The sequence below is a fragment of the Bradyrhizobium sp. 172 genome, from assembly GCF_023101065.1.
Lineage (GTDB): Bacteria > Pseudomonadota > Alphaproteobacteria > Rhizobiales > Xanthobacteraceae > Bradyrhizobium > Bradyrhizobium canariense_D.
In genome coordinates, this window is the sequence record NZ_CP064701.1 from 7,537,818 (window position 1) to 7,762,988 (window position 225,171).

Genomic DNA, 225,171 nt, shown 5'->3' on the forward strand with positions numbered 1-225,171 from the left:
TGATGCACGCGTGAGCGCGTGACGACTGTCATGGATGAGGCCCGCTTCCTCGCGCTGGCGCTAAAGAACCCGATTAACGTCGCGATTCTCGATGAGCTCCACCAGCTCGCGCTGCCCGATGCGTGGCTGGTCTCGGGATGTCTCGTGCAATCGGTTTGGAACGTGCTCACCGGCCGTGCGATCGATTACGGCATTGCCGATTACGACGTCTTCTACTTCGACCCTGACACCTCCTGGGACGCGGAGGACGTCGTGATCCGCAAGCTGCAAGCGCGCCTCGATCATCTCGGCGTCAAGATCGAGACCCGCAACCAGGCACGCGTGCATCTGTGGTACCCGGCCAAGCACGGCCTGCCCTATCCGCCGCTGTCGTGCTCGACTGACGGTATCGACCGTTTCCTCACACAGAACACGCAAGTGGGCGTGCGGCGCTCGGACGACGGTTTCCACGTTTATGCGCCGCACGGCTTCGATGACGTGGCGGGCTTGATTGCACGCCCCAATCCAAGCCCGAATTTCTCCGCAGCGAATTACGCGGTAAAGGCCGCGAGATGGAGGGCGTTGTGGCCCGAGCTTACGGTGATTGCGCCGGAATGATCCGAGCTATCTCACCACGCCCGACGTGAATCCCGCCTTCCGCCGCGGCGGCTTGATCTCCTTTTTCAGGAAACAGCGCGCTTCGCGTCCCGTGTAGCCCGGGCGGGCATAGGTGAAGGCGCGGCATTTGTTGTCGGCGGTGCAGACGGCCTTGCAGGCTTCTTCGCCTTCGCCGTCCTTCATCTCGAAATTGCGCAAATCGCCGCCGGGGCGGTCGATGGAGGTCTCCACGCCTTCGACACGCGGCTCGATCACACCGGCGCCGCGCACGCCGGAGATGCAGCAGCTTCCCGGCACGCGCGCAGGCACCGTGTTCTTCAGCCAGCACACCGCCGAGCCGCCTTCGATGTCAGGATAGTTGAAGCTCCACGAGCGGCAACGGCGGTCGCGCTCGCACAGCAGCGCGCAATCCTCGGGATCGCCCGACGTGACCGGAGAGCTGAAATAATCTCCGCCTGGCCGGTCGAACGCCGTCTGGGCGCGCGCAGGCCAGCTCGCAAACACGAGCGAAAGCAACGCGGCGCAGGCTACGACGCCTGCCAGGACGCTTGCCATGACGGCCAGGCGGCCCTTCCCCATCGGAACAGCTTTCGAGTTATTGACGACGCTCGGGTTTTTCAGCTGGCCATTTGATCGCCGCAAACCTGTACGGGCGATGAACGGCCCGAGTCCGATCGTTTTGCCTTGGGTCTAGAACGCGTATTCCGCGTAGGCCGGTTCCACCGAGCGGTTCCAGGGACCGTTGAACTTGTCGAGCATCTCCTCAGCCGGCGTGCGGCCGGAATCGATAATGCGATCGAGCGGCTCCAGATGCCTGGTCTCGTCGCGGCCAAGCTGGTCGATCCGGCCGCGCCGGCGCAAGCCGGCATGCGCCAGAACGAGGCACTCCTTGGCGATCTCGAACAGATAGCGGTCCTTGATTCGCGACTTGAACCCGAAGCGTGGCACGTCGTCGCGCAGCGCCTGACGCTCATGCGCGGTCCAGTGCTTCACGAGGTCCCAGGCGGCATCCAGCGACACATCGTCGTAGAGCAACCCGGCCCAGAACGCCGATAGCGCCGGCAGACGGCCCCACGGGCCACCGTCGGAGCCGCGCATCTCGAGATAGCGCTTGAGCCGCACCTCCGGGAAAATCGTCGAAAGATGGTTGGCCCAGTCCGACAGCGTCGGGCGTTCCCCGGGCAAATTGTTGTTGCGGCCATCGAAGAAGGCGCGGAACGAGGAGCCCGAGACGTCGATGTAGTCCTCGTCGCGCTTGACGAAATACATGGGCACGTCGAGCGCGTAGTCGACATAGCGCTCGAAGCCCATGCCGTCCTCGAATGCCCACGGCATCATGCCGGCGCGCGCGTTGTCGGTGTCGCGCCAGATCTCGGACCGGAAGGAGAGAAAGCCGTTTGGCTTGCCCTCGGTAAACGGCGAATTGGCGAACAAGGCGGTTGCGGCCGGCTGGAGCGCGAGCGAGACACGCAGCTTCTTGACCATGTCCGCTTCGGAGGAGAAGTCGAGATTGGTCTGTACCGTGCAGGTCCGGTACATCATGTCGAGGCCGTACTGGCCGACCTTCGGCATGTAATTGGTCATGATCTTGTAGCGGCCCTTGGGCATCACCGGGATGTCGGCGCGCGACCAGGACGGCGTCATGCCGAGGCCGAGGAAGCCGATGCCGAGCGGCGTTGCGATCTCGCGCACCTGCGCCAGATGCGCCATCAGCTCACTCTGGGTCTGGTGCACGTTCTCGACGGGGGCACCCGAGAGTTCGAACTGCCCGCCAGGCTCGAGCGAGATCGCGCCGCCGCCAGTGACGTCGTAGAGGCCGATGATGTTGCCCTTCTCCATGATCGGCTCCCAGCCGAGCAGGAGTTTCATGCCTTCGAGCAGCGCGCCGATACCGCGCGCGCCCTCGTAGGGCACCGGACGGTGGCCTTCGAGCGTGAACGGCGTCTTCTCGTGCTCGGTGCCCATGCGGAATTCGGACGGGTCCTTGCAACCAGCCTCGAACCACGCGACGAGTTCGTCGCGCGATTGCAGCGGCGTCATATCGATCTGGTCTCGCGCCATATCAGACTCTAATCAAAAGCGCTTCGATCGAACGCGCGTGGGTGACAGGGATGGTCCGCGCAGCCACCGGCTGCACGGACGAGCTGGTTTGCCGCGCGATCATCGCAACGGCGTGGTTTCGTTGACGTGGGCAGGCGGCAGTTTCATCTCGCCGCACGAGCAGCCCAGACGGTCGAGCAGACCGCTGAGCTTCACGGCATCCGCATCGGACAGCTTCGAACCGACATATTTCTCGATCGCGGCCGAATAGGCGCCCCACATCCGCTTCTGCAATTCGCGGCCGGCTTCCGTGATCTCCACGAACTGGCCGCGCTTGTCGATCTTGCATTCACGCCGCGAGGCGAGGCCTTCGTCGACCAGGCGGTCGATCAGCCGCGATGTCGAATATTGCGGGATCAGCATCTGCCGTTCGAGTTCGACCGGCCGGAGCTCGCCCGAGGGCGCCCGTGACAGTTCGAGCAGCGCGTCATACCATGCGAGCGGCGGGAAGCCGGCCTTCTTCAGGTCCTGCTCGACGCAATTGAGCACACGGCTCTGCACCCGCATCAAGCGGATCCAGGCGGAAGTCGCCTCGGTCGATGGTTTGCGTTTCATGGTCCCGCTCAAGCTCGTCGCCCGTCTCTTACCCTATTCGATGCACCTGCATCAATCTTGACTATTTCAAGCAGATGCATGTAGTCGTTCTTTCGCCTGAACCAAGCAACAAGAGGAGGAAATTCCATGAAATTGTACTATTCGCCCGGTGCGTGCTCGCTGTCCCCCCATATCGCGCTCCTGGAAGCCGGCCTGCCCTATGAACTGGTCAAGGTCGATATTCGGGCCAAGAAGCTCGAAAACGGTGAGGATTATCTGAAGCTGAACCCCAAGGGCCAGGTCCCTGCGCTGGGCCTCGATAGCGGAGAGATCGTGACCGAAGGCCCGGTGATTGTCCAGATGATCGCCGATCAGGCCTCAGCCAAGGCGCTGGCGCCGGCCCACGGCAGCGCCGAGCGTTACAAGCTGCTCGAATGGCTGAACTTCCTCACCTCGGAGGTCCACAAGAGCTTCGGCCCGATGTTCGCGCCGACGCTGAACGACGAGGCCAAGGCCTTCTTCAAGGACCGCGTCATGGGCAAGCTGAAATACATCGACAGCCAGCTCGCCGGCCGCGACTACCTCATGGGCAAGCAGTTCACGGTGGCCGACGGTTATCTCTTCACGATGCTGACCTGGGGCGACCGGATGAAGTTCGACCTCTCGGCGATGCCGAACCTTGCCGCGTACAAGACCCGCGTCGCGGCGCGGCCGCAGGTGCAGGAAGCGATGAAGAAGGAAGGGCTGATCCAGGCTGCCTGAGGCACACATGCGAAAGGCCGGATCGAGAATCCGGCCTTTCGTATTTTTCATCCCGGCTACGGTTCAGAGAATCACGCCGCCGCCTTCTTTGGCGCGAAGCGGCCGTAGAAGGTCTCGCCCTTCGCCGCCATCTCTTCGAGCAATTTCGGCGGGGTGAAGCGCGATCCGTATTTCGCCTCCAGCTTGTGGCAGAGTTCGACGAACTTCTTGGGACCCATGAAGTCGATGTAGGACAGCGTGCCACCGGTGAACGGCGCAAAGCCGAAGCCGAGGATCGAGCCGACATCCGCTTCGCGCGGATCGGTGATGACGTGGTCCTCAACGGTGCGCGCGGCCTCCACCGCCTGCACTACCAGGAAGCGCTGCTTCAACTCCTCGACGTCGAGGGTATCTGGGTCGAGCTGCTTGGGCTGCAGCGCGGACAAGCCGGGCCACAGGCTCTTCTGTCCCTTGCCCTTCTCGGGGTAGTCGTAGAAGCCCTTGCTGTTCTTGCGGCCCAGACGGCCCTGCTTCTCGACCATTTCCACCATCAGCTTCTTCTGATCGGGATTGATGGCGTTGGGGCCGAGATCGGCTTCCGTCGCCTTCATGATCTTGAGCCCGAGGTCGAGCGCGACCTCGTCCGACAGCGAGAGCGGGCCGACCGGCATGCCGGCCATCTTGGCGCAGTTCTCGATCATCGCCGGCGGCACGCCCTCGAGGAACATCTCGTTGCCCTCGGCGACGTAGCGGCCGACGCAGCGATTGGCGAAGAAGCCTCTGGAGTCGTTGACGACGATCGGCGTCTTGCCGATCTGCCGGACGTAGTCGAGCGCGGTCGCGATCGCGAGATCGCCGGTGTTCTTGCCCTGGATGATCTCGACCAGCATCATCTTCTCGACCGGCGAGAAGAAGTGGATGCCGACGAACCTGCCTTGGTCCTTGAAGGATTCCGCCAGCGAGGTGATCGGAAGCGTCGAGGTGTTGGACGCGAAGATCACGTCCGGCTTCATGTGCTCCTGCGCCTTGGCAAAGGTATCAGCCTTGACCTTGCGGTCCTCGAACACGGCCTCGATGACGAGATCGACGTCCTTGAGCGCGGAATAGTCCGCGGTCGCCGTGATGCGCGCGAGCAGCGCTTCTGCGTCGCCGGGCTTGGCGCGGCCCTTCTTGATCTGCTCCTCGATCACCTTTTGCGCATGCGCCTTGCCCTTGTCGGCGCTCTCCTGGTCGCGATCGATCAGGACGACGTCGAGACCGGCACGGGCTGAGACATAGCCGACGCTCGCGCCCATGAAGCCGGCGCCGATCACGGCGATCTTCTTCACCTTGGTCGGCGGCACATCCTTCGGACGGCGCGCGCCCTTGTTGAGCTCCTGCATCGACAGGAACAGGCTGCGGATCATCGCAGCCGCTTCCTTCGAGCGCAGCACCGAGGTGAAGTAGCGCGACTCGACACGGAGCGCGGCGTCGATCGGCAGCTGCAGGCCCTCGTAGACGCAGCTCATGATCGCGCGTGCGGCCGGATAATTGTCGTAGGTCTCGCGGCGATAGATCGCGTTGCCGGCCGGGAACATCATCATGCCGGCCTTGGAGAACACCGGACCGCCCGGCAGCTTGAAGCCCTTCTCGTCCCAGGGCGCAACAGCCTTGCCGCCGCCCTTGATCCAGTCCTTTGCCGCCTTGACGAGGTCGGCGGCGGGAACGATGGCGTGGATCAGATTCAGCGCCTTGGCTTTCTCGATCGTGACCGGATCGCCCTTGAGCAGGATCGTCATCGCGTCCTGCGGCGGCACCAGGCGCGGCACGCGCTGCGTGCCGCCGGCGCCCGGGAACAGGCCGACCTTGACCTCGGGCAGACCGAGGCGGGTCTTGGGATTCTCCGCCGCCACGCGATAGTGGCAGCACAGCGTAATCTCGAAACCGCCGCCGAGCGCGAGGCCGTTGATCGCCGCCGCCCACGGCTTGCCGGAGGTTTCGATCGAGCGCAGCACCTGCGAGAAGCGCCGGCTCTGCTCGAACAGCATCTGGTTCGCGGCCGTCTCGCCCTGCTCCCCAAACACTTTTGCGTAGGCCTGATTCATGCCCTCGAGCATGGAAAGATCGGCACCCGCGCAGAACGCCTCCTTGGCGGAGGTGATGACGACCCCCTTCACCACGGCGTCGGCCGTGGTCGCCTTGACGATCGCGTCGAGCTCGCTGGTCGATGTCTCGTCGAGCACGTTCATCGAACGGCCCGGGATGTCCCAGGTCACGAGCGCGATGCCGTCGGAATCGGTCTCAACCTTGAAGTTCTTGTAAGCCATGCTGGTTGCTCCCTGCCCTTAGACGCGTTCGATGATGGTCGCGGTGCCCATGCCGCCGCCGATGCACAGCGTCACCAGTGCGGTCGCCTTGTTGGTGCGCTCGAGCTCGTCGAGCACCGTCCCGAGGATCATGGCACCGGTCGCGCCGAGCGGATGGCCGAGCGCGATCGCACCGCCATTGACGTTGATCTTGGCGTTGTCGATGTCGAAGGCCTGGATGTAGCGCAGCACAACCGAGGCGAAGGCCTCGTTGAGCTCGAACAGGTCGATGTCCGACTTCTTCATGCCCGAGCGCGCGAACAGCTTTTCGGTGACATCAACCGGACCGGTCAGCATCATCGCGGGCTCCGAGCCGATATTGGCGAATGCGCGGATCCTTGCACGCGGCTTCAGTCCGTACTTGCCGCCGGCTTCCTTGCTGCCGAGCAAAACGGCGCCGGCACCATCGACAATGCCCGACGAATTGCCGGCGTGGTGCACGTAATTGACGCGTTCGATTTCCGGATGCGACTGCACCGCGACGCCATCGAAGCCGCCCATCTGCGCCATCATCGTGAACGCCGGCTGCAGCTGCGCCAGCGACTGCATCGTCGTCGAAGGACGCATATGCTCGTCCTTGGCGAGGATGGTGAGGCCGTTGATGTCCTTCACCGGGACGACCGACTTGTCAAAGCGGCCTTCTTCCCAGGACTTCGCCGCACGCTGCTGGCTCTGCACCGCATAGGCGTCGACGTCGTCACGCGAGAAGCCGTATTTGGTCGCGATCAGATCGGCCGAGACACCCTGCGGCATGAAATAGGCCGGCACTGCCATCGAGGGGTCCATCGGCCAGGCGCCGCCGGAAGCGCCGATGCCGACGCGGCTCATCGATTCGGCGCCGCCGCCGATCACGAGCTCGTGCTGGCCGCTCATCACCTGGGCTGCGGCAAAATTCACGGCATCGAGGCCGGAGGCGCAGAAGCGGCTGATCTGGACGCCCGGCACCGCTTCGCCGAGGCCCGCCTTCAGCGCGGCAAAGCGCGCGATGTCGGAGCCGGCTTCGCCGACCGGATCGACCACGCCGAGAATGACGTCATCGACGGAATCTTCGGGGAGGTTGTTGCGGTCCTTCAGCGCCTTGAGCGGCACGGTCGCGAGCGCGAGCGCGGTGACTTCGTGCAGCGCGCCGTCCGCCTTGCCGCGGCCGCGCGGGGTGCGGACGTGGTCGTAGATGAATGCCTCAGGCATGACGCCCTCCTGATGTGATGATCTTGTGGTCGTGATCCGGTCGCAGCGAAAGCGGCTTCAGAACGCTTCCGCCGGCAGTTCCATGATGGTGGCGCAGCCGGCCTGGATGCGCGCGAGATTGGCGGCGGTCTCCGGCAGCATCCGCTCCATGAAAAAACGGCCGGTGACGAGCTTGGTCGAGAGATAGGGCGTCGCACCGCTCTCGGCAATCTTGGCTTGCGTCACCTTCGCCATCTTCGCCCACATATAGCCGAGCGCGACGAAGCCGAAGAGATTGAGGTAATCGGTTGCGGCGGCACCGGCATTGTCGGGCTTGGCCATCGCGTTCTGCATCAGCCAGGTGGTGGCCTGCTGGAGATGGCCGAGCGAGGCCGAGAGCGGAGTGATGTAGGGCTTCATCGCCTCGTCGCCGCCGTTCTCCTTGGCGAAGGCCATGACCTCGCCGAAGAACGCCATGATGGCGCGGCCGCCGTCGCGCGGCAGCTTGCGGCCGACGAGGTCGAGCGCCTGGATGCCGTTGGCGCCTTCGTAGATCATGGCGATGCGGGCATCGCGCACGAACTGCTCCATGCCCTGCTCGGCGATATAGCCGTGGCCGCCATACATCTGCTGCGCCTGCACCGCGTTGGCGAAGCCGTAATCGGTGAGAAAGCCCTTCAGCACCGGCGTCATCAGGCCCATGTGATCATCGGCGGCCTGGCGGTCCTTGGGATCCTCGGAGCGATGGGCGACGTCGCTCTTCAGCGCGGTCCACATCACGAAGGCGCGCGCGGCCTCGTTGAAGGCGCGGATCGACAGCAGCGTGCGGCGCACGTCGGGATGGACGATGATCGGATCGGCCGGCTTGTCCGGCGCCTTGGCACCGGTGAGCGAACGGCCCTGGATGCGATCCCGCGCATAGGCGACCGCGTTCTGATAGGCCACTTCCGACTGCGCGAGACCCTGCACGGCGACGCCGAGGCGGGCCTCGTTCATCATCACGAACATGCCCTGCATGCCCTTGTTCTCTTCGCCGATCAGCCAGCCGGTGGCGTTGTCGTAGTTCATCACGCAGGTGGAATTGCCGTGAATGCCCATCTTGTGCTCGATCGAGCCGCAGACCACGCCGTTGCGTGCGCCGACCGAACCATCGGCATTGACCAGGAATTTCGGCACCACGAACAGCGACACGCCCTTGATGCCGGCGGGCGCGCCCTCAATGCGGGCAAGCACGAGGTGGATGATGTTGGGCGCGAGGTCATGCTCGCCGGCCGAGATGAAGATCTTGGTGCCCGTGATCTTGAAGCTGCCGTCGGCCTGCCGCACCGCCTTGGTGCGGAGCATGCCGAGATCGGTGCCGCAATGCGGCTCGGTCAGGTTCATGGTGCCGGTCCACTCGCCCGCCACCATCTTCGGCACGTAGGTCTGCTTCTGCTCCGGCGTGCCGTGGACGATCAGCGCCGCGGTCGCGCCCATGGTGAGGCCGCCATACATCGAGAACGCCATGTTGGCGGAGATCTGGAATTCGTTGACCGCCTGGCTCAGCGTCACCGGCAGACCCTGGCCGCCGAACTCGGTTGGTGCCGACAGGCCGAGCCAGCCGCCCTCGGCGACCTGCTTGAACGCCTCCTTGAATCCCGTCGGCGTGGTGACGCTACCGTCATCGGCGCGCTTGCAGCCTTCGAGATCGCCCACGCGATTGAGCGGCTGCAGCACTTCTTCGGCGAGCTTGGCAGCTTCGCCGAGAATGGCTTCGCGCACGTCGCTCGACGCGTCGGAGAAGCCGGCCAGATTGTCGTAGCGGTCGATCTGGAAGACGTCGTTGAGCAGGAAGTTCACGTCTTCGACGGGGGCTTTGTAGATCGGCATGGTGGTCTCCCGGCAGGCCTTGAAGTGACGGTATTGGCTTAGGATTGAGTGGCGGCAAGCTGTTCCGCCATCAGGCGATGCAGCATGTTGATCGCCTTCAGCGGCCGCACCATCACCTTGAAATGCGTGATGCGCCCCTCGCCGTCGAAGCTGATGATGTCGACGCCGTTGATCTCGATGCCGTCGATCATGGTCTTGAATTCGAGCACGGTGCCGCTCTCACTCTTCCATTCACCGACATAGCTGAAGCCGGGACCGCCAAGCACCTTCTCAGCGCTGGCCAGATATTTGAAGGTGATGTCGCGGCCGCGCTGCGGCGCGTGCACGACAGGGCTTTCGAAGACGGCGTCGGGATGGAGCAGGTCCCAGAGCGCTGCCCGGTCATGCGACTTCATGTAGCCGTACCAGGACTCGAGGCCGGTCATTCAGGTGCCTCCCTAAAAGGCTCGGGCAAAAAACGCGAAAACAACCCCATGCACAGTAGCGCGAAGGTTGACTCCATTGGGGTTTTCGGGGCGGTTTTTGCCCTCGTTATCGGGTCGCCTCATATGCACATTGACGCATATGCGCCGATGCGCATAAAGTCAAGCCAATTGGTTAAGATCGACAACAGGAGGACCGGGTCATGGCTTTGGGCGACGCAATCCTCGCTTGCCTGACGGAACGTCCGATGACGGGCTACGAGCTCGCCAAGACATTCGATTCCTCGATCGGCTTCTTCTGGAAGGCCGACCACCAGCAGATCTACCGCGAGCTCTCCAAGCTGCGCGACCGCGGCTACATCCAGGGCCGCGAGGTCGTGCAAACCGGCAAACCCAATAAACTGATCTATACGCTGACTCCGGAGGGCCGAACAGCGCTGCGGCACTGGGCCGCGCGGCCAAGCACGCCCCCTTCCATCAAGGACGATCTCCTGGTGCGGTTGCATGCGCTCGACAGCATCGGCCTCGAGCCCATGCGCACCGACCTGATGGCCCGGCTCGAGCACCACCGCGATCGCCACGAGAACTACGAGCGCATCCTGAAGAAGCGCTTCCCGGAAGGGGCGGCGTCCGGCGTGCTCGACCTCGGTAACCTGCTGCTGCTTCAGCTCGGCGCCCGGCACGAGCAGATGGTGGCCGATTTCTGCGAAGAGGCGCTCGAGGCCCTGTCGGCGATGAGCGCAAGCGGCACCGTGGTGCCGCTGGAGGATGGCAAGCGCGAGGGCAAGGGCTGAGGGGCTGGCCAGACGCCATGACGTGCCGTTGCGTATTATTCCGCTGTCATCGCCCGCCTTGTGCGCAATTGCGCACGGGGGCGGGCGATCCAGTATTCCAGAGGCTGCGCGGCTGGAATCGAGAGGCTGCGGGTACTGGATGCCCCGCTTTCGCGGGGCATGACAGCGGTGGGTGTCGCACCCCGCCGCCCAACTTTAAGACACCGTCAACGGGTTCCTTAACCCGTTATTTACCGTAACAGACAAAAGTCGGTTTTCGAGGCAGACGACCCGCGCCAAATCCGATTGTCTTTGCAACCGGCACGCGAGGGAAGACTGGAGGCGCCGGATGGGGCGCCGGAGTCGGAACCGGACAGAGTCATGAATTCGCGCGTATCGTGGAGTGTTGACGGCATCGATCCATCCGTCCGGGAGCGGGCCGAAGCTGCTGCGCGTCGCGCCGGCATGTCACTCAACGATTGGCTGAACTCCACGCTCGGCGAGACCGCCCCGCCAAACTTTCGCGGACTTTACGACCAGCGTCCGCAAGCCCAGAACGTCCCGAGCCAGGTACCGACTCAAGTACCGAGCCAGGAAAGCCGCGAAGTTGCCGACATCCACCAGCGGCTCGACGCCATCACCCAGCAGATCGAGCGGATTTCAAAGCCCGCGCCGCGGCAAGATTCTTCGCGACAAGATACTCCGCGACAAGACGTTTCGCGCGAGCAGGGCGTTGCGCGCCAGCTCAACGACGCGATCTCGCGGCTCGATGCAAGGCTGTCGCAAATCTCAAAGCCGCAGCAGGCTCCGGCACCACGACAGGCCCCCGTTGAAACGCGCCAGCGCCAGGCCGATGCGGTCGAGCGCGCGGCAGCACAGGTCTATCGCAACTCACCGCCCCTGAGCCCCGCTTCGTTCGACGTCGCGGTGGCCGAGATCACCGCACGGCAGAGCGAGCTCGACGGCTTTACGCCCAGGCAGATGCCGCCGCGCGCCGCGCCGCCGATCGCGCCCGCGGCAGCTCCTTACGCGCCCCCGATGGCGCCGCCCGCGCCTGCCTATGCTCCGCCGCCACCCCAGCCGGGGCCGGATTTCTCTGCGCTTGAGCGCCATCTGCTCAAGATCACGAGCCAGATCGAATCGCTGCAGCGCCCTGACAATACCGAGCAGGCGATCAACACGTTCCGCAGCGAGCTTGCGGAGATCCGCAACGCCATCACCGAGGCGATGCCGCGCCGCGCGATCGAATCGATCGAGAACGAGATCCGCTCGCTGCATCGGCGCATCGACGAGACCCGCTCCAACGGCACCGACGGTCAGGTCCTGTCCGGCATCGAGCACGCGCTGTCCGAGATCAAGCAGGTGCTCCGCACGCTGACGCCGGCCGAGCAGCTCACCGGCTATGACGAGGCGATCCGCAATCTCGGCGCCAAGCTCGATCTGATCCTGCGCGCCAATGACGATCCGTCGACGGTCCGCCAGCTCGAAGGCGCGATCTCGGCGCTGCGTGGCATCGTCTCCAACGTTGCCTCCAACGAAGCGCTGGCACGGCTCTCGGACGACGTGCAGCTGCTGTCGTCCAAGGTCGACCAGGTCACCCGTGCGTCCGGCCAAGGCGACAGTTTTGCGGTGCTGGAACAGCGCATCGCGGCGCTCACCGCCGCTCTGGAAACGCGCGAGCGCCCTCAACCATCCGAGAGCAGCGAGCAGCTCGAAAGCGCGATCCGCGCCCTGTCTGACCGTTTCGATCGCATGCAGGTCGGCAACGACTCGGCTTCGACCTTCGCTCATCTTGAACAGCGGGTCTCGTATCTGCTGGAGCGGCTCGAGGCCGCCTCCGATCCGCGCAACGGCAATTTCAGCCGCGTCGAGGACGGGCTGCACGACATCCTGCGCCACCTGGAGCGGCAGCAGGCGACCTATTCCGCGCTGGCCGAGAGCCGCAACTCCGCGCCGCCCGCCGATTCCGGCATGGTCGATCTCGTCAAGCGCGAGCTCTCCGACATCCGCTTCAGCCAGGCCGAGACCAACCGGACCACCCAGGATTCGCTGGAGGCCGTCCACAACGCCCTTGGCCACGTCGTCGATCGTCTCTCGATGATCGAGGGCGATCTTCGCAATGTGCGCACCGCGCCGCCCGCCCCTGCGGCGCAGCCGATGCCGATGCCGATGGCCGCTCCCATGGCGCCCGCGCCGATGGCGCACGAGCCGCGGCCGCAGCAACAGCAGCACCCGAAATACGATCCGAAGCCCGAGCTGCCCAATCCAGCCGCCGCGCAGGCGGCGCACGCCGCCTTCGCCGCCGCGCCGCGCGAATTCCAAGCCGCCGCGCCGGCGGCGCCGCCGCCGATGCCGATGGCACCGCCGGTTCCGCCACGCGCGATCAGCGAAATCCTGGAGCCGCATACCGCGCCCACGCGCGCCGCGCTTGCGCCCGAACTGCCGCCGGATCATCCGCTCGAGCCGGGCACAAGGCCGGGTGCACGCATCGCCACGCCGTCCGAGCGCATCGCTGCGTCCGAAAGCGCAATCAGCGAAATCCCGGCCGCGCCCAAGGAGCCGGTGTCGTCGTCGAGCTTCATCGCTGCCGCGCGCCGCGCAGCGCAAGCCGCCGCCGCGCAGCCACCCGAGAAAACCGGCCGGGCCGCCAAGGCGTCTGCCGGTCGCGCCAAGGACAAGGGCCAGGAAGGCGGGTCGACCATCACCTCGAAGATCCGCTCGCTGCTGGTCGGCGCGAGCGTGGTCGTGATCGTGCTCGGCACCTTCAAGATGGCGATGAACCTGCTCGATGGCAGCAGCTCGTCGCCAGCGCCGCAGGCGATGGAGAATACGTCGAGCGAGCCCGCGCCGCGAGCCCTGCCGTCCATTGAGAACAAGCCCGCCGCGCCAGAGCAGGTCACGCCCTCGATGACCTCGCCGACGCCGATCGGAAAGCAGTCGCAGAACAATGCCGCGCCGGGGTCCGTGACGAGCCCGAGCGGCACCGCTTCGGTCGAAATCCCGCAAACCGCGGCGCCAACCCCGCCTGCGGCGTCGAGCGACGTCACCGGCGCGCTGTCGGGCACGAGCCGCGCGAAACTCGCGATGATCCAGGTGCCGCCGACCGAAAAGCTGCCTGACGGCATCGGTGGCCCCGGCTTGCGCACCGCCGCGATGAAGGGCGATGCGACCGCGGCCTACGAGATCGGCGTGCGCTTTGCCGAGGGCAAGGGCGTGGCCGCGAATTACGACGAAGCCGCCAAATGGTACGACCGTGCGGCGCAGGCCGGCGTCGTGCCCGCAACCTTCCGCCTCGGGACACTCTACGAAAAGGGTCTTGGCGTGAAGAAGGACGCCGACATCGCCCGCCGCTACTACACGCAGGCGGCCGAGCGCGGCAACGCCAAGGCGATGCACAATCTCGCGGTGCTCGACGCCGATGGCGGCGGACGCGGAGCCAATTACAAGAGCGCGGCACTGTGGTTCCGGAAGGCCGCCGACCGCGGCGTCGCCGACAGCCAGTTCAACCTCGGCATCCTCTATGCCCGCGGCATCGGGGTCGAGCAGAACCTCGCCGAGTCCTATAAATGGTTCACGCTCGCCGCCGCCCAGGGCGATGCGGACGCGGCCGGCAAGCGCGACGACGTCGCCAAGCGGCTCGACCCGCAATCGCTCGCCGCCGCCAAGCTCGCGATCCAGACCTTCAGCGCCGAACCGCAGCCCGACGACGCCGTCAATGTTGCGGCCCCGAACGGCGGCTGGGACAGCGCCCCGCAGGCCAACGCGAAGCCTGCGCCGAAGCCGGTTGCCGCCAAGCGCGCGGCCTCGGCTGTGCATTAATCGGTTTAGTACGCTTTCTCCTCTTGTCGTCGCCCGGCTTGACCGGGCGACCCAGTATTCCAGAGGCGTCGGTTGGATACGGAGAAGCTGCGCCATAGTGGATGCCCCGGTCAAGCCGGGGCATGACGGCGGAGAAGGTGGCGGAATGCTCGGTTCGCTGCGAGCCGTGATCTGATCTCTCTTAGCCCATTCACCACGCCTGAAATTCCTGGTCCCGCCGGCCACCGAATTCCGCTATTGAAGGGCGCGGCAATCGTTCTGCCCTCCTGCGAGCATTCCGCGCAATCGATCCGTCTCGCGGGAAGCGTGGTCTCTCGATGCAGCTCTATCTCCCGATCGCCGATCTTCCGGTCAATGTCTTCCTCGTGCTAGCGATGGGCGCGGCGGTCGGCTTCGTCTCCGGCATGTTCGGGATCGGCGGCGGCTTCCTGATGACGCCGCTTCTGATCTTCATCGGCATCACGCCGGCGGTCGCGGTCGCCTCCGTCGCGAGCCACATCGCCGCCTCGTCCTTTTCCGGCGCGCTCGCCTATTGGCGGCGACGCGCGATCGACCCGGCGCTGGCAAGCGTGCTGTTATGCGGCGGCGTGACCGGGACGGCGCTGGGCGTGTGGACCTTCACGCAGCTGCGTGCGCTCGGCCAGCTCGATCTGATGATCGCACTGTCCTACGTCGTGCTGCTCACCACCGTCGGCAGCCTGATGTTCTCCGAAGGCCTGCGCGCCCTAATGCGGACCCGGCGCGGCGCGGTGCCGCCACGACGCACCCACAACTGGATCCATGGCCTGCCGCTGAAGATGCGGTTCAAGCGTTCCAAGATATACCTCTCGGTCATTCCGGTCGTGATCATCGGCGTCCTGATCGGCTTCATCGGCGCCATCATGGGCATCGGCGGCGGCTTCATCCTGGTGCCGATCATGATCTATCTGCTGCGGGTGCCGACCTCGACGGTGATCGGCACCTCGATGGTCCTGACGCTGGTCACGATGCTGTTTGCGACCCTGCTGCATGCGGTGACCAATCACCTCGTCGACGCGGTGCTGGCGCTGATCCTGATGGTCGGCGGTGTCACCGGCGCGCAGTTCGGCGCACGCGCCGGTCAGAAGATCCGCGGCGAGCAGCTGCGGCTGCTGCTCGGCCTCTTGATCCTCTCGGTCGGCGTTCGCTTCGCCATCGAGCTGGTGATCCGGCCCGAAGACCTCTTCACCATCCGCGAGCTGGGGGTGAACGGATGATGCGCACAGCTCTCGCGGTCCTGCTCGTTCTGCTGCTCGGCTCCGTCGCACGCGCCGAGCGGCTGATCGTGTCGGTCTCCAACCATCGCGTCACGGTGACGCCGAATTATTCCGGCGAGGAGCTGGTGCTGTTCGGCTCGGTCGAGAAGGACGCCTCCACGCCCGCCGATCGCAAGAGCTACGATCTCGTCGTCACCGTGATGGGCCCGCGCGCCGAGATGGTGACGCGGCGCAAGGAGCGCACCTTCGGGATCTGGATCAACACCGACTACCGCCAGTTCCTGGAGGTGCCGAGCTATCTCGCGCTATTTGCCAACCGCTCCTTCGATGTCATCACCTCGCCCGAGATCGCGCGGCGTCAGCAGATCGGGCTTAACAACGTGCTGCTGACCCAGCGTGTCAGCGGCGACTATGCCGATGTGGTGCCTAACGACGTGTTCCGCTCCGCCTTCATCCGCCTGCGCACCCAGCGCGGTCTCTACCGCGAGGATCCGAGCGCGGTGACATTCCTGACGCCGACGCTGTTCCGCACCGGCATTCCGCTGCCGGCGGAGGTGCCGATCGGCACTTACGAGGTGGAGATCAAGCTGTTTGCCGACGGCGCGTTCATCGGCAAGACCGAGACCGCGTTCGAGATCGTCAAGGTCGGCTTCGAGCAGTTCGTCGCCACCACCGCGCGGCAGAACGGCCTGATCTACGGCCTCGTCACCGCCGCGATGGCGCTGATGACGGGATGGATGGCTTCGATCGTGTTTCGCAAGGATTGAGGAGACTACGCTCTCTCCTCTCGTCGTCGCCCGGCTCGACCGGGCGACCCAGTATTCCAGAGGCCTGCGTTAGGCGACTCGCTCTCACAATTACCGCCGCGGCGTACTGGATGCCCCGGTCAAGCCGGGGCATGACAGTCGGGGCTACGGCGCCTGCACCACCGTCGGCACGCCGGGCTCGAGCAATCGCAGCCGCGTCCCGAAGCCGAGCACGTCGAAGGTCTTGCGTAGATCCTCGCTGTTCTGGCGGAAATGCGCCCAACCCTCCGTATGAACCGGCACGATCATCGCATCGGGGAAGGCGCGCGCGGTCTCGATGGTGTCGTTGGTGTCCATGGTCAGATGGAACGGCCCGCGCGTTTGCGCGGCGCCGGCGAAAGGCATCACCACGCCGCATTTGAAACGGCGCGCGACCTCGGCGACGCCGTCGAACCAGGTGGTGTCGCCGCTGATGTAGACCGATGTGGTGTCGGTCCGGCTCGACGACACCACGAAGCCGATGACGTCGCCTGACAGCGGCTCGATGCCGGCCGGCCCGTGACGCGCCGGGGTCGCAGTAATCGTCAGCGAGTTGCCGTCACGATCTTTCAGATGCGCCGTGCCCCACGGCGCCAAACCTTCGACATGCCCGCCGAGGCGCTGCGCGCCGGCCTCGGTGGTCAGCACGCGCTTCACATGTTTGAGAAAGTCGCGGCCGGAATTGTGGAGATTGTCCGAATGCTGGTCGTGGCTGAGCAGCACGGCATCGATCGGGCCGATCGCATCGGCCTTGAGCGCAGGGCCGATCGTCTTCTCCAGCTTCACATGCGGCAGCTGATAGGCGGTGTGCGCGTCATCGAAGGTCGGATCGGTGAGCAAACGGAAGCCATCGATCTCGATCAGCGCAGTGGGACCGCCGATCAGGGTGATGGAAATGGGCATGATGGACGCCTCTTACGAGACGGATTTGGCGGGCCGCGTCACCAGGTAGATGCCGAGTGCGACCGGGATGATTCCGAGCAGATCGCGCGCCTCGACATGTTCGCCGAGCACGAGATACGCAAACAGCATGCCGAGCGGCGGCATCAGGAAATGATAGGCACTGGCAGCCGTCGCGCCACACACTTTCAAGAAATGAAACCAGAGCCAGTACGCCAGGATCGAGCCGCCGAGCACGAGGAAGGCGAAGGCGCCGATCAGGCCCGGCGTGAAGTCGATGGCATGAACGTCGGCGAAGGTGAGCGCCACCGGCGTCAGCACGATGCCGGCGGCAAGATTCTGCACGCCATTGCCGACCCACAGCGAGCCCTTCGGCGCGAGCAGCTTGAACAAAATGGTGCCGGCAACGAGAGAGGCGAGCGAGGCCAGCGTGAACACGATGCCGTGCAGCGAGTCGGTGCCGACCGCCAGGCGGTGCCAGACGATCAAGGTCACGCCGATGATTCCGAGCAGGAGGCCGCTCGCCTTGCGCCAGGTCATGCCTTCGCCGAGCAGAAGCGCGGCGAGGCCCGCCGTGAACACCGGATTGGCCGACACGATCAGGCCGCCGAGGCCGGCGGAGACCGATTGCAGTCCGGTGTAGCCGAGGCCGAGATAGAGCGCGTTGTTGGCGACGCCGAGCACGGCGAAGATCGCGGCATCGCGCCAGGACAGCGACCAGTCGTCGCCGCGGACCAGCGTGGCACCGAGGATCAAGATGCCGGCGAGCGAGAAGCGCGCGGCGAGCAGGATCAGCGGCGGGCAATGGGTCACGCCGATCTTGCCGGCGACGAAGGCGTAGCTCCAGAGCAGGCAGAACAGGCCGATGGCCAGCGGCAGCGTGTTGAAGCGGCTGCGCGGAACGGCAAGCGAAGGGGCGAGCGACATGAGGGGCATTCTCCTGAGCCCTCGATCTAGGGAGCCGGCTTGTCATTTGGAAATTAAATGATTAACTTCCAGCCAGTGGATTTTCGAATGGAGGCAGCCATGCTCGATCTGGAGCTCCTGCGCAGCTTCGTGTCGGTGGTCGATGCCGGCGGCTTCACCCGCGCCGGCGAGCGCGTCCATCGCACCCAATCGACCGTCAGCCAGCAGATCAAGCGGCTGGAGGAGGATGTCGGCCAGGTCCTGCTGCATCGCGACGGCAAGGACGTGCGCCCCACCGAAGCCGGCGAGCGGCTGCTGTCCTATGCGCGGCGGTTGTTGTCGCTTGCGGAAGAGGCGCGCGACGTGCTGCGCCAGCCCGACGGCGAAGGCGCAATCCGGCTCGGCATCCCCGAGGACTTTGCGGCGTATCGGCTGGCGAAACTGCTCGGCGCGTTCTCGCGCTCGCATCCGGGCCTGCGGCTCGATGTGCGCGCCGACCAGAGCAAGAATCTCGCCCGCGACCTCGATCGCGGCGAGCTCGATCTGGCGCTGTTCAAGCGCGCGGCCGGTGAGAAAGGCGCGATTGCGGTGTGGCCGGAGCAGGTGCACTGGGTGACCAGCAAGAGCCATCCGATCCACGCCGATGTCGCCTCCGTGCCGCTGATCGGCTTTCCGCTCGGCTGCCTCTACCGCGCCGGCGCCATCCATGCGCTGGAAAGCGCGGGCCGCATTTGGCACATGTCCTATACGTCATCGAGCCTGGCCGGCATCCAGGCCGCGGTCGCGGCCGGCATGGGCTTGAGCATCCTGTCGGAGATGGCGATCCAGTCCGACCACCGCGTGCTGAGCGCGAAGGACGGCTTTGCGCCGATCAACCGGACCGAAGTGGCGCTGATGGCCGCGCCGGGCGCAAGTCCCGCGACGTTGCGGCTGGCAGATCGGCTGGCGGAGTTCTGCGACGACGTGCAGGCGAAAGCGGCTTAGCTGCACCGTGACGCGGCGATCGCGTGGACGCGGCGGTCGCCGAGCAGGTGCGCGACAAAACCGTTCATTGGAAAGATCTTTGCAAACGCCACATCGCGGATGCTGAGGCCGCCGGCGTAGGCGCCGAAGGCGGGCATCACGGCACGCTCGCCGTCACAGGCGAAACAGCGGCGCTCCATCGAGCGGCCGCGCGCGGAGACACGCGCCTTGGGATGAAGATGGCCGGCGATCTCGCCGCTCGCGCCCGTCGGCTCGTGGCGGAAGGTGATCGGACCGATCGCAACTTCGTCGGCGACGGTGCCGCCGAGATCACGCGGCAGCGCCGGATCGTGATTGCCTGAGATCCAGATCCAGTCGCGGCCAGCCTGCAAGGCGGCGACCGCGTCGCGATCCTCCGCCGACAGCCGTCCATGCGCCGTGCGATCGTGAAAACTGTCGCCGAGCGCGATGACGATTCGGGGATCATGGCGGGAGATGACAGCAGCGAGACGACTGAGCGTCGCGATGGTGTCGTAAGGCGGCAGCAGCACGCCGCGCATGGCGAAGCTGGAACCTTTTTCCAGATGCAGGTCGGAGACGACGAGCAGGCGCTGCTCTTCCCAGAATAGCGCGCCGGAGAGATCGGCCGCGAAGGTCACGCTGCTGATGCTGACATTCGAAACGCGCATGTCCTCGATATCCCCTGAAACCAGCGCGCCTGCCCCCACGTCAAAACCTGCTGTTATCCCATCGCCTCTTTGACGAGCTCGTCGGCGGCCTCCGCCAGGAGCTCGTCTCCAGCTTCGCCATAGACTGACTCGCGGCCGATTTCCAGCATCACGGGGACGGCGAGCGGGGAGACGTGGTCGAGTTCCCGATGCGTGATGCGGCCCCGGATGCGGGTGAGCATGTCGCTGAGGCGTCGCAGATCGAGCAGGCCAGTGGCGGCATCGGCACGGGCGGCGCGCAACAGCACGTGATCGGCCTGGTGCTTGCGCAGGACGTCGTAAACGAGATCGGTCGAGAACAGCACCTGACGGCGGCTCTTCTCCTCACCGGTGTGCCGCCGCGCAATCAGGCCGGAGATGATCGCGCAATTGCGGAACGTGCGCTTCATCAGCGCGGATTCGGCAAGCCACGCTTCGAGGTCGTCGCCGAGCATGTCGGGATCGAACAGCGCGTCGAGGTCGATCCTGCCGTCCCGGATCATGGAGGACATGTCGCCGAGCGCCCAGACCGCGATCGCATATTCATTGGCGACGAAACCGAGCGGCCGGGCGCGGGCGCGCTCCAGCCGGCGCGTCAAGAGCATGCCGAGCGTCTGATGCGCGAGACGGCCTTCGAAGGGATAGCAGACGACGTAATGCTTGTTGGCGCGGGGAAAACTCTCGACCAGCAGCTCGCGCACCGCCGGCACGCGCGAGACGTCCTTTTGCAGCGACAGCCAGTCGCGCACCTGCTCCGGCAAGGCGCCCCACGCGCGCCCGTCATCGAGCAGGCGGCGAACCCGTTCGGCAAGATAGGTCGAGAGCGGAAACTTGCCGCCCATATAGGACGGCACCTTCGGGTCCTTGTCGTTGGCGCGCGAGACATAGACCTGGTCTTCGACCAGGGTTTCGTAGCGCACCACCTCTCCTGAGAACACGAAGGTGTCGCCCGGGCTGAGACCCTCGATGAAGGCTTCCTCGATCTCGCCGAGCAGCCTGCCGCCGCGCGCGATCACGCCGGTCGACCCGCCTGCTTTTCCTTGACCTCCGCCGCGCGAGCGCACCAGCCGCACCTTGAGCATGTCGTCCTCGACGATGGTGCCGACATTCATCCGGTAGCTCTGCCGCACCCTGGGATTGGCGACGCGCCAGCGTCCCTCCTTGTCCTGCTTGATCCGCGCGAAACGCTCATAGGTCTTCAGCGCGTAGCCGCCGGAGGCGACGAAATCGACCACGTCGTCGAAGTCCTGCCGCGTGAGATCGGCGTAGGGCGCGGCGGTGCGGACCTCACCGTAAAGCTCGTCGGAGAAAAACGGCTCGCCGCAGGCGCAGCCGAGCACGTGCTGGGCCAGCACATCGAGCGCACCCAGGCGCAGCGGCGGCGTGTCCTGCGCATTCTCCGCGATGGCGTCGATCGCGACGCGGCACTCCAGCACCTCGAATCGGTTCGCGGGCACCAGCACCGCGCGCGAGGCTTCGTCGAGCCGGTGGTTGGCGCGGCCGATGCGCTGCATCAGGCGCGAGGAGCCCTTGGGCGCGCCGATATTGACGACGAGATCGACGTCGCCCCAGTCGACGCCGAGATCGAGCGAGGAGGTACAGACCACGCCGCGCAGTTTGCCCGCCGACATCGCGTCTTCGACCTTGCGGCGCTGGGCGACGTCGAGCGAGCCGTGATGCAGCGCGATGGCAAGATTGTCGTCGTTCATGCTCCAGAGATTCTGGAACAGCATCTCGGCCTGGCTGCGGGTGTTGACGAAAACCAGCGTGGTCTTGTTCGCCTTGATCAGCTCGTAGATCTCGGGAAGTGCGTGGCGCGCACTGTGGCCGGCCCAGGGCAGGCGTTCGCGCGTGTCCATCATCTCGACCAGCGGCGGTGCGGCGCCGCCGGCAAGGACGATGTCGGCCGCCGCTTCCTTGCCGCCGGGCTGCGGCACCAGGAAGCGCGCCAGCGATTCAGGCTCGGCCACGGTCGCCGACAGGCCAATCGCCCGCATCTGCGGCGCCAACCGCCACAGCCGCGCGAGTCCAAGCGACAGCAGATCGCCGCGCTTGGACGTCACCAGCGCGTGCAGCTCGTCGAGCACGATGCGCTTCAAGGAGGAAAACAGGAACGGCGCGTCGTCGGAGGACAGCAGCAGCGCAAGCTGCTCCGGCGTCGTCAGCAAAATGTCCGGCGGATAGCGCCGTTGCCGCTGCCGCCGCGACGTCGGCGTGTCGCCGGTACGGGTCTCGATCTTGATCGGCAGCGCCATCTCGGCGACGGGGCGCTCGAGGTTGCGCGCGATATCGACCGCGAGCGCCTTGAGCGGCGAGATGTAGAGCGTGTGCAGGCCGCCGGTGCGTTGCAGACTGCGGCCGGTGGAGATCACCGATTTCGCCGAAGCTTTGGGCGCGGAGCTCAGCTCGACCAGCGTCGGCAAGAATCCCGCCAGCGTCTTGCCGGCGCCGGTGGGCGCGATCAGCAATGCGGATCGGTCCTCGCGCGCCTTCTCCAGCAGCGCCAATTGATGCGCGCGCGGCGACCAGCCGCGGGCCGCGAACCACGCCTTGAAGCGGTCGGGCAGCAGCGCGGCAGGTTCGACCGGGATTTTGCGGATGCGGGGCGGCACGGCATCACAGGTAAGCCGTGGGGACGGGTTCGTCGAGGGGGTGAACGACGAGGGCGATACTGCCGTTCCCTCTCCCCTTGTGGGAGAGGGTGGATCGCCGCGAAGCGGCGAGACGCGTGAGGGGTATCTCTCCGCGAAAGAGCATCGTTCGAGTACGCGGAGAAAGCCCCCTCATCCGGCGCTTCGCGCCATCTTCTCCCACAAGGGGAGAAGAAAGCGCCCCTACTCCGACATCGGCTTGTCGGAGATGTCCCAGTCCTTGCCGGTGAAGGTGGAGATGAAGAGCGTCTTCATCGGCGTGTAATCGTCAGGCGTGTAGTCGTAAGTGACGCCGTCGAGGAAATAAGGCGAGTGGAAGCCTTTGAGGTTGGAAGCCTGCTTCAGCACGTTGGCGCGGGTGAGCTCGTCGCCGCAGCGGCGCAGGATCTCGCCCATGGTGACGGCCTGGCCGTAGCCGGCGAAGGCGATGGTGTTGTCTTGATCGATCGCCGGCGTGTACTTCTTGCGCAGCTCCTCGAACGCCATGACGTCGGGGTCCTTCTCCCATTTGGGCAGGCCGACTTCCTTGTTGTAGCGGATGGCGACGATGCCGGCGGCGTTCTCGAGGCCCGCGGCATTGAGGATGGAGCGGCCGGTCGAGCCGGCCGACAGCAGCTGCAGCGGCTTCCAGCCGAGCTCGGCTACTTTCCGGATCGACTGCGACGAGGCCTTGCCGGTGGAGATGTTGTAGAAGACGTCCGCACCCGACTTCGAGAGGTTGATGAGCTGGGAATCGACCGTCGGATCGGTCAGATCGTAGGTCTGCTCCATGATCACCTTGGCGGTGCCGCCGGCGTCTTCCAGAACCTTCTTGAAGGGGCCGAGGAAGTCGCGGCCGAAATCGTCGTTCTGGTACAGGATGCCGACCTTCGCGTTCGGCTTCACGCTGACGACGTGCCGCGCCAGGATCCGCGCCTCGGTCGGATAGAGCGGCAAGCCAGCCATCGTCCATTTGAACTCTTTCGGGTTATTCCACTTCGACGCGCCGGTGTTGAGCAGCAACTGCGGCACGCCCTTCGAGTTGAGGTATTTGTGCACGGCGGTCTGCGGCGCGGTGCCGAGCGAGCCGTAGAGCGCGAGCACCTCCTCCTGCTCGACCAGGCGCCGCGTCGCCTCGACGCATTTCGGCGCGCTGTAGGCATCATCCATGGTGAGGAATTTGACCTTGCGTCCGTTGATGCCGCCCTTTTCGTTCAGCATCTGGAAATAGGCCTCGCCGACGCGCCCGAGCACGCCGTAGAGCGAGCCGGGGCCGGAATGCGGCACGGTCTGCCCGATCTTGATCTCGGTGTCGCTGGCGCCGGAATCGTATTTCTTCTCCGCGGCCCAGACATAGGGCGCGGGCAAGGTGGAGGCCGCGATGGTCGCGAGCGCGGCGGCGCTGAAATCGCGCCGCGATGGATTCCTGGTCATTGTTTGTTTCTCCCTGGTGCGCGCATTGTGCTGGCATCGCCGCACGGCTCGCAAGTGGGAAGTCGCGGCTTTGCGACGCAATGACGCTTAAAGCGCCGCTTATAGCGCCTAAACTCAAGTTTTCTCGGCGACCACGACGAGGCCGCCCACCGGTTCGTTGTTCTCGGTGCGTGGCGAGGCCTGCTCCAATGTGAGGAGCTTGAGGCCGGCCTTCGCCATCGCATCGCGCACATATTCCGCCGAATGGGCATAGCGCAGGCCTTCGCCGAGAACGATGCCGCTGCCGTCATGGGTCTCCAGCGTGAACGCAAGCACGCCGCCGGGCGCGAGCACGCGCCTGGCTTCGCCGAGCACCGGTGCGAGATCGGGGAGATAGACGAACGCATCGGCAGCGACGACGAGGTTTGCGCTCGCCTCGCTCCTGCTGCGCAGGCCTTCGATCATGTCGGCGACTTCGAGCTCGGCATAGAGGCCGGTGGCTCGCGCCTCCTTGACCATGCCGGGCGACAGATCGATGCCGATGAACTGGTCGACCTGTTTGGCGAAGGCGGCGGCCGCGAGCCCCGTACCGCAGCCGAGATCGATGGCGCGCTTGAACAGGGCGGGCTTCTTCGCGGCGACGCGGGCAGCCACCACCGCCTTGAAGATCAGCGACGGCGCGCGATAGCCGAGATCGTTGATCAGCACGTGCTCGAAGCGCGGGGCGTATTGATCGAACAAGGCCTGCACATAGGCCTTGGGCATCTCGGACAATTGCGCATCGCCGAGGCGTATCAGATGCAGATGAGCGCCATGCTGATCGCTCGGGTCGGACTCGCGCGATTTGCGAAAGGCCGCAATGGCCTTGTCGCGCTCGCCGAGTTGCGCGCGGATTTCGCCGAGCGTGAACCAGGCCGAGGTGAAATTCGGCGCAATCTCGATGGTCTGCTCCAGCAGGTCGGCGGCGGCCGCCAGATCGCCCTTGAGCTGGAGGTCGCGCGCGAACTCGAAGCGGCGGTCGGCCATGAGATCGCCGGAGGTCAGGAACAAGCGCAGGGGCATTGTGGGAACCAGGGAACGAAGCGGTGATGACTCGAAGATGCGGGGTCGCGACCTATATAACAGGCATGCGTCCGCAAGACATCCTGCTGCCAGTTGCCGCCGGCCTATGCTGTAAGCCGGGCGGCTTCCATATCGACCCCGTCCGGCCGGTCGAGCGGGCCGTGATCACCCACGGCCATTCCGACCATGCCCGCGCCGGCCACGGCGCGGTGCTGGCGACGCAGGAAACGCTGGACATGATGCGGCTGCGCTATGGCGAGAATTTTGCCGGCTCCACCCAAGCAATCCACTATGGCGAGGAGATCCGGCTCGGCGACGTCAGCGCGAAGTTTCACCCGGCCGGCCATGTGCTCGGTTCGGCGCAGGTCGCGGTCACCTGCAAGGACACCTGCATCGTCGCCTCCGGCGACTACAAGGATGCGCCCGACCCGACCTGCACGCCGTTCGAGCTCGTACGCTGCGACGTCTTCATCACCGAGGCAACGTTCGGCCTGCCGGTGTTTCGCCATGGCGATGCGGCCGACGAGGTCAAGAAGCTGCTGGCGTCGGTGGCGCTATTTCCGGAGCGCGCGCATCTCGTCGGCGCCTATTCGCTTGGCAAGGCGCAGCGCGTGATCGCTCTGCTGCGCCAAGCGGGTTACGACGCGCCGATCTATCTGCATGGCGCGATGGAGAAGATCACGCATTACTATCAGAGCCGCGGAATCGAGCTCGGCGAGTTGCGGCCGGCGAAGGGCGTCAAGAAGGCGGCGCTCGCCGGCACCATCACGCTGGCGCCGCCCTCTGCAACATCCGATCTCTGGACCCGCCGGTTTCCCGATCCCGTCACGGCATTCGCCTCTGGCTGGATGCGGGTGCGCGCCCGCGCGCGGCAACGCGGCATCGAGCTGCCGCTGGTGATCTCGGATCACGCCGATTGGGACGGCCTCACCGCCACGATCGCCGCGACCGGTGCCGGCGAGATCTGGGTTACCCATGGCCAGGAAGACGCGCTGGTGCATTGGTGCCAAAGCAAGGGTTTGCGGTCGCGGCCGCTCGATCTCGTCGGCTATGGCGACGAGGAGGAGACCGAGACGCCGCTCGCTGACGAGGCCGAAGCATGAACCGCTTCGCCGAACTTCTCGACCGCCTCGCCTACGAACCCGGCCGCAACAACAAGCTGCGGCTGATCACGAGTTATTTTCGCGAGGTCGCCGATCCCGATCGCGGCTACGCGCTGGCCGCGCTGACCGGTGCGCTGAGTTTCAAGCACGCAAAACCTTCTCTGCTGCGCGATCTTATCGCCCAGCGAACTGACCCGGTCTTGTTCGGCCTATCCTGGGACTATGTAGGCGATCTCTCCGAGACAATCGCGCTGATGTGGCCGAAGGCCGTGGGTGTCCACAACAACCCACCTCCCCCAACCCTCACCGAGGTGGTCACCACCCTGCGCACCCTCGGCAAGACCGAGCTGCCGAAGCAGCTCGAGCGCTGGCTCGACGAATTGGATGAGACCGGCCGCTGGGCGCTGTTGAAGCTCGTCACCGGCGCGTTGCGCATCGGCATCTCCGCGCGCCTGGCAAAGACCGCGGCCGCCGCGCTCGGCGACAAGGACCCGCATGAGGTCGAGCTGATCTGGCCCGGTCTCGCGCCGCCTTATCTCGACCTGTTCGCCTGGCTGGAAGGCCGCGGCGACAAGCCAGTCAATCGCGATCCCGCGCCGTTCCGTCCTGTCATGCTGGCGCATGCGATCGAGGACACCGATTTCGCTGCACTCGATCCCGCCGACTACATCGCCGAATGGAAATGGGACGGCATCCGCGTGCAGGCGGTGGCCGGCCGCGACGAGCACGGCCACATCACCGCTCGGCTCTATTCGCGCACCGGCGAGGACATCACCGGGAGCTTTCCGGACCTCGTGCCGTCGCTGCGGCTGCCCGGCGCCATCGACGGCGAGCTTCTGATCCTGCGCGAAGGGCGCGTGCAAAGTTTCAATTTTCTGCAGCAGCGGCTCAACCGCAAGGTCGTGTCTCCGAAGCTGATCAAGGAATTTCCGATTCATCTGCGCGCCTACGATCTGCTCGGCGACGACGAGAACGATTTGCGCGAGCTGCCTTTCGCGGAGCGGCGCGAACGGCTGGAGACCTTCATCGGTAAGCTCGACGATCCCCGCATCGATCTGTCGCCCACCGTCGCCTTCGCAAGCTGGGAGGCGCTGACCGCAGCACGCGCCGATCCCGCCAGCGCTGGTGCGGGCGAGGACGCGGACGCCGTCGAAGGCGTGATGCTGAAGCGGCGCGACGCACCCTATCTGCCGGGGCGGCCGAAGGGACAATGGTGGAAATGGAAGCGCGATCCGCACATCATCGACGCCGTGCTGATGTATGCGCAGCGCGGCCACGGCAAGCGCTCGTCCTACTATTCCGACTACACCTTCGGCGTTTGGACCGCAGGGCCGGGCAGTGACGAACTGGTGCCGGTCGGAAAAGCCTATTTCGGCTTCACGGACGAGGAGCTGCTCCAGATCGACCGCTTCGTGCGTCGCAATACCACCGAAAAATTCGGCCCCGTCCGCCACGTCGTGCACGAGCCAGACAAGGGGCTGGTGCTGGAGGTCGCCTTCGAGGGGCTGCAGCGCTCACCACGGCACAAATCCGGCGTCGCGATGCGCTTTCCCCGCATCAGCCGGCTGCGCTGGGACAAGCCGCCGCGGGAGGCCGACCGGCTGGAAACGCTGGAAAAGATGCTGAAAGCGGAGGCGGCCGAGGTTGAGGCTTAAGAAGCCCCGGGCGTGTGCTTGCCCGAATTAAAATCCCGTAAGCCGATTGACGCCCCCTCACAGGTTCCCCATGTCCCCGCCTTGCCCTATGATAGGTCGAATCCCCTGAGGAGTTTGAGATGGCCCACGACGTCAGAGATTTGCCGGCCGGCCGCAGTGACGGCCTGCACCGCTTTCTCGGCGGCTCGCCGCTGGCGGTCGCGTTTCGCCTGGTGCTGCTCTCGATCCTCGTCGGCGTCGTGCTGGCGGCGATCGGCTTCGACCCCTGGAATATCATCTTAAGCATTCGTCTTCTGTTCCAGCGTTTGTGGGATCTCGGCTTCGATACCGTGAACTGGCTGTGGCGCTACTTCCTGCTCGGCGCTGTCATCGTGATTCCGATCTGGCTGCTGATGCGCGTTTTCGGCGCGCCACGCAGGTAAAGGATTTGGAGCTGGCGGCCGATGCAATTGCGCTTTGTCGGCTGCGGCGACGCCTTCGGATCCGGCGGCAGGCTCAATACCTGCTTCCACGTCTCGGGGCGCGAAGCCAACTTCCTGATCGATTGCGGCGCGTCGGCTTTGCCGGCACTGAAGCGGCTGGAGATCGACCGCAATGAGATCGATCTCATCCTGATCACGCATTTCCACGGCGACCATTTTGCCGGGCTGCCGTTTGTCCTGCTCGACGCACAATTCTCGCGGCGGACGCGGCCGCTCACGATCGCCGGCCCCAAAGGCATCGAGACGCGGCTGCGTGAGGTGATGGAGGCTCTGTTCGAGCACTCCTCGAAGACGAAACAGCGCTTCGAGCTGTCCGTCGTCGAGCTCGCGCCCGAGCAGAGCCAAAGCTTCGGCGCGGTGACGGTGACGCCCTATCCCGTCGTGCACGGCGAATCCGGTGGACCGTTCCTCGCTTATCGCGTCGAAGCCGAGGGTCGCACGCTGGCCTACAGCGCCGATACCGAATGGACGGAGACGCTCATTCCGCTGGCGCATGGCGCCGACCTTTTCATCGCCGAAGCCTATATGTACGAGAAGGTGGTCAAGAATCACCTCAGCCTGACGACCTTGGAACAGCACCTTCCCGAAATCGGCGCAAAACGCCTCGTGCTCACCCATATGAGCGAAGACGTGCTGTCGCGCCTCGACGACATCGCCCATCTCGCCGCCGAAGACGGCATGGTGCTCGTGTTCTGACATGCACGCACCCGTTCACTTGAAGATCGGTTCCCGTCAGGTCTTCGCCATCGCAGGCCCGGCGATGGTCGCCAACCTCACCACGCCACTGATCGGCGTGGTCTCGACCACCGCGATCGGACGGCTGGACGACGCCGCGCTGCTCGGCGGCGTCGCCATCGCGTCCGTCATCTTCGATTGCCTGTTCTGGCTGTTCGGTTTCCTGCGCATGAGCACGCTCGCCTTCACGGCGCAGGCGCTCGGCGCCGGCGAGACGCGCGAGCTGACCGCGATCCTGGTGCGCGGCTTCATCGTCGCCGGCTTGATCGGCGTAGCACTGATCGCGCTGCAACTGCCGCTGGCCACCGTGCTGTTCGACCTGATGGGCGGCAGCGAAGGCGTCACGCGCGCGGCGAAAACCTACTTCGTGATCCGGATCTGGTCGGCGCCGCTGGCGCTCGTCAATTATGTTATCCTGGGCTGGCTGGTCGGCCAGGCTCGCGCCAACCCGGCGCTCGCGCTCCAAATCGTCATCAATCTCGTCAACGCGGCGGCGACGATCCTGCTGGTGCTGGTCTACGACACCGGGATCGCAGGTGCTGCGATCGCAGCGCTGCTGTCTGAAGCGGCCGGATTCGGCCTCGGCATGATCGTCTGCCGCCGCTATGCGGACGGTGGGTTCGCGGTGCCGTACGCAGAGCTGTTCGACCGGGCCAAGCTGATGCGGCTGCTGGCCGTGAATTCCGACATCCTGATCCGTACCGCGGCGCTGATCGCCGTGTTCTTGTTCTTCACCGCCAAGGGCGCGCGGGCCGGCGACGTCACGCTGGCCGCGAATTCCGTGCTCAACAATTTTCTGCTGGTCAGCGCCTTCTTTCTCGATGGTCTAGCGAACGCAGCCCAGCAGCTTTGCGGCCGTACGCTCGGCGCACGCGACGCCAGGGGATTTGCTGATTCGACCCGGCTGGTGCTGCTATGGGGGCTCGGCTTCGCGCTGGTCGTGTCCGCGCTATTCGCGGTATTCGGGCCGAACTTAATCGATTTCATGACGGCGAGCGAAAGCGTCCGTCGCGGCGCGCGGGAATTCCTGCCGTTCGTCGTGCTCGCGCCGATTCCCGGCGTGTTCGCCTTCGGCTTCGACGGCATCTATATCGGCGCGACCTGGGCGCGTGAGATGCGCAATCTGATGCTGGCCTCGCTCGCGATCTTCCTCGCCACATGTTGGGCGCTGCAATCGTTCGGCAATGCCGGGCTGTGGAGCGCGCTGATCGCCTCCTACGTCTCGCGCGGCGGCTTGCAGGCCGCGCGCTATCCGGCGCTGTACAGGAAGACGTTTTCGAGGTCGTAGCTCTCGTGTCCCGGACACGCTGCAGGGTGAAACGCTGCTGCGCGGAGCCGGGACCCAGAATGCCGCGAGCGTGGGCCCCGGTTCAGCAGTGCATCACTAACGTGCTGCGCTGCGCTCGGGGCACGAGACCGCCTACATCCCCGGCCAGTCTTCCGCCGTCAGCGTGGCGGCGTCGGAGCCGACGATCTCGGAGAGAGAATCCCGCCCCGTCCGCAATAGGGTCGAGGCGAGGTCACGCTTGATCTCGTCGACGATGCCGAGGCCCTTGTAGACCAGCGACGAATAGAGCTGGATCAGGCTCGCGCCGGCGCGGATCTTCGTCAGCGCGGCGCCGCCCGAGTCCACCCCCCCGACACCGATCAGGGGGAATGCGCCCTCGACGCGCACATAGGTCTCCGCGACCATCCGCGTCGACAGCCGGAACAGCGGCCGGCCGGACAGGCCGCCCTGCTCCTTGGCGCGCATCTCCTCGCGCAGCGTACTCGGCCGCGCGATCGTGGTGTTCGATACGATCATGCCATCGACCCGGCGCGAGCGCGCGACCTGCACGACGTCGTCGAGCTGGGCGAGGCTCAAATCCGGCGCGATCTTGAGCAGCACCGGCGTGTCGCCGGCGCTCTCGCGCACCCGCTGGCGCGCGTCGATCACCCTGGCGAGGAGATCGTCGAGCAGCGCGCCTTCCTGCAGATTGCGCAGGCCCGGCGTGTTCGGCGAGGAGACGTTGACGGTGAAATAGCTCGCGACCGGCGCAAAGGTCTCGATCAGCTTGACGTAATCATTGACCCGATCGGGCGAATCCTTGTTGGCGCCGACATTGACGCCGACGATGCCGCCGTGCTGCGCGCGCGCCGCAAGCCGGCGCAGGGCTGTCTCCGCACCGTCATTGTTGAAGCCCATGCGGTTGATCACGGCCTCGTCGCGCTCCAGACGAAACAGCCGCGGTCGCGGATTGCCGCTTTGCGGCTTCGGCGTCACCGAGCCGATCTCGACGAAGCCGAAGCCGAGCCGCAGCAGCGCATCCGGCACTTCGGCGCTCTTGTCGAAGCCCGCGGCCATGCCGATCGGATTGGGGAAGTTGAGCCCGAACGCACGCACCGCAAGCTTGGGATCGTCAGCGTGCGGCTTGCCCGGCGGCAGGAAGCGCAGGCCCTGGATCGCGAGGCGATGCGCATCCTCCGGATCGAGCCAACGCAGCACCGGCAGCGAGAGAGCGTCGAAAGCGCGGATCACGGGGCAAGCTCCGGAACATCGTGGCCGCCGTCGGAGCGCGTGTTGAGGTTCATCACAGCCATCACCGCGCCGAGATCGAGCTCGCCATAGAGATGCGGAAACAGCTCCTCATTGCGCGAGCGCTCCCAGCGCAACGCGCTGCCGAGCGCATCGCCGTCGACCTCGACCAGGAACAGCGCGCGCTGCCCGACATAATGCTTCTGCAGGGTCTCGGGAACCTGGGCGGCGGTCGAGAAATGGATGAATCCGTCGCGCGAATCGTCCGCGCTGCCGCGATAAACGCCCTGCCGTTCCGCCTCGCGCCAGGCCGAGGCCGGACAGATTTTGTAGATCTTGACCACCGCTTACGCAGCCCTGTTTGCCCGGGGAGACAGCTCTTTGAGTCTCCTGGGGATTTTCGTCTCTCGTGGGTCGTTAAATCCCGGGCGGGACCGTAAAGGCCACCCCTGCCGAACTCAAGACTTAGACGCCGCCTCTTGCACCGAAAACGGAAAACCGATTGATTTGAGGATAGTTTTCCTGAGTTGCGACGGGCTGGACCTTCCATGGTCAGGCAGGCCAAAGCGCAGAGGATGCTCACCCACGACCAGATCTGGGGCGCGCTGGATCGGCTGGCGGCGCGTGCCGGCCTGTCGCCGTCCGGCCTCGCCAAGCGCGCCGGGCTCGATCCCACCACCTTCAACAAGTCCAAGCGCGTTACCTCCGACGGCCGCGAGCGCTGGCCCTCGACCGAATCGATCGCGAAAGCGCTGGCGGCGGCAGATTCGTCGATCGACATTTTTGCCAGGCTGGTCGGCGACGAGGCAGGCGGCGGCCGTTCGGTGCCGCTGCTCGGCTTCGCACTGGCGGGCGCGAGCGGCGCCTTCGACGAGTCCGGCTTTCCCGTCGGCAAGGGCTGGACCGAATTTGCCCTTCCCGCCTTCGAGGGCAACCATAGCTTCGCGCTGCAGATGTCCGGCGAAGCGCTTGCGCCCGCCTATCGCGACGGCGACATCATCCTGGTCGCGCCCGGCGCGCCGATCCACAAAGGCGATCGCGTGGTGGTGAAGACCAACGCGGGCGAGCTGACGGTGGCGACGCTGAAGCGCCGCACCGCAAAGGCTCTGGATTTGCAGCCGCTCGATGCGACGCAGGCCGAACGCAGGATGGCGGCGAGCGAGGTGGTGTGGATCGCGCGGATCGTGTGGGCAAGCCAGTGAGGCCTCGGTGTCGTCCTGGCGAAAGCCAGGACCCATTACCTCGGGAGAAGTTGTGGCACCAATTGGCCACTCCGAGTCTCCGTAACCACATCCGGCGGTGGCTATGGGTCCTGGCTTTCGCCAGGACGAATCGGGGAGATAGGTCGCGCCTACAACTCAGTTCCGTAGCCCTCACGCACTCCGCGCCAGCGCGCCGTCGATCATGTTGACCGCGTTCTGCACGCCATACACCGCGACAAAGGAGCCGAAGCGCGGGCCCTTTTCCTGGCCGAGCAGCACCTGGTAGAGCATGTTGAACCAGTCGAGCGTCACGCCCGGACGGCCGTCCTTGCCCTTCTTGACCTGGTCGAGGAACGGCTCGCGGCGGCCGATCTCGTAGACGACGTTCTGGATGTCCTCGGCCGAGGCGTCCTGCGGAAGCTGCGATAATGCATCCCGCAAATCCTGCAGCGCCGCGCGCTCGGTCTCGGTCGGTTCGCGGAACGTCTTCGTCGGCGCGACGAAGTCGCGATAATAGTTGATGGCATAGCCGACCATCGCGTCGAGCTTGGGATGCGTCTGCGGGCTCACACCGGGTCGGTAGCGACCAATGAAACCCCACAGTGTCTCGGCATTCTCCGCATTCGACGACGACACCAGCGTCAGCAGGAGCTGGAACGTGACGGGCATGTCGAACTTCGGCGGATGGCCATTGTGGACATGCCAGACCGGATTGCCGAGCTGCTGCCTGGCGTCCTGCTTCGCAAAGCCGTCGATGAACTGCTGGTAGTCGTCGACATTGCGCGGGATGACGTCGAAATACAGCCGCTTGGCCGCCTTCGGCTCGCGATACATGAACAGCGACAGCGATTCCGGCGAGGCGTAGCGCAGCCATTCGTCGATGGTCAGCCCATTGCCCTTCGACTTCGAGATCTTCTGGCCCTTGTCATCGAGGAAGAGCTCGTAGTTGAAGCCCTCCGGCGGCGTGGCGCCGAGCGCCCTGGCGATCGCGCCGGAGAGTTTGACCGAGTCGATCAGGTCCTTGCCGGCCATCTCGTAATCGACGCCGAGCGCGACCCAGCGCATCGCCCAATCGGCCTTCCATTGGCACTTGACGTTGCCGCCGGTGACCGGCGTCTCGACTTCCTGGTTGGTATCGGGATCGAGGTAGGTCACCGTGCCGGCCGCAACGTCGCGGCGGATCATCGGCACCTGCAGCACGACACCCGTGGTCTTGCTGATGGGGAGGAACGGCGAATAGGTCGCGCGGCGGTCGGGACCGAGCGTCGGCAGGATGATCGCCATCACCTTGTCGTAGGCCGCGAGCATTTTGAGCAGCGTCGCGTCGAAACGGCCGGACGTGTAATAGTCGGTCGAGCTCGCGAATTCGTAGTCGAAGCCGAAATGATCGAGGAAGGCGCGCAGCCGCGCATTGTTGTGGTGCCCGAACGACGGGTATTCGTTGGAGAACGGATCCGGCACCCGCGTCAGCGGCTTGCCGAGATGCGCGGCCAGCATCTCCTTGTTGGGGACGTTGTCGGGCACTTTCCGAAACCCGTCCATGTCGTCGGAGAACGCGAGCAGGCGGGTCTTGATCTTGTTCTCGGTCAGCACATGAAAAGCGTGCCGCACCATCGAGGTGCGCGCGACCTCGCCGAAGGTGCCGATATGCGGCAGGCCTGATGGCCCGTAGCCGGTCTCGAACAGCACCTCGTCCTTCGGGCTTTTCTTCAGCCGCGCGACAATGGCCTTCGCCTGCTCGAACGGCCAGGCGTTGGACTGTTCGGCGAGCGCACGCAGATCGCTCGGATTCGCGGCAAGATCGATAACAGACATCTAAGGGGCCTCCGGGCCGCGGAAAATAGCGATTTCCGGGCAGAATGCAATTTTGTGAGACCCTCATCCTGAGAGCTTGTGACGCTTTTGCTCGTTCGGAGCGCCTCCGCAGCGCATAAATGATAACTCATTGACGAACTCAGAGCCGCCATTTACCGCGATAAACAGCCCCACTCCGGCGGCAGCTAGAGGTCGGTGCCGTGCTTGGATTAACGAGCGCTCCATAGGAGCGGGTCTCGAAGGATGCCCGTGAAGGGCGGGCCGCGCTCCCCACCATGAGGGTCTTCTTGCGCCTCACGTCCCGCGCGGCTTGACCCGCCGGGTCGGCAGCGCATTCGCCGGATCTTCCGGCCAGGGATGGCGCGGGTAGCGGCCGCGCAAATCGGACCGCACGGCACTGTAGCTGCCGCGCCAGAAACCGGGGAGATCGCGCGTCACCTGCACCGGGCGCTGCGCCGGCGACAGCAGTTCCAGCACCAGCGGCACCTTGCCGGCGGCGATCGAGGGATGGGTGTTGAGGCCGAACAATTCCTGCAGCCGCACCGCGATGGTCGGCCCCTGCTCGGCTTCATAGTCGATCGCGAGCACGCTGCCGGTCGGGGCCTCGAAATGCGTCGGCGCCTCGCGGTCGAGCCGCGCGCGCATCTCCCACGGCAACAAAGCCATCAACGCGTCGGAGAGATCGCCGGCGGAAATATCCTTCAGCGCGATCATGTCGTAGAGCGCCGGCACCAGCCAATCGTCGCGCCGCGCGATCAATCCGTCGTCCGAGAGATCGGGCCAGCTGTCGCCTTCGGCCCTGCGCAAAAACATCACGCGATCGCGCCATTGTTTGGCTACCTTCGACCAGGGCAGCCGGTCGAGTCCGGCGGCGATCAACCCGTCGGCGAAGATGCGCGCAGTGTCCCCCGAGGGCGACACGGCGAGCGTCGCCTCGGAGAGCGTGATCGCGTGCAGCGCGCGCTTGCGCCGCGCCCGCAGCGCCATCGCGCCGCGATCGAACGAGATCTCCTCGACGGATTCGATATGCTCGGCGAAATGCCGCTCGATCTCGTCCTGCGAGATTTGCGCCGCGAGCAGAATGCGCCCGCTCGCCGCCGTGCCGGTCATCTCGCCGACCGCGATATAAGGCGTGCGCGCGAGCGACGAGGTCTGATCCACCGCAGCACCCCGGCCGTTGGCGAGCACGAAGCTGCCATTGCCGCGGTTGCGCGCGACGCGATCCGGGAAGGCGTAGGCGAGCATCAGGCCGGTCGAGAGGTCACCTTCTGCGGTCGCCGCCTTCTCTGACGCCGCCACCTGCGAAGCCCAGCGCCGGGCGAGGTCGCGCGCGCTTGCGGCACGCGGGGAACGGTCGCGGCGGAACTGATCGCGCCGGTGCTCGAGATCGACGCTGTCGCCGCCGAGCCCGCGCTCGGTGATGATGGCCGCGATCTCGGCGGCGGCCTCGCCTTCGCCGGCACGGTGCGAATCCACGATCATGCGCGCGAGCCGCGGCGGCAGCGCCAGCGCGCGCAGGCTCTTGCCCTCCGCGGTGATGCGGCCATCGCCATCGAGCGCGTTGAGCTCGGAGAGCAGGCTTTTTGCTTCCTTCCAGGCCGGCTGCGGCGGCGGGTCGAGAAACGACAGCGCGGCAGGATCGGCGACGCCCCATTGCGCGAGATCGAGCACCAGCGAGGACAGATCGGCGCTGAGGATCTCGGGCTGGGTGTAGGGCGCTAGCGAGGCTGTCTGAGGTTCGTCCCAGAGCCGGTAGCAGACACCGGGCTCGGTGCGGCCGGCGCGGCCGCGGCGCTGGTCCGCCGCCGCGCGGGAGACGCGCACGGTCTCGAGCCGGGTCAAGCCGATGTCGGGCTCGTAGCGCGGCACGCGGGCGAGACCGGAATCGACCACGATGCGCACGCCCTCGATGGTGAGCGAGGTCTCCGCGATCGAGGTCGCCAGCACCACCTTGCGCGTGCCCTTGGGCGCCGGCGAGATGGCACGATCCTGCACGGCGGCGTCGAGCGCGCCAAACAGCGGCACGATTTCAATGCTGGAATCGTGTATGCGTTCGGCGAGGAAATTCTGGGTGCGGCGGATTTCGGCGGCGCCCGGCAGGAACGCCAGCACCGAGCCGGCATCGGCCCGCAGCGCCGAGGCGATCGCATCCGCCATCTGCCGCTCGATCGGCGCGTCAGCCTTGCGGCCGAGATAGCGCGTCTCGACCGGAAAGGCGCGGCCCTCGCTTTCGACGACGGGCGCTTCGCCCAGCAATTTTGCCACGCGGGCGCCATCGAGCGTTGCCGACATCACGAGGATGCGCAAATCCTCGCGCAAGCCCAGCTGCGCGTCGCGCGCCAGCGCCAGGCCCATGTCGGCATCGAGCGAGCGCTCGTGGAATTCGTCGAACAGCACGGCGGCGATGCCCGACAGTTCGGGATCGTCGAGAATCTGGCGGGTGAAGATGCCCTCCGTCACCACCTCGATGCGGGTCGCGCGCGAGATCTTCGAGCCGAAGCGGACGCGATAGCCGACAGTCTCGCCGGCGCGTTCGCCGAGTGATTTGGCCATGCGGTCGGCGCTGGCGCGCGCCGCGATGCGCCGCGGCTCCAGCACGATGATCTTCTTGCCTTTGGCCCAGGGGGCATCGAGCAGCGCCAGTGGCACGCGCGTGGTCTTGCCGGCGCCAGGAGGGGCCACCAGCACGGCGGCATGATGCGCCTCCAGCGTGCGCGAGAGGTCGTCGAGCACGGCATCGATCGGGAGGGGCGTGTCGAAACTGAGGGGCAAGGCCTGTCCATTCGTCACGCCCGAGCAAAAAGCGCGAAGCGCGTCTTCGCACGGAAGTCGCCGGGCATCCACGTCGTCACACTAGAAAACAGACGTGGATGGCCGGGACAAGCCCGGCCATGACGGAATCGTTGCGAGGTCGGATCGCTAGCCCTGCACCGGCGGCCGTCCAACACTCTCATAGACGAAGCCGGCCGCAGCCATCTCCTCGGGGCGGTAGATGTTGCGCAAGTCGACAATGACGGGCTGTGCCATGGTTGCCTTCAGCCGGTCGAGGTCGAGCGCACGGAACTGCACCCATTCGGTGACGATCACGATCGCATCGGCGCCTTCCGCGCAGGAATAGGCGTCTTCGCAATAAGTGATGCTGGGCAGCTCAGTCTTCGCCTGCTCCATGCCGACGGGATCGAAGGCCTTCACCTTCGCGCCCATGTCGATCAGGCCGGTCACCAGCGGGATCGACGGCGCGTCGCGCATGTCGTCGGTGTCGGGCTTGAAGGTGAGCCCGAGCACGGCGATGGTCTTGCCGCGCAGCGAACCGCCGAGCGCCTGGCTCACTTTTCGCGCCATCGCCCGCTTGCGGTTCTCGTTGACCGCGAGCACGGATTCGACGATGCGCAAGCTCACGTCGTAGTCCTGCGCGATCTTGATCAGCGCCTTGGTGTCCTTTGGGAAGCAGGAGCCGCCGAAGCCCGGACCGGCGTGCAGGAACTTGGTGCCGATGCGGTTGTCCAGGCCAATGCCGCGCGCGACCTCCTGCACGTTGGCGCCGACCTTTTCGGAGAGGTCCGCGATCTCGTTGATGAAGGTGATCTTGGTCGCGAGGAAGGCGTTGGCGGCGTATTTGATCATCTCGGCGGTGCGGCGTTCCGTGAACATCAGCGGCGCCTGGTTCAGCGACAGCGGACGATAGATATCGCTCATCACCTTGCGGCCGCGCTCGTCGGAGGTGCCGACGACGATGCGGTCGGGGAATTTGAAGTCGCGGATCGCCGCGCCCTCGCGCAGGAATTCGGGATTCGAGGCGACGACGACGTCGGCTTTGGGATTGGTCTCGCCGATGATGCGCTCGACCTCGTCGCCGGTGCCGACCGGAACGGTCGACTTGGTCACGACGACGGTGAAGCCGGACAGCGACTGCGCGATCTCTTTCGCAGCGGCATAGACGTAGGACAGATCAGCATGGCCGTCGCCGCGGCGCGACGGCGTGCCGACCGCGATGAAGACAGCATCGGCATCCGCAACCGGCTTGGACAAATCGGTGGTGAACTCCAGCCGCTTGGCCTTGACGTTGGTCGCCACCAGCTCGTCGAGCCCAGGCTCGTAGATCGGGATCTCGCCGCGATGAAGGGCCGCGATCTTCTTCTCGTCCTTGTCGACGCAGATGACGTCGTGGCCGAAATCCGCAAAGCAGGCTCCGGACACCAGTCCCACATAGCCCGTGCCGATCATAGCAATGCGCATGAAAAACCCTGTTTGGCTTGGTTAACAAAACCCCAATTCCACGGCGGTTTAGCATTTTCCCGGGGTGAGGGAACAGCCCGCGTGCAAAAAACGGCACAGCAATTGTACCAGTAAAGAAATCGTAAGCCGCAAGGCGGCAAACTGCTCCGCGTTCACACAGATGCTGGCGGAACACGCCTCGAAAAGAGACACCATGGCACCATCAGGCACAATCGCCGCGAGCGGGGGACTCAAGGCCCCGGCTGCTGCGCGCGTCGATTGGGTCGATTACGCCAAGGGCATCTGCATCGTCATGGTCGTGATGATGCATTCGGTGCTGGGGGTCGAGCTTGCCGCCGGCGAGACCGGTTTCATGCATGTTTTGGTGGCCTTCGCGAAGCCATTCCGGATGCCGGATTTCTTCCTGATTTCGGGTCTGTTCCTGTCACTGGTGATCGACCGGGACTGGCGAACCTATCTCGACCGCAAGATGGTGCATTTCGCCTATTTCTATGTCGTCTGGGTGACAATCCAGTTCGGCTTCAAGGCCCCCGCATTCGCAGCGGAAACGAGCTGGCGCGACGCCGGATTGCTATATCTGGAATCCTTCGTCGAGCCGTTCGGCACGCTATGGTTCATCTACCTCCTGCCGATCTTCTTCGTCGTCACAAAACTGACACGGCGCATGCCGCAGCCCGCGATATGGCTCGTCGCGGCCGCGCTGGAGACGGCGCGCATTTCGACCGGCTGGACCGCGATCGACGAGTTCTGCGCGCGCTTCATCTATTTCTATTCGGGCTATCTGTTCGCGCCCTACGTGTTCGCGCTGTCGGACCGCGCGCGCAATCATCCCGCATGGGCGCTGACAGCGCTCGCGACATGGGTGCTGGTCAATGCCGGGCTCGTTGCGCTCGGCGCCAGCGAATGGAAAATCGTATCGCTCGTGCTCGGCTTCGCCGGCGCCTGCGCCATCATCACGATGGGCACGCTGCTCGCGCGCGTGCAATGGCTGAATGTCTTCCGCTTCTGCGGCGAGCATTCGATCGTGATCTATCTCGCCTTCTTCCTGCCGATGGCGGCGACACGGACGCTGCTCTTGCGCACGGGCATCATTCCCGACATCGGTGCGGTGTCGCTGATCGTGACCATCGCCGGCGTGATCGGCTCGCTCGCAATCTGGCAGATCGCACTGCGCCTTGGCGGCAACTTCCTGTTCGAGCGGCCCGATGCGTTCTGGATCGCGCCGAAGAAGACAAGCGCGGTGTTGCAGGCGGCGGAGTGATACTCTGCTGTCATCCCCGCGAAGGCGGGGATCCAGTATTCCAGAGGGCAGCAGTCGTATACGGAGAAGCCGCAGCGTACTGGATTCCCCGCCGTCGCGGGGAATGACAGCGGGGGATGCGGGAAATGACAGTGGGGATAGCGGCATCCGCAAGCCAAAAATCCACCTCCCAAGGCTGTCAAATCCCGCAAAAATTCATACATTGCGGCCATGCCCAAGAGCTCCCCAAAGACCACCGCCCAAGCTGACACCAAGGCTGCCGCGCCCAAGGCCGCCGAAACCAAGCCCGCTGCTGCGACAGCTGCTGCCAAGCCCGTTGCCGCGAAGGCGGCCGGCAAGGGCGATCATGTCTTCCTGGTCGACGGTTCCGGCTACATCTTCCGCGCCTACCATGCGCTGCCGCCGATGAACCGCAAGTCCGACGGCTTGCAGGTCAATGCCGTGCTCGGCTTCTGCAACATGCTGTGGAAGCTGTTGCGCGAGATGCCCGAGGACAACCGGCCGACCCATCTGGCGATCATTTTCGACAAGTCGGAAATCACCTTCCGCAACAAGATCTATCCTGAGTACAAGGCACACCGGCAGCCGGCCCCGGACGATCTGATCCCGCAATTTTCGCTGATCCGCGAGGCGGTGCGCGCCTTCGACCTGCCTTGCCTGGAACAGGTGGGCTTCGAGGCCGACGATTTGATTGCGACCTATGTACGGCAAGCCTGCGAGCGCGGCGCAAGCGCGACAATCGTGTCCTCCGACAAGGACCTGATGCAGCTCGTCACCGACTGCGTCACCATGTACGACACCATGAAGGACCGCCGCATTGGCATCCCCGAGGTGATCGAGAAGTTTGGCGTGCCGCCGGAGAAGGTGGTGGAAGTGCAGGCGCTGGCCGGCGATTCCACCGACAACGTTCCTGGCGTGCCCGGCATCGGCATCAAGACCGCGGCGCAGCTGATCGTCGAATATGGCGATCTCGAGCAATTGCTGTTCCGCGCCACCGAAATCAAGCAGCCGAAGCGGCGCGAGGCGCTGATCGAGAACGCCGAGAAGGCGCGCATCTCGCGGCAGCTCGTATTGCTCGACGACAAGGTCGACCTCGACGTCCCGTTGGACGATCTCGCCGTCCACGAGCCCGATGCGCGCAAGCTGATCGCGTTCCTGAAGGCGATGGAGTTTTCCACGCTGACGCGCCGCGTCGCCGAATTCTCGCAGATTGACCCGGCCAACGTCGATGCAGATCCCGGCTATTCCAGCGGCGCCAGCGTCTTCTCGCCGCTGCCGCCTTCGGACGTCGTGCCGGCCCCGGGACCCGGCGCGCCGGCGCAAGTTCCGGTGGGCCAGCGCAACCCTTCGGCGAGCAAGGAGGACAAGGCCGCGAGTCCGAAGGGCGCGCCGATTTCGCTCGCCGCCGCGCGGGAAGAGGCTTTGCGCAAGCTTCCGGTCGACCGCAGCAAGTACCAGGCCATCAAGACGCTCGCGGAATTGAACGCGTTCATCGCGCGCATTCACGATGCCGGCCATGTCGCGGTCGAGATCCGGGGAAACTCGATCGATCCGATGCAGGCCGACCTCTGCGGTATCGCGCTGGCGCTGGCGCCGAACGAGGCCTGCTACGTGCCGCTGGCGCACAAGCAGTCCGGCGGCGGCGCCGGCCTGTTCGACGCGGGCCTCGCGCCCGACCAGGTCAAGCACACTGATGCGATCGAAGCGTTGCGGCCGGTGCTGGAATCACCAGGCATTCTCAAGATCGGCTTCGAAGTCAAATTCACCGCGGTGATGCTGGCGCAGCACGGCATCACACTGCGCAACACCGATGATGCGCAGCTGATCTCCTACGTGCTCGATGCCGGCCGCGGCTCGCACGCGCTGGAGCAACTGTCCGAGCGCTGGTTCGGTCACGCGATGCTCAAAGACAACGAGCTGCTCGGCAGCGGCAAGGGCAAGATCACGTTCGACCAGGTGCCGATCGACAAGGCCGCGTCGCTGTCGGCGGAAGGCGCCGACGTGACCTTGCGCGTCTGGCGCGTGCTGAAGCCGCGCCTCATCGCCGAGCACATGACCACGGTCTACGAGACGCTGGAACGCCCGCTGGTCGCGGTGCTCGCACGCATGGAGCGGCGCGGCATCTCGATCGATCGTCAGGTGCTGTCGCGTCTCTCCGGCGACTTCGCCCAGACTGCGGCCCGTGTCGAAGCCGAGATCCAGCAGATCGCGGGCGAGCCGGTCAATGTCGGCAGCCCGAAGCAGATCGGCGACATCCTGTTCGGCAAGATGGGACTGTCGGGCGGCACCAAGACCAAGACCGGCGCGTGGTCGACCACCGCTCAGGTGCTCGACGAACTCGCCGAGCAGGGCCACGAGCTCCCGCGGAAGATCCTGGAGTGGCGCCAGGTCTCTAAGCTGAAATCGACCTACACCGACGCGCTGCCGACCTACGTCAATCCCCAGACCCACCGCGTCCACACGACCTACGCGCTGGCCGCGACCACGACGGGCCGACTGTCGTCGAACGAGCCGAATTTGCAGAACATTCCGGTGCGCACTGAGGACGGGCGCAAGATCCGGCGCGCCTTCATCGCAACGCCAGGGCACAAGCTGGTCTCCGCCGACTATTCACAGATCGAGCTGCGGCTGCTCGCCGAGATCGCCGACATTCCCGTGCTGCAGCAGGCGTTTCGCGACGGTCTGGACATTCACGCCATGACGGCATCGGAAATGTTCGGCGTGCCGATCAAGGGCATGCCGAGCGAAATCCGGCGCCGGGCCAAGGCGATCAATTTCGGCATCATCTACGGCATTTCGGCATTCGGCCTTGCCAACCAGCTCGGCATCGCGCGCGAAGAGGCCTCCGCCTACATCAAGAAATACTTCGAACGCTTCCCCGGCATCCGCGCCTACATGGACGAGACGCGCGACTTCTGCCGGAACCACGGCTACGTCACCACGCTGTTCGGACGGAAGATGTACTATCCCGACATCAAGGCTTCGAACGCCTCGGTGCGCGCCTTCAACGAGCGCGCCGCGATCAACGCCCGGCTCCAGGGCACCGCCGCCGACATCATCCGCCGCGCCATGACGCGGATGGAGGATGCCCTGGTCCTGAAGAAACTGTCTGCGCAGATGCTGCTGCAGGTGCATGACGAATTGATCTTCGAGGTACCGGACGCGGAGGTCGAGGCGACGCTCCCCGTCGTGCAGCACGTGATGCAGGACGCGCCGTTCCCGGCCGTGCTGCTCTCGGTGCCGCTGCATGTCGATGCACGCGCAGCGAACAATTGGGACGAGGCGCATTGATCGGACGGTACCGCCCCGGCGAAGGCACACGCACAAGCTGAATTGTCCTCCGAGCAATTGCGCGATGGCCCCACTGCGCCACGCATATTAGAACCGTGCCGTCTCCCGCACCGGTTCAGCCATGCCCCACGCCTCCGCCCTGCTCGGCTTCGCTCTCGTCTGCCTCGGCCTCGTGCTCACGCCCGGGCCGAACATGATCTACCTGATCTCGCGTTCGATCACGCAAGGGCCTGCGGCGGGCATCGTCTCGCCCGGCGGCGTGGCGCTCGGCTTCTTGTTCTACATGCTGTGCGCGGCATTCGGCATCACGGCGCTGCTGCTCGCCGTTCCCTTCGCCTATGACGCGCTGCGCTTTGCCGGCGCGGGTTATCTGTTGTGGCTGGCCTGGCAGGCAGTGAAGCCGGGCGGGCGCTCGCCGTTCCAGGTGAAGCAGCTTGCGATCGACAGCCCGCGCAAATTGTTCGCGATGGGGTTCGTCACCAATCTGCTCAACCCGAAGATCGCGATGCTTTACCTCGCGCTGCTGCCGCAGTTCATCGATCCCACCGCCGGCAGCGTGCTGGCGCAGTCAGTGGTGCTCGGCGCGATCCAGATCGCGATCAGTGTCAGCGTGAATGCGATGATCGCGCTCGCGGCCGGGTCGATCGCGCTGTTTCTCGCAAGCCGGCCAAGCTGGATGCTGGTCCAGCGTTGGCTGATGGGCACGGTGCTGGCCGGGCTTGCGGTGCGGATGGCGGTGGAAGCGCGGAAGGTGTGATTTTCCCCTCTCCCCGCTTGCGGGGAGAGGGAGAGAAAGATCAATCTAGCTTCGCCTCCATGCCCCGCTTCACCGCCGGGCGGGCCATCAGGGCCTCGTACCAGCGCTTGACGTTGGGAAAGTCGGCCAGGTCAACCTTGTGGCGAGGGTGACGCCAGGCCCAGCCCAGGATGGCAAAATCGGCGATCGAGAGCTCGCCGGCGACGAAATCGCTGGACTCCAGCCGGCGGTCGAGGACGCCGTAGAGCCGTCGCGTCTCGGCCATGTAGCGCTTGAGGCCGTAGGCGCGGTCCTGCTCGTTCTCGAGCGCGATGAAATGGTGCACCTGGCCCGGCATCGGCCCGAAACCGCCCATCTGCCACATCAACCATTCATAAACGGGAATGCGGCCCGAAAGCGATTTCGGCAGAAATTTGCCGGTCTTTTCGCCGAGATACAGCAGGATCGCACCCGACTCGAAGATGCTGACGGGCTTGCCGTCCGGGCCATCAGGATCGACGATCGCGGGGATCTTGTTGTTGGGTGAGAGCTTCAGGAACTCCGGCGCCATCTGTTCGCCCTTGCTGATATTCACCGGGATCCCCTTGTAGGGCAGCCCCATCTCCTCCAGCGCGACCGAGATCTTGCGGCCGTTCGGCGTGTTCCAGGTGTGCAGCTCGATGGTCATTTGTCGCGTGTCCTTGCCCAGCCTTCTTGCAGGTTTTCTTGCCCGAGATATCCGGCATCCACCTACCCCAGAACGTTGCACCCCCACAACCGGCCGCCCGGGATGGCCGATCCCTGTTGACGGGGGAAGCCCCCTCTGGAATGTCGAGGCCGTCGCGGATAAATTCCGCCACCTCCAAAAATGCTCCCGAGGGCCCGCCGTGTCTAAATCAGCCTCCCGCGCCCGCCTGTTCGAGATCATCCGCCGGCGCTCCTTCGGCCGCGGCGAGGTGACGCTCGCGTCGGGCCGCAAGAGCGACTTCTACTTCAACCTCAAGCCGACCATGCTCGACCCGGAGGGTGCGACCCTGCTCGCCGAGTTGACCTATGAGGCGCTGAAGGATGACCAGCTCGATTTCATCGGCGGGCTTGAGATGGGCGCGGTGCCGCTGGCCGGCGCGCTGGCGCAGATCTCCTGGATCAAGGGCCATCCCATCGCGGCCTTCTTCGTGCGCAAGAAGCCGAAGGAGCATGGCGCGAAGCTTGCGATCGAGGGGCTGCCCAGGGGCGAGACGCTGGAGGGCAAGCGCGTCGTGATCGTCGAGGATGTCACCACCACCGGCGGCTCGGCGATGAAGGCCGTGGAAGCGGTGCGCGAGACCGGCGCGGAAGTGGTGCTGGTGCTGACCATGGTCGACCGCGAGGAAGGCGCCGACGACACCTTTGGCGCGGCCGGGCTGCCGTTCCGCTCGCTGTACAAGGCGTCGGAGTTCTTGAAGGCTTGAGCGGCTAGACTTTTTCCGCCGTCGTGCCCGGGCTTGACCGGGCATCCACGTCTTTGCCGCACCAGAGATCCTGGATGGCCGGGACAAGCCCGGCCATGGACGAGGTCCACCCGTCCGGCGACACCGCTCCTCCCCCCTCAACCGCTCATTTACCATCCCGCCTTATGGTGAATCATGTGCTGAGACCTGATGGTCCCGGCCGGTTGGGTAGCGCCGGGTGGAGTAAGCGTTTGCGTACAGTCATGTCCCATGCGCGCCGGTGGCGTCGCGCGATGCTCGTAGCCGCCACATTGGCAGCACCGCTGGTTGCGGCTCCGGCCCCGGTTTCGGCCGAAGGCCTGTTCGACTTCTTCTTCGGCGGAATGCAGCAGCAGCAGCGGCCGCAGCGTGAGGTGCCGCAGCAGCCGAGCTCCTACGCCGATCCATTCACCGGCCAGCAGAACGGCGCAAGTCCGCCATACGTGCCGCCGACACGTTCGGCTGCGGCCGGCGGCTCGGGACCGGCGTTCTGCGTGCGCAGCTGCGACGGCAAATATTTTCCGCTGATGCGCGGTCTCACCTCGCCCGCGCAGATGTGTCAGGCGTTCTGTCCTGCAAGCGCCACCAAGATCTATTTCGGCTCCTCGATCGACGGCGCGGCGTCGCAGACCGGCGAGCGCTATGCCGATAGCGAGAACGCGTTCGCCTATCGCAAGGCGCTGCGCGCCGACTGCACCTGCAACGGCCGCGAGCCGGTCGGCCTTGCTCCGGTCGATCTGGCGCTGGACTCGTCGCTAAAGCCCGGCGACGTGATCGCCACCAGCGACGGTCTCGTCGCCTATACCGGCATCCGCGTCGGCAACGACCAGGCCGCGGACTTCACCCCGGTCGCCTCCTATCCCGGTCTCACCGCGCAGGTCCGCGCACGGCTCGGCGAGATGAAGGTGGCGCCGGTGCGCGCCGACACGGTGGCGGCGGATGCCCCTGCCGCGGAGATCGTGCGCGAGACGCTCCCCGACGTGACGGTGCCGAAAACGCAAAAGCCGGCGAAGCGGGCTGGGCTGGACTAGCTCAGGCTCGTCTGTAGCCAAGCCGTCATTGCGAGCGACTTGTCCGCCGAAGCTCGAAGAGCGAAGGCGGAAGCGAAGCAATCCAGTCTGGCTCCGTGGAGGCACTCTGGATTGCTTCGTCGCAAGAGGCTCCTCGCAATGACGGAGGATGGTGGGTCACCGTCCGATGATCACGCCGATCACGTTCGGCGCCGCCAGATATTTCTCCTCGATCGCCGCGCGCGCGGCGGCGCGGTTGTCTGCCGTGAGCAGGCCGCGCTTCTCGGCTAAAATCATCCAGCAAAAACCCCACCAGTCGGTGAGCATGCCTTGGTCGTCGACGAGATCATAACCCTGCTCGGCGGCGAAGATGCGCGCATGCGCTTCGTCAAGCGTGTCGAGGAACAGATGGTCCTGCGCCGAAAACAGATCGTCGCTGACGTCGTCGATGGTGTAGCCCCAGATCGACTGGCACACCGCGTTGAACTCGCGGTCGAACTGGTCGTCGTCGACCGCGTGGCGCCGCGCCGCCTGATGCAGCCGCGACAGCGAGCGCGCGAAATCGGCGATCCTGGTGAGGGCAAATTGATCGAAGGCAATGGTGGACATGTAGTCCTCGCGAAGTCTGGCAGACGCTAGATATGGTGTCGGCAACACGCCGAATCACAATGATATATCAAAGACTTGCTAAAGCGTTCTTAATTTGTTCTGATGTTAGGCGCGATTGTTGGAGAGCGTCGTCCTGGCGAAAGCCAGGACCCATTACCCCGGTCAGTGTTGCTTTTGCGGGTTGGGCCATGAGCACGAGCAGCTACTTCGTCTACATTCTCGCAAGCCGCCATCACGACACGATCTATATCGGAATCACCAACGACGTCCGCGCGCGGCTTGAGCTACATCGTTCGGGTCGCGGCTCGAAGTTCGTGCACAAGTATAAAATCTTCCGCCTCGTTCATGTCGAAGCCTACGCAACACTGCAGGAGGCGATCGCGCGCGAGAAGCAGCTCAAGTTCTGGAAGCGGGACTGGAAGATCAAGCTGATCGAGGAAGAAATCCCGATTGGAATGATCGGTCAGGCCTCATCTGACAGGCGGGTAATGGGTCCTGGCTTCCGCCAGGACGACACCTTCTTCGTTGCACCAGCCCCTGCTCAATTCGCCGCTGACATCAACTTATCCCCGCACGCGCTTGCGTAAAATTTGCCGCCGCATTGGCGCTTGATGGCGGCGCAGCGGGCGGCGGAGGATGCGTTTTGCGGAAGCGTGACGGCGCAGCTCAGGCCGTCGGCGCTGCGGCCGATCTTGCCGGCGGCGAAGGCGGCGCTGGACGCGGTGATGCAGACGACGAGGAAGGTGGCGGCGGCGATTTCGATCAGCCGTCGCGTCACAGGTCTCATCAGAGAGTTCATCGGGCGCCTCCTCCACACTGATGGCTGAATTGGCCGCCATTCTAGCACCAAATCCACGTTTCCCCGTATGCGTCCGGGTTCCCAAATCGGCCCGTTCCTTGCATAATTTTACGCCAAACGCAGTGCACGGTCGCACCAGCAATGGTTCCGTACAGAGGCAAGATGCGTAGGGTCAGTAGTGTTCTCGCGACCAGGAAGTGACGACTTTGCAAGATTCATCGTTCCAGCCCAATTTCTCCGCCCCCAACCAGCCCATCGACGAACTCGCTCTGGCTGAGATCAAGGGCGCGATCCTGGCGAAGCTGCGCCTTGCCATCGGCAAGGATGCGGGCATGGCCACCAAGCACGACTGGTACCAGGCCGCGGCGCTGGCGCTGCGCGATCGCATCGTGCATCGCTGGCTCACGGCCGAGAAGCACAGCTACGATGCGGGGCGCAAGCGGGTCTATTATCTCTCGCTCGAATTCCTGATCGGCCGCCTCTTCAGCGACGCGCTGAACAATATGGGGCTATTGAAGATCTTCGAGGTCGCGCTCGGCGATCTCGGCGTTTCCTTGCCTGAGCTGCGCAAATGCGAGCCGGACGCGGCGCTCGGCAATGGCGGCCTGGGCCGTCTCGCCGCCTGCTTCATGGAAAGCATGGCGACGCTGTCGATCCCTGCGATCGGCTACGGCATCCGTTATGATTACGGCCTGTTCCGTCAGATCATCAATCAGGGCTGGCAGCAGGAATATCCGGACGAATGGCTCGGCTTCGGCAACCCTTGGGAATTGCAGCGGCCCGAAGTGATCTATGACATTCGCTTCGGCGGCGGTGTCGAGCATGTCGAAGACAAGGGCCGCGATCGCGCGATCTGGCATCCGTCCGAGACCGTGCAGGCGATGGCCTATGACACGCCGATCGTCGGCTGGCGCGGCCAGCACGTCAACGCGCTGCGGCTGTGGTCGGCACGCTCGCCCGATCCGTTGAAGCTCGATGCCTTCAACACCGGCGACTATGTCAGCGCCAGCGCCGAGCAGTCGCGCGCGGAAGCGATCTGTAAATTCCTCTACCCGAACGACGAGAGCCCGGCGGGCCGCGAGCTGCGCCTGCGCCAGGAATATTTCTTCGTCTCGGCTTCGCTGCAGGACCTGATCAAGCGGCACCTTGCGTCGGACGGCCAGCTTCGCAGCCTGTCGAGCAAGGTCGCGGTGCAGCTCAACGACACCCATCCGAGCCTGGCCGTCACCGAGCTGATGCGGATCCTGATCGACGACCACAATTTCCGCTGGGACGAGGCCTGGAAGATCACGGTCGCCACGCTGTCCTACACCAACCACACGCTGCTGCCTGAGGCGCTGGAGACCTGGCCGGTCGAGCTGTTCGAACGGCTGTTGCCGCGGCATCTCGAGATCATCTACCGCATCAACGTGCAGCATCTCGCGCTCGCAGAGGCGCGCGCCCCCGGCGACATCGACTTCCGCGCCTCGGTGTCGCTGATCGACGAGCGGAGCGGCCGGCGCGTGCGCATGGGCCAGCTCGCCTTCGTCGGCTCCCACCGCATCAACGGCGTCTCGGCGATGCATTCGGACCTGATGCGGGAGACCGTGTTCCACGACCTCAACCATCTCTACCCCGGCCGCATCACCAACAAGACCAACGGCATCACCTTCCGCCGCTGGCTGATGCTGGCGAACCCGAAACTGACCGATCTGTTGCGCGAGACCTGTGGCGACGCCGTGCTCGATGATCCGACGCAGCTCAGCCTGATCGAGGCCCGCGCCAGCGACGTCGAATTCCAGAAGAGGTTCCGCGCAGTCAAGCTTCACAACAAGACGGCGCTGGCGCGCCTGATCGGCGAGCGCCTCGGCATCAAGGTCGACCCGAACGCGCTGTTCGACGTGCAGATCAAGCGCATCCACGAATACAAGCGCCAGCTTCTCAATGTCATCGAGACGGTCGCGCTGTACCAGGCGATCAAGGACGACCCCAACGGCAACTGGGTGCCGCGGGTGAAGATCTTTGCGGGCAAGGCGGCGGCGAGCTACCGCTACGCCAAGCTGATCATCAAGCTGATCAACGACGTTGCGGAAGTCGTCAACAACGACCCCGCGATCGGCGGCAAGCTCAAGGTCGTCTTCCTGCCCGACTACAATGTCAGCCTCGCCGAGGTGATCATTCCCGCGGCCGACCTCTCCGAGCAGATCTCGACGGCCGGCATGGAAGCCTCCGGCACCGGCAACATGAAGCTGTCGCTCAATGGCGCCCTCACGATCGGCACGCTCGACGGCGCCAACATCGAGATCCGCGACCATGTCGGCGCGGAGAACATCGCGATCTTCGGCATGGAAGCCGGCGATGTCATGATCCGGCGCAAGCAGGGGCTGGACGCCTCCGACGTGATCCGCAATTCGCCGAAGCTCCAGCGCGCCATCAATGCGATCGGCGCCGGCGAATTCTCGCCCGGCGATCCCGGCCGCTTCGAATCGATCGCGCATGCGCTGCGCTATCTCGACCATTACATGGTCAGCGCCGACTTCGATTCTTATTACGAGGCGCAGCGCAGCGTCGATGCGCGCTGGCAGGTGGCGCCGGCCTGGACCCGCGCCTCGATCCTCAACGTCGCGCGCATGGCGTGGTTCTCCTCCGACCGCACCATTCGCGAATACGCCGAGGAGATCTGGAACGTGCCGGTCAACCCCACCACGCCGCTGCTGCCGACCTTGCGCGACGTCGCGGGCTGAATTTCCGCGACGTGAAATCGGTTACTCACGAGGTAATTGCACAAGCCGGCGGCGGACGTGATATGACGTCCGTCATTGAACGCCGGATCGAATAATGCACGCCAAGCTCCCGCACCCTTTCGACGACGCCACCCGCGTCACCGCCGGTGACTCCAGCTGGCAGGGACACACCAGCGACGATTACTGGGCCTTTGTCGGCCCGTTCGGCGGCGCCACCGCCGCGACTATCCTGCGTGCGCTGATCGAGCATCCGGAACGTGCCGGCGACCCGCTGGCGCTCACCGTGAATTACTGCGCGCCGATCGCGAAGGGGCCGTTCGATCTGGACGTGCGGCTGGTGAAGGCTAATCGCTCCAGCCAGCACTGGAGCGTCGAACTGTCGCAAGGCGGCGGCGAGGTCGCAACGCTCGCCACCGCCGTGTTCGCCGAACGCCGGCCGTCCTGGGAGCACAGGGTGGCGCAATATCCCGATGCAAAGCCGTTCGAAGAGACGATGCCGTTCCCGAAGATCGCGGCGTCCTGGGCCAACCAGTACGAATTCCGCTTCGTCGAGGGCGAGATGCGGATCGGCCCGCTCAAGCCCGAGCTCGCCAGCACTTACTCAAAGCTCTGGATCAGTGATCGCGAACCGCGCAAGCTCGACATGCCGTCGCTGATGTCGATGTCGGACGCCTTCTTCGGCCGCATCTTCCACGCGCGACGCGAGCTGGTTCCGTTCGGCACGGTGTCGCTGACGACGTATTTCCACACTGACAGCGAAGAGCTCGCCGCCGAGGACATCACGCGCGTGCTGGCGACGGCCGATTCAAAGATCATGCACAAGAGCTACGCCGACCAGAACGCCGAGCTGTGGTCGCCGAACGGAAGACTGCTCGCGACCACGACGCAGATCGCCTATTTCAAGGCGTAGCTGCTTCCGCGAGTTCGCCATCAATCCAGACTGTTTCCGCGGAGGGATTCTGGATTGCTTCGCTGCGCTCGCAATGACGGTGGAGAGACATCTTGAAAAGCAAAAGGGCGGCCTCGCGGCCGCCCTTTCGAATTTCAAACGACGCAAGCTTACTCCGCCGCGAGCTTCACGTCCGGTGCAGCGGCGCGGACCTCGGCGTCGACCTGGGCTTCGAACTTGGCAAAGTTCTTCTGGAACATGCCGACCAGCGCGCGGGCGGTCTTGTCGAACTCGTCCTTGTCCTTCCAGGTGTTGACCGGGTTGAGGATCTCGCTCGGCACGCCCGGCAGCGCGGTCGGGACCGCGAAGCCGAAATATTTATCGGTGCGGAATTCGACGTTGCGAAGCGAGCCGTCGAGGGCCGCGGTCAGCAGCGCGCGCGTCACCTTGATCGGCATGCGCGAGCCGGTACCGTACTTGCCGCCGGTCCATCCCGTGTTGACCAGCCAGCAGTCGACATTGTGCTGGGCGATCAGGTCGCGCAGCATGTTGCCGTAGACGGAGGGGTCGAGCGGCAGGAAGGGCGAGCCGAAGCAGGTCGAGAATTCCGGCTGCGGCTCATTGCCGAGACCGCGCTCGGTGCCAGCGACCTTGGCGGTGTAGCCCGACAGGAAGTGATACATCGCCTGCGCCGGCGAGAGCTTGGCGATCGGCGGCAGCACGCCGAAGGCGTCGGCGGCGAGCATCACCACGTTCTTCGGCTGCGGTGCGCGGCCGGTGCGCGAGGCGTTCGGGATGAACTCGAGCGGATAGGCCGAGCGCGTATTCTCGGTCTTGGAGCCGTCGTCGAAATCGACCACGCGGGTGTCTTCGTCCAACACGCAGTTCTCGAGCACCGCGCCGAAGCGGGTCGAGGCGGCATAGATCTCGGGCTCGGCTTCCTGCGACAGCTTGATGCACTTGGCGTAGCAGCCGCCTTCGAAGTTGAAGACGCCGTTCGGGCCCCAGCCGTGCTCGTCATCGCCGATCAGCGTGCGGTTCGGATCGGCTGACAGCGTGGTCTTGCCGGTGCCGGACAGGCCGAAGAAGATCGCCGCATCGCCCTTGGCGCCGACATTGGCCGAGCAATGCATCGGCATCACGCCGCGCTCGGGCAGATAGTAGTTCAGCGTGGTGAAGACCGACTTCTTCATCTCGCCGGCATAGTAAGACCCGCCGATCAGCACGATCTTGCGGGCGAAATCGATCGCGACGACATTCTCCGACTTGCAGCCATGGCGCTTCGGATCGGCGCGGAAGCTCGGCATGTCGATGATGGTGAGCTCGGGCACGAACGCCGAGAGCTCGATCGCCTCGGGACGGATCAGCAGCGTGCGGATGAACAGCGAGTGCCAGGCGAGCTCGGTGAAGACGCGGGTCTTGATGCGATAAGCCGGATCGGCGCCGCCATAGAGGTCCTGTGCGAACAGCGACTTGCCTTCGGCGTGCTTGAGGAAGTCCTGGTAGAGCGTCTCGAACTGCTCTGCGGTGATCGACTGGTTGCCGGCCCACCACATCTTCTTGTCGGTGGTGGCGTCACGCACCGTGAATTTGTCCTTGGGGCTGCGGCCGGTGAACTCGCCGGTGTCGGCGCAGAGCGCGCCATCGGCCGACAGCACCGCCTCGCCCGCGGAGAGCGCGTATTGATAGAGTTGCGGCGCACCGAGGTTCCAGTGAACCTGCTTGAGATTCTTTAAGCCGAATTTGTCGGCGCCGAAGGCACCGTTGCGCACGCCCGTCTCTTGCACGAAAAATCCTCCTAGAACCCACTCAGCGCGATCATGCTTGGCGCCGCCGCGGTCACCGTGATTACAGGCCGTTCGGCCTCGGTTGGAACGACCTAATACTGATGAACGCTGGCGTTGCCAAGCTGATCCCTTAGGATTTGGTTTATTCAAGGACCGCGCCAAACGTCGCGCATGTCAGCTCTGAGCAGGCGCATCAAAAAATCGACAATGATCGCGCAACCAAATGTGCGTTTCGGCGTTTCCTGAGGTTATTGCAACGCACAATGTCCAAGACAGCTGAAGGACAATCGCAGCCCGCCCTATCGTACCGCGCCTTCGCCGATGAGCGCGAAGGGCCCCCACATCGCTGGATAGGCGTTGCGCGGAGACGAGGTGTCGTCAACGTAGGTTAACATCGCGCGGCGCAAGGCTTCGGCACGCCCGATTTGTGGTTCGTCTTTGAGCAGCTCGAAAGTCATCGTGGTCAGGCGGGTGGCAGCTTCCGAATCCACGGCCCAATGCGACCGCGCCAGTCCCGACAGGGCCTCGGCGCCGGGCTTGTCGCCCGCGATGGTGTTGCAGGCCGACAGTACAACCCAATCCGCATTGAGCTTGAGCTGAGCGACTTCACTCGCGGTGAGTAGACCGTCGTCGAGTTCAGTGGGCTGATCGGGAATGGAGAGCGCGAGCGAGGGCTCACCCAGTCCCTTGATGTCGCCGGCAACGAGGCCGTGGGTGGCAAAGTAGATGATGCCGTATTGAGCAAGCGCTGCACGCTTGAGCGTCGTCTCGCTGGCGTCGCGGCCGAGATGAATGTCGGCCTCGGAAGCCCCGACATCCCTGGCCACCGCGTTCAACTCATCGGCGGTGTCGGGCAGTTGCGGCAGCGCCTGCGCAAGCCGCGCGCGATCGACGCCGGCACCGCGCCAGAAATCACTATAGGCGATGGTCGCGATGCTGCGCGCGGCGACCTTGCCGTTCGCGGCGCGCCGCTCGGCGGGCCCTTCCAGTGCAGGATTGAACACGGGATCGCCGAAGCCGGTCATCGGCTTCACGCTTTGATCCCGACGCGCGAAGGCCCGCAGCGATTTCAGACTGCCCACCGACGGCAGCACCGAGACGGCCTGGCGCCGCAGCAGCCAGGCGGCGCCGCGATAGCCTTCGAGCGTGTCCGGGATCGCAGCCTGCGGCTTCTCCGTGACGAGCAGATGAAACGGCAATGCGGTCAGCGCAGCCGACGGCACCACCAGCAGGCTGTGCTTGTGCTTTGTCAACGCCTCGACCGGACCGAGCAGCGCGACATGGAGCTCGTTGGCGAGCGCCAGATCGAACAATCCGGATTTGCCGGAGGCGTCGCGCGCTTTGCCGACGTCGAGTCCCTTGCGGAATGCCGTCACCTTCTGCGTCAGCGCATCCGCGCCGAGTGGGATGGCCTTCCAGTCGACGCCCTCGCGCGTGATCGCGATGACACAGCTCTGCTTGTCGACGACGGAATAGAGCACCATCGCCTCGTCGGCCGACAGCAGCAGCCGGATGTCCTTTGCCGTCAACGGCAGCGGATTGGAGAGTGACGCGTAGTCGGGAAACTCGACCGCGAGCGTCTTCTGCAAGCCCGCACGCTCGTTGGCAATCATTGCAATCCGCGCGCGGCTGCGCTGTTCGGTTGCGAGATCGCGCTGCGCGGATTGCTTCGACACTGCGGCAACGATCGCCTTGTCGAGTGCCTCTGACTCAGCCGCGAGATCCTGATCCCGGCGCACCAGCTCGGCGAGCCGGTCGCTGCCGGCGGCAAGCCGAACCGCGAGCTTGTTCACGGCGGATGCGGCGGAGGATTGCGTGCCGCGCTGGATCGCGGCGAGGGCCTCGTCGAGCGCCTTGTCGCCGGACAGCAGATCTTGTTGGCGCGCGGCGAACAGGACCGGCAAGACGATGCGCAACTGGGCGCGATCGCCCCGAAGAGTCCTTTCCGCGAACGGCAATGCGTCCGCGGCGCGCCCGGCCACGTAGAGGAAATAAGCCAGATTGCCGGTCGAGGTCATGACCTCGGGATGATCGGGCCCGAGTGCATTTTCGCGGATGACCAGCGCGCGACGATAGAGCGGCTCGGCGTCACCGTAGCGCTGCTGGTGCTCGTAGAGGCCGGCGAGATTGTTCAGCGAGCGGGCGACGTCGGGATGATCCGGTCCCAGCACCTTATCCCGGATCGCGAGCGAGCGCTTGATCGGCGCTTCCGCGTCCGCATCGCGATTGAGATCGCGATAGACCTGGCCGAGATTGTTCAGGACGGTGGCCACCGCCGGATGCTCGGAGCCGCCAGCCTTCTGGTAGATCGCGAGCGCCCGCTGAAACAGCGGCTCGGCTTCGGCATAGTGCTGCTGCTTCACATAGAGCGTGGCGAGATTATTGAGTGACTGGCCGACATCGGGATGCTCGCGCGACAATCCCTTCTCGCGAACGGCGAGCGCGCGCTTGAACAGCGGCTCAGCCTCGGCGTAGCGGCTCTGCCGCTGGTAGAGCGCGGCGAGGTTGCTCAGTTCGGCTCCGATCAACGGGGTTTCGAGACCGAGCGACTTTTCCATCAGCATGATGGCGCGCTTGTAGAGCGGCTCCGCCAGATCGTCGTGGCCCTGACCGGCATGAACCTGGCCGAGGTTGTTCAGCGCGGCGGCGAGTTCGCGACCTGTGTCGCTCTTCTCCAGGTTCGCGACCATACCTTGCGCCAAAGGCAGTGCTTCCGAATATCTGCCGGCGCTCATGAGGGTGTTGATCCGCGCGCTCTCCGCGGCGAGACCTTTCTGGGCGACGCTAGGCGTGACAAGCGATGCGGTGATCGCGAGCGTCAAACCCGCAACCAGCGTCCGTCTATTCCATTCTGTCATGACGCTCTCGCCGCCGCCTTCTGACCGGTAACGAACTTGGGTCGCGGCGATGGGCAGCAGCGTTCAATGTGTTGCGCTCTGGTTCATCCTGGTGCGCGCTTCGCCGGCGAGGCGAACCAGCATCTTGCGCAGCGCCGTGCCATCAGCCACCCGCTCCGGAAAATCCAGCCGCAAGACGGTCTGGCCGTCCTGCATGTCGAGGCCCTCCGGGTCGCAGCCGGTGCAGCGCCAGTCGCCCGCGGCAGCACCGAGCAGTTTTGTTGCATAGAGGCCCATGGCCTCGCGGTGGTCGGCATTCATGTGCTCCACCGCGCCCTCCTCCGCCGTCAGCAAGTCCTCGGCCCCCGTGAGGTCGGTCAGGAATTGCTCCGGCTTGAGGTCGACGATCCGGCCGAAGCCGGCGACCAGATGGGTTCCCGTAGGCCGGATCCGAAAGAAAGAGAAATCTTTAAAGGAAACAAAGGCTCCCGCTGAGGGATGAGCATTGAGATACCGTCGCCGGAGCAGATCCTTGTCGGCATCGGCCGGCTCGGCATGGCCGGACAGCATGATCCGGGCACCTTCCAGCGGATCGCCCGCCGCCCGCTCGTCCAGCATCAAGGACACCCGGCTGTCGGCCAGGATGTTCCTGGTGTGCACGGCCAATCCTGAGATCAGCAGGATCGGAGAGCCATCCGGATGGCTCGCCAGATTGACCAGGGAACAATAAGGATCGCCGCTGCCGGCCATCAATGTCGCCAAGGCCCCCTGCCGTGACCGCCGCAGCAGCGATTTGGCGAGCTTTCCGGGGTCGAAGTCGGGGGTCGGTTGCATCGGCTTTCTCGGGTCAGGTGGTTGCATGGAGGGCCTTTTTTCGGGTAAACCGGGGCCCGGTTATGGGTCGAGATGCGGCGAATCTGCCGTGTTTCGTGGAACTTGGTCACACTTCAGCCTAGCTTGCATTGCTCGGTGACAAGGTTCGAATGCCAACATCGGCACCCATGTATGCGGCGCATCAGTGGATTGCTCGCCGTTTTCAAGCCACGACCCAAACGGAAAGCAGAAAGCAGAGGCTCATGCCCACAATCGCTTTGGTCGACGACGACCGCAACATTCTCACATCCGTCTCGATCGCGCTGGAGGCCGAAGGCTATCGCATCATGACCTATACCGACGGCGCCTCAGCGCTCGACGGTTTCCGCACCACCCAGCCCGATCTTGCCATCCTCGACATCAAGATGCCGCGCATGGACGGCATGGAGACGTTGCGCCGGCTGCGGCAGAAATCCGACCTGCCGGTGATCTTCCTGACCTCGAAGGACGAAGAGATCGACGAGCTGTTCGGCCTCAAGATGGGCGCCGACGACTTCATCCGCAAACCGTTCTCGCAGCGCCTGCTGGTCGAGCGCGTCAAGGCGGTGCTGCGCCGTTCGGCGCCGAAGGACCCGACCGTCACGCCGAAGGAGAACGACGCCAAGGCGCTCGACCGCGGCCTGCTGCGCATGGATCCTGAACGGCACACCTGCACCTGGAAAAACGAGCCGGTGACGCTGACCGTCACCGAATTCCTGATCCTGCAGGCGCTCGCGACCCGGCCCGGCGTGGTGAAGAGCCGCAACGCGCTGATGGACGCCGCCTATGACGACCAGGTCTATGTCGACGACCGCACCATCGACAGCCACATCAAGCGGCTGCGCAAGAAGTTCAAGGTGGTCGACAACGAGTTCGAGATGATCGAGACGCTCTACGGCGTCGGCTACCGCTTCAAGGAAGCCTGAGGCGCACGCGCCTCCACGAAAGACCGAGAGCATCGCCGGTTCTGATTCCATCGGGACCGGGATGGCTCTAGGATGCGGGGACCTTCGCACGAGCTGTCCTAACGCGGGCGTGAGCATTGCTTGACCGAACGCAGCCTGACGAGAACCAGAACGCCGAGGACGTCACCGCCCACGGCGCTCCGGATCAATTGGCTGAGGACAAGCTGGCCGTGCGGGGCTGGCGTCCACTGAACTGGTTGAAGCGCGCCGGGCAGTTCTTCTTCGCGCTGTCCTTCTCGAGCCTGACCCGCCGCATCGTCTCGCTCAACCTCGCCGGCCTGGTCGCGCTGGTGGCGAGCATCCTCTATCTGTCGCAATTCCGCGCCGGCCTGATCGACGCGCGCGCGCAGAGCCTGCTGGTGCAGGCGGAGATCATCGCCGGCGCGATCGCGGCGTCCGCGACGGTGCAGACCAACGCCATCACCATCGACCCCGACCGGTTGCTCGACCTCAAGCCGGGCGAGACCTATGGCGGCTCGGACGAGTATTCCCCGCTGGATTTTCCGATCAATCCGGAGCGCGTGGCACCGGTGCTGCGCACGCTGATCTCGCCGACCAAGACGCGCGCCCGCATCTACGACCCGAACGGCAGCCTGCTGGTCGATAGCCGCAGCCTCGATACCGTGGTGCGCTTCCCCCTGCCGTCAGTGTCCGCCGAGAAGCCTGGCATGGTCGAACGCGGCATGGTCGCGGTCCGTACTTGGCTCAATCGCGGCGACCTGCCGCTCTATCGCGAGCTCGGCCCCGAGAACGGCAATGGCTATGCGGAGGTCGGCGACGCGCTCCAGGGCCAGAAGCGCTCGATGGTGCGGGTCAATGCGCGCGGCGAGGTGATCGTCTCTGTCGCGGTCCCCGTGCTGCGCTCGCGCGCCATCCATGGCGCGCTGATGCTGTCGACGCAGGGCGACGACATCGACCAGATGGTCACCGCCGAGCGCCTCGCCATCCTCAAAGTGGGCGGCGTCGCCGCCGCGGTCATGATCATGCTGTCGCTGCTGCTCGCCAGCACGATCGCAGGTCCGGTCCGCCGGCTCGCCGATAGCGCCGAGCTGATCCGCCGCCGGATCAGGACCCGCGTCGAAATTCCCGACTTCACCCGTCGTCGCGACGAGATCGGCCATCTCTCCGGTGCGCTGCGCGACATGACCAGTGCACTCTACAGCCGCATCGAAGCGATCGAGATGTTCGCCGCCGACGTCGCGCACGAATTGAAGAACCCGTTGACCTCGTTGCGCTCCGCGGTCGAGACGTTGCCGCTGGCGCGCAACGAGAACAGCCGCGCGCGCCTGCTCGAGGTGATCGAGCATGACGTCAAGCGGCTCGACCGGCTGATCTCGGACATCTCCGACGCCAGCCGTCTCGATGCAGAACTGCAGCGCCAGGATGCGATTCCGGTCGACCTGCGCCGCCTGCTGACGACGCTCGTCTCCGTCGCCAATGAAACCAAGCTCGGCCATGACGTCGCGGTCGAAATGCGTTTCGAGGGCCGCAGCCCGACCGACAATTTCGCCGTGACCGGCCACGATTCGCGACTCGGACAAGTGGTCTCCAACCTGCTCTCGAACGCACAGTCCTTCTCCGAGCCCGGCAACAAGGTGCGCCTCACCTGCCGCCGCGTACGCGGAGAGATCGAGATCGTGGTCGACGACGACGGCCCCGGAATCCGCGACGACGCGCTGGAGCGCATCTTCGAGCGCTTCTACACCGACCGCCCTCATCAGGGCTTTGGCCAGAACTCCGGCCTTGGCCTGTCGATCTCCAAGCAGATCGTCGACGCACATGGCGGACGCATCTGGGCGGAGAACCGCCTCGGCCCGGCGGACGAGGACGGCGCGCCCAGTGTTGTCGGCGCGCGTTTCGTGGTGAGGCTGCCGGCGCTATGAGCGACGGTGGCCCCAGCGTTCACGCCTCGGCGGTCAAGGTTGGAGATCTGGCGGTGCTGATCCGCGGGCCCTCGGGCTCCGGCAAGTCGCGCCTTGCCTTCGATTTGATCATGGCAGGACGCAGCGGCGTGCTCGAAACGGCCGTTCTGGTCGGTGATGACCGTGTCCATCTGGCGACAGTCGGCCGCGAAATTGAGGTCCGCCCCGCCCCGGTTCTGGCCGGCCTGATCGAGATCCGGGGGCTGGGAATCCGCCGCTGCGACTTTGTGGAGCATGCGACCGTCGGCCTCGTGGTCGATCTGGACGCCGCGGATGCGGAGCGGCTGCCGCCGGCCCAATCCCTGAAAACAGCCATTTTAGGTGTCGAAATACCACGAATCCCAGTCGGCCGCGACTATTTGCCCCTTCCTCTGGTTGTCGCGGCCTTGACCACTACCAAGAGTTCATCTCCCGTTAACCCTTCAGGCGATTGTTTGAAGGGAAATGGTAACCATATGAACCCCACACTCGCGACCGAATAGACCGGCGCAGCTCCCCTTATCCATCCGTCTAGATTCAGGGAGATACGCAACATCCCCTCTTGCGCGGGGGCTCTGGATGGTCAAAGTGGCGCGTTCGTGCGGTGCACCAAAAGCGCCCGCGAGGAGTTTTCCGATGATTGGTCTAGTACTTGTGACCCACGGGCGCCTTGCCGACGAATTCAAGGCAGCGCTTGAACATGTCATGGGCCCACAAAAGCAAATCGAAGCGATCACGATCGGCGCCGAAGATGATTCCGATCTCTGTCGAAGCGACATTATCGAGGCGGTTAACCGCGTCGATTCCGGCGACGGCGTCGCGATCCTCACCGACATGTTCGGCGGCACGCCGTCCAATTTGGCAATATCCTGCATGAGCCGGCCGAAGGTCGAAGTGCTCGCGGGCATCAACCTTCCCATGCTGGTGAAGCTCGCCAAGGTGCGCGAGGAGCGTCCGCTCCCCGACGCGATCGCGATGGCCCAGGAAGCCGGCCGCAAATACGTCACCATCGCCAGCCGCGTCCTCGCCGGCAAATGAGCGACGAGGCGCCGCAAGCCGGGACGGGCGTGCCCGCGGGCGCGATCTCCAAGGACCTCCTGATCATCAACAAGCGCGGCCTGCACGCGCGGGCCTCCGCCAAGTTCGTTCAGGCCGTCGAGCGTTTCAGCGCGCAGGTCTGGGTGACGCGCGGCGGCGAAACCGTCGGCGGCACCTCGATCATGGGCCTGATGATGCTCGCCGCCGGTCCCGGCACCACCATCACGGTCGCCGCGTCCGGCGATGATGCCGAGGCCGCGCTCGCGGCGATCACCGAACTCGTTGAAAGCAAATTCAACGAGGAAGGGATTTAGGCGGATTCGCTTCGATCAATTCCCCGGCGGCGCGATGTAGATGTTCCAGCTCATCGACGGACCGGCTTTGCCGTGAGTGAAACGGCGCGTCGTCATTACGATGCGCTCGGCCTTCGGCGCAACTTCGGACACCCATTTTTCGAACGCCGGCAGGCGACCATCGGCCGGGTCGAACACGCCGATGAAGCCGTATCGCTTGACGTCATCGGGCGAAATCAATCCGGACCCCCAGGCCTCGAGCGGCGTGAACGCGGCCGGATGATCCGGGCTGTAGAACACCATCGGCTGGATCGATTCCATGGTGCCGGCGACGACCGCCCAGTGCGAGGCGAAGCGCGCGTGCCAGGCCTGCGTCAGCTCGCGCGCGAGATCCGAGCGCGCGCCGTAAGTCGCCGTATTGCCGGCATTGGCCGCCATCTCGCGGGCGGCGATCCAGGGCGAGGCAATGAGCGTGGCAACGCTGAGCACGAGCCAGATCGCGACAATGTTGAACAGCGCAGCGCTCTGCACCCGCAACGCCGGGATCGCGACCAGCGCCAAGGGCACCAGGAAGAACAGCGAGATGCCCCAATCGGTCTTCATGTAGATGCTGAAGGCCAGCGCGCCGAGCGCGGGGCCGACCGCGACGATGATCTGGATGAGCCAGACGTTGCGCGCCTGCGAAAGGTTCACGCTGGAATTCGCGCCGCGCGCCCAGTCCCGCGTGACGATGCGCAAGGGCGCACGCAGGAGCAGCCTGAACCAAGGTGGCACCAGCGCCATCGCCAGCGCGGCCAGCGCCACCGGCAATGCCAGCAGCGCGACATTATGCAGGGCATAGCCGGTCACGAGCTGATGCACCTGGCCGCTGTCCTCGAGGCTGTAGGTATCGCCGGCATAGGTCAGCGGCACGAAATGCGCGTCCGCCAGCCACACGATGTGCGGGATCATCGCCACCACCATCGTCGCGATCGCAACCCACGGTGCCGGCGACGACAGGAATCTCATTCGCTCCGGATGGATCAGCGCGGCAAGCCCGATGGCGCCGATCATGGTCAGCACCCAGTATTTGGTCATCAGCGCCAGCGCGCCGGCAAGGCCGAGCAACACTCCGGACTGCCAGCTCCGCTTCTCGAACGCATTGAGATAAGCGAGCACGAGGAGCGGCAAGGTGACGAGCTGGAGCAGGTCGGGATTGTACTTGAAACCCTTGAAATTGAAGATCGGGTAGAGCGCGACCATCACCACGACCAGGAACGCGCGCCGCGCATCCACGACGCGCAGCGCGATGAGCCAGCAGATCACCATACCGGTGCCGACGGTCGCCATCGCCAGCGCATAGGTCGCCCAGTCCGTCGGCGGGAACACTGTGAACCAGAGGCCGGCGACCCAGCCCGACAGCGGCGGGTGCTTGCCATAGCCCCAGAGGAATTTCTGCCCCCAGCCCCAGGCTTCCGCGACGTCCATGTGAACGTCCTGCGCTGCCTTGAGATTGATCAGGATGAAGGTCCAGAGCACCGCATGCAGGATGGCGAGCTGGATCACCAGCCAGAGGCGCGCCTCGGGGCGGGTCGCGCTGGCAACCAGCCAGGCGCGAAAGCGGGCATAGCTCACCCGGGTCTTCGCGCGCGCTCGGGCAGACGGGATCGAGGTCGTCGTCATGGGCCTGGACATCAGGCGTTGCGTAGCGCGTTTCGGGCCTTCGTGGAATCAGCTTGGCGTGAACAAAGGCCCTGAAATTACAGCAATATGGTTGCCGCACGGGGGTGTGAGTGGTATCCCGCGCCCATGACGACCGTCCCCATTTCCAACATCCGCAATTTCTCCATCGTCGCCCATATCGACCATGGCAAATCGACGCTGGCCGACCGCCTGATCCAGATGACCGGCGGCCTCACCGACCGGGAAATGGCGGGCAAGGAGCAGGTGCTCGATTCCATGGATATCGAGCGCGAGCGCGGCATCACCATCAAGGCGCAGACAGTGCGCCTCGCCTACCGCGCCAAGGACGGCAAGGATTACATCTTCAACCTGATGGACACGCCCGGCCATGTCGACTTCGCCTACGAAGTGTCGCGGTCGCTGGCGGCCTGCGAGGGTTCCCTGCTGGTGGTCGACGCCAGCCAGGGCGTGGAGGCACAGACGCTCGCCAACGTCTACCACGCGCTCGATGCGGGGCATGAGATCGTTCCGGTCCTGAACAAGGTCGACCTTCCCGCCGCAGAGCCGGAGAAGGTCAAGCAGCAGATCGAGGACGTCATCGGCATCGACGCCTCCGAGTCCGTGATGATCTCGGCCAAGACCGGCCTCGGCGTGCCCGATGTGCTGGAAGCGATCGTCACCCGCCTGCCGCCGCCGAAGGGTGATCGCGAAGCGACGCTGAAGGCGTTGCTCGTCGACAGCTGGTACGACGTCTATCTCGGCGTGGTGGTGCTGATCCGCGTCGTCGACGGCGTCATGAAGAAGGGCAGCCGGGTCCGTATGATGGGCACGGGCGCGGCCTATGACATCGAGCGCGTCGGCTTCTTTACCCCGAAGATGACGCAGGTCGACGAGCTCGGCCCCGGCGAGATCGGCTTCATCACCGCCGCGATCAAGGAAGTGGCCGACACCCGTGTCGGCGATACCATCACCGACGACAAGAAGCCGGTCACCGAGATGCTGGCGGGCTTCAAGCCGGCCATTCCCGTGGTGTTCTGCGGCCTGTTCCCCGCCGACGCCGACGACTTCGAGACCTTGCGCGCGGCGATGGGCAAGCTGCGCCTCAACGATGCCAGCTTCTCCTACGAGATGGAGACCTCGGCCGCACTCGGCTTCGGCTTCCGCTGCGGCTTCCTCGGGCTGTTGCACCTGGAGATCATCCAGGAGCGTCTGTCGCGCGAATTCGATCTCAACCTGATCGCGACCGCGCCGAGCGTGATCTACAAGATGAGCCTGACCGACGGACAGGAAATCTCGATTCACAATCCCGTCGACATGCCTGATGTGGTCAAGATCGCGGAGATCCAGGAGCCCTGGATCGAGGCCACGATCCTCACCCCCGACGAATATCTCGGCAGCGTGCTGAAGCTGTGCCAGGACCGCCGCGGCTCGCAGAAGGAGCTGACCTATGTCGGCTCCCGCGCCATGGTGAAATACGATCTGCCGCTCAACGAGGTCGTGTTCGACTTCTACGACCGCCTGAAGTCGGTCTCCAAGGGCTACGCCTCGTTCGACTATCATCTCACCGACTACAAGCCGGCCGATCTGGTCAAGATGCAGATCCTGGTCAACAACGAGCCGGTCGACGCACTCTCGATGCTGGTGCATCGCACCCGCGCCGAGGGGCGCGGCCGCGCCATGGTTGAGAAGATGAAGGATTTGATCCCGCCGCACATGTTCCAGATCCCGATCCAGGCGGCGATCGGCGGCAAGGTGATCGCGCGAGAGACGGTGCGCGCGCTGCGCAAGGACGTCACCGCAAAGTGCTACGGCGGCGACATCACGCGTAAGCGCAAACTTCTGGAGAAGCAGAAGGAAGGCAAGAAGAAGATGCGGCAGTTCGGCAAGGTCGACATCCCGCAGGAAGCCTTCATCGCCGCGTTGAAGGTGGACAGCTGAGGCGACGGCTTTAGGCCGCCGCGAGCGCGGCGAGACAGGTCCGGTCCGCGCTTTTCGGGACCGAAAACAAAAAAACGCGAAAACAACCCCATGCACAGTAGCGACGGGCTTGTTCGGATTGAACTTTTGATTTTCAGAATTTCGTTTGACTCGTCGGGCAAAACAGGGGCATGATGGCATCATGCAGCACGTGGCAATGCCGTGCGCATGAGAGGCAGCATCGGCCTCCCGACGCTTTGGGAAGATGTGGGCTTCAGGCGAATTGCTTCTACGCCGGTGGAAGCATCACTCCCGTCAACTCGCCCAGCCTGTCCAGAAGCCGCTCCTGAAAATCGGGATCAACTGCTTCGTGCGCCGGCTCTTGTTGCCGGAGGTCATGCCAGTAACGACCGCTGACCAGGGCGGCGGGATCATCGCTCACAGCGAGCCAGGTCTGCGTCCGTTGTCCGGTGGCCACGCCGACCGGCGCTCCGGCACCGCCCATTTTGGTGCGCGCCCAGCCGGGATCGACGGCGTTGCTCAGCACCTGCGGCCAACGCCGCGCCAAGGCAAAGGCCAGTGCGACCATGTGCAGTTTGCTCTCCGCGTACGCCTTGGCCGGATCCCAGGTTCGCCTCGTCCAGTCGAGATCGCTCAACGATCCCTCTCCGCCGCGATGTAGTCCGCTGCTGAGATACACCAGCCGATCGGGGCGCTTCATCAGGGCGGTGAGCAAATAGGGCGCGAGCGTGTTGATTGCCAGGGTGGTGGCGTGGCCTTCGGGCGTCGGGCCGCGGCTGCGCTCGGTATAGACCCCGGCGTTGTGGATGACCGCGTCCATTCGTCCGATTGCGTTGACCTGATCTGCCACGTGTCTCGTCTGGGCGGCGCTCTTGAGATCGCCGATCACGACCCGTGCGGAATGCGATTCAAGCTCGGAGATTGCGGTCGCACGTTCCGCTGATCGTGCGTGCAGGACGACCTGGTGGCCCTGTTCGAGCAGAGACTGGGCAGCTGCGCGGCCCAGACCGTCCGTGCTGCCGGTGATGAAGACGATTGCCATTGCCGCTCCTGTTCGACCCCCGCTTCGGCGCCTGCGTCGAAACCTCAAGGAGAATGCAACATGTTCGACTGATCATGCCGTGGCGCAAGGAGCGCCGAACGAAGACATCACAACCGAACAATCTTCCGGGATGCGCATTAACATCCGATAAGTTGGGAATGACCGCATGTCGAATTTCGTCATGCTGCTGGTCGAGGACGACTCACTCCAGCGCGAAGTTCTGTCCGACCTTCTCAAGGACGAAGGGTTCGAAGTCGTCGAGTGCGCCACTGCGGAAGCCGCGGAGCTTATCGTGGCCTCGACGGGCACGGAGCTGCGGGCGCTCATCACCGATCACAACCTCGCAGGGAGAATGACCGGGCTTGAGCTCGCAGAATACGCTCGCAGTGCTCATCCGGGGCTCAACATCGTGCTGATGTCCGGGACGGTGATGGCGCCGCTGCCGCCCAACACGACCTTTTTGCGCAAGCCGTTTGCGCCCGCCCATTTGCTGGCGGCCGTGTAGAACCAGGATGCTCTCGAAGGTCATCCGCCCGAATTTTCTGCGCCGACGGTGTTCTCGCTCTCCGGCACCGTTAGCCGGACGGAATGACCCTGCCGCATGGCGAGCGATGCCGCGGCCACAGCCGCCTCGAAAGCGGCTTCCTTGGTCTGGTAAGTGTTCCGGATTTCGCCATCGTGGTCGACGTGCCAGGCACCGTCCCTGCCAACAATATCATAGGCTGCGAGGCCCATAGTCTATCCCTCCTTCATGCGTCCGGTGTTGCCTTGGACGCCTGGGTGCTGCTCACCGGGTCCGACGCCGGGAAACTGTCCTTCAAGCCCTTGTCCAGCTCGTCGTCCCTGGCCTTGTCGCGTCGGATGCCACGCTTGAGATCTTCCGCGTTCTTGTCCGGCGGTGCCGGATCGAATTTCTCGGTCATGCAAGTGTCCTTTCGCTACCTCAAACGCCTTGAGCTCCTGACCGTTCCTTCAGAGGAACCAACGCTGTCCGGTTTGGTGTTGAATGGAAAACCAGAGGGCGGCCGCAGCGCGGGTCTCTTTCATTCAGGTTGCGCCTCCAGCTATAATGCATCCTGAGATAGTATACGCATCGTTCCATCAGGAGAATGCAATGAAAGCGTCGGTTCTTGCGTTAGGGGGCTTGCTGATTTTGTCGATCACATCAGCGAACGCAGCACCCAAAGCCACTGTCGCCCCGACCACGGCGGCCAGTTCGGTCGCATGTTCCACCTCGGGTGGCGGCTTTGGGAGCTATCCGTCAGGCTGCCGAAACGGAGCTAACTTCAAGACCTACAATGAATGCAAGGAATCAGGCGTCAAGTGCGGCTGGAGACACGAAGACATGGCGTGGTACTGCAGCGGTCTGGGACTGCAATAGCGAGCGGTCTTTGTGCTTTTCACGCCGCGAACTGGAGTGGCCCATGGAATGCACAATCCGTCCTGCACTTGAAGATGACGCCGCTCATATCAGCGCGGTCATCGTGCGTGCACTGCGGGAAACCAACGCGAAGGATTATCCGAACGAGGTCATCGAAAGGATCGTGCGCGGCTTCAGTCCGGACGCTGTGCGGCAGCTCATTGGGCAACGCACCGTTTTTGTCGCTACCATCCGCAGCCGCATCGTCGGGACCGCGAGCCTCGACGGGTCCGTCGTCCGCACTGTCTTCGTCGCTCCACACGTTCAGGCCCGCGGCATCGGCAAGCTGCTGATGGCCGAGATCGAGCGTACCGCACGCGAGCGCAACATCCCTTCGCTGACCCTTTCTTCCTCAATCACCGCTGAAACCTTCTACGCCGGCCTTGGATTCAGGGCGGCGCGCGACAGCTATCATGGTGACGAACGCACGATCGTCATGGAGCGATTGCTCGATGGCAGTTCGTAAGATGGGCTTGGCGCTTGCGAAACCCATCGCCCCTCATTGATCCTCCCCGCCAAATCCGCCACGATAGTGCCTCTCGCACTCGCGATGGAATGGAGCAAGGAAAGGCAAATGTCCGAGCTTCCTAGAGCTGGCCTGACTGAGCCGCCGGCGTCGACCATGCAGATGCTCGCGCACGCGCCCATGAGCGACGTCATCGATGCCTTGGCCGGCAGACGGATCACCGCGAGAGCGCTGGCGGAATTCTATCTCGCGCGCATCGCGGCCTATGACCGCGACGGGCCTAAGCTCAACTCGGTCCGTGCACTCAATCCCGATGCGCTCGCCGGCACGAGGCCGTCGGCCCAGCGGCCGCTGGCGGGCGTCCCTATCCTACTCAAGGACAATATCGCGACCGGAGACGAACAGCCGACCACGGCGGGCTCGCTGGCGCTGGAGGGCGCGCGCGCCAGGGATGATGCCACCATCGTCAAGCTGCTGCGGAGCGCCGGCGCGGTGATCCTGGGCAAGGCGAACCTGACGGAGTTCGCCAACATGCTCGCGATCGACATGCCCTCGGGCTATTCATCGCTGGGCGGGCAGGTAAGAACCCCTACGCACCAGGGCTGATGGACGAGCACGGCATCCCGGTTCTGACCCCAGGGGGCTCAAGCTCGGGTTCGGCGGTCGCGGTGGCGGCCGGACTGTGCGCGGCCTCGATCGGTACCGAAACCTCGGGCTCGCTGCTGCACCCCGCCAGCCTGAACGGCCTCGTCACCGTGAAAGCGAGCGTCGGGCTGATCAGCCGCGCCGGCATCCTGCCGCTTGCGCACAGCCAGGACACCGCCGGTCCGATGACGCGCACGGTGCGCGATGCCGCGATGTTGCTGAATGTGCTGGCTGCCAAGGACCCGCTCGACCCAGCGACGCAAGAGCAGCGGCGGCCGGCCGACTACACCGCCGGCCTCGTCGCCGACGCGATGAAGGGCGCGCGCATCGGCGTGCCGAGCGACCCCGCTGACCCGCTGAACGATTGCTATTACGGCAAGCTGCCGGCGAAGTCGGCCAAGCTGATGGCTGAGGTGATCAAGGTGCTGGAGGATCTCGGCGCCGTCATCGTGCGCGCCAGCATGCCCACACTTGGCTGGATCGGTGGGCCGGGCACGACCATGGCTGTGCTCAACCGCAATCCGCTCAGCGCCCACAAAGGCACGGTCGCAAGGCCGCCGGTCGTCTTTCTGTACGAGCTGAAGCACGATCTCAATCTCTACCTGAGGGATTGGGCGACCAACACTGACATCAAGACCATGGCCGACATCGTGGCCTTCAACGCAGCAAACGCCGACAATGCGCTGCGTTTCGGACAGGACCACTTCCTCGCCGCTGACTTGACCAGGGGCGATCTGAGCGAGCCCGAGTACAAGTCCGCACGTGCCATGGACCTGCTCTCCGCCAGGACGCGCGGCATGGACGCCTATATGAACCAGCACGAGCTCGACGCGGTGCTATTCCCCGGCGCCTATGGCGCCGCAATCGCCGCCAAGGCAGGTTATCCCAGCGTCATGGTGCCCGGCGGATTCGTCTCGGGGACAGACGACGGCAAAGACACGCCCGACTATCCGCTCGGCGTCACTTTCGCAGGGCGCGCCTGGAGCGAGCACAAGCTGCTGCGTCTGGCGTATGCCTTCGAGCAAGCAGCCAACGCACGCAGGCCGCCGTCGGGTCTGCCCGAGCTGTGATGTCGCCCGTGTCAGCGCGAGCTGGCGAGACCGACGCTAGGACCAGCTTGATCCTCCCCGCCGGATAGACCACGATTGCCTCCTTACCGCTCACACCAAGAATGGGCGAGGAAACGCGCATGAACGCAACTTCCGGATACCAAAGCCGGTATCGCTACCGCCGCGCGGCGAGCACGTTCGAAGGAGGGGTTTGCAACGCTGCGCGCCTCTCGCTGAGCGCATGATCGAACAGTTCGAGCACCAGGCCGAAGGCTGCCAGCTCCTCTTCCTCGATGGCGCCGTCATCGTAGCAGCCAAGTGTTTCGACGATGATGGCGTCGACCTCCTGCTGCATGGCCAATAGCTCGTGGTCGAATTCCGCGGTGCGCACCTTGGAAACCAGCGCCAGAATTCTGTTGCGATGGCCAGTGTTCTCGTCGCGTTCATCCCGATTCAGATATTGACGCAGCCAGGCGCCGGCCGAGCCAATGCCGGAGAGAAGCAGGAGCGCAAACCAGAAGTAGTCGCCATATCTGTCGAGGAAGGTGCGCTCGGTCCCGTCGATCACGGCCGCCGCTCCCCGATGAACCGGCAGCTCGGCTTCCTTCTCGGTGTCCGGCTTGGTGATTTGCGCAGCGCCAGGCACCTGCCTGGCAATCGCCTGCCGGAGGGCAAATTGCTGGCGGTAAAACGCTGACACTGTCGTTTCGGACAAGGCTTTCCGGGCGACGATCAAATGGCTGACACTGACGGTCTCCACCTTGTCATCGGGCCAGGCTGGATTCGCATTGAAAATGCTTGGCGGAATTTCCTCCGATTCATAACGCGGATGCTTCAGGGCGATGGCTTCCGATGCGTCGATCGCGAGAAATTTCGGCTCGCCACGCGCCCGGGCGGTCGCGGCGACGGCGTCGGCAGTTATCTTGCTGTCGAGCGGACCGACAGCCATGAAGGCGTCGAGGCTCGGGTCACGCGCCAGCTCCTCGAGCTGGCCAGTGCCGAATTGAGTGACCGTGACCTTGTCCGGCTCCACACCGGCGGCGCTCAGGATGACTCTCAGCAACGCGGCGTTCGCCGGGGTCGCGCCGATCACCCCCACCCTGCGCCCTGCGAGATCGGCGACCTCCTTGATTTTGGGCGCCGGCTTTCGCTTGGAGCCCTTGCCCGCCGGTCCCGAAGAAGACCACAGCACGACGAAGTTCTTGCGCAAGATGACGACTGTTTGCGCGTCGGCCGGCATTTCCAGATCGCCGCGACCGACCGCAAGGTCGGCCTTGCCGGCACCGAGCAGAGCGAGAGCTTCGGCCGCTCCGGCGGTCGCGATCGGAGACAACCTCACCGTCCTGCTTTCGTTGGCAAAGGCCTCGGTCATCGCCTCGATCACCTTGTGATCGTTGCTTCCCGGCGGTCCGACGGCAATCCGAAGCGTTATCGGCCGCAGCGCGTAATACAACGTGCCCGCAGCGGCACCGAAAACGAGAAATCCGATGGCTAAAATCAGCAATAGGGTCTTCGTCTGTCTCCGCCCTCTGCGGGCTGCGTCACTGCGTTTCATCGGAGCATCAGACGAGGACATTTGCCGCTGCCGGTTGGAGGCCAAAATCGCTGCCTGTTTCGGAACAGTATCATGCTCTTCTGGAAAACGATAATGTCGGAGCAGCCCCAATAGTTTCTTGGCCCGGCGTGAGCCTTTCGAGCTTGCGCGATCATCTCTGATTCCGCACTTCACGTGGCGATGGCCGGATTGACGCCACACCAACTTGATCCCCCTCGCCAAATAGATCACCATCGTGCGATTGACCGCTCACGGTAGAATGGGCGAGGAAACGCGCATGAACGCAACTTCCGGATTTGGCCTCGTCGAGCGGGCACGGGCTATTGCGCCGCTGATCGCGCGCGAAGCCGACGAGATCGAGCGGACGCGGCGACTGACCGATCCCGTCGTCGGCGCGCTGATCGAGAACGGGCTCTATCGCGCGCTGCTGCCGCAGAACCTTGGTGGCGCCGAAGCGCCGCCGGAAGCCTTCATGCAGATGCTGGAGGAGATCGCGAAAGCGGATGCCTCCACCGCCTGGTGCCTCGGCCAATGCACGGTCTGCGCCATGATCGCGGCCTCGCTCGACCACGACACCGCGCAGGAGATCTTCAACACGGCGCCGGGCATCCTCGCCTGGGGCGCGATCGCGCATGAGGCGCGGGCGGTCGAAGGCGGCTATCGCGTCACGGCGCGCTGGGATTTTGCCTCCGGCTCGCGGCAGGCGAGCTGGCTCGGCGCGCATGTCCGCATCGTCGGAGCCGACGGCGCGCCGCGGAAAAATGCCGACGGCTCGGCGGAGGTGCGCACCATCCTGTTTCCGGTCGCGAGCGGCGTGCTGCACGACGTCTGGCAGGCGATCGGGCTCGCCGGCACCGGCACCGATTCCTACGAGGTCGCCGACCTGTTCATCCCCGAGCGCTTCACCGCGTTTCGTGACGTGCCGTCCGCGCTACGCGAGCAGGGTCCTCTTTACAGGATCGGCACCGGCTCGACGTTCAGCCTCGGCTTTGCCGCGGTGTCGCTCGGCGTGGCGCGCGCCACGCTGGATGCCGCGATCGCGCTGGCGCGCGGCAAGCATCAGTCGCTGGCGGCAAGCGCCATGCGCGACAACCAGGCGGTCCAGGGCCTGATCGGCCGCACCGAGGGCGACCTGCGGGCCGCGCGCGCCTATCTCTATGCGACGGCAAGTGCGATGTGGCGCGATCTCTGTACGACCGGCGAATTCAGCGCGGCACATCGGGGCTCGGTTCGCCTCGCCGCGACCTGGACCATCCACCAATCGGCCAAAGTGGTCGACACCGCCTATCACATGGCCGGCGCGACCGCCGTATTCCGCAGCAATCCGTTCGAGCGCCGCTTTCGCGACATGCACGCCATCGCTCAGCAGATCCAGGCGCGCGACACGCATTACGAGGATGTCGGTAAGATGATCCTTTCAGGGGACCGCTGACGTCGAGCAGTTACGAAAGTGCACGCACGCTGACCTATATTGAGTTGCCCTCCGGCGTCTTCGTCGCTGAACCTTCGTGAATTTTCTCCGACTAATTTCCATAGCTATAGGAACGACAGCTTTTCCGCTGTAACCGCGCCGACCACATGGAAGTGATGATTCCGAATTCTTCTTAGCGCGCTGGATTTGCGCAAGAGACGTCCGTTATGGGCCGAACAGCTGGCAGGAAAGTCAGTTGCCATGCCATTCAGGGGCGTTCGCCGGGATGGCACCATGGTGGCATTCTCATTATCGCCATCCTCTGCATCGCATGCACTTTCCTGTTTGCGAGCGAGGCCGTGGCTCAATGCTCGGCGCGAGACGTCCTGCGGAATCACCTGAAGCTCAAGCAAGCGCCGTCTGGGCCGCAAATCCCAATCAAATCCGCCGTCGATGTCCCTGCGTGGAAGACGATCAGGATCGGGACGTTTGCAAACTTCTTCGCCCTCAGTAACGCTTTGGATGCGGCAGGTTGTGGCATCGGAAACTCGGCCGGCGAAATTCTCGCGCGGCCGACGTTTACCGTGAGCGCCACGACAACGAGCGTAGAGCTTTTCACGGTGTCGGCAGCCGAACTGGGCTTTCGGACCGACACTGCGTTGCTGGCAGACATCTACGCGCGCGCCAAACAATTGGGTTTCGGCCTGGCGGCTGCAGAAGTCGGACCACAACTGAGGCTTCAATATTTCGACCAGCCGATCGGTGAGTTTCTCATCATCGGAATGGAGCCAATCAGGACCTGGCAGGGCGCCCCCGTCATCTTGAATGTAGCCAATGGCGGCGCGGGACTTATCCTCATCGGCCAGGATGGCAGCGCCGACGCACAGATCCCCGCGGCATCCCGTTTTGTATTCGTGCGGTCCCATGAAACCGCTCCTGCCGAGGCCGTAACACTTGTCGGCCACTGAATTTCCGGGTTTGTGCATCTCGAGACGCAAGACAACAGGTCAGCACCTTAACCCTAGGCCACCAGCGCGGCGTCCTCGCCTACGCCGTCGATGCCGCGCTGCGCGGCGAGCAGGCTGATGATCTGCGCATTCGGCCGGGCCTTGCTGAACAGAAAGCCCTGGCCTTCGTCGCAGCCCTCAGTGCGGAGGCAGCTCAGCTCGGCTTCGGTCTCGACGCCTTCGGCGGTGATGGTGACGCCGAGGCCTTTGCCGAGGCTGACGATCGAGCGAATGATCGCCTGTGCCTCGCGATTGGCGCCGAGATCGCGCACGAAGGACTGGTCGATCTTGATCTTGTCGAACGGGAAGCTGCGCAGATAGCTCAGGCTGGAATAGCCGGTGCCGAAATCGTCCATTGAGATGCGCACGCCGAGCGCGCGCAGCGCGTGCAGCGTCGCCAGCACCTGGGCGCTTTTCTCCAGCAGCAGCGTCTCCGTGATCTCGAGTTCGAGCCGCCGCGGCGGCAGGCCGGAATGCTTCAGCGCATCCGTCACCACCGAAAGCAGATTGCCGCTGCGGAACTGGAGCGGCGACAGGTTGACGGCGACGCGGACGTCGTCCGGCCAGGTCGCGGCATCGTGACAGGCCCGGCGCAGCATCAGGCCGCCGAGCGGATTGATCAGCCCGGTTTCTTCCGCGACCGGAATGAACTCGGCCGGCGAGACCATGCCGCGCTCGGCATGCGGCCAGCGCACCAGCGCCTCGAAGCCGGTGATGCGGCCGCTCTGGAGGTCGATCAGCGGCTGATAGTACGGCCGCAGCACGTCGTTCTGAATGGCGTCGCGCAGCTCGACCTCGATCTTGCGGCGGGTCTGCGCTTTCGCATCGAGCGCCGCCTCGAAGAACGCGAACGATCCGCGCGCATCCAGCTTGGCGCGCGACAGCGCCATGTCGGCGCTCTTGAGCAGCTTTTCGGAATCGTCGCCGTCGCCCGGCGCCATCGCGATGCCGATGGAGGCACCGACCACCACGGAATGGCCGTCGAGCAGATAGGGATCGGCGATGGCTTCGAGCAGGCGCTTGGCCAGCAGCACCGCATCCTCGGGACGCGTCAGGCCGCTCTGCACGATGGCGAACTCGTCCGAGTTCAGCCGCGCCAGCGCGTCGTTCTCGCGCAAGGTCGAACGCAGCCGCTTGGCGACGCCACGCAGCAGCTTGTCGCCGACCGCGTGTCCCAGCGTGTCGTTGACCGCCTTGAAATTGTCGAGCCCCAGCATCAGCAGGGCGACCTTGTCGGTGCTGCGCCTCGTATGCAGCAGCATCTCGTCGACCTGCTGGCGCAGCAGATTGCGGTTTGGCAGACCGGTCAGCCCGTCATGCTGGGCCATGAAGGCGAGCCGCGCCTCGGCGCGCTTGCGCTCGGTGATGTCCATCAGCGCGAGCAGCACCGCGGGCCGCTCGGCATAGATCAGTTCGCGCGAATAGATCGCAAGGTCGATCAGGGCGCCGTCGGCCCTGACGTGCTTCCAGGTGCGTCCGGCCTGCTCCTCGCCGGCCGCATCGGCGGTCCAGGGCGGCTCACTGTCGAAAGCCTGAAGGGAACGGATCGTCAGCCGCTCGAACTCGGCGCGGCTGTAACCGTAATGGGCGACCGCGGCATCGTTGACGCCGAGGATGCGCTCATCGTCCAGCGCGCAGACGATCATTGGGACGGGATTGCCGTCGAACAGCAGGCGAAACGAGGCCTCGCGCTGCTTCAGCTCGGTGATGTCGACGCGCAGGCCGACGACGCCGCCGTCGTCGGTCAGCCGCTCGTCGATCAGGATGACGCGGCCGTCCGCCAGCTTCTGTTCGTGGCGCGCGCCGGGCTGATAGAGCCTTTGCAGCCGCTCGGCGATCCATTCTTCCTCATGGCCGGCAGCCTCGGGATAGTCGCCGCGGGCGACGCCGATGCGCAGCGTGTCCTCGAGGCGCGCGCCTTCCTCGAACAGATCGGCGGTCTTGCTGTAGATCTCCGCGTATTGCTTGTTCCAGAGGACGTAGCGGCCCTCGGCGTCGAGAAACACGATGCCTTGCGGCAGGATCTCGATGGCCTGGCGCAGGCGCTCATGGGATTTGCGCGCTTCCGCGATCGCGGCCTCAGCCTCGGCACGGCTGCGCAGAACTTCGTCGCGTTCGGACGGAAGATGAGGGGGGCGCGCAAAGCGCGGCTTGCGCGGGTGCAGGCCGCCGAGCACGCTGCCCATTCGCTTTTTCGGCTTTCGAAACCCCAAACTCAACTTCACTCGTCCCAGTCGCACCCAGCCCCGCAACTCTTGGGGCAAGTGTCTGAAAAAAAGGTAATCCTGGGTGGCATGGCGATGGGACGCACGGTCTGGCAGTCTCGACAAAACAGCCCTCATTGCCCGTTTGCAAGGCGCGGCCGTGCCGATGGGCGCTCCAAGCGCATCGCATTGTCGTCATCGGAGAACGAGATGGCGCAAAATTGCGCGCTGCCTTGAATCATTTCCGGGATCCCGCGCGCTTGCATGCAGAAGGGGGTGAGTACGCGTCCCACGCACGAATTTTGGTCAATGCATGAGAGGGTTATCGCATTGTTAAAAACCGGCCGGCCGACGCACCGGGAACTACGACTTCGAGACGATATTTCAGCGGAAGGACTGTTCCTTAACCCTGACGCTGTGTTGGGTTATAAGAATGTCAACATGAGTCCCCGCCGCCTCGCCCCTCTCCTGCTCGTCATGACGCTCCTGGCCGCCGGCGACGCGCTGGCCCAGGACAAGGGCAGCGTCAACCCAAAGCCGCTGCCGCCGCTCGCCAATCCAAACGATCCCACTATCGGCGCCAAGGAGCTGTTCGCGCGAAAGCTGCTGCCGTCGAAGGGACCGGCGCACGTCATCGGCTCCTATGTGAAGGGCTGCATCGGCGGCGCCGAGCAGATGCCGCTCAACGGCGACAATTGGCAGGTGATGCGGCTGTCGCGCAACCGCAGCTATGGTCACCCCGCGATGATCGCGCTGATCAAGCGGCTTGCGGCAAGAGCGCACAAGGACGCGGGATGGCCGGGCATCCTGGTCGGCGACATCGCCCAGCCGCGCGGCGGGCCGGCGCTGTCCGGCCATGCCAGCCACCAGATCGGCCTCGATGCCGACATCTGGCTGACGCCGATGCCTGACCATCGCTTATCGCGCGAGGAGCGCGAGGACATGTCGGCGGTGATGATGGTGCGCCCGGACCGGCTCGACATCGATCCGAAGGTGTTCACGCCGGGCCATGTGCTGGTGCTGCGCGACGCGGCGCAGGAGCCGGCGGTGCAGCGCATCTTCGTCAATGCCGCGATCAAGAAGGCGCTGTGCCGCGAGGCCAAGGGCGACCGTTCCTGGCTGTCGAAGATCCGGCCGTGGTGGGGCCACGACTATCACTTCCACATCCGCATGCACTGCCCGGCGGGCGCGAGCGACTGCGAGGGCCAGCCGTCGCAATCCGAGGACGAAGGCTGCAAGCCCTCCGATCTCGCCTATTGGTTCAGCGACGGCGTGCTGCACCCCAAACCCCCGCCGGAGCCCCCGAAGCCGAAACCGCCGATGACGCTGGCGCAGATGCCGGCGGCGTGCAAGGCCGTGCTGCACGCGGGCAATGCGAAGCCGTAAAACTCTCCGCCAGGATGACGAATTCCTGGTTGGCGCTATGCGAACCGTCGCCTTTGACCTGTTCCGCCACCCTGTTATGATGACCCAGCGATCGCTTGCCGGACCGTAAGTCCGTCGGGCCTGCCGGAACAGCGCTTCCGCCGGTCGCAAGCCTCATTCAACCCACGCCGTCTTGCGCGCGCCGCCTTGCGTGCCCTGAGCGCGCGCATGGAGCGCTGCCGATGTCCCGCCTTTCCGTGCTTTTTTCAGCTTTATTCCTTCTGGCCGCGGGCCTTTCGCCTGCTGGAGCCGAGGACAAGACCATCACCGTGTTCGCGGCCGCCTCGATGAAGAACGCGCTCGACGAGGTCGACGCCGCCTACACCGCCAGGACCGGCGTCAAATTCATCGTCAGCTATGCCGCAAGCTCCGTGCTCGCCAGGCAGATCGAGCAGGGCGCGCCGGCCGATGTATTCGTCTCCGCCGACACCGACTGGATGGATTACGCGATCTCCAAGAAGACTATCAACGAGCCGACCCGGGTCAATCTGCTCGGCAACAGCATCGTGCTGATTGCGCCGAAGGATTCCAGGCTCGACAACGTCCCCATCGGGCAGGGGTTCGACCTCGCAAAACTCGCCGGCGACGGCAGGATCGCGACCGGCGACGTCAAGTCCGTACCAGTCGGGAAATATGCCAAGGCGGCGCTGACGAGCCTGGGCGCCTGGCAGGCGGCGGAGCCGAAATTCGCGATGGCCGAGAGCGTGCGTGCCGCGCTGACGCTGGTCGCGCGTGGCGAGGCCAACCTCGGCATCGTCTATTCCACCGATGCCAAGGTCGAGCCCGGCGTGAAGATCGTCGGCACCTTCCCGGCGGATTCGCATCCGCCGATCATCTATCCCGTCGCTGCGACCGCGACGGCAAAGGGCGACACAAGCGACTATCTCGCCTTCCTGCGCTCGACCGCCGCCAAGACCATTCTCGAAAAATACGGTTTCAAGTTCCTGATCAGCCCCTCTACTTAATTTGCGATTTGATGCTCGACATCTCTCCCGCCGAATGGACCGCGATCCTGCTCTCGCTCAGGGTTGCCGTGATCGCGACGCTGGTGGCAACGCCGTTCGGCATTGCGCTGGCATGGCTGCTCGCGCGGCGTGATTTCTGGGGCAAGTCGGTGCTCGATGCGCTGGTGCATCTCCCGCTGGTGCTGCCGCCGGTCGTCACGGGTTATCTGCTGCTGCTCACTTTCGGCCGCCGCGGACTCGTCGGCGCTTTCCTGGCGGACCATCTCGGCATCGTATTCGCCTTCCGCTGGACCGGTGCCGCGCTTGCCTGCGGCCTGATGGCGTTTCCGCTGCTGGTGCGCCCGATGCGGTTGTCGATCGAGGCGATCGACCGCCGGCTCGAGCAGGCCTCCGAGACCCTCGGCGCCACTCCTTTCAAAGTGTTCTTCACGGTGACGCTGCCCTTGGCGCTGCCCGGCGTGCTCGCCGGCATGGTGCTTGGCTTTGCCAAGGCGATCGGCGAGTTCGGCGCGACCATCACCTTCGTCTCCAACATTCCCGGAGAGACCCAGACGATTTCGTCCGCGATCTATTCGCTGATCCAGACCCCGGACGGCGACGCCGCCGCGGGACGGCTCGTGATCGTCTCGATCGTGCTGGCGCTCGGCGCGCTGATCGCGGCCGAATGGTTCGCCCGCCGCGCCACCGCGCGCCTGCACGGGAATTGACCATGCTGCGCGTCGACATCGAAAAGCAGCTCGGCGAGTTCTCGCTGTCCGCGTCCTTCGCGAGCGAAGGCCGCGTCATCGGACTGTTCGGAGCGTCGGGCGCCGGCAAGACCTCGCTGGTCAACATGATCGCGGGGCTGCTGCGGCCCGACCGCGGCACCATCGTGATCGACGGCGAGACGGTCGACGACAGCGCGGCCGGCATTCATGTGCCGACCTGGCGCCGCCGCATCGGCTATGTGTTCCAGGATGCGCGGCTGTTTCCGCATCTCAACGTCGCGCAAAATCTCGACTATGGCAGGCGGATGAACCACCTCGCGCCCGATCCGGCGCAGCACAAGCGCGTCATCGAGCTGCTCGACATCGGCGCGCTGCAGGGTCGCCGCCCCGGAAAGCTCTCCGGCGGCGAGCGCCAGCGCGTCGCGCTCGGTCGCGCGCTGCTGTCGCGGCCGCGCCTGCTGCTGCTCGACGAGCCGCTCGGCGCGCTCGACGAGGGCCGCAAGCTGGAGATCCTGCCCTATCTGGTGCGGCTGCGCGATGAGGCCAACGTCCCCATGGTCTATGTCAGCCACGACGTCGCCGAGCTGCGCCAGCTCGCGACGCAGATCGTGATGCTGAAGCAGGGCCGCGTGACGTCGTTCGGCGGGGTGAAGGTGCTGACGTGAGGGGTCCGTTGAGCAGGCAACGGATGAGGCAAGCCGCCGGCCCACCCTCCGCCGTCGTCCTGGCGAAAGCCAGGACCCATACCGCGTGATCTATCAGCGGCAGGTGGTGTGCGTACCAGCGAAGAAAACGTAACTGCCGGTGTTCGCAAAACTACTCCCCGGGGTAATGGATCGTACCGCGAGCGGCGATCGCGCTGCATTGGATGGTGGCGGTGCCGGCCGAGTGATCCTCGCCGACACCGCTACCGAGACCCGCCACTACCAGCCGCGATCGACGTTGCGCACCTCACCCGTTCGCGCGTCCACATCGACCTCCATCCAGCGGCCGGCGCGATCACGGCCTTCGATCTGCCATTCGTCGCCGAGGAACTCGGTGTGCGAGACGGTCATGACGCCGATGTCGGTGGCGACGTCGAGCGCGACCTGCATCGAGATCTGATCGCCGGTGTCATAGGCCATCGCGGGCGCGGCCGATCCGAGCCCGATCGCGACGATGGCCGGCAAGATGAGCTTTCGCATGGATTACTCCTGTCGGATGCGTTTACGCCGCTAAGAACGAGCGGCATCGCGGAGCGTTCCGGGAGCAGCGGTCACGAAGACGCGCAAATCTTCGGCGGTTGCGGCGATTTGGGGGCGGTTCCAGCGTTGTCGCCATCGCTCTCCGCCGTCGTCCGGCGAAAGCCAGGACCCATTACCCCAGAGAGGAGAGTGGGTGGGCCAGATCGTCACCACCAGCCTTCGCAAAACAGCTGACGGTGGGTATGGGTCCTGGCGCCTGTGCGCAATTGCGCACTAGGCCAGGACGACGAAGAAGCAGACGTGCGCTTCATCAATGACCGCCAACGCGGATGTGGCGTTAAACCCCAGCCACCGAGCTCCACAGATCCGCCAGCTTGCGCCGCAGGACCTGCCTGCGCGTCAGCGGCGCGGGCGTTTCCTCGTCTTCCGGCAGGCGCAGGCCGACGACGTTGACTCGGCCACCGGAGATGGAGCGCGCCACGAGCACGATCGGATCCAGCACGAGCTCCGCGCCCTCTTTCGGCGCGCGGTCGAGATGGACGTCGAAATAATCAGCGAGCGTGTGCCCGCGCTCGTCCTCGCCGACCTCCACGCCGTAGATCTCCGCGAGCTCGGCGAGCGTGTGCTCGCCGGAGACCATGAAGTCGCCCAGCAGATGCGGGTCCGGCGCTGAGCTCGGCTGCATGTCGACGAAGAAGCGGTCAAGCGATTCGGCCTTTTCCGGCGGCGCCAGCAGATAGATGTAATCGCCGGGCGCGATCGGCTCGGCTTCCGCCGGCGTCAAAATGTTCTCCTTGCGGATCACCAGCGTCGGCTTCGACCAGGACGGGATCAGGCCGCGGCGAAAATACAGGCTCTTGGACCGCACCGGATAGCCGACGAGCTGCTGCTCGAGCTGGCCGGGCAAGTCCAATTCGACACGGCGCGGGCCGCGTTCGGCGCGCGGCAGCGCCACGTGCAGCTTGCGCGCGGCCGGCCCCAGGGTCCAGCCTTGCAGGAGGAGCGAGATGATGACGACGACGAAGGCGACGTCGAAATAGAGATAGGCCTTCGACAGCCCGACCAGCATCGGGATCGAGGCCAGGAAGATCGCGACCGCGCCGCGCAGGCCGGTCCAGGCGATGAAGATCTTTTCGCGCCAGTTGAAGCGGAACGGCGCCAGGCAGACGAACACGGCGATCGGCCGCGCCAGCAGCATCAGGACGAATGCGATCCCGACCGCCGGCAGCACGCTGCCGCCGAGCCGGCTCGGCGAGACCAGCAGGCCGAGCAGGACGAACATCACGATCTGCGCCAGCCAGGTCGCGGCGTCCAGGAAGGCCACCACCGAATTATGCGCGCGGGTCGGGCGGTTGCCGATGATGATCCCGGCGAGATAGACCGCGAGGAAGCCTGAGGCATGCATGATCTGCGAGCCGCCGAAGATGACGAGCGCGGCGGTGGTGACAAACGGCGCATGGAGGCCCTGCGGCAGCGCGACCTTATTGAGCGCGATGACGACCAGACGCCCGCCGATCACCCCGACGACGGCGCCCAGCACGGCCTCCTGGGCGAACTCCATCAGCACATGCGCGGCCGTGCCTGTTCCCAGCGAGATGTACTCGACCAGCATCAGGGTCAGGAAGATCGCGAAGGGATCGTTGGTGCCGGATTCCACCTCCAGCGTCGCGCCGACGCGCGGGCGCAGGCGCAGGCCCTGGGTATGCACCAGCAGGAACACTGCGGCCGCGTCAGTCGAGGCCACCACGGCGCCGACCAGCAGCGACTCCGTCCAGTTGAGGTCGAGCGCATATTTCGCGAACGGCGCCGTGATCAGCGAGGTCAGCAGCACGCCGACGGTCGCGAGCACCATGGAAGGCGCGAGCACGGTGCGGATGCTGGCAAAGCGGGTCCGCAAGCCGCCGTCGAACAGAATCAGGGCGAGCGCGACCGAGCCGACCAGATAGGTGGTTCGGACGTCGTCGAACTGCAGCTGTCCGGGACCGGAATCGCCCGCGAGCATGCCGATCGCGAGGAAGACGAGCAGAAGGGGCGCGCCGAAGCGCAGCGCAAGCAGGCTTGACAGGATCCCGGCCAACACCAGGACGGCACCGAGCAATATGGCGAGGCTGACACTGTCGAGGGAAGCCATCCACCTTCCGGGTACGAAATCGCTGGAATTGCATCCTTATCGTCGGCGGACTCCCACGCCAACCCATTTTCTCCCGCTCGCGGCAATCTGCCCGCATTTTGCGGCCTTAACGCACTTCACTTGGCGGTGTATCGGTGGTCCGGCCGCGCCCTTTGTGGGATTCTCCGGCGCGCTCGAATCAACGCCTCCCGCCCGCTCCCCGACGAGACCGATAGACATGGACCTCAAAGACTTCATGGAGTTCGTGCAGACCACCGCGCGCAGCGTCGGGGCGGAAATCTCCTCGCCCTGGTTCTACCTGCAATTCGGGCTCATTCTGGCCGCGGCCGGCATCGCCTATGCCGCGGAAGCCGCCGTTCGCAGCCGCGTCGACATGACCTCGCTGGCGATGCGCTGGCCGCTGCCGCTCCGGCACTTCGTCCGGGTGATGGTCTCCAGCGCCTCGACGGCGGTTTTCACCCTGCTCGTGATCGTCTCCCGCGTGGTCATGTACCACGCGACCTGGCCGAGCCGCAGCTATCTCCTGATGGTCGCCGCCAAGCTGGGGCTGGCCTGGCTCGCGATCCGGCTCTTGACCTCGGTGCTGCGCAACGCCTTCATCGTCAAGCTGGTGTCGATCACGGCCTGGTTCGTCGCGGCGCTCTCGATCCTCGGCCAGCTCGATGCGACGGTCGACCTGCTCGACTCTTTCGCCATCGTGCTCGGCGGCCTGCGGCTGACGCCGTTGCTCGTGATCAAGGCGGGTGCGCTGCTGCTCATCGCGCTCTGGCTCACCAACATCGCCAGCAATTTCGCCGAGAGCCGGATCAACTCGACCACAGATCTGACGCCATCGGTGCAGGTGCTGCTGGTCAAGATCATCCGCATCGGCCTGCTTGCGGTCGCGATCGTGATCGCGCTCGGCACGGTCGGCATCGATCTCTCGGCGCTCGCGGTGTTCTCCGGCGCGGTCGGCGTTGGCATCGGTATCGGCCTGCAGAAGATCGTCGCCAATTTCATCTCGGGGATCATCCTGCTCGCCGACAAATCGGTGAAGCCCGGTGATCTCGTCACCATCGGCGACAACACCGGGCGGATCAGCGCGATGAAGACGCGCTATATTTCCGTCGCCGCCGGCGATGGCCGCGAATTCCTGGTGCCGAACGAGGATCTGGTGACGCAGAAGGTCGTCAACTGGACCTACACCGACAAGAACACGCTGGTGAAGATCGCCTTCGGCACCAATTACGACGCCGACCCGCGGCTGGTCTGCAAGCTCGCCGCCGAGACCGCGGCCGCTCACCCGCGCGCGCAGAAGGGCAAGCCGCCGAATTCCATCCTGACCGAGTTCGCCGAAGCCGGGATGAAGTTCTCGCTCACCTTCTGGATTGCCGACCCCGACGGCATGGACAACGTCAAGAGCGACGTGATGCTGGCGCTGTGGGACGCCTTCAAGCGCGAAGGCATCCGGGTTCCCTACCCGGTTCGCGAAATCCGCGTCCGCGGCGGCGCCCTGCCGGTGGAAACCATCATGGAAGTCCCGAATTAGGCCCGCTTTCAGGCGCAAGGCAGGGCAGGCCTGACTTGCATGAAGGCGCGCAATCATTAAATTGGGCGCGAAATCAAGCCTTTCCGCCGATATCGAGCCCACCCCAGAAGATTGCGCCCGCATGAGCTACGTCGAAGCTACCGATACCTCGCTCCGCAAGACCGGGCAGATCAAGCTGCATGGACCAAGCGCCTTTGCCGGCATGCGCAAGGCGGGAGCGCTGGTGGCGAAGTGCCTCGACGAGCTCACCGACATCGTCGGGCCCGGCGTTCCGACCGACCGCATCGACCAGTTCGTCCGCGACTTCGCGTTCAGCAACAATGCCTATCCGGCGACGCTGATGTATCGCGGCTACCGCTATTCAACCTGCACCTCGCTCAACCACGTGGTCTGCCACGGCATGCCCGGCGACCGTCCGCTGAAAGAGGGCGACATCGTCAACATCGACGTCACCTTCATCGTCGACGGCTGGTACGGTGATTCCAGCCGGATGTATGCAGTCGGCCCGATCGCACGCAAGGCGGAGCGGCTGATCGAGGTGACCTATGAGGCCATGATGCGCGGCATCGCCGCGGTGAAGCCCGGCGCCACCACCGGCGACATCGGCCACGCCATCCAGAGTTTCGTCGAGCCGCAAGCCATGAGCGTGGTGCGCGATTTCTGCGGCCATGGCCTCGGGCGCATGTTCCACGACGAGCCGAACATCATCCATATCGGCCGGCCCGGCGAGGGCGTGCAGCTCAAGCCCGGCATGTTCTTCACAATCGAGCCGATGATCAATCTCGGCAAGCCGCATGTGAAGATCCTCTCCGACGGCTGGACCGCCGTGACTCGCGACCGCTCGCTATCGGCGCAGTTCGAGCATTCGGTAGGCGTCACCGCCACCGGCGTCGAGATTTTCACGCTGTCGGAGCGGCACGGCGAGAAGCAGATCGGGTGATCCCGGCGGCTGACGTTCGCATTCGCCGGCTGGCGTGAAACGGATTTGCCGCCGCAATTGACGGTTGCAAAAACGGTTATCCGCGGCAATGCTGGCGGCCGATGCCCGCCAAGACCGACCACGACAAGAGCAAGCCCGAAGAAGCGCCGCACTATCTCGGCCATCGCGAACGGCTGCGCGAGCGCTTCTACAGCGCGGGTGCGGACGCGCTCAGCGACTACGAGCTGCTGGAGATGGCACTGTTTTCGGCGCTGCCGCGGCGTGACACCAAGCCGCTGGCGAAGTCGCTGATCAAAATTTTTGGCTCGTTCGCCGAGGTCGTGCACGCGCCGGTGGCGCGCCTGCGCGAGGTAGACGGTGTCGGCGAGTCCGCGATCCACCAGCTCAAGCTGCTCGCGGCGGCGGCGCATCGCGTCGCCAAGGGCGGGGTCAACAGCCGCAACGCGCTGTCGTCCTGGAACGAAGTGATCGACTATTGCCGCACCAGCATGGCGTTCGCCGACAAAGAGCAGTTTCGCCTGCTGTTCCTCGACAAGCGCAACCAGCTCATCGCCGACGAGGTGCAGCAGACCGGCACCGTCGATCACACCCCGGTCTATCCGCGAGAGGTGATCAAGCGCGCGCTGGAATTGTCCGCGACCGCGCTGATCCTGGTGCACAACCACCCCTCAGGCGATCCCTCGCCCTCGCAGGCCGACATCCAGATGACCAAGGCGATCATCGACATCGCAAAACCGCTCGGCATCGCCGTGCACGACCACATCATCGTCGGCAAGAGCGGGCATGCGAGTTTGCGCGGGATGCGGCTGATCTAGTAGCAATATCGCGGATCGACCGGGACATAGGAGCCGTCCCGGCGCTGCGCGTAGCAGCCGCGCTGATAGGCGTAATAGCCGGAGCGGCGGCGTTCGCCCTCGGAGGCGATCGCAGCGCCCGTGCCGGCACCGACGACGGCGCCGATGGCGGCGCCGCGGCCTCCGCCGATGGCGCCACCCACGATCGCTCCACCGACGCCACCGAGGATGGCACCGCCAATGGCGTCCTGCGCCGCCGCCTCATGAGCCGGCATCGCGATCACGACCGCCAGACATGCCGCGATAGCGAAACTTCCAATGCGAAGACCTCGAAGCATGCTCGCCCTCCCCTGTGGTCAGACGAGTCATAGCGCCGCAGCCGGATTCGGACCAGAAAAATCACCATTTCGGGACCCGGCGCGTCACGCTATGGCGTCGGAGGCTCGGATCGAAGGCGGCTCAGACCATGGCGCATGCGCAGCACGGGCCGGCCGCTTCATCTCATGCATCGACCCAGCGCTGCACGGCCTCGGCGGTGTCGGCTGGCGTGGTGTTGAAGCAGATCGCGGCGTCGGGCGCCAGGCGGTGGACGAGGTTGAGCACCTTCTCGAACAGCAGCAGACGCTCCCGAGGCTCGCGCAGCCCCGCGCCGATCACGATGCAGTCGAAATTCTCCTCGCGCAACGCTACCGTGACGGCGGCTTCCGCCGCGGCATCGAGATCGATCAGGCAACTCGTGACCTCGTAACCGAGATCGCGCAGGCGCAGCAGCTGCGCATCGATATAGTTGCGCACGAGCTCCGGCGTGAGCTGCGGGAATGCGCTGTAGTCCGCGTTGCCGGGTTCGATGCCGATCGCGAGGACGCGCGTGGTCATGTTGGACTCCCTGGCCAGACTGCCTCGCGTCGCTAACGGGGCAGCGGCCCTGCCGGTTCCGTCGCGGACCGCCGCCCTGATCCCGGTCCTGCCGCTCATTTTCCCGGCGAGGTTGTAACCCACTTCACACGCGGCGCCCCGGCGGCCTGCCAGACTTGCAGGAGATCACGCTGGCCTCACGCCCTGATCACGGCACCTGGTTCATTTCGACTGACGCGCAGTTGCGAAAACTCATTCATTGCGGGAGCGGAAAATGATTTCATTCGAGAGTCTGAAAAGCGAATACGAGCGTAATTGGGCCAATCTCGAGATCCGGCCTTCGCGCCTCTCCGACGCGAACGCGATCGCGCGCAAAGCCATCAACGGCAAGGCGACCTATCAGCAGATCGAGCGGTTGACCGGCGTGCCCTGGTATTTCGCTGCCCTCTGCCACTACCGCGAATCCAATTTCGATTTCGACACCTATCTCGGCAACGGGGAAACGCTCCATCGCGCGACGACGCTCGTTCCGAAAGGACGCGGTCCGTTTGCCACGTTCGTGGACGGCGCCGTGGACGCCTTCAGAATCGAGAATTTTGTCGGCGCTCACGACTGGGGGATCGCGCGGATTCTGTTCCGGCTCGAAGCGTTCAACGGCTTCGGCTATCACGCCAAGGGCTGCAACTCGCCCTATCTCTATGGCGGTTCGACGCTGTATGGCCCGCCCGAGGCAAGGGCCGGAAAATTCGTCCGCGATCATGTGTTCGATTCGAACCACGTCGATTCCCAGCTCGGCACCGCGGTGATCCTGCATGCGATGATGTCGCTGGATTCCTCGATCACCCTCGACGGCAGCCCGCAATTCGCAAGCCGCGCCGAGCCGGAGGACGACGCGGCGTCGACGATCGTCCTCATGCAGCAGGCGCTCAACAAGCTCGGCGCCAATCCGCCGCTCGCGGAGGACGGCATCAGCGGGCCGAAGACCAGGGCCGCGGTCTCGCAGTTTCAGCAGCAGAACGGCCTGAGAGATACCGGACTTCTCGACGGCGCCACCGTCGGCGCCCTCACGCGCGCGGCGCAGTCGGGCCCCACCGGACCGACCGGCGATGTCTCCCGGATCATGAAGCGGCTGGAGGACCTCGCGCAATTGCTGCGGCCGCCGGTCGGCGGTGTGACGCCGGCAACGACGACATCGGGCAATACGCTGCCCGCCACCAATGATCCGATCAGCCTGTTCGAACGGCTCTTTTCCCTCGTCAACAAGTCAGCCCCCATGCCAGGACCAGTCACCCTCACCCCAACCAGCCCCGCTCCCGTCGACCAGTTGAAGCAGGTCGTCGACCTGCTCGGCACCTTGCTCAACCGGGACGGCAAGCCCGTCCTCGGCCAGGTCAATGGCGCGCTCGGCGAGACCATCGGCAAGATGCTCGACGGCAAGAAGACTGCGCTCGGCATCGGCGGCTCGCTGATCACGGCGCTGCTGTCGTCGGTGACGGCGAGCCCCAATGCGGGAGGCCTTGCCGGGTTGCTCGGGACGCTCGTGTCGGCGGTGCCGGGCCTCGGCCAGTTCGCGATGCCGATCTCGCTGGCGCTCACAGCCTGGGGCGTGCTCGGCAAGATGGAGAAGTGGGCCCAAGGCACAGCGCCGCCGCCCAAGCCGACGACGTAGCCTGCCACCATCCTTCGAGACGCCCGCCTATGGCGGGGCCCTCAGGACGAGATTGCGTTTCGCGGCGCTACTGCCGCAGCATGATCAGGGGATCGGCGGTATCGGGGACGCGCCGCCATTGCGCGTTGTCGTCGGCCTCGAACTGCCAGGCCTCGCCGGCCTTCGACAGCAGGATGATCTGGCCGCGGTCTAGCCGCCATTGCGTCGGGTTGAACTGCGCGATGGCCGCATCGCATTTCGGCTTGAGGAAGACCTGGAAATTGTCCGGCCCGGCTTCCGTGTTGGTCAGCGTTAGCCCGCAGACAGGCTGGCCGTTGCCGCGCACGATCGACCAGTCGCCGATCATCTGGTCCATCGACTTCGCCATCGAGCGGGCGGCGGCGAGGTCTTGCAGGATGTAGACGCCCTCGCCCTGCCGCAGGCCCTCGAAGATGCCGGCCTCGACCTCGGTGAAGTCGATCACGGCCTCACCGCTCGCATCCTGCAAGCGGACGATGTCGAGACCCCTGACGCTCCAGGCGACGATGTCCTTGGTGAAAGGCAGCGCGGCCTTGCAGGCCGGCTCCAGCTCGAGCTTGAAGCCCTGCGCCGCGGCGTCGGCCTTGAGCGTGACGACGCAGGTCTTGCTGCGCTCGGTGGTCGAGAGCTCCCACTGCCCGGGCATCTCCTTCTTCAGGGTCGTCGTATCCTGCGCCTGCGCGATGCCGATCGCGGCCAAGCAGGCCACGACGGCGAATGTAACGACGCGAAGAACTCCCATCAGCGTCCCTTGAACGGCGTTTCGGCAACCGGCGTCAACGGCGCCTTGCCTGAGAACCAGGACTTGAGATTGTCGACCACGAGCTGATCCATCGCGTTGCGCGTCACCACCGAGGCCGAGCCGATATGCGGCAGCAGCACCACATTCTGCATGGCCTTGAGCTCGTCCGGCACGTTCGGTTCGGCCGCGAACACGTCGAGGCCGGCCGCGAGGATGGTGCCGGACTTGAGCGCCTGGACCAGCGCCGGTTCGTCGATCACCGAGCCGCGCGCAACGTTGACCAGCACCCCGCGCGGGCCGAGCGCCTTCAGCACCTCGGCGTTGATCATCTTGTTGGTCGAGGCGCCACCGGGCACGATCACCATCAGCGTGTCCACCGCCTTCGCCATCTCGATCAGGTCGGGGTAGTGCTTGTAGGAGACGTCCTTGGACGGGTTGCGGGTGTGATAGACCACCGGCACCAGCGAGGCATCGAGCCGGCGCGCGATCGCCTGTCCGATCCGGCCCATGCCGACGATGCCGACCTTGCGGTCGCGCAGCGAGCCGACGCTGAGCGGATAGTTCTGGGTCTGCCAGAGACCGGAGCGCACATAACGGTCGGCCTTGATGAACTCGCGCACCGTGGAGATCAGAAGCCCCATCGCGACGTCGGCGACCTCCTCGGTCAGCACGTCGGGCGTATTGGTGACGATGATGTTATGCTCGGCGGCGTATTTGGCATCGACGTGGTCGTAGCCGACGCCGAAGCTCGCCACCATCTCGATCTTGGGCAATTGCGACAGCGAATCCCGGTCGGCGCGCACGGTGTGATAGGTCACCGCCACGCCGCGGATCTTTTCGCGGATCGCCGGCGTCAGCCGCTCGAGATCGCCCCGCGTCTCCGCCTTGTGCACGACGAAATGATCGGAAAACCCGTTCTCGAGGATCGGCCGGACCGGCCCATAAATCAGAAGGTCGATCTTTTCGGACGAAATCGAACCGGTGGTCATCAGTTGTCCTTTCCAAGCGCGCTCTCGTGCCAGCGCCGTAAGACGAGGTGGGAAACTAGCGCCAGCACCCCATAGATGACAATCCCGGCCAGCGACAACAGCAGCAGCGCTGCGAACATGCGGGGTATGTTCAAGCGGTAGCCGGATTCTGCGATCCTGTAGGCGAGCCCGGAGCCGGCGCCGGCCGTTCCCGCCGCGATCTCGGCCACGACCGCGCCGATCAGCGACAGGCCGCCGGCAATGCGCAGGCCGCCGAGAATATAAGGCAGCGCCGCCGGCAGCTTGAGATAGCGCAGGGTCTGCTGTGGCGAGGCGCCATAGAGCTGGAACAGGCCCGCGAGGTTGCGATCGACCGAATTGAGCCCGAGCGTGGTATTGGACAGCACCGGGAAGAAGGCGACGATGAAGGCGCAGACCACGACCGCGGTCTGCTGCTCCAGATAGATCAGCAGCAGCGGCGCGATCGCGATGACCGGCGTGACCTGAAGCACCACGGCATAGGGGAATAGCGATGCTTCCACCCATTTGGACTGGTTGAACAGCAGCGCCAGCGCGATGCCGCCGACGCTGGCCGCGACAAAACCTTCAAGCGTGGTCAGCAGCGTCGCGGCAAGCGATTGCGACAGCACCGCCCAATCCTTGATCAGTGTCGCGAATATGACCGAGGGCGCCGGCAGCACGTAAGGCGGGATGTCCTTGATCCGGACCACGAGCTCCCAGGCGAGCAGTCCCGCCGCGAACACGATGACCGGTAGCGCGAAGCGCACCGCGCGTTGCGCGCCGGACGGCTTCGCAGTGACGGAAGCTTGCGCGTTCATAGCGTCGACTGCCCTGCATAGGACGGCGCCAGCGCCGCCGACACTTTCCGGCAATAATCGGAATAGGCGACTGAAGTGCGAAACTCCTCGCCACGCGGCTCGACCGTCTCGACGCGGAAGTCGGCCTGGATGCGGCCCGGCCGCGCGGTCATGACCACCACGCGCTGCGACAGATAGACGGATTCGAACACCGAATGCGTGACGAAGATGACGGTCTTGCCGAGCCTGCGCCACAGCGCGAGCAAATCGTCGTTGAGGCGGAAGCGCGTGATTTCGTCGAGCGCCGCGAACGGCTCATCCATCAGGAGGATATCAGGGTCTGTGACGAGCGCGCGCGCCAGCGACACCCGCATCTTCATGCCGCCGGAGAGCTCGCGCGGAAAGGCGTCGGCAAAATCGGCAAGCCCGACGCTTGCGAGCGCCTCATCGGCGCGCGCGCGCGATTCCGCCTTCGGAACGCCTGAGAGCTTCAGCGGCAACCGCACATTCTCGCGCACGCTGGTCCAGGGCATCAGGGTCGGTTCCTGAAACACGAAGCCGATGCCATGACCTGGGTGAACATGACCTGGCTGCGGTGTGCCCTCACGACGCGCCAGCCGGACGATTCCTGACGACGGCGCGCTGAGTTCGGCGATCAGCCGCAGCGCCGTCGACTTGCCGCAACCTGACGGCCCCAGCAGCGAGATGAACTCGCCCTTGCGCACCGCAAGATCGAGCGGGCCGAGCGCCATCAGGCCGTTGTCATAGGCCTTCGTCACGCCGCGCAGGCTGACAGCCAGAGCCGTCAGGCCGGTCTCGACCCCCGCCGACGTTTGGACTGATGACATCGGCCCTGCGCTACGGCTTGCTCGGGCGCAGCTCGGCGCCGACGCCCTTGTTGACGAAGCGCAGCGTATAGGATTTGCGGAAATCGAGGTCCGCCTTCACCACGCCCGCCTTCACCATCTTGTTGAAGAAGGAGGTGTAGCGCTCGTCGCTCATCGCGCCGATGCCGTTCTTCAGCGAATCGCCGGAATCGACGATGCCGTATTCCTTCATCTTGGCGACGGAATAGGCGAGCAGCTCGTCCGTCATCTCCGGATTGAGCTTCTTGATCATGGCGTTGCCCGCTGAATTGTCGCGGTAGATGTAATTGTACCAGCCGACCATGGAGGCATCGACGAAGCGCTGCACCAGGTCGGGCTTCTTCTCGACGACGTCGCGGCGGCTCTCGATCAGGGTCGAATAGGTGTTGAAGCCGTAATCGGCGAGCAGCAACACGTTGGGCTTGAAGCCCGCGGCCTTCTCGACCGCGAAGGGCTCCGAGGTGACGTAACCCTGCATCGCGCTCTTGGGATTGGCGATGAAGGGCTGCGGATTGAAATTGTAGGGGCGAACGTTCTTCTCGCTGAAGCCGTATTCGGACTTCAGCCACTGGAAATAGCTGGTCATGCCCTCCTTGGAGACGAACAGCGTCAGCGGCTTGAGGTCCTCGATCTTGGCGACCTTGGCATCGGGCTGCGTCAGCATCACCTGCGGATCCTTCTGGAACACCGCGGCGATGGTGACGACCGGGACGTTGTTGGCGACTGCGTCGAACGACATCAGCGTGTTCGCGGCCATGAAGAAATCGATCTTGCCGGCGATCAGCAGCATCCGGTTGTTCTCGTTGGGCCCGCCGGGCACGATGGTGACGTCCAGCCCGTATTTCTTGTAAGTGCCATCGGCGACGGCCTGGAAAAAGCCGCCATGCTCGGCCTCGGCGACCCAATTGGTGCCGAACATGACCTTGTCCAGGGTTTCGGCGCGGGCCGGGACGACCGAGACGAAAGCGGCCATCAGGCCCGCCGTTAAGGCTCGCCGCAGATGAGAGGGGCTCATGATGGGACTCCGTCGATCGCTTCTAGCCGATGTCCAAGCAACGCGATAAAACCGCAAGACATTCGGGGACGCGAGCCGGCCTGGCCCGCGTCCCCTGATACCCTAAATTACGCGACAAATTCGGGCAAAGAAACCTTGATGACGCCTTCCCGCGATTGGACCGAGATTCGCTGGGCCGATGCCAGCCTCGCGGAGGTTTCGCGCTGGATCGCGGTGCTGCCGCTGGCCGCGACCGAGCAGCACGGCCCGCATCTGCCGCTCGAGACCGACGTGCTGATCGCGGACGCCTATCTCGCGCGCGTGCGCGAGCTCCTGCCCGAGCGCGCTCCGGCCACTTTCCTGCCCGTTGAACCGATCGGGATTTCCACCGAGCATATCGACTATCCGGGCACGCAGACGCTGCCGACTGACATCGCGTTGAAAAAATGGACCGCGATTGGCGAGGACGTCGCGCGCCGCGGAGTGAAGAAGCTCGTCATCGTCACCAGCCATGGCGGCAACAGCGCGGCCATGATGCTGGTCGCGCAGGATCTTCGCGCGCATCGGAAACTGTTCGTGGTGACGACGTCGTGGTCGCGGCTGTCGGGCGCGGACAAGCTGTTCCCGGCCGACGAAGTGCGCCACGGCATCCACGGCGGCGCCATTGAAACCTCGATCATGCTGGCGCGCTATCCCGATCGGGTGCGCATGGATGCGATCGCGAATTTTCCCGCGAGCAGCATCGCGATGGAGCAGCAATATCGCTGGCTGTCGACGCAGCGACCCGCGCCGTTCGCCTGGCAGGCGCAGGATCTCCACGCGAGCGGCGCCGCCGGCAACGCGACGCTAGCCGTGGCCGCGAAGGGCGAGCAGCTGATCGACCAGGGCGCCCGCGCTTTTTGCGAGCTGCTTGCCGAGGTTGATAACTTCGACGTGAACAGGCTCGCAAAAGGCCCGCTCGGCTAGCGCTCATCCTTCTGGAATCATTCAGGAAAGAGCCAGACTCGAGCTCCGCCTTTGCCGAGTTCGAACCGGACGCGCGGAGCCTCCGTCCAACTCGGTACGCGGGCCACAAGGGACCGCCTCAACCCGGATGGAGTTTCACATGTCGATTAAGACCAAGATTTTCGCAGTTGCCCTCACCGCGCTCACCCTGACCGGCAGCGTCGTGGCCACCACCTCGCAGGCGCAAGCCAAGCCGCTCGGCTGGGGCGTCGGTGTCGGCCTGGGCATCGCCACCGCCGCCGTCGTCGGCTCCGCGATCGCCGCCAGCAACGATCCCTATTACAACGGCTATCACCGCTGCGGCTGGGCCGCCCAGTACAACGCCTTTGGCCAGTACGTCGGCCGCGTGCGTACCTGCTTCTGATTTGAGTCCCTGAGGCCGATCTCACGTGGATCCCGCGTCCGACACGGGCGCCTCATCCACCCGTGTCGTGCCCCGACCCCGCCGGATGTCCCCCCGGGCGGGGTCAACCGTTTTGGACCTTGGAATTTGTTGCAGTCCCGTCACATCGCGGTGCGAACCATCTCCTGCGACAATCCGCACTAGTTGCTACTGCGAATTAATCGCAATAAGGTTTCCAGAGACTCAGGGGCTTGGGAAGAAATCGCGCCGGATCGAGATCATCTCGACCGATCGCGGAGCACCTAATCCTGATGACAGGGTCGCCGCGAATCGGCAGGGATAGTGCGGCGAGTGGACACACTCGCTTTGGGGGCGTGCGTTTTGACGTTGAGGGGTCACCGTTACAGGTATTTGCGAACGGCCGCGGCGATTGCCACGGGCGTCTTGACTTTGCCCGCCAGCAGCCGCGCGGCTGATCTGCCGCTGAAGGCACCGGCGCTGAAGGCCGTCTATGACTGGACCGGCCTCTACATCGGTGCGCATGCCGGCTACAGCCTCGGCTCGTCGCGCTTCGCGCTGAACGACGGCACAGGCATTAGCGACAGCGGCGTCTTCAGCGGCATGATCGGCGGCGTGCAGGCCGGCTACAATTACCGGCTCAATTCCGGCTGGCTCCTCGGCGTCGAAGGCGATTTTTCGTTTCCGAACTACATCACTTCCAACTCGATCGTGTCCTTCCTGGCGACACCCGCCAACACCGTCACGCAGCAATGGGACTACACTGCGAGCCTGCGCGGCCGCGTCGGCTACACCAGCGGTCCCTGGCTGGTCTACGCCACCGGCGGCTTTGCATGGATGGGCGAGCGCTATTTCGACACGCCGGCCGCAGGCGAAGCAGTCCCGAAAATCCTGAACACGCGGCCCGGCTGGATCGCGGGTGCCGGCATCGAATACGGCTTTGCGCCGCATTGGAGCGCACGGCTCGAATATCTCTATAGCCGCTTCGACGGCGCCAATGTCGCCTTCTCCACAGGTGCCCAATACAATTCGTCGTCGCTCGACTTCCAAACGATCCGGCTCGGCCTCAACCGCAAGGTCGATTGGCCGGGCATGCCGGGCTACAATCCCAAGAGCTTGGGGATCGGCTCGCTAATCGACACCGAATCGGATCGCTGGGAGATCCACGGCCAGAGCACTTATCTGCCGCAAGGCTACCCGTCGTTCCCCGCCCTCTACACCGGGCCGAATTCGCTCTCGCCATCAAGGCAGGCCAAGGCGACCTGGAGCAACAGCCTGTTCCTGAACGCAAAGCTGTGGGACGGCGGCGAGGTCTACTACAATCCCGAACTGCTGCAGGGATTTGGATTGAACGACACGGTCGGCGCGGCCGGTTTCCCCAACGGCGAGGCGCAGAAGTCGAACTTCCCCTATCCGCACTACAACACATCGCGCCTGTTCGTGCGCCAGACATTCGGCTTTGGCGGCGAGCAGGAAGAGCTCGCGAGCGGCCAGTTGCAGCTCGGACAGAAGGTCGACGTATCCAGGCTCACGGTGCAGGCCGGCAAATTCCCCGTGATCGACGTGTTCGACGGCAACGCCTACGCCAAGGACACCCGCAAGGACTTCATGAACTGGTCGCTGTGGGCGCCAGGCGCCTTCGACTATTCAGCCGACAAGGTCGGCCTCACCTACGGCGTCACCGCCGAGCTGAACCAGAAGCAGTGGGCGCTGCGCGGCGGCTACTTCCTGATGGTCGCCGAGTCCAATTCGAATCATTTCGACACCAGGGTCGGCGAGCGCGGCCAGTACGTGCTCGAGCTCGAAACGCGCTTCTCGCTCCTTGGCCAACCCGGCAAGCTCAGGACCATCGGCTGGCTCGACAGCGCCAATATGGGCAGCTTCCGCGAGACGCTGGACAATCCCGCGCTCAACCTTGACATCGCGCAGACCCGACGCGGCCGTCTGAAGTATGGCTACGTGCTCAACCTCGAGCAGGCGATCACCGACGATGTCGGTCTGTTCAGCCGCTGGAGCTGGAACGACGGCAAGACCGAGACGCTGGCCTTCACCGACATTCACCGCAGCCTGTCGGCGGGATTGTCGATCAAGGGCACGAAATGGGGCCGGCCGGATGACGTGATCGGCGTCGGCGGCGCCATCAATGCCATCTCGCAGGATTATCGCGACTTCCTGGCCGCCGGCGGCCTCGGTGTTCTCATCGGCGACGGCGCGCTCAACTACCGCCGCGAGCGCATCCTCGAAACCTATTACGCCTACGCGCTGAACAAGAGTCTCACCCTCACCGCCGACTACCAGCTGATCGTCAACCCCGCCTACAACGCCGATCGCGGCCCGGTGTCGGTATTTTCCGGGCGGCTACACGGCGAGTTCTGAGCGCTTCCGGCTACGTGACTTACGCAGCCCGGATCGCGTCCAGGAACTTCCCGACCTCGACCTTGAGGCGGCCGCTCTCGCCGGACAGCGACTTCGCTGACGCGAGCACGGTGGAGGAGGCCGATCCGGTCTGGCTCGCGCCGCGCTGCACGTCGACGATGCTGGCGGAGACCTGTTGGGTGCCGCATGCCGCCTGCTGCACGTTGCGGGAAATCTCCCGCGTCGCCGCGCCTTGCTGCTCGACCGCGGAGGCGATCGCCGATGCGATCTCGGACATGCGGGTGATGGTGTCGCCGATCGACTTGATGGCGCCGACGGAATCCTGCGTCGCGCTCTGGATTCCCGTGATCTGCTGGCTGATCTCGCCGGTGGCCTTGGCGGTCTGCTCGGCGAGCGCCTTGACCTCGGAGGCGACCACGGCGAAGCCGCGCCCGGCCTCGCCGGCGCGCGCCGCCTCGATCGTTGCATTGAGCGCCAGAAGATTGGTCTGGCCCGCGATCTGGCTGATGAGCTCGACCACGTCGCCGATCCGGCCGGCCGCCTTGGCGAGTTCGCCGACATAGTCGTTGGTACGCGCAGCCTGCTGCACCGCTTCGCCGGCCACCCGCGCGGAGTCCTGGACCTGCCGGCTGATCTCGTCGACCGAGGACGCCATTTCCTCCGCGGCCGCGGCGACGGTCTGCACGTTGCTGGAGGCCTGCTCGGAGGCGGCCGCAACGGTCGCGGTGACCTTTTCCGATTGATCGGCGGTGCTCGTCAGCGTTCCCGCCGACACTTCCAGCTCCGACGATGCCGACGACACGGTGTTGATGACGTCGCCGATCAACGCTTCGAAATCGCGTGCGATCTGGTCCATGCGCTGGCTGCGCCGGAGCTTCGCCTCGGCTTCCACCGCGGCGGCCTCATCGGCGGCCTTCTTGGCGGAGAGCGAATCTTTGAAGTGCTGGAGCGAGCCCGCCACCTGGCTGATCTCGTCATTGCGGCCGGTCACGGGAATCTCGACCTCGTGCTGCCCGGCGGCAAGAGTTGCGATCACGTCCGCGAGCCGGCTGAGCGGCGTCACCACGCGCCTGCGCAACATCATCGTCACGCCACCGAGTGTCCCCAGCAGCGCCAGCACCGCCACGCCCGCGAGCGCGAGCATCGCCAGCGCGCCGTCGCGCGCGGCCGAGGCGCGCTCGGCAGCTTCCGCCAGCGCGGCATCGCGGACGCCGTAGAACATCTGGATGGCGGGGACGATGATGTTGGCCAGCTCTTCGGCATTGATGCCGTACTTGCCGTCGCCACGCGCCGCGAGCATCTCCTTGTCCACGGCAGCGGCTGCTTTCCCGAAATAGGAATCCGTCGCCGCCTTCAGCGCGGTGGCGATCCGGGGCGGGCTTCCGAGCTGGTCGATGCCGGCCTCGATGCGCTCGCGGTCGGCCTCGACACGTCCCTGCATCCGATCCATCAGCGACAATTCGGCCGCCGTGAGCGGTCGGCGAGCGCTCAGCGCCGGCGACAGCGTGGCGGCGCGGCTGCCGGCCGAGACGCGCAGATCCTGCGCCGTTCGCGCCAGGCTCAACAGCGCCGCAAGCGAGGAATCGGCATTGATGACCTTGGCTTCAAGCCGGTTCATGATCGGCTCGATATTGCCGATGACCTCGGCAACGCCTGGAAGGAAGCCCTTGATTACAGCGCCGTCGCGCGTCGCCAGGGGCACGCTCATCGCGCGATCTGCCGCCGTGATGATATCCTTGAGCCGCCGCGCAGTACGGTCCAGGTTTTCGATCATCGCTCCGGAATCATCCAGCACCATGATGGCGCGCCTTGCCCCCTCGAACGCGCCATCGACCGCTTTCGCCGCCTTTGCGGCGGCTTCGATCTGGACCTGCGTCGCAGAATTCTCCTGGAAGATCGGGGAAATGTAGGGAGCACGAAGGCCGGCAACGTGCTGACTGACCATCAGGGTCGCACCGAAGGCCTCGACCGTCTTGATCGCATCGGAGCGGTTCGTGAAGATGCGCGCCTGGGGTATCAGCACCTCGGCGCCAAGGATGACTGCAAACACCGTCACCGTCAGCATCGACAGCGCAAAGAGCTTCCCGATCCGCATTCTGATCCCCGAATACATTCCTGCAAATGCCGAGAACCTAGCTGGTGGCCGCTAAGAGCCCGTTAAGCAACGGCATGCCCGTAGTTCCGCGGGGTATTGGGGAGTGCCTTCGGGGACGGGGTCGCCGAAGTTCCTTCGCGATGCCCGATGGGACAGAATCATCGGCATTTCTTCCTCGAATACCTATATCAAGACCTGTGCGGCCATCCGCGCCACACTCCCTTACCTCGGAACATCAATGCTCTCCGCCGAACTCGCCATCGTCGTCGTCCTGATCGTCATCAACGGCTTGCTGTCCATGTCCGAGTTGGCCGTGGTCTCGTCGCGCCCGGCCCGGCTGTCGATGCTCGCCGCCAAGGGCGTCCGCGGCGCCGAGCGGGCGCTGACGCTCGCGGCCGATCCCGGCAAATTCCTCTCGACGGTGCAGATCGGGATCACGCTGGTCGGCGTGCTCTCCGGCGCGTTCTCGGGCGCGACGCTCGGACAGCGGCTGACGCAATGGCTGCTCGAGCTCGGCCTGTCCGCAGGAATTGCCGACATCGTCGGAGTGGGGCTGGTCGTCACGCTCATCACCTACGCCACCCTGATCGTCGGCGAGCTGGTGCCGAAGCAGGTGGCGCTGCGCGACCCCGAGAGCATCGCGGTCAGGGTTGCACCCGCGATGCACGTGCTTGCGAAGGTCTCGCTGCCGCTGGTCTTCCTGCTCGATCTCTCCGGCAAGCTGATCCTCACGCTGCTCGGCCATGGCGGCAAGTCTGAAGAAAAAGTGTCAGAAGATGAGATCCATCATCTCGTCAGCGAAGCCGAAAACGCAGGCGTGCTCGAGTCAGGTGAAAAGGAGATGATCGCGGGCGTGATGCGGCTCGGCGACCGGCCGGTCGGCGCGATTATGACGCCGCGCACGGAGGTCAACGAGATCGACCTGAACGATACGCCGGAAAGCATTCAAGCGACCATCGCCAAGAGTCCGCATTCGCGCTTTCCGGTGTCCGACGGCGACCGCGACAAGCCGATTGGCGTGCTTCAAGCCAAGGACCTGCTGGTGGCCTTCATGAACGAGCGCACGCCGGATTTGCGCGTGCTGGTCCGCGAGGCGCCCGGCATTCCCGCCTCGGCCGATGCCCGCGACGTGCTGGCGATCCTGAAGGCTGCACCGGTGCATGTCGGCCTCGTCTACGACGAATACGGCGCCTTCGAAGGCATCGTGACGACGGCTGACATTCTGGAATCCATTGTCGGTGCCTTCCATTCCGAGGAAGGCCCGCCGGAACCGGCCTACGTCAAGCGCGCGGACGATTCGCTGCTGGTCTCAGGCTGGATGCCGGTCGACGAATTCGGCGAGCTGCTCGGCATCGAACTGCCGCCGCACCGCTACAACACCGTCGCCGGCCTCGTGCTGCAACAGTTCAACGTGCTGCCTGATGTCGGCGACGCCTTCGACTTTGGCGATTGGCACATCGAGGTGGTCGATCTCGACGGGCGGAGGATCGACAAGATTCTGGCGAGCCGGCGGAGCGAAGTAGAGACGGGGTGAGCCACTCTCGTCGTCCCGGAAGCGCAGCGAAGCGGAGCGCAGATCCGGGACCCATAGCCACAGGATTGAGCTTGGCGAAGACTGGTAGTTGCGCGGTGCTGCTGTCTGCGCATGATCGACAGATCACGCGGTATGGGTCCCGGATCTGCGCTGGCGCTTGTCCGGGACGACGGCGGAGTTTGTGGTTAGAGCTTGCGCCAAACTCTAGACCCTCACCCGAACCTCACCCCGATCCGCTTTTCCTTGCGCCAGATCACGGTGCAGGCGAGATGTTTTCCGTCGGCCCGCACAAGCAGGCTGAAATGGTCGGGGATGCCGACGGGACTGCTGACGTCGAGCGCGGCGCCGGTATCTGACAGGTTGCGGATAGTGCAGTCGATCGCGCCGCCGCCGCCGAACTCGATCGTTCCAGCCTTCAGCACGCGATGCCTTGCCTTGTCGCGCCGCTCGTCCATGGGAACAATCTACACCCAAAGTTGAATCAAACGTTAAACGCACCCCCTCGCGATGCTTTTGCGCGCGCGGCCGCGGCCCTGCAAGTGGACCGGCGTCCTACAGCGCCGGCTGGAACGTCTCCGTCCGTGCCATCCGCCAGGCGTCCCGGAAGCGTGGGTCTTCGGTGCCTTCGAGCAGTTCGCCCGGACGCAGCGACGGATAAAGCTGCGCGAAGGATTTCACGTCCGTCGTCGAGGTGCGCTGGGAGAAGTGGATCGGGCGCAGCTGCTGCGGATGTTCGAGACCGGCCGCGGCGATCAGCTCGGTCAGCGAGTGCAGCGTCGCCAGGTGATAATTGTGCACGCGGTCGATCTTGAGCGGCACATAGAGTGCGCGCGCCCGCGTCGGGTCCTGCGTCGCGACGCCGGTCGGGCAGCGGTCGGTGTGGCAGCTCAGCGACTGGATGCAGCCGAGCGAGAACATGAAGCCGCGCGCCGAATTGCAGTAGTCCGCGCCGATCGCCATGGCGCGCGCCATGTCGAACGCGGTGGCTATCTTGCCGGAGGCGCCGATCTTGATGCGGTCGCGCGCGTTGATGCCGATCAGCGCGTTGTGGACGAAACTGACGCCCTCGCGCATCGGCATGCCCAGATGGTCCATGAACTCCAGCGGCGCGGCGCCGGTGCCACCCTCGTTGCCGTCGACAACGATGAAGTCGGGATAGATGCCGGTCTCGATCATCGCCTTGCAGATCGCCAGGAATTCCCACGGATGACCGATGCACAGCTTGAAGCCCGTCGGCTTGCCGCCGGAGAGCTTTCGCATCTCGCCGATGAACTTCATCATGCCGACAGGCGTCGAGAAGGCGCGATGCGAGGCCGGCGAGATGCAATCCTCGCCCATGGCGACCCCGCGGATCTTGGAAATCTCCTCCGAGACTTTCGCCGCCGGCAGCACGCCGCCATGACCGGGCTTGGCGCCCTGGCTGATCTTGAGCTCGACCATCTTGATCTGGTCCTGGGTCGCGACGCGCGCGAAGGCTTCGGGATCGAAGGCGCCGTCGAGATGACGACAGCCGAAATAGCCCGAACCGATCTCCCAGATGATGTCGCCGCCCATCTCCGCGTGATAGGGGCTGAAGCCGCCCTCGCCGGTGTCGTGCGCGAAGCCGCCCTTCTTGGCGCCGGCATTCAGCGCGCGCACGGCGTTCGGGCTGAGCGCGCCAAAACTCATGGCGGAAATGTTGAATACCGAAGCCGAATACGGCTTGGCGCAATCCGGGCCGCCGATAGTGACGCGGAATTTCTCCTCGGCATGCGTCTTCGGCGAGACCGAGTGATGCATCCACTCATAACCCTGGCGGTAGACGTCCTCCTGGGTACCGAACGGACGCTTGTCGAGCTGCATCTTGGCGCGCTGATAGACCACCGCACGGATGTCGCGCGAGAACGGCATGCCGTCCTTCTCGCTCTCGAAGAAATACTGCCGCATCTCCGGGCGTATCTCTTCGAGCAAAAAACGGATATGGGCCGAGATCGGGTAGTTGCGCAGAACGGCGTGGCCCTTCTGCATGAGGTCGCGGACGCCAAGCGCCGTCAGCGCGCCGAAGATCAGGATCGGGATCAGCAGAATGTCGAAGATCTTGCCATCGGCAAATCCGATGCCGGTCAGCAGCGCAGTGACCACCGCGCAGATCGTCAGGACGATGAAGCGCGGAGAGAATGGCAGCAGCAGGGTTTCCATGATCCCCTCTTCCGCCAGCGGCAGCCGTTTGACCGACGGGTTGGGCGATTCCTGCGTTTTGTTCTCGTCGGCCACGATTCCCATCCTCTCGCCAGCATGAGGCGGTACGATACGCCCGCGCCTGTCATACGGATATGACGCGGCGGTTGTTTCACGCTAGCGAATTCGGCGGGGACAAATCAATCAGCCCGATGGGCGGGCTGCTGCGGTGCAGCAGGGCTCGGGAGGGACGGGCATTAACCGGTCAAGGCGCTTTACTCAGGCAAGCGTCCTGGCTTTTGCCAGGACGAGACCGAGAGGGCCTACCGCTCGACGAACGCCTTTTCGATCACGAAATGGCCGGGCTTGTTGCCCGAGCCCTCGACGAAGTCGCGGCCTTCGAACATCAGTTTCAGCTCTTCGAGCATCGCCGGGCTGCCGCACATCATGATGCGGTCGGTCGCGATGTCGAGCGGACCCTGGCCGATGTCGTTGAAGATCTGCTCGGAGCTGATGAGGTCGGTGATGCGGCCGCGATTCTTGAACGGCTCGCGGGTCACGGTCGGGTAGTAGATGAGCTTGTCCGCGAGCAACTCCCCGAACAGTTCGTCCTCGCGAAGACCGGCGACGAGCTTCTCGCCATAGGCGAGCTCGGAGACCTGGCGGCAGCCGTGCACCAGCACGATGCTGTCGAACTGGTCGTAAACCTCGGGATCCTTGATCAGGCTGGCGAAGGGCGCGAGGCCGGTGCCGGTCGAGAGCAGCAGCAGCCGCTTGCCGGGAATGAGATTGTCCGTGATCAGCGTGCCGGTCGCCTTGCGGCCGACCAGGATGGTGTCGCCTTCCTTGATCTTCTGGAGACGCGACGTCAGCGGGCCGTCCTGAACCTTGATCGAGAAGAACTCGAGCTCTTCCTCGTGATTAGCGCTCGCCATGCTGTAGGCGCGGAGCAGCGGGCGGCCCTCAACCTCGAGGCCGATCATCGCGAACTGGCCGTTCTGGAAGCGGAAGCCGGAATCGCGGGTTGCGCGAAAGCTGAACAGGGTGTCGGTCCAATGCTGGACGGAAAGAACCTTCTCTCGGTAAAACGCGCTCATGATTTTCGATATTCCGAATAATTGCGGTTTTAGGGCAAAAGCGTTGCCCGGCCCCTGAAAGCGGAGCGGACACCATTGCCATGGCGGAGGATTTCGCGAGTGTGATCTACGCCATTGAGACCAATAATCAACCTCGTTCCGGATGCAATTGATGCCGGTCAAACCGGCATTTGCGGCGGAAATGGTCACATCATTAATGGATCTGCTGTCCGGCGCATTCGGAAGGCAATTTCTTTTCCCTCCCAGGCTCGAATACAGCACTTAATTTCCGTAGCGCTCGCGAGAATTTCATTAAGAATAGCTCTGATTTCACCCCCGTTTAGCGTCGTTTCCCCGATTTTTGCGGCTTTTGGCGCCAAGATCGACCGGAACTGGCGACTAGGACCGGCGACAGAGACAGATGGCGAGCGGCGAGCGGATCTTCGTGCAGGCGATCAAGCGCTATTGCGTAACCCATGGCATCGCGCTCGATGTCCGCGCCGATGGCTGGCTGCTCGCGATGCGCCGGGGCGAGCAGCGCCACTTCGCGTTCGGCTACGACATCGGCCTCAACAGCGCCATCGCGCACCGCCTGGCCAATGACAAATCGGCCACCGCCGAGGTGCTGGCGCTCGAGGGCGTGCCCTGCATTCCCCATCGCCTGTTCCTCAATCCGAAGTTGGGCGAGAAGGTTGTCGGCGTTGGCTGGCGAGAGGCAATGCTGGCGCTGCTTGGCGACAATCCGCAAGGCGTGGTGGTGAAGCCGAACGAGGGGACGTCGGGACGATCCGTCTTCAGGGTCACGACGGAAACAGAGCTCGATCATGCGGTTGGCGAAGCCTTTTCGATGAGCGCCGGACTCGTGATCTCACCCTATGCCGTGATCGAGGACGAAGTACGCGTGGTCCTGCTCGATGATGTGCCACTCGTCGTCTACAGCAAGCAGCGTGGCTCGGGTTGGCGGCACAATCTCGATGCGGGCGCGAAGCCCGTGCTGATGCAGGACGGCGATCTTCGCACAGCCTGCGCAAAGCTCGCCATCAACGCCGCCAAGGCCATCGGCATCACCTTCGCCTCGATCGACCTCGTGCACGTCGACGGCGTCTGGCGCGTGCTCGAGATCAATTCCGGCGTGATGATGGAGGCGCTGGCGAAGCTGCATCCGGAGCTGGTGCAGACGACGTACGATGCGGCGCTGGATCGGGTGTTTGGGGACAAACACTGAGCGACACGCGCGCTGGCGGCTTCAACCAATCGCCAACCGATACGCAGCCTTCGCATTCACGCCGAACGCCTTCTCCCGCACCTGCGGCCCGAGCTTCATCAGGCAGGCCCCCAGCGCGCCCGTGATCTCACCATAGCTCCCCGCGAGCAAACATACCGGCCAGTCCGAGCCGAACATCAGGCGATCCTCGCCGAAGCATGTCGCGGCGTGCGCGACGAACGGAAACAGCCGTTCCGCATTCCAGTCGCTCCACACCGCTTCCGTCGCCAGCCCCGAGACCTTGCACCAGACATTGCCGCAGGCCGCGAGTGCCGCGATGCCGTTGGACCATCCAGTGCTTCCGCCATCGGCGATCGGCGGCTTGGCTGCGTGGTCGAGCACGAAGCGCGCCTGCGGGAACGCTTGCGCGGTTGCGATCGCGGCCGGCAGCTCGCGGGTGCGGACCAGGAAATCGTAGGCGAGATCGTGCGCGAACACGGCCGTGAGGCCGCGCTGAACGTCCTCGCGCAACAACCAATCCGAGTCGGCCTCGTCATGGACCTGGTGGCGGATGCCGACCAGCTTGTCGCCGCCGGGCGAAGCACGCAACTGCTCCAGCGTATCGCCAAGTGCAGCGTCGGTCAGATCGGCCCAGCCGACGACGCCGATCACCGAGGGCGTCGCATGCGCGATCCGCAGGAATTCCTCGGTCTCAGCCAGCGCGGAGCGGCACTGCACCAGGATGCTCGCGTCGATGCCGTTCGCGCTCAAAAGCGGCGCGAGATCGGCCGGACCGAAGGCACGCCGGATCGGCGTGAGCTCGGGCGCGTCCATCCAGGGATAGTCGGCGCGCGCCGGATCCCAGAAATGCTGGTGAGCGTCGACGATCATGCCTTACGCTCCGGCCGGCAATGGCGCGCGGGCGTCGACGAGTTTTCGCCCACGCAGCTCCTGCCAGAACGCCGCCGGCACCGCCATCTCCGACATCGCGATGTTGTCGGCAATTTCCGCGGCGTTGCGCGCGCCCGTCACGGCGACCGTGACTGCCGGATGGGCCATGCAGAACTGCAGCGCGGCGGCTTTCAGCTCGGTGCCGTGCTTGCGGCAGAGCTCGTCGAGCGTGAGCGCGCGGGCGACGAGTGCCGCATCGGCATCCTGATAATTGAACTTCGCGCCCGTGTGCGGATTGGCCAGGATGCCGCTGTTGTAGATGCCGCCGAGCAGGATGCCGATATTCTTCGCCGCGCAGACCGGGAACAGCGCATCCAGCGCGCCCTGGTCGAGCAGCGTGTAGCGGCCGGCGAGCAGGAAGCAGTCGACCGGAACGGCCTCTGCAAACCGGACCAGCATGTCCGACTGGTTCATGCCGGCACCGATCGCCTTGACGGTACCGTCCCCGCGCAGGCGCTGGAGCGCGCGGAAGGCGCCGGCGACGGCGTCGTCATAGTGATCGTCGGGATCATGCACGAGCAGGACATCGACGCGGTCGAGCCCAAGCCGCGCCAGGCTTTCCTCCACCGACCGCATCACGCCGTCATAACTGAAATCGAACACCGGCCGCTCGCGCGACGTGCCCTTGTAATGCTCGTCCTCGGCGGCAGCGCCATCGGGCGCACGCAGTAGACGGCCGACCTTGGTCGAGATCGCGTAGGAGTCACGGGGTTGTTGCCGCAGGAATGCGCCAAGGCGTCGCTCCGCGAGGCCAAAGCCGTAGAGCGGCGCGGTGTCGAAGAAGCGGATTCCGAGCGACCAGGCGCTTGCGATGGTCGCTTCCGCATCGGCATCGCTGACGGGGGTGAACAATCCGCCGAGCGGGGCAGAACCGAGGCCGAATGAGGTGACATCGAGCGAGCCGAGCCGCGACCTTTTCATTCCCATTGCCTCAACAGTCCTCCCCAACAGCCAAAATCATCTCTCCCGCTTGCGAAAATCGCAAGCGGGAGAGGCACGCAGGAGCGTGGGGCTGGCGACGCTCCTACTTCAACATCTGCGCAACGTTGTCCTTGGTCACGAGATCGAGGCCGGTATAAACGATCTCCGGCACCTTCTCGCCCCTCTTGATGGCGAGCAGCGTGTCCATCGCCTTCTCGCCCATCTCGAACGGACGCTGGCCGACCAGCGCATTGGCGTAGCCATCGCGCAACAGCTCGAGCTGCATCTTCAGCGTATCGGCCACGACAAGCGTGAACTTGCCGGAATCGATATCCTTCTTGTACCTGGACGCGAAGGCCTTGAAGCCTTCGGGGGCGAACATCGGCCAGCCGCCGATGGGAACGATTGCGGCGAGGTCGGGCGTCGCGGTACGCATGTCAGTCATCTGCTGAACCGCCAGCGCGGGATCGTCGTTGCAGAACGTTGGAGAGCCCGCGACCTCGGTCCATTTCGAGCCCTTCAGCGCCTCGCGCACGCCGTCAACGCGTTCGGCGAGGTTCTTGGCGCCGGGACCACCCGAAACCATGGCGTATTTGCCGCCGTCGGGCCGCAGCTTCAGGAGCTCCTTGCCGAGGGCGACGCCGAACTCCTTGTTGTTGGTGCCGATATAGGCGATGCGCTTGGCGCGGGGCGCATCGGCGTCGAAGGTGATGACAGGGATGCCGGCCGCGGTCGCCGCGTCGATCGACTTGGTCATCGCCGCGACGTCGGCAACCGAGATGGCGAGGCCGTCGACCTTCTGGGTGACGAAGTCCTGGATGATCTGGGCCTGCGTCGCCGGCTCGTGCTCGACCGGCCCCTTGTAGATGCACTCGATATTGCCGAGCTCCTTGGCACGCTTCAGGCAGCCGTCGCGCGCGAAGTCGAAGAACGGATTGTTCATCGCCTTGGGCACGATCACGAACCGGTAGTTTGCGGCAAACGCCGGCGTAGCCATCATCGCCACCGCGATGCCGGCAAGTAGAAATTTCCTCATCGTCTCCTCCACCCTTCTTTGGCGCCTGTCCTCTCAAGATCGTCCGGGAAGTGGACAGGCGGCATTTTCGTTGCCGTCCCGGAACGACGTCGTTTCAGATCATCCGCGAGCGGATGCGGTCGACCAATACGGCCAGGATGATGATCACGCCCACCAGCGTCTGCTGCCAGTAGGAGCTGACCTGGGCGAGCACGAGGCCGTTGCGGATCACCTCGAGCAGCACGCAGCCGACGATGGCGCCGAGTGGACCACCGATGCCGCCGGCGAGATTGGCACCGCCGATGACGGCCGCAGCGATCACGTTGAGCTCGTAGGACGTCGCCATGTTGGCCGGCGCCGATCCGAGCCAGCCCGAGATGATGATGCCCTGGAGGCCTGCGGCGAGCGCGCAGATCACATAAACCTCGATCTTCACCCGCACGACCGGGATGCCGGTGAGTTCGGCCGCCTTCTCGTTACCGCCGAGCGCGAACACGTGACGGCCGAACGAGCTGTGGTGCAGCACCACGGCCATCGCCAGCGCGAGGACGATCAGATAAATGAATGGCACGGGCACGCCGAGCACGTCGCCGGAGGTGAGCGCGTAGAAATAACCGGCATCCGGCCCACCGGGAAAGCTGCCCCGTCCGTTGGAGACGACATAGCCGAGCCCGCGCACGATCGAGAGCATGCCGAGGGTGGTGACGAACGGCGACAGGCCGAGCACCGCGATACAGAAGCCGTTGACGAGGCCGGCGAGCAGCGCGACGCCGAGGCCGGCGAGGAGCGAGACCACCAGGATCAGGCCAGGGACATTGGCGAGCACGGTCTTGCCGTCGGCCGCCATGTGCACGAACAGGGATCCCGCCGGCGAGCCGGGCGCCGACAGCTCGGTCATCACCATCGAGGTGATCATGGCGGAGAAGCACATCATCGAGCCGACCGACAGATCGATGCCGCCGGTGATGATCACGAAGGTGACGCCGAGGGTAGCGATAGCGATGAAGGAGAAATTCTTCGCCACGTTCTGCATGTTGCCCTCGGTGAAGAAGTACGGGCTGGCGAAATGCATGACCACCAGCAGCACCGCCAGCGCGAGCAGGACATAGCCGGTCTGGGACGCGAAAATGCCGCGCTGCCACCATCTAATCTTGCCGATGTTCGAGAAGGTGATCGGAGATTCCATGGGCATGGCCATCACGCCGCCTCCTTCGCGCCGGTGATCAGGGCGGTGACTTCCTCGGGGGAGGTCTGGTGGATGGGCTTGTCGGCCCGCTTTTCGCCGCGGCGCATGACGATGACGCGATCGCACACCGCGAACACGTCGGGCATGCGGTGCGAGATCAGCATCACGGCAACGCCCTGCTCCTTCAGCCGGTGAATCAGGCCGAGCACCTGCTCGACCTGGCGGACCGAGATCGCGGCCGTCGGCTCGTCCATCATCACCAGCTTCGCGTTGGAGAGCCGCGTCCGCGCGATCGCAACCGCCTGGCGCTGGCCGCCCGACATCTGCTTGACGAGATCGTCGGGGCGCGTCTCCGAGCGCAGCTCGCCGAACAGCTCCAGCGCACGCGCCGCCATTGCCTTGTGGTCGAGCAACGCGAACGGCCCGATCCTGCGCTTCAGCTCGCGCCCGAGAAACACGTTGGCCGCTGCGGTGAGATTGTCGGCGAGCGCAAGGTCCTGATAGACCACCTCGATGCCGACGCCGCGGGCATCGACGGGCCGGTTGAAATGGACGGCGCTGCCGGCGAAGCGGATTTCGCCGTGGCTGGGGCGGAAATTGCCGGCGATGATCTTGACCAGCGTCGACTTGCCCGCGCCGTTGTCGCCCATCAGGCCGACGACTTCGCCGGGGAGGACCTGCATGTCGACATCATGCAGCGCGCGGATCGCGCCGAACTCCTTGCCGATGCCGGTCAGCTCGAGGACCGGTGTCGCTTGTGCATTTGTCATCAGCGGCCTTCCTCAGACGTAGCGGTTGACGAGGGATTCCAGATATTCCTGCCGGCCCGAGCGCGGCTGCGGGTCAAAGCCCGGGCCGTGCGCGCGGTCGGCAAGTTCGGCAAGCGAGCGCTGGCCGCCGAGAATGGCGCGGCCTTCAGGCCCGGCCCATCCCTCGTAGCGTTTCGCGAGCGGCCCAGTGAGCACGCCGGCGTCGAGCATGTCCGCAGCGGCGAGCAACGCCCGCGCGCAGGCATCCATCGAGCCGACATGGGCATGGATCAGATCGTCGGGATCGATCGACTGGCGGCGGATCTTGGCGTCGAAATTGAGCCCGCCGGAGCTGAAGCCACCGCGGCTCAGGAGCTCGTGGAACACCAGGGCAAGCTCGGGCACGTTCATCGCGAACTGGTCAGTGTCCCAGCCGAGCAGATCGTCGCCGCGGTTGATGTCGAGCGAGCCGAACACACCCAGCGCCTCCGCCAGCGCGACCTCGTGATGGAAGGAGTGGCCGGCGAGGATGGCGTGGTTCTGCTCGATGTTGAGCTTGACGTCCTTCAGCAGGTCGTAACGCGCGAGGAAGCCGTAGCAGGTGGCGACGTCGAAATCATATTGGTGCTTGGTCGGCTCCTTCGGCTTCGGCTCGATCAGGATCGGTCCCTTGAAGCCGATCTTGTGCTTGTGCTCGACCACCAGCGAGACGAAGCGGCCGAGCTGGTCGAGCTCGCGCTTGAGATCGGTGTTGAGCAGCGTCTCGTAGCCCTCGCGCCCGCCCCACAGCACGTAGTTCTGGCCGCCGAGCCTGTGCGTCACCTCCAGCGCGGCGCGGACCTGGCCGGCGGCATAGGTGAATATCTCCGGGTCTGGATTGGTGGCCGCGCCCGCCATGTAGCGGCGATGCGTGAACAAATTGGCGGTGCCCCAGAGCAGGCGCACCTTGCTTGCGGCCATCTTCGCTTCGAACAGATCGGCGATGGCATTGAGGTTGGCAACAGATTCGCCAAGCGAGTTGCCTTCCGGCGCCGCATCGACGTCGTGGAAGGTGAAGAAGGGCACGTCGAGCAGGCGAAACAGCTCGAAGGCGACGTCGGCCTTCGCGCGCGCCTGCGCCATCGCATCGGCGCCGTGATGCCAGGGCCGCAGGAACGTCTCGCCGCCAAAGGGATCGCCGCCGGGCCAGCACAACGAGTGCCAATAGCAGACCGCAAAGCGCAGATGGTCTTCCATCCTGCGGCCATGGACGAGGCGGTCCTTGTCGTACCAGCGGAAGGCAGGCGTGTTGCCGGCATCTCCGCCGGCGAAGGCGACAGGTACGCTTGTATCGAAGAATTTCACTGACGCAGTCACTCAGGCACACTCCTTCAACGCGGGATAAAGTTCGCGCCAGCGGCGATAGGCCTCGTCATAGGCCGCGCTGACCGATGCGCGAGGCGTAAAGCTCGCGAGCCGCCGCGGACGGGTGCAAACCGCAGCCGCGTCTTCGCCGGTGGCGGCGAGCCGTCCGAGCCTGGCGGCGCCGAGCGCCGCTCCGACCTCGCCCTCCTCGACGCGGTGGACGGGGATGCCGAGCACATCGGCGCAGATCTGCGCCCACAGCGGCGAGCGCGAGCCGCCGCCGACGAGATCAACCTCGGGAAGCGGCCCGCCCGCCGCGCTCAGTGCCGCCAGATTGTCGCGCGCAGCGAAGGCGACGCCTTCGAGGACGGCCTGAACGATCTGGGAGCGCCCGGTCGCACCGCGCAGGCCGACGAAGGCACCGCTGGCGGCGGCATCGTTGTGCGGCGTGCGCTCGCCGTCGAGATAAGGCAGGAATTTGACCGGACTCGGTCCATCGACGCGCTCGCCGAGCGGCGCCAGCAGCGCTGGCGCCGGCGTCTCCATCACGCCCGCGAGCCAGGCCAGCGAAGCCGCCGCCGACAGCATCACGCCCATCTGATGCCAGCGGCCGGGCAGCGCGTGACAGAACGCATGGACCGCCGCGGCCGGCGCCGGTGCAAACCGATCGGTGACGCGGAACACCACGCCGGATGTGCCAAGCGACAGAAACGCATCGCCCGGCGCGATGGCGCCGAGCCCGATCGCGCTCGCGGCATTATCGCCGGCGCCGCCGGCGACCACGACATCCCTAGTCATGCCCCAGCGTTGAGCGTAGTCCGGCGCGAGCGTCGCGCTGACGTCGCTGCCCTCGACCAGGCGTGGCATGTGATGGAGATCGAGCCCGGTGGCATGCAGCAGCAGGGGCGACCAGCGGCGCAGACCGACGTCGAGCCATAGCGTGCCGGCCGCGTCCGACATGTCCTCGACCATCTCGCCGGTCAGGCGATAGCGGACATAGGCCTTCGGCAGCAGCACCTTTGCGACGCGCGCGAAGATTTTCGGCTCGTGCCTGGCGACCCAGAGCAGCTTCGGCGCGGTGAAGCCGGGCATGGCCAGATTGCCGGCGATCGTATGCAACGACGGGCAGCGCCGCTCCAGCGCGACGCATTCGGCATGCGAGCGACCGTCGTTCCAGAGGATCGCGGGACGCAGCGGCGCTCCGTCCTCGTCCAGCAGCGTCGCGCCATGCATCTGGCCGGATAGTCCGATGCCGCGCACCCGCGCGACCTCGCGGGGATGGCGGGCGGCAAGATCGTCGACCGCGCCGACCGCCGCATCGACCCAGGCATCGGGATCCTGCTCGGACCACAGCAGCGCCGGATGCGACAGCGCAAGCTCGCGCGCCGCCGTCGCGACAACAGCGCCGGCTTCGCTGACGAGCACCGCTTTCACACCCGATGTGCCGATGTCGATTCCGAGATACACGCCGTCCTCCCTTTCGCCTGTTGCGGTGCGCGAACTCAAAGTCGCCTTACCCGCAACGGGTCGTTTTGAATTCCACCTGCCGCTAAGGCAGATTGTCCCGCATCACGATGTCGATCCTGATCTTCTCCTGTTCGCGCAAGATCGGCTCGCCACGGGCGAGCGCGAGCAGCACACGTACGGCGGCGCGCGCTTCATGTCCGGGGTTCTGCGAAATCGCGGCATGCATCACGCCCTGCAGCAGCAGCCGACGCGTCAACGCGGTGAGGTCGTGTCCGACGAACACCGCCTGCTTGTCGCGACTGGCATCGCTCAACGCCTTTTCATTCAACGCGTTGGCGACGCCTTGCGTACCGGCGCCGACATTATAAAGACCCACGATGTCGGCATGCCGGCTCAACAGCCGCGTCAACACCTGCTCCGAACGCGCGTCCTCGTCGCGCCCTTCGAGCACCGGCAGCACGGTGAGGCCGGGGAATTCCGACGCCATCACCTGGTTGAAGCCAAAAATGCGCTCGGCATGATCGCGCAGGCCCTGCGAGCCCGCGACGATCGCGACCTTGCCGGACTTTTGTCCGACCAGCCGCCCGACCAGCGCGCCGGCAGTCCGCCCCGCAGCAATGTTGTCGATGCCGACATAATGGTGCCGGCGCGACGACGGCACGTCCGAGACCAGCGTCACGACCTTGGCGCCGGCATCGACGAGATCGTCGATCGCGGCGCGGACCCTGGGATGATCCAGCGCCACCACAGCGACACCGTCGTAATCATCCGAGAGCCCTTCCAGGGATGCCGCGAGCATGGACGGATCGAACACGTCGGTCGCGACGGTCTCGACGCCAAGGCGGCGGGACGACAACCAGCCCGACATCTCGCCGAGATAATCCTGGATCTGCTGCATGAACGGGTTCGGCCCCGACGGCATCACGAAGGCGAAACGGCGGGCGCGGCCGCGGGCGAGCTCGGCGGCGGCCACGTGCGGCTGGAACGAATTGCGCTCGATCGCCTCCTTGACGCGCCGGACCGTATCCGGCCGCACGCCCGGCCGATTGTGCAGGACGCGGTCCACCGTCGCGAGGCTGACGCCGGCCTGGCGGGCGATGTCCTTCAGCGTCAGCGCGGTCGTGGTGAGCGTCTCGGCCATGGCTGAAGGCTAGCAGAGGTGTTTTGAGGTACGCAACTCATTTTGAGAGGCGGCAGCATTTTCCCGCAGCTCAGCCCAGGAACAGCCTTTCCCGTCCGCCGTTGCCGCCCTGTGCATAACGATATCACCCATGATCCGGGCGAGGGATTGAGCCCGACGCTCGAGCGCAACATCCAGGCTCTGGTCGAGCGCCGCCGCCGGGAGCAGCGCGCTGCCAAGGGTCAGGAAAAGCTTGCCGATGCGATCACGGCGTTCACCGGCAGCATGGCGTTCGTCTATCTCCATGTCGCTGTGTTCGGCTTCTGGATCATCGCCAATCTGCATTGGCTGCCGGGAATCCCGGCCTGGGACGAGAGCTTCGTCGTGCTGGCGATGATTGCTTCGGTCGAGGCGATCTTCCTGTCGACATTCGTGCTGATCTCGCAGAACCGCATGAGTGCAGCAGCGGACAAGCGCGCCGATCTCGATCTCCAGATCAGCCTTCTCGCCGAGCACGAATTGACCAAGGTTGCCCGCCTCCTTACGCAGATCGCCGAGCGGCTCGATGTCCAGCCCGACTCGAAACGGGATCTGGAGGAGGCAAGCCGCGACATCGCTCCCGAGCGCGTGCTCGACAGGATCGAGGAGACGCGCTCCTGAGCTATCGGCTGGCCGACAGGTCGAGGGTCAGGAACAGGCTGTTGGGATCCTCGACATAGCCCTCGAACGGGCCGCAGAGGACAAAGCCATGCGCCCGGTAGAGCGCGAGCGCCGGCTTGAAATAGTCCCACGAGCCGGTCTCGAGGCTGAGCCGCGCCATGCCGCGCGCGCGGGCTTCTGTGACGATGTGGCGGAGCATCTCACCGCCAAAGCCGCGCCGCCGCGTGGTCTGGAGCGTGTGCATCGACTTCACCTCGCCGTGCTCGGCTGACAGCGTCTTCAGCGCACCGACGGCGACCAGCGTCTCGCCGTCCCAGCCGGTCCAGAACGCGATGTCGGGCGCGCGCAGTCCGGAGAGATCGAGCGCATGGGCGCTGCCCGGCGCGGTCTGCGCCCGCGCCGCCGTGACGTGATGATCGAGCAGCGCGATGACGCGCGGATCAAAGGTGTCGCCGGTGCGGATCTGCATCGTCACGGTCTCACATCTTGCCGTAGGACGCGCCGCGGCGCGTGATGATGACGTAGCGCGCGTCCTGTCTGGTCTCGTTCTCGAAGATCACCGCGCGCATCACATCGAAGTCGAGACAGTCGCCTTCGCGCAGGCGAACCGCCTTGGCGTCGATGTGCACGGCGATCGCGCCCTCCAGCATCAGGAGCTGCTGGGTGAAGGCATTGCGGCCCCAAGGGCTGTATGGCACCCGCGCACCGGCCGGCAAATCGACGACGATGATCTCGATGCCGCTCGCCGCGTCCGTGGGCGACGCGTGACGGCGGCGATAGCCGCTGTCGGGATCGCGCCAGTGCGGCTGGTCGGCGAGCCGCACCAGCCGCTCCGGCGGCTTTTCGGCCAGCGCGACGACGTCGCTGAGCGACACGTCGAGCGCGGCGCAGAGTTTTCCCAGCAGCGCAGCCGTCGCGCTGCTCTGCGCCCGCTCCACCCGCCCGATCATCGCCCGGCTGACGCCGGAGCGGCCTGCGAGCTCATTCAGCGTCATGCCGGCCTGCGTCCGCAGCGTCTTCAAGCGACGACCGATCGCGCGATCGAGTTTCTGCTGGTCCATTTTCTTTACAGGTCCTGGTCTCTGATCCGAACATTGCCGACACGAGGACCGCACCCATCAGGGCCGCGAGAAGCTTAAGCTGGGCGATGCGTGCGTGCCGGAAGCGAGGGGCCAATATATTAGAAACTTTGCGGAGCCTATAGGGCCGACTAGGATAGACCCAACGACGATGACCGGGAGGCGGCGACATGGGCGAACCGACGCAGCGGACGATCAAGGCCAACGGCATCAGCCTCAACGTCGCCGAGCAGGGCAAGGGGCCGATGGTGCTGCTCTGCCACGGCTTTCCGGAAGGTTGGTACTCCTGGCGTCACCAACTCGAGGCGCTGGGGGCAGCCGGTTTCCACGCGGTCGCCCCTGACATGCGCGGCTACGGCAAGAGCGACCGGCCCGAAGCGATCGACCAGTACACGATCCTCCACATGGTCGGCGACCTCGTCGGCGTGCTCGACGCTTTCGAGGCGAAGGACGCCGTCATCGTCGGGCACGACTGGGGCGCGACGATCGCCTGGCACACGGCGCGCCTGCGGCCCGACCGCTTCCGCGCCGCCGCCATTCTTAGCGTGCCCTATCGACCACGCAGTCCGGTGCGGCCGACGAGCGTAATGCCACAGACGGCGGATGCGCAGTTCTATCAACTGTATTTCCAGGAGCCGGGTGTCGCCGAAGCAGAATTCGAAAGGGATACGCGCGCAACGCTCGGCGCGATGCTCTATGGCGGTTCCGGCGAAGGCGCGGCGGTGATCCGCGCCAATGCCGAGCGTCAAGGGCGGACCGCCGGTGTCGGCATGGTCTCTCGCAAGGACGGCATGCTGCCGAAGGTGCAGGTGCCGCTGCCGTCGTGGCTGAGCAGCGCGGACCTCGACTATTACGGCGCCGAATTTGCCCATAGTGGGTTTCGCGGACCGCTCAACTACTATCGCAACATCGATCGCAACTGGGAGCTGATGGGCGCCTTCGAGGGCGTCAAGGTGGTCGTGCCCTCGCTCTTCATCGCCGGCGACTACGACATGGTCATGGCCTTCCCTGGCGCCGCCGAGCACGTTGCCAACATGAAGCAATGGGTGCCGCAATTACGCGAGATCAAGATGCTACCGGGGTGCGGACACTGGACGCAGCAGGAACGGCCGGCGGAGGTGAACGCGGCGATCGTGGAATTTCTGCGGAGCCTGCCGAACTAAAGGATGGAGCGGGCGAAGGGAATCGAACCCTCGTATGCAGCTTGGGAAGCTGCCGTTCTACCATTGAACTACGCCCGCGGATGCGCAGCTTGCGCCCGCTCTGATTAGCCGAGACGGCGCATCTCGCCAAGCGCTTTGGCGCAGCCCGCCCGCCCCTTCTTAAGTTTCCGGTACGATTTTGGGTGCGGCGGATTGTGGCGGTGTTATGGTCGCGGTCTGGGGAGAGCGTACGTTGCGTGGGGGCGTGTGTATGGTGGGGCATGGCTACGCGATATTCGACACGACCATAGGGCGCTGCGGCATCATCTGGAGCAGCACCGGGGTCGTCGCCGTGCAGTTGCCGGAGGCGCGGGAGATCGACACCCGCCGCCGGATTTTCCAGATCCATCCCGAGGCACGCGAGCAGCGGCCTTCCGCGAACGCCGAGTTCGCGATCGAGGGCATCGTGAGCTTGCTGCAGGGCAGCGATGCTGATTTTTCCGAGGTCAGCCTGGACGCGAGCGGGGTGCCCGGCTTCAACCGGCGGGTCTACGAGGCGGCCTGCGCCATCCCGCGCGGGGAGACGCGCACCTATCACGAGATCGCCAAGGCGCTGGGCGCCTCCGGCGCCGCGCATTCGGTGGCACAGGCGATCGCGAAAAATCCCTACATGCTGATCGTGCCCTGCCACCGGGTGCTGGAGGCCGGCAATTACACCGACCGGCTCTCGCCCTATGGCGGCGTAATCTCCAAGCGGCGGCTGCTGTCGCTGGAGGGCACCCATCCGATCGCCAGCAAGACGCTGTTCGACGTCCTGCTGCCCGTTGCCCCACCGAGACCCTCCACCTAGATAGGGAGGATGGATGCAACAACGCTGCTGACCACCCCCTCGATGACCGTCTCCGAGTTTCGCTGCGACGCGGGACCGGACGACAGCCCGTTTGCGGAGTGCCGCACCGGCCATTCCATCGCCTATGTCCGCGCCGGCAGCTTTGGCTGTCATTGCCGCGCCGGCTTCTTCGAGCTGGTGGCGGGCTCGATGCTGGTCGGCGCGCCAGGCGAGGAATACACCTGCACACATGAGCACGTCGCCGGCGACGTCTGCCTGTCCTTTTTCCTCAGCGAGGATCTGGTCGACGCGCTCGGCGGCCGGAGCGACGTCTGGCAGGTCGGCGCGACGCCACCGTTGCCCGAGCTGATGGTGCTGGGCGAGCTCGCCCAGACGGCGGCAGATGGCAACAGCGACCTCGGTCTCGACGAGGTCGGGCAGATCCTCACCGGTCGTTTCGTCGATGTCGTGTCGGGCAAGGCGCGCAAGCCGACGACACCGACGGCGCGTGATCGCCGCCGCGCCGTGGAAGCCGCGCTCTGGATCGACGCCAACTCGCATGCCGAGGTCGACCTCGAACAGGCGGCACGGCAGGCAGGCCTCAGCCCCTTCCACTTCCTGCGGCTGTTCTCCGCCGTGCTCGGCGTCACTCCGCATCAATATCTGGTGCGCTCGCGGCTGCGGCATGCGGCGCGGCTGCTGACTGACGACGACATCGCAGTCACCGACATCGCCTACGACGTCGGCTTCGGCGATCTCTCCAACTTCGTCCGCACCTTCCACCGCGCCGCTGGTGTATCGCCGACCAAGTTCCGCCAGGCTTCGAAGGGAGAGCGCAAGATTCTCCAAGAGCAGCTTGCCCTCAACTGACTAGGTTCGTCTCCGGCGCGCGCCGATTGTGGCGCGCTTTGGCAATGGAGACGACCATGTACGACCATATCGGATTGCGCGTTGCCGACCTCGACGCCGCCACGCGCTTCTACACCGCGGTGCTGGCGCCGCTCGGTTATGTCGTGTGCTCGAGTGGCGATGGTTATGCCGGCTTCGGGCCGAAGGGCGAGCCGGCGCTGTGGCTGCACCTGAACAAGGGGCGCAAAGCCGATGGCGTGCACATCGCGTTTCGCGCGGGGGATCATGACGCGGTCAAGGCATTCCACAGCGAGGGCTTGAAGAGCGGTGGCCGCGACAATGGCGGCGCCGGCCCGCGCAAGGATTACAGCCCGACTTACTACGCGTCGTTTTTGATCGATCCCGATGGCAACAATGTTGAGGCGGTCTGTGTGTGAACGCGGCAGCCCTCACCACACACACACGCTGTCATCCCCCGGCTTGACCGGGGTATCCAGTACGCCGCAGCTCCTCGATTCAATCACAGCGGCCTCTGGAATACTGGATCGCCCGATGGAGTCGGGCGATGACAGCTGGGATGACGGCGCTATCGCTCGCTTCTCTACATCAAGGAACTCAACCAGGATTGCATCATGGCCTCCATCCACAACGACATTCCCCTCAACGCCCCAGCGCGCGACGTCTGGGATGCCGTGCGCGATTTCGGCGCGCTGCATCGGCGGTTGGCGCCGGGCTTCGTCACGGCCTGCACGCTCGACGGCGACACGCGCATCGTCACCTTCGCCAACGGATCGGTGGCGCGCGAGGTGCTGGTCGATTGCGACGATGCGCGGCAGCGGCTGGTCTACGCGATCAACAACGAGCGGCTGAAGCATTACAGCGCCTCGGTGCAGGTGATCGCCGAGGGCGAGGCGAGATGCCGCCTGGTCTGGATCATCGACATGCTGCCGAACGAGCTCGCGCCCTATGTGCAGGGACAGACCAAGGACGCCGTCGCCGCCATACACCGCGCGTTTCCGGCCGCAGCTGCGTGATCTTTCTCACAGAGCCCAGCCCTCGTCCGCAATAACGATGGCGCCGTGCGTCCGGTTGGCTCCGCTCTCCCGGCGGCGCCACGCACGCGAGGAGCAGGCCATGAGAGGTGCGGACAAGGTGATCTGCCAGGCGGCCGCCGTGCTGCTGATGTTTTCGATTTCGAGCGCGCCGGCAAAGGCGCAGTTCTTCGGCGGCGGCGGTGCCGGCGGCGAGGACATAATGACCCAGATGGCGCCGATGCTCGAGATGATGAAGGCCAAGATGGGCAAGCGCCGCTTCGGCATGATGATGCAGACCATGGGCCCGATGATGAGCCGCATGATGGAGAATGGCGGTGGTGGTCTTGGCATGATGGGCGGCGGTGGCATTGGCGGCCTCGGCGCCGGCAACCTCGGCGGCGGTTTCGGCGCGCCCAATTACGGCGGCTACGCGCCGATGGGTGGAGGCGGCACCATGCCGGCCGGAATGGGCGGCATCGGCGGCGGCGATATCATGGGCATGCTCGGCGGCGCCGGTGGCGGCGACATGATGGCGATGATTCAGAACTGATGCGGCTCGCCAATGTCGGCGGTGGTGGCGGCCATCGCCGCCACAGGCACCGCTAGTCCGCGGCGGCCGACAGAGCCGGCCTGATCGCAGGTTTGGTTTGGCGCGGTCCCCAGCGTGTCAGCACCACGCTGGAGCACGAGAGCAGGCCGAGCACGACCATCGAGCTCGCCGCCAGCCAGAAGAAGCTTTGCGCGGTGGCATCATGCGTCGACAGCCACCAGCCGACAGCCGAGATGTAGATCAGCCGCGCGGTCTGCGCCAGCACCGGGCCGATCACCTTCGCAGCGCCCTGCGACGAGAAATACATCGTCGAGGCGAGGCCGATGAAGGCGTAGAACGGCGCCACTGTCGACAAATATTGGTGGCTGGTGGCGCGCACGGTCGCGCTGTCCGTGAAGATGTTCACCCAGAGATCGGGGAAGGCCGCGACCAGGCACGCCGGTGCACCGACGGCGACGAAGGCGCTCGCCGCTGCGATCCAGGCGATGCGCCGGGCGCGGGCGATGCGGCCGGCGCCGACCGCCATGCCGATCATCGGCACCGAGGCGATGCCGAACGAGAACGCGATCGAGGTCAGCAGGAATTCCAGCCGCGCACCGATGCCGTAGCCGGCCAGGATCGCGGTGCCGAATTTCGCAAGCATGTGAGTGAAGATCGAGATCGTCAGCACCGATTGCAGCGGCGAGAAGCAGGCGATGGTGCCCACTTTGAGGATGTCGAAAAACATCGCCCATTGGATGCGAAGTCCGCGCAGCTTCGGCGTCACGCGGGCGCGGCCGGAGAACAGGTACCAGCCCATCACGCCGATATTCATGCAATAGGCAATCAGCGCGCCGGCGGCGACCCCGCGCATGCCGAATTGCGGCACCGGACCGAGGCCGAGGCCAAGCGTGCCACCGAGCACGATCTGCCAGGCCGCGGAATTGAGGATCAACAGCGACGGCAGCTTCATGTTGCCGGTGCCGCGCAGGACGCCGGCCATGGTGTTGAGCAGCCAGGGCAGCACGGCGCCGCCGAAAAACACCTGGGTGTAGGCGATCGCATGCGTCAGCACGTCGCCGCGGCCGCCGAGCATCTCAAGCACCTTGGGCCCGAAGATCAGCATGCCCAGCATGAAGACGAGGCCGAAGCTGATGCCGATCAGCAGCGCGTGCGCGGCGAGCGTCCCGGCACGCTCGCGATCGCCCGCGCCGAGCGCGCGCGCGATGGCGGAGGCCACCGCGCCGCCCATCGCACCGCCTGACATGGTCATGGTCAGGATCACTGTCGGAAACACCAGCGCCATCGCAGCCAGCGCTTCCACGCCGAGCCGTCCGATATAGGAGGTCTCCGCAATCACGGTGCAGGTGCCGGCTGAGAGCGCGACCACGTTGGGCCAGGCCAGCCCGAGCAGCGTGCGCAGGATCGGCCCGTCCATCAGCGCGCTCCTCACGGGGCGCGGAGGCGGCGGCAGCGGACGCTCTTGTTCATCGACCGGGATTTCGGCGATGTCTGACATGTCCTCTCCGGGCAAAGCGCCATTTCCGGCGCAGCAATGCTTGGGTGTGCCAATGAATTGGTTCGCGCAGGGCGCAACAAGAGGCTTGTTAGCACGACGCGCAGCGATTCCTCCTGCGCTAGGTGCAGGCGTGCCCTGCGGCAGCGCGGTGACGCCGTCGTCTACCCAATCGTCCAGAGCAATGGCGGACGACCGCTCGGTGTCGGGGACAGGTGCACGCCGATGTGCCGGCCGCACCCGGCCGCAAGCCCCTCGAACAACCCCGCCAGCACCTTGGCGCAAGCGGAGTGGTTATCGGCGCCGTCTTCCATCAACCTCCAGCTCTGCTGACGGATTTCGAACGTGCCCTCGGATTGCGTCGTCTCAGCCGCATCGTCCTGCGCGACAAACAGCGCGTTGAGGAACGTCGCGAATTCGCTCGCACCGCCGCGGCCCATCGACAGCGCCGCAGCGACCTCATCGAAATATTGCATCCCGATCAGCTTGCCCGTGAGGTGCAGGAGATAGCCCGCATCCTCCGGACCGAACAGCTGCACCATCACGGGCGCGGCGGTGCGCACATATTCCATCGCATAGTTGCGATAGGCTTTTTCCAGTCTCGGCCTTGGCCAGCTTGCGACCGGCAACGCCGGAGCCGCGGCTGCATCGAACAGCGGGGCTTCGAGGTGCCGCGCGAACACGAGGCGCTGGTCGAGCTCGAGGGGCTGGTCATATTGATAATAGTAGCCTTCGAGCCCGTCCTGGCCGTCGACGCTCTGCTTGGTGCAGACGAACCCCAATCTGGTATCGCCGAGCGCCACGCCGTTGTTGGCGTGCCAGCCGCGCAGCATCGCGCGCGAGACTTCGCCCGGCACGCCGCAGATGGCAGTGCCTTTCCAGATCCAGCGCGGCGGCGGATAGCGGATCCAGGCTTTGCGGTCGCTCTCATACATGTATTCGACGTGCACGCCGCCGATCCAGTTCGAGAGATAGTGATATTGCGCGGCTGCCACGGCGGGCGGCAGATGGCTCAGCCCGAGCTTCTCCAGCCCCGGCAGGAAGCGCTCCTGCTGCTGGCGGCGGAACACGCGAAAGACGAACTCCGCAGCATCTGCCGTGCCGCGACGCGTGACCACGGTGAGGATCAGACCGGTGAAGTAGGCGTGATAGAGATCGGCAACCGCGCGCCAGCGTTTCCATTGAGCTTCCTGCGCGGGGTCTGGTGCGGTCATGTTCGCTCCCGATCGTTGTTCTGATCGAGTGTGTCACTGCATCCGGTGACGGACAAGCTGAGCCGCACGCAGGGAGCCCTGCACGCCGGCGCGCCAATTCCGCATCACGAATTTTGCGCAGGCTTAGTTTGCGAGGCTTTGGCGGCACGCTCGCGCTCGACGCGCTCGGTGACGTCGCGTGCCATCGCCACCGATCCCTGCACCACTCCAGCGGCGTCCCGCACCAGCGCAAAGGTCATCTCGATGTAGAGCTTGCGTCCGTCCTTGTGCAGCGCGCGGGTCAGTGTCGGCTTGCCCGCAAGCTTCATCGCGCCGCTGGCAAGCGCGGCCTCAAAACCTTTCCAGTGCGCGGCGCGCAGATGTTCGGGAATGATCAGGTCGAGATTCTGGCCCAGCGCTTCGTCCGCCGAGAAGCCGAACAGTGCGGACGATGCGCGGTTCCAGCGCATGATCGTGCCGGAGCGATCCGAATAGATCAGCGCGTCGGCGACGTCGTCGAGGATTCTTGCGTCGAGTTCGGATTGATCTGTCATTTCGCCACCTCGGACGTAGCCCGGATTCACTTCCCATCTTGACACAGATTCGGTGTCATCGCCCGACTTGATCGGGCGATCCAGTATTCCAGAGGCGGATGTGATCGAACCAATAGGCTACGGCGTACTGGATGCCCCGGTCAAGCCGAGGCATGACAGCGGAAGGTGAGGCTATCCCTACACCCGGAAATGCTTGCTCAGCTTCAGGCCCTGCGCCTGGTAGTTCGAGCCGATGCGCTGGCCGTACATCGCGTCGGGGCGGGCCAGCATCTTCTCGTAGACGAGGCGGCCGACGATCTGGCCGTGCTCGAGGATGAACGGCACCTCGCGCGAGCGCACTTCGAGCACGGCGCGCGAGCCTAGCCCGCCGGCGCCGGCATAGCCGAAGCCGGGATCGAAGAATCCGGCATAATGCACGCGGAACTCGCCGACCAGCGGATCGAACGGCACCATCTCCGCGGCGTAATCGGGCGGCACCTGCACCGCCTCTTTCGACGCGAGGATATAGAACTCGCCGGGATCGAGGATCAGGCTGCCGTCGGGACGGGCCGAGATCGGCTCCCAGAAGTCCTCGACGGAATAGCCGGCGCGGCGATCGACGTCGATGACGCCGGTGTGGCGCTTGGCGCGGTAGCCGACGAAGCCGCCGCTCTTCTCGCCGGAGAGATCAACAGAGACGGCGACGCCGCCGGTGAGGTCGGCATCGTCGATATCGACGAGACGCTCGGTCGCGTGCAGCGCCTCGAGGTCGTCGATGTTGAGGATGGCATCGCCGGTGCGGAAGCGCACCTGGCTCAGGCGCGAGCCCTCGCTGACCAGCACCGGAAACGTCTTCGGGCTGATCTCGGCATAGAGCGGGCCGTGATAGCCGGCACCGATCATGTCGAAGCGGCGGGTGCCGTCGGCGATCACGCGGGTGAAGACGTCGAGCCGGCCGGTCGAGCTCTTCGGGTTGGCGGCCGCGACGATTTCCGGCGGCAGCGCGAGGCTTTCAAGCAGCGGCACGATGTAGACGCAGTTGGTCTCCAGCACCGCGCCGTCGGCGAGGCTGAACTCGTGCAGCTTCAACTCGTCGATGCGCTCGGCGACCGTGGCGCCGGGACCGGGCAGGAAGCTGGCGCGAACGCGATAGGCGATATCGCCAAGACGCAAATCGAGGCTCGCCGGCTGGATCTGGCTTTCGACGAAGTCGTAAGCGGGCAGGATGAGACCGCCCTCCGCCATCGCCGCGATCATGCGGTCGGGCAGGATACCATTGGCGTCGGCGGCGACCGTGAACGTCAACCCGGGGTCCTCATCAGGGATCAAACACATCCCGACATGCGGGAAATATGAGCGTTTTACGGCTATCCGATGGACGTCTTGACGGAAAGGGCATTGCGGAATATGAGCATGACTTATCCCGTGGTGATTTGAGCCGGCCGGCTTGCAGCCACGTTAAATAAGTCGCTAAACAGGCCGGGGACCTCTGTGATCCCGGCCCGTGGAGATATTCCAGGCCGGTTTTTTTGTGACCATTCTCGATGGTCACTTCAGGAGGTCCTATGTCGAAGTCCCCGGCGCCAACCGCCCACTACCGTCCCGAAACTCGCCTGGTTCATTCCGGCACCTTACGCTCGCAATATGGCGAGACGTCGGAGTCGCTGTTCCTGACCCAGGGCTACGTCTACAACAGCGCTGAGGAGTGCGAGGCGCGGTTCAAGGGCGAGGACCCCGGCTTCATCTATTCACGCTACTCCAATCCGACCATCTCGATGTTCGAGCGCCGCATGATCGAGCTCGAAGGCGCCGAAGCGGCACGTTCGGCCGCGACCGGCATGGCCGCGGTGACGACCGCGATCCTGGCGCCGCTCAAGGCCGGCGATCACGTCGTGGCCTCGCGCGCGCTGTTCGGCTCGTGTCTCTACGTCGTGCAGGATTTACTGCCGCGCTACGGCATCGAGACCACGCTGGTCGACGGCCTCGATCTCGACCAGTGGCAGCGCGCCATGAAGCCGAACACCAAGACGTTCTTCCTGGAGAGCCCGACCAATCCGACGCTCGACGTGCTCGACATTCCCGGCATTGCCGAGATCGCGCATAGTGGCGGCGCGCGGCTCGTCGTCGACAACGTGTTCGCCACCCCGATCTGGCAGAGCCCGCTCGCGCTCGGCGCCGACGTCGTGGTCTATTCCGCGACCAAGCACATCGACGGCCAGGGCCGCTGTCTCGGCGGCATCATCCTGTCCTCGGAAGCGTTCATCGCCGAGCACATCCACAATTTCATGCGCCAGACCGGCCCGTCGATCTCGCCGTTCAACGCCTGGGTCCTGCTCAAGGGGCTGGAGACGCTCGCCGTGCGCGTGCGCGCGCAGACCGAGACGGCGGCGCGCATCGCGGACGTGCTGGCGAGCCATCCGAAGATTTCGCGGCTGGTGTTTCCCGGCCGCGCCGATCATCCGCAGGCTGCATTGGTGAAGAAGCAGATGCGCGGCGGCTCGACGCTGGTCGGCCTCGAGGTCAAGGGCGGCAAGCAGGCGGCGTTCCGCGTGCTCAACGAGCTCAAGCTCGCCAAGATCTCGAACAATCTCGGCGACGCCAAGAGCCTCGTCACCCATCCCGCGACCACGACGCATCAGCGTTTGAAGCCGGAGGACCGCGCCGCGCTCGGCATCAGCGAAGGATTCATCCGCTTCTCGGCAGGCCTCGAGCACGCGGACGATCTGATCGAGGATCTGACCGCGGCGCTGGAGAAGGCGTGAGTTATTGTCGTCCCGGCCTAGTGCGCAATTGCGCATGGGGGCCGGGACGACAAGTCACATTGGCCGGTACGTCCGCACGTCCGCGGGCACGTTCACGCCGAGCTTGATCTGGCCGACGGAGCGAATGATGTCGTCGCCGAGGAGCTGGGCGAAGCAGGCATAGCCCCAATCGTTCATGTGCAGTCCGTCGGCGATCACGAAACTCTCGACCGGAAGCGATTGCTTCTCGTGCCAGTCGCGCATCACCTCGAAGCGCGGGAAGATGCCGACGTGACGGAGCTCGGCGACCTTGCCGAGCAGCTTCACCATCTTGCCGGCGCTCTCGGCGCGCTGGTTGACGGCGGGCGAATATTGCGGATCGACCAGCACGATGTCGGTGCCGCCGGTGGCCTGGATGCGAGCGATGCCGTCCTCGACCAGTTTGGCGGTCTCGCCAGGATCGAGATTGCGCAGCACGGCATTGGTGCCGACCTGCCAGATCACCAGATCCGGATGCACGTCGATCACCTCTTTCTGGAGACGCTTCATCATCTCGGGCGCATCCTCGCCGCCGACGCCGGCATTGACGACGGTGATGTCGGCGGTCGGATAGTGCCGGTGCAGCTGCGCGGCAAGGCGATTGGGATAGTTGAACTCCGGCGAGCTCGCGCCGAATCCCGCGGTCGACGACGAGCCGAACGCGACGATGACGACGGGCTGGCCGGCGACGAGCTTGCCCGCGACATGCGGCAGCGAGCCCATCGCCTTCGAGCCGCCCTTCGGCGACAGGCAGGGCACGCGGCTAAAGATGTCGCCGGCGGATTTCGCGACCTGCTTCACCTTGTCGATGGCGCGCGCCGTGATGCCGCGCTGGTCGGGGGACGTCGCTGCGACGGTGGTCTGGGACGGTGAAGCGGGAGCCGGATCAGCCGACTGCTGCGGGGCCGGTGTTGCCTGCGCGGCCTGCGTCTGCGCGTGGGACTGCGAGGCCGGACTCAGCAACAGCAGCACCGCTGCTGCGGGCACAGCCAGCCATGCCGTCAGGCAAAAAGGGCGGAGAGAACTCATTAACGCTAGACCTCAATTTTGCTGCTGGGCCGGCTCCAGATGGGCAGCGTCGATCAGGAACTGTGCCAACGCCCGGCCAAGGCAATCATGGACCTGCTTCGCCAACTCGGGCCCGCGCGACGGGCTGAATAGGTCGAACTGGCCCTGATCATTCCACTGCCGCATGATCGCGAACCGATCGAACAGCGGAATATCGTGCTCCTGCGCCACCACCCGCATATTGTCGAGGTATGGCGGCACCGAGATCATGGTTTCGGTACGCGGACTGTACTGCAAATTCATCAAGACGACGTCAGCCCCTGCCTTTTGCAACGCAACAACCCCTTCGGTCACCGCGCCACGAAAATCATCGGGATCGATGGCTCGGATAGCATCGACAGTCCCGGTCTGCCAGATGACCAAAGTAGGCGTTCTTGCTTCCATCAGCTTAACGAAGCTGGCAGCCGCCTCCTCGGCCGTTTTCTTGCTCTGTATTTCTACGGAGACGTGCACAGTCTCGGACGGCGGCAGCTTGTCCTTCAGGATGGCCTGCATCCGCGCCGGATAAGAGGCGTCCTCGGAAGCCGGAATCGTGGTCGAGCGACTGCCGATGACCAGGATTTCGAGCGGCTTGCCGGCCTTCACGGCATCGGCGACCTTGGGAAGCTGGCTTTCGCTGGTGAGCAGATAGGACGGCACTTCACAGGCTGCGGGCGCGGCTGAAGCAGCCGGCGCAGCATCGTCCGCGCGCGCCGGAGGCGCGGCGAGACCACCGCACAGCAGGATCAGGCTCAGGAAAACCTTCGCCTTCATCAGCCCCCTCCCGCCATATCGGCGCTGCCGACGGCGCTTTTGGTTTTCGAACCGCTCTTGTCAGCCACCCGCTTGTACCACGAAATCAGCCAGGCCATGGCCCACATGATCAGGATTCCGGAGAGACTTATTAGCGCATGCATGACCGGGCCGCCCGAGACTTCGGCCAGGATGAAATGGCCGGCAAAGGCGAGGAAGACGCCGAGACAGAATATCTCCAGGGAATGCGAGCCGCACAGGATCAGCGGCCGCAGCCAGGGCGATTTCAGGCCCGGCCAGTCCCGGGGCAGGACGCGCACGGTGAGCGCGGCCAGCGCCAGGAAATGCGTGAAGCGCAGCACGTCAAGGTCGGCCTTGTCGATCGGATACATCCACTGCTCGAGCCGCTTCGGCATGAAGTGGGAGAGCTGCGGCACATACCAGGTCAGCGTCACGTAGAATGCCGCAACCAGATAGGCGATCGCGATCCACATCGTCACCCGCGAAGCCAGAATGTGCGACATGCGTCGCGCACCCCCGAGCGCGCACCATGCCCCGAACACGAACAGCAATTGCCAGGCGAAGGGATTGAAGGCCCAGAAGCCGTTCGGATAGGCCGACAGATAGAGGTCGTATTCCCAGGTCACCGCGTAGAGCGCGACCGAGAGGCCGAGCGTCACGTCGGGGCGCCACTTCATCAGCCACAGGATCAAGGGCAGCGCCAGCATCAGCACGATGTAGAGCGGCAGCACGTCCATGTTGACCGGACGGAAGCGCAGCAGCAGCGCCTGCACGATCGTGACGTCGGGCTGCTTGAGGAAATCCATGATGCCCATCTCTTCGGTGTAGAGCGGGTTCTCGAACCTGGTCGCGACGTAGGAGATTTCGGCAAGGAAGATCGTGAACAGGAAGACGTGGGCGACATAGATCTGCCAGACGCGCCGCAGGATGCGCGCGGTGGCGACGACGATGCCGGACTCCAGCATCGCCCGACCGTAGACGAAGGCGGCGGTATAGCCGGAGATGAAGATGAAGATCTCGGTGGCGTCGCTGAAGCCGTAATTGCGGATCGTGAACCAGGTCAGAAGGCTCGGCGGCAAATGGTCGATGAAGATCAGCCACAGCGCAAGGCCGCGGAATAGGTCCAGCCGGAGCTCGCGCTCGCCGATGGCTGGCAGCGAAATGGCCGGCGCGGCCGCGCGCCGCTTCGCTCCCGCGGACTTGACCTCCACAGGTTTAGCGGTTCCCGCGATCGTCGATCCCGTCACTTGGTCGGCAATGGTCATCGGGGGCCTAAAAACCCTTCCGCAAATCGCGACGTGGCAAGGAGTGTACCGGTCCGGCCGTCATCTCGCAAAGCGACCGGATCACAAGCAAGTACATTTGCAAGCCCATTTGGACGTGTACTTCCCTGCGAATTCTGGCGGGACGATGTCGCCAAGGCGTCTCCGGCGTTTGGTTCCCGGGCGGTTTTCGGTATGATGGCAATCATGTACCGCGCCGTGACCCGCCAGATCGAAGTGACCGTCGAGCCGAACTTTGTTCCGGAGCAGTCGTCGGCTGACCGCTCCCGTTATTTCTGGGCCTATACCGTCGTCATCACCAATTCCGGCGACGAGACCGTGCAGCTCAAGACGCGGCACTGGATCATCACCGACGCCACGGGCCGGCAGCAGGAGGTGAAGGGCGAGGGCGTCGTCGGCGAGCAGCCGACGCTCGCGCCCGGCGAACGCTTCGAATACACCTCCGGCGTCCCGCTCACGACCGCCTCGGGCTTCATGACCGGCCGCTACCAGATGGTCAGCGCGACTGGCGAGCGCTTCGAAATTGACGTGCCGACGTTCTCGCTGGACAGCCCGGACAACAAGCGGGTGTTGAACTAGGGCAGGAGATGGTGGGCGCGCTCCGCTTTGGCCGACCCTATCGCACCTGCAGGCTAACGCCTTACGCGTCTTCCACGCCTGCTTCATCCGGCGTGAACTCGTACACCGAGCTGCAGAACTCGCAGGTCACGACGACCTTGTCGTCCTTGACCATCGCGGCACGGTCGTCAGACGAAAAGCTCTTTAGCATCGATGCCACCGCATCGCGCGAGCAGGAGCATTGCGCCTTCAAGGGCAGCGGATTGAACACGCGCACGCCGCGCTCGTGGAACAGGCGGTAGAGCAGCCGCTCCCCGGACAGCTCCGGATCGATCAGCTCAACGTCTTCGACGGTCTCGATCAGCGAGCGTGCCTCGACCCAGGCATCGTCTTCAGCGACGGCGTGCACTTCGACGCCTTCGGGCGCATCGCCGGGATGCAGATCGGCCTGCCGCGCACGCTCGGGCGCCTTCGGCAGGAACTGCATCAGCATGCCGCCAGCACGCCAGCGATGCTTGCCGCCGTCGTTCGAACGCCATTCCTCGCCGACAGCGAGACGCACGCGTGTCGGGATCTGCTCGGAGCGCAGGAAATATTCGTGAGCGGCGTCTTCGAGGCTGCCGCCGTCGAGCGCGACCAGGCCCTGGTAGCGGCTCATGTCGGGGCCTTGGTCGATGGTCATGGCGAGATGGCCGTGGCCCAGCAGCGCGCCGGAATGCGTGCCAGTATCTTTGGCCTCGCCGAGTCGCGCGGCGTCGTAGCGCGCATAGGCGCGCAGGCGATCCGGCGCCTGATAGTCCACGACCAGGAACGACACCGGACCGTCGGTCTGGGCCTGGAGAATGAAGCGGCCCTCGAACTTCAGCGAGGAGCCAAGCAGCGTGGTCAGCACGATGGCCTCGCCGAGCAGCTTGCCGACCGGCGCGGGATAATCGTGCTTGGTCAGGATTTCGTCGAGCGCCGGACCAAGCCGCACCAGCCGACCGCGCACATCGAGCGCGTCGACCTCGTAAGGCAGCACGGCGTCATCGATCGGAACCGCGGATGGCGCGCGAACCGGGCCTTCAGGCCCGGTTTTCATATCAGGGGATTGGGAAACCATGGCGCTTTATCTGGGGTCGGAAGGCGGAATTGGAAGGGGTGAGGGCTGCATCCAGAATGCAGCACGGATCGTACGCAAGCACGGCAAATTCGGTGTCGTCCTGGCGAAGGCCAGGACGACGATGACGACCTACTTCGCCGGCACGGCGGATACCGGCCCGGATTACTTCACCGCGTCGAAGCACCAGGCCAGAATGCCCTTTTGCGCGTGCAGGCGGTTTTCGGCCTCGTCGAACACGACGGATTGTGGACCGTCGATCACCTCGTCGGTGACCTCCTCGCCGCGATGGGCGGGCAGGCAGTGCATGAATAGCGCATCCGGCTTGGCAAGCGACATCAGCTGCGCATTGACCTGATAGGGCTTGAGCACGTTGTGGCGGTGCTTGCCTTCCTTGTCGCCCATCGACACCCAGGTGTCGGTCACGACACAATCGGCGCCGCGCACGGCGGCTTCGGCATCCGTGCCGAGCATGATCGGCGCGCCGGTCGCCTTGATGAAGTCGCGCATCGCCTTTTTCGGCGCGAGTTCCGGAGGCGTCGCGACATTGAGCTGGAACTTGAAGCGCTCGGCGGCGTGCGCCCAGGAGGCGAGCACGTTGTTGTCGTCGCCGGTCCAGGCCACGGTCTTGCCCTCGATCGGGCCGCGATGTTCCTCGTAGGTCATGAGGTCCGCCATCACCTGGCAGGGATGCGAGCGGCGCGTCAGGCCGTTGATGACGGGCACGGTGGCGTTCGCTGCAAGCTCCAGCAGGGCATCGTGATTGAGGATGCGGATCATGATGGCGTCGACATAGCGCGACAGCACGCGCGCGGTGTCGGCGATGGTCTCGCCGCGGCCGAGCTGCATTTCGGCGCCGGTGAGCATGATGGGCTCGCCGCCGAGCTGGCGCATGGCGACGTCGAAAGACACCCGCGTCCGCGTCGAGGGGCGCTCGAAGATCATCGCCAGGGTCTTGCCTTCGAGCGGCCTGACCGGCTGATGCGCCTTCTGCTTCGCCTTCATCGCGGAGGACGCAGCGAGCATGCGCTTGAGCTCCGACAGCGGCAGCTCGTTGATATCGAGGAAGTGCTTCGGTGTTTTATCGGGCGACTTGCTCATCAGCTTGCCGCCCGCTTGTTGCCGGACAACGCGGTGCAGGCGCGCTCGAGCCGCCCGACGCTGTCCTCGATCTCGGCTTCGGTGACGATCAAAGGCGGCAGGAAACGCACGACATTGTCGCCGGCACCGACGGTGAGCAGCTTTTGGTCGCGCAAGGCTGCAACGAGATCGCGGGAGGGCACCACGGCCTTGATGCCGATCAGGAGGCCCTCGCCGCGCACTTCGCTGACGACATCGCCGTGACGGTCGATCACGGAGGCGAGCTTCTGCTTGAGCAGCAGCGACATCCTCTGCACGTGGTCGAAGAAGCCGGGCTTGAGCATGACGTCGAGCACGGCGTTCGCAGCCGCGATCGCGAGCGGATTGCCCCCGAAGGTCGAGCCGTGCGAGCCCGGCGTCATGCCGGACGCCGCTTCGGCGGTCGCAAGGCAGGCGCCGATCGGGAAGCCGCCGCCGAGCGCCTTGGCCAGCGACATCACGTCGGGTTCGACGCCAAGGCGGCGGTACGCGAACAGATCGCCGGTGCGGCCCATGCCGGTCTGCACCTCGTCGAAGGCGAGCAACAGACCCTTCTCGTCGCAGAGCTGGCGCAACGCCCTCAGGAAGGCGGGCGTTGCCGAACGCACACCGCCCTCGCCCTGGATCGGCTCGATCAGGATGCCGGCGGTCTGCGGACCGATTGCCTTTTTCACGGCATCGAGATCGCCATGCGCAACCTGGTCGAAGCCCTCCATCGGAGGGCCGAAACCTTCGAGATATTTTGCCGATCCCGTTGCGGCCAGCGTCGCCAGCGTGCGGCCATGGAAGGCGCCTTCGAAGGTGATCATGCGATAGCGGTCGGGATGACCCTTTGCGGCGTGATAACGGCGCACGACCTTGATCACGCATTCCAGCGCTTCGGCGCCGGAATTGCAGAAGAACACGAAATCCGCGAAACTTTCATTGCACAGGCGCGCGGCGAGCTTTTCGCCGTCCGGGCTCTGGAACAGATTCGACATGTGCCAGAGCTTGGTGGCCTGCTCCTGCAACGCCGCGACCAGCGCCGGATGGGCATGGCCGAGCGCATTCACCGCCACCCCGGAGGTGAAATCGAGATAGCGCTCGCCATTGGTCGCGATCAGCCAGCAGCCTTCGCCACGCTCGAAACCAAGGTCGGACCTGGCGAAAACGGGGAGCAAATGCGGCGCTGCGCTGTTAGTCATGATGGTCACTTGAATGTTGCGGACGGAGTGAGCGTGCATTGCGCAACGCACCATCGACCGGCCCGGAAAACGAAACGTGCCGCCTCTTGAGGGCGGCACGTGCGACTATCTTAGGCCTGGTGAAACGGGTGTCAATGCCGCCCGGAAAGCCTCGCGAAACGCTGAATCCGTAGTCTTGCGGTGCCGATTTAGAGGGATTTGGCCACGGAACATGTGGAAGCGAGTCGGCGGACTCTTGCGCGGGAGTCACGCCATATTGTAGCGTTTGGATTGTCAGATACGACATCTCGTGCAGTGGTTCTGATCTTTAAGTCCTTATGTACCGGCGTAAACGTTCGGGCGTTCAAGACGCGCCCGGCGAGCCTTAAGGGATTCTGGCGGCACGGGTTTTTGAAGGCTTAGGCATTCGCTGCGAGGCCCCAGGATGGCTGGCGCGCAGCGAGGGAAAGGGTGCAATGACGGTTTTGACCTGGTCCGATGATCGCGTCGAGCAGCTGAAAAAGCTCTGGGAGGCCGGACTTTCGGCCAGCCAGATCGCGGCGGAGCTCGGCAATGTGACCCGCAATGCCGTGATCGGCAAAGTGCACAGGCTCGGCCTTTCGGGCCGCGCCAAGAGCCCATCATCGGCAGCGCCGCGGCCGCGCAAGGCGCGCCCCGCGCAGCACATGATGCGGGTGAGCCGCCCGATCTCGCGCGGCAACACCGCGCTGGCGCAGGCCTTCGAGGTCGAGGCTGAGCCGGATCCGGTCACCTACGACAACGTGGTGCCGATGAGCCAGCGGCTGTCGCTGCTGGAATTGAACGAGGCGACCTGCCACTGGCCGGTCGGCGATCCCTCGAGCCCGGACTTCTTCTTCTGCGGTGGAAGGGCGCTGTCCGGACTGCCCTATTGCGCCCAGCACTCGCGCGTTGCGTACCAGCCCGCGTCGGATCGGCGCCGCGCACCGGTAAAGCCGGGTCCCCGTTAGTCGTCACGCGAAGACAGTTCAACAATTTCAGTGTCGTCCCGGCCTAGTGCGCAATTGCGCACGGGGGGCCGGGACCCATACTCCGAGCACGCAATAATCGTGCGGAAGGGGTCACTCCGAGTCTTCGCCAAACCACGTTCGGTGGTTATGGGTCCCGGATCAGCGCTCGCTTCGCTCGCTTGTCCGGGACGACGGCTGAGAATGCAGGGACAGCTCGCCAACAAACAAGCCTGCAACCCTACACCTGCTCCGCCTTCGCGAAGCGATCATCCAGCGCGTAGCCGGCGCCGCGGACGGTGCGGATCGGGTCCTGCTCGCGGCCGAGATTGAGCAGCTTGCGCAGGCGGCCGATATGCACGTCGACGGTGCGCTCGTCGATATAGATGTCGCGGCCCCAGACGCTGTCGAGCAGCTGCTCGCGCGAGAACACCCGTCCCGGATGCTCCAGGAAGAACTCCAGCAGGCGATATTCGGTCGGACCGAGATCGATCGGCCGGCCCGAGCGCGCCACGCGGCGCTTGTCACGGTCGAGCTCGATGTCGCCAAAAGCAAGGACGGTGGCGAGGCGCTCCGGGCTCGCGCGCCGCAGCAGGCCTTTCACGCGCGCCAGCAGCTCCGGCACCGAGAACGGCTTGACGATGTAATCGTCGGCGCCGGTCGCAAGACCCCGCACCCGCTCGCTCTCCTCGCCGCGCGCGGTGAGCATGATGATCGGGAGCTGCTTGGTCTCGGGACGGGTGCGAAGCCGCCGGCACAATTCGATGCCTGACAGGCCCGGCAGCATCCAGTCGAGCACGATCAGATCGGGGATGTGCTCCTTGAGGCGGGTGTCGGCGTCGTCGCCGCGCATCACCGTCTCGACGTCATAGCCGTCGCCTTCGAGGTTGTAGCGGAGAAGCTCGGTCAGGGCTTCCTCGTCCTCAACCACCATAATGCGTGCGCCCATCGGGTCGTCGCTCCTTAAGTCTTCAGGTGTTCGGTACCGTGTTGGCAAAGGTCGTCATGTCGCCCTTCGGCCGCTTGTCGGTGATCGCCTGGCCCTCGATCATGTAGAACACGGTCTCGGCGATATTGGTGGCGTGGTCGCCGATCCGCTCGATGTTCTTGGCGCAGAACATCAGATGGATGCAGAACGAGATATTGCGCGGATCCTCCATCATGTAGGTGAGGAGTTCGCGGAACAGCGAGGTGCAGATGGCGTCGACTTCCTCGTCGCCCTTCCACACCGCCATCGCCGCCGGCAAATCATGCGCGGCATAGGCGTCCAGCACCGACTTGACCTGCTGCTGCACGAGGTCGGTCATGTGCTCGAGGCCGCGGAACAGCTTGAGCGGATGGAAGTCCGTCTCCAGCGCCGCGACGCGCTTGCCCATGTTCTTGGCGAGGTCGCCGATGCGCTCGAGATCGGTCGCGACGCGCATGGCGCCGACGATCTCGCGCAGATCGACCGCCATCGGCTGGCGGCGGGCGATGGTGAGCACCGCACGCTCCTCGATGCGCTTCTGCAGCGCGTCGAGCTCGGTGTCGATGGCGACGACGCGCTGGCCGAGCGGGACGTCGCGGCGGATCAGCGCGTCGACGGACTCGACGATCATGCGCTCGGCGATGCCGCCCATCTCGGCGACCAGGCGAGTGAGTTCCTGGAGGTCGGTGTCGAAAGCCTTTGCGGTATGTTCAGAACCCATGTCGCGTCTCCTAGCCGAACCGGCCGGTGATGTAATCCTGCGTGCGCCGATCTGACGGCGACGTGAAGATCTTGCTGGTGTCGTCGAACTCTATCAGCTCGCCGAGATACATGAAGGCGGTCTTGTCGGAGACGCGCGCCGCCTGTTGCATGTTGTGGGTGACGATAGCGATCGTGTAATCCTCGGACAGCTCCTGGATCAGCTCCTCGACCTTGGCGGTCGAGATCGGGTCGAGCGCCGAACAGGGTTCGTCGAACAGGATCACCTCGGGCCGCACCGCGACGGTGCGGGCGATGCAGAGGCGCTGCTGCTGGCCGCCGGAGAGCGACAGGCCGGAGGCGTTGAGCTTGTCCTTGACCTCGTTCCACAGCGCGCCGCCGCGCAGCGCCTTCTCGACGCGGCCGTCCATCTCGGACTTCGAGATCTTCTCATAGAGACGGATGCCGAACGCGATGTTCTCGTAGATCGTCATCGGGAACGGCGTCGGCTTCTGGAACACCATGCCGACGCGGGCGCGCAGCAAATTGAGGTCCAGCCTGGGGTCGAGAATGTTGGTCTGATCGAGCATGAGCTGACCGGTGGCGCGCTGGCCGGGATAGAGGTCGTACATCCGGTTGAAGATGCGCAGCAGGGTCGACTTGCCGCAGCCCGACGGACCGATGAACGCCGTAACGCGGTTGGCGCCGAGCGTCAGGTTGATGTTCTTCAGCGCATGGTGCTCGCCGTAATAGAAGTCCAGGTTACGCACGGTCACCTTGGGGGGCGCCTCGGGCAGCACCGCCGCGTGCGGCAGTCCACCGGACGCGCTCATCGACACGGAAAGATCACTCATTTTGCGGTCCTCTCGGCGCCAAGGATGCGCGCGAAAATATTAAGGGCAAGAACGGTCAGGGTGATGAGCAGCGCCCCGCTCCAGGCCAACTGCTTCCAATAGGCATAGGGGCTCTGCACGAAGTTGTTGATGGTCACAGGCAGGTTCGCCATCGTCTTGTTCAGGCCGAGGCTGAAGAACTGGTTCGATAGCGCGGTGAACAGCAGCGGCGCGGTTTCACCGGCGACGCGAGCGGTCGCGAGCAGCACGCCGGTGATGAGACCCGATCGGGCAGCACGATAAGCGATCCGCTTGATCACCAGCGAACGCGGCAGGCCGAGCGCCGAGGCCGCCTCGCGCAACGCGTTCGGCACCAGCAGCAGCATGTCCTCGGTCGTGCGCAGCACCACCGGGATCACGATGACCGCGAGGGCGAGCGAGCCTGCGATCGCCGAGAAGCCGCGCATCGGCACCACCACGGCGCCGTAGATGAACAGGCCGATGATGATCGAGGGCGCCGAGAGCAGGATGTCGTTGATGAAGCGGATCACCGAGGTCAGCCGGTCATTGCGGCCGTATTCGGCGAGATAGGTGCCGGCGAACATACCGAGCGGCGCGCCGATGCCGACGCCGATCACGGTCATGATCAGCGAGCCGACGATGGCGTTGAGCAGACCGCCCTCGTTCGATCCCGGTGGCGGCGTGTTCTCGGTGAACAGCTGGACATTGAGTCCCGCCAGCCCGTTGTAGAGCAGCGTGATCAGGATCAGCGCGAGCCAGGTGACGCCGAAGGCGGTTGCGGCGATGCAGAGCCCGCGGACGACGATGTCCTTGCGGCGTCGGCGTGAATAGATCGGATTCATGGCGCTAATTCCCCGCCTTCTTTTCCAGCCGCATCAGCATCAGCCGCGCCGCTGCGAGCACGAAGAAGGTCAGAACGAACAGCAGGAGGCCGAGCAGGATCAGGCCGGATTGGTGCAGGCCGTCGCTCTCGGCGAACTCGGATGCGATCGCCGCCGAGATCGTGGTGCCCGGCGCAAAGATCGATGACGAGATCCGGAACGAGTTGCCGATGATGAAGGTCACCGCCATGGTCTCGCCGAGCGCGCGGCCCAGCGCCAGCATGATGCCGCCGATGACGCCGACCCGGGTGTAGGGGATCACCACGCTGCGGACGACTTCCCATGTGGTGCAGCCGACGCCGTAGGCGGCTTCCTTCAGGACCGGAGGCACCGTCTTGAACACGTCGACCGAGATCGAGGTGATGAAGGGCAGCACCATGATGGCAAGGATCAGCGCGGCATTGAACAGGCTGAGATAGGACGGGGGACCTGCGAAGATCGCGCCCAGCACGGGAACGCCGTCGAAGATCTTGATCATGAAGGGCTGGAACGTGTTGGCCAGGAACGGACCCAACACGAAGAAGCCCCACATGCCGTAGATGATCGAGGGAATACCGGCGAGCAGCTCGATTGCCATGCCGATCGGGCGGCGCAGCCATTGCGGGCAGAGCTCGGTGAGGAAGATCGCAATGCCGAGACCCACGGGAATGGCGATCAGCATCGCGATGAAGGAGGTGACGAGCGTGCCGTACATCGGCCCGAGCGCGCCGAGCACCGGCGGATCTGCGGAGGGCGCCCAGCGCTGCGTCCACAGGAAGGAGACGCCGTATTCTTTCATCGCCGGGAAAGCGCCGACGATCAGCGAAATGATGATGCCGCCGAGGATCAGAAGCACCGAGATCGCGGAGAGCCGCGTAATCCAGTAGAAGGTAACGTCGCCGAGCTTGAACGCGCTCAAGGCCTTGGCGCGGTCATACGGTCCGGCGTCGTCGATTACATCGCTCTGAACGGCCATCTCTGCCACGCCGATCCCCTGTACCAAATAGTATACGTTTTTTGTTGGTCCGTGCCCCGGATGCAGCGCAGCGCATCCGGGGCACGAGCGTCGCGAACCTAGCTCTTGATGTCGGCAGCCCAGGTCTTCTCGATCAGCTGAACGACCGGATCCGGCATCGGGATGTAGTCGAGCTCTTCAGCCGCCTTGCCGCCGCTCTTGAAGGCCCAGCGGAAGAACTTGATGGCTTCCTGCGAGGCCGCCTTGTCGGTGGCGTCCTTGTGCATGAGGATGAAGGTCGCCGCCGTGATCGGCCAGGATTTCTCGCCGGGCTGGTCGGTCAGGATGACGTAGTAGCCGGGAGCCTTGGCCCAGTCGGCGTTGGAGGCGGCCGCCTGGAAGGCTTCGACGGTGGGCTGCACAGGCTTGCCGGCCTTGTTGATGAGACCGGTGTAGGTCAGCTTGTTCTGCTTGGCATAGGCGTACTCGACATAGCCAATCGAGTTCTTGGTCTGGCTGATGTTGCCGGACACGCCTTCATTGCCCTTGGCGCCGACGCCGACCGGCCACTCGACCGCGGTACCCTCACCGACCTTGCTCTTCCAATCCGCGCTGGCCTTGGCGAGGTAGTTGGTGAAGTTGAAGGTGGTGCCCGAACCGTCCGAACGGCGGACCACGGTGATGGCCTCCGAGGGCAGCTTCACGTTCGGGTTGAGCTTCTTGATCGCGGCGTCGTCCCATTTGGTGATCTTGCCGAGATAGATGCTGGCCAGCGTCTCGCCGTCGAACACCAGTTCACCGGGCTTCACGCCCTCGATGTTGACGACGGGCACGATGGCACCCATCACCATCGGCCACTGGACGAGGCCGTCCTTCTCGAGCTGCTCGGCCTTGAGCGGCGCATCGCTGGCGCCGAAGGTCACGGTCTTGGCCTGGATCTGCTTAATGCCGCCGCCGGAGCCGATCGACTGGTAGTTCAGACCGTTGCCGGTCTCCTTCTTGTAGGCGTCGGCCCATTTGGAATAGATCGGGAACGGGAACGTCGCGCCGGCTCCGGTGATGTCGGCAGCAAAGGCCGCCGTCGTCGATGCGGCGACAATGCCAGCAGCGACGAGTGTTTTGAGGAAATTCATGCTGGTCTCCATACAGGGGAGCGAAGCGCCATCCGCGCCCGATCGCGCTCCCCGTGCCGCCCCTTTAGGAGCGGACAGCTGAGCTTTTACGAAGGTTTGGTGACAGTCGGATGACAGTGTTAAGCAGCTGAAATCGCTGGAATTTAGCTCAGAGCCGCAGGCTTGCCTGGGGAAAACAGGCGGTGAAAGTGGCGCCCTGTTTGGGCACGCTTTCGATCAAAAGCCGGCCGCGATGACGGTTAAGAATATGTTTCACCAGCGACAATCCCAGGCCGGTGCCGCCCTGCGAGCGGCTGTCGCCGACATCGACCCGGTAGAAGCGCTCGGTCAGCCGCGGCAGGTGCTCCGGCGCGATGCCGGGGCCGAAATCCCGGACCAGCACCCGGATTTCCTGAGTTCCATCAGGGGCCGCGCCTGATATCAGCGACACGATAATGCGTCCACCGGAGGCGCCGTATTTGAGCGCGTTCTCGATCAAATTCTCGAACAGGCGGAGCAACTCCTCGCGGTCCCCCGCGATCAGCACCGGGGTCTCGGGCAGCTGGGTCTCGACCTCGACCTGGCGTTCCCGCGCCAGCGGCTCGAGCCCATCGGCGACCTGCAAGATGATCGGCAGCAGGTCGACCAGGGTGTCGGGCCGCACATGGGCCGACAGCTCCACCCGCGACAGCGACAAGAGATCGTCGATCAGGCGCGCCATCCGGGTGGCTTGGTTGTGCATGATGCCGAGGAAGCGCTCGCGCGCCTTGGGATCGTCCTTGGCCTGGCCCTGGAGCGTGTCGATGAAGCCGGACAGCGCGGCCAGCGGCGTGCGCAGCTCGTGGCTGGCATTGGCGACGAAATCGGCCCGCATTTCCTCGACCCGGCGCAGCGGCGTCTGGTCGTGAAAGGTCATCAGCATGCATTTGTCGGCGCCGCCAAAGGTGGTCGGCACCGGCACCGGCGTGATGGTCAGCTCCATCCAGCGATCGACCGGGACATGGTCGAGATAGGTCGCGCGCCGCGGCTCGGTGGTCGCGATCGACTCGCGCAGCGCCGTGATGATCTCGGGCGAGCGCAGCGCGAACTGGGCGAGCTCATTCCGGCGCAGTGCCGGCGCGAGCTGGGCGGCTGCGGCGTTGAGATGGATGACGCGGCCGGCGCGGTCGAGCAGCACCGCGGGATCGGGCATGCCGGCGACCACTGCGGCGACCGCCGCGCTCTCGACCGGGTTGACGCGGCGGGTCTCTTCGCGCGAGGCGGCGGTATCGTGCAGGCGCCACGGGATCAGCGCTGCGGCCGCGATGCAGAGGAACACCGCAATCGCATGCAGCGCCGATAATTCCCCCAGCGAGACCACCACGGATAGCGCGAGCGCCGCGGCGATCAGGATGACGGTCGAGTGCCGCAGCCGGTCGGACCAGGGCGGGGAGGAGGGAGAAGTTGGGGCGTCGATCGCCATCGGGGCGGGCTTCTCCAAAAGGCCTTGCGCCGGTCAGGCGCCGCTGTCGCTGCGCTTTCTCACGTAAGCGGCTTCAGGCGCGGGGCCGGGGTCGAGCTTGAGCGCAGCCTGCTGCAGGCGCTTCGATCGTGCGCCGATGATAACTTCGCGAAACGTCAGCAAGATTACAGATATGACAAAAGGGGACAGATAATAGAGGACGCGGAACAGCAGCATCCCGCCCAGCAGCTCCTCGCGGTCCATCTGCCAGAGCCCGACCAGCATCGCCGCGTCGAACACGCCAAGGCCTCCGGGCGAATGGCTGGCAAAGCCGAGCAGCGTGGCCGAGACGAAGATCACCGCGACCACCACGAAACCGAGATTGGGCTCGTCAGGGACCAGCACGTACATCGCGAGCGCGCAGAAGCCGAGATCGATGATGCCGATCGCGATCTGGAGCAGCGTCAGCGGGCCGCCCGGCAGCATCACGGTCCAGGGCCCGCGGCCGACCATGCGCGGCTGGGTCCAGACCCAGACCACGTAAGCGACCAGTCCGACGATGATCATCATCGCCAGCATCCGGTTCAGCCAGGGCGGAAGCATGTCGATCGAGGCCGCGGCTTCCGGATGATAGGAGATGCCGAGGCCCAGCACCGCGGCATTGCCGAGCCAGAAGGTCAGGCCGGCGAGGAAGCAGATCTTTGCGACGTCGATCGCGTTCAGGCCATAGGCGGAATAGATGCGGTAGCGCACCGCGCCGCCGGTGAAGACGCTGGCGCCGACATTGTGGCCGATCGAATAGCTGGTGAAGGCAGCGAGCGCGTTAATCCGATAGGGCACGTGGGGATGGCCGATCGCGCGCACGGCGAACAGGTCGTAGAAGGTCAGCGTGAAATAGCCCGCAGCGACGAACAGCGCCGCCATCGCGATCTGGCTCGGCTCGGTGCTCTTGATCGCTTCGAGGACTTCGTTGACATCGATGCCGCGCAGCATGTGGTAGAGCACATAGCAAGCGATGCCGATGACCGCGACGCTGATCACAACTCCAAGCTTATGCAGGATTTGCTTCTGGCGCAGAAACGACATCGCCCTGCGTATGGCTTCCAGCATCTAAACCTCGAACAACGCTTCAGCGGCCAGGGTGGCCGGCGAACAGGCGGACGACACGCAGGCACCCGACGAATCCTCGCCGGCGGCTCCGGCATCGCGCATGCCCCCTGCCCCTCCACTAGCGCGTTTTGGGGCGGAGTGGAATTCGACAATTCGAACAAAAAGTCGTGGCTTCAAGGTTTTAGGCAGGTTGCGGGCTCCTGATGCACGGTTTGGCGCTTTCGGCGGCAAGCCTGACGCGAATCTCCATGGCCATCCTGGCGCAGACGCCATGAAGTTTTGATGATTTCGGCCGTACAATGTTCCGTCACGGCTTAAGTCGAAATCAATCTATGGGCGGGATTTCGCTGTTGAAAGAGGGTCGCGCCGCGCGCGGCCGCTGCGGCGCGCACGATTACGTGGCCGACGGCTCGCGCTCGATCATCCGGTTGCACTGCGACATCACAGACGTCATTGCGGCCGCCCGCCAGCGGCCGCGATGAGCACGTCGTTCGGAGGTAGCGTTCTGCTCAGGCCGCAAGCTGCGGGCGCACTGCCTCGATGCCCGCGATCCAGCCGGCGACGGAGCGCCCGATCGCCTCGGGGTGATCCTCCTGGAGGAAATGCAGGCCGGCGCCGAGACGAACCAGCGCGCAGTGCTTCAGGGAGGCTGCAAACCGTTCGGCAAATTCCGGTGAGACCAGAGCTCCGGGCTCGCCGGTGAACAGGAACTTTGGATAGAACGACGCGGCCAGCGCTGCATGCGCGGACTGCAGAGCCTGATAAACGTCAGCGGGCTCGCCTGCGATCGGCAGTTCGCGCGGAAGTGCAAGAACGGGCCGGCGGCTCTCTGGTGTTGGAAACGGCGCGCGATAGGGCGCCATCTCGTCATCGCTGAGCTTGCGGACCATGCCGCCGGGTAGCACGCGCTCGACGAAGGCATTCGCCTCGAGGATCATCGCCTCGCCCTCGCCCGGCGTCCTGAATTTACGGAAGGCCGCCCGCGCCGCCTCGGCATGCTCCTGCTCTGCGGCAACCTCGGTGTCGTGGAAGTCCTGCCAGGTCGGCATCGGACGAATGAATTCCATGAAGGCAAGGCCGCGCACGAAATCCGGCCGGCGCGCCGCAAGATGAAATGCGAGCGCCGTGCCCCAATCCTGCGCGACCAGATAGGCCGACGTAATGCCGCGCTGTTCGATGAAGGCATCGAGATAGCGGACGTGGTCGAAGAAGCGATAGGCGATGTTGGGCTTGCCGGACTGACCGAAGCCGATGTTGTCGGGCGCGAGGCAATGCGCGACCGGTGACACCAGGGGCATGATGTTGCGCCAGATGTGCGAGGACGTCGGATTGCCGTGCAGGAAGAGCGCGACCGGCGCGTTCTGCGCGCCTGCCTCACGATAGGCCATGCCGCTTCCGAGGACGGACGCTTTGCGAAGCTTGATGTCGATCTGCTTGGTCATGTCAGCTCCTTGAACACGGTTTGGAATGCGATGCTCTTGAAACGTTCGAGCGCTTTGGGATTGCGGTCGACCTTCATGCGCAGGATCGCGCCCTGCCAGGACGCGAGCAGGAAGTCTGCGAGCTCCTCGGGCTCGAAATCGGATGCGATCTCGCCGCTGGTTTGGGCATCCCTGATGCAGGCGGCGAACGGCATGCGCCATTCAGCAAAGATGGCCGCAAGGCGCGCGCGCAGCATCTCGCTGCTGCCGGTCGCCTCCAGACTGAGATCGCCGATCAGACAGCCGCGGCCGTAGCCGTCCGCTTCGAGCCGGCCAATGATGATGTCCAGGTAGCGCTTCAGCCGAGCCCGCGGGGTCAGCGAGGTGTCGTCGAGCGCCTCGGCGACCAGCCCCCTTGTGATCTCGAAGTAGCGGTCGAGCACCTCGGAGGCGAACGCTTCCTTGGAGCGGAAATGATTGGTGAAGGACCCCTGCGGCGCGCCCGCAGCAGTGGTGACGTCGCGCACGCTGGTGCCGTGATAGCCGGTCCGAAACATGACCTTCAGGCCGGCGTCGAGAATGGCGTCTTTGAGCGAGGGCTTGGGCATGGCGTTATAATACGTACGTACGTATTATTGTCAAGCGCGCTTTGTCGCCCTGGAAATCTGATGGCAGCGCAAGTTGATGAGCGCGATAGCGGGCGCGCGTTTGCCTCTCAGCTCAGCCGCTCAGGCCGGTGGCATGCTGCGCGCGACCACACGGTCGCGCAGCCAGGCGCCGATGCCGCCGCCGACGAGGTAGCAGGCGAACATGACCAGGCCGAGGTCGAGCCAGTAGCCGAAGCGACCGGGGACCACATGCGCGAACGAGGCCGCGACCAGGCCGGCAACAAGCACGGCGAGCCAGCGCGCGGTCACCTTCGAGGTGCCGTTGCCGCGTTGGACCACCGAGATCCAGCCCATGCAGAAGCCGAGCAGCAGCGAGCCGATCAGCCAGCCCAGATGGAACGAGACGAGATAGGGCATCGTCACCTCACCAGAAATTCGATGCGGCGGTTCTGCGCCTTGGCGTCTTCGCTGTCATTGCCGGCGACGGGCTGCGTGCTGCCGTAGCCGACCGCGGTGAACCGGTTGCCAGGCAAGCCGGCCTTGACCAGGTAGTCGATCACCGCCTTCGCGCGCTTCTCCGACAGTGCCTGGTTGAAGGAATCCTCGCCGTCGGCATCGGTATGCCCGGCGACCTCGATATTGGTGGTGGGACATCGCAATGCCGTCTCGATCAGATGATCAAGAATGCCGGCGGAATCCGGATCGATCTCGGCGCGCTTCGCCCCGAAGCGAATCTTGGCCTTGGCCAAGAGCTCGGAGAACAATTGCTGGCACACGGTGCCGTCGACCGGCCCGGCCGCGGGTTTCACCGTGATTTCCGGCTTGTACTGCCAGTTTTTCGGAAAATCCTTGCCGAGGCCTGCGCGGATGTCGTTGGCGGCACCTTCATAGAGCGCATCGCCCGACAGCTTCACCTCGCGGTCGGACACGACGAGCGTGCCGGTCGACAGTCGCGACAGCGCGCCGAGCGCTGCGACCACGGCGGGGCTGAAGGAGCCGGGCGCGCCGACGCTGGCCTTGAGATTGTCGACAACCTTTTCGTTGAAGAATTTCCGCGACGCGCTGGTGGCGATGGCCGCGTGGACATTGTTGTCGGGAACATAGCCGGTCAGCGTCACCGTCGCGGCCACCGGATCCTTGTAAGCCTGGAACACGTAAGGCGGCGCCTTGACATCGTTGGCGGCGATCGAAAAGCCCTCGGGCAGGTTTTTAAGGGCCGCTGCGACCGCTTCGCGGCCGCCGAGATCGCGCGCCATCCCTGACAGAGTGACTTTGGTGTCTGTGATCGTGATCTTGCCGTCCTTGAGCTTGCCGATCTGGTCGAGCAGCAGCATCGCAGCCGCCTCGAACCGCGGCGGTGCGCCGCGGGCCAAACCCATCTGATCGGCCACCTCGGTGCCGCCGACCTCCTTGCGGGCCGCCTCGGTCAGGCGGCCCTTCATCGACGGCAGGGGCGCGGAGCCTGACAGCGTCACCCGCACCACGTCGCGCTCGGCGTTCCAGACGAAGGGCTTTGCCTCGGGCACGAGGCGGGTCCGGTCGTCGACCAGGCGCACGCCGGGGACGGTCTCGACCGCCACAACAGCGTCGCGGCGCCCCTCCTCAGAAAACGCGTCCGCAGCCAGGCTGACGTCGCGGCCATCCACCGCGATCCGGGTCTTGTCCAGAACGGTATCCTTTAGCGCCGCCGAGCTGCGGGCGGAAAGGTCCGCCTCGACCGGCAAAGTGTTATTCCAGGCCGCAAATCCCCACATGACGGCCAAGGGGATCAGCCCCGGCCACCATTTGCTGGCCCACCTGAAAAGCTTGTGCATTCGACGACCCGAACTCTGGAACCGGAGACAAAACAAACCCTTGGCAGGCTGTCAAACCGGAAATGACGCCCTTCCGAAGGCCGGGCCTGGACAATTGGAATAACTTTTTCTTCAAGGGTTCTTCCGTAAGTTGAAAGCGGAATGCCAAAGTCCGCCAGCGGGTCATGAAACAACTCCGTAACAACGTCATCCGCGCCGGGCTGGAAGCACTCTATTTCAGCGGCGCCCACCACCTGTTGCGTCCGCTTTTGTCGGGCGTCGGCGCCATATTCATGCTGCATCACGTGCGGCCGGCCCGCGGCGCGGCGTTCCAGCCGAACCGGCATCTCGAAGTCACCCCCGAATTCCTGCGTGCCACACTGCGCCACCTGCGCGCGCGCGAGATCGACATCGTCAGCATGGACGAGCTGCACGAGCGGCTGGTGCGGCGCCGGTTCGACCGCCGCTTCGCCGCCTTCACGCTCGACGATGGCTATCGCGACAATCTCGATTTTGCGCTGCCGGTTCTGCGCGAATTTGACGCGCCCTTGGCGGTCTATGTCGCCAGCGATTTCGCGGAGGGGACGGGCCGGCTGTGGTGGGAGGCGCTGGAGGCCGTGATCGCCAAGACCGAGCAGATCGAGGTGACGATCGGCAATGCCGCGCTGCGGCTCGATGCGACGACGCCAGCCGCCAAGCAGGTGGCGTTCGATCGCCTGCACGACTGGTTGCGCGCACTGCCCGGCGAGCACGATCTCAAGCGCGAGATCGAGGCGCTCTGCACGAAGTACGGCGTCGACATGGCCGCGCTGTGCCGCAGCCTCTGCCTGTCCTGGGACGAGGTGAAGACATTTGCCGCCGATCCCCTGGTCACGATCGGCGCGCATTCCGTCAGCCATTGCAATCTCGCCAAGCAAAGCGAAGCGATCGCCACGCAGGAGATGGCCGTGAGCCGCGCGCGGATCGAGCAGGCGCTCGGCCGCAACGTTCAACATCTGGCCTATCCCTATGGCGATCGCGAGGCGGCGGGCGAGCGTGAATTCGTGCTCGCTGCATCCGCCGGCTTCAAGACCGCGGTGACGACGCGGCCCGGCATGCTGTTCGCCGAAGACGCCGGCCGCATGACGGCGCTGCCACGGGTCTCGCTCAACGGCAATTACCAGGACACGCGGATTCTGCCGGTGCTGACCTCGGGCGCCGCGACCGCGATGTGGAACGGCTTCCGCAGGATCGCGGCGGCTTAATCTCTCCGTCTTGGCTGCCCGAACTCGGACGTCGCATGGCGAAAGCCAGGACGACGATGCGGCACTTTCCTTGACTCCCCTCCCTACCCCGCTCAAAACGTCGCCAAACACCAAGGGAGGCACCATGTTCAACGATCTGTTCTCGCTCAAAGGCCGCGTCGCGCTGGTGACCGGTGGTTCGCGCGGCATCGGCAAGATGATCGCGGCGGGATTTCTCAGCGCGGGAGCCGCGAAGGTCTACATCACCGCGCGCAAGGCAGGACCTTGCGAGGCCACCGCGAGAGAGCTGTCAGGCCGATATGACGGTGAGTGCATCGCGCTGCCGATCGACATCTCGACCGTCGACGGCTGCGACAGGCTCGCTCGCGAAATCATCAAGCTGGAGCCGAAGCTCAACATCCTCGTCAACAATGCAGGGGCTGCCTGGGGCGCGGAGTTCGACGAATTCCCCGAAAGCGGCTGGGACAAGGTGATGGACCTCAACGTCAAGTCGCTGTTCTTCCTGACCAAGGCGCTGGCCAAGCCGCTGCGCGCGGCGGCTTCGCATGAGCGGCCCGCCAAGGTCATCAACATCGCCTCGGTTGACGGCATTTTCGTCAATCCCGGCGAGACCTACTCCTATGCCGCGAGCAAGGCCGCGGTGATCCATTTGACGCGGCGCATGGCGACGAAACTGATCAAGGACAACGTCAACGTCACCGCGATCGCGCCCGGCGCGTTCAAGTCCGACATGAACCGGGCTGCGCGCGACCATTCGGACGAGGTCGCCAAGCGCATTCCGGCGCGGCGGATCGGAACCGACGAGGACATGGCCGGCGTGGCGATCTATCTCGCCTCGCGCGCGGGTGACTACGTGGTCGGCAACACCATCGCGGTGGATGGCGGCGTGGTGTACGCGAACGCGGGGCTGGAGATCGCGGGGTAGGCGGGGGCGCGTCAGCACGACGCCCTCACCTCACACTCCGGTGTAGTCCCGGCCTTCGCCGGGACGACAGGTGAGTATGTAGCGCGGCCGTCGCGCCTCGCTGGCGGCCCTTACGACTCGATCCTCACATATTCGAAATCGCCGGGCTTGTTGTCGATGCCGACTTTCGGCGGTGAGATCCAGGAGGCGAACTGGCCGGTCTCGGTGACGGGCTGCATCAGCGAGGTGATGAAGTCGCCGTCCGCGGTCGAGGGCAGCCATTCGTCCTTGCGCTTCGCCCAGGTGGCATCGTCGATCAAAATGCCGTCGGGCGTCGCGTGGATGCCCTTGAACTCGCCGATATGGCGGTGGAAGGCGACGTTGGGCAGCTTGAGCTGAAACTGGTAGCCCGCGGTCGAGATCACCTTGTTCCAGCGCAGCATGCCCTTGACGCAATCCTGGCTGTAATCGTCGCGCAGGCGCATGTTGAGCGCGGTCAGCGCCGGCTCGTCGACGAGCTTGATCTCACCGTCGATGAACTTCAGCACCGGATAGGTGGCGTTCTTGAGCTGATGATCGTCGTCGATCTGGGTCTCGTGATAGCGACCCTTGATGCCGGTGTTGAAGGCGTTCGCCGCGTTGGTCGAGACTTCCGAGCCAAACAGATCGAGCGACAGCGTATAGTGCAGGTTCAGCTTCTTCTGAATGGTCGGCAGGTCGATCACGCCGAGCGCGCGGACCTTCGCGATGTCGGTGGGATCGGTGATGCCGGCTTCGCGCATCGCATCGCAGGTGCGCTGCACGACGCGGGTGATGCCGGTCTCGCCGACGAACATGTGGTGCGCTTCTTCCGTCAGCATGAAGCGGCAGGTGCGCGACAGGGGATCGAAGCCGGACTGCGCAAGCGAGTGCAGCTGCATCTTGCCGTCGCGGTCGGTGAAGTAGGTGAACATGAAGAAGGACAGCCAGTCCGGCGTCGCCTCGTTGAAGGCGCCCAGCATGCGCGGCGAGTCGGCGTCGCCCGAGCGGCGGCGCAACAAATCGTCGGCCTCTTCACGTCCGTCGCGACCAAAGTACTTTTGCAGCAGGTACACCATCGCCCAGAGGTGACGGCCTTCCTCGACATTGACCTGGAACAGATTGCGCATGTCGTACAGCGAGGGCGCGGTCTTGCCGAGATGGCGCTGCTGCTCGACGGAGGCGGGCTCGGTGTCGCCCTGGATCACGATCAGACGGCGCAGCATGGCGCGATACTCGCCCGGGACTTCCTGCCAGGCCGGCTCGCCAAAATGCTCGCCGAACGGCACGACGCGGTTCTCTTCCTGGGGAGCAAGGAGAATGCCCCAGCGATACTCGGGCATCCGCACATAGTCGAACTTGGCCCAGCCGCGCGGATCGACCGAATAGGCGGTGCGCAAGTACACCAGCGATTCCTGGAAGCCTTCCGGCCCCATGTCTTTCCACCAGTCCATGTAGCCGGGATGCCAGCCTTCCAGCGCCTTGAGCACCTGGCGGTCTTCGGCCAAATTGACGTTGTTCGGAATCTTGGTCGAGTAGTCGACGTTCATGATGTTCATGGAAGACCTCCCGTGTGGGACTAGTTCATTAAATCGCGGGCATCGAATTGTGGGATCGCGAATAGCGAGGCGAATGACGTCTCTATTCGCTATTCGCCACTCTCCATTCGCGCTCTACACTCGCGTCATATCGAATTTCGGCTTCTGGCCGCTGCCGTAGCGGCGCAGCGCGCCTTCCTCGCCGACCGCGTTGGGGCGCTGGAAGATCCAGTTCTGCCACGCGGTGAGGCGCGAGAAGATCTTCGATTCCATCGTCTCGGGGCCGACGAAGCGCAGGTTGGCTTCCATGCCGGTGAGGCTGTCGGGCGAGAAGCTGGCGCGCTCCTCCAGGAACACGCGGACCTCGTCGTCCCAGTCGATGTCGTCGAGTGCGAAGGTGACGAGACCGAGCTCTTCGGCCTGCTCGGCGTCCAGCGCGGTGCCCGTCGTGGCTTCCGCGCGTTCCACATCGGACGGATCGGCCTGGAAGCGCGACTGAAGCCGCGTCAGGCCATGGCTCATCGGATACGGGCCAAAATTCATCGCTGACAGTTCGATCGACGGCGGCGGGCGGTTGTCGCCCTGGCGCGTGCCGATCAGCATGTAGGAACGGTCGGCGGCGAAGACGAGCTCGGCGAGCGTGCCGGCGAAGCAGGAGCCGGGCTCGACCAGCGTCACCAGCGTGCGCGAGGTGACGTCGATGCGCTTCAAGACACGCTTCCAGTAGTGCCTGATTTCGTTGACCAGCCAGTGCGCCTTGTTGGCTTCGAGGAAGGCGTCGCAGGCGAGCACATGGGCGCGGTCGCCGTGACTCTTGAACACCAGCATCGCGATCTCGAGCTCGTTGATACGCAGATGCAGGATGGCGTCGTCGAGTTCGCGCGCGACCTGGAGCGGCCAGAACGCGACACCCTGCGCCATCATCCCGTCGATATCGGCGGGCGGCGCGGCTTCAGGCGCCTTGATCGAGATCGTGGCGATGCGGGCGGCGCGGTCGACGTCGACGGTGACAAAGCCGTAGCGGATGCTCGTCTCATCGATGATGCGCTTGAGCGGCGTCAGCGCGATGCCCTTGCCGCTGCCCTTGCGCTTCGAGGCCTGGGCGAATTCCCTGGCGCGCTCGGCAACCTTGCCTTCGAGCTTGCTGTTCGGCGCGATCTCGTCGACCAGGCGCCATTGCACGGCGCGCTTGCCCTTCACGCCTTCTTCGATGGTGCAGAAGAAATCGGCGTGATCGCGGCGCACCTTGCGCTTGTCGACCACACGCGTGAGGCCGCCGGTGCCCGGCAGCACCGCCAGCAGCGGCACTTCGGGCAAGGCGACGGCGGACGCGCCGTCATCGGCAAGCATGATGTAGTCGGTGGCGAGCGCGAGCTCATAGCCGCCGCCGGCGGCCGAGCCGTTCACGACGGTGATAAAGCGCTGGCCGGAATTCTCCGACGAGTCTTCCATGCCGTTGCGGGTCTCGTTGGTGAACTTGCAGAAATTGACCTTGTGGGCATGCGTCGAGCCGGCGAGCATGCGGATGTTGGCGCCGGCGCAGAACACGCGGTTCTTGGCCGAGCGCATCACCACGACCTTCACCTCGGGGTGCTCGAAGCGCAGGCGCTGGACCGCGTCGGCAAGCTCGATGTCGACGCCGAGATCGTAGGAATTGAGCTTGAGCAGATAGCCCTCGAACAGGCCGCCATTCTCGTCGACGTCCATGGTCAGGGTGGCGACGTCACCGTCAACCGCGAGCTTCCAGTGCCGGTAGCGGGACGGCTCGGTCTGGAAATCGATGAATGTCGCGCCGCCTGCGAGGCGCCGATCTTCCTCGGCCATGGGCCACCCTTGAGTTCGTCTTGGTTTACCGTTAGATGCACAATAATGCATATTGTTGCGCGCGTCTAGACTTTAACGGCCCATACATGCATTTTGTTGCATGTCCTCTCCTAGGGCCGCTGCTGCAAATTGCTCAATCGCGTGAAGCGTCGCTCCCGGAGCTTCGCGATGCGGAGAATGCGCCGCGCCTGACATGACTTTCAAATCGACCGGGCAATAGCATTCGTGCTGCGCGATCTCGGCCTGACGCAGCGTCCCGTATTGGTCGTCCACGCCTTGAAGGATCAGGACGGGAACGCGGATATAAGCGAGATATTCCGAGATATCCCAGTCGCGGAATTTGGGATCGAGCCAGGCGGCGTTCCAGCCGTAGAAGGCGTTGTCGACGTCCGTGTGCCAGCGCGCGAGCTTTGCCTTCAGGTCGGTGGTCTCAAATGCCGTCTTGATGTCCGCAATCGACTTCACCGAGATGTCCTCGACGATGAAATGCGGCGCGATCAGTACGAGGCCGTTCAGGCGATGATCCTGATGCGCGCCGGCATAGATCGTCGCGATCGACGCGCCGTCGGAATGGCCGAGCAGCAGGCCACGCCTGAAGCCGATCGCGTCGAGGATCTTCGGCAGCACGTCGAGTGCCTCGCGCTGCATGTAGTCGAGCGGCCGCGGCAGCGCGACCTTGCTCGACTGGCCGTAGCCCGCGCGCGAATAGACGAAGATGCCGGCGGAGGTCGCCTCTCGCAGCTTCTCGGGGAAGTCACCCCAGAGCCCGACCGAGCCGAGGCCTTCATGCAGCATGACGATGGTCGGTGCATCGGCGGATTGCGGCGCCAGCCATTTGTATTCGAGGCTGGCGTCGCCGATGCTGAGGAAGCCGGTGGGGGCGAGGTTGGTCATGCTCTGTCGCTCTTCTCTCTCCGTCGTCAAGCCCGGCCATGACGACCTGTTGTCAATTCGCCCCGTCCCGCAGCTTGAACCGCTGGATCTTCCCCGTCGCCGTCTTCGGCAAGGAATCCACCACGTCGATCCAGCGCGGATATTTCCACGGGCCGATCTTCTGCTTGACGTGATCCTTAAGCATCTCCTGCAGGCCCGCCGTCGTCGCGCCGGGGCGCAGCACGACGAAGGCCTTGGGCTTCAGCAGACCTTCCGGATCGGCTTCGGGCACGACGGCAGCTTCCAGCACGGCGGGATGCGTGATCAGCGCGCTCTCGACCTCGAAGGGCGAGACCCAGATGCCAGAGACCTTGAACATGTCGTCGGCGCGGCCGCAGAAGGTATAGCGGCCCTCGGAATCCCTGACATATTTGTCGCCGGTGCGGGTCCACGGCCCCTCGAACGTGCGGCGGCTCTTGTGGCGCTGGTTCCAGTACCCCTCGCCGGCGGAGGGCGCATCGACCAGGAGCTCGCCGACCTCGCCGTCGGCGACATCCTGTCCGGCCTCGTTGACAAGCCGCACCGCATAGCCGGGCACCGGTTTGCCGGAGGAGCCGTATTTGATGTCGCCGGGCGCGTTCGACAGGAAGATGTGCAACAGCTCGGTCGAGCCGACGCCGTCGAGAATATCGACGCCGAAGCGCGCCCTCCAGCTGTTGCCGACGGACTCCGGGAGCGCCTCGCCGGCCGAGGTGCAGATGCGGAGCGACTTGCCGCCGCGCTCGCTCTTCATCGCTTCGTCGTTGAGCATCGCCGCGAACAGGGTCGGCACGCCGTAGAAGATCGAGGGATTGTAGCGGTTCATCAGGTCGAACATGCGTGCGGGCGTCGGCCGTTCGCTGTTGAGCACCACGCTGGCGCCGACCGACATCGGAAAGGTCAACGCATTGCCGAGGCCATATGCGAAGAACAGCTTTGCCGCGGAAAGACAAACGTCGTTCTCGCGAATGCCGAGCACCTGCTTCGCATAAGTGTCCGCGGTCGCCTGCATGTTCGAATGGATGTGCCGCACGCCCTTGGGCATGCCGGTCGAACCTGAGGAATACAGCCAGAATGCCGGTTCGTCGGAATGGGTGGCGGCGGTGGTGAACTGATCGCTCTCGTCCGCAATCTCCTCGGCGAGCTGCTTGTGGCCGTTCTGTTTGGCGCCGGAGACCACGACATGCTCCAGATCCGGCATGCGGCCGACGACGTCCTTGATGACGGGATAGAGCGCTTCCGAGACGAACAGCACGCGCGCGCGGCAATCGGCGAGGATGTAGGCGTATTGATCTGATGTCAGCAGCGTGTTGAGCGGCACCGGCACGATGCCGGCGCGGATCGCGCCCAGAAACACGATCGGGAAGTCGACCGTATCCAGCATGATCATGGCCACGCGCTCTTCGCGGCGGCCCCCGAGCCGGCGCAGCATGTTGGCGGCGCGCCGCGTTTCGCGCTGGAGCTCGCCATAGGTGAGGCGTGAGACGGTGTCGTCGAAGGCGAGCTTGTTGCCGCGTCCCTCCTCGACGTTCCGGTCGAGCAGCCAGGTCACCGCGTTATAGGATCCCTCGCTCACGGACTTCTCCCCTGAATTTAGAATTATAATTCATAGAAAGACACCGCCTCGGCTTGCTGTCAATGCCAGCAGGCACTATGTTTCATTAATACGCGCCGCAGGACCTCTTTAAAAGAAGACATCCGCTCAAGCAGGCCCATGATCCGCAGTCCATGACCGACAGTCCCGACGCCGAATCCCGATTTCTCGAACAGCTCGGCCAGCGCGTGCGCACCATGCGCGCGCTGCGCGGCATGTCGCGCAAGGTGCTCGCTAAGGTATCAGGAATATCGGAGCGCTACATCGCGCAGCTCGAAAGCGGCAAGGGCAACGTCTCCATCGTGCTGCTGCGCCGCGTCTCCGACGCGATGGGCGCGCATCTCGAAGACCTGCTTCCCTCGGCCGATCCGACCCCGGACTGGCAGATGTTTCGCGATCTCCTGCGCAAGGCGACGCCGGCGCAGGTCGCACAAGCAAAAGATCTGCTCGCAGGCGGCAGCGCCTCCGCGCCGCGGGGCGCGCCGTTCTGCGGCATCGCGCTAATCGGCCTGCGCGGCGCCGGCAAATCGACGCTTGGGCGGATGCTGGCGAAGAAGGTCGGCTGGAGCTTTGTCGAGCTCAACAAGGAGATCGAGCAGCAGAACGGGCTGTCGGTCGCCGAGATCATCGCGCTCTACGGCCAGGAAGGCTTTCGCCGCATGGAGCAGGCGGCGCTGCAGCAGCTGCTCGCGCGCAACGAGCTGATGGTGCTGGCGACCGGCGGCGGCATCGTCTCCGAACCTCTGACCTTCGACCAGATCCTGTCGTCGTTCTACACGATCTGGCTGAAGGCCGAGCCCGAGGAGCACATGGCCCGCGTCCGCCGCCAGGGCGATTTGCGCCCGATGGCCGACGACCGCTCCGCGATGGCGGAGCTGCGCAACATCCTCTTGAGCCGCGAGCCGCTATATGCGCGCGCGACGGCGGTGGTCGACACGGCGGGGCTGTCCGTCGATGCCGCCGCGGCGCGCCTGGTTGATGCGGTCCGGCCGGTGCTGCAGAACGAAGCGCGCAGCTTCGGGCTGCGCAGCGTCGCGCTGTAGGTCCGAACTCCCATGACCGAGAGCGACGTCGCAATCGCCATGTTCGAGCGGATCGGCGGCAGCGCCACGATCGATCGACTGGTCGATCGCTTCTACGACCGGATGGATACGCTGCCGGAGGCGAAGATCATCCGCGCGATGCATGCGGACGACCTCGGCCTGATCAGGGATGTGCTGAAGCGCTATCTCACCGAATGGACCGGCGGCCCGAAACTCTATTCGGTCGAGAAGGGCCACCCGCGGCTGCGCCAGCGCCACATCGGCTTTGCCATCGGCGATGCCGAGCGCGACGCGTGGATGCTCTGCATGCGCGGTGCGCTGGAGGAGACGGTTTTGGACGCCGCAGCGCGGCAGGACCTCGACAAGGCGTTGTCCGGCCTCGCCGACTGGATGCGCAACCGCTAGTGATTTTTGCACGGGCGCGTAGCCCGGATGAGCGAAGCGACATCCGGGTCTTCACGATGACTTTCCCGGGTATCGCTTCGCTCACCCGGGCTACAAGAGTTGCGACCGCAACGCCTCCGCGCCCTCACGCAACAGCGGCAAAAATCGCTCGATCAATTCCTGCGCCGGCACGCGATCGACGTGCGCGCCCATGTTAATGGCGGCGACGATCACGCCGTCGTAGCGGCGGACGGGGACCGAGATCGAGCGGAAATGCGGCTCGGCCTCGCGGTCCACCAGCGAATAGCCCTGCGCGCGATCGGCGACGGTGCGCGCGAGCAGCACCTTGGGATCGGTTACCGTCTGCGGCGTCAGCGCTTCGCGCTTCGTCGCCGTCAGGCGCGCAGCAAGCTCGGCATCGTCGAGTTGACCGAGCATGGCGCGGCCGACCGAAGTGCAGAAGGCCGGAAGCCGGTAGCCGATTTCCAATCCGCCCGAGAACATCCGCGCCGGACTGCTGCGCGCGATGAACACGACCTCATCGCCGTCGAGCACCGCGAGCGAGGAGATTTCGTTGGCCGCTGTCGCGACGCGGTCGAGCACCGGTTGCAGGACCGTGACGAGTTGGCTCGACCGCAGATACGACGCGGCGAGTGTCAGCACATGTGGCGTCAGCGAGAACAGCTTCCCGTCGCCACTGACGAAGCCGCCGCGCTGGAGCGTGAACAGCATGCGCCGCGCGGTGGCGCGGGGAAGCTCAGCGGCACGGGCGAGATCGCTCAGCGTCATCGGGCCGGCCGTGATGCCGAAGCATTGCAGCAGGCGCAGCCCGCGATCGAGGCTCTCGACGAAATCCGTCGCGCGTTCGTCGCTCTCGCTTCGCTTCAGCTTGGGCATGGTGTCGGGTCATTCGTGCAAAATAGTGCTTGCTGCCGCGTCAAGGCATGCCATAATTCGCCCATTCGTTCAATAGGCGAACAAACGCCATTCCATAAAGGATGCACTCGCCATGATGAGCCAGGAGCAGAACGACCTGATCACCCGCACCGGTGCGAAGGACCCCTGCGGGAAGCTGATGCGAAGCTACTGGCAGCCGGCGGCGCTGGTGGACGAGCTCGACGGCGATCGACCGATCCGTCCCGTCAGATTGCTCGGCGAAAGCCTGGTGCTGTTCCGCGACGAGACGGGGCGTTACGGCCTGATCGATCGCCACTGTGCGCATCGCGGCGCCGATCTCGCCTTCGGACGGCTCGAGCATGGCGGCCTGCGTTGCGCCTTCCATGGCTGGCTGTTCGACGCCACCGGGCAATGCATCGAGACGCCGGCGGAGCCGAAGGACTCAAAGCTCTGCCAGAACATCGGTCAGCGCTCTTACCCTGTGGTGGAGAAGAGCGGCATCCTTTGGGCTTATCTCGGCGAGGGCGAGCCGCCGGCATTTCCCGAGCTCGACTGCTTCGTCGCGCCCGGCACGCACACCTTCGCGTTCAAAGGCCACATGGCCTGCAACTGGCTCCAGGCGCTCGAAGTCGGCATCGACCCCGCGCACGCCTCCTATCTGCATCGCTTTTTCGAGGACGAGGACACCTCGACGGCCTACGGCAAGCAGTTCCGCGGCACATCGGCAGGCAGCGACTTGCCGATGACGAAGATTTTGCGCGAATACGACCGCCCGATCATCAATGTCGAGCACACCGAATACGGCCTGCGGCTGATCGCGCTGCGCGAGATCGACGAGGAGCGCACCCATGTGCGCGTCACCAACCAGCTCTTTCCGCACGGCTTCGTCATCCCCATGAGCACGGAGATGACGATCACACAGTGGCACGTGCCGGTCGACGACGAGAACTGCTACTGGTACGCGATCTTCACCAGTTATTCGAACCCCGTGGACAAGCAGAAGATGCGCGACCAGCGGCTCGAGCTCTATGAGCTGCCGGATTACAAATCGCGCAAGAACGGGACGAACGATTACGGCTTCGATCCGCACGAGCAGCAGACGGCGACCTATACCGGCATGGGCACCGACATCAACGTCCACGACCAGTGGGCGGTGGAATCGATGGGCGCGATCCAGGACCGCACCCGGGAGCACCTCGGCACGAGCGACAAGGCGATCGTGCAGTACCGGCGCCTGCTGCGGCAGGAGATCGAGAAGGTCGCAGGCGGCGAGAAGCCGATGCTGCATCTCGACGAGGCCACCGCACGTTCGATCCAGGGTCCGGCGACCATGGACGGCATCGGGCCGACCCGAGGCTGGGAGATCTACTGGATGGAAGTCGACGTCAAGCGCCGCCGCAGCGCGCCGTGGACGGCGCCGGTGCCGAAGGAGATCGCGGACAACGTGCATCGCCTGACGGCGGCGGAGTGATAATGCAGTTCGCCGCTAGCGAGGCGAGACGGCGGCTCCACATTCTCCGCTGTCATGCTCCGCGAAAGCGGGGCATCCAGTACGTCGCGGCCTCTCGTGAACACACGGACGTCTCTGGAATACTGGATCGTCCGCCTTCGCGGACGATGACAGTGTGCGCTATACTCTCGCCGAGCAAGAAGGAACTGCCAAAGTGACTTTCGTCGCGCGTCATGCGCTGTGGTCGGATGAGCAGAAGGACGCCGCATTGCGCGTGCGGCGCATCGTCGACGAGAAGAATCTCGAGGTCATCCGCCTCGCCTTCCCGGACCAGCACGGCATTTTGCGCGGCAAGACCATCGTCGCCTCCGAGGCGATCGCCTCGCTGGAGAGCGGCTGCTCCATCACCACCACCATGCTCGCCAAGGACACCTCGCACCGCACGGTGTTTCCGGTGTTCACGTCAGGCGGCGGCTTCGGCATGAAGGAGATGGAGGGCGCGGCCGACGTGCTGATGGTCGCCGATCCCACGACGTTTCGCGTTTTGCCATGGGCGCCAACCACGGGCTGGGTTCTCTGCGACCTCTATTTCAACGACGGCCGTCCCGTGCCGTTCGCGACGCGCGGGCTCTATCGCAAGGTGCTCGACGAGCTCGCAAGTCGCGGCCATGATTTCGTGGCAGGCCTCGAGGTCGAATTCCACATCTTCAAGCTCGACGATCCGCATATGCGCCCGGAGGATGCCGGCCAGCCCGGCACACCGCCTTCGGTGAGCCTGCTCAGCCACGGCTATCAATACCTCACCGAGCAGCGCTTCGACCAGATGGAGCCGGTGCTGGAGATCTTGCGGCGTGACATCGTCGCGCTCGGTCTGCCCTTGCGCTCGGTCGAGGTGGAGTTCGGGCCGAGCCAGTGCGAATTCACCTTCGCCCCGAAGAAAGGCATTGAGCCCGCGGACAACATGGTGCTGTTTCGCTCTGCCGTGAAGCAGATCGCGCACCGCCACGGCTATCACGCCACGTTCATGTGCCGGCCGAAGCTGCCGAACCTGTTCGCGAGCGGCTGGCATCTGCACCAATCGGTGGTCTCGCGCGCGAGCGGCGAGAACCAGTTCATGGCCAAAGACGGCGGCGAGCCGCTCAGCGCGTTCGCCCGCGCCTGGCTTGCGGGCCTGCTCGACCACGCCCGCGCGTCGACCGTGTTCACCACCCCGACCATCAATGGCTACAAGCGCTACCGCTCCTATTCGCTGGCGCCGGACCGCGCGATCTGGGGCCGCGACAATCGCGGCGTGATGATCCGCGTGCTCGGCGACGCCGGCGACGCCGCCACGCGCCTGGAAAACCGCATCGGCGAGCCCGCCGCCAATCCCTATCTCTACATGGCCTCGCAGATCCTCTCCGGCCTCGACGGGGTCGACCGCAAGCTCGATCCCGGCCCGTCGGCCGACACGCCTTACGAAACCAAGGCGCCGCTGTTGCCGAAATCGCTGCGCGACGCGGTCAGCGCGCTGAAGGACGATCCGTTCTTCCGCGAAAAGCTCGGGCCTGAGTTCGTCGATTATTACACCCACATCAAGAATGCCGAGATCGACCGCTTCCTGTCCGAGGTGACCGACTGGGAGCACCGCGAATATTTCGAGGTGTTTTGAGCCAGACACGCCCTCACCTCCCCGTGAGGCGACTTCGTCCGCTCAGTTCCGACGACATTTCACCGCTCCCGACGAAGCCATTTTCCAAGGCCCACGAAAACCGCCGGAAAGACGGGCGATGTAGATTTGCTCCGTGATCAACAAAGGAGTTCGGTCATGTGGGGTCATCTGTTCAGTTTGATCTATCGCCTGTCCTGCCGCGCCACTCTGATTGAGATCGGGGCGGGTCGCTCGTCGCGATAGAGGCCCAGCGGATTTAGGTAAGAGCGATTGACTAGCGAACGGAGGGTGTCATGCGAAAGCTGATCCTGATCGCGGCAATGTCGCTGCTGGCAAGCCAGGCCTATGCCGGCGGACCACGGAGCCTTAGCCTTGCGGCGACAAATGCGAGCCAGCAGACCGCCGAGCCGGGAACGACAGCAGCCACGCCGCCACAAGCTCCGGCGGCAGCACCCACGAATGTCCAGACGGCGACCACGGCCGCAGCTTCAACGTCTCCGGCAGCGACTGCGACGACAACCGCGATCGCTCCGGCCGCAACTCAGTCCAGTGCCGCGCCGATTGCCAGCACAAGAGAAATGACCAAGCCGAAACGTCGCCAGCCATCCACCGAGGCCCGCGTGATTCGCGAACTGCATCGGCACGGGATTTACTGGTGATTGCCAATGTCGTCCTGGCGAAAGCCAGGACCCATTACCCCAGGGAAAAGTTGTCGCACGCGGCTGCTAACCGCCAATCTTCGCCAAACTGAATTCGGTGGCTATGGGTCCTGGCTTTCGCCAGGACGATAACGTATGAGCGGCGCCCAGCATCGCGCCCTCACCCTCAAATCCCTAGATATTTGTGCTGCAGATCCGGCTCAGCCAACAGCTCGTCCGAGGTGCCGCTCCATACCGTCTTGCCGCGCTCGATGATGGTGTGGCGGTCGCAGATGCGGGCGAGGTGGTCGACGTTCTTGTCGACGACCAGGATCGACTGTCCCCGGCTCTTGAGCAGCGACAGGCAGCTCCAGATCTCTTCGCGGATCAGAGGCGCCAGGCCTTCGGTCGCTTCATCCAGGATGAGCAGCTTCGGGTTGGTCATCAGCGCGCGGCCGATGGCGAGCATCTGCTGCTCGCCGCCGGAGAGCTGGTTGCCCATATTGGAAGCGCGCTCGGCCAGGCGAGGAAACATCACGTAGATCGCCGCCAGCGTCCAGGGATTGCTGCTGCCGAAACGATCGGCCGCTGCCGCGACAAGGTTTTCGCGCACGGTGAGGTTCGGGAAGATCTGCCGCCCCTCGGGGACGAGGCCGACACCGAGTTGCGCGATCCTGTAGGACGGCTGCGTCCGCACTTCCGAGCCCGCAAAGCGGATGCTGCCGGCGCGCGCCGGCGTCAGGCCCATGATGGATCGGATGGTCGTGGTTTTGCCCATGCCGTTGCGACCCATCAGCGAGACCATCTCGCCTGATTTGACCGACAGGGACAAGCCGAACAGCACCTGGGACAGGCCGTAGCAGGTCTCGATGCCGTCGACCTCGAGCAGCGTGTCATCCATGGTGCGTCACCACATGGGCCTCGCCGAGATAGGCGCGCTTGACGTCCTCGTTCGCCCGAATCGCGGCCGGATCGCCGGAGGCGATGACGCGGCCATAGACCAGCACGGAGATGCGGTCGGCGAGCGCAAACACCGCCGGCATGTCGTGTTCGACCAGGACGATCGAGACCTCCTTGCGCAGCTCCTGGAGCAGCTGCACCATGCGCTGGGATTCGGTGACGCCGAGTCCCGCCATCGGCTCGTCGAGCAGCAAAAGTTTCGGCTTGCTTGCCAGCGCAACCGCCAGCTCGATCTGGCGACGCTCGCCATGACTGAGCCTGGACACCAGGACATCGGCACGATGGACGAGACCGACGCGATCGAGCGCGGCATGCGCGGCATCGCGCAGGCCCTTCTCCTTGCGTGCATCGGCGAAGAAGCGGAACGAGGTGCCGGCATGCGCTTGCGCCGCGAGCGCGACATTGTCGGCGGCGGTGAAATCGAGCAGCAGCGAGGTGATCTGGAAAGAACGTGCCAGGCCCAGCGCGCAGCGGCGATAGGCCGGCAGATAGGTGATGTCGCGCCCCGCCAGCGAGACGCTGCCGGAATGCGGCTCCAGATGCCCTGTGAGCTGGCTGATCAGCGTGGTCTTGCCGGCGCCGTTCGGGCCGATGATGGCGTGCAGCTCGCCTGCCGCAACGTCGAGCGAGACGTTGTCCGTCGCAATGATGCCGCCGAAGCGGCGCACCAGCCTGTCGACGCGGAGCAGCGGCTCAGCCACGATTGAGCCTCCCGAGCAGGCCCATGATGCCGCCGCGGCCGAACAGCACGATCAGCAGCAGCAGCGGACCCATGATCAGCGCCCAGTATTCGGTGAGCTGCGACAAGAACTCTTCCAGCAACAAATACACCACCGCGCCGATGACCGGACCGAACAGCGTGCCCATGCCCCCGAGGATCACCATCACCATGAGGTCGCCGGAACGGGTCCAGTACATCGCGGCCGGGCTGACGAAATCGGTGTTGTTGGCGAGCAGCGCGCCGGCGAGGCCGCACATCATGCCCGAGATGACGAAGCAGACCAGCTGGTAGCGTTTCGAGGGAAAGCCGATCGCCTGCATGCGCTGCTCGTTGGAGCGCAGGCCCTGCAGGACGAGGCCAAAGCGCGAATTGACGATGCGCCAGATCAGGAAGACCACGCCGAACAGGCAGGCGAGGCAGAGATAATAGAATTGCGTGCGGTTCGACAGATTAATCAGCCCGGAGAAGTCGCTGCGCTTGTAGACGGTGAGGCCGTCATCGCCGCCATAACGCGCCAGCCCCGAGGCGACGTAATAGGCCATCTGCGCGAACGCCAGCGTGATCATGATGAAATAGACGCCGCGGGTGCGCAAAGACAGCGCGCCGATCACCAACGCATAAAGCGCGGAGGCCGCAAGCGCGACCGGAAACTGGATGAAGCCCGAGCCCACGCCTTCCTGCGCCAGCATGCCGACCGCATAGCCGCCGATGCCGAGATAGGCGGCGTGGCCAAAACTCATCATGCCGCCAAAACCCATGATGAGGTTGAGGCTCGCGGCCGCCAGGGCCAGGATGACGATGCGGGTGAGCAGCGTCAGGATGAAGATGTTGCCGGATGCTTGCGAATAGAGCGGCAGCAGCACGAGACCCGTCAGCAGCAGGACCGTGACGACCTTGCTCACAGTGAAAGCCTTCATCGGCGGTTGGCCGGAAACAGCCCCTCCGGACGCACCACCAGCACGATAGCCATCAGCAGATAGATCAGCATGGAGGACAGCGCGGGCGCGGCGGTGGAGGCCGCGGCGCCGCTCAGCACCTGCCGCAGCAGATTGGGCAGGAAGGCGCGGCCGAGGGTGTCGATCATGCCGACGAAGATCGCGGCCAGGAACGCGCCGCGGATCGAACCGATACCGCCGATCACGATGATGACGAAGGCGAGGATCAGAATGTTCTCGCCCATGCCGATCTGCACGGTGAGGATCGGCGCCTGCATCAAGCCGGCAAGGCCCGCGAGCGCGGCACCGAGACCGAACACCAGGGTGTAGAGCAGCTTGATGTTGATGCCGAGCGCACCGATCATCTCGCGATTGGAGGCGCCGGCCCGGATCAGCATGCCGATGCGGGTGCGCATCACGCCGAGATAGAGCAGCAGCGCAACCAGCAGCGCCACGACGATGATGGCGAGGCGATAAGCGGGATAGTGAATGCCCGGCAGGATCGGCACCGGCACGGTGAGCCAGGCCGGCAGCGGCAGCGCAAGGCCGGCCGGCCCCCAGATCAGCCGCACGGCCTCGTTGAAGAACAGGATCAGGCCGAAGGTCGCGAGCACGTGGTCAAGATGGTCTCGTCCGTAGAGATGCCGCAGCGCGGTCATCTCGAGCACGATGCCGAGCACGAGCGTCGCGCCGAGCGCCAATAGCGCACCGAGCAGGAAGCTGCCGGTCCAGGCTGCGAAGGTCGCGGCGAAATAGGCGCCCATCATGTACAGCGAGCCGTGCGCGAGGTTGACGAGATCCATGATCCCGAACACCAGCGTCAGGCCGGCGGCGAGCAGGAACAGCAGCAGGCCAAACTGCAATCCGTTCAAGAACTGTTCGACGACGAGCAGCATCAAAACTCTTTCAGGCGCACGCAGGTTCGCGCCGATGTTCGAACACGGTCGCCATCAGTGAAAGAGCTCCCCCTGCCTGGACAAGGCGGAAAAATGGGTAATGGCAGTATCGTTCCGAGGCAAGAGCGATTCGACACCCAACATGCACTTTGTTGCATGCCGATGCATCCGATCGGTCCTGGCCCTGCAATCGGTCTTGCAAGAAGACTGCCGCGCAGGATGGGTCAACCTGCCGCACCCAAACGGATCACCCTCCCTCCGTTGCGGGAGAGAGGGTGTGAATTCGTCGCAACGTGTGGATGGAGACGCCTAGTGCGACGTCATCTGCCGGCGAAGGTCATCCGGCTCGGCAAGCACGCTGTTGGCCGTCGAGGCCTCCAGCGCCGCCATCCGGAACAGATAGGCGAGCGTCGCCAATCCGGTGTCTTCCGCCATCTGCGCGAGTTCGAGCGCCATGTCGGACATGTAGCCCAGATTTTCGTCCTTGATCTGCGCCATGATCTGGCTGTCCCGCATCATGTTCGACATCTCAGGCGCTCTTTCGTTGCGCGGCAGCGAGGCCGCAGAGGTTGGCAAGGGCGATGCAATTGATACGCGGACCGTCCTGTTGGACGATGGAAGGCACGCCGATGCGATCATGCAGGGCATCGAGCGTCTCGCGGAGAATGTCGATCGTCGCCGCCATGGTCCATGCGTTCTCCACCAGTGCCGGCAGACCGAGCGGGGTCACGACGAAGCCGGCCTCATGAAAGCGCGGCAACCACCAGGTTTCCATGATCGCGCTGACCTGCGCGATCCCCTGACCGAGGCAGAACTCCTGCACGGCCGCCATCAGTTGCAGGTTGAGCGCGCCGTCGCGGCGATCGCGCACGACGAAGTAGCGCGACCATTCCCAGACCAGAGGATCCACCGGGTAGCCGCGCACCGCTGCCAGATGGGGAAAGACCTCGCTCATCATCGAAGGCTTGGTGGTCGGGTAGAGCCGGTGACCGCCGATGACGCGGCGTCCCTCCAGCGCAAGCAGATAAACGGTGTCCTCGTCGTCATAGGAATCGATTTCGCGGCAATCCGGCCTGCGCAGCGTCTCCCAGCGCCGCTCTTCGACGAAGATGTCGTGCCGCAGCCGAAAATGCTGATCGAGTACATCTTCGTAAAGGTGGCGATTTACTGCAGAAATGGCGTGAATCATGAAAACCCCCATTCATCCTCAATGGAGGGCACCCTCTGCGAAAAGAGGATGGTTCGGTATTGGGAAATTTCCCAGTACGTCGCTTAGGGATTGATGATCTTGTTGCGAATCGCCAGTGCTACCGCATGCGTACGGTTGACGGCTCCGAGCTTGCGCCCGGCGGTTGCAAGATGCTCTTCGGCGGTGCGCTGCGTGATGTGCAGGATCTCGCCGATTTCCCAGGCCGATTTGCCCTGCGAGGCCCAGGCGATCACCTCGCGCTCGCGCGGGGTGAGGCGTGCCGAGGGATACGGCGCTGGATCGAGCAGACGGCGAATGTGGTCGAAGCCATACATCGCCATCAGGTGCAGTGCCGGCTTGCTGCGGGGATTGAGGTCGAGATGGACGCCCCCGAGCGACACCGCGGCCTCGTAGCCGGTGAGTCCGTGGATCGGCACAATGAAGCCGCGCGTCATGCGAAAATCGGTGGCGCGGTTCATCACCTCGGCCGCGTTCGGCTCGAGCTCCGCATCATAGGGTGCTTCCGACCATTCGAACGGGTTGACTGACTGGCGGCACAACCGCACCACCGGGTCGAAACGGTCGTAGTTATTTTCGGTGTAGAGACCAAACCAGCCCGCGGGCCAGCGCTTGGCGAGCACCATCTGTGCAAACTGTTGGTCGGGATTGGGCAACCCCGTCACGATGATAGTTTCAAAACCGAAGCGACCAAAGGCCGATTCGAGCGCATTCATGGCGTCGGGCACCTTGCGATAGGCCCCAAGCCCCTCGATGAAGTCGAGCGCTTCCCGGCCATAATCCACGGCGGACATCGGTGCGTTTCCTGACCCTCGCTGTGCGATATAGCACGTCTTGGGGCACTGCCTCAATTCACGGATTCCGTAGTTTCCCGGTATCCCATTGACCCCGAAGGCTTAATCTACTTGTGGAAGAAGGGACGTCAAGATACACCTACAATGTCTGAAGCGGGGAAACCACGATGGAAGACGAGGACATCGCCCTCAACAGCGTGCTCGGCCTGGAACTCAACCGCGTATTTTTCGCCGTCCGCGAAACGGCAAACAAGCAGAAGATCATCGAGTTCGCACGCGGGGTGCTGCAAAGCGAGCGCAGCAAGCCGGCAGAGAGCGCCACGCCGGACGGACCGGCGAGCTAGCACGCAATTGCTGTGAGCGCACGAACGGTCCGTTCGGCGCCATGCCTTCCTCTGATCTGAACCGAACAACCGAACGCGAATGTTTCCTTCCTTCTCCCCTTGTGGGAGAAGTGGCATAGGCGGCCTTCGGCCGCCGTTCTTAAAACAAAACGCCGACGCTTCGCATCGGCTATGGCGCCGGATGAGGGGTTGTTTCCACGCGTTCAAATGCGCGAGGCTCGTGCGGGGAGAGAACCCCTCACCCGCCTCGCGCTATCGCGGCGATCCGCCCTCTCCCACAAGGGAAGAGGGAAAGGCAGCGCCGACCACGATTACCTTCGGATGCCCAGGACATGATGACGCTGCGCCAGGTTGAAGTGATCCGTGCCGTGATGGTGACGGGCACGATCGGCGGCGCGGCGAAGCTGCTGAACGTTTCGGCGCCGGGCATCAGCCGCCTGGTGAAATATACCGAGCGCTCGCTCGGCATCCGCTTCTTCCAGCGCCAGAACGGCCGCTATTTCCCGACGCCGGAAGCCGAGAACATCTTCGAGCAGATCAACGGCGTCTACAAGAAGGTCGACGACCTCTCCGAGATCATCTCCAAGATCGGGCGCGGCGGATTGTCGGAATTGCGCATCGGCTCGGTGCCGAGCATTTCGCAAGTCATGGTGCCGCGCGCGATCGAGCGGGTCCGGCGGCGCTATCCGGATTTGGGCATCGACATCAACATCCTCAAGCTCGAGGAAGCCATCGACTATCTCATGCTCGGCCGCGGCGAGTGCGTGGCGATGAGCTATCGCCTGGAGCATTCCGGGCTCGACTTCATGCCGCTCGCCTCGGGCGAGCTCTATTGCATCGTGCCGCCGGGCCACGAGCTCGCCGGCCGCAAGCAGGTCTCCGCCGCCGAGATCACGCGCTATCCGCTGATCGGCATCGATCCCAATGATCCCTACGGGCGGATCATGGCCGAGATCTTCGCGCGCCACCGCCTCGAGTACAACATCACCATCCGCGCCCGCTTCGGCACCACGGTCTGCGCGCTGGTGAAGGCGGGGCTCGGCATCGCCATCATCGACCAGTTCACGGTGGCCCATGGGGGCTATCCCGGCATCGAGCTGATCAAGATCACCGAGCCGACGCGATTCGACACCTATATCGCGGTGAAGCGCGGCGCGCCGCTGTCGCTTCATGTCGAGTATTTCATCGAGTCCCTGCGCGCGGAGATGCGCGCGGTCGAGCCGTCGCGGGGCAAAGGCAGGGCCGCGCCGCCACGGGCGCGGAAGAGATAACATTATGTTAGGTTTGCAGCACAAAAGGGTAATTGTGTTAGGCCGAGGAAAGGCTATCGTTCCTGGGGGAAGCCCCTTGGAATTGGGCGGATCTCCCCGCTAAAGGCCGGGATCAAACGCTCCCAACGAGACGATAGCGAACCATGTCAAAGCGCGGACCCGCCGCACCCAAAAAGCTCCTGACCGGCCTGATCGGCGCACCCATCGCGCATTCTGCCTCCCCTGCCATGCATGAGCGCGCCGCGGAGGGGCTTGGGCTGCGCGGCCATTACCAGCTCATCGAGGTCGCCGGCGCCGACGCGGGCGGGCTCCGCATGATGCTCGAGGGCGTGCGGCGGCTCGGCTTTGCCGGCGTCAACGTCACTTTTCCCTACAAGGAGGCGGTGGTCCCGCTGCTCGATGAACTGGCACCGGGTGCCGCCGCCATGGGGGCGGTCAACACCGTCGTCGTCAGGAACGGCCGGCTGATCGGCCACAACACCGACACGACGGGCTTTGCGCGCGCCGTCGCGCCGCTGCTGGCGGCCTCTGGAAACGCAGTCGCCGTGATCGGCACCGGCGGCGTCGGCAAGGCGATCGCGTTTGCCCTGGCGAGCCTTGACGTGACCGACATCCGTATCTTCGACAGCGAGCCGGCACGCGCCGAAAAACTCGCCGCGCTGCTCGACAAACAGGGTGGCGCCAGGGTCGCCGCAAGCGTCGAGGCCGCGCTCGACGGCGCAACGGGCCTCGTCAACGGCACGCCGGTCGGCATGCTGCCGAACCGGGAAACGCCGGTCGCGCCGACGCTGCTACGTCAAAACCTGTGGGTCGCCGACGCCGTCTATTCGCCGCTGATCACGCCGCTGCTGGCGGCTGCCCAAGCCAAGGGCGCGCGGATCATGACCGGACGGGAGCTTGCGATCTACCAGGCCGCCGACGCTTTCGAACTGTTCACTGGCCTTGCCCCATCCACCGAGATCATGGGAGAGGCATTCGACGAGGTGATGGCGGCACGAAGCTCGGCCTATCACGCAGCGTAACCGAAACGGCCGGACACAAGGCCGCGGACACCATCACGAAACAGGAGGAGAAACCATGAAATCGACTTTGCTGGCGGGCGCCCTGCTTGCCTTCGCGACTGCAACCAGCGTGCACGCCCAGGCGATCAAGCTCGCCGACGTCGCCGAGCTTTCCGGGGGCGGCGCCACCGTCGGCACCAACTGGAAGAACGGCATCGACCTCGCGATCGAGGAGATCAACGCCAAGGGCGGCGTGCTCGGCCGCAAGCTCGAAGTCACTCATGCGGATTCGCAATCCAACCCGGGCGTCGCGCGCGCGCAGGTGCAGAAGGCGCTCGACGCCGAGCCCTATGTGCTGCTCGGACCCGGCTATTCCGGCTCGGTGAAGGTGACCGCGCCGCTGGCGGCCGAAGCCGGCATCGCGCAGATCATGGGTGGCGAAGCCGCCGAGCTGACGCAAGGCGGAAACAAATTCCTGTTCCGCACCTCGTTCGGCCAGCAATCCTCGATGCCGAAGGTCGCCAAATACATTCACGACGACATGAAGGCGAAGTCGGTCGCCGTGGTCTGGGTCAACAATGACTTTGGCCGCGGCGGCCGCGATGTCGTCGTCAAGGAGCTCGACCGTCTCGGCTCCAAGGTCGTCGCCGATCTCTCCACCGAGGCGGGCCAGGCCGATTTCGCCGCCGACGTCGGCAAGATCAAGGCCGCCAATCCCGACGCCGTATTCGTCTATTTGAACGAGGAAGAGAGCGCACGCATCCTCAAGGAGCTGAAGCGCCAGGGCGTCACCGCACCGCTGATGGGCGAGACCACGCTGATCGGCCAGAAGGTGATCGAGCTTGCGGGCGATGCCGCCAACGGCGCGCGCGGCCATGTCGGTCTCACCACCGACGCGCCGGTCGACCTGATCAAGGCGTTTCGCGACAAGTTCGCGAAGAAGTACAATTACGTGCCCGACCATAACGGGCTGAAAGGCTATCTCGCGGTCTACATGGTGAAGGCCACCACCGACAAGATGGGCAAGGTCGATTCCAAGGCGTTCGCCGACACCCTGCATGGCCTGACCATCAAGGCCGCCGACGAGCCGGGCATCTTGATGGACGTCACCTTCAGCGAGACCGGCGACATCGACCGCCAGAGCTTTCTGGTCGAGGTGGTCGAAGGCAAGCAAGTCGTGAAGCAGGTGCTGCCGAAGGTGAAGTGAGGTCTTGCCCTTCTGCCTCGCCCCGCCCTTCGCGGGGAGAGGGAGAAGGACGAGCGAGGAGAGCGGGGAGACAGAGCGCGAGCGCCGAGAGGGGAAAATGTCCAATCTGTTCGATCTTCTGGTCGCTGGACTTGCCACCGGCGCGATCTATGCGCTGGTCGCGGTCGGCTTCACGCTGCTGTGGCAGACCTCGCAGACCATCAATTTCGCACAAGGCGAGTTCGTGATGCTGCCGGCGTTCCTGATGCTGGCGGCGATGCATGCCGGCGCGCCGTTCTGGCTCGCGATCATCCTCGGCATCCTGCTTTCGATGCTCCTGCTCGGCCTCGCCTTCAAGATGCTGCTGGTGGATCCGATGTTGCGCCATGGCGTGCTGCCGCTCGCGATCGCGACCATGGCGCTCGCGATCGGTCTCAAGGAGGCCGTAAAGCAGTTCTTCAGCGCCGAAGCCTCACCCTTCCCCTCGATCGTGCCGACCGGCGACGTCTCCATCCTTGGCCATGCCGTCTCGCTGCAAAGCATCGGCGTCCTCGTCCTCGCCATCCTTGCCGTCTTCGGCTTGACTGCGCTTCTCAACCGCACCTCGCTCGGCCACCAGATGCAGGCGGCGGCGCAGAACCCGACGGTGGCGCGCATCATCGGCGTCCCGGTCGAGCGCATGATTCTCCTGACTTTCCTGATCAACGCGTTCCTGGTCGCTCTCGCCTCGCTGTTGATCACGCCGATCTACCTCGCGAAATTCACGTCGGGCGAGGTACTGGGCCAGGCCGCCTTCATCGCCGCGATCGTCGGCGGGTTCAACCAGGTGCGCGGCGCGATCGCAGGCGGCCTCCTGATCGGCGTGCTCGACAATCTCGCGGCCGCCTATGTTTCAACGCAGTACCGCGCCGCCGTGCCTATGATCTTCCTGATCGCCGTCATCCTGTTCCGACCGCAGGGCTTGCTCGGCCGTGCCGAGGAGCGCACCGTATGAGCGGCTTCGCCAAACCTCTCAAGATCGCGTTCGGCCTCATCGTGGTCGCTGCGCTGATCGTTGTCCCCATGAACTTCAACCGCTATGGCCTGTTCATCCTGAGCCAGTGGGCGGTGATGGCCATCGCCGCAATGGGCCTCAACCTCACACTCGGTTATGCCGGCCAGGTCTCGCTGGCGCAGGGCGCCTTCGTCGGCATCGGCGCTTACGCCGCGGCGATCATGACCACGCATGGCTGGCCGCTGCCGGCGGCGATCGTCGTCGCGATCGGCTTGAGCTTCGCGGTCGGCTGGGTGCTCGGCTATCCCGCGCTGCGGGTGCAGCATCACTACCTCGCCTTCGTCACGCTCGCCTTCTCCACGCTGGCCTTCCTGGTATTTCGCAACGAGAGCTGGCTCACCGGCGGCATCTACGGCATCTCCAATATTCCGCGTCCGCACATTTTCGGCATCGCGACCAACAAGCCGCTGCCGTTCTACTATGTCTGTCTCGGCTCGCTCGCTATCGTGTCGCTCGCGGTGTGGTGGCTGATCCGCTCGCCGTGGGGCCGCGCCTTCATGGCGCTGCGCGAAAACCCGCTGCGGGCGCAGTCGCTGGGCGTCGACACGCGGCGCTATACGCTGATGGCGTTCGCGATCGGCTCGGCGCTCGGCGGCGTCGCGGGGGCGCTCTATGCGCCGCTGACGCAATATATCGATCCCGTGCCGTTCAACCTGTCGCTCTCGCTCGACCTCCTGATGATGGTGATCGTCGGCGGCGCCGGATTCTTCCTGGGTCCGTTCCTCGGCGCGATGATCGCGGTGCTGTTGCCGGAGTGGCTGCGCTTCACCGAGGGCTATTATCTGATGCTCTACGCGATCGCGGTGATGGGGCTGCTGATCTGGTCGCCGACCGGCATTTTGGGAATCCTCGACCGCTATCTCGCCGAACGCCGCACCAAGGCGGCCTCCGCCCAGCGCGCCGTCGCAAAGTCCCGGCTGGAGACAGTGCAATGAGCGCGGTCCTCGAAGTCACCGACATCAAGAAGAATTTTGGCGGCATCAGCGCCGTCGGCGGCGTCTCTTTCGACGTCCGCGAGGGCGAGATCCTCGGCCTGATCGGCCCGAACGGCTGCGGCAAGTCGACCCTGTTCAACTGCATTCTCGGCCAGCTCACGCCGAGCGGCGGCGAGGTCAAGCTCGACGGCAAGGTCGTCACGGGCTTGCGACCCGCCGAGCTCAACAAGCTCGGGGTCAGCCGCACCTTCCAGCTCCTGCAGGTGTTCCCCAAACTCTCGGTGCGCGAGAACCTGATCCTCGCAGGCCAGGAGCACCAAGGCAGCATGGCCTCGCGCCTGGTCGGCCGCTCCGATGCCGGACTGACGGAGGCCGCCAACCAGATGATCGGCTTTTTCAAGCTCGATCATCTCGCCGACGAGCCGGCCGGCGGGCTCTCCTACGGCCAGCAAAAACTGCTCGACGCCGCCATGGCCTTCATGGGCGGACCGCGCCTGGTGCTGCTCGACGAGCCAGCCGGCGGCGTCAACCCGTCGATGTTGACGGATCTGAAGGAGCGGCTGGTGGCGATCAACCGCGAGAAGAACGCCACCTTCGTCGTGATCGAGCACAACATGGAATTCGTGATGTCGCTGTGTTCCCGCGTGATGGTGATGGCGGAGGGCAAGGTGCTGGCGATGGGACGACCGGACGAGGTGCGAAAGAACCCCGCCGTGATCGAAGCCTATCTCGGACATTGAGGAACCAGCCATGAGCGATCCGATCCTCTCGGTTCACAATCTCGTCGGCGGCTACGGCAAGATGACGATCCTGAACGGCACCACTTTCGCCGTGCCGCAGGCCACCATCACCACCATCATCGGCCCGAACGGCGCCGGCAAGTCCACCGTGTTCAAGGCGATCTTCGGCCTGCTCAAGCTGCGTGAGGGCAAGATCAACTTCGCCGGCCGCGACGTCACCCATTTGAGCCAGCGCGCGCTGCTCAATGCCGGCATCTGCTACGTGCCGCAGGGCCGCAACATCTTTCCCGAGCTGTCGGTGCGCCACAATATCGAGCTCGGAGGCGTTTCGGCGGGCAAGGGCATCGACCTGCAGAGCCGGATCGAGGCCGCGCTCGACCTGTTCCCGGCGCTGCGGCGGAAATCGACGCAGCAGGCCTCCACGCTATCCGGCGGCGAGCAGAAACAGCTCGAAATCGCCCGCTCGCTGCTGCTCGAACCGAAGCTCGTTCTGATCGACGAGCCCTCAATCGGCCTGTCGCCACTGATGGTGCAGCAGACTTTCGACATCCTGAAGAGCTTGCGCGACCGCGGTGTCACCATTCTGATGATCGAGCAGAACGCCCGCTCGGCGCTGGAGATTTCCGACATCGGGATCGTGCTCGAGCTCGGCCAGACCCGCATGGTCGACAAGGCGGAGCGCATCTTGAACGACCCGCGGATCGGCCAGCTCTTCCTCGGCGGCGCCATGGAGGAGAGCGCAGCATGAGCGCGCCAAGGCGCATCGCCGTTGCCGGCGCCGGCCTGATCGGCCGCCGCCATATCGAATTGATCAACGCTTCACCAGACTGCGTGCTGGCGGGCATCGCCGACCCTTCGCCTGCCGCAAAAGAGTTCGCGCAGACGCGCACCACACCCTGGCATTCGGATCACCGCACGTTGCTGGCGCAGGAAAAGCCTGATGGCCTGATCATCGCCTCACCGAACGCGCTGCACTTCCAGATGGTGCTCGACTGTGCCCAAGCCGGCGTGCCCGCGCTGATCGAGAAGCCGGTGACCGATACGGTCGCGGCCGCGCAGCGCCTGTGCGCGGCGATCAGGCGGACCGGCGTGCCGATGCTAGTCGGCCATCACCGCCGGCACAATCCGATCATCAAGGCCGCACGCGAGACGGTGGCGACCGGCAAACTCGGCCAACTCACGGCTGTGGTCGGACTGTGGCTCCTGAAGAAGCCCGACGATTACTTTGATGTGGCGTGGCGGCGCGAGCATGGGGGCGGCCCGCTGCTCATCAACCTGATCCACGACATCGACAATCTCCGATTCATCTGCGGCGAGATCACCGAGGTGCAGGCGTTGACGTCGAACAAGGTTCGCGGTTTCGCCGTCGAGGACACCGCCGCGTTGCTGCTGCGCTTCGCCAACGGCGCACTGGGAACGGCGACCGTGTCGGACGCAACGCCGGCGCCATGGAGCTGGGAGCTGACCTCGGGCGAGAACACTGCGTACCCGAAGCGGGATCAGCCCTGTTACATCCTCTCCGGCACCGCGGGCTCGCTGTCCGTGCCGAATATGGAGCTTTGGTCTTACGCGCGAGAGCCCGGCTGGCACGCGCCGCTGTCGCGCGAGACCATCACGCCGCCGGCATTCGATCCATTGGCCGAGCAGCTCCGGCATTTCCTCGCCGTGATCGCGGGCCATGAACAACCACTGATCGCGGTCGAAGACGCAATGGGCACACTTGCGGTCGTCGAAGCCGTCAGCGAAGCGGCACGCACGGGCCAGAAGATATCGCCGGGCCAAATCATGGAGCAGGCAGCATGACCAAACGCTCGATCGCAACGGTCTCACTCTCCGGCGCTCTCGACGAAAAGCTCCGCGCCATCGCATCCGCCGGATTCGACGCGGTCGAGATTTTCGAGAACGATCTGCTGTCGTTCGGCGCAGGTCCGCGCGACATCGCAAAGCTCTGCGGGGACCTCAATCTCGAGATCTGTGCGTTTCAGCCGTTCCGCGATTTCGAAGGCATGCCGGAGCCGCAGCGTTCGCGAAACTTTGCCCGCGCCGAACGCAAGTTCGACCTGATGCAGGAGCTCGGCACCGATCTGCTGCTGATCTGCTCCAACGTGTCGCCGGCCGCGCTCGGCGGCATCGACCGCGCCGCGGATGATTTTCGCGAGCTTGGCGAGCGCGCGGCCAAACGGTCTTTGCGCGTCGGCTACGAGGCATTGGCCTGGGGACGCCACGTCAACGATTACCGCGATGCCTGGGAGATCGTGCGGCGCGCCGATCACCCCGCGATCGGTGTCATCCTCGACAGCTTTCACGCACTGGCCCCCGGCTTTCCGGTCCGCGCGATGCCCTCGATCCCCGGCGACAAGATCTTCCTGGTCCAGCTTGCAGATGCGCCGAAGCTCGAGCTCGACATCTTGTCGTGGAGCCGGCACTTCCGCTCCTTCCCCGGCCAGGGCGACCTGCCGGTCGGCGAGTTCATGGCGGCGATCGCGGCGACCGGCTATGCCGGGCCGCTGTCGCTGGAGATCTTCAACGACCAATTCCGTGCCGGCTCGGCCGTGCAGACCGCGGTCGACGGCCTGCGTTCGCTGATCCTGCTGGAGGACCAGCTTGCACCGGATTGGCCAAAGCTCATCGGCGAACCCTTGGCGCCCAAGCCCAAAAGTCGCGGCACGGGATTCATCGAGTTTGCCGTCAACGAGACCAAGGCCGGCGAACTCGCCCGCCTGCTCGCGCAGCTCGGTTTCCGCAAGACCGGCAAGCATCGCAGCAAGGCGGTGGAGCGCTGGTCGCAAGGCAAGGTCGAGCTCGTCGTCAACTCCGAGACCGACGGCTTTGCGCATTCGCACTACGTGACGCATGGCCCCGGCGTCTGCGCCATCGCGCTCGATATCGACAATGCCGGCCTCGTTATGCAGCGCGCCGAAACACTGAAAGCGCGCACCTTCTATCAGCCGGTCGGGCCGGGCGAGCTCGAGATTCCCGCGATCCACGGCGTCGGCGGCAGCCTGCTTTACTTCCTGGACCAGGCCGGCAAGAACTGGGACACGGATTTCGAACAGGTACCGAGCGACGCTCGCGCGGACGCCCTGCTGGCCGTCGATCACATCGCGCAGTCGATGCCCTATGACGAGATGCTGTCGTGGCTGCTGTTCTACACCGGCATCCTCGACCTCAAGCGGCTGCCGCAGATGGAGATCGCCGATCCCAGGGGCCTCGTGCAAAGCCAGGCCGTCATCAACGGCGACCAGAGCCTGCGCTTCGTGCTCAACGGCTCATCCGCCAACCGCACGCTGCCGGCCCGCTTCATCTCGGAGTTTTTCGGCTCGGGCGTGCAGCACGTCGCATTTACGTGCCGGGATATCTTTGCGGCAGTCGCGGAGATGCGCAAGCGCGGCGCGGATTTCCTGGATATCCCGGATAATTACTACGACGACGTCGAAGCCAAATACGACCTCGCACCCGAGCTGATGAGGCAGCTGCGCGCCAACCACATTCTCTACGACCGCGAGGGCGACGGAGAGTTTTTCCAGGTCTACACCCACATCTTCGACGAGCGGTTTTTCTTCGAGATCGTGGAGCGGCGGGATTATCAGGGCTTCGGCGCGGCCAATGCCGGGATCAGGCTTGCCGCGCAAGCGCGCGAGGTGCGGCCCGCGAGCATGCCGCGCGTGTAGCTTACTTTCCCTCTCTCCTTGTGGGAGAGGGTGGCTTGCCGCAAAGCGGCGAGACGGGTGAGGGGTTCTCTCCGCGAGACCTTACTTTTGAATACGCGGAAACAAACCCCTCATCCGGCGCTTCGCGCCACCTTCTCCCACAAGGGGAGAAGGGGTATCGTGCTTGTGGCTACTTCATCGCGCATTTGTCGTGGAAGCGATCCTGGTCGTTCTCGACGATGGTCGCGACCGTCTTCAGCGAGAGCTGGCCTTCGCCGTCCTTGACCACGTCCTGGAGGTAGAAGTTCTGCACCGGGATGTGGTTCTTGCCGTACTTGAACGGGCCGCGCAGCGACTTGAAGTTGGCCTTCTCCATCTCGGCCTTCATCGCGTCCTTCTTGCTGGTGTCGCCCTTCACCGCGACCACGGCGCTGTTGATGAGCTGGGCCGCGTCGTAGGCTTGCGCGCCGTAATAGGTCGGACGCAGCCCGGGGTACTTCTTGCGATAGTCGGCGACGAAGCGCTTGTTCTGCTCGTTGGGCAGATCATTCACCCATTCCTGCGCACCGGGCACCCCGAGCGCGTTCTCCTTTTGCAGCGGCAGCGACAGCTCGTCGACGGTGAAAGCCGTGTAGAGCGGCATCGTGCTCTTCAGCCCGGCCTGCGCATATTGGTTGAGGAACTGCACGCCGGCTGCACCGGGATAGAACACGAAGATCGACTCGGCACCCGAGGCCCGCGCCTTGGAGAGCTCGGCGGAGAAGTCGAGCTGGCTCGGCCAGACCGTGTATTCCTCGCCCTTGACCTCGCCCTTGAACGTGCTCTTCACGCCCGCCAGCATGTCCTTGCCGGCGGCGTAGTTCGGGCCGATCAGGAACACGCTCTTGACGCCCTTCTGGTTCATGTAGAGGCCCATGGCGGCCGGCGTCTGGTCGTTCTGCCAGGAGGTCGAGAACACGTAAGGCGAGCAGAGCTCGCCCGCGAGCTGCGACGGACCGGCATTGGCCGAGATCAGGAAGGTCTGCGAGTCCACGGCGGTCTTGAGCGAGGCCAGCAGCACGTTCGACCAGATGTAGCCGACGATGAAGTCGACCTTGTCGGACTGCACCAGCTTCTCGGTCTTCTGCTTGCCGACGTCGGGCTTCTGCCCGTCGTCCTCGTAAATCACCTCGACCGGCTTGCCGTCCATCTTGCGGCCGATGTGATCCAGCGCGAGCTCGAACGAATTGCGCATGTCGTTGCCGATCACGGCGGTCGGGCCGCTGAAGGTCGAAACGAAGCCGATCTTGATGGTGTCGCCGGCGGATGCCGGGCCTGCCAGCACCAGCGCCGCTGCGCCCGCCAGCCAGAATGCCGTCCTCATAACCACTCCCCTCCATATTATTATGCCCGGAAGCAGGGTGATTGCCGCCCCGGGGTCATCTCTATTGAACGCAAAATCTGTCGCGCCGCCAATGGTTCAGCGCCCGCCCTGCACCATATTTCGCCCCGAACGGCGATAGCAAGAAATATAATTCTACTTACTTCGGCTAAGGCTGCGGCGCTTTCTCGCGGGCGCGATACATCCGGCCTATGCCTCGATTGACGACGGCTATTGGACCGCGGCGCCTGATCAGCGTTTAGATGAGGATAGAGCCGCGAGATTCGGAGGGGCGCATCATGACCACGACACCGCACCGCGTCGTCATCGTCGGAGCCGGTTTCGGCGGGCTGGAGGCGACCCACCGGCTCGCCGGCAGCCCGGTCGAGATCACGCTGATCGACCGCCGCAACCATCATTTGTTCCAGCCGCTGCTCTATCAGGTCGCCACCGCCTCGCTCGCCACCAGCGAGATCGCCTGGCCGGTCCGGCACCTGATGCGCGACCGGCGCGATGTGACGACGCTGTTTGCGACGGTCAGCGGCGTCGATGCCGACAGGCGCTGCGTGCTGATCGACGACGGCAGCGAGGTGCCTTACGACACGCTGGTGCTCGCCACCGGCGCGCGTCACGCCTATTTCGGCCACGACGAATGGGAGCAATGGGCGCCGGGTCTTAAAACACTGGAGGACGCGACCACGCTGCGCCGTCATATCCTGGTGGCGTTCGAGCGCGCCGAGCGTGAGACCGATCCGGCCAAACGCGCGGCACGATTGACTTTCGTCATCGTCGGCGCCGGCCCCACCGGCGTCGAACTCGCCGGCACCATCGCCGAGATGGCGCACCACACCTTGCCAGCCGACTTCCGCAACATCGACACCAACAAGGCGCGCGTGGTGCTGATCGAGGCGGGTCCGCGGGTGCTGGCAGGCTTTCCAGATGATCTCTCGGCCTATGCCCAGGCCTCGCTGGAGAAGATCGGCGTCGAGGTCGTGCTCGGCCAAGCCGTCACTGAGATCAACCGCGAGGGCGTGGTGTTCGGCGGCAAGCTGCTCGAAGCCAAGACACGAATCTGGGCCGCCGGCGTGCGCGCCTCGCCCGCGGCGGAATGGCTGGGCGCACCGGCCGATCGCGCCGGGCGCGTCCAAGTGGAGGCCGATCTTACGATCCCCGGTCATCCCGAGATCTTTGCAATTGGCGACACCGTTTTGATCAACGCCTGGGACGGCAAGCCTGTGCCCGGCATCGCGCCGGCCGCCAAGCAGCAGGGCCGTCACGTGGCCGAGACCATCAAGGCCCGGCTGCGCCAGGAGCCGACAGGCCCGTTCCGCTACAAGCACTCCGGCAGCCTCGCGCAGATCGGCAAGCGGCTCGCGGTGATCGACTTCGGCCGCATCAAGCTGCGCGGCACCATCGCGTGGTGGATCTGGGGCATCGCCCATATCTACTTCCTGATCGGCTTGCGCCATCGCCTCAGCGTCGCCCTGAGCTGGCTCTGGATCTACGCCCGCGACCAGCGCGCTGCGCGGCTGATCACGCAGGGATCGAGCAAGGTGGTGTAGGGCTTCTTCTTCCTCTCCTCGTTCTTACGGCGAGAGGGTTGGGGTGAGGGGCCTCTCCGCGAACGAGATATTGGTGAGACCTGTACCCCCTCACCCGGATCGCAAGAGCGATCCGACCTCTCCCCGCGAGCGGGGAGAGGTTAAGTGAGGCGCGATCGCCGCCCCTACTTCACCAGCTCGCACCCACCTTCCGCGAGCGGTCGAAACGCCTGCTCCGCAGAGATCGTCGAAACCAGCTTGTAATAGTCATACGGATATTTCGACTCCTCCGGCTTCTTCACCTCGAACAGATACATCGGATGCACGACGCGGCCGTCCTGGCGGATCGTGGTGTCGCCGAACAGCTTGTCCTTGCCCTTGAACTTTTTCATCTCGGGCACGGCATCCTTGGCATTGTCGCTGCCCGTGACGGCGACCGCGTTGAGATAAGCGAGCGTGGAGGCATAGACCCCGGCCTGGTTGCCGCTCGGCATCTTGCCGTTCATGCCGGGCCGCGCCGCGAAGCGCTTGGCGAAGGCGCGGGTGTCGTCGTTCATGTCCCAGTAGAAGGCCTCCATGAGCTGGAGCCCTTGCGCGACCTTGATGCCCATGCCGTGGACGTCGTTGATGAAGAGCAGGAAGGCGACGAGTTTTTGTCCGCCCTGCTGTATCCCGAACTCGGCCGCCTGCTTCACCGCGTTGATGGTGTCGCCGCCGGCATTGGCGAGCCCGATCACTTGGGCCTTCGAGCCCTGCGCCTGCAACAGGAAGGACGCGAAGTCGGACGTGCCGAGCGGATGCTTGGAGGAGCCCAACATCTTGCCGCCATGCGCCTCGATGTATTTCTGGGCTTCCGCCTCGATGCCCTTGCCGAGTGCGTAGTCAACCGTGAGGAAATACCAGTCCTTGCCGCCGCGCGACATCATCGCGGCCGCCGTGGTGTTGCCGGTCGCCCAGGCGTCGTTGACCCATTGGATGGTGTTGGGCGAGCAGGCCTTGCCGGTGAGAGCGGAGCTCGCGGTGGACGACGCGAGGAACGTCATGCGGCTATCGCGCAGCAGCGTGTTGATGGAGAGGCCAACGGCCGAGTTCGGCACGTCGACGATGGCGTCGACGCCCTCGACATCGAGCCATTTGCGCGCGATTGCATTGCCGACGTCGGCCTTGTTCTGGTGATCGGCATAGACGATCTCGACCTTGATGCCCTTGCCGCCGCCGTTGAAATCCTCAGCGGCCATGCGCGCGGCCTCGACCGAGCCCATGCCGTTGGTGTCCTGGAAAATGCCGGAGATGTCGTTGAGCACGCCGACGCGCACGACATTGTCCGAGATCTCGGCATTTGCCGCGCCGCCAATCAGGCTCGCGGCCAGCGCAAGCGTCCACTTCAAGTTCTTCATTGTTCCCTCCCCTGTCGTATTTGTTGTTTGCGATGACGACAGCGTCAGGCTGGCGTGATGCGCACAGGCAGGCTGTCGAGCCCGCGCAGCGTGTTGTTGAAGCGGCGCTGCGGCTCGCCCATGATCTCGATCTTTGCGATCCGGCGGGCCAGCGCCGCGAGCATTGTCTCGCCTTCGAGCCGCGCGACCAGCTGGCCGACGCACATGTGAATACCTGAGCCATAGCCAACATGGCCGGACGTGCGGCGGGTTATGTCGTAGCTGTCGGGCTTGTCCCAGCGCCCCGGATCGCGATTGGCAGCCGCCAGGAACATCAACACCTTCTCGCCCTCACCGATGGTCGCGCCTGACAGTTCGACTTCGCGCGTGGTCGTGCGGAAGAAGGTCTGCACCGGGCTTTCAAAACGAACGGCCTCCTCGAAAGCGTTGCGCGCCAGCGTAAAATCGTTGCGCAGGCGCTGCCACTGCTCAGGGAAGCGCGCGAGACAGTAGACCGCTGCACCGATGCCGTTGACGGTGGTGTCGAGGCCCGCTGACAGAAGCGAACGCACCAACAGCGGCGCTTCGGTCGCGGTGATGGCACCCTCGCCGACATGGGCGTGGATGCAGGCGCCGATGCCGCCGGGCGTGAGGCTGTCCCGCTGGCACTGCTCGGTGACGTAGGCCTGGTGAGGCGCCGAGCGCGCGATCGCCTCGTTGCGCAACTGGTTCGGCGGGCCGAAGGCGTTGAACACCAGGCTCGCATAGGGAATGAGATTCTCGCGTCCCTCAGGCTTAAGCCCGAGCGCATCTGGGAAGATCGACAGCGGATAGGCCTCGGCAAGGTCCGTGATGGCATCGAAGTTGCGCTTCTCCAGCAGCGCGTCCACACGCTCTTCCGCTGCCGCGGCAAAGCGGTCGCGCAGCCCCTTCATCACCGTCGGCGACAGCACCTTTGAGAGCACGGCGCGGGTGCGGGTGTGCTCGGGAGGATCGGCCTCGAGGATCAGGCTGGGCGGCCGCCACGGCGTCTCCTTCGCGAAATCGGCGAGGCCGACGCCACGACTGGAGCAGAACGTTGCGGGATCGTTCAGCACGGCATGAACTTCGGCATAGCGCGCCACGCCATAGACGTTCCACTTGTCGAGATAGACGACAGGTCCCGCCTCCCGCAGCAGCTCATGCGTGGGATAGGGATCGGCGAAAAAATCCATCGCGAACGGATCGACGTCGAGATGCGGGACGGCCGACGAACCGCTAATTTCCTGGGAGCTGGAAGTGCTCATGGAAGTCCTCCCTCATTTTGATCTTGTGAAAGGGCCGCGCTTACCTTTAGGTCTCCAGACACGCCGCGAGACAGAATCCCGACATGCCGCCGCCTTCGACCAGAGCCCGCCAGAAACCTGCGCCCGCCGAGACGGGACCGACGCTCGATCTTGACCGCTACGTCCCCGCGTTCATCACCTTCATCGCCAACAAGCTCTCGAACAGCGCCACCGCGTTCTATCAGCGAGAGTTCGGCGTCAACGTCACGGAATGGCGGATCATGTCGCTGCTCGCGATCGAGCCCGGCATTCCCGCCTCGCGCATCTGCCACGTCATCGGTTTCGACAAGGGCCCGGTGAGTCGGACGCTGGCCGGCCTGGAAAAGCGGGGGTTGATCTCGATCCGTACCGATCCCAATGACGGGCGCACCCATTCGATCTCGCTGACGGCGAAGGGCCGCGCCATCCATGACAAGGTGATCGTCGCTGCATTCGAGCGCGAACGGCGCCTGTTGTCCTGCCTGGACAAGGACGAGCGCGAGGTGCTGATCGACCTGTTGCGCCGCCTGCATGAAAATCTCGGCGCGGTGACCGGCAGCACCGAGACCTGACGGGCCACACAGCGGGCGCTGAGCCCTGTCATTTCCAGGCATGCGCCAACATTCGCCGGCGGCACCCTCTCTGCCGAGCATAGCTTCCTCCGATCCGACGCGGCGGTTCCTCCCGCCGTCATCCGTGTCTGGAACGGTTCGCATAAATTAGTTGCTTGGGCAACAAAAGAATCGTGCAGCATAATGCGGCAGGGCGGCTGGCGTAGTTGGGTTTGCCGAGCTCTCTTGTCCCGGACGCGCTGCAGCGTGAAACGCTGCTGCGCAGAGCCGGGATCCAGAGATGCCAATCACGAAGAATGGCCCCGGCTCTGCAGCGCATCACTGCGTGCTGCGCTGCGTCCGGGGCACAGGCCCAAGCGCTACAGACCGATCCACTCGCCCGGCGCATCGTCATCCAACCGCGCCACCGCATCGGCACGGCGCGTCAGCACCGCGCGCTGGTTGATGTAGCCCTTGTCGGTGATCTCGCCGCCGTCGACCGACGGCGGCTCGGCGAGCAGCAACGCGCGCGTGGCGTGGCCGGAGGAGTTGGCGCCGTGTTGCTTCAGTTTCGCCAGCCCCCGCGCGATCGCGGCTCTGATCTTCTCATGCGCGAGCACGTCGTTCACGCCTGCGGTCTCGGGCAGGCCGGCATGCGCGCGGCACGCAGCGATGTTCGGAAACACCAGGAAGCGCACCTCGTCGCCGCCATGGCCGGTGACGACGATGTCCTGCGCGAGCGGCGCCAGCGCGGCGATGCCGGCGAGGCGCAGTGTGCCGACACTGACCCAGGTGCCGGAATTGAGCTTGAAATCCTCCGCGACGCGGCCGTCAAAGAATAGGCCGCGTTCGGGCCGGTTCGCGTCGGCGAACTTCACGGCATCACCGATGAGATAAAAGCCCTCGTCGTCAAAAGCCTGCCTGGTCAGCTCCGGCGCCTTCCAATAGCCCGGCGTGACGTTGGGGCCGCGCACGCGCACCTCCAGCTTGTCGCCGGAGGTAACGAGCTTCAGTTCGGTGCCGGGAATGGGCACGCCGATATTGCCCGAGCGCTCCGCGAGGAAATGGCAGTCGGTGGCCAGCGGCGACGTCTCGGTCGAGCCCCAGGCCGAGACCATCGGCATCGCGCGGCCAACAGTCTTGACGGAGAGTTCTTCCAGCGCATCCCAGAGATTCTGCGGCAGCGCCGCACCGGCGTAGAACGCGAATTTCACCTCGCTGAAGAAGCGGCGACACAGCTCCTCGTCGCCGCGCAGCGCCGCGATCAACATGTCGAAGCCGCGCGGCACGTTGAAATAGACCGTCGGCATCACGCTTCTGAGGTTGGCGAGCGACATCGCAAACAGACCGGGCGCCGGCTTGCCGCCGTCGATATAGAGCGAGCCGCCATTGCGCAGCACGAGATTGAAATTGTGGTTCGCGCCAAACGTGTGGCTCCAGGGCAGCCAGTCGAGAATGACCAGATCGTCGCGCGCCCGTTCGAGAAAAGTCCAGGTCTGCGCCTTGGCCTGCTGGCTGGACGTCAGCATGCGCTGGGTGTTGATCACGGCTTTCGGCGTGCCGGTCGAGCCCGAAGTGAACAGGAGTTTTGCGATCGTATCGGGCGTCACCGCGGCGAAGGCCTTTGCGACGTCGGGGCTCTCGGGCGTTGCCGCGATAGTGCGAAAGGCCAGCGCATCGGCATCGTCGGCATTGCCGCTGATAATCTGCGCGCTATGCAGCGGCTTGATCGCGGCCAGCGCCGCCGCAAACGGCCTCGTCGCGGAGACATAGATCGCGGCGGGCTCAAGCAACGCGATCATGCTCTTGAGCTTGTCGAAGTCCTTTGACATCAGGGAATAGGCCGGCGAGATCGCCGCCGAGGGCACGCCGACATGCTGCGCCGCCAGTGCCAGCAGCGCATGATCGATGCTGTTGTCGGAGAGGATCGCGAGCGGGCGCTCCGCGCCGAGACCGTGCGCCAGAATCCAGGACGCCGCCGCGCGCACCTGGCGCAGCGCCTGCGCATAGGTAACGGTGCTCCATGGCGCTTCGGCACTGCTGCGCTCGGCGAGGAAAATCGCGTCGGGCCTCTGCCGCGCCCATTGCTCCAGCCAGTCGCCGACGCAGCGCGCGCCATCGCGCAGAGGCTCGGGCGAGCGCAGCACGATGCTGCCGTCGGCGCGATGCTCGGCAACGGTTCTGGGTGTCGCAAACAGGCTCGAAGCATCACCGCGTGGGGCGGCTGTCATGGTTTCCTCCTCGCCCGGAAGCCGGGACCGGTCGCAGCCTCGTCGCGGACCGCGTTGGCCAGCATGTTGGCCACGACAATTGTTGGGGCGCAAGCTGGGGCCAGGTGGGACGGCCCGCCGCCGTTCAAAGGGCTGGTCGCCGCGCATCCGCGGCATGGATTGCTGGCTGCACCTGATCTAGCTGCCTATTATTTGCGCAAATGCTCGTAACAGGGCGCTGACACGAAGGTCCGCCGGAGCTCGAAATATCCCACAAGCCACTGATCTCTCGGTAATATCCGCAGCACTTGTCCTGCCCGGATTCTGTACACAATGGCACATCGCTTGCTTCGATCGGGGTGAAGAGACGTAGCCGGAGATTTGTCGCCATGAAGGCTGAAATGGGGGCTGAGCAGCCTGAAACGGTCGCCGCGATCGTGGCCGCGCATCGCGCGGGCACGCTCACACCGGCGCAGACGGTCGCGCGCACCTATCAGCGCATCCGCGACCACAACGACCCCGCCGTCTTCATCAGCCTGCGCGACGAAAAGGACGCGATCACGGAGGCCGAGAAGCTCGCCACCAAGGACGCCGCCAGCCTGCCGCTCTATGGCGTGCCGGTCGTGGTGAAGGACAATATCGACGCGCTGGGATTTCCGACCACCGCGGCGTGCCCGGCCTTCTCGTATACCCCGACACATGATTCGACCGCGGTGCAGCGGCTGCGCGCCGCCGGCGCGATCATCATCGGCAAGACCAATCTCGACCAGTTCGCGACCGGCCTTGTCGGCGTGCGCTCGCCCCACGGCATCCCCAGAAACGCGATCCGCGAGGACCTCATTCCCGGCGGCTCGAGCTCGGGATCGGCCACCGCCGTCGGCGCCGGGCTGGTGCCACTGTCGCTCGGCACCGACACCGCCGGCTCAGGCCGCGTGCCGGCGATGCTCAACAACATCGTCGGTCTCAAGCCGAGCCTCGGCATGATTTCGACCGCTGGCCTGGTGCCGGCCTGCCGGACGCTCGACTGCATCTCGGTATTCGCTTTGACGGTCGACGACGCCGCGCTGGCGCTCTCCGTGATGGCAGGTCCCGATCAGGCAGATCCGTTCTCGCGCGACCGGCCGCTTGGCGCGATCACCCCGCTCCCGGCAAACCTGCGCCTGGGCGTGCCGCGCAGCGGACAGCTGATCTTCTTCGGCGACAAGAAGGCGGAAGCGGCTTACGCCGAGGCGCTGAAGCGCTGGACCGCGCTTGGGGCAACGCTCGTCGAATTCGACCTCGAGCCGTTCTATGAGACGGCCCGACTGCTCTACGAGGGACCGTGGGTGGCCGAGCGCTATCTCGTGATCCGCGACCTGCTCGCCTCGGCACCGGAGGCGATCCATCCCGTGACGCGCGAGATCACCGCGGCCGGTGCGCGGTTGACGGCGACGGACACCTTCTCCGCGCTCTATCGTCTGCAGGGCCTGCGCAAGATCGCCGAACGCACCTTCACCAATATCGACGCGCTGGTGCTGCCGACGGCGCCGACGGCCTATACGACCGCGCAGGTGCGGGCCAATCCGGTCGAGCTCAACAGCCGGCTCGGCACCTATACCAATTTTGTCAATCTGCTCGATCTCTGTGGTCTCGCGCTGCCGGCGGCGATGCGCGCCGACGGCATCCCGTTCGGCATCACAATTCTTGCACCCACCGGGCACGATGCGCTGCTCGCCAGCATCGGCCGCGTGTTCCATGCCGATACCAAACTGACGCTTGGCGCAAAGGGCGTCGTGCAAGCCGCGCTGGCGCCGCTTGCCGCAAGCGGCGTCGACGAGATTCCCATCGCCGTGGTCGGCGCGCATCTGTCCGGCATGGCGCTGAACGGCGAACTGAAAGCGCTGAACGGCCAGCTGATCGAGGCAACCAGGACCGCGGCGGACTACAAGCTCTACGCATTGAAGACCACGCCGCCAAAGCCGGGCATGCTGCGCGTCGAGGCCGGCAAGGGCGCGTCGATCGAGCTGGAAATCTGGTCGCTGTCGTCGTCCGCCTTCGGCAAGTTCGTCAACGCGATTCCCGCGCCGATGGCGATCGGCACGGTGCGGCTGGCCGATGGCCGCAGCGTGAAGGGATTTCTCGTCGAGCCCGAGGTGCTGGGCGAGGCTCGCGACATCACCGCGTATGGCGGCTGGCGGAAGTATATGGCGGAAGCTACGACAGCGTAGGTCTCGTAGGTGGGCAAAGCGAAACGTGCCCACCATCACCGTCAGCTTGGGGAGATGGTGGGCACGGCGCTTTGCGCCTTTGCCCACCCTACGCAACCGTGCGCGCGCCCCTAAACCGACACCGCGTAGATCTCGTACTCCCCGCGCACCAGCTCGATATGCGCGCGCATCGCGGCGGCGGCGCCCTGCTTGTCGCCGCGCATGATGGCGACGACAACGCGGTCGTGCTCGGCTTGCGACTTGGCGAGACGGCCGAGATTGCGGAACTGGGCGCGGCGAAACGGCTGTACGCGCACGCGCGTCGCCAGCGTGATCTCGGCGATGTAGCCGTTCTGCGATCCCGCATAGATCGCGTTGTGGAAGCGCTCGTTGACCTCGTGGAAGCGCTCGGGATTGCCGGCGTAGCTCAACACCCGCAGTTCTTCGTGGATGGCTTCCAGGCCGTGACGCTCAGTGGCGGACATGCGCTCGGCGGCAAGACCCGCACACAGCGCCTCAAGCTCCGCCATGGCCTCGAACATGCCCGTCAGCCGTTCGAACGAGGGCTGCGCCACCACCGCGCCGCGATGAGCGCGCGCTTCGACGAGGCCGCTTGCCACGAGCTGACGCAGGGCTTCCCGCACCGGCGTGCGCGAAACGCTGAAGCGGCGCGCGATGTCGGTCTCGTCAAGCGGCGCACCGGGTGGCAGAGCTCCGCGCACGATCTCGTCGGCGAGCTGCAGGCGCAGCTCCTCGGCGCGCGTGACCTTGTGCGCTGACGGCGCCCCCCGGTCGACACGCGGCACCGCCGGTTCGGCCGGCAGCGCTCCGGGCGGAAGATCGTCAAGCGTCATACGGTCAGGTCTCTTTCGACTCGTCGATGATGCTGACATGGGCGGCGACGACGCGCCAGCCCTCCGGGAATTTTACCCAGGTCTGCATCTGCCGGCCGACCTTGCCCGGCATCGTGTCGCGATAGAACAGGGTGGAGGCAACCGCGGTGTCGCGGCCATAGCTGGTGATCACGGTTTTCGCGGTGCGGCGATTGAGGCCGACCGCCGAGCGGCCGGCGCGAAAGCCGGAGATTGCTTCATAGCCGTAGAGGTTCTCGCCGATGCCATAGCGCAGCGTGCGGGGATCGTTGCGGAAGAGCTCGCCGAGCACGGCGACGTCGTTGGTGATCAGGGCCTGCTCATAGCGCTCGAACGCAGCTTTGACGTCTGCGATCACCTCGGGGAGATCGATCTCCATCTCAAAATCCTCTTGGGCTGGGCGCGGCGGCAACACCCATCTTCTCCAACGCGAACGCGACGCGCAGCGCGATGTCCTCGCGCCATGGCGCGGCGATGATCTGCACGCCGATCGGCAGCGGATCGAGCGGCACCGGCACGGCGACCACAGGCAGGCCGATGAACGAGATCGGCTGGGTGTGGATGCCGATATTGGCGCGCACCGGCATCTCGACGCCGCCAAGATTGAAATTGACCTGGCCGAGCTTCGGCGCGGTGCATGGCGTCGCCGGTGCGATCAGCACGTCGACGGATTTGAAAATCTCGGCGAGTTGCGCGCGATACCAGCGGCGGAATTTTTGCGCGCGGTCGACCAGCGGCGCCGGCACCATGGCGCCCGCAATCAGCCGGTCGCGCACGGCGGGATCGAAATCGTTCGGCCGCTTGCGCAGCCGATCGAGATGCAGCGAGGCGCCCTCGGTGGTGGTGATGACATAGGCCGCCGCGCGGGCGCGCGCAGCTTCGGGCACGTCCACCACGCGCGTTGCGCCCAGCGCCTTGGCGACGCGGCTGACGGCTTCGACAGCTTCCGGAAACAAATTGGTCTGGAAGTACCCGCCGGCGATCGCGATGCGCAGGTCGGACACCGGATTGGCAAGCAGCGGTGTCGTCGGCTCCAGACCACGTGTGGTGGTGCAGGCGGCATCGTCGGCATCCGGTCCCTGCATGGCGTCATAGGCCAGCGCGAGATCGGTGGCGGAGCGCGCGAACGGGCCGAGATGATCGAGGCTCGCGACGAACGGGAAAGAGCGCGCACGCGAGAGCCGGCCATAGGTCGGCTTCAGGCCGAAGATGCCGCAGAACGAGGACGGCACGCGGATCGAACCGTTGGTGTCGGAACCGAGCGCGATCGGCACCAGCGCGCCACCAACGGCGCTGCCCGAGCCGCCGGAGGAGCCGCCGCTCATCCGCGTCGTATCGTGCGGATTGCGCGAGGGACCGTCATGGACGTTCTCGCCGGTGAAGTCATAGGCGTATTCACCCATGTTGAGCGCACCGACCAGCACGGCGCCGGCCGCTTCCATGCGCTCGATCAGCGTGGCATCGCGCGTGGCGGGTGCGCGATCGCGGTTGATCTTCGAGCCTGCGCGCGTGGCGAGGCCTGCGACGTCGAACAAGTTCTTCACCGCGAACGGCACGCCGGCCAATGGGCCGACGGACTTGCCGGCGGCGATATCGGCATCGATTGCGCGCGCTTTGGCGCGGGCGCGATCGGCGGTGATGTCGGTAAACGCATTGAGGATGGTGTCGTGCTGCTTGATGCGCGCAAGCGCGGCTTCGGTCGCATCGAGCGCGGACATCTTGCGGCCCGCAACCGCGCTCGCGATCTCGGAGGCCGTCATCTCTGGCTTGGTCGTCATGGCGGCGTCAGACCGTGAACACGGGCGCCGGCTCGGTCTCGTCCGGCAGCGCGAATTCGTCGACGAGGCGGCCGAGCCGCAGCGAGACCTCGAGATTGGCGCGGATGGACGCCCTCCATGCCTCCTCGACGGGCAACGCCAACGCTTTGGTGACAGCGTCGATATAATCGTCCAACGGTTCGGCCATCACGCTCCCAAACAAGCTCTCAGTGTGCGCTCTGTCTGCAGCGGCGGATGCGGGATCGCCGTCAGCAGCTCCTTGGTGTAGTCGTCCTGCGGATCGCTCAAGACCCGCTCGGAAGATCCTTCCTCGACGATTCGACCCGACCGCATGACAATGACACGATCGCACAACAAGCGCACTACGTTCAAATCATGCGAGACGAACAGATAACTCATACCTAGTCGGGCCTTGAGGTCCTGGAGCAGATTGAGGACCACGGCCTGGACCGAAACGTCGAGCGCGGCGGTCGGCTCGTCCAGGATCACGAGTTTCGGGTGCAGGGCGATGGCGCGGGCGATGCCGACGCGGGCTTTCTGGCCGCCCGACAATTGGTGCGGGAAGCGATCCAGCAGATTGTGCGGCAGGCCCACCATGGTGGCGAGCTCCTCGCAGCGGGCGCGGAGCGCGTCGCGCCCCCTGACGTCGCCGAGCTGCATGATGGGATCGGCGATGGCACGCACGGCGGTGAAGCGCGGGTTGAGGCTGTCGGTCGGATCCTGGAACACCATCTGGATGCGGCTGCGCTGCGGCAGCCGGGCAAAGCCGGCGGGCGCGATGCCGCCGATGTCCTCGCCGTCGAACTGGATCAGCCCCGAGGTCTGATCCAGCAGCCGCATCACCATCATCGACGTGGTCGATTTGCCGCAGCCGGACTCGCCGACCAGGCCGACGCTCTCGCCGTGACCGATCGAGAAGCTGATGCCGTCGACGGCGCGGAATACGTCCGGCTCGACCGGCGGCTTGCGGCCGAACAATTTGCCGAGCGTGGCGGTGGCGCCCTGGCGGGGATATTCCTTGACCAGCTTGTCGATGAGGAGAAGGGGCTGCCCGCTCTTCCTGGCCTCGTCCTGCGAAGCCTGATGGATGGCCCGGTCAGGCCCGGCCACGACGGCTGAGCCTTCCTCCTCCGGCAACAGATCCCGCAGGCTCACGCCGAGCCGCGGCGTCGCGCGCATCAGCTTCTTGGTGTAGGGGTGCTGCGGGTTGGCGAAGATGTCGGCGGCCTTGGCGGTCTCGACCACCCTGCCCTTTTCCATCACGACGACGCGGTCGCAATAAGCAGCGGCGAGGCCGAGATCGTGCGTGATCAGGATGGTGGACATTGCCTTGCGCTTGGTCAATTCCACGATCAGATCCATCACCGCCTTCTGCGTGGTGACGTCCAATCCGGTCGTCGGCTCGTCCGCGATCAGTAGCTGCGGATTGCAGGCGAGCGCGAGCGCGATGACGACACGCTGGCACATGCCGCCTGACAATTCGAACGGATAGGCGTGATAGCGCTCGCGCGGGCGGGCGATCTTGACCTGCTCCAGCGCCTCGATCGCCTTCTCGCCGCGGTCCGAAACCATGGCCTGCTGGACATGGGTGCGCAGCACGTCCTCGATCTGGTCGCCGACCTTCCGGATCGGGTTGAGCGCGGCGCGCGGATTCTGGAAGATCATCGAGACTTCGCGACCGCGCAGATCGCGCATCTGGTCTTCGGTCGCGGCCTTGACGTCGATGCCCGAGAACATCACCGAGCCTTCGGCGATCCGCCCCGCACGGTCGAGAATGCGCATCACCGCATACGACGTCACCGATTTGCCGGAGCCGGACTCGCCGACGATCGCAAGCGTCTCGCCCTTGGCGACGGAAATGTTGACGTGCTGCACCGCCTTGACGATGCCGCGGCGGGTGGTGAATTCGACGGTAAGGTCCTGGACGTCGAGCAGCGGCGGGGCGGTCATGGGCACCTCCCAACTAAAAATGGCGAAAACAACCCCATGCACAGTAGAATGAGGTTGATTTCATTGGGGAATTTCGAGCGAAAAAGTACGCCTAACCCAGCCATCACGTCCTCCGCTGGGGGTCGACGATGTCGCGCAGGCCGTCGCCGAGGAGGTTGAAGCAGAACACGGCGATCATCAAAGCGAGGCCCGGGAATAGCGCGATCCACCATTCGCCTGACACCATGAAGCCGGCGCCTTCGGCGACCATGATGCCCCATTCGGCCGTCGGCGGACGGACGCCGAGGCCGATGAAGGAGAGACCGGCGGCATTGAGGATGGCGTAGCCCATGGTCAGCGACATCTGCACGATCATGATCGGCATGATGTTCGGCAGGATATGCACGAGCAGAATGCGGAATTCGCCGTTACCGGACAGACGCGCGGCCTGCACGAAGCCGGCGTTACGGCGGACATTGGCTTCGGCGCGCGCAACGCGGGCGTAGAGCGGGAAGTTCACGATGGCGGTGGCCAGGATGATGTTCTGCACGGTGTTCCCCAGCGCGGCGACGATGCCCATGGCCAGCACGAACAGCGGGAACGCCATGATGGTGTCGGCGACGCGGCCGACGATGCGATCGGTCCAGCCGCCGAAATAGCCGGCCGCGATGCCGGCGAGCCCGCCCATCAGGAACACCAGGGCGACGGAGGCGACCGCGATGAACGTATCGAGCCGCGTCGCCACCACGACCCGGCTGAAGATGTCACGGCCCAATTGATCGGTGCCGAACCAGTGCGCGGCCGACGGTGGCTTCAGCGACGCCACGGTGTCGGACGCCAGCGGGTCATACGGCACCACATAGGGGCCGAAGATCGCGGCAAGGAGGATCACGATCAGCAGCGCGAATGCAAAGCCGGTGACCTTGTTCTCGCCGAGCACGTAGCGGGTCTGGTCGAGGAGCGCGACGAGACCCGACGTGCGGGCGGGGCCGACGGGTTCAACAGCAGGCGCAACGGTGCTCATGATTAGCCCTCCAACCGCACGCGCGGGTCGATCACGCCATAGAGAATGTCGATCACGAGATTGAGCAGCACGTACATCACCGCCATGGTCAGCACGAACCCCTGCACCGGCGCGAAGTCCGACGAGATCAGCGCTTCGACGGCGTAAGAGCCGATGCCTGGCCAGGCGAACACTTTCTCCACCAGCACGTTGGCGCCGAGCAGGAACGAGAACACCATGCTCAGCGTGGTGATGACGGGGAGCATCGCGTTGCGGAAGGCGTAGGTGACGATGACGGTCGCCGGCGACAGGCCGCTGGCACGCGCGGTGCGCGCGAATTCGGAGGACAGCACCGCCAGCATCGAGGCGCGCGTCATGCGCGCGATCGGCGCCAGCGAGAAGATCGCAAGCGTCGTCGCCGGCAGGATGAGCTGGCTGCATGCCGAACGGAACGCCTCGAAGTCGCGCGCGATCAGGGTGTCGATCAGATAGAAGCCGGTCACTGTCGGCGGCGCGCTGTAGAACACATCGAGCCGGCCGAGCGGCGCGGGCGACCAGCCGAGCCGGAAATAGAACACATAGACCAGCACCAGACCTGTGAAGAACACCGGCAGCGAGACGCCGGCCGTCGTCGTCACACGGCAGAGATGGTCGACCCATGAGCCCGGCCGCGTCGCCGCCAGCACGCCGAGCGGAATCGCGATCACGACCGAGACGATGAGGCCGAGCAGCGTCAGCTCGGCGGAGGCCGGCAGGCGGTTGCGGATCTCGGCTGCGACCGGCTGGCCGGTCGTGAGCGAGTTGCCGAAATCGCCATGGGCGAGATCGTTGGTGTAGCGAAAGAACTGCTCGATCAGCGGCTTGTCGAGGCCGAGTTTTTTCCGGATCTGCTCGACGGCTTCTTTCGTTGCGGCGGGGCCGGCGAAATACGCCGCGGGATCACCGGGCAATGCGCGGGTCAGCAGGAAGGTGACGATGACGACCCCGATCAGCGAAGGAATCGCGAACATCAGGCGCTTGCCGATCATGGTCAGCATGGCGACTTCCTCTTGCGCGTTGAATGAACCCGACACGCGGCCACTCGCTCCGCTGCGTTCCCTCCCCCCTTGTGGGGGAGGGCTAGGGAGGGGGGTGGCTCCGGGAGAGATCGGAGTTTGTGGCTACCCCTCTCCCCACCCCTCCCCCACAAGGGGGGAGGGAGCCTGAAAAGCGTGCTCACCTCACTGCGAAGGACAGCGCCCGCCATCCCCTTACCCCTTCGCCATCGCGCGATAATCCAGCCTCCGGTGGAACCAGTATTGGTAGCCGCTGATGTTCTTCTGCATCGCGACGTTGACGAACGGCTGGTACAGCGGGATGCGCGGGATGTCGCTGTAGGCGAGGTCGACGAAGCCCTTCACGTCGGTGTCGTAGGTCGCGGTGTCGCCGGTCGCGGCGGCCGCGCGTGCGCCGTCGATCAGCTTGTCCATCTCCGCCGACTTGTAGCTCATGGTGTTGAAGACGGAATTATTGCCGTGATAGCACCAGTAGAAGAAGTATTCGGGGTAATCGAGCCAGCCCGAGAATACGTTGGTGAAGAGCGGCATTTCCTTCTTGTTCAATTCGGTGCGCCAGTTGGCGCCGGGCACCTTGTTGATGGTGGTCTTGATGCCGATCTGGGCCAGGCTCTCCTGCACCAGCACGCAGAGCGGCTCGTTGACGCCGGCGAAGTTGAGGTCGAACGAGATCGTGGTCTCGAAGCCGTTCGGGTAGCCGGCCTCGGCCAGCAGCGCCTTCGCCTTGTCCATGTCGGTGTTGTATTTGTGCGGCTGCGGCCAGGCGACTTCGGTTGGCTTGTCCTTGGGCGCGCCGAACATCGGGTTAGCCAGCCCGAACATCACCGCGTCCATGATCTTCTGATAGGGAATCGCGCAGGCGACCGCCTGACGTACCTTGGGATTGTCGAACGGCGGCTTGGTCACGTTCATGCCGATATACTGGATGCCGTTGGAGAACGGCAGCGACACCACGTTGAGCTTGCCGCTCGCCTTCATCTCCTGGAAATCCTTGAACGGCAGCTCATAGGAGATGTCGGCGTCGCCGCGCTCCAGCAGCGCGCGGCGATTGCCGGCCTGCGGCACCATGCGCCAGATCACGCGCTTGATCTTCGGCAGCGGGCCGCCGACCCAATCGTCGTTGCGCTCCATCACCACTTCGGTGCCGGCGGTCCACTTCGTCACCTTGTAGGCGCCGGAGCCCGCGGTCTGCTGCTTGGTGAATTCGAGTCCCCAGGGATCCTTCTCGCTGGCGTTCTTCTTCACCAGCTCGGAATTGATGATGCAGGGCACGATCACCGCGAGATCGGGGATCGTCAGCTTGTCCTTCTTCAGGAAGTCGACACGTACCGTGTAGTCGTCGATCACGACGAACTGCTCGGGTTTCGTGAGCGAGCCCGCGCTCATCTGGAAGGTGGGGAATCCGCCGACGCTGACGGCTCGGTCGAGCGACCACTTCACGTCCTTGGCGGTCACAGGCGCGCCGTCGTGGAATTTGGCGTTCTTCTTCAGCTTGAAGGTGACCGACCTGTCGTCGATCTTGAAGTCCTCGGCGAGTTCGCCCTTGAACTTGTCGCGGTCGTAATAGGGCACGCCGCCGGGGCCGGTCTTCATCTCGTGGCTGAGCAGGCGGTCGTAGCAATTCCAGGACACCTCATAGCCGGGCACGTTGGTGCCGACGCCGTGGATATCGAGATTGTTGGGGCCGCCTTCCGAGACGATCAGCAGCGTCTCCGAGCGCGCATCGGCCTTGGCCGACGAGATCACGGACGGCATGGCCGGAAGCGCCGCGCCTGCGGCCAATCCGGAAACGGACTTGAGGAAATCGCGGCGCTTCATGGAATGGCTCCAACACAAAAGTTTTCTGGTTGGAACTGGATTCGCAAGGTTCGTGCCAAGGCTTAAGCAAGGATTAAACCAGCATAAGCCTATGAAATGTTTATAGGAAAAGGCTGCTATCCGGGCCGTCGATCAGAAGCCAAGCCGTCGGACATTGCATACAAACAGGTATATTTGCCTAAAAAATATGCTTCGAGAATACCAGCCTATTGCGTGAGCGCGTCTCGCCCCTAGGTGGCGCGGCTATCGATCGCGGCCCGTCACCCCGGCCAGATCAGTTCCTGAAGTTCGACCAGATCATCCGCCTGCTCCTGCCAGCCCTCGATGCAGATGTGGCTGTTGAGGTCGCTGGCGCGATGCAGCAGCATCAGGGCCATCAGCCGTCGCTTGAGCGCGAAGTCGAGCTTCGCATAGCCAAAGCCTTCGAGCAGGTTGCGCACCCTGCCCGGCCGGCCCGCTGCCATGAAGGCGCTAGGGCCGAGCAGATCGTAGTCCCGCCATCCCGCCAGCACGTCGCCGAAGTCGAACAGGCCGGCGAGAGACCATTGATCGTCGTGGCGGGCGAGCAGGAAGTTCTCCGGAATGTATTCGCCGATCAGGATCACCGGCGACGCATCCATCGGAATGAGCGCGGCCGCATCACGCAGGAGATCGTCGAGGCCGGCGAGGAATTTCGGCGCCAGGCCGAGACGCGTGTGCCGCGCCTTGCAGCCCTGCATCTGGGCCCGCATGAAGTCGTCCCAGCGCGGCTGGATCTGCGCGAGTGAGCCGAGCGGCGCGCGCTGCACGGCGGCGATGGTCTCGCCGATCTGTCGCAGCACGCGCTCCTTCTGCGCTTCCGGCAACGACGGCCAGACCTCCGAGCCGAGCGTGCCGGCAAGGCGCGTGATGATCAGATAAGGCCAGCCGTCGCGCTCGCCTTCCGCGACGATCTCGGGAATTGGCAAGTCAATGCGACCGGCAAGCTGGGCCAGCGAGCCGTGCTCGGAGACGAACTGCGCGCGGAGCAGCGGCGGGAAGATTTTCAGGATCAGGCGATCGCCGAGCCCGACCACGAGATTGGTGCCGGTGGCAAACACGTGCGGCGCGCTGGCATCGAGATCGTGGCTGCGGGCGATGTCGAGTGCGATCGGCAGCCATCGCGGAGGGTCGGCGCGAAAGGCGCGAAAGCTTGCCGCGTCGGCGAGGTGGGGGAGTGGCATCGACATCGTAACCTAACGGCTGTTGAGCTCGTCATGCCCGGGCTTGTCCCGGGCATCCACGTTCTTCGTGCTGCGGCCAAGGCGTGGATGGCCGGGACAAGCCCGGCCATGACGCTGTGGAACGGCCTTGCGCCTTAACGCCGAGCTACCATCCCTCCCCCTACCTATCCGGGCTGGCGCGCTCGAACTGGCGCAGGATCTTGTTGCCGCGTTCGACCGCAGCATCGAGCGCGGCTTGCGCGCTCTTGCGGCCGGCAAAGGCCTGCTCCAGCTCGTCCTCGATCGCGCCGCGGATCAGCACGAAGGAGCCGAGCCGGATGCCCTTTGAATTCTCCGTCGGCGGATGCAGCGTGATCTCTTCGAACGACATCGCCGAGCCCGGATTGCGCTCGTAAAAACCTTGCGCGCGCGTCAGCTCGAAGGCGGCGCGGGTGACAGGCAGATAGCCGGTGTTCTGGTGCCAGGCGGCCTGCACGCCGGGCTGCGACAGATAGGCGAAGAATCGTGCCACGCCTTTGTATTCCTCGCGCGGACGGTCGCGCAGCACCCACAGCGTGGCGCCACCGATGATCGAATTCTGCGGCGCACCCTTCACGTCGGGCCAATACGGCATCATGCCGTAGCCAATCTCGAACTTCGAATTCGCCTTGATGTCGGCGCGCGTCGCCGAGGAGCCGATGAAGATGCCGCATTCGCCGTTCTGGAAGCGCGGCTCGGCCGACTGGCCGCGGCCGCTATAGTCGAACACTTTCGTTTTCTGCCACTCGCTGAGCTCGGAGACGTGACGCACGAGAGACGGATTGTTGATGGTCAGCTCGGCATCCAACGCGGCAAAGCCGTTCGCCCGCGTTGCCAGCGGCAGATTGTGGAAGGCTGAAAAATTCTCGACATGGATCCAGGACGGCCAGGAGGTGGTGAAGCCGCACACCGCGCCGCGATCGCGCAGGCGTTTTGCAGCAGCGCCAAGCTCCGGCCAGGTCTTCGGCGGCGCCTCCGGATCGAGCCCTGCGTCGCGGAACATGGTCTTGTTGTAATAAAGAATCGGCGTCGACGAATTGAAAGGGAAGGACAAGAGATTGCCGGCCGCATCGGTGTAGTAGCCGGAGACCGCGGGAAGGTAGTCATTGAGCGAGAACGGCTCCTTCATGTCCCGCATCAGGCTGAACACGGGATAGATCGCGCCCTTGGCCGCGGTCATGGTGGCGGTGGCGACCTCGTTGACCTGGACGATCGCGGGCTGGCTGCGCGAGCGGAAGGCGAAGATCGCGGCCGTCACCGTCTCGGTGTAACTGCCCTTGTAAGTTGGCACCACGCGATAATCCGGCTGCGAGGCGTTGAAGTCGGAGGCGAGCTTTTCCAGTTGCCGGCCGAGTTCGCCGGACATGGCGTGCCACCACGCGATGTCGGTCGCGGCACGCACCGGCGCGGCCAAGGAGAGCGCCGCAAAGGCGGCGACGACCTGCAAAAGGCGCGATGCTGAAGTCACGATGGCTCTTTCCATGCCGCACCGACGAAAGCGGCTGCCCCTGCTTAAGGCGCGGCATTTGCGGTTTCAACCGGGAATGAGCCCCGGCCGCGCCGCACAATCACGTCGAGGCGCCCGGCGGGATGGCCTTCCCACGACCATCTGCTAGATTGCATTGAACCTTTTCCTCCCGCCATAGACTCCACCACTGAGGGGTTGAGTGTGCCAGTGTTGAACCGTGCCGAACGCACGCGGACCGGGGTGGTTTTCGTCGCGCTTTTGATCGCCCTCTGCGCGACGGGAGCTGCTGCGCGTGAGTTCCGCGCCGCCGACACCCAGACCGAGGATTATCCGACCGTGCAGGCGCTGCGCTACATGGGCGCCCTGATCGCCGAGCGCAGCGGCGGTCGGCACGAGGTCAAGGTCTTCCACTCCCGCCAACTCGGCGAGGAGAAGGAGACCATCGAGCAGACCCGGGTCGGTGCGATCGATCTCAACCGGACCAATGTGGCGCTGATCGGCAATTTCGTTCCGGCGATGAACGTGCTGGCGATGCCGTTCCTGTTCCGGTCCATCGAGCACATGCAGAAGGTGCTGGACGGGCCGATCGGCAGCGAGATCCTCGGCAGCTTCGAGCCCTACGGCTTCGTTGGCCTCGCCTTCTACGATTCCGGCGCGCGATCGATCTACAACGGCGCCCGCCCGGTCAGAAACGTCGCGGACCTCAAGGGATTGCGGATCCGGGTGCAGCAGTCGGAGTTGATGAGCCAGATGATCCGCGCGCTCGGCGCGGAGCCGGTCGAGATGCCCTATGGGCAGGTGCTTGCCGGGCTTGCCAACCACCTGATCGACGGCGCCGAGAACAACTGGCCATCCTACGTGACGACGGACCATTACAAACATGCCGGCTATCTCGCCCTCACCGAGCACACCATGAGCCCCGAAGTGCTGGTGATTTCGCTGAAGGCCTGGAAAAGCCTGTCGGCCGACGAGCAAACCATCTTCAGGGAAGCCGCACAGCGCTCCAGCCGCTTCATGCGCGAGAAATGGCGCGACCTGGAGGAGCAGTCGCAGCGCAAGGCGGAAGCAGCGGGCGTCACCATCGTCAGGGATATCGACCGCAAGCCGTTCGAAGACGCGATGGTCGCGATCTACGCCAAGGCCGGGCAGGATCCGGCCGCGGCCGCGCTGATCGAACGCATTCGCAAGGTGGAGTGAGGCCTCTTGCCCGGGCTTGGACACAGCGAGCATGCAGACAGGTCGCCCGGCCCGATGGGGCGGCTGCGCGCGCGGCTGGTCGGCGTGCTCCGGGCGGTGCCGATCCGTTGGCGCATCCTGTCGATCGCGGCGCTGAACTCCGCCGTGGTCATCGTGCTGGTCGGGCTGATCTGGAACGGCTCGCAGGTGCTCGGCTCGGCCTGGGACGACGTGCGCCAGGTGCGCGAATCCGACCGGATTCTGGCGCTGCTCGAAAGCGAGACCGGGCGGCTGCACAATCTGATCCACCGCTACATCAACCAGCCGAGCCCCGACCTGTTCGCCGAGATCCTGCTGCTGCGCGAGGCCGTGCTGGGGACGCTGACCAATCGCGCCGCCAAGGACCCGATGCTGTCGGGCTCGGTCGAGGAGCTGGAGCGCACCACCGACCGCTTCCTCAACGGCTTCGGCGAGCTGCGCGGCGTGCAGGCCACCATCGCGAAGACCTACGAGGATCAGGTGCAGGGACCGGCCAGGGACATGGCCGGCCTTTACTCCATCATCGAAGGCGCCACCGGCCATCGCGACGCGCTGATCTGGCCTTCGCTGGGCAAGTCGCGCGAGGCCTTCACCGCGATGCTGGTCGCGGCCAATTCCTACTATCTGTCGCTGTCATCGGGTGCGGCCGACGACGCCCGCCGCAACACCGAGACCATCGAGAAGACCATCCCCGTGATGATCGATCTCGCCGACAACGACCTCCAGCGCATGGCGCTGCGACGACTCGCCGCCCGGACCGCCGCGCTGCGCGAGGGTTTTGCAAAGCTCTCCGAGCAGCTCACGAACCGTACCGAGCTGCTGCGCAACACCATCGACGCCAACCAGGCCGAGGCGATCGGCGCCATCGACGATCTCTCCACCAAGATGCGCCAGCGCGAGCAAAAGGCGCAGGAGACGTTCGACCGCACGCTGGCGGACATTTCCCGTCGCGTTCTCTCCATCGCCGTGATCTTCCTCGGCATCATCCTCACCGCCGGCGTGCTGATCGCGCTGTCGATCCGGCTGCCGCTGCAGCAGATCATGGCGGCGATGCGCGCGATCACGCTCGGCGACCTCGGCCGCGAGGTGCAGGGCACGCGCGCGCGCGACGAGGTCGGAGCCATGGCGCGCGCGGTGGAAGTGTTCCGCGAGAACGCCATCGCGAAGCGCCAGACCGAGGACGAGCTGCGCGCGTCCAAGGAGAAGGCCGAAAGCGCGCTGCTCGAGCTCAACGCCGCGCAGCAGAATCTGATCGATGCCGAGAGGCTCGCAGCCCTCGGCGGCCTCGTCGCCGGCGTCGCGCACGAGGTCAACAACCCGATCGGCATCAGCCTCACCGTTGCGTCGAGCTTTGCCCGGCGCACCGAAATCTTCGAGGCCCAGCTCAAGGGCGACGGCGGCCTGCGCCGCTCGCAGCTGGAAGAATTCGTGCAGTCCTCGCGCGACGCCTCGCAGCAGCTCGTCGCCAATCTCCAGCGCGCCGGCGAGCTGATCCAGTCGTTCAAGCAGGTCGCGGTCGACCGCTCCCATGCCGAGCGGCGACAGTTCTCACTGAGCGAAGCCACCGAGCAGATCATCGCGAGCCTGCGGCCGGTGTTGAAGCGGTCGCCGATCACGCTCCATGTCGACATGCCCGAGGGGCTGCTGCTCGACGGCTATCCCGGCTCCTACGGCCAGATCCTGACCAATTTGTTCCTCAACGCCGCCAACCACGCCTTTGCCGACGGCCGCGCCGGCACGATCACGATCTCGGCGCGGCCGCGCGGGGCCGACGACGTCGAGATCATCTTCACCGATGACGGGGCCGGCATGACCTCCGACGTGCAGCGCCAGGCCTTTGACCCATTCTTTACCACCAGGCGCAATGAAGGTGGCACGGGACTCGGCCTCCATATCGTCTATAACCTCGTCACCCAGCAGCTCGGCGGTCGCATGATGCTGGAATCCAAGCTGGGACAAGGCACTACTTTTCGCATTATCATGCCCCGGGTCGCCAAGGGCGGCGGGCAAAGCACAGAGACTGACGGGACTTCTCAATGGCCGAACAGGACGATGTCCTCCACCTGATCGACGACACCGGTACCGCATCGGAGGATGTTGACGCCCGGAAATGGAAGATCGCCGTCATCGACGACGATCCGGCCGTGCATGACGGTACGCGTTTTGCGCTCTCGGACTATTCCCTCAACGGCCAGGGCCTGGAGATCCTCTCCGCCCATTCCGCGGCCGAAGGTCGCAAGCTGATGGCCGCGCACAACGACATCGCCGCCGTGCTGCTCGACGTCATCATGGAGACGGACGTCGCCGGCCTCGAGCTGGTCGAGTACATCCGCAACGAGCTCAAGAACGAGACCGTGCGCATCATCCTGCGCACCGGACAGCCCGGTCAAGCGCCTGAACGGCGCGTGATCGTGCAGTACGACATCAACGACTACAAAGCGAAGACCGAGCTCACCGCCGACAAGCTGTTCACCTCGCTGACCGCGGCGCTGCGCTCCTACCAGCAGCTCGAGCGCATGCTGCAGACAAGGCGCGGGCTCGAGATCATCATCGACGCGGCTTCGACGCTGTACGATTTCAAGTCGATGCAGCGGCTCGCCGAGGGCGTACTGACCCAGCTTGCCTCGCTGCTCAACGTCGATTGCGCCGGTATCCTGGTTTTGCGCGACAATGGCGGCATCGACCCCGAGCTCTCGGTGCTCGCCGGCAGCGGCTGCTACAGCCGCTTCATCGGCACCACCTCGTCGAAGGCGCTCGACCCCGATCTGCGCGCGATGGTGGAAGCCGCGTTCCAGGGCCGCAAGAACGAATTCGCCGACCACCGCAGCGTGATCTATTTGCGCACCGGAAGCGGCCGCGAGGTCGTGGTGCTGCTGCAGGCCGAGCGCGAGCTGTCCGAGACCGACCGCTCGCTGGTCGAGATCTTCTCCAGCCGGCTCTCGATCGCCTTCGACAACGTCATCCTCTACCAGCAGCTCCAGGCCGCCAACACCCAGCTGGAAGACCGCGTCGCCCAGCGCACCCGCGCGCTGATGCAGGCCAACCGCCGCCTCTCGGCGCAATGGCTGCGGCTGCAACGCGCCAACGGCTTCAAGAACGAAATCCTCGGTACCGTTGCCCACGATCTGAAGAATCCGCTCGGCGTCATCCTCGGCCGCACCGAGATGCTGAAGGAGTTGATCTCGACCGGCGCGTCGTCAGGCGGCGTCGTGGCCCAGGTCGATCACATCCGCGATGCGACCAAGCGCCTGACCACGATGGTCGATCATCTGATCTCGGATGCGATGGCCGATGCCTTCGACATCACCATCCGCCGCGAGCCCGTCGACGTCGCGGCCCTGGTCAAGGAGGTCGCCGAGGCCAACCAGCCGCTCGCCGTCAACAAGCAGCAGGCGATCAGCGTCACCGCGCCCGTCAACGTCGTCACCATGTGCGACACCGACCGCATTCGCGAGGCAATCGACAATCTGATCAGCAACGCCATCAAATACTCACCGATCGGCGGCAAGATCGGCGTCGTCGTCAGCCATGAGGGCGGCGACACCATCGTCCGCGTCAGCGACGAGGGCGCCGGCCTGTCGCCGGAGGATCTCGGCCGCCTGTTCGGCCGGTTCCAGCGGCTGTCGGCAAAACCGACCGCCGGCGAGAGCTCGACCGGGCTTGGGTTGTCCATCGTCAAGCGTATTATCGACATGCACGGCGGCGAGGTGACCGCCGAGAGCGAGGGCCCCGGCAAGGGCTCGACCTTCACCATCACCCTCCCCGCGACCGAAATTTCGTGATCTCAGGACCATGACCCAAAGCCAGCACATCATGATCGTCGACGACGAGGCCCCGGCCCGGGAGATGGTCGGCGATTACCTCAAGATGCACGGCTTCACCGTGACGCTGTGCGACGGCGGTAAGTCGTTGCGCACGGCGATCGACGGCAGCATGCCCGACCTCGTCGTGCTCGACCTCAACATGCCGGAGGAAGACGGGCTCTCGATCATCCGCGACCTCAAGAGCCGCATCAACGTGCCGGTGATCATGCTGACGGCGACGGCAAGCCCGATCGACCGCGTCGTCGGCCTCGAGCTCGGCGCCGACGATTACGTGGCCAAGCCGTGCGAGCTGCGTGAGCTGATGGCACGCATCCGCTCGGTGCTGCGCCGGAGCGCGCCGGCGAAAGCCGTGGCGGACGCGGCGGCTGCGAAATCGGACAAGGAGCAATTGGTACGGTTCGGGACCAAGTGGCTCGATCTCGAAGCGCAGGCCTTGCGCGACGACGAGGGCAACGAGCACCCGCTGACCGCATCCGAGTTCGGGCTCTTGAAAGTGTTCGCGGCCAATCCGAAGCGCGTGCTGTCGCGCGAGCGCCTGCTGGAATTGGCCAATGCCCGCGACGCCGAAGCCTTCGACCGCGCCGTCGACCTGCGCATCATGCGCATCCGCCGCAAGATCGAGCCCGATCCGGCAAAACCCGCCGTGATCCGCACCATCCGCGGCGGCGGCTATTTGTTCTCGCCGGCGGGTGAGAAGGCGTAGGGGCTCCATTGTCGTCCTGGCGAACGCCAGGACCCATTACCCCAGGCAGAGATTGTGGCGCGAGCTGGCAACCACACGTCTCCGCAAAACGTCTCCCTGGGGTAATGGGTCCTGCATCGGCGCTCGCTTTGCTCGCTTGTCCAGGACGACACGGGGAGTGCGAACGCAAAAGCCCGAAATACGTTCCCGGCGCCTCCGCTGGCGGCCTAATCCCCACCCCCGTATTTTCCGTACCTTGAAATTCCACGCTTTTTTGCCCCGAATGTTTCGTCGCGGCTAATTCGACGAAACAATTTGTCGGCGCACGAAACCATTTTCCGCTTTTCGTGCAGACGTCCCGAAACGTTGGCTCATTAACACTTTGGTCCAAGGAAACGCCGCTCGGTTGCGGCGCTACGGGGAGCCAAGTCAATGCCGAACGTCATCGCCATCAACGCCCAAGCCAGCCAGAGCATCATTGCCGCTCAGGCGACCTCGGACGACATGCTTCTCGAAAGCATTGCCGACGGCAACCGGACGTCCATGCACATCCTTTATTGCCGGCACAATGTGCGCGTCTACCGCTTCATCCTGCGGATCGTGCGCGACGCGACTACGGCGGAAGACCTGGTGAGCCAGGTGTTTCTGGACGTGTGGCGGACCGCCGGCCAATTCCAGGGCCGCTCGCAGGTTTCGACCTGGCTGCTCTCGATCGCCCGCTTCAAGGCGCTGACTGCGATGCGCCAGCGCCGCTTCGAGGACATCGACCAGGAAGACGTGCGCCAGATCGCCGATGGTTGCGACACGCCGGAGACCTCGCTCGACCGCAGCGACACCAGCGCCATCCTGCGCGCCTGCGTCCAGAAGCTGTCGCCCGCGCATCGCGAGATCATCACGCTGGTCTACTACCACGAGAAGTCGGTGGAGGAGGTCGGCCAGATCATCGGCATCCCGCAGAGCACGGTGAAGACCCGGATGTTCTACGCCCGCAAGCAACTGGCCGAATTGCTTAAGGGCTGTGGCGTCGAGCGCTTCGCCGCCTGAAATTCAGATATTTCAATGGGATAGGCCATTGGCTTTGGCCCTATCTCGGACACGGAAGTGTTACCGCCGACGAAACAATTGAAACAAAGCACAACATCAGGCGGAAAAACTTCCCTCCTATAAAGCTCACATACGGTTTCGTTAAACCTCCCAAGACCTCCAACGACCCGGACGGGATGCCCCCCTCCGGGTCGTTTTGTGTTTGGAGCAGACAGCTGCGGCAGCAGCACTCCCGTCACGAAGGCGTGACGCGGCGTAACGACTGCCTCGCTCATCCCGAACTGCCCTCGTGACCCTCTCCACGAGTGCCCCATGCTCGAACTTCTCTTCGCTGCCCTCGCCGGCATCCTCACCATCGCCGCGCCGTGCACGCTGCCGATGCTGCCGATCCTGCTCGGCGCCTCAATCGGCCGCAGCTCGCATCTTCGTCCGGCGATGATCGCGCTCGGCTTCGTCATCTCGTTCTCCGCGACCGCGCTGCTGCTCGGCGCCATCACGCGGCTGTTTAATTTCGATCCGAACGTGCTGCGCGAAGCGGCCTCGATCCTGCTGCTCGGCTTCGGCCTGTTGATGCTGTGGCCGGCACCGTTCGAATGGCTGTCGATCCGGCTCAACGGCTGGCTCGATCTCGGCAACTCCAGCGCCACGCAGCGCGAGGGCGCACTCGGCGGGCTCGTGCTCGGCACAACGCTCGGCCTGGTCTGGACGCCCTGTGCCGGCCCGGTGCTCGGCTCGATCCTGACGCTGGTCGCAACGACTGAGAAGGCGACCTGGGCCGGCACGCTGCTGATCGCCTACGCCATCGGCGCGGCGATTCCCATGCTGGCGATCGCCTATGGCGGGCAGGCCGCGACCACGCGCGTGCGCAGTCTCGCGCGCATTTCGCCACGGCTGCAGCAGGGCTTTGGCGTCGTCGTGATCGGCTTCGCGCTCGCCGCCTACTTCCAATACGACACGCTGATCGTGGCGTGGCTCACCGGCTTCTATCCCACCGGCCAGATCGGCCTGTGATCATCCCTCAGCTTCACCGGAGGATCTTTCCATGACTTTCAAACTGCTCGCCGTCTCCGCCGCACTGATCGGCATCGCCGTAACAGGCGCCGTCATCCCCGGCATCTGCGACGAGGCCGCGCGCGCTGTCCCTGTCGTCACCGCCGCCGCCAGCCAGGACACCGCGCCCGACTTCGCCGGCATCAACAACTGGTTCAACTCGAAGCCGCTTAATATCGCCGATCTCCGCGGCAAGGTCGTGCTGGTGGACTTCTGGACCTATGGCTGCGTCAACTGCGTCAACACGCTGCCGCACGTCACCGATCTCTATGCCAAGTACAAGGACAAGGGCCTCGTCGTGGTCGGCGTGCACACGCCGGAGTTCCCGTTCGAGCGCTCGGCCTCCAATGTGCAGGCGGCGCTGAAGCGCCACGGCATCACCTATCCGGTGGCGCAGGACAATGATTCCAGGACCTGGAACGCTTACCGCAACCGATATTGGCCGGCGCAGTACATCATCGACCAGAACGGCAAGATCGTATTCCAGCACGAGGGCGAAGGCCGTTATGACGAGATCGACCGCACCGTGGCAAAGCTGCTGAACGCCAATAGCTGACGCCCGGCACGGGTCGCGCCCTTGTTGCTTGACTCCACGGACCCGTCCGTGGAGTTTCGCGGGCCACGTAATCAGCCGCCCGCGATGGACGACGCCACCAACAGCACCGACATTCGCCTTCGCGAGGGCGCCTCGATTGCGCAGCGGCTGGTCATGTCCGGCTTTGCGGCTGCCGTTGCGCTGTGCTTCACGCCGGGCCTGTTCACACACGATCCCCTGGAGGTGATCATCTCCGTGGTCGCGCTGCTCGTTGGAGCAGCGTTCGTCGCTATCATCATGCTGGCGCCGGCGGTGGTGTGGATCATCACGCCGGACGAGATCTTGATCGGCGAGCAGCGCCCGTTCGGAAAACTGCGGACGCGGATCGTCGCCAAGGACGACATCAAGGGATTGCAGGTTCCCGGCAGCAAGAGGGCGAAAGCCCGCTTTCAGCTGGCCTTCACGCTGGCCTCCGGAGAACGCCTGACCTCGCCGCCGATCTCCGACGTCACCCATGTGCACGACACGGTGGCGCGGATCGCCGCGCAATTCGACGTCCCCGACGTCGAGTCTCCGGTCAATCCGCTCGATGCCAGCAATCCCGAGATGCGTCTCGGCGACCCCCTCGAGCCGTTCTCGAAGAGAGACATCAGGATCGTCGCACTGATCGTCGTCGCATTGTGCGCCGTTCCCTACGCCTACAGGCTCTGGCGTGGCCTGTCGCCCGGGTCGGTCGACATCGTGCTGCTGCCCGTCGGCGCGCTCGCCGCTTTTGGCGTTTCCCGTTATGCCAACCTTGTGACCGGCGCGTTCTGGATCATCCGCCAGGGCGATATCCGGATCGAACGCCTGTGGGGCGACGGCACGTTGCGCGCCGACCACATCGAAGGGCGCGACGTCAAGACGATCACGGTCGAGCGCCGCGGCCGCTCCGAGGACGAGCACTGCATCGTCGTGATCCGATTGCAGTCAGGACAACGGTTTCGCAGCCCTCGCATCGGTTCGAGGCCTGAGGCCCGGGCCGTGGGGACGGAGATCGTCCGGCGGCTCGGGATCGCGGCTGAGAATAACCAGATCTGACAGGCCGCGCGCGGTGAGGATGCTGCGACCACTGCTTTTCGCGCCATCCCCCGTTTGTGGCATTGCGCGCGGTCCGTCAAAAAACCAAAGCATTCTCGTGACATATGGTCTAAGGGTGCCTTGAACTTGCCATGAAGATGGCCCTGAGATTTGATGGTTCCAGATGATTTGGCTTTGGCCGCGGGGAGAGCTTGAAATGACGGATTTTCGTCGCCTGACCGGGGTGTTTGTGGCTGCGATCGGCCTGATCCTGTCCGCGCCCCACGCCTACGCCCAGCAGCCCGACCGCGGCGACGAGCCGGGCCTGGTCGCCGACGATGCCTATGAGCTCGATCCGGAATGGCAGAAGCAGGTCGTCTACTTCCGCACCACCGAAGCGCCCGGCACCCTCATCATCTCGACCGCCGAACGGCATCTCTATCTGGTGCAGCCTGGCGGTCGTGCGATCCGCTACGGCATCGGCGTCGGCCGCGACGGTTTTCAGTGGCAGGGTCTGGTGAACATCACCAACAAGAAGGAGTGGCCGGACTGGACGCCGCCGCCGGAGATGATCCAGCGCCAGCCTTATCTGCCGCGCTTCATGGCCGGCGGCCCCGGTAATCCGCTCGGTGCGCGCGCCATGTATCTGGGCACCACGGTCTACCGCATCCACGGCACCAACCGGCCCGACACGATCGGCACCAAGGTCTCCTCCGGCTGCTTCCGGCTCGTCAACCGCGACGTCGCCGATCTCTACGATCGCGTCCCTGTCGGCACCAAGGTCGTCATCCGGCAGAAGCCCGAACTCTGATCTCCTCGCATTAGCGAATATTCCTTTTCCCGATTTTTCGAGAGAGCAACATGATGCGCACTTTTCGTGGCGGCCTGCTGATCGGGCTCGCAGTCGCCGTGCTGGTCGCCGTCCTGGCCATCATCTATGAATTCTACGACACCCGCACGTTGAAGCGCACCGTCCGCCGCGGCGAAGTGCTGTGCGGCGTCAACAAGGGCCTGCCGGGCTTCTCGATCCCCGACGACAAGGGCAACTGGACCGGCTTCGACGTCGATTTCTGCCGCGCGGTGGCTTCCGCGATCTTCAACGACCCGAGCAAGGCGAAATTCGTCGCGCTCGATGCCAACGAGCGCTTCAAGGAATTGCAGAGCCGGAAAGTGGACATCCTCTCGCGCAACTCGACCTGGAGCATGGCGCGCGAGCTCGACTACGATCTCTATTTCCCCGCGGTCGCCTATTACGACGGCGCAGGCTTCATGCTGCCGCGCGCGCGCAACAAGGAGACCGCGCTGGACCTGACCGGGAGCAAGGTCTGCGTCCAGACCGGGACCACCACGGCGCTCAACGTCGCGGATTACTTCCGTGCCAACAACATGAAGTATGAAGAGGTGAAGTTCGACAAGCTGGACGACGTCGTGAAAGCCTACGACACCGGCAAATGCGACACGCTCTCCGCCGACGTCTCCCAGCTCTACGCGCTGCGGCTGAACCTGTCGAAGCCCGGCGACAGCATGATCCTGCCGGACATGATCTCCAAGGAGCCGCTCGCCCCCGTCGTGCGCCAGCGCGACGACGACTGGATGATGATCGTGAAGTGGACGCTGTACGCGATGATCAACGCCGAGGAGCTCGGCGTCTCCTCGGAGAACATCGACGAGGCCCTGAAGTCGAAGAAGCCGGAAGTGATGCGGCTGGTCGGCACCGAGGGCAATTACGGCGAGCAGCTCGGCCTGACCAAGGATTGGGTGGTCCGCATCATCCGCCACGTCGGCAATTACGGCGAGATGTACGAGCGCAACATCGGCGAGAAGTCGAAGCTGAAGATCCCGCGCGGCATGAACCAGCTGTGGAATGCGGGCGGCGTGCAGTACGCGCCGCCGGTGCGGTAAGAGGTCTTTGTCGTCCCGGCCTAGTGCGCAATTGCGCACGGGGGGCCGGGACCCATAACCACCATCGGAAATTGTAGCGGCAGCTAGCAACTCCGAGTCTTTCTCAAACTGCTCCCTGGGGTTATGGGTCCCGGCCTTCGCCGGGACGACACCTCTATTCGAGGCGCAGCTGTGCCCATTGGTACCCTCGCCTCAATACCCCCGCGCCCTTGCCAGCTGCTCGGTGTGGTAATTGGCGTCGCCGAACAATTCCTCGCACACGCGCGCGCGCTTCATAAAGAAGCCGATGTCGAACTGGTCGGTCATGCCCATGCCGCCATGCATCTGCACGCCTTCCTGCACCGCGCGCGTGGCGGTGGTGCCGGCGCGGGCTTTCGCCACTGCGACGGCTGACGCCGCCTTGGCGACGTCCGTATCGAGCGCTTGCAGCGCCTTCATCACGGCGGCGCGGGTGATCTCGATATCGACATAGAGTTCGGCGGCGCGGTGCTGCAGCGCCTGGAATTCGCCGATCAGCTTGCCGAACTGCTTGCGGCTCTTCAGGTACTCGACGGTACGGTTGAACACCTCTTCGCTCAGACCCACCATTTCGGAGGCCACTGCGCCCCGCCCGATATCGAGCACGCCGTGGAGCAAGCCGGCTCCCTGGTCGACTTCGCCGAGCACGCTGTCGGCATCGACCTCGACATTGGCAAGCTCGATCCGCGCCGCATTGTGCGCGTCGACCATGATGGTGCGCTCGATCGCAACGCCCTTGGCCTTGGGGTTGACCAGGAACAGCGTCAGCCCCTCGCGCTCGCCGGCTGAGCCGGCCGTACGCGCAGCGACGATGAGGAGATCGGCAACGTGACCGTCGACCACCAGCGCCTTGGCGCCGGAGAGTTTGAAGCCGTTGCCGGCGCGCACGGCCTGGAGGCTGGTCTGAAGCGGGCGGTGTTTTGCGCCCTCGTCGATCGCGAGCGTCGCGAGCAGGGAGCCGTTGGAAATCTTCGGCAGATACTCCGACTTCTGCGCGGCATTGCCGCCACGGTTCAGTGCCGAGGCCGCGACCACGCTGGTTGCGAGGAAGGGCGAGGGCATCAGCGTGCGGCCGATCTCCTCCATCACCACCCCGGCCTCGACATAGCCGAGGCCGCTGCCGCCGAACTCTTCCGGCACCAGCAAGCCGGCAAAACCCATCTCGGCGAAGGAATGCCAAAACTCCCTGGAGAAGCCGATGGGGTCTTTGCTATCGCGCAGATGCCGCAAATGCGACACCGGCGCCTTGTCGCTGATCAGCCCGCGCGCGCTGTCGCGGAGCATCGATTGTTCTTCGGTGAGGACGAGGGCCATGTGCAATGTCTCTAACGTCTGGCGGAATGCATGTCTGTTGTTGTCATTCCGGGGCACGCGAAGCGTGAACCCGGAATTTCGAGGTTCTCAGGTGCGCAACCGCGCACCTTAGTTCGGTCCTGCGGACCGCCCCGGAACGACGCTGGGGTTACGCCCCCGGCAAATCGAGGATGCGCTTGGCGACGATGCCGAGCATGACCTCGGTGGTGCCGCCCTCGATCGAGTTGGCCTTGGTCCGCAGCCAGGCGCGCGGACGCGCTCCTTGTTTCGAACGCTCGCTCTCCCATTCCAGCGCATCGACGCCGCCGGCCGACATCAGGATCTCGTAACGGCGCTTGTTGAGCTCGGTCCCGTAATATTTCATCGCCGACGAGAACGCCGGATGGGCCTGACCGGCCTTGGCGAGATCGACCGCGCGCTCGGCGCAGGCGCCAAGGGCCGCTTCGTCGACGTCGAAGCTGGCGATGCGGCCACGCAGCATGGAATCGTCGAGCCGTCCCTGCGCATCGGTGCCGACGGAATCGGCCGCAATCTGGCCCAGCGGACGGCCGACGCCGCGCTCGCCCATGCCTGATATCATCGCGCGCTCATGCTGGAGCAGATATTTTGCGACGTCCCAGCCGCGATTGACGGTGCCGACCACATGCGATTTCGGCACGCGGACATTGTCGAAGAAAGTCTCGCAGAACGGCGAGTAGCCGGAGATCAGGAGGATCGGTTTGGTCGTCACGCCCTTCGAGGTCATGTCGAACAGGATGAAGCTGATGCCGTCATGCTTCTTCGCGGCGGCATCGGTGCGAACGAGGCAGAAGATCCAGTCGGCGTAGTTGGCATAGGAGGTCCAGATCTTCGACCCCGTAATGATGAAATCATCGCCGTCGCTCTCGGCGCGGGTCTGCAGCGAGGCGAGATCGGAGCCGGCGTTCGGCTCGGAATAGCCCTGACACCAGCGGATCAGGCCCGCGGCGATCTTTGGCAGATGCTCCTTCTTCTGGGCATCGTTGCCGTATTTCAGCAGCGCCGGCCCGAGCATCCAGATCCCGAAGCTCGACAGCGGGGGCCGCGCGCCGATCCTGGCCATCTCCGCGCGCAGCACCTTGTGCTCCGCGGCGCTTAAGCCCCCACCGCCATATTCCTTCGGCCAGTCCGGTACGGTCCAGCCCTTGTCGCGCATGCGTTCGAACCAGATGCGTTGCGGCTCGGACGAAAATTTTGCGTTACGTCCACCCCAGAACACGTCGGCGTCGGACGTCGCGGGCTTGCGCATTTCCGGCGGGCAATTGGCTTCCAACCAGGCGCGCGTTTCGCTGCGGAATGTTTCGAGATCGGCGGTCTCAGTCTCGCTGGCCCTGGAGTCAGTCATAGGTCGTTTCCAACAATCTATGTCGGTTTGTTGGGCGCGACTCTGGGCCAAGCTCCCGCGGAATTCAACCACTTCCGTGTCACGCATCCGCTATAGTCGCCGCCACGGCGAGCTTGAAAACAAAGAGGAAACAACAATGCGCCTGAAGCTTCTTTCGCCTGGCGAAATGAACGAGAGCCAGCGGCAGACCTATGACGAGTCGATTGCCGGCAAGCGCGGCAGGCCGCCGGCACCGATGATGGCCTGGCTCAACAGCCCCGACATGGCCCGTCACGCCACGCGGCTCGGCGAGGTCCTGCGTTACGATACGATATTTCCCGCGAAACTTTCGGAGATCGCGATCCTGGTGACGGCGCGGCACTGGACCGCCCATTACGAATGGTACGCGCACAAGCGGCTGGCGCTTGCGGGCGGCATGGACCCTGACATCATCGACGCGATCCGCGACCGCCGCACGCCCGTCTTCGATGATCCCAGGGCTAAGATGATCTACGACGTCGCAAAATCGCTGCATGAGGGCCACGGCGTCGAGAAGGGCCTCTATGACGAGGCGGTGAAGCTGCTCGGCGAGCGCGGCGTGGTCGAGGTGATTGGTCTCTGCGGCTATTACACGCTGGTGTCGATGACGCTGAACACGTTTGAGTTCGAGCTGCCGGAGGGCGAGGTGCGGGAGCTGTCGTAAGTTGCCTATCCGGAAACGCTGGGTTTCGGGATCGGCCGGTAGCACTGTCCCGAGGCCGGACTTATGTGGAGTTCATCAACGGAGCAGCCGCATGTCGCAAAACCAAGCCGTCGCCGCCGGCACCAGGATCGGCCACGTCCATCTCAAAGTCGCCGATCTCGATCGCGCGCTGGGCTTCTATTGCGGCGTGCTCGGTTTCGAGCTGATGCAGCGCATGGGCTCGGGCGCGGCCTTCATCTCGGCCGGCGGCTATCACCACCACATCGGGCTCAACACCTGGGAGAGCAAGGGCGGCTCGCCGCCGCCGCCTGATGCGACCGGGCTCTATCACACCGCGATCCTCTATCCGACGCGGCCGGCGCTGGCGGATGCGTTGCACCGCGTGCTCTCGGCCGGCATTGCGCTCGACGGCGCCAGCGACCACGGCGTCAGCGAGGCGCTGTATTTGCGCGATCCGGACCAGAACGGTGTGGAGCTGTATTGGGACAAGCCGCGGGAGCAATGGCCATTCGGGCCGGACGGCAAGCTTTCGATGTTCACGAAGCGGCTGGATGTGGAGGAGCTGCTGAAGCAGCGGGAGGCCTAGTCCGCACCTCGCCACTGCACGAGCCTCAGGACCCATCCGGCCACATAGAGCCCGACGCCGAACACGGCATGCGTGAGTAGCGTGTTGAGACGCGCCACGTTGGGACGTGGCGCGTGATGGGCTGCAATGCCGAGGCCCATGCCCGGCTGCATGATCAGGAAAGGTGCCGCCACGCTGCCGATTCCGACGATCAATGCGGGGCCGACACGCGGGGAATGCAGCCAATCGAGCCCCCAGATCGCCAGCAAGACGGCCGCGAACGCAATGCCGATCAGGTAGTGCGCGGCCCACCCAATCAGGCGCTCGCGTGGAGCCGGATCGGGTGCCGCGATCTTAAGGTGCCGATACTGTCCGCGCGCGAGCAGGATGAGCCAGCGACCTAGGAGTCCATAGTCTAGCACTACTTTGGCAGATTGTTGATTTTGCCGCGATTTATAGGATTCCCGAATCAATTGTTCAATGATTCATGGGTGGTCGGCTCTTGGAGGGCTGACCATGCCGGGATGGGAAGACGAACTCGAACGCTGGCTGATGCCGTTCTTGGACCGGCTGGGTCATAAGACCCGACAGCGGATGTGTCCTCTATATGTTGCGGGATTGATCGGTCCTGGCGATCGCAAGAGCGTTCAGCCGATGGCGGAACGCCTTGCCACGAGCAACTACGACCAGTTGCACCATTTCATTGCGGACGGCGTCTGGAACGCGACGCCGCTAGAGACAGAGCTGCTCAACCAGGCGGACCGACTTGTCGGCGGCAGGGATGCGGTGCTGGTTATTGATGACACCTCACTGCCGAAAAAGGGTGAGCGATCGGTCGGTGTTGCGGCTCAATACGCGTCGGCTCTCGGTAAAACTGCAAATTGCCAAACGCTGGTGTCTTTAACGCTTGCGCGCGGGGAAGTGCCCGTGATGGTCGCGTTACGTCTCTTTCTGCCTGACAGCTGGACAAGCGACATGCCTCGCTTGAAGCGCGCTCGCGTGCCAGTCGAACACCGAACGCCGCGGTCCAAGCCGGAGATCGCTTTGGCCGAGATTGACCGCGCGATGGCAGCCAACATACGCTTTGGATGTGTGCTGGCGGATGCAGGATACGGCCTCAGCGCGCCGTTTCGACAAGGGCTAACAGAGCGCGGGCTGGCCTGGGCGGTCGGTATCCCTCGGCACCAGAAAGTGTATCCGGTCGATGTGAAGCTCATTTGGCCGATCACCAAAGCCCGTGGCAAACCACGAAAGCACCACGTGCCCGATATCTTATCGATTGCGGCAGAACAAATGCTGGCCAGCGCCAAATGGAAAACCGTGAGTTGGCGCAGCGGGACGAAAGGTCGGCTCAAAGCCCGATTTGCTGCTCTCCGTGTCCGCACCGCCGACGGCCCTCCGCAGCGGATATGGGATAAAGGTCAGCAGCATCTCCCAGGCGACGAAGCCTGGCTCATTGGCGAGCAACGTGCCTCCGGGGAGAAGAAATACTATCTCGCCAATCTTCCGGCGACGACGGATCTGCGCACGCTGGCCGCCACCATCAAGGCACGGTGGATTTGTGAGCAGGCGCATCAACAGTTGAAGGAGGAACTTGGACTTGATCACTTCGAAGGGCGATCATGGCAAGGTCTTCATCGCCACGCCCTTATGACAATGATTGCCTACGCCTTCCTGCAACATCGTCGCCTCGCAAACGCGGGGCGAAAAAAAAAGAATCAACGGGCCTCCGCCTCAACCGACTATGCCCGCCGTACGTCACGCCATCGTCGATCTCATCCTTCGGCCGCCGCCCCAGCAGTGCCCATATTGCCGAAAGCAAATCCTTGAAAAACAGCGGCGAAAACACATTCTGCCAAAGTAGTGCTAGCGATGGGATTCCAAGAACATGCGCGCGGAGAACTGCCCAACCATCGATCACGGCCGTTGCACCGGATCCGATCAAGGCGGCGCCGACCAGAAATTCAATCATTTCACCCATTCGAGACCTCGCCTGCCGCGTCGGTTGAAGCCCGCGCCTGGATCATCCAGCATGCGGCGGTAAAACGGATCGCATCTGCCTCCACGTAGGGGGCGAAGGCGGGCCGCACCGCATCCACGACCCTTTCGCGCAATCCCCTGTCGGCGTCCTGCAGGATCGTTCCGACGGGTCCCAGCCAACCGACATAGCGAGCGAGTTCGCTGGCAGGAAAGCGGCATGGAATATCCACCGGCCGGATGTCGATCTCGGTCCAGCCGCTCTCCAGCAGGATGGTCCTGACCCGATCTTTGTCAGCGAAGGCGAACTGCCCCGGACCGCCGGATGGACGGGCAGGCATATTCGGCAGAAGGGGCGCGGCGGCTCGTTCGGCCGCCGTCATGAACGGATTCTCCGCTGCGCCCCGCCATGCAACGACGGCGAGCCCGGCGCCTTCGGCGGCAGCGCGCCTCAGATTTGCGAAGGCCGCAACGAGGTCTTCGAAGAACATCACGCCGAGACGTGAAATGATCGTATCGAAGCTCGCCGGGTCGAATTTATGGTGCTGCGCATCGGCGCAGATAAAGCTGGCCGAGGTGCCTTCGCGCTCGGCGCGGGCCAGCGCCGCCCCGATCATCGGCGCGGAGATGTCGATGCCGACCACACGGCCGCCTTGCCCGAGCTTTCGAGCGACCGCAACGGTCAGACCACCAGTGCCGCAGCCGACGTCCAGAACGCGACGATTGGAGCCGGCAGGAACGGCCTCGCACAGCGGCCTCTCGAATTGCTTGAACATCTCATCCAGGATGTCCTGGGTCTCGACCCAGGCGCGTCCGGCGGGACCATTCCAAAGCCTCATCTGCTCAATCGCCTTCTGCATAGCGTCCATGATGGTTTCCCCTTTCGTCTTGCCTTGGCGGCGTTGGACGCGGCATACTGCCAGTTCAAGTGAACTTGAGGTCAAGAGGCGTGATGACGATCGATATCGCCGAAGTCGCACGGCGCTCCGGTGTTCCGGCGTCGACGCTGCGATTCTATGAGGAAAAGCGGTTGATTGCCCCGATCGGCAGGCGCGGCCTGCGCCGGCTGTTCGATCTGGAGATCCTGGATCGCCTGGCGCTGATCGCGCTGGGGCGCGCGGCGGGCTTCTCGCTCGATGAAGTTGCCCGGATGTTCGCACCCGACGGAAGGCCGCGTATCGACCGGCGGAAGCTTGCCGCCAAGGCCGACGAGTTGGACCGAACGATCCGCAAGCTTATCGCGATGCGCGACGGCCTGCGCCATGCCGCGGCCTGTCCGGCGCCAAGTCACATGGAATGCCTGCATTTTCGCCGCCTCATGCGGGTCGCGGCATTGGGAAAGGCGAGGTCGCCCAAGCGGGCACCGCGCGCGCCGCGATCAGACTGAAGCGGTCGATCGCCTTGTGTGCCCCCGCACCATGATCAACGCCGCGGCCACCAGCTCCAGCGCAATACACAGATAGAACGGCAGCTCATAGCCACCGGAGAAATCGCGCAGAAAACCGACCACGCCGGGGCCGAACGCATAGGTCACCTGGTTGATCGCAGTGTTGAGGCTGATCAGCACGCCGAACGAGGCGGAATCGAATTCCTGCTGCACGATCAGCGACGGCAGCGTGATGAGATTGCCGACCGAGAAGCCGAATAACGCGCAGGCGGCGATCAGCACGTAATCATTGTGCAAATTGATGACGACGAGAAGCGCCACGGCCTGGCTCAGAAACGACAGCGCCGAGGCGAGCCGCTGGTTGAGTCGGTCGATCACCAGCGAGAACAGCACCCGGCCGATCACCGCCATCGCGGTCAGCACCGCAACCGCGACGGCCGCGCGCTCGCGCCCGATCACGGGATCGAGGAACGAGATCAGGTGGACGATGAAGCCGACCTGCGCGAACAGCATCAAAGCAAAGGCAATGGTCACGGTGAGGAAGCCGACATCGCGCAACGCCTGGCTACGAATCTGCGCCGACGATTGCGGCTTCGTTTTCGTCGCGGCGCGCCGGCCATGGAGATCGGGCGGGCGGCCGACGACAATCAGGATCACCGGCACGAGCAGTACCAGCATGGCGCCGGCGACGATAAACATAGCGCTGGCGAAGCCGACATGGCCGATCAAGCTCACCAGCAGCGGCACGCCGACGATGCCGCCGAAGCTTGCGCCGTTCAGCGCGAGGCTGATCGCCATGCCGCGCTTCTGGTCGAACCACAGGCTGATCGTGTTGGTGATCATGGCCAGGCTCGTGCCGGCCCAGCCGAAGGCGAGCACGGCGTTCGCGAGATAAAGCTGCCACGGTTCGCGCACCGCGCCGATCGCGACCGCCGCGGCCGACATCGCCAGCGTCCCTGCGATCAGGCCGAGGCGCGGGCCGTACTTGTTGACGGCTTCGCCGACGAAGACGACGAGCAGCGCGCCGAACAGATAGAAGAACGTCGTGGCCGACGAGATCAGCGAGGCCGACCAGCCGTGCGCACGCTGGAGCTCGGCGACATAGACGCTCTGGCCGTAGAAGCCGAGCCCCCAGCCGAAGGTCGCGAGCAGGAAGCAGACCGCAACGATGCGCCAGCCTTCGTAGCGGAGAGAGGATTCGTCGACGGATCCGTCGTGTCGAGGGTTATCGAGCATGCCGCTTACTCCGTCATGCCCGGACTTGTTCCGGGCATCCACGTTCTTCGATCCGCGCGCTCAAGACGTGGATGGCCGGGACAAGCCCGGCCATGACGACATCTAGTAACCTTCACCAGAAAATCACTTCGACCTGGATCGAACTATCAACGCTGCTGACAGCCTCCCGCCATCTCAGATCGCATCCGGGAACTCGCCCATGGCCGCGTCGAGCCGCGCTTTGCGGCGACGGGTCCAGGACGCCAGCGAGAGCACGGCGAGACCGAGCAGCACCGGCGGAAACACCACCATGTTCACCGCGGACCAGCCGTAACTGGCGAGCAGTTGGCCGGACGAGAACGAGCCGATCGCCATCATGCCGAACACCAGGAAATCGTTGAAGGCCTGCACCTTGTTGCGCTCCTGCGGCCGGTGCGTCTCCAGCACCAGCGCCGAGGCGCCGATGAAGGAGAAGTTCCAGCCGACACCGAGCACGATCAGCGTGGCCCAGAAATGCATCGCGGTGATGCCGGACAGGCCGATGCCGGCCGCGCCGGCCTCCAGCAGCAGGCCGGCGGCAACGATCTTGCGCGCGCCGAAGCGGGCGATCAGCGCGCCCGTGAAGAAGCTCGGCCCGTACATGGCGACGATGTGCCATTGAATGCCGAAATTGGAATCTGAAACGCTCAAGCCGCACAGCTTCATGGCAAGCGGCGCCGAGGTCATCACCAGGTTCATCATGGGGTAGGAGATGACGCCGCACAGCGCCGCTGCGATGAAGCGTGGCTGGGTCACGATCTCGAGCAGCGGCCGCCCGCCATGAAGATCGGCCGGCGCCGGTTTCGGCATGTCGACCCCGGCGACGATGCCCATCGCGATGAGCGCGACAGCCGCCTGGACCAAGAAGCTGAAGGCGAAGAGATAAGGCTGCCAGACATCCATGGTCCATTGCACGAGCTGCGGACCGAGCACGCCGGCGAACACGCCGCCCGCCATTACCCAGGACACCGCCTTGGGTCGGTACGCCGCGCTGGCGCCGTCGGCGGCAGCGAAGCGATAGGACTGCGCCACCGCGCCGTAGAGGCCGCCAAGAAAAGTCGCCAGACAGAACAACGGAAACGAAGCGTGCAGGATCGCGAAGCAGCCGAGCAGGCCGGTGAGCGTACCCAGGCCCGTGCCGATGATGAAGGCCCAGCGGCGGCCGAAGCGACTCGATATCGCGCCGGTCGGCAGCGTGCCGGCCGCAAGCCCCAGCACGTACATCGACAGCGGTACCGTCGCGAGCGACATGTCGGGTGCAAGCGTCGCACCGACGATGGAGCCGGTGGCGAAGATCACCGCCGAATTGGCGCCGGTCAGCGCCTGCGCGGCAGCAAGGCGCACCACATTGGCGCGCACGCGGGCGTCGGCGGCGACCTCATTGGCTGCAGTCACATCCAGCATCGGCATTTCCGCCCCAACGGGCTTTTAAGTGCTTTCAAGGGCTCGCTTGATTCCCGGCACTATGGCGGGACGCGGGAGGGCGGGCAACCGGCGCAAACGGGCGCAGGCCATGTCTCTGACGCAATCGGGCCGATGATAATGGGCCGCGCACTTGACGGCTTGCGCTCGATCAAATCCTATCCGCCGCGACCTTCCGGAGTTTCGTTCATGTCCGTCGACGACAGGCCTACGCTCAGCGCTCCTGACGACGATCCCTGGCTCTGGCTGGAGGAGATCGAAGGCAAGCAGGCGCTCGATTTCGTCACGCGGCAGAACAGCCTGACACTCGACGCGTTCGGCGGAGCGGCCTTCGCGCGCGATCGCGACATCCTCGCGGCGATCTACGATCGTCCCGACAACATTCCCTATGTCAGCCGCCGCGGCACCGAACTGCACAATCTCTGGAAGGACGCCACCAACCCGCGCGGCCTGTGGCGGAAGACTTCCCTCGCGGAGTTTCGCAAACCGCATCCGACGTGGGAAATCATGCTGGATGTCGACCAGCTCGCGGCACGCGAAGGCGAGGACTGGCTGCTGAGCGGCATCACCACGCAGCCGGGAAGCGCGCGCGCCATTTTGGGGCTGTCGCGCGGTGGCAGCGATGCCGTCACCTTGCGGGAATTCGACCTCGACACCAAGAGTTTCGTTGCGGACGGATTTGCGCTGTCGGAAGCCAAGGGCGGCGCCGATTGGCTCGATGCCGACACGCTGCTGCTGTCGAGCGCCCATGGCGAAGGCATGGCGACGAGCTCGGGATATTCCCGGACGGTTCGACTGTGGCGGCGCGGCCAGCCTGTCGATCAGGCGCAGGTGATCATCGAGACCACGGCCGATCATATGGCGATCTCCGGCATCGTCGACGACACCGCTGCGGCCCCGCGCAGCTGGATCGTCGACCAGATCGACTTCTTCAATCATGCGCTCTGGCTGCGCGACGCAGACGGTGCGACGACGAAGCTCGATCTGCCGACCGGCATCTGGTTGCAGGCGCATGGCGACTGGTTCGCGATGAAGCTGCGCGAAGCCTGGTCGATCGAGGGCAAGACCTATGCCGCCGACACCGTGCTCGGCATGTCGCTCTCGGCGTTCCTCGCCGGCAGCCGCGATTTCGCGGTGCTGTTCGAGCCGGAACCTCGCCGCGCCCTGCAAGGCCTGTTCTGGACCGGAGGCAAGCTGGTGCTGTCGATCCTCGACGAGCTCCAGCCGCAATTCGAGATCTGCACGCCGTCGGCCACAGGCTGGAGCCGCGCGTCGCTCGGCGGCCTGCCGCAGATCGGCGTCGTCGACATCTGGCCGCTGGATCGCCATCCCTCCGAGAGCAATGGCGACCTGCTTGCCAATGTGCAGGATCCGCTGACGCCGCCGTCGTTGCTGCTGATCGAGCGCGGCGTCGCGAGCCCGACCGTCTTGAAGCAGGCGCCGAAAACATTCAACGCCGACGGCCTCGTGGTGACCCAGCACGAAGCGATCTCGACCGACGGCGAACGCATCCCCTATGTACAGACCGGCCCCGCCGGCGAGACCGGCGATGCACCGGTCTATATGAGCGCCTATGGCGGCTTCGCCCATTCGGTGAAGCCGTATTACAACCCGTCGCTCGGCAAGCTGTGGCTGGAGCGTGGCGGCACCACGGTGCAGGCGAATTTGCGCGGCGGCGGCGAATTCGGCACGCGCTGGCACGATGCCGGCCGGCTCGCCGGCAAGAAACTGTCGCACGACGATTTCGCCGCCGTTGCCGCCGATCTCGTCCGCCGCGGTGTGACGACGGCAAAGCGCATCGCCGCGCAGGGCGGATCGAACGGCGGCATCCTCATCACCAACATGCTGGTGCGATACCCCGAACGTTTCGGCGCGCTGTTCTGCACCATCCCGCTGATCGATATGCGCCGCTACACGAAGCTGCTCGCCGGCGCGAGCTGGATCGCGGAATATGGCGATCCCGACAAGCCCGAGGAGTGGGACTGGCTCAAGTCCTACTCCGCCTATCACAACGTCAAGGCCGGCCAGCCGTATCCGCCGATCCTGATCGCCACCACGCGACGCGACGACCGTGTCCATCCCGGGCATGCGCGCAAGATGGCGGCAAAGCTCCAGGCCATGGGCTACGAGGCCTGGTTCTACGAGCCTGAAGCCGGTGGCCACGGCTACGGCAAGGACAACAAGGAGCGCGCCGGGTTCGAGGTGATTGGCTTTCGGTTCTTAAAGGACAAGATCGGGTGGAAGGACGAGGGCTAGCGTTTGCGGCGCTGACATCTCCGCACGGTCATGGCCGGGCTTGACCGGGCCATCCACGCCTTAGCTGGTGCACGAAGAACGTGGATGCCCGGGACAAGCCCGGGCATGACGACCTCCTATCGCGCGAATACCAAGGTCAGATTGTTCGCGGGCATGTCCATCGTATCGACAAGGCGAAGACCAACGCCGCGGGCAAGCGCCTCGACATCGGCGATGTCACGCACGCCCCAGTCGGGATTGCCTTCACGCAGGGAGGTGTCGAACACCGCATTGCTGAGCGCGATGTGCTTGCCGCCGCGCTTGAACGGGCCGTAGAGGAACAGCTTGCCGTCGGCCCGCAAATAGCGGCCGGCGCCGGCGAACAGACCCTCGGCGACGCTCCATGGCGCGATGTGGATGACATTGGCGCAGAACAATGCGGCAAGACTCGACGGCCCCTGCCCGCTTTTCATCTCCGGGCACCAGTCCGGATCGGTGAGATCGATCCGCAGCGGCGAGCGGATGTTTTTGAGACCTGAATGAACGCGCCAGGCCTCGATGCTCTTGAGGTGGCGCTGGTTGAGATCGCTGGGCCACCAGATCAGGCCGGGCGTGTGACGGGCGAAGTAGACCACGTGCTGGCCGGTTCCGCTGCCGAGCTCGACCACGTTGCCGGTGCAGCCGGCGAGATGCCGTTCCAGTGCCGCCCAGAGCGGCTCGTGATTGCGATGAAATGCCGGCGCATCGAGCCGCCCATCCGACTCGACCCGACCGCCATCCCTGCCGAATTCGACGACATATTCAGCCAAGTGAGGTCCCCTTGAAAAAACGAGAACGCGATGAAAACAGGTTGAGCGCCCAAACGCTCAGGAAACAGCCGGCCCGCGCCACGGTCCCTAACTCTCGGACCAAGCCGGCTGAACAAATAATCTCTTTAGTTGCAATCGGGAAGATATTAACTCCATTTTGTCGCGTGGATAGTCTTGATTGTCAGGCGGCGCCCTTTGTGCTTTGGAACGCTTCTATTTCGTAATCGAGACCATCGCATAACGCCTCGGAATAACGCCTTGACCGCCTTTTCCCGGACGCCCGTTCTGTTCATCTTGCTGGCCATTGCAGCCGGCCTCGCCACCCCGGCGTGGGCGCAGTCCGCTGTGGCCGACGGCCAGAAACTCGCTTTCGACCGCGGCAAGGGCAATTGCCTGACCTGCCATGTCATCAGGGGTGGCGACCTGCCGGGAACGATCGGGCCGGAACTGAAGGACCTCAAGGCCAAGTACCCCGATCGCAACGAACTGACCGCGATCATCTTCGACGAGACCAAGCGCAATCCGCAGACCATGATGCCGCCGTTCGGCCGGAACCGGATTTTGACCGAACAGGAGATCAGCGCGATCGTTGATTTCCTGCAGACCCTGTGACTTCAGGCATGCCACGAGATTTGGTTGGGAGACCAGAGATGACCACACTCACCGGCCCAAGCGCGACGCGGCGCCTGATCCTTCAGGGCGCAGCCTCGGTCGCGTTGCTCGGCCTCGGCAATCTGCCGTTCGGCGCCGCGCCCGCGCGCGCCGCGGCCAACGACAAATATCCGGAAGAGGCGTTCAAGCAAAAGAGCGAGGCTGACGCCATCAAGGCGCTCTACGGCAAAACCGCCGAGCCGTCCGACAAGGTCAAGCTGGACGCCCCCGAGATCGCCGAGAACGGCGGTGTGGTGCCGATCTCGGTGACGACGACACTCGACAAGGTCACCTCGATTTCATTCTTCGTGGCCGAGAATCCCAGCGCGCTGGCCGCCAGCTACAGGATTCCCGAAGGCACGATCCCTGCTGTCGCCAACCGGCTGAAGATGGCCAAGACCACCAACGTGGTCGCGATCGTGGAGGCCGACGGCAAGCTCTACAGCGCGACCAAAGAGGTCAAGGTCACCGTCGGCGGCTGCGGCGGCTAAGCGAGGAAGATCGAGATGGCATCCAGCATTCGCGTCCGCGCCACCACCAACGGCGACATCACCGAGGTGCAGGCGCTGATCCAGCACCCGATGGATACCGGCTTCGTCAAGGACGCCAAAGGCGAACTGATCCCGGCGCATTACATCCAGCAGCTGAAATTCGAATGTAACGGCAAGGACGTCTTCGTTGCCGATTGGGGCACCGCGGTCTCGAAGGACCCCTACGTCAAGTTCAGCTTCAAGGGAGCCAAGAAGGGCGACGATCTCAAGGTCTCCTGGACCGATAACAAGGGTGCGTCGGACACGACCACTGCGAAGATCTCGTGATGAAGGCCCGCACCACCATCCTGCTTGGTTCGTTGAGCGCCGCGCTCGTCGCGTTGGCCCTCACCTCTCCACGCGTGGTGGCGGCCGACAAGGTCGATCCCATCGCCGATGCCAAGGCGTTCCAGAACTTCTTCTTCCAGAAATTCCCTGATGTGAAGCACGAGGATTTCGTCAACGGTCCTTATTCCATGAACGAGGACATGAAGCGGCAGTGGCAGGAGAAGGAGGAATTCCCGCCCTACGAGTTTGCGCTCGACGCCGGCAAGGAGATGTTCGCCACCCCGTTCAAGAACGGCAAGACCTATGCGGACTGCTTCCCGAACGGCGGCATCGGCATCCGCCAGAACTATCCTTATTTCGACGAGAAGGAAGGCAAGGTCGTCACGCTGGAGCTGGCGCTCAACCGCTGCCGCGAGGCCAATGGCGAGGCGCCCTATTCTTACGTCAAGGACGAGATGGCCTCGCTCACGGCGTACATGGCCTTCACCTCGCGCGGCAAGCCGATGGACATCAAGATCCCCGACGATCCTCGCGCGCTCGCGGCATTCGAGAACGGCAAGCGCTATTTCTACACCCGCCGCGGCCAATTGAATTTCTCCTGCGCGAGCTGCCATGTGCAGAGCCCGGGTGAGCGCATCCGCGCCGAGATCCTGGCGCCGGCGCTTGGCATTCTGAACGCGATGCCGATCTACCGCTCCGAATGGAGCGGCATGGGCACCACCAGCCGCCGCTTCGTCACCTGCAACAGCCAGACCCGCGCGGTTCCGCTGGAGCCGCAGGCGGATGAATATCGCGACGTCGAATATTTCCTGTCCTACGTCGCCAACGGCCTGCCGATATCGGGACCGGGAGCGCGGCCATGAAGCTGTCACTCCCTTTCGTCCGGCTGCTTGCCTTGCTGCTTACCCTCGGGCTCGCGCCGGCGGCGCGCGCGGCAGATGAGGCAGACTACAAGGCGGCCTTTGCCGCCGCCGAGGCCGCCTCCAAGGAGGCCGCCGGCATGCGCAACCAATGGACCGTGACCGTCTCGACGCTGGCCGCCGCAAAGAAGGCGGCCGATGGCGGCGATTTCGACCGCGCCGTGGCCGCAGCCAGGGAGGCCGAGGCGCTGGCGAAGGCGTCGATCTTCCAGGCGATTTCCGAAAAAGAAGCCTGGAAGGCGATGGAAATCCGTTAGACTGTTCGCTTGTGCAACAGCCTTGCGACCGTGAGAGGGCGCGGAGAATTTCTGGATGGCGATCCGCCGCCGCGATTTCCTGAAGAATGCAGGCCTTGCTGCCGCATCGCTGAGCCTGCCGCGGCTTGCGCTCGGTGCTGAGGCTGCGAGCATTTACGACCTCGAACGGTTCGGCAATGCGCGCATCCTTCACCTCACCGACACGCATGCGCAACTCAATCCAGTCTATTTTCGCGAGCCCAGCGTCAATATCGGGATCGGCGAGATGGCGGGACGGCCGCCGCATCTGGTCGGCCGCGCCTTTCTCGACCGTTTCGGCATCAGGCCCGACAGCGCGGATGCCTATGCCTTCAGCTGCTTCGAGTTCGAGAAGTCCGCAGGCCGCTTCGGCAAGCTCGGCGGCTTCGCCCATCTGAAGACGCTGATCGACCGCTTGCGTGGCGATGTCGGCGAAAAACGCTCCGTGCTCGTTGACGGCGGCGACCTCTGGCAAGGCTCGGGACTTGCCAACATCATGCAGGGCCGCGACATGGTCGAGGCCGCAAACCTGCTCGGTGTCGAGGCGATGACCGGGCATTGGGAATTCACCTATGGCGAGCAGGCGCTGCGCGACAATCTCGCGCGCTTCAGGGGCGAGTTTCTGGCGCAGAACGTTTTTCTCACCGAGGAAGCCGCATTCAATGATGCCCCGGCCTTCGACAAGGCGACGGGACGCGTGTTCAAGCCCTCCGTGATCAAGGAGCTCGGCGGCCATCGCGTCGCGATCGTCGGCCAAGCCTTCCCTTACGTGCCGATCGCGCATCCCAAACGGTTCACGCCGGACTGGTCCTTCGGCATCCGCGAGGAAGAGCTCCAGAAGCATGTCGACGGCCTGCGCGGCACCGACAAGGTCGATGCGGTCATCCTGCTGTCGCATAACGGCATGGACGTCGATCTCAAGCTCGCAAGCCGCGTCACCGGTATCGACGTCATCCTCGGCGGCCATACCCATGATGCGATCCCGCAGCCCATCGCCGTGAAGAATGCGAGCGGCACGACGCTCGTCACCAATGCCGGCTCCAACGGAAAATTTCTGGCCGTGCTCGATCTCGCGCTCGACAAGGGCAAGGTCGGCGACGTCAAATATCATCTGCTGCCGGTCTATTCCGAGCTGTTGAAACCCGATCCCGGGATGGCCGAACTGATCGGCCGGTTGCGGGCACCCTTCGTCACCGACTGGTTGGAGAAGATCGCGACGCCCGATCGCCTGCTGTATCGACGCGACAATTTCGCCGGCCCGGTCGACGAGCTGATCTGCAGCGCGCTGCGCACCGAGTTCGACGCCGAGATCGCGCTGTCGCCGGGCTTCCGCTGGGGCGTCACCGGACTGTCCGGCCAGGCACTGACGATGGAGGATTTGCTCGCGGAAACCGCGATCAGCTATCCCGAGACCTATGTGCAGGAGATGACCGGCGCGGAGATCAAGGACGTGCTGGAAGACGTCTGCGACAACCTCTTCAATACCGATCCCTATTACCAGCAGGGCGGCGACATGGTGCGCGCCGGTGGGCTCAGCTACACCTGCACGCCGACGGCGACGATCGGCAGCCGGATCTCGGAGCTGAAGCTCAATGGCGGCAAGGCGCTCAGTGCCAGCCACCGCTACAAGGTCGCGGGCTGGGCCTCGGTCAACGGCCAGCAAGGCGCGCCGGTGTGGGATGTGGTGGCAAAATATCTGCGCTCGGGCCGGATGTTTCAGGAGCGGCTCGGCTCCGGCGTCACGCTAAAGGGCGTCGAGGGTAATCCGGGCATCGCAGGACAGGGATGATGCGGTCGCAAACCCTATCCGCGATGCTGCTGGCGCTGTTCGCCTGGGCGGCGATGCCACCGGCTTTCGCGCAGCAGGTGCCGCTCCAGGACAAGCCGTTCGCCGAGCACAAGATCGTGCTGCAGCTCTCCGATGGCGATGCCAGGAAGCAAGCTCTGGTGCTCAGCGTCGCCAACAATTTGCTGAAGGCC

205 protein-coding genes, 1 tRNA gene, 3 pseudogenes and 1 riboswitch (2 of these 210 running past the window's edge) are annotated in these 225,171 nt (G+C 64.7%); of the genes and pseudogenes, 100 read left to right on the forward strand and 109 right to left on the reverse strand.

Annotation, left to right across the window (positions count from 1 at the left end; genetic code table 11):
* Both IVB07_RS35770 and IVB07_RS35775 read left to right on the forward strand, forming a co-directional pair.
* On the forward strand, positions 1-22 hold the 3' portion of the coding sequence (locus tag IVB07_RS35770) for an MmcQ/YjbR family DNA-binding protein (protein ID WP_018460011.1). Its footprint begins 326 nt before the window's first position; 22 of the gene's 348 nt are visible here — the last part of the coding sequence; the start codon falls outside the window, past its left edge; the stop codon is at positions 20-22.
* An 8-nt stretch (positions 23-30) separates the two neighbouring features.
* The gene (locus tag IVB07_RS35775) at positions 31-597 is read left to right on the forward strand and encodes a nucleotidyltransferase family protein (RefSeq protein ID WP_018460012.1); all 567 of its coding nucleotides are present in this window, start codon (positions 31-33) and stop codon (positions 595-597) included.
* Between the two features lie 6 nt (positions 598-603).
* Here the strand turns inward: IVB07_RS35775 and IVB07_RS35780 are convergent, their stop codons facing one another.
* The 3 genes from IVB07_RS35780 to IVB07_RS35790 form a co-directional block, all read right to left on the reverse strand.
* Entirely contained in the window at positions 604-1,176 is a 573-nt protein-coding gene (locus IVB07_RS35780; RefSeq protein WP_018460013.1) for a PAN domain-containing protein, read from the reverse strand.
* Between the two features lie 111 nt (positions 1,177-1,287).
* Positions 1,288-2,658 carry a glutamate--cysteine ligase gene (locus tag IVB07_RS35785; RefSeq protein WP_018460014.1) on the reverse strand — a complete coding sequence of 457 codons (1,371 nt, stop codon included), beginning with the start codon at positions 2,656-2,658 and terminating at the stop codon, positions 1,288-1,290.
* Positions 2,659-2,757: 99 nt separating this feature from the next.
* The gene (locus IVB07_RS35790; protein WP_007599417.1) at positions 2,758-3,252 is read right to left on the reverse strand and encodes a MarR family winged helix-turn-helix transcriptional regulator; all 495 of its coding nucleotides are present in this window, start codon (positions 3,250-3,252) and stop codon (positions 2,758-2,760) included.
* 126 nt (positions 3,253-3,378) lie between these two features.
* Here IVB07_RS35790 and gstA point away from each other — a divergent pair, with 126 nt between their 5' ends.
* Entirely contained in the window at positions 3,379-3,993 is a 615-nt protein-coding gene (gstA, locus tag IVB07_RS35795; RefSeq protein WP_018460015.1) for a glutathione transferase GstA, read from the forward strand.
* A 71-nt stretch (positions 3,994-4,064) separates the two neighbouring features.
* Here the strand turns inward: gstA and IVB07_RS35800 are convergent, their stop codons facing one another.
* The 4 genes from IVB07_RS35800 to IVB07_RS35815 are packed head-to-tail and all read right to left on the reverse strand — an operon-like array spanning position 4,065 to position 9,778.
* A complete protein-coding gene (locus IVB07_RS35800) occupies positions 4,065-6,278 on the reverse strand; it encodes an FAD-dependent oxidoreductase (protein ID WP_085351979.1) in 2,214 nt (737 codons plus the stop codon).
* Between the two features lie 18 nt (positions 6,279-6,296).
* Positions 6,297-7,505 carry an acetyl-CoA C-acetyltransferase gene (locus IVB07_RS35805; RefSeq protein ID WP_018460017.1) on the reverse strand — a complete coding sequence of 403 codons (1,209 nt, stop codon included), beginning with the start codon at positions 7,503-7,505 and terminating at the stop codon, positions 6,297-6,299.
* 57 nt (positions 7,506-7,562) lie between these two features.
* A complete protein-coding gene (locus tag IVB07_RS35810) occupies positions 7,563-9,353 on the reverse strand; it encodes an acyl-CoA dehydrogenase C-terminal domain-containing protein (RefSeq protein WP_018460018.1) in 1,791 nt (596 codons plus the stop codon).
* Between the two features lie 38 nt (positions 9,354-9,391).
* Entirely contained in the window at positions 9,392-9,778 is a 387-nt protein-coding gene (locus tag IVB07_RS35815; protein ID WP_247364179.1) for a nuclear transport factor 2 family protein, read from the reverse strand.
* A 200-nt stretch (positions 9,779-9,978) separates the two neighbouring features.
* On the opposite strand from IVB07_RS35815, the gene IVB07_RS35820 reads away from it, so the two are divergent.
* The 4 genes from IVB07_RS35820 to IVB07_RS35835 all read left to right on the forward strand — a co-directional run bounded on the left by IVB07_RS35820 (position 9,979) and on the right by IVB07_RS35835 (position 16,369).
* Positions 9,979-10,569 carry a PadR family transcriptional regulator gene (locus tag IVB07_RS35820; protein ID WP_018460020.1) on the forward strand — a complete coding sequence of 197 codons (591 nt, stop codon included), beginning with the start codon at positions 9,979-9,981 and terminating at the stop codon, positions 10,567-10,569.
* A gap of 360 nt (positions 10,570-10,929) precedes the next feature.
* On the forward strand, positions 10,930-14,367 hold the full coding sequence (locus tag IVB07_RS35825) for a tetratricopeptide repeat protein (RefSeq protein ID WP_247364182.1): 3,438 nt from the start codon (positions 10,930-10,932) through the stop codon (positions 14,365-14,367).
* 317 nt (positions 14,368-14,684) lie between these two features.
* A complete protein-coding gene (locus tag IVB07_RS35830; protein ID WP_018460022.1) occupies positions 14,685-15,602 on the forward strand; it encodes a sulfite exporter TauE/SafE family protein in 918 nt (305 codons plus the stop codon).
* Complete coding sequence (locus IVB07_RS35835; RefSeq protein WP_018460023.1) at positions 15,599-16,369, forward strand: TIGR02186 family protein; 771 nt, start codon at positions 15,599-15,601, stop codon at positions 16,367-16,369. The genes IVB07_RS35830 and IVB07_RS35835 overlap by 4 nt, the downstream gene beginning before the upstream one ends.
* A 144-nt stretch (positions 16,370-16,513) precedes the next feature.
* On the opposite strand, the gene IVB07_RS35840 is transcribed toward IVB07_RS35835, so the two are convergent.
* Entirely contained in the window at positions 16,514-17,290 is a 777-nt protein-coding gene (locus tag IVB07_RS35840) for an MBL fold metallo-hydrolase (protein ID WP_247364184.1), read from the reverse strand.
* Positions 17,291-17,302: 12 nt separating this feature from the next.
* A complete protein-coding gene (locus tag IVB07_RS35845) occupies positions 17,303-18,214 on the reverse strand; it encodes a DMT family transporter (protein ID WP_018460025.1) in 912 nt (303 codons plus the stop codon).
* 99 nt (positions 18,215-18,313) lie between these two features.
* On the opposite strand from IVB07_RS35845, the gene IVB07_RS35850 reads away from it, so the two are divergent.
* Positions 18,314-19,177, forward strand: coding sequence for a LysR family transcriptional regulator (locus tag IVB07_RS35850; RefSeq protein ID WP_026233925.1), 864 nt, complete (start codon positions 18,314-18,316; stop codon positions 19,175-19,177).
* Here IVB07_RS35850 and pdeM read toward each other — a convergent pair.
* From pdeM to IVB07_RS35870, 4 genes are all read right to left on the reverse strand, one after another.
* Positions 19,174-19,845, reverse strand: coding sequence for a ligase-associated DNA damage response endonuclease PdeM (pdeM, locus tag IVB07_RS35855; protein ID WP_018460027.1), 672 nt, complete (start codon positions 19,843-19,845; stop codon positions 19,174-19,176). The two genes, IVB07_RS35850 and pdeM, sit on opposite strands and share 4 nt — an antisense overlap.
* Positions 19,846-19,898: 53 nt before the next feature.
* A complete protein-coding gene (locus IVB07_RS35860; protein ID WP_018460028.1) occupies positions 19,899-22,475 on the reverse strand; it encodes a ligase-associated DNA damage response DEXH box helicase in 2,577 nt (858 codons plus the stop codon).
* A 222-nt stretch (positions 22,476-22,697) separates the two neighbouring features.
* Positions 22,698-23,927, reverse strand: a complete 1,230-nt coding sequence (locus IVB07_RS35865; protein ID WP_085384950.1) for an ABC transporter substrate-binding protein — start codon at positions 23,925-23,927, stop codon at positions 22,698-22,700.
* 114 nt (positions 23,928-24,041) lie between these two features.
* Complete coding sequence (locus tag IVB07_RS35870; protein ID WP_018460030.1) at positions 24,042-24,968, reverse strand: methyltransferase domain-containing protein; 927 nt, start codon at positions 24,966-24,968, stop codon at positions 24,042-24,044.
* A 65-nt stretch (positions 24,969-25,033) separates the two neighbouring features.
* Between IVB07_RS35870 and IVB07_RS35875 the strand changes: the two genes are divergently transcribed.
* The 5 genes from IVB07_RS35875 (at position 25,034) to IVB07_RS35895 (ending at position 30,231) form a co-directional block, all read left to right on the forward strand.
* The gene (locus tag IVB07_RS35875; protein WP_018460031.1) at positions 25,034-26,071 is read left to right on the forward strand and encodes a ligase-associated DNA damage response exonuclease; all 1,038 of its coding nucleotides are present in this window, start codon (positions 25,034-25,036) and stop codon (positions 26,069-26,071) included.
* On the forward strand, positions 26,068-27,726 hold the full coding sequence (locus IVB07_RS35880) for an ATP-dependent DNA ligase (RefSeq protein WP_018460032.1): 1,659 nt from the start codon (positions 26,068-26,070) through the stop codon (positions 27,724-27,726). Before IVB07_RS35875 ends, IVB07_RS35880 begins: the two co-directional genes overlap by 4 nt.
* A gap of 119 nt (positions 27,727-27,845) precedes the next feature.
* A complete protein-coding gene (locus tag IVB07_RS35885) occupies positions 27,846-28,148 on the forward strand; it encodes a DUF6460 domain-containing protein (RefSeq protein ID WP_018460033.1) in 303 nt (100 codons plus the stop codon).
* A 21-nt stretch (positions 28,149-28,169) separates the two neighbouring features.
* On the forward strand, positions 28,170-28,904 hold the full coding sequence (locus tag IVB07_RS35890; protein ID WP_018460034.1) for an MBL fold metallo-hydrolase: 735 nt from the start codon (positions 28,170-28,172) through the stop codon (positions 28,902-28,904).
* A gap of 1 nt (position 28,905) precedes the next feature.
* Positions 28,906-30,231 carry an MATE family efflux transporter gene (locus tag IVB07_RS35895; RefSeq protein ID WP_026233928.1) on the forward strand — a complete coding sequence of 442 codons (1,326 nt, stop codon included), beginning with the start codon at positions 28,906-28,908 and terminating at the stop codon, positions 30,229-30,231.
* A 132-nt stretch (positions 30,232-30,363) separates the two neighbouring features.
* On the opposite strand, the gene IVB07_RS35900 is transcribed toward IVB07_RS35895, so the two are convergent.
* Positions 30,364-31,461 carry a quinone-dependent dihydroorotate dehydrogenase gene (locus tag IVB07_RS35900; protein ID WP_018460036.1) on the reverse strand — a complete coding sequence of 366 codons (1,098 nt, stop codon included), beginning with the start codon at positions 31,459-31,461 and terminating at the stop codon, positions 30,364-30,366.
* Positions 31,458-31,802 carry a DUF952 domain-containing protein gene (locus tag IVB07_RS35905; RefSeq protein ID WP_018460037.1) on the reverse strand — a complete coding sequence of 115 codons (345 nt, stop codon included), beginning with the start codon at positions 31,800-31,802 and terminating at the stop codon, positions 31,458-31,460. The genes IVB07_RS35900 and IVB07_RS35905 overlap by 4 nt, the downstream gene beginning before the upstream one ends.
* A 204-nt stretch (positions 31,803-32,006) precedes the next feature.
* Here IVB07_RS35905 and IVB07_RS35910 point away from each other — a divergent pair, with 204 nt between their 5' ends.
* Positions 32,007-32,660 (forward strand): helix-turn-helix transcriptional regulator, encoded by a 654-nt coding sequence (locus tag IVB07_RS35910; protein ID WP_018460038.1) that lies wholly within the window; start codon positions 32,007-32,009, stop codon positions 32,658-32,660.
* Between the two features lie 171 nt (positions 32,661-32,831).
* On the opposite strand, the gene IVB07_RS35915 is transcribed toward IVB07_RS35910, so the two are convergent.
* The 3 genes from IVB07_RS35915 to IVB07_RS35925 form a co-directional block, all read right to left on the reverse strand.
* On the reverse strand, positions 32,832-34,475 hold the full coding sequence (locus IVB07_RS35915) for a lysine--tRNA ligase (protein WP_018460039.1): 1,644 nt from the start codon (positions 34,473-34,475) through the stop codon (positions 32,832-32,834).
* Positions 34,476-34,769: 294 nt separating this feature from the next.
* The gene (gene hrpB / locus IVB07_RS35920) at positions 34,770-37,247 is read right to left on the reverse strand and encodes an ATP-dependent helicase HrpB (protein WP_026233929.1); all 2,478 of its coding nucleotides are present in this window, start codon (positions 37,245-37,247) and stop codon (positions 34,770-34,772) included.
* A 147-nt stretch (positions 37,248-37,394) separates the two neighbouring features.
* Complete coding sequence (locus IVB07_RS35925) at positions 37,395-38,711, reverse strand: UDP-glucose/GDP-mannose dehydrogenase family protein (RefSeq protein ID WP_018460041.1); 1,317 nt, start codon at positions 38,709-38,711, stop codon at positions 37,395-37,397.
* Between the two features lie 193 nt (positions 38,712-38,904).
* Between IVB07_RS35925 and IVB07_RS35930 the strand changes: the two genes are divergently transcribed.
* From IVB07_RS35930 to IVB07_RS35940, 3 genes are all read left to right on the forward strand, one after another.
* Entirely contained in the window at positions 38,905-39,972 is a 1,068-nt protein-coding gene (locus IVB07_RS35930; protein WP_026233930.1) for an acyltransferase family protein, read from the forward strand.
* 210 nt (positions 39,973-40,182) lie between these two features.
* Positions 40,183-43,263 carry a DNA polymerase I gene (polA, locus tag IVB07_RS35935; protein ID WP_018460043.1) on the forward strand — a complete coding sequence of 1,027 codons (3,081 nt, stop codon included), beginning with the start codon at positions 40,183-40,185 and terminating at the stop codon, positions 43,261-43,263.
* A 121-nt stretch (positions 43,264-43,384) separates the two neighbouring features.
* Positions 43,385-44,020: a LysE family translocator gene (locus IVB07_RS35940; protein ID WP_247364187.1), complete on the forward strand. Its 636-nt coding sequence runs from the start codon at positions 43,385-43,387 to the stop codon at positions 44,018-44,020.
* A gap of 40 nt (positions 44,021-44,060) precedes the next feature.
* Here the strand turns inward: IVB07_RS35940 and IVB07_RS35945 are convergent, their stop codons facing one another.
* Positions 44,061-44,687: a glutathione S-transferase family protein gene (locus IVB07_RS35945; RefSeq protein ID WP_018460045.1), complete on the reverse strand. Its 627-nt coding sequence runs from the start codon at positions 44,685-44,687 to the stop codon at positions 44,061-44,063.
* Between the two features lie 199 nt (positions 44,688-44,886).
* On the opposite strand from IVB07_RS35945, the gene pyrE reads away from it, so the two are divergent.
* A complete protein-coding gene (gene pyrE / locus IVB07_RS35950) occupies positions 44,887-45,450 on the forward strand; it encodes an orotate phosphoribosyltransferase (RefSeq protein ID WP_018460046.1) in 564 nt (187 codons plus the stop codon).
* 272 nt (positions 45,451-45,722) lie between these two features.
* Complete coding sequence (locus IVB07_RS35955; RefSeq protein ID WP_083926594.1) at positions 45,723-46,499, forward strand: DUF2865 domain-containing protein; 777 nt, start codon at positions 45,723-45,725, stop codon at positions 46,497-46,499.
* A 156-nt stretch (positions 46,500-46,655) separates the two neighbouring features.
* Here IVB07_RS35955 and IVB07_RS35960 read toward each other — a convergent pair whose 3' ends face one another.
* Positions 46,656-47,087: a hypothetical protein gene (locus IVB07_RS35960; RefSeq protein ID WP_018460048.1), complete on the reverse strand. Its 432-nt coding sequence runs from the start codon at positions 47,085-47,087 to the stop codon at positions 46,656-46,658.
* A 188-nt stretch (positions 47,088-47,275) separates the two neighbouring features.
* Between IVB07_RS35960 and IVB07_RS35965 the strand changes: the two are divergent.
* Positions 47,276-47,565: pseudogene (locus tag IVB07_RS35965) on the forward strand (GIY-YIG nuclease family protein).
* A 63-nt stretch (positions 47,566-47,628) separates the two neighbouring features.
* Here IVB07_RS35965 and IVB07_RS35970 read toward each other — a convergent pair.
* Positions 47,629-47,874, reverse strand: a complete 246-nt coding sequence (locus tag IVB07_RS35970; RefSeq protein WP_240544159.1) for a hypothetical protein — start codon at positions 47,872-47,874, stop codon at positions 47,629-47,631.
* A 218-nt stretch (positions 47,875-48,092) separates the two neighbouring features.
* On the opposite strand from IVB07_RS35970, the gene IVB07_RS35975 reads away from it, so the two are divergent.
* Positions 48,093-50,609 (forward strand): glycogen/starch/alpha-glucan phosphorylase, encoded by a 2,517-nt coding sequence (locus IVB07_RS35975; protein WP_085384957.1) that lies wholly within the window; start codon positions 48,093-48,095, stop codon positions 50,607-50,609.
* Between the two features lie 94 nt (positions 50,610-50,703).
* The gene (locus tag IVB07_RS35980; RefSeq protein WP_018460051.1) at positions 50,704-51,519 is read left to right on the forward strand and encodes a thioesterase family protein; all 816 of its coding nucleotides are present in this window, start codon (positions 50,704-50,706) and stop codon (positions 51,517-51,519) included.
* A gap of 149 nt (positions 51,520-51,668) precedes the next feature.
* Here IVB07_RS35980 and IVB07_RS35985 read toward each other — a convergent pair whose 3' ends face one another.
* The 3 genes from IVB07_RS35985 to IVB07_RS35995 form a co-directional block, all read right to left on the reverse strand.
* A complete protein-coding gene (locus IVB07_RS35985; RefSeq protein WP_018460052.1) occupies positions 51,669-53,285 on the reverse strand; it encodes a phosphoenolpyruvate carboxykinase in 1,617 nt (538 codons plus the stop codon).
* A gap of 299 nt (positions 53,286-53,584) precedes the next feature.
* Positions 53,585-56,143, reverse strand: a complete 2,559-nt coding sequence (locus tag IVB07_RS35990; RefSeq protein WP_247767410.1) for a CHAT domain-containing tetratricopeptide repeat protein — start codon at positions 56,141-56,143, stop codon at positions 53,585-53,587.
* A 63-nt stretch (positions 56,144-56,206) separates the two neighbouring features.
* Positions 56,207-56,956 carry a DUF2470 domain-containing protein gene (locus tag IVB07_RS35995; protein WP_026233934.1) on the reverse strand — a complete coding sequence of 250 codons (750 nt, stop codon included), beginning with the start codon at positions 56,954-56,956 and terminating at the stop codon, positions 56,207-56,209.
* Positions 56,957-57,198: 242 nt separating this feature from the next.
* On the opposite strand from IVB07_RS35995, the gene IVB07_RS36000 reads away from it, so the two are divergent.
* The 5 genes from IVB07_RS36000 (at position 57,199) to IVB07_RS36020 (ending at position 61,192) form a co-directional block, all read left to right on the forward strand.
* Positions 57,199-57,900 carry a response regulator transcription factor gene (locus tag IVB07_RS36000; protein WP_007597749.1) on the forward strand — a complete coding sequence of 234 codons (702 nt, stop codon included), beginning with the start codon at positions 57,199-57,201 and terminating at the stop codon, positions 57,898-57,900.
* Positions 57,901-58,016: 116 nt separating this feature from the next.
* Complete coding sequence (locus tag IVB07_RS36005) at positions 58,017-59,822, forward strand: sensor histidine kinase (RefSeq protein WP_018460056.1); 1,806 nt, start codon at positions 58,017-58,019, stop codon at positions 59,820-59,822.
* Entirely contained in the window at positions 59,819-60,343 is a 525-nt protein-coding gene (locus IVB07_RS36010; protein WP_018460057.1) for an HPr kinase/phosphatase C-terminal domain-containing protein, read from the forward strand. The genes IVB07_RS36005 and IVB07_RS36010 overlap by 4 nt, the downstream gene beginning before the upstream one ends.
* 133 nt (positions 60,344-60,476) lie before the next feature.
* Positions 60,477-60,878, forward strand: coding sequence for a PTS sugar transporter subunit IIA (locus IVB07_RS36015; RefSeq protein WP_007597752.1), 402 nt, complete (start codon positions 60,477-60,479; stop codon positions 60,876-60,878).
* On the forward strand, positions 60,875-61,192 hold the full coding sequence (locus IVB07_RS36020) for an HPr family phosphocarrier protein (RefSeq protein WP_018460059.1): 318 nt from the start codon (positions 60,875-60,877) through the stop codon (positions 61,190-61,192). The genes IVB07_RS36015 and IVB07_RS36020 overlap by 4 nt, the downstream gene beginning before the upstream one ends.
* A 15-nt stretch (positions 61,193-61,207) precedes the next feature.
* On the opposite strand, the gene IVB07_RS36025 is transcribed toward IVB07_RS36020, so the two are convergent.
* On the reverse strand, positions 61,208-62,833 hold the full coding sequence (locus tag IVB07_RS36025; protein ID WP_026233935.1) for a glycosyltransferase family 39 protein: 1,626 nt from the start codon (positions 62,831-62,833) through the stop codon (positions 61,208-61,210).
* Between the two features lie 126 nt (positions 62,834-62,959).
* Here IVB07_RS36025 and lepA point away from each other — a divergent pair, with 126 nt between their 5' ends.
* Positions 62,960-64,771 (forward strand): translation elongation factor 4, encoded by a 1,812-nt coding sequence (gene lepA / locus IVB07_RS36030; RefSeq protein WP_018460061.1) that lies wholly within the window; start codon positions 62,960-62,962, stop codon positions 64,769-64,771.
* 268 nt (positions 64,772-65,039) lie between these two features.
* Here the strand turns inward: lepA and IVB07_RS36035 are convergent, their stop codons facing one another.
* A complete protein-coding gene (locus IVB07_RS36035; RefSeq protein WP_018460062.1) occupies positions 65,040-65,813 on the reverse strand; it encodes an SDR family NAD(P)-dependent oxidoreductase in 774 nt (257 codons plus the stop codon).
* Between the two features lie 181 nt (positions 65,814-65,994).
* On the opposite strand from IVB07_RS36035, the gene IVB07_RS36040 reads away from it, so the two are divergent.
* A complete protein-coding gene (locus tag IVB07_RS36040) occupies positions 65,995-66,318 on the forward strand; it encodes a response regulator (RefSeq protein WP_245288562.1) in 324 nt (107 codons plus the stop codon).
* A gap of 20 nt (positions 66,319-66,338) precedes the next feature.
* Here IVB07_RS36040 and IVB07_RS36045 read toward each other — a convergent pair whose 3' ends face one another.
* On the reverse strand, positions 66,339-66,548 hold the full coding sequence (locus tag IVB07_RS36045; RefSeq protein ID WP_085352004.1) for a hypothetical protein: 210 nt from the start codon (positions 66,546-66,548) through the stop codon (positions 66,339-66,341).
* Positions 66,549-66,562: 14 nt separating this feature from the next.
* Positions 66,563-66,736 carry a hypothetical protein gene (locus IVB07_RS36050; RefSeq protein WP_007604975.1) on the reverse strand — a complete coding sequence of 58 codons (174 nt, stop codon included), beginning with the start codon at positions 66,734-66,736 and terminating at the stop codon, positions 66,563-66,565.
* A 501-nt stretch (positions 66,737-67,237) separates the two neighbouring features.
* Between IVB07_RS36050 and IVB07_RS36055 the strand changes: the two genes are divergently transcribed.
* The 3 genes from IVB07_RS36055 (at position 67,238) to IVB07_RS36060 (ending at position 69,414) form a co-directional block, all read left to right on the forward strand.
* Positions 67,238-67,699: a GNAT family N-acetyltransferase gene (locus tag IVB07_RS36055; protein ID WP_018460065.1), complete on the forward strand. Its 462-nt coding sequence runs from the start codon at positions 67,238-67,240 to the stop codon at positions 67,697-67,699.
* A gap of 108 nt (positions 67,700-67,807) precedes the next feature.
* A complete protein-coding gene (locus IVB07_RS40380; protein ID WP_253075158.1) occupies positions 67,808-68,305 on the forward strand; it encodes an amidase family protein in 498 nt (165 codons plus the stop codon).
* Positions 68,305-69,414: an amidase family protein gene (locus IVB07_RS36060; RefSeq protein ID WP_253075635.1), complete on the forward strand. Its 1,110-nt coding sequence runs from the start codon at positions 68,305-68,307 to the stop codon at positions 69,412-69,414. The genes IVB07_RS40380 and IVB07_RS36060 overlap by 1 nt, the downstream gene beginning before the upstream one ends.
* A gap of 154 nt (positions 69,415-69,568) precedes the next feature.
* On the opposite strand, the gene IVB07_RS36065 is transcribed toward IVB07_RS36060, so the two are convergent.
* Positions 69,569-70,948: a TAXI family TRAP transporter solute-binding subunit gene (locus IVB07_RS36065; RefSeq protein ID WP_051113073.1), complete on the reverse strand. Its 1,380-nt coding sequence runs from the start codon at positions 70,946-70,948 to the stop codon at positions 69,569-69,571.
* 277 nt (positions 70,949-71,225) lie between these two features.
* Here IVB07_RS36065 and IVB07_RS36070 point away from each other — a divergent pair, with 277 nt between their 5' ends.
* The gene (locus tag IVB07_RS36070; RefSeq protein WP_026233937.1) at positions 71,226-72,380 is read left to right on the forward strand and encodes an acyl-CoA dehydrogenase family protein; all 1,155 of its coding nucleotides are present in this window, start codon (positions 71,226-71,228) and stop codon (positions 72,378-72,380) included.
* A gap of 206 nt (positions 72,381-72,586) precedes the next feature.
* Positions 72,587-73,327, forward strand: a complete 741-nt coding sequence (locus tag IVB07_RS36075) for a hypothetical protein (RefSeq protein ID WP_018460068.1) — start codon at positions 72,587-72,589, stop codon at positions 73,325-73,327.
* A gap of 53 nt (positions 73,328-73,380) precedes the next feature.
* Here the strand turns inward: IVB07_RS36075 and IVB07_RS36080 are convergent, their stop codons facing one another.
* Positions 73,381-75,552, reverse strand: a complete 2,172-nt coding sequence (locus tag IVB07_RS36080) for an EAL domain-containing protein (protein WP_018460069.1) — start codon at positions 75,550-75,552, stop codon at positions 73,381-73,383.
* A gap of 459 nt (positions 75,553-76,011) precedes the next feature.
* On the opposite strand from IVB07_RS36080, the gene mepA reads away from it, so the two are divergent.
* The 4 genes from mepA to modC all read left to right on the forward strand — a co-directional run bounded on the left by mepA (position 76,012) and on the right by modC (position 79,332).
* The gene (mepA, locus tag IVB07_RS36085; RefSeq protein ID WP_026233938.1) at positions 76,012-76,956 is read left to right on the forward strand and encodes a penicillin-insensitive murein endopeptidase; all 945 of its coding nucleotides are present in this window, start codon (positions 76,012-76,014) and stop codon (positions 76,954-76,956) included.
* A gap of 221 nt (positions 76,957-77,177) precedes the next feature.
* Complete coding sequence (gene modA / locus IVB07_RS36090; RefSeq protein ID WP_018460072.1) at positions 77,178-77,960, forward strand: molybdate ABC transporter substrate-binding protein; 783 nt, start codon at positions 77,178-77,180, stop codon at positions 77,958-77,960.
* 11 nt (positions 77,961-77,971) lie between these two features.
* The gene (modB, locus tag IVB07_RS36095) at positions 77,972-78,667 is read left to right on the forward strand and encodes a molybdate ABC transporter permease subunit (protein ID WP_018460073.1); all 696 of its coding nucleotides are present in this window, start codon (positions 77,972-77,974) and stop codon (positions 78,665-78,667) included.
* 2 nt (positions 78,668-78,669) lie between these two features.
* Positions 78,670-79,332: a molybdenum ABC transporter ATP-binding protein gene (modC, locus tag IVB07_RS36100; protein WP_018460074.1), complete on the forward strand. Its 663-nt coding sequence runs from the start codon at positions 78,670-78,672 to the stop codon at positions 79,330-79,332.
* A 258-nt stretch (positions 79,333-79,590) separates the two neighbouring features.
* Here modC and IVB07_RS36105 read toward each other — a convergent pair whose 3' ends face one another.
* A complete protein-coding gene (locus IVB07_RS36105; protein WP_018460075.1) occupies positions 79,591-79,851 on the reverse strand; it encodes a PepSY domain-containing protein in 261 nt (86 codons plus the stop codon).
* Between the two features lie 337 nt (positions 79,852-80,188).
* On the reverse strand, positions 80,189-81,982 hold the full coding sequence (locus IVB07_RS36110; protein WP_018460076.1) for a potassium/proton antiporter: 1,794 nt from the start codon (positions 81,980-81,982) through the stop codon (positions 80,189-80,191).
* A 211-nt stretch (positions 81,983-82,193) separates the two neighbouring features.
* Between IVB07_RS36110 and IVB07_RS36115 the strand changes: the two genes are divergently transcribed.
* From IVB07_RS36115 to radC, 3 genes are all read left to right on the forward strand, one after another.
* Positions 82,194-83,510, forward strand: coding sequence for a mechanosensitive ion channel domain-containing protein (locus IVB07_RS36115; RefSeq protein ID WP_026233939.1), 1,317 nt, complete (start codon positions 82,194-82,196; stop codon positions 83,508-83,510).
* Positions 83,511-83,631: 121 nt separating this feature from the next.
* Complete coding sequence (map, locus tag IVB07_RS36120; protein ID WP_018460078.1) at positions 83,632-84,450, forward strand: type I methionyl aminopeptidase; 819 nt, start codon at positions 83,632-83,634, stop codon at positions 84,448-84,450.
* A gap of 101 nt (positions 84,451-84,551) precedes the next feature.
* Positions 84,552-85,265, forward strand: coding sequence for a DNA repair protein RadC (gene radC, locus IVB07_RS36125; protein ID WP_018460079.1), 714 nt, complete (start codon positions 84,552-84,554; stop codon positions 85,263-85,265).
* Here the strand turns inward: radC and IVB07_RS36130 are convergent.
* Both IVB07_RS36130 and IVB07_RS36135 read right to left on the reverse strand, forming a co-directional pair.
* A complete protein-coding gene (locus tag IVB07_RS36130) occupies positions 85,262-85,582 on the reverse strand; it encodes a glycine zipper domain-containing protein (protein ID WP_026233940.1) in 321 nt (106 codons plus the stop codon). The two genes, radC and IVB07_RS36130, sit on opposite strands and share 4 nt — an antisense overlap.
* Positions 85,583-85,745: 163 nt before the next feature.
* Positions 85,746-86,120, reverse strand: coding sequence for a hypothetical protein (locus IVB07_RS36135; protein ID WP_018460081.1), 375 nt, complete (start codon positions 86,118-86,120; stop codon positions 85,746-85,748).
* A gap of 253 nt (positions 86,121-86,373) precedes the next feature.
* Between IVB07_RS36135 and IVB07_RS36140 the strand changes: the two genes are divergently transcribed.
* Complete coding sequence (locus IVB07_RS36140; protein ID WP_018460083.1) at positions 86,374-87,768, forward strand: peptidoglycan-binding protein; 1,395 nt, start codon at positions 86,374-86,376, stop codon at positions 87,766-87,768.
* A gap of 67 nt (positions 87,769-87,835) precedes the next feature.
* Here IVB07_RS36140 and IVB07_RS36145 read toward each other — a convergent pair whose 3' ends face one another.
* From IVB07_RS36145 to IVB07_RS36165, 5 genes are read right to left on the reverse strand one after another with little or no spacing between them, the layout of a single operon-like run.
* On the reverse strand, positions 87,836-88,528 hold the full coding sequence (locus tag IVB07_RS36145) for an AprI/Inh family metalloprotease inhibitor (protein ID WP_026233941.1): 693 nt from the start codon (positions 88,526-88,528) through the stop codon (positions 87,836-87,838).
* Positions 88,528-89,517 carry a 2-hydroxyacid dehydrogenase gene (locus IVB07_RS36150; protein WP_018460085.1) on the reverse strand — a complete coding sequence of 330 codons (990 nt, stop codon included), beginning with the start codon at positions 89,515-89,517 and terminating at the stop codon, positions 88,528-88,530. The genes IVB07_RS36145 and IVB07_RS36150 overlap by 1 nt, the downstream gene beginning before the upstream one ends.
* A complete protein-coding gene (locus IVB07_RS36155) occupies positions 89,517-90,335 on the reverse strand; it encodes an ABC transporter permease (protein ID WP_018460086.1) in 819 nt (272 codons plus the stop codon). Before IVB07_RS36155 ends, IVB07_RS36150 begins: the two co-directional genes overlap by 1 nt.
* Positions 90,332-91,162: an ABC transporter ATP-binding protein gene (locus tag IVB07_RS36160; RefSeq protein WP_085358545.1), complete on the reverse strand. Its 831-nt coding sequence runs from the start codon at positions 91,160-91,162 to the stop codon at positions 90,332-90,334. Before IVB07_RS36160 ends, IVB07_RS36155 begins: the two co-directional genes overlap by 4 nt.
* A gap of 10 nt (positions 91,163-91,172) precedes the next feature.
* On the reverse strand, positions 91,173-92,195 hold the full coding sequence (locus IVB07_RS36165) for an ABC transporter substrate-binding protein (RefSeq protein WP_026233942.1): 1,023 nt from the start codon (positions 92,193-92,195) through the stop codon (positions 91,173-91,175).
* Between the two features lie 138 nt (positions 92,196-92,333).
* Between IVB07_RS36165 and IVB07_RS36170 the strand changes: the two genes are divergently transcribed.
* From IVB07_RS36170 to IVB07_RS36180, 3 genes are all read left to right on the forward strand, one after another.
* Complete coding sequence (locus IVB07_RS36170; RefSeq protein ID WP_085358543.1) at positions 92,334-93,140, forward strand: creatininase family protein; 807 nt, start codon at positions 92,334-92,336, stop codon at positions 93,138-93,140.
* Positions 93,141-93,279: 139 nt separating this feature from the next.
* Complete coding sequence (locus IVB07_RS36175) at positions 93,280-93,543, forward strand: hypothetical protein (protein WP_007597808.1); 264 nt, start codon at positions 93,280-93,282, stop codon at positions 93,541-93,543.
* 390 nt (positions 93,544-93,933) lie between these two features.
* Complete coding sequence (locus IVB07_RS36180) at positions 93,934-95,916, forward strand: carbohydrate porin (protein ID WP_026233943.1); 1,983 nt, start codon at positions 93,934-93,936, stop codon at positions 95,914-95,916.
* Between the two features lie 19 nt (positions 95,917-95,935).
* Here IVB07_RS36180 and IVB07_RS36185 read toward each other — a convergent pair whose 3' ends face one another.
* Positions 95,936-98,011: a HAMP domain-containing methyl-accepting chemotaxis protein gene (locus IVB07_RS36185; RefSeq protein WP_018460091.1), complete on the reverse strand. Its 2,076-nt coding sequence runs from the start codon at positions 98,009-98,011 to the stop codon at positions 95,936-95,938.
* Between the two features lie 238 nt (positions 98,012-98,249).
* On the opposite strand from IVB07_RS36185, the gene IVB07_RS36190 reads away from it, so the two are divergent.
* Positions 98,250-99,545 (forward strand): hemolysin family protein, encoded by a 1,296-nt coding sequence (locus tag IVB07_RS36190; RefSeq protein ID WP_085349708.1) that lies wholly within the window; start codon positions 98,250-98,252, stop codon positions 99,543-99,545.
* Positions 99,546-99,757: 212 nt separating this feature from the next.
* Here IVB07_RS36190 and IVB07_RS36195 read toward each other — a convergent pair whose 3' ends face one another.
* The 3 genes from IVB07_RS36195 to IVB07_RS36205 all read right to left on the reverse strand — a co-directional run bounded on the left by IVB07_RS36195 (position 99,758) and on the right by IVB07_RS36205 (position 102,799).
* The gene (locus tag IVB07_RS36195) at positions 99,758-100,000 is read right to left on the reverse strand and encodes a PilZ domain-containing protein (protein WP_018460093.1); all 243 of its coding nucleotides are present in this window, start codon (positions 99,998-100,000) and stop codon (positions 99,758-99,760) included.
* Between the two features lie 97 nt (positions 100,001-100,097).
* Entirely contained in the window at positions 100,098-101,807 is a 1,710-nt protein-coding gene (locus tag IVB07_RS36200) for an FMN-binding glutamate synthase family protein (protein ID WP_198957634.1), read from the reverse strand.
* Positions 101,808-102,025: 218 nt separating this feature from the next.
* Positions 102,026-102,799, reverse strand: coding sequence for a ferredoxin--NADP reductase (locus IVB07_RS36205; RefSeq protein WP_018460095.1), 774 nt, complete (start codon positions 102,797-102,799; stop codon positions 102,026-102,028).
* A 400-nt stretch (positions 102,800-103,199) separates the two neighbouring features.
* On the opposite strand from IVB07_RS36205, the gene IVB07_RS36210 reads away from it, so the two are divergent.
* Positions 103,200-104,003 (forward strand): RimK-like protein, encoded by an 804-nt coding sequence (locus tag IVB07_RS36210; RefSeq protein WP_018460096.1) that lies wholly within the window; start codon positions 103,200-103,202, stop codon positions 104,001-104,003.
* A gap of 21 nt (positions 104,004-104,024) precedes the next feature.
* Here IVB07_RS36210 and IVB07_RS36215 read toward each other — a convergent pair whose 3' ends face one another.
* The 8 genes from IVB07_RS36215 to IVB07_RS36250 form a co-directional block, all read right to left on the reverse strand.
* Entirely contained in the window at positions 104,025-104,873 is an 849-nt protein-coding gene (locus IVB07_RS36215) for an amidohydrolase family protein (protein ID WP_018460097.1), read from the reverse strand.
* A 3-nt stretch (positions 104,874-104,876) separates the two neighbouring features.
* Positions 104,877-105,854: an aldo/keto reductase gene (locus IVB07_RS36220; RefSeq protein ID WP_018460098.1), complete on the reverse strand. Its 978-nt coding sequence runs from the start codon at positions 105,852-105,854 to the stop codon at positions 104,877-104,879.
* A 103-nt stretch (positions 105,855-105,957) separates the two neighbouring features.
* Positions 105,958-106,890, reverse strand: a complete 933-nt coding sequence (locus IVB07_RS36225) for a sugar-binding protein (protein WP_026233945.1) — start codon at positions 106,888-106,890, stop codon at positions 105,958-105,960.
* A gap of 94 nt (positions 106,891-106,984) precedes the next feature.
* Positions 106,985-108,067: an ABC transporter permease gene (locus IVB07_RS36230; protein ID WP_018460100.1), complete on the reverse strand. Its 1,083-nt coding sequence runs from the start codon at positions 108,065-108,067 to the stop codon at positions 106,985-106,987.
* The gene (locus IVB07_RS36235; RefSeq protein ID WP_007597833.1) at positions 108,067-108,825 is read right to left on the reverse strand and encodes an ATP-binding cassette domain-containing protein; all 759 of its coding nucleotides are present in this window, start codon (positions 108,823-108,825) and stop codon (positions 108,067-108,069) included. The genes IVB07_RS36230 and IVB07_RS36235 overlap by 1 nt, the downstream gene beginning before the upstream one ends.
* A 12-nt stretch (positions 108,826-108,837) precedes the next feature.
* Entirely contained in the window at positions 108,838-110,160 is a 1,323-nt protein-coding gene (gene xylA / locus IVB07_RS36240; protein WP_026233946.1) for a xylose isomerase, read from the reverse strand.
* A complete protein-coding gene (gene xylB / locus IVB07_RS36245; RefSeq protein ID WP_018460102.1) occupies positions 110,161-111,615 on the reverse strand; it encodes a xylulokinase in 1,455 nt (484 codons plus the stop codon).
* An 82-nt stretch (positions 111,616-111,697) separates the two neighbouring features.
* Positions 111,698-112,756 (reverse strand): LacI family DNA-binding transcriptional regulator, encoded by a 1,059-nt coding sequence (locus tag IVB07_RS36250; RefSeq protein ID WP_018460103.1) that lies wholly within the window; start codon positions 112,754-112,756, stop codon positions 111,698-111,700.
* 111 nt (positions 112,757-112,867) lie between these two features.
* On the opposite strand from IVB07_RS36250, the gene IVB07_RS36255 reads away from it, so the two are divergent.
* Positions 112,868-113,395 (forward strand): DUF1003 domain-containing protein, encoded by a 528-nt coding sequence (locus tag IVB07_RS36255; protein WP_018460104.1) that lies wholly within the window; start codon positions 112,868-112,870, stop codon positions 113,393-113,395.
* A 1-nt stretch (position 113,396) separates the two neighbouring features.
* On the opposite strand, the gene IVB07_RS36260 is transcribed toward IVB07_RS36255, so the two are convergent.
* Positions 113,397-113,864, reverse strand: coding sequence for a GNAT family N-acetyltransferase (locus IVB07_RS36260; protein WP_085384941.1), 468 nt, complete (start codon positions 113,862-113,864; stop codon positions 113,397-113,399).
* A gap of 10 nt (positions 113,865-113,874) precedes the next feature.
* Entirely contained in the window at positions 113,875-114,456 is a 582-nt protein-coding gene (locus IVB07_RS36265; protein WP_018460106.1) for an XRE family transcriptional regulator, read from the reverse strand.
* Between the two features lie 188 nt (positions 114,457-114,644).
* On the opposite strand from IVB07_RS36265, the gene IVB07_RS36270 reads away from it, so the two are divergent.
* The gene (locus IVB07_RS36270) at positions 114,645-115,637 is read left to right on the forward strand and encodes an alpha/beta hydrolase (RefSeq protein ID WP_018460107.1); all 993 of its coding nucleotides are present in this window, start codon (positions 114,645-114,647) and stop codon (positions 115,635-115,637) included.
* A gap of 4 nt (positions 115,638-115,641) precedes the next feature.
* Here IVB07_RS36270 and IVB07_RS36275 read toward each other — a convergent pair.
* Positions 115,642-115,715, reverse strand: a tRNA-Gly gene (locus IVB07_RS36275).
* A gap of 172 nt (positions 115,716-115,887) precedes the next feature.
* Between IVB07_RS36275 and IVB07_RS36280 the strand changes: the two genes are divergently transcribed.
* From IVB07_RS36280 to IVB07_RS36300, 5 genes and pseudogenes are all read left to right on the forward strand, one after another.
* Positions 115,888-116,466, forward strand: a complete 579-nt coding sequence (locus IVB07_RS36280) for a methylated-DNA--[protein]-cysteine S-methyltransferase (protein ID WP_018456084.1) — start codon at positions 115,888-115,890, stop codon at positions 116,464-116,466.
* 9 nt (positions 116,467-116,475) lie between these two features.
* Positions 116,476-117,315 carry an AraC family transcriptional regulator gene (locus IVB07_RS36285; protein WP_018456083.1) on the forward strand — a complete coding sequence of 280 codons (840 nt, stop codon included), beginning with the start codon at positions 116,476-116,478 and terminating at the stop codon, positions 117,313-117,315.
* Between the two features lie 56 nt (positions 117,316-117,371).
* Positions 117,372-117,731, forward strand: coding sequence for a VOC family protein (locus IVB07_RS36290; RefSeq protein ID WP_026233083.1), 360 nt, complete (start codon positions 117,372-117,374; stop codon positions 117,729-117,731).
* A gap of 195 nt (positions 117,732-117,926) precedes the next feature.
* The gene (locus IVB07_RS36295) at positions 117,927-118,328 is read left to right on the forward strand and encodes an SRPBCC family protein (protein ID WP_018456081.1); all 402 of its coding nucleotides are present in this window, start codon (positions 117,927-117,929) and stop codon (positions 118,326-118,328) included.
* A 100-nt stretch (positions 118,329-118,428) separates the two neighbouring features.
* Positions 118,429-118,934 (forward strand): annotated as a pseudogene (locus IVB07_RS36300) (hypothetical protein).
* Here the strand turns inward: IVB07_RS36300 and IVB07_RS36305 are convergent.
* From IVB07_RS36305 to IVB07_RS36320, 4 genes are all read right to left on the reverse strand, one after another.
* Entirely contained in the window at positions 118,931-120,376 is a 1,446-nt protein-coding gene (locus tag IVB07_RS36305; RefSeq protein ID WP_018456079.1) for an MATE family efflux transporter, read from the reverse strand. The pseudogene IVB07_RS36300 and the gene IVB07_RS36305 sit on opposite strands and share 4 nt — an antisense overlap.
* A 161-nt stretch (positions 120,377-120,537) precedes the next feature.
* Positions 120,538-121,587 (reverse strand): hypothetical protein, encoded by a 1,050-nt coding sequence (locus IVB07_RS36310; RefSeq protein WP_204513160.1) that lies wholly within the window; start codon positions 121,585-121,587, stop codon positions 120,538-120,540.
* Between the two features lie 104 nt (positions 121,588-121,691).
* Positions 121,692-122,120, reverse strand: coding sequence for a PAS domain S-box protein (locus IVB07_RS36315; protein ID WP_018456077.1), 429 nt, complete (start codon positions 122,118-122,120; stop codon positions 121,692-121,694).
* Positions 122,121-122,297: 177 nt separating this feature from the next.
* Entirely contained in the window at positions 122,298-123,404 is a 1,107-nt protein-coding gene (locus IVB07_RS36320; protein ID WP_247295970.1) for a 2'-deoxycytidine 5'-triphosphate deaminase, read from the reverse strand.
* A gap of 110 nt (positions 123,405-123,514) precedes the next feature.
* A riboswitch (SAM riboswitch) is annotated at positions 123,515-123,594 on the forward strand.
* Between the two features lie 70 nt (positions 123,595-123,664).
* On the opposite strand from IVB07_RS36320, the gene IVB07_RS36325 reads away from it, so the two are divergent.
* A complete protein-coding gene (locus IVB07_RS36325; RefSeq protein WP_007615678.1) occupies positions 123,665-124,861 on the forward strand; it encodes an O-succinylhomoserine sulfhydrylase in 1,197 nt (398 codons plus the stop codon).
* A gap of 54 nt (positions 124,862-124,915) precedes the next feature.
* Here IVB07_RS36325 and IVB07_RS36330 read toward each other — a convergent pair whose 3' ends face one another.
* The 3 genes from IVB07_RS36330 to IVB07_RS36340 are packed head-to-tail and all read right to left on the reverse strand — an operon-like array spanning position 124,916 to position 127,965.
* Entirely contained in the window at positions 124,916-125,908 is a 993-nt protein-coding gene (locus IVB07_RS36330) for an SGNH/GDSL hydrolase family protein (protein ID WP_026233081.1), read from the reverse strand.
* 12 nt (positions 125,909-125,920) lie between these two features.
* Entirely contained in the window at positions 125,921-126,700 is a 780-nt protein-coding gene (locus IVB07_RS36335; RefSeq protein ID WP_247767411.1) for an SGNH/GDSL hydrolase family protein, read from the reverse strand.
* Positions 126,700-127,965 carry an OpgC domain-containing protein gene (locus IVB07_RS36340; protein WP_085349686.1) on the reverse strand — a complete coding sequence of 422 codons (1,266 nt, stop codon included), beginning with the start codon at positions 127,963-127,965 and terminating at the stop codon, positions 126,700-126,702. The genes IVB07_RS36335 and IVB07_RS36340 overlap by 1 nt, the downstream gene beginning before the upstream one ends.
* A 204-nt stretch (positions 127,966-128,169) precedes the next feature.
* On the opposite strand from IVB07_RS36340, the gene apaG reads away from it, so the two are divergent.
* On the forward strand, positions 128,170-128,562 hold the full coding sequence (gene apaG / locus IVB07_RS36345; protein WP_026233080.1) for a Co2+/Mg2+ efflux protein ApaG: 393 nt from the start codon (positions 128,170-128,172) through the stop codon (positions 128,560-128,562).
* 61 nt (positions 128,563-128,623) lie between these two features.
* On the opposite strand, the gene IVB07_RS36350 is transcribed toward apaG, so the two are convergent.
* From IVB07_RS36350 to IVB07_RS36360, 3 genes are all read right to left on the reverse strand, one after another.
* Entirely contained in the window at positions 128,624-129,643 is a 1,020-nt protein-coding gene (locus IVB07_RS36350; RefSeq protein ID WP_026233079.1) for an Hsp33 family molecular chaperone, read from the reverse strand.
* Positions 129,644-129,805: 162 nt separating this feature from the next.
* Entirely contained in the window at positions 129,806-130,741 is a 936-nt protein-coding gene (gene argF, locus IVB07_RS36355) for an ornithine carbamoyltransferase (RefSeq protein WP_018456070.1), read from the reverse strand.
* Positions 130,741-131,943, reverse strand: coding sequence for an aspartate aminotransferase family protein (locus tag IVB07_RS36360; RefSeq protein WP_247767412.1), 1,203 nt, complete (start codon positions 131,941-131,943; stop codon positions 130,741-130,743). The genes argF and IVB07_RS36360 overlap by 1 nt, the downstream gene beginning before the upstream one ends.
* Positions 131,944-132,398: 455 nt before the next feature.
* On the opposite strand from IVB07_RS36360, the gene IVB07_RS36365 reads away from it, so the two are divergent.
* Complete coding sequence (locus tag IVB07_RS36365; RefSeq protein ID WP_007597869.1) at positions 132,399-132,911, forward strand: GcrA family cell cycle regulator; 513 nt, start codon at positions 132,399-132,401, stop codon at positions 132,909-132,911.
* Between the two features lie 238 nt (positions 132,912-133,149).
* Here the strand turns inward: IVB07_RS36365 and phoB are convergent, their stop codons facing one another.
* From phoB to IVB07_RS36405, 8 genes are all read right to left on the reverse strand, one after another.
* The gene (phoB, locus tag IVB07_RS36370) at positions 133,150-133,857 is read right to left on the reverse strand and encodes a phosphate regulon transcriptional regulator PhoB (protein ID WP_007597871.1); all 708 of its coding nucleotides are present in this window, start codon (positions 133,855-133,857) and stop codon (positions 133,150-133,152) included.
* Positions 133,858-133,879: 22 nt separating this feature from the next.
* The gene (gene phoU / locus IVB07_RS36375; RefSeq protein ID WP_018456067.1) at positions 133,880-134,596 is read right to left on the reverse strand and encodes a phosphate signaling complex protein PhoU; all 717 of its coding nucleotides are present in this window, start codon (positions 134,594-134,596) and stop codon (positions 133,880-133,882) included.
* Positions 134,597-134,606: 10 nt separating this feature from the next.
* A complete protein-coding gene (gene pstB, locus IVB07_RS36380) occupies positions 134,607-135,428 on the reverse strand; it encodes a phosphate ABC transporter ATP-binding protein PstB (protein WP_018456066.1) in 822 nt (273 codons plus the stop codon).
* Entirely contained in the window at positions 135,425-136,270 is an 846-nt protein-coding gene (pstA, locus tag IVB07_RS36385) for a phosphate ABC transporter permease PstA (RefSeq protein WP_018456065.1), read from the reverse strand. The genes pstB and pstA overlap by 4 nt, the downstream gene beginning before the upstream one ends.
* A 4-nt stretch (positions 136,271-136,274) precedes the next feature.
* Positions 136,275-137,264, reverse strand: a complete 990-nt coding sequence (gene pstC / locus IVB07_RS36390) for a phosphate ABC transporter permease subunit PstC (RefSeq protein WP_018456064.1) — start codon at positions 137,262-137,264, stop codon at positions 136,275-136,277.
* 98 nt (positions 137,265-137,362) lie between these two features.
* Complete coding sequence (gene pstS / locus IVB07_RS36395) at positions 137,363-138,376, reverse strand: phosphate ABC transporter substrate-binding protein PstS (RefSeq protein ID WP_026233076.1); 1,014 nt, start codon at positions 138,374-138,376, stop codon at positions 137,363-137,365.
* A 148-nt stretch (positions 138,377-138,524) separates the two neighbouring features.
* Positions 138,525-139,817 carry an ATP-binding protein gene (locus tag IVB07_RS36400; protein WP_247364213.1) on the reverse strand — a complete coding sequence of 431 codons (1,293 nt, stop codon included), beginning with the start codon at positions 139,815-139,817 and terminating at the stop codon, positions 138,525-138,527.
* Positions 139,818-139,850: 33 nt separating this feature from the next.
* Positions 139,851-140,906 carry a lysylphosphatidylglycerol synthase domain-containing protein gene (locus IVB07_RS36405; protein WP_018456061.1) on the reverse strand — a complete coding sequence of 352 codons (1,056 nt, stop codon included), beginning with the start codon at positions 140,904-140,906 and terminating at the stop codon, positions 139,851-139,853.
* Positions 140,907-141,238: 332 nt separating this feature from the next.
* Here IVB07_RS36405 and IVB07_RS36410 point away from each other — a divergent pair, with 332 nt between their 5' ends.
* Complete coding sequence (locus IVB07_RS36410) at positions 141,239-141,388, forward strand: hypothetical protein (RefSeq protein ID WP_018456059.1); 150 nt, start codon at positions 141,239-141,241, stop codon at positions 141,386-141,388.
* Between the two features lie 27 nt (positions 141,389-141,415).
* Here IVB07_RS36410 and IVB07_RS36415 read toward each other — a convergent pair whose 3' ends face one another.
* The 4 genes from IVB07_RS36415 to IVB07_RS36430 all read right to left on the reverse strand — a co-directional run bounded on the left by IVB07_RS36415 (position 141,416) and on the right by IVB07_RS36430 (position 144,749).
* Positions 141,416-142,348, reverse strand: coding sequence for a haloalkane dehalogenase (locus IVB07_RS36415; RefSeq protein WP_247767413.1), 933 nt, complete (start codon positions 142,346-142,348; stop codon positions 141,416-141,418).
* The gene (locus IVB07_RS36420; protein ID WP_018456057.1) at positions 142,345-142,935 is read right to left on the reverse strand and encodes a TetR/AcrR family transcriptional regulator; all 591 of its coding nucleotides are present in this window, start codon (positions 142,933-142,935) and stop codon (positions 142,345-142,347) included. Before IVB07_RS36420 ends, IVB07_RS36415 begins: the two co-directional genes overlap by 4 nt.
* Positions 142,936-143,055: 120 nt before the next feature.
* Complete coding sequence (locus IVB07_RS36425; protein WP_018456056.1) at positions 143,056-143,352, reverse strand: membrane protein; 297 nt, start codon at positions 143,350-143,352, stop codon at positions 143,056-143,058.
* 2 nt (positions 143,353-143,354) lie between these two features.
* Positions 143,355-144,749 carry an OmpA family protein gene (locus IVB07_RS36430; protein ID WP_018456055.1) on the reverse strand — a complete coding sequence of 465 codons (1,395 nt, stop codon included), beginning with the start codon at positions 144,747-144,749 and terminating at the stop codon, positions 143,355-143,357.
* Positions 144,750-144,913: 164 nt separating this feature from the next.
* On the opposite strand from IVB07_RS36430, the gene IVB07_RS36435 reads away from it, so the two are divergent.
* Positions 144,914-145,972 (forward strand): polysaccharide deacetylase family protein, encoded by a 1,059-nt coding sequence (locus IVB07_RS36435; protein ID WP_018456054.1) that lies wholly within the window; start codon positions 144,914-144,916, stop codon positions 145,970-145,972.
* 124 nt (positions 145,973-146,096) lie between these two features.
* Complete coding sequence (locus tag IVB07_RS36440; protein ID WP_018456053.1) at positions 146,097-146,897, forward strand: SDR family oxidoreductase; 801 nt, start codon at positions 146,097-146,099, stop codon at positions 146,895-146,897.
* A gap of 110 nt (positions 146,898-147,007) precedes the next feature.
* On the opposite strand, the gene boxB is transcribed toward IVB07_RS36440, so the two are convergent.
* The 4 genes from boxB to IVB07_RS36460 form a co-directional block, all read right to left on the reverse strand.
* Positions 147,008-148,444 (reverse strand): benzoyl-CoA 2,3-epoxidase subunit BoxB, encoded by a 1,437-nt coding sequence (gene boxB / locus IVB07_RS36445; protein ID WP_026233075.1) that lies wholly within the window; start codon positions 148,442-148,444, stop codon positions 147,008-147,010.
* Between the two features lie 123 nt (positions 148,445-148,567).
* Positions 148,568-150,256: a 2,3-epoxybenzoyl-CoA dihydrolase gene (gene boxC / locus IVB07_RS36450; protein ID WP_247295966.1), complete on the reverse strand. Its 1,689-nt coding sequence runs from the start codon at positions 150,254-150,256 to the stop codon at positions 148,568-148,570.
* Between the two features lie 72 nt (positions 150,257-150,328).
* Complete coding sequence (locus IVB07_RS36455) at positions 150,329-151,150, reverse strand: alpha/beta hydrolase (protein WP_018456050.1); 822 nt, start codon at positions 151,148-151,150, stop codon at positions 150,329-150,331.
* Between the two features lie 52 nt (positions 151,151-151,202).
* Positions 151,203-152,744, reverse strand: coding sequence for a benzoate-CoA ligase family protein (locus tag IVB07_RS36460; RefSeq protein WP_247295964.1), 1,542 nt, complete (start codon positions 152,742-152,744; stop codon positions 151,203-151,205).
* Between the two features lie 140 nt (positions 152,745-152,884).
* Between IVB07_RS36460 and IVB07_RS36465 the strand changes: the two are divergent.
* A pseudogene (locus tag IVB07_RS36465) lies at positions 152,885-153,805 on the forward strand (helix-turn-helix transcriptional regulator); the annotation flags it as partial.
* A 12-nt stretch (positions 153,806-153,817) separates the two neighbouring features.
* The gene (locus IVB07_RS36470) at positions 153,818-154,210 is read left to right on the forward strand and encodes a group II truncated hemoglobin (RefSeq protein ID WP_247364241.1); all 393 of its coding nucleotides are present in this window, start codon (positions 153,818-153,820) and stop codon (positions 154,208-154,210) included.
* A 90-nt stretch (positions 154,211-154,300) separates the two neighbouring features.
* Here the strand turns inward: IVB07_RS36470 and IVB07_RS36475 are convergent, their stop codons facing one another.
* Positions 154,301-155,086, reverse strand: a complete 786-nt coding sequence (locus IVB07_RS36475; RefSeq protein WP_018456046.1) for an IclR family transcriptional regulator C-terminal domain-containing protein — start codon at positions 155,084-155,086, stop codon at positions 154,301-154,303.
* Positions 155,087-155,198: 112 nt separating this feature from the next.
* On the opposite strand from IVB07_RS36475, the gene IVB07_RS36480 reads away from it, so the two are divergent.
* The 3 genes from IVB07_RS36480 (at position 155,199) to IVB07_RS36490 (ending at position 158,846) form a co-directional block, all read left to right on the forward strand.
* Positions 155,199-156,557, forward strand: coding sequence for an aromatic ring-hydroxylating dioxygenase subunit alpha (locus IVB07_RS36480; protein WP_247364244.1), 1,359 nt, complete (start codon positions 155,199-155,201; stop codon positions 156,555-156,557).
* 193 nt (positions 156,558-156,750) lie between these two features.
* Positions 156,751-158,187, forward strand: coding sequence for a glutamine synthetase family protein (locus tag IVB07_RS36485; protein ID WP_026233074.1), 1,437 nt, complete (start codon positions 156,751-156,753; stop codon positions 158,185-158,187).
* Positions 158,188-158,480: 293 nt separating this feature from the next.
* A complete protein-coding gene (locus tag IVB07_RS36490; RefSeq protein WP_039799580.1) occupies positions 158,481-158,846 on the forward strand; it encodes a hypothetical protein in 366 nt (121 codons plus the stop codon).
* A 166-nt stretch (positions 158,847-159,012) separates the two neighbouring features.
* On the opposite strand, the gene IVB07_RS36495 is transcribed toward IVB07_RS36490, so the two are convergent.
* The 7 genes from IVB07_RS36495 to IVB07_RS36525 form a co-directional block, all read right to left on the reverse strand.
* Positions 159,013-159,726 carry an ABC transporter ATP-binding protein gene (locus IVB07_RS36495; protein ID WP_018456043.1) on the reverse strand — a complete coding sequence of 238 codons (714 nt, stop codon included), beginning with the start codon at positions 159,724-159,726 and terminating at the stop codon, positions 159,013-159,015.
* On the reverse strand, positions 159,719-160,486 hold the full coding sequence (locus tag IVB07_RS36500) for an ABC transporter ATP-binding protein (protein ID WP_018456042.1): 768 nt from the start codon (positions 160,484-160,486) through the stop codon (positions 159,719-159,721). Before IVB07_RS36500 ends, IVB07_RS36495 begins: the two co-directional genes overlap by 8 nt.
* Positions 160,479-161,423: a branched-chain amino acid ABC transporter permease gene (locus IVB07_RS36505; RefSeq protein ID WP_018456041.1), complete on the reverse strand. Its 945-nt coding sequence runs from the start codon at positions 161,421-161,423 to the stop codon at positions 160,479-160,481. Before IVB07_RS36505 ends, IVB07_RS36500 begins: the two co-directional genes overlap by 8 nt.
* Positions 161,420-162,337, reverse strand: a complete 918-nt coding sequence (locus IVB07_RS36510; RefSeq protein ID WP_007615745.1) for a branched-chain amino acid ABC transporter permease — start codon at positions 162,335-162,337, stop codon at positions 161,420-161,422. Before IVB07_RS36510 ends, IVB07_RS36505 begins: the two co-directional genes overlap by 4 nt.
* A gap of 309 nt (positions 162,338-162,646) precedes the next feature.
* Positions 162,647-162,865, reverse strand: coding sequence for a hypothetical protein (locus tag IVB07_RS36515; protein ID WP_026233073.1), 219 nt, complete (start codon positions 162,863-162,865; stop codon positions 162,647-162,649).
* Between the two features lies 1 nt (position 162,866).
* The gene (locus tag IVB07_RS36520; protein ID WP_018456038.1) at positions 162,867-163,526 is read right to left on the reverse strand and encodes an acyl-homoserine-lactone synthase; all 660 of its coding nucleotides are present in this window, start codon (positions 163,524-163,526) and stop codon (positions 162,867-162,869) included.
* 83 nt (positions 163,527-163,609) lie between these two features.
* Entirely contained in the window at positions 163,610-164,338 is a 729-nt protein-coding gene (locus IVB07_RS36525; RefSeq protein WP_018456037.1) for a LuxR family transcriptional regulator, read from the reverse strand.
* 167 nt (positions 164,339-164,505) lie between these two features.
* Here IVB07_RS36525 and IVB07_RS36530 point away from each other — a divergent pair, with 167 nt between their 5' ends.
* From IVB07_RS36530 to IVB07_RS36575, 10 genes are all read left to right on the forward strand, one after another.
* Positions 164,506-164,682: a hypothetical protein gene (locus IVB07_RS36530; RefSeq protein ID WP_018456036.1), complete on the forward strand. Its 177-nt coding sequence runs from the start codon at positions 164,506-164,508 to the stop codon at positions 164,680-164,682.
* A 332-nt stretch (positions 164,683-165,014) separates the two neighbouring features.
* Positions 165,015-165,953 carry a LysR family transcriptional regulator gene (locus IVB07_RS36535; RefSeq protein WP_018456035.1) on the forward strand — a complete coding sequence of 313 codons (939 nt, stop codon included), beginning with the start codon at positions 165,015-165,017 and terminating at the stop codon, positions 165,951-165,953.
* 143 nt (positions 165,954-166,096) lie between these two features.
* Positions 166,097-166,975, forward strand: coding sequence for a shikimate dehydrogenase (locus IVB07_RS36540; RefSeq protein WP_018456034.1), 879 nt, complete (start codon positions 166,097-166,099; stop codon positions 166,973-166,975).
* A gap of 55 nt (positions 166,976-167,030) precedes the next feature.
* On the forward strand, positions 167,031-168,161 hold the full coding sequence (locus IVB07_RS36545; RefSeq protein WP_018456033.1) for an ABC transporter substrate-binding protein: 1,131 nt from the start codon (positions 167,031-167,033) through the stop codon (positions 168,159-168,161).
* A gap of 97 nt (positions 168,162-168,258) precedes the next feature.
* Positions 168,259-169,134: a branched-chain amino acid ABC transporter permease gene (locus IVB07_RS36550; protein WP_018456032.1), complete on the forward strand. Its 876-nt coding sequence runs from the start codon at positions 168,259-168,261 to the stop codon at positions 169,132-169,134.
* Positions 169,131-170,129 (forward strand): branched-chain amino acid ABC transporter permease, encoded by a 999-nt coding sequence (locus tag IVB07_RS36555; RefSeq protein ID WP_018456031.1) that lies wholly within the window; start codon positions 169,131-169,133, stop codon positions 170,127-170,129. The genes IVB07_RS36550 and IVB07_RS36555 overlap by 4 nt, the downstream gene beginning before the upstream one ends.
* Positions 170,126-170,869, forward strand: a complete 744-nt coding sequence (locus tag IVB07_RS36560) for an ABC transporter ATP-binding protein (protein WP_018456030.1) — start codon at positions 170,126-170,128, stop codon at positions 170,867-170,869. The genes IVB07_RS36555 and IVB07_RS36560 overlap by 4 nt, the downstream gene beginning before the upstream one ends.
* A 10-nt stretch (positions 170,870-170,879) precedes the next feature.
* Positions 170,880-171,617, forward strand: coding sequence for an ABC transporter ATP-binding protein (locus tag IVB07_RS36565; RefSeq protein ID WP_018456029.1), 738 nt, complete (start codon positions 170,880-170,882; stop codon positions 171,615-171,617).
* On the forward strand, positions 171,614-172,672 hold the full coding sequence (locus IVB07_RS36570; RefSeq protein WP_018456028.1) for a Gfo/Idh/MocA family oxidoreductase: 1,059 nt from the start codon (positions 171,614-171,616) through the stop codon (positions 172,670-172,672). The genes IVB07_RS36565 and IVB07_RS36570 overlap by 4 nt, the downstream gene beginning before the upstream one ends.
* Positions 172,669-174,540 carry a sugar phosphate isomerase/epimerase and 4-hydroxyphenylpyruvate domain-containing protein gene (locus IVB07_RS36575; RefSeq protein ID WP_018456027.1) on the forward strand — a complete coding sequence of 624 codons (1,872 nt, stop codon included), beginning with the start codon at positions 172,669-172,671 and terminating at the stop codon, positions 174,538-174,540. The genes IVB07_RS36570 and IVB07_RS36575 overlap by 4 nt, the downstream gene beginning before the upstream one ends.
* Before the next feature lie 169 nt (positions 174,541-174,709).
* On the opposite strand, the gene IVB07_RS36580 is transcribed toward IVB07_RS36575, so the two are convergent.
* Positions 174,710-175,882, reverse strand: a complete 1,173-nt coding sequence (locus IVB07_RS36580; RefSeq protein ID WP_018456026.1) for an ABC transporter substrate-binding protein — start codon at positions 175,880-175,882, stop codon at positions 174,710-174,712.
* A gap of 296 nt (positions 175,883-176,178) precedes the next feature.
* Between IVB07_RS36580 and IVB07_RS36585 the strand changes: the two genes are divergently transcribed.
* On the forward strand, positions 176,179-177,441 hold the full coding sequence (locus IVB07_RS36585; RefSeq protein WP_018456025.1) for an NAD(P)/FAD-dependent oxidoreductase: 1,263 nt from the start codon (positions 176,179-176,181) through the stop codon (positions 177,439-177,441).
* 164 nt (positions 177,442-177,605) lie between these two features.
* Here IVB07_RS36585 and IVB07_RS36590 read toward each other — a convergent pair whose 3' ends face one another.
* Positions 177,606-178,817 (reverse strand): ABC transporter substrate-binding protein, encoded by a 1,212-nt coding sequence (locus IVB07_RS36590; RefSeq protein WP_247767414.1) that lies wholly within the window; start codon positions 178,815-178,817, stop codon positions 177,606-177,608.
* A 44-nt stretch (positions 178,818-178,861) separates the two neighbouring features.
* Complete coding sequence (locus IVB07_RS36595) at positions 178,862-180,082, reverse strand: cytochrome P450 (RefSeq protein ID WP_018456023.1); 1,221 nt, start codon at positions 180,080-180,082, stop codon at positions 178,862-178,864.
* An 83-nt stretch (positions 180,083-180,165) separates the two neighbouring features.
* On the opposite strand from IVB07_RS36595, the gene IVB07_RS36600 reads away from it, so the two are divergent.
* Entirely contained in the window at positions 180,166-180,672 is a 507-nt protein-coding gene (locus IVB07_RS36600; protein ID WP_018456022.1) for a MarR family transcriptional regulator, read from the forward strand.
* 359 nt (positions 180,673-181,031) lie between these two features.
* On the opposite strand, the gene IVB07_RS36605 is transcribed toward IVB07_RS36600, so the two are convergent.
* The gene (locus IVB07_RS36605) at positions 181,032-182,882 is read right to left on the reverse strand and encodes a feruloyl-CoA synthase (RefSeq protein ID WP_085357700.1); all 1,851 of its coding nucleotides are present in this window, start codon (positions 182,880-182,882) and stop codon (positions 181,032-181,034) included.
* A 368-nt stretch (positions 182,883-183,250) separates the two neighbouring features.
* Here IVB07_RS36605 and atzF point away from each other — a divergent pair, with 368 nt between their 5' ends.
* On the forward strand, positions 183,251-185,068 hold the full coding sequence (gene atzF, locus IVB07_RS36610; protein ID WP_026233071.1) for an allophanate hydrolase: 1,818 nt from the start codon (positions 183,251-183,253) through the stop codon (positions 185,066-185,068).
* Positions 185,069-185,178: 110 nt separating this feature from the next.
* Here the strand turns inward: atzF and IVB07_RS36615 are convergent, their stop codons facing one another.
* The 10 genes from IVB07_RS36615 to ugpB all read right to left on the reverse strand — a co-directional run bounded on the left by IVB07_RS36615 (position 185,179) and on the right by ugpB (position 196,205).
* Positions 185,179-185,901: a GntR family transcriptional regulator gene (locus IVB07_RS36615; RefSeq protein WP_018456019.1), complete on the reverse strand. Its 723-nt coding sequence runs from the start codon at positions 185,899-185,901 to the stop codon at positions 185,179-185,181.
* A gap of 4 nt (positions 185,902-185,905) precedes the next feature.
* Positions 185,906-186,298 (reverse strand): oxalurate catabolism protein HpxZ, encoded by a 393-nt coding sequence (gene hpxZ, locus IVB07_RS36620; protein ID WP_018456018.1) that lies wholly within the window; start codon positions 186,296-186,298, stop codon positions 185,906-185,908.
* A gap of 1 nt (position 186,299) precedes the next feature.
* Positions 186,300-187,697 (reverse strand): AtzE family amidohydrolase, encoded by a 1,398-nt coding sequence (locus IVB07_RS36625; RefSeq protein WP_018456017.1) that lies wholly within the window; start codon positions 187,695-187,697, stop codon positions 186,300-186,302.
* A 7-nt stretch (positions 187,698-187,704) separates the two neighbouring features.
* Positions 187,705-187,884 carry a DUF4089 domain-containing protein gene (locus IVB07_RS36630; RefSeq protein WP_018456016.1) on the reverse strand — a complete coding sequence of 60 codons (180 nt, stop codon included), beginning with the start codon at positions 187,882-187,884 and terminating at the stop codon, positions 187,705-187,707.
* Entirely contained in the window at positions 187,884-189,647 is a 1,764-nt protein-coding gene (locus IVB07_RS36635) for an ABC transporter ATP-binding protein (protein WP_247295952.1), read from the reverse strand. The genes IVB07_RS36630 and IVB07_RS36635 overlap by 1 nt, the downstream gene beginning before the upstream one ends.
* 103 nt (positions 189,648-189,750) lie before the next feature.
* On the reverse strand, positions 189,751-190,650 hold the full coding sequence (locus IVB07_RS36640; RefSeq protein WP_018456014.1) for an ABC transporter permease: 900 nt from the start codon (positions 190,648-190,650) through the stop codon (positions 189,751-189,753).
* Positions 190,651-190,652: 2 nt separating this feature from the next.
* Positions 190,653-191,666, reverse strand: a complete 1,014-nt coding sequence (locus IVB07_RS36645; protein ID WP_247767837.1) for an ABC transporter permease — start codon at positions 191,664-191,666, stop codon at positions 190,653-190,655.
* A gap of 213 nt (positions 191,667-191,879) precedes the next feature.
* Entirely contained in the window at positions 191,880-193,502 is a 1,623-nt protein-coding gene (locus tag IVB07_RS36650; protein WP_018456012.1) for an ABC transporter substrate-binding protein, read from the reverse strand.
* 260 nt (positions 193,503-193,762) lie between these two features.
* Positions 193,763-194,710 carry an aminoglycoside 3'-phosphotransferase/choline kinase family protein gene (locus IVB07_RS36655; RefSeq protein WP_247338302.1) on the reverse strand — a complete coding sequence of 316 codons (948 nt, stop codon included), beginning with the start codon at positions 194,708-194,710 and terminating at the stop codon, positions 193,763-193,765.
* A 154-nt stretch (positions 194,711-194,864) separates the two neighbouring features.
* Entirely contained in the window at positions 194,865-196,205 is a 1,341-nt protein-coding gene (gene ugpB / locus IVB07_RS36660; protein ID WP_026233069.1) for a sn-glycerol-3-phosphate ABC transporter substrate-binding protein UgpB, read from the reverse strand.
* Between the two features lie 186 nt (positions 196,206-196,391).
* Here ugpB and IVB07_RS36665 point away from each other — a divergent pair, with 186 nt between their 5' ends.
* From IVB07_RS36665 to IVB07_RS36710, 10 genes are all read left to right on the forward strand, one after another.
* Positions 196,392-197,387, forward strand: coding sequence for a TRAP transporter substrate-binding protein (locus tag IVB07_RS36665; RefSeq protein ID WP_026233068.1), 996 nt, complete (start codon positions 196,392-196,394; stop codon positions 197,385-197,387).
* Between the two features lie 54 nt (positions 197,388-197,441).
* Entirely contained in the window at positions 197,442-199,472 is a 2,031-nt protein-coding gene (locus IVB07_RS36670) for an ATP-binding protein (protein WP_018456008.1), read from the forward strand.
* Positions 199,442-201,187, forward strand: a complete 1,746-nt coding sequence (locus IVB07_RS36675; protein ID WP_018456007.1) for a DUF3369 domain-containing protein — start codon at positions 199,442-199,444, stop codon at positions 201,185-201,187. The genes IVB07_RS36670 and IVB07_RS36675 overlap by 31 nt, the downstream gene beginning before the upstream one ends.
* Positions 201,188-201,197: 10 nt before the next feature.
* Complete coding sequence (locus IVB07_RS36680) at positions 201,198-201,932, forward strand: response regulator (protein ID WP_018456006.1); 735 nt, start codon at positions 201,198-201,200, stop codon at positions 201,930-201,932.
* A gap of 411 nt (positions 201,933-202,343) precedes the next feature.
* Positions 202,344-202,955 (forward strand): sigma-70 family RNA polymerase sigma factor, encoded by a 612-nt coding sequence (locus IVB07_RS36685; protein WP_018456005.1) that lies wholly within the window; start codon positions 202,344-202,346, stop codon positions 202,953-202,955.
* 312 nt (positions 202,956-203,267) lie between these two features.
* The gene (locus IVB07_RS36690; RefSeq protein ID WP_018456004.1) at positions 203,268-203,966 is read left to right on the forward strand and encodes a cytochrome c biogenesis CcdA family protein; all 699 of its coding nucleotides are present in this window, start codon (positions 203,268-203,270) and stop codon (positions 203,964-203,966) included.
* Between the two features lie 31 nt (positions 203,967-203,997).
* The gene (locus IVB07_RS36695) at positions 203,998-204,561 is read left to right on the forward strand and encodes a thioredoxin family protein (protein WP_018456003.1); all 564 of its coding nucleotides are present in this window, start codon (positions 203,998-204,000) and stop codon (positions 204,559-204,561) included.
* A gap of 84 nt (positions 204,562-204,645) precedes the next feature.
* A complete protein-coding gene (locus tag IVB07_RS36700) occupies positions 204,646-205,620 on the forward strand; it encodes a hypothetical protein (RefSeq protein WP_018456002.1) in 975 nt (324 codons plus the stop codon).
* Between the two features lie 196 nt (positions 205,621-205,816).
* Positions 205,817-206,410: a L,D-transpeptidase gene (locus tag IVB07_RS36705; RefSeq protein WP_018456001.1), complete on the forward strand. Its 594-nt coding sequence runs from the start codon at positions 205,817-205,819 to the stop codon at positions 206,408-206,410.
* Positions 206,411-206,463: 53 nt separating this feature from the next.
* Positions 206,464-207,501: an amino acid ABC transporter substrate-binding protein gene (locus IVB07_RS36710; RefSeq protein WP_026233067.1), complete on the forward strand. Its 1,038-nt coding sequence runs from the start codon at positions 206,464-206,466 to the stop codon at positions 207,499-207,501.
* A 192-nt stretch (positions 207,502-207,693) separates the two neighbouring features.
* Here IVB07_RS36710 and IVB07_RS36715 read toward each other — a convergent pair whose 3' ends face one another.
* Positions 207,694-208,833, reverse strand: a complete 1,140-nt coding sequence (locus IVB07_RS36715) for an acyl-CoA dehydrogenase family protein (RefSeq protein ID WP_018455999.1) — start codon at positions 208,831-208,833, stop codon at positions 207,694-207,696.
* Between the two features lie 148 nt (positions 208,834-208,981).
* A complete protein-coding gene (locus IVB07_RS36720; protein WP_085349645.1) occupies positions 208,982-210,196 on the reverse strand; it encodes an acyl-CoA dehydrogenase family protein in 1,215 nt (404 codons plus the stop codon).
* Between the two features lie 136 nt (positions 210,197-210,332).
* Here IVB07_RS36720 and IVB07_RS36725 point away from each other — a divergent pair, with 136 nt between their 5' ends.
* Both IVB07_RS36725 and IVB07_RS36730 read left to right on the forward strand, forming a co-directional pair.
* Entirely contained in the window at positions 210,333-210,878 is a 546-nt protein-coding gene (locus IVB07_RS36725) for a carboxymuconolactone decarboxylase family protein (RefSeq protein ID WP_018455997.1), read from the forward strand.
* A 91-nt stretch (positions 210,879-210,969) separates the two neighbouring features.
* A complete protein-coding gene (locus IVB07_RS36730) occupies positions 210,970-211,464 on the forward strand; it encodes a VOC family protein (protein WP_018455996.1) in 495 nt (164 codons plus the stop codon).
* Here IVB07_RS36730 and IVB07_RS36735 read toward each other — a convergent pair.
* Positions 211,461-211,865 carry a DUF2938 family protein gene (locus tag IVB07_RS36735; RefSeq protein ID WP_247767415.1) on the reverse strand — a complete coding sequence of 135 codons (405 nt, stop codon included), beginning with the start codon at positions 211,863-211,865 and terminating at the stop codon, positions 211,461-211,463. The two genes, IVB07_RS36730 and IVB07_RS36735, sit on opposite strands and share 4 nt — an antisense overlap.
* A 58-nt stretch (positions 211,866-211,923) precedes the next feature.
* Here IVB07_RS36735 and IVB07_RS36740 point away from each other — a divergent pair, with 58 nt between their 5' ends.
* The gene (locus IVB07_RS36740; RefSeq protein ID WP_247284244.1) at positions 211,924-213,273 is read left to right on the forward strand and encodes an IS701 family transposase; all 1,350 of its coding nucleotides are present in this window, start codon (positions 211,924-211,926) and stop codon (positions 213,271-213,273) included.
* Positions 213,274-213,416: 143 nt separating this feature from the next.
* Here IVB07_RS36740 and IVB07_RS36745 read toward each other — a convergent pair whose 3' ends face one another.
* Positions 213,417-214,289, reverse strand: a complete 873-nt coding sequence (locus IVB07_RS36745; protein WP_026233066.1) for a class I SAM-dependent methyltransferase — start codon at positions 214,287-214,289, stop codon at positions 213,417-213,419.
* Positions 214,290-214,369: 80 nt separating this feature from the next.
* Between IVB07_RS36745 and IVB07_RS36750 the strand changes: the two genes are divergently transcribed.
* Complete coding sequence (locus IVB07_RS36750; protein ID WP_026233065.1) at positions 214,370-214,807, forward strand: helix-turn-helix domain-containing protein; 438 nt, start codon at positions 214,370-214,372, stop codon at positions 214,805-214,807.
* On the opposite strand, the gene IVB07_RS36755 is transcribed toward IVB07_RS36750, so the two are convergent.
* Entirely contained in the window at positions 214,799-216,043 is a 1,245-nt protein-coding gene (locus tag IVB07_RS36755; RefSeq protein ID WP_247364255.1) for an MFS transporter, read from the reverse strand. The two genes, IVB07_RS36750 and IVB07_RS36755, sit on opposite strands and share 9 nt — an antisense overlap.
* 174 nt (positions 216,044-216,217) lie before the next feature.
* Complete coding sequence (locus IVB07_RS36760) at positions 216,218-217,465, reverse strand: MFS transporter (RefSeq protein ID WP_018455991.1); 1,248 nt, start codon at positions 217,463-217,465, stop codon at positions 216,218-216,220.
* Positions 217,466-217,672: 207 nt separating this feature from the next.
* On the opposite strand from IVB07_RS36760, the gene IVB07_RS36765 reads away from it, so the two are divergent.
* Positions 217,673-219,739 carry a prolyl oligopeptidase family serine peptidase gene (locus tag IVB07_RS36765; protein WP_026233064.1) on the forward strand — a complete coding sequence of 689 codons (2,067 nt, stop codon included), beginning with the start codon at positions 217,673-217,675 and terminating at the stop codon, positions 219,737-219,739.
* Positions 219,740-219,855: 116 nt separating this feature from the next.
* On the opposite strand, the gene IVB07_RS36770 is transcribed toward IVB07_RS36765, so the two are convergent.
* Positions 219,856-220,527 carry a DUF938 domain-containing protein gene (locus IVB07_RS36770; RefSeq protein WP_018455989.1) on the reverse strand — a complete coding sequence of 224 codons (672 nt, stop codon included), beginning with the start codon at positions 220,525-220,527 and terminating at the stop codon, positions 219,856-219,858.
* A 258-nt stretch (positions 220,528-220,785) separates the two neighbouring features.
* Between IVB07_RS36770 and soxX the strand changes: the two genes are divergently transcribed.
* The 7 genes in view from soxX to IVB07_RS36805 are tightly spaced (at most 55 nt apart) and all read left to right on the forward strand, a layout consistent with a single transcriptional unit that may run on beyond the window.
* Complete coding sequence (soxX, locus tag IVB07_RS36775; protein ID WP_018455988.1) at positions 220,786-221,139, forward strand: sulfur oxidation c-type cytochrome SoxX; 354 nt, start codon at positions 220,786-220,788, stop codon at positions 221,137-221,139.
* Positions 221,140-221,177: 38 nt separating this feature from the next.
* On the forward strand, positions 221,178-221,669 hold the full coding sequence (soxY, locus tag IVB07_RS36780; RefSeq protein WP_018455987.1) for a thiosulfate oxidation carrier protein SoxY: 492 nt from the start codon (positions 221,178-221,180) through the stop codon (positions 221,667-221,669).
* A 15-nt stretch (positions 221,670-221,684) separates the two neighbouring features.
* Positions 221,685-221,996, forward strand: coding sequence for a thiosulfate oxidation carrier complex protein SoxZ (soxZ, locus tag IVB07_RS36785; protein WP_018455986.1), 312 nt, complete (start codon positions 221,685-221,687; stop codon positions 221,994-221,996).
* Entirely contained in the window at positions 221,996-222,859 is an 864-nt protein-coding gene (soxA, locus tag IVB07_RS36790) for a sulfur oxidation c-type cytochrome SoxA (RefSeq protein WP_018455985.1), read from the forward strand. Before soxZ ends, soxA begins: the two co-directional genes overlap by 1 nt.
* A complete protein-coding gene (locus IVB07_RS36795; RefSeq protein ID WP_018455984.1) occupies positions 222,856-223,173 on the forward strand; it encodes a hypothetical protein in 318 nt (105 codons plus the stop codon). Before soxA ends, IVB07_RS36795 begins: the two co-directional genes overlap by 4 nt.
* A 55-nt stretch (positions 223,174-223,228) precedes the next feature.
* A complete protein-coding gene (gene soxB / locus IVB07_RS36800) occupies positions 223,229-224,980 on the forward strand; it encodes a thiosulfohydrolase SoxB (RefSeq protein ID WP_018455983.1) in 1,752 nt (583 codons plus the stop codon).
* A protein-coding gene (locus tag IVB07_RS36805) for a hypothetical protein (RefSeq protein WP_018455982.1) crosses the window boundary here: on the forward strand, positions 224,977-225,171 show its start. 264 nt of this gene lie beyond the right edge of the window; 195 of the gene's 459 nt are visible here — the first part of the coding sequence; it begins with the start codon at positions 224,977-224,979; the stop codon falls past the right edge of the window. Before soxB ends, IVB07_RS36805 begins: the two co-directional genes overlap by 4 nt.

Excerpts from the sequence above, each read along its gene's own strand:
- IVB07_RS35775 (WP_018460012.1), top strand. The coding sequence starts at position 31 with ATGGATGAGGCCCGCTTCCTCGCGCTGGCGCTAAAGAACCCGATTAAC.
- IVB07_RS35780 (WP_018460013.1), bottom strand. The coding sequence starts at position 1,176 with ATGGGGAAGGGCCGCCTGGCCGTCATGGCAAGCGTCCTGGCAGGCGTC.
- IVB07_RS35785 (WP_018460014.1), bottom strand. The coding sequence starts at position 2,658 with ATGGCGCGAGACCAGATCGATATGACGCCGCTGCAATCGCGCGACGAA.
- IVB07_RS35790 (WP_007599417.1), bottom strand. The coding sequence starts at position 3,252 with ATGAAACGCAAACCATCGACCGAGGCGACTTCCGCCTGGATCCGCTTG.
- gstA (WP_018460015.1), top strand. The coding sequence starts at position 3,379 with ATGAAATTGTACTATTCGCCCGGTGCGTGCTCGCTGTCCCCCCATATC.
- IVB07_RS35800 (WP_085351979.1), bottom strand. The coding sequence starts at position 6,278 with ATGGCTTACAAGAACTTCAAGGTTGAGACCGATTCCGACGGCATCGCG.
- IVB07_RS35805 (WP_018460017.1), bottom strand. The coding sequence starts at position 7,505 with ATGCCTGAGGCATTCATCTACGACCACGTCCGCACCCCGCGCGGCCGC.
- IVB07_RS35810 (WP_018460018.1), bottom strand. The coding sequence starts at position 9,353 with ATGCCGATCTACAAAGCCCCCGTCGAAGACGTGAACTTCCTGCTCAAC.
- IVB07_RS35815 (WP_247364179.1), bottom strand. The coding sequence starts at position 9,778 with ATGACCGGCCTCGAGTCCTGGTACGGCTACATGAAGTCGCATGACCGG.
- IVB07_RS35820 (WP_018460020.1), top strand. The coding sequence starts at position 9,979 with ATGGCTTTGGGCGACGCAATCCTCGCTTGCCTGACGGAACGTCCGATG.
- IVB07_RS35825 (WP_247364182.1), top strand. The coding sequence starts at position 10,930 with ATGAATTCGCGCGTATCGTGGAGTGTTGACGGCATCGATCCATCCGTC.
- IVB07_RS35830 (WP_018460022.1), top strand. The coding sequence starts at position 14,685 with ATGCAGCTCTATCTCCCGATCGCCGATCTTCCGGTCAATGTCTTCCTC.
- IVB07_RS35835 (WP_018460023.1), top strand. The coding sequence starts at position 15,599 with ATGATGCGCACAGCTCTCGCGGTCCTGCTCGTTCTGCTGCTCGGCTCC.
- IVB07_RS35840 (WP_247364184.1), bottom strand. The coding sequence starts at position 17,290 with ATGCCCATTTCCATCACCCTGATCGGCGGTCCCACTGCGCTGATCGAG.
- IVB07_RS35845 (WP_018460025.1), bottom strand. The coding sequence starts at position 18,214 with ATGTCGCTCGCCCCTTCGCTTGCCGTTCCGCGCAGCCGCTTCAACACG.
- IVB07_RS35850 (WP_026233925.1), top strand. The coding sequence starts at position 18,314 with ATGCTCGATCTGGAGCTCCTGCGCAGCTTCGTGTCGGTGGTCGATGCC.
- pdeM (WP_018460027.1), bottom strand. The coding sequence starts at position 19,845 with ATGCGCGTTTCGAATGTCAGCATCAGCAGCGTGACCTTCGCGGCCGAT.
- IVB07_RS35865 (WP_085384950.1), bottom strand. The coding sequence starts at position 23,927 with ATGACCAGGAATCCATCGCGGCGCGATTTCAGCGCCGCCGCGCTCGCG.
- IVB07_RS35870 (WP_018460030.1), bottom strand. The coding sequence starts at position 24,968 with ATGCCCCTGCGCTTGTTCCTGACCTCCGGCGATCTCATGGCCGACCGC.
- IVB07_RS35875 (WP_018460031.1), top strand. The coding sequence starts at position 25,034 with ATGCGTCCGCAAGACATCCTGCTGCCAGTTGCCGCCGGCCTATGCTGT.
- IVB07_RS35880 (WP_018460032.1), top strand. The coding sequence starts at position 26,068 with ATGAACCGCTTCGCCGAACTTCTCGACCGCCTCGCCTACGAACCCGGC.
- IVB07_RS35885 (WP_018460033.1), top strand. The coding sequence starts at position 27,846 with ATGGCCCACGACGTCAGAGATTTGCCGGCCGGCCGCAGTGACGGCCTG.
- IVB07_RS35890 (WP_018460034.1), top strand. The coding sequence starts at position 28,170 with ATGCAATTGCGCTTTGTCGGCTGCGGCGACGCCTTCGGATCCGGCGGC.
- IVB07_RS35895 (WP_026233928.1), top strand. The coding sequence starts at position 28,906 with ATGCACGCACCCGTTCACTTGAAGATCGGTTCCCGTCAGGTCTTCGCC.
- IVB07_RS35910 (WP_018460038.1), top strand. The coding sequence starts at position 32,007 with ATGGTCAGGCAGGCCAAAGCGCAGAGGATGCTCACCCACGACCAGATC.
- IVB07_RS35915 (WP_018460039.1), bottom strand. The coding sequence starts at position 34,475 with ATGTCTGTTATCGATCTTGCCGCGAATCCGAGCGATCTGCGTGCGCTC.
- IVB07_RS35925 (WP_018460041.1), bottom strand. The coding sequence starts at position 38,711 with ATGCGCATTGCTATGATCGGCACGGGCTATGTGGGACTGGTGTCCGGA.
- IVB07_RS35930 (WP_026233930.1), top strand. The coding sequence starts at position 38,905 with ATGGCACCATCAGGCACAATCGCCGCGAGCGGGGGACTCAAGGCCCCG.
- polA (WP_018460043.1), top strand. The coding sequence starts at position 40,183 with ATGCCCAAGAGCTCCCCAAAGACCACCGCCCAAGCTGACACCAAGGCT.
- IVB07_RS35940 (WP_247364187.1), top strand. The coding sequence starts at position 43,385 with ATGCCCCACGCCTCCGCCCTGCTCGGCTTCGCTCTCGTCTGCCTCGGC.
- IVB07_RS35945 (WP_018460045.1), bottom strand. The coding sequence starts at position 44,687 with ATGACCATCGAGCTGCACACCTGGAACACGCCGAACGGCCGCAAGATC.
- IVB07_RS35955 (WP_083926594.1), top strand. The coding sequence starts at position 45,723 with ATGCTCGTAGCCGCCACATTGGCAGCACCGCTGGTTGCGGCTCCGGCC.
- IVB07_RS35960 (WP_018460048.1), bottom strand. The coding sequence starts at position 47,087 with ATGTCCACCATTGCCTTCGATCAATTTGCCCTCACCAGGATCGCCGAT.
- IVB07_RS35970 (WP_240544159.1), bottom strand. The coding sequence starts at position 47,874 with ATGAGACCTGTGACGCGACGGCTGATCGAAATCGCCGCCGCCACCTTC.
- IVB07_RS35980 (WP_018460051.1), top strand. The coding sequence starts at position 50,704 with ATGCACGCCAAGCTCCCGCACCCTTTCGACGACGCCACCCGCGTCACC.
- IVB07_RS35990 (WP_247767410.1), bottom strand. The coding sequence starts at position 56,143 with ATGACAGAATGGAATAGACGGACGCTGGTTGCGGGTTTGACGCTCGCG.
- IVB07_RS35995 (WP_026233934.1), bottom strand. The coding sequence starts at position 56,956 with ATGCAACCGACCCCCGACTTCGACCCCGGAAAGCTCGCCAAATCGCTG.
- IVB07_RS36000 (WP_007597749.1), top strand. The coding sequence starts at position 57,199 with ATGCCCACAATCGCTTTGGTCGACGACGACCGCAACATTCTCACATCC.
- IVB07_RS36010 (WP_018460057.1), top strand. The coding sequence starts at position 59,819 with ATGAGCGACGGTGGCCCCAGCGTTCACGCCTCGGCGGTCAAGGTTGGA.
- IVB07_RS36015 (WP_007597752.1), top strand. The coding sequence starts at position 60,477 with ATGATTGGTCTAGTACTTGTGACCCACGGGCGCCTTGCCGACGAATTC.
- IVB07_RS36020 (WP_018460059.1), top strand. The coding sequence starts at position 60,875 with ATGAGCGACGAGGCGCCGCAAGCCGGGACGGGCGTGCCCGCGGGCGCG.
- IVB07_RS36025 (WP_026233935.1), bottom strand. The coding sequence starts at position 62,833 with ATGACGACGACCTCGATCCCGTCTGCCCGAGCGCGCGCGAAGACCCGG.
- lepA (WP_018460061.1), top strand. The coding sequence starts at position 62,960 with ATGACGACCGTCCCCATTTCCAACATCCGCAATTTCTCCATCGTCGCC.
- IVB07_RS36035 (WP_018460062.1), bottom strand. The coding sequence starts at position 65,813 with ATGGCAATCGTCTTCATCACCGGCAGCACGGACGGTCTGGGCCGCGCA.
- IVB07_RS36040 (WP_245288562.1), top strand. The coding sequence starts at position 65,995 with ATGCTGCTGGTCGAGGACGACTCACTCCAGCGCGAAGTTCTGTCCGAC.
- IVB07_RS36045 (WP_085352004.1), bottom strand. The coding sequence starts at position 66,548 with ATGGGCCTCGCAGCCTATGATATTGTTGGCAGGGACGGTGCCTGGCAC.
- IVB07_RS36050 (WP_007604975.1), bottom strand. The coding sequence starts at position 66,736 with ATGACCGAGAAATTCGATCCGGCACCGCCGGACAAGAACGCGGAAGAT.
- IVB07_RS36055 (WP_018460065.1), top strand. The coding sequence starts at position 67,238 with ATGGAATGCACAATCCGTCCTGCACTTGAAGATGACGCCGCTCATATC.
- IVB07_RS40380 (WP_253075158.1), top strand. The coding sequence starts at position 67,808 with ATGTCCGAGCTTCCTAGAGCTGGCCTGACTGAGCCGCCGGCGTCGACC.
- IVB07_RS36060 (WP_253075635.1), top strand. The coding sequence starts at position 68,305 with ATGGACGAGCACGGCATCCCGGTTCTGACCCCAGGGGGCTCAAGCTCG.
- IVB07_RS36065 (WP_051113073.1), bottom strand. The coding sequence starts at position 70,948 with ATGAAACGCAGTGACGCAGCCCGCAGAGGGCGGAGACAGACGAAGACC.
- IVB07_RS36070 (WP_026233937.1), top strand. The coding sequence starts at position 71,226 with ATGAACGCAACTTCCGGATTTGGCCTCGTCGAGCGGGCACGGGCTATT.
- IVB07_RS36075 (WP_018460068.1), top strand. The coding sequence starts at position 72,587 with ATGGGCCGAACAGCTGGCAGGAAAGTCAGTTGCCATGCCATTCAGGGG.
- IVB07_RS36080 (WP_018460069.1), bottom strand. The coding sequence starts at position 75,552 with ATGGGCAGCGTGCTCGGCGGCCTGCACCCGCGCAAGCCGCGCTTTGCG.
- mepA (WP_026233938.1), top strand. The coding sequence starts at position 76,012 with ATGAGTCCCCGCCGCCTCGCCCCTCTCCTGCTCGTCATGACGCTCCTG.
- modA (WP_018460072.1), top strand. The coding sequence starts at position 77,178 with ATGTCCCGCCTTTCCGTGCTTTTTTCAGCTTTATTCCTTCTGGCCGCG.
- modB (WP_018460073.1), top strand. The coding sequence starts at position 77,972 with ATGCTCGACATCTCTCCCGCCGAATGGACCGCGATCCTGCTCTCGCTC.
- modC (WP_018460074.1), top strand. The coding sequence starts at position 78,670 with ATGCTGCGCGTCGACATCGAAAAGCAGCTCGGCGAGTTCTCGCTGTCC.
- IVB07_RS36105 (WP_018460075.1), bottom strand. The coding sequence starts at position 79,851 with ATGCGAAAGCTCATCTTGCCGGCCATCGTCGCGATCGGGCTCGGATCG.
- IVB07_RS36110 (WP_018460076.1), bottom strand. The coding sequence starts at position 81,982 with ATGGCTTCCCTCGACAGTGTCAGCCTCGCCATATTGCTCGGTGCCGTC.
- map (WP_018460078.1), top strand. The coding sequence starts at position 83,632 with ATGAGCTACGTCGAAGCTACCGATACCTCGCTCCGCAAGACCGGGCAG.
- radC (WP_018460079.1), top strand. The coding sequence starts at position 84,552 with ATGCCCGCCAAGACCGACCACGACAAGAGCAAGCCCGAAGAAGCGCCG.
- IVB07_RS36130 (WP_026233940.1), bottom strand. The coding sequence starts at position 85,582 with ATGCTTCGAGGTCTTCGCATTGGAAGTTTCGCTATCGCGGCATGTCTG.
- IVB07_RS36135 (WP_018460081.1), bottom strand. The coding sequence starts at position 86,120 with ATGACCACGCGCGTCCTCGCGATCGGCATCGAACCCGGCAACGCGGAC.
- IVB07_RS36140 (WP_018460083.1), top strand. The coding sequence starts at position 86,374 with ATGATTTCATTCGAGAGTCTGAAAAGCGAATACGAGCGTAATTGGGCC.
- IVB07_RS36145 (WP_026233941.1), bottom strand. The coding sequence starts at position 88,528 with ATGGGAGTTCTTCGCGTCGTTACATTCGCCGTCGTGGCCTGCTTGGCC.
- IVB07_RS36150 (WP_018460085.1), bottom strand. The coding sequence starts at position 89,517 with ATGACCACCGGTTCGATTTCGTCCGAAAAGATCGACCTTCTGATTTAT.
- IVB07_RS36155 (WP_018460086.1), bottom strand. The coding sequence starts at position 90,335 with ATGAACGCGCAAGCTTCCGTCACTGCGAAGCCGTCCGGCGCGCAACGC.
- IVB07_RS36160 (WP_085358545.1), bottom strand. The coding sequence starts at position 91,162 with ATGTCATCAGTCCAAACGTCGGCGGGGGTCGAGACCGGCCTGACGGCT.
- IVB07_RS36165 (WP_026233942.1), bottom strand. The coding sequence starts at position 92,195 with ATGAGCCCCTCTCATCTGCGGCGAGCCTTAACGGCGGGCCTGATGGCC.
- IVB07_RS36170 (WP_085358543.1), top strand. The coding sequence starts at position 92,334 with ATGACGCCTTCCCGCGATTGGACCGAGATTCGCTGGGCCGATGCCAGC.
- IVB07_RS36175 (WP_007597808.1), top strand. The coding sequence starts at position 93,280 with ATGTCGATTAAGACCAAGATTTTCGCAGTTGCCCTCACCGCGCTCACC.
- IVB07_RS36185 (WP_018460091.1), bottom strand. The coding sequence starts at position 98,011 with ATGCGGATCGGGAAGCTCTTTGCGCTGTCGATGCTGACGGTGACGGTG.
- IVB07_RS36190 (WP_085349708.1), top strand. The coding sequence starts at position 98,250 with ATGCTCTCCGCCGAACTCGCCATCGTCGTCGTCCTGATCGTCATCAAC.
- IVB07_RS36195 (WP_018460093.1), bottom strand. The coding sequence starts at position 100,000 with ATGGACGAGCGGCGCGACAAGGCAAGGCATCGCGTGCTGAAGGCTGGA.
- IVB07_RS36200 (WP_198957634.1), bottom strand. The coding sequence starts at position 101,807 with ATGGGAATCGTGGCCGACGAGAACAAAACGCAGGAATCGCCCAACCCG.
- IVB07_RS36205 (WP_018460095.1), bottom strand. The coding sequence starts at position 102,799 with ATGAGCGCGTTTTACCGAGAGAAGGTTCTTTCCGTCCAGCATTGGACC.
- IVB07_RS36210 (WP_018460096.1), top strand. The coding sequence starts at position 103,200 with ATGGCGAGCGGCGAGCGGATCTTCGTGCAGGCGATCAAGCGCTATTGC.
- IVB07_RS36215 (WP_018460097.1), bottom strand. The coding sequence starts at position 104,873 with ATGATCGTCGACGCTCACCAGCATTTCTGGGATCCGGCGCGCGCCGAC.
- IVB07_RS36220 (WP_018460098.1), bottom strand. The coding sequence starts at position 105,854 with ATGAAAAGGTCGCGGCTCGGCTCGCTCGATGTCACCTCATTCGGCCTC.
- IVB07_RS36225 (WP_026233945.1), bottom strand. The coding sequence starts at position 106,890 with ATGAGGAAATTTCTACTTGCCGGCATCGCGGTGGCGATGATGGCTACG.
- IVB07_RS36230 (WP_018460100.1), bottom strand. The coding sequence starts at position 108,067 with ATGGCCATGCCCATGGAATCTCCGATCACCTTCTCGAACATCGGCAAG.
- IVB07_RS36235 (WP_007597833.1), bottom strand. The coding sequence starts at position 108,825 with ATGACAAATGCACAAGCGACACCGGTCCTCGAGCTGACCGGCATCGGC.
- IVB07_RS36250 (WP_018460103.1), bottom strand. The coding sequence starts at position 112,756 with ATGGCCGAGACGCTCACCACGACCGCGCTGACGCTGAAGGACATCGCC.
- IVB07_RS36260 (WP_085384941.1), bottom strand. The coding sequence starts at position 113,864 with ATGCAGATCCGCACCGGCGACACCTTTGATCCGCGCGTCATCGCGCTG.
- IVB07_RS36265 (WP_018460106.1), bottom strand. The coding sequence starts at position 114,456 with ATGGACCAGCAGAAACTCGATCGCGCGATCGGTCGTCGCTTGAAGACG.
- IVB07_RS36270 (WP_018460107.1), top strand. The coding sequence starts at position 114,645 with ATGGGCGAACCGACGCAGCGGACGATCAAGGCCAACGGCATCAGCCTC.
- IVB07_RS36280 (WP_018456084.1), top strand. The coding sequence starts at position 115,888 with ATGGTGGGGCATGGCTACGCGATATTCGACACGACCATAGGGCGCTGC.
- IVB07_RS36285 (WP_018456083.1), top strand. The coding sequence starts at position 116,476 with ATGGATGCAACAACGCTGCTGACCACCCCCTCGATGACCGTCTCCGAG.
- IVB07_RS36290 (WP_026233083.1), top strand. The coding sequence starts at position 117,372 with ATGTACGACCATATCGGATTGCGCGTTGCCGACCTCGACGCCGCCACG.
- IVB07_RS36295 (WP_018456081.1), top strand. The coding sequence starts at position 117,927 with ATGGCCTCCATCCACAACGACATTCCCCTCAACGCCCCAGCGCGCGAC.
- IVB07_RS36305 (WP_018456079.1), bottom strand. The coding sequence starts at position 120,376 with ATGTCAGACATCGCCGAAATCCCGGTCGATGAACAAGAGCGTCCGCTG.
- IVB07_RS36310 (WP_204513160.1), bottom strand. The coding sequence starts at position 121,587 with ATGACCGCACCAGACCCCGCGCAGGAAGCTCAATGGAAACGCTGGCGC.
- IVB07_RS36315 (WP_018456077.1), bottom strand. The coding sequence starts at position 122,120 with ATGACAGATCAATCCGAACTCGACGCAAGAATCCTCGACGACGTCGCC.
- IVB07_RS36325 (WP_007615678.1), top strand. The coding sequence starts at position 123,665 with ATGTCGAAGTCCCCGGCGCCAACCGCCCACTACCGTCCCGAAACTCGC.
- IVB07_RS36330 (WP_026233081.1), bottom strand. The coding sequence starts at position 125,908 with ATGAGTTCTCTCCGCCCTTTTTGCCTGACGGCATGGCTGGCTGTGCCC.
- IVB07_RS36335 (WP_247767411.1), bottom strand. The coding sequence starts at position 126,700 with ATGAAGGCGAAGGTTTTCCTGAGCCTGATCCTGCTGTGCGGTGGTCTC.
- IVB07_RS36340 (WP_085349686.1), bottom strand. The coding sequence starts at position 127,965 with ATGACCATTGCCGACCAAGTGACGGGATCGACGATCGCGGGAACCGCT.
- apaG (WP_026233080.1), top strand. The coding sequence starts at position 128,170 with ATGTACCGCGCCGTGACCCGCCAGATCGAAGTGACCGTCGAGCCGAAC.
- IVB07_RS36350 (WP_026233079.1), bottom strand. The coding sequence starts at position 129,643 with ATGGTTTCCCAATCCCCTGATATGAAAACCGGGCCTGAAGGCCCGGTT.
- argF (WP_018456070.1), bottom strand. The coding sequence starts at position 130,741 with ATGAGCAAGTCGCCCGATAAAACACCGAAGCACTTCCTCGATATCAAC.
- IVB07_RS36360 (WP_247767412.1), bottom strand. The coding sequence starts at position 131,943 with ATGACTAACAGCGCAGCGCCGCATTTGCTCCCCGTTTTCGCCAGGTCC.
- IVB07_RS36365 (WP_007597869.1), top strand. The coding sequence starts at position 132,399 with ATGACGGTTTTGACCTGGTCCGATGATCGCGTCGAGCAGCTGAAAAAG.
- phoB (WP_007597871.1), bottom strand. The coding sequence starts at position 133,857 with ATGGGCGCACGCATTATGGTGGTTGAGGACGAGGAAGCCCTGACCGAG.
- phoU (WP_018456067.1), bottom strand. The coding sequence starts at position 134,596 with ATGGGTTCTGAACATACCGCAAAGGCTTTCGACACCGACCTCCAGGAA.
- pstB (WP_018456066.1), bottom strand. The coding sequence starts at position 135,428 with ATGAGTGATCTTTCCGTGTCGATGAGCGCGTCCGGTGGACTGCCGCAC.
- pstA (WP_018456065.1), bottom strand. The coding sequence starts at position 136,270 with ATGAATCCGATCTATTCACGCCGACGCCGCAAGGACATCGTCGTCCGC.
- pstC (WP_018456064.1), bottom strand. The coding sequence starts at position 137,264 with ATGGCCGTTCAGAGCGATGTAATCGACGACGCCGGACCGTATGACCGC.
- pstS (WP_026233076.1), bottom strand. The coding sequence starts at position 138,376 with ATGAATTTCCTCAAAACACTCGTCGCTGCTGGCATTGTCGCCGCATCG.
- IVB07_RS36400 (WP_247364213.1), bottom strand. The coding sequence starts at position 139,817 with ATGGCGATCGACGCCCCAACTTCTCCCTCCTCCCCGCCCTGGTCCGAC.
- IVB07_RS36405 (WP_018456061.1), bottom strand. The coding sequence starts at position 140,906 with ATGCTGGAAGCCATACGCAGGGCGATGTCGTTTCTGCGCCAGAAGCAA.
- IVB07_RS36410 (WP_018456059.1), top strand. The coding sequence starts at position 141,239 with ATGGGCGGGATTTCGCTGTTGAAAGAGGGTCGCGCCGCGCGCGGCCGC.
- IVB07_RS36415 (WP_247767413.1), bottom strand. The coding sequence starts at position 142,348 with ATGACCAAGCAGATCGACATCAAGCTTCGCAAAGCGTCCGTCCTCGGA.
- IVB07_RS36420 (WP_018456057.1), bottom strand. The coding sequence starts at position 142,935 with ATGCCCAAGCCCTCGCTCAAAGACGCCATTCTCGACGCCGGCCTGAAG.
- IVB07_RS36425 (WP_018456056.1), bottom strand. The coding sequence starts at position 143,352 with ATGCCCTATCTCGTCTCGTTCCATCTGGGCTGGCTGATCGGCTCGCTG.
- IVB07_RS36430 (WP_018456055.1), bottom strand. The coding sequence starts at position 144,749 with ATGCACAAGCTTTTCAGGTGGGCCAGCAAATGGTGGCCGGGGCTGATC.
- IVB07_RS36435 (WP_018456054.1), top strand. The coding sequence starts at position 144,914 with ATGAAACAACTCCGTAACAACGTCATCCGCGCCGGGCTGGAAGCACTC.
- IVB07_RS36440 (WP_018456053.1), top strand. The coding sequence starts at position 146,097 with ATGTTCAACGATCTGTTCTCGCTCAAAGGCCGCGTCGCGCTGGTGACC.
- boxB (WP_026233075.1), bottom strand. The coding sequence starts at position 148,444 with ATGAACGTCGACTACTCGACCAAGATTCCGAACAACGTCAATTTGGCC.
- boxC (WP_247295966.1), bottom strand. The coding sequence starts at position 150,256 with ATGGCCGAGGAAGATCGGCGCCTCGCAGGCGGCGCGACATTCATCGAT.
- IVB07_RS36455 (WP_018456050.1), bottom strand. The coding sequence starts at position 151,150 with ATGACCAACCTCGCCCCCACCGGCTTCCTCAGCATCGGCGACGCCAGC.
- IVB07_RS36470 (WP_247364241.1), top strand. The coding sequence starts at position 153,818 with ATGACCGAGAGCGACGTCGCAATCGCCATGTTCGAGCGGATCGGCGGC.
- IVB07_RS36475 (WP_018456046.1), bottom strand. The coding sequence starts at position 155,086 with ATGCCCAAGCTGAAGCGAAGCGAGAGCGACGAACGCGCGACGGATTTC.
- IVB07_RS36480 (WP_247364244.1), top strand. The coding sequence starts at position 155,199 with ATGATGAGCCAGGAGCAGAACGACCTGATCACCCGCACCGGTGCGAAG.
- IVB07_RS36490 (WP_039799580.1), top strand. The coding sequence starts at position 158,481 with ATGCGAAAGCTGATCCTGATCGCGGCAATGTCGCTGCTGGCAAGCCAG.
- IVB07_RS36495 (WP_018456043.1), bottom strand. The coding sequence starts at position 159,726 with ATGGATGACACGCTGCTCGAGGTCGACGGCATCGAGACCTGCTACGGC.
- IVB07_RS36505 (WP_018456041.1), bottom strand. The coding sequence starts at position 161,423 with ATGAAGGCTTTCACTGTGAGCAAGGTCGTCACGGTCCTGCTGCTGACG.
- IVB07_RS36510 (WP_007615745.1), bottom strand. The coding sequence starts at position 162,337 with ATGCTGCTCGTCGTCGAACAGTTCTTGAACGGATTGCAGTTTGGCCTG.
- IVB07_RS36515 (WP_026233073.1), bottom strand. The coding sequence starts at position 162,865 with ATGTCGAACATGATGCGGGACAGCCAGATCATGGCGCAGATCAAGGAC.
- IVB07_RS36520 (WP_018456038.1), bottom strand. The coding sequence starts at position 163,526 with ATGATTCACGCCATTTCTGCAGTAAATCGCCACCTTTACGAAGATGTA.
- IVB07_RS36525 (WP_018456037.1), bottom strand. The coding sequence starts at position 164,338 with ATGTCCGCCGTGGATTATGGCCGGGAAGCGCTCGACTTCATCGAGGGG.
- IVB07_RS36530 (WP_018456036.1), top strand. The coding sequence starts at position 164,506 with ATGGAAGACGAGGACATCGCCCTCAACAGCGTGCTCGGCCTGGAACTC.
- IVB07_RS36535 (WP_018456035.1), top strand. The coding sequence starts at position 165,015 with ATGATGACGCTGCGCCAGGTTGAAGTGATCCGTGCCGTGATGGTGACG.
- IVB07_RS36540 (WP_018456034.1), top strand. The coding sequence starts at position 166,097 with ATGTCAAAGCGCGGACCCGCCGCACCCAAAAAGCTCCTGACCGGCCTG.
- IVB07_RS36545 (WP_018456033.1), top strand. The coding sequence starts at position 167,031 with ATGAAATCGACTTTGCTGGCGGGCGCCCTGCTTGCCTTCGCGACTGCA.
- IVB07_RS36550 (WP_018456032.1), top strand. The coding sequence starts at position 168,259 with ATGTCCAATCTGTTCGATCTTCTGGTCGCTGGACTTGCCACCGGCGCG.
- IVB07_RS36555 (WP_018456031.1), top strand. The coding sequence starts at position 169,131 with ATGAGCGGCTTCGCCAAACCTCTCAAGATCGCGTTCGGCCTCATCGTG.
- IVB07_RS36560 (WP_018456030.1), top strand. The coding sequence starts at position 170,126 with ATGAGCGCGGTCCTCGAAGTCACCGACATCAAGAAGAATTTTGGCGGC.
- IVB07_RS36565 (WP_018456029.1), top strand. The coding sequence starts at position 170,880 with ATGAGCGATCCGATCCTCTCGGTTCACAATCTCGTCGGCGGCTACGGC.
- IVB07_RS36570 (WP_018456028.1), top strand. The coding sequence starts at position 171,614 with ATGAGCGCGCCAAGGCGCATCGCCGTTGCCGGCGCCGGCCTGATCGGC.
- IVB07_RS36575 (WP_018456027.1), top strand. The coding sequence starts at position 172,669 with ATGACCAAACGCTCGATCGCAACGGTCTCACTCTCCGGCGCTCTCGAC.
- IVB07_RS36580 (WP_018456026.1), bottom strand. The coding sequence starts at position 175,882 with ATGAGGACGGCATTCTGGCTGGCGGGCGCAGCGGCGCTGGTGCTGGCA.
- IVB07_RS36585 (WP_018456025.1), top strand. The coding sequence starts at position 176,179 with ATGACCACGACACCGCACCGCGTCGTCATCGTCGGAGCCGGTTTCGGC.
- IVB07_RS36590 (WP_247767414.1), bottom strand. The coding sequence starts at position 178,817 with ATGAAGAACTTGAAGTGGACGCTTGCGCTGGCCGCGAGCCTGATTGGC.
- IVB07_RS36595 (WP_018456023.1), bottom strand. The coding sequence starts at position 180,082 with ATGAGCACTTCCAGCTCCCAGGAAATTAGCGGTTCGTCGGCCGTCCCG.
- IVB07_RS36600 (WP_018456022.1), top strand. The coding sequence starts at position 180,166 with ATGCCGCCGCCTTCGACCAGAGCCCGCCAGAAACCTGCGCCCGCCGAG.
- IVB07_RS36605 (WP_085357700.1), bottom strand. The coding sequence starts at position 182,882 with ATGACAGCCGCCCCACGCGGTGATGCTTCGAGCCTGTTTGCGACACCC.
- atzF (WP_026233071.1), top strand. The coding sequence starts at position 183,251 with ATGAAGGCTGAAATGGGGGCTGAGCAGCCTGAAACGGTCGCCGCGATC.
- IVB07_RS36615 (WP_018456019.1), bottom strand. The coding sequence starts at position 185,901 with ATGACGCTTGACGATCTTCCGCCCGGAGCGCTGCCGGCCGAACCGGCG.
- hpxZ (WP_018456018.1), bottom strand. The coding sequence starts at position 186,298 with ATGGAGATCGATCTCCCCGAGGTGATCGCAGACGTCAAAGCTGCGTTC.
- IVB07_RS36625 (WP_018456017.1), bottom strand. The coding sequence starts at position 187,697 with ATGACGACCAAGCCAGAGATGACGGCCTCCGAGATCGCGAGCGCGGTT.
- IVB07_RS36630 (WP_018456016.1), bottom strand. The coding sequence starts at position 187,884 with ATGGCCGAACCGTTGGACGATTATATCGACGCTGTCACCAAAGCGTTG.
- IVB07_RS36635 (WP_247295952.1), bottom strand. The coding sequence starts at position 189,647 with ATGACCGCCCCGCCGCTGCTCGACGTCCAGGACCTTACCGTCGAATTC.
- IVB07_RS36640 (WP_018456014.1), bottom strand. The coding sequence starts at position 190,650 with ATGAGCACCGTTGCGCCTGCTGTTGAACCCGTCGGCCCCGCCCGCACG.
- IVB07_RS36645 (WP_247767837.1), bottom strand. The coding sequence starts at position 191,666 with ATGCTGACCATGATCGGCAAGCGCCTGATGTTCGCGATTCCTTCGCTG.
- IVB07_RS36650 (WP_018456012.1), bottom strand. The coding sequence starts at position 193,502 with ATGAAGCGCCGCGATTTCCTCAAGTCCGTTTCCGGATTGGCCGCAGGC.
- IVB07_RS36655 (WP_247338302.1), bottom strand. The coding sequence starts at position 194,710 with ATGTCGATGCCACTCCCCCACCTCGCCGACGCGGCAAGCTTTCGCGCC.
- ugpB (WP_026233069.1), bottom strand. The coding sequence starts at position 196,205 with ATGGAAAGAGCCATCGTGACTTCAGCATCGCGCCTTTTGCAGGTCGTC.
- IVB07_RS36670 (WP_018456008.1), top strand. The coding sequence starts at position 197,442 with ATGGGGCGGCTGCGCGCGCGGCTGGTCGGCGTGCTCCGGGCGGTGCCG.
- IVB07_RS36675 (WP_018456007.1), top strand. The coding sequence starts at position 199,442 with ATGGCCGAACAGGACGATGTCCTCCACCTGATCGACGACACCGGTACC.
- IVB07_RS36680 (WP_018456006.1), top strand. The coding sequence starts at position 201,198 with ATGACCCAAAGCCAGCACATCATGATCGTCGACGACGAGGCCCCGGCC.
- IVB07_RS36685 (WP_018456005.1), top strand. The coding sequence starts at position 202,344 with ATGCCGAACGTCATCGCCATCAACGCCCAAGCCAGCCAGAGCATCATT.
- IVB07_RS36690 (WP_018456004.1), top strand. The coding sequence starts at position 203,268 with ATGCTCGAACTTCTCTTCGCTGCCCTCGCCGGCATCCTCACCATCGCC.
- IVB07_RS36695 (WP_018456003.1), top strand. The coding sequence starts at position 203,998 with ATGACTTTCAAACTGCTCGCCGTCTCCGCCGCACTGATCGGCATCGCC.
- IVB07_RS36700 (WP_018456002.1), top strand. The coding sequence starts at position 204,646 with ATGGACGACGCCACCAACAGCACCGACATTCGCCTTCGCGAGGGCGCC.
- IVB07_RS36705 (WP_018456001.1), top strand. The coding sequence starts at position 205,817 with ATGACGGATTTTCGTCGCCTGACCGGGGTGTTTGTGGCTGCGATCGGC.
- IVB07_RS36710 (WP_026233067.1), top strand. The coding sequence starts at position 206,464 with ATGCGCACTTTTCGTGGCGGCCTGCTGATCGGGCTCGCAGTCGCCGTG.
- IVB07_RS36715 (WP_018455999.1), bottom strand. The coding sequence starts at position 208,833 with ATGGCCCTCGTCCTCACCGAAGAACAATCGATGCTCCGCGACAGCGCG.
- IVB07_RS36720 (WP_085349645.1), bottom strand. The coding sequence starts at position 210,196 with ATGACTGACTCCAGGGCCAGCGAGACTGAGACCGCCGATCTCGAAACA.
- IVB07_RS36725 (WP_018455997.1), top strand. The coding sequence starts at position 210,333 with ATGCGCCTGAAGCTTCTTTCGCCTGGCGAAATGAACGAGAGCCAGCGG.
- IVB07_RS36730 (WP_018455996.1), top strand. The coding sequence starts at position 210,970 with ATGTCGCAAAACCAAGCCGTCGCCGCCGGCACCAGGATCGGCCACGTC.
- IVB07_RS36740 (WP_247284244.1), top strand. The coding sequence starts at position 211,924 with ATGATTCATGGGTGGTCGGCTCTTGGAGGGCTGACCATGCCGGGATGG.
- IVB07_RS36745 (WP_026233066.1), bottom strand. The coding sequence starts at position 214,289 with ATGGACGCTATGCAGAAGGCGATTGAGCAGATGAGGCTTTGGAATGGT.
- IVB07_RS36755 (WP_247364255.1), bottom strand. The coding sequence starts at position 216,043 with ATGCTCGATAACCCTCGACACGACGGATCCGTCGACGAATCCTCTCTC.
- IVB07_RS36760 (WP_018455991.1), bottom strand. The coding sequence starts at position 217,465 with ATGCTGGATGTGACTGCAGCCAATGAGGTCGCCGCCGACGCCCGCGTG.
- IVB07_RS36765 (WP_026233064.1), top strand. The coding sequence starts at position 217,673 with ATGTCCGTCGACGACAGGCCTACGCTCAGCGCTCCTGACGACGATCCC.
- soxY (WP_018455987.1), top strand. The coding sequence starts at position 221,178 with ATGACCACACTCACCGGCCCAAGCGCGACGCGGCGCCTGATCCTTCAG.
- soxZ (WP_018455986.1), top strand. The coding sequence starts at position 221,685 with ATGGCATCCAGCATTCGCGTCCGCGCCACCACCAACGGCGACATCACC.
- soxA (WP_018455985.1), top strand. The coding sequence starts at position 221,996 with ATGAAGGCCCGCACCACCATCCTGCTTGGTTCGTTGAGCGCCGCGCTC.
- IVB07_RS36795 (WP_018455984.1), top strand. The coding sequence starts at position 222,856 with ATGAAGCTGTCACTCCCTTTCGTCCGGCTGCTTGCCTTGCTGCTTACC.
- soxB (WP_018455983.1), top strand. The coding sequence starts at position 223,229 with ATGGCGATCCGCCGCCGCGATTTCCTGAAGAATGCAGGCCTTGCTGCC.